This is a genomic window from Marinobacter sp. F4216, assembly GCF_019931195.1.
In the GTDB taxonomy this organism is placed as follows: Bacteria; Pseudomonadota; Gammaproteobacteria; order Pseudomonadales; family Oleiphilaceae; genus Marinobacter; species Marinobacter suaedae.
This window is the reverse complement of the sequence record NZ_JAIOUO010000002.1, coordinates 342,768-573,453: the sequence shown is the minus strand read 5'-3', so window position 1 is coordinate 573,453 and position 230,686 is coordinate 342,768. Positions and strand designations below refer to the sequence as shown.

General features: G+C 55.3%; 195 protein-coding genes and 7 tRNA genes (2 of these 202 only partly in view). 77 read left to right on the top strand and 125 right to left on the bottom strand.

The genetic code is table 11. The features are described from left to right. The 9 genes from ccoN to K8I84_RS03095 all read left to right on the top strand — a co-directional run. Positions 1–370, top strand: partial view of a cytochrome-c oxidase, cbb3-type subunit I gene (gene ccoN, locus K8I84_RS03135; RefSeq protein ID WP_223793261.1) — the final stretch only. 1,058 nt of this gene lie to the left of the window's left edge; the window shows 370 of its 1,428 coding nt (coding positions 1,059–1,428); the start codon falls outside the window, past its left edge; the stop codon is at positions 368–370. 15 nt (positions 371–385) lie between these two features. Beyond that, positions 386–997 (top strand): cytochrome-c oxidase, cbb3-type subunit II, encoded by a 612-nt coding sequence (gene ccoO / locus K8I84_RS03130; RefSeq protein WP_223793260.1) that lies wholly within the window; start codon positions 386–388, stop codon positions 995–997. Between the two features lie 5 nt (positions 998–1,002). Continuing rightward, a complete protein-coding gene (locus tag K8I84_RS03125) occupies positions 1,003–1,188 on the top strand; it encodes a cbb3-type cytochrome oxidase subunit 3 (protein WP_223793259.1) in 186 nt (61 codons plus the stop codon). Then, positions 1,185–2,078: a cytochrome-c oxidase, cbb3-type subunit III gene (gene ccoP, locus K8I84_RS03120; RefSeq protein ID WP_223793258.1), complete on the top strand. Its 894-nt coding sequence runs from the start codon at positions 1,185–1,187 to the stop codon at positions 2,076–2,078. The genes K8I84_RS03125 and ccoP overlap by 4 nt, the downstream gene beginning before the upstream one ends. Before the next feature lie 132 nt (positions 2,079–2,210). Beyond that, positions 2,211–3,641: a cytochrome c oxidase accessory protein CcoG gene (ccoG, locus tag K8I84_RS03115; RefSeq protein ID WP_223793257.1), complete on the top strand. Its 1,431-nt coding sequence runs from the start codon at positions 2,211–2,213 to the stop codon at positions 3,639–3,641. Between the two features lie 47 nt (positions 3,642–3,688). Further along, positions 3,689–4,201, top strand: coding sequence for a FixH family protein (locus K8I84_RS03110; protein WP_223793256.1), 513 nt, complete (start codon positions 3,689–3,691; stop codon positions 4,199–4,201). Next, positions 4,198–6,648 (top strand): heavy metal translocating P-type ATPase, encoded by a 2,451-nt coding sequence (locus K8I84_RS03105; protein WP_223793255.1) that lies wholly within the window; start codon positions 4,198–4,200, stop codon positions 6,646–6,648. Before K8I84_RS03110 ends, K8I84_RS03105 begins: the two co-directional genes overlap by 4 nt. Positions 6,649–6,682: 34 nt before the next feature. Further along, on the top strand, positions 6,683–6,934 hold the full coding sequence (ccoS, locus tag K8I84_RS03100) for a cbb3-type cytochrome oxidase assembly protein CcoS (RefSeq protein ID WP_223793254.1): 252 nt from the start codon (positions 6,683–6,685) through the stop codon (positions 6,932–6,934). Continuing rightward, a complete protein-coding gene (locus K8I84_RS03095; RefSeq protein WP_223793253.1) occupies positions 6,931–7,620 on the top strand; it encodes a sulfite exporter TauE/SafE family protein in 690 nt (229 codons plus the stop codon). Before ccoS ends, K8I84_RS03095 begins: the two co-directional genes overlap by 4 nt. 3 nt (positions 7,621–7,623) lie before the next feature. Here the strand turns inward: K8I84_RS03095 and ttcA are convergent, their stop codons facing one another. Next, entirely contained in the window at positions 7,624–8,550 is a 927-nt protein-coding gene (gene ttcA / locus K8I84_RS03090; RefSeq protein ID WP_223793252.1) for a tRNA 2-thiocytidine(32) synthetase TtcA, read from the bottom strand. Positions 8,551–8,625: 75 nt separating this feature from the next. On the opposite strand from ttcA, the gene K8I84_RS03085 reads away from it, so the two are divergent. From K8I84_RS03085 to K8I84_RS03075, 3 genes are read left to right on the top strand one after another with little or no spacing between them, the layout of a single operon-like run. Next, positions 8,626–9,270 carry a TetR/AcrR family transcriptional regulator gene (locus tag K8I84_RS03085; RefSeq protein ID WP_223793251.1) on the top strand — a complete coding sequence of 215 codons (645 nt, stop codon included), beginning with the start codon at positions 8,626–8,628 and terminating at the stop codon, positions 9,268–9,270. A 27-nt stretch (positions 9,271–9,297) separates the two neighbouring features. Beyond that, on the top strand, positions 9,298–9,963 hold the full coding sequence (locus tag K8I84_RS03080; RefSeq protein ID WP_223793250.1) for a DNA-J related domain-containing protein: 666 nt from the start codon (positions 9,298–9,300) through the stop codon (positions 9,961–9,963). Between the two features lie 33 nt (positions 9,964–9,996). Continuing rightward, positions 9,997–11,028, top strand: a complete 1,032-nt coding sequence (locus K8I84_RS03075; protein ID WP_223793249.1) for a polysaccharide deacetylase family protein — start codon at positions 9,997–9,999, stop codon at positions 11,026–11,028. 9 nt (positions 11,029–11,037) lie between these two features. Here K8I84_RS03075 and K8I84_RS03070 read toward each other — a convergent pair whose 3' ends face one another. The 11 genes from K8I84_RS03070 to K8I84_RS03020 form a co-directional block, all read right to left on the bottom strand. Continuing rightward, entirely contained in the window at positions 11,038–11,991 is a 954-nt protein-coding gene (locus K8I84_RS03070) for a MalM family protein (protein ID WP_223793248.1), read from the bottom strand. A gap of 113 nt (positions 11,992–12,104) precedes the next feature. After that, positions 12,105–13,730 (bottom strand): OmpP1/FadL family transporter, encoded by a 1,626-nt coding sequence (locus K8I84_RS03065; RefSeq protein WP_223793247.1) that lies wholly within the window; start codon positions 13,728–13,730, stop codon positions 12,105–12,107. 36 nt (positions 13,731–13,766) lie between these two features. Beyond that, entirely contained in the window at positions 13,767–14,777 is a 1,011-nt protein-coding gene (locus K8I84_RS03060) for a transporter (protein ID WP_223793246.1), read from the bottom strand. A gap of 53 nt (positions 14,778–14,830) precedes the next feature. Beyond that, on the bottom strand, positions 14,831–15,631 hold the full coding sequence (locus K8I84_RS03055; RefSeq protein WP_223793245.1) for a C39 family peptidase: 801 nt from the start codon (positions 15,629–15,631) through the stop codon (positions 14,831–14,833). 278 nt (positions 15,632–15,909) lie between these two features. Beyond that, a complete protein-coding gene (locus K8I84_RS03050; RefSeq protein ID WP_223793244.1) occupies positions 15,910–16,524 on the bottom strand; it encodes a DUF2238 domain-containing protein in 615 nt (204 codons plus the stop codon). Between the two features lie 36 nt (positions 16,525–16,560). Beyond that, a complete protein-coding gene (locus tag K8I84_RS03045) occupies positions 16,561–17,766 on the bottom strand; it encodes an efflux RND transporter periplasmic adaptor subunit (protein WP_223793243.1) in 1,206 nt (401 codons plus the stop codon). A 48-nt stretch (positions 17,767–17,814) separates the two neighbouring features. Continuing rightward, a complete protein-coding gene (locus K8I84_RS03040) occupies positions 17,815–20,190 on the bottom strand; it encodes an ABC transporter permease (RefSeq protein WP_223793242.1) in 2,376 nt (791 codons plus the stop codon). Between the two features lie 5 nt (positions 20,191–20,195). Beyond that, positions 20,196–20,906 (bottom strand): ABC transporter ATP-binding protein, encoded by a 711-nt coding sequence (locus tag K8I84_RS03035; RefSeq protein ID WP_223793241.1) that lies wholly within the window; start codon positions 20,904–20,906, stop codon positions 20,196–20,198. Positions 20,907–20,931: 25 nt separating this feature from the next. After that, entirely contained in the window at positions 20,932–21,252 is a 321-nt protein-coding gene (locus K8I84_RS03030) for a TraR/DksA family transcriptional regulator (protein WP_223793240.1), read from the bottom strand. Between the two features lie 120 nt (positions 21,253–21,372). Continuing rightward, on the bottom strand, positions 21,373–21,906 hold the full coding sequence (locus tag K8I84_RS03025) for a methylated-DNA--[protein]-cysteine S-methyltransferase (protein WP_223793239.1): 534 nt from the start codon (positions 21,904–21,906) through the stop codon (positions 21,373–21,375). Between the two features lie 180 nt (positions 21,907–22,086). Further along, positions 22,087–23,211, bottom strand: coding sequence for an esterase/lipase family protein (locus K8I84_RS03020; RefSeq protein ID WP_223793238.1), 1,125 nt, complete (start codon positions 23,209–23,211; stop codon positions 22,087–22,089). A gap of 347 nt (positions 23,212–23,558) precedes the next feature. Between K8I84_RS03020 and K8I84_RS03015 the strand changes: the two genes are divergently transcribed. After that, complete coding sequence (locus K8I84_RS03015; protein ID WP_223793237.1) at positions 23,559–24,596, top strand: hypothetical protein; 1,038 nt, start codon at positions 23,559–23,561, stop codon at positions 24,594–24,596. Between the two features lie 79 nt (positions 24,597–24,675). Here the strand turns inward: K8I84_RS03015 and K8I84_RS03010 are convergent, their stop codons facing one another. From K8I84_RS03010 to K8I84_RS02985, 6 genes are all read right to left on the bottom strand, one after another. Continuing rightward, a complete protein-coding gene (locus K8I84_RS03010; RefSeq protein ID WP_223793236.1) occupies positions 24,676–26,424 on the bottom strand; it encodes an extracellular solute-binding protein in 1,749 nt (582 codons plus the stop codon). A gap of 164 nt (positions 26,425–26,588) precedes the next feature. Further along, on the bottom strand, positions 26,589–26,864 hold the full coding sequence (locus K8I84_RS03005) for a DUF2160 domain-containing protein (RefSeq protein ID WP_223793235.1): 276 nt from the start codon (positions 26,862–26,864) through the stop codon (positions 26,589–26,591). A 13-nt stretch (positions 26,865–26,877) separates the two neighbouring features. Then, the gene (locus K8I84_RS03000) at positions 26,878–27,684 is read right to left on the bottom strand and encodes a carbohydrate ABC transporter permease (RefSeq protein WP_223793234.1); all 807 of its coding nucleotides are present in this window, start codon (positions 27,682–27,684) and stop codon (positions 26,878–26,880) included. A gap of 9 nt (positions 27,685–27,693) precedes the next feature. Further along, a complete protein-coding gene (locus K8I84_RS02995; protein ID WP_223793233.1) occupies positions 27,694–28,560 on the bottom strand; it encodes a carbohydrate ABC transporter permease in 867 nt (288 codons plus the stop codon). After that, on the bottom strand, positions 28,560–29,660 hold the full coding sequence (locus K8I84_RS02990) for an ABC transporter ATP-binding protein (RefSeq protein ID WP_223793232.1): 1,101 nt from the start codon (positions 29,658–29,660) through the stop codon (positions 28,560–28,562). The genes K8I84_RS02995 and K8I84_RS02990 overlap by 1 nt, the downstream gene beginning before the upstream one ends. Beyond that, positions 29,660–30,751 (bottom strand): ABC transporter ATP-binding protein, encoded by a 1,092-nt coding sequence (locus K8I84_RS02985; protein ID WP_223793231.1) that lies wholly within the window; start codon positions 30,749–30,751, stop codon positions 29,660–29,662. The genes K8I84_RS02990 and K8I84_RS02985 overlap by 1 nt, the downstream gene beginning before the upstream one ends. Positions 30,752–31,246: 495 nt before the next feature. Between K8I84_RS02985 and K8I84_RS02980 the strand changes: the two genes are divergently transcribed. Beyond that, positions 31,247–32,950: a sigma-54-dependent Fis family transcriptional regulator gene (locus K8I84_RS02980; RefSeq protein ID WP_223793230.1), complete on the top strand. Its 1,704-nt coding sequence runs from the start codon at positions 31,247–31,249 to the stop codon at positions 32,948–32,950. Between the two features lie 58 nt (positions 32,951–33,008). Here K8I84_RS02980 and K8I84_RS02975 read toward each other — a convergent pair whose 3' ends face one another. Together K8I84_RS02975 and K8I84_RS02970 are read right to left on the bottom strand one after the other, a co-directional pair. Next, the gene (locus K8I84_RS02975; RefSeq protein WP_223793229.1) at positions 33,009–33,323 is read right to left on the bottom strand and encodes a non-heme iron oxygenase ferredoxin subunit; all 315 of its coding nucleotides are present in this window, start codon (positions 33,321–33,323) and stop codon (positions 33,009–33,011) included. Then, complete coding sequence (locus tag K8I84_RS02970; RefSeq protein WP_223793228.1) at positions 33,320–34,258, bottom strand: fatty acid desaturase family protein; 939 nt, start codon at positions 34,256–34,258, stop codon at positions 33,320–33,322. The genes K8I84_RS02975 and K8I84_RS02970 overlap by 4 nt, the downstream gene beginning before the upstream one ends. Positions 34,259–34,545: 287 nt before the next feature. Between K8I84_RS02970 and K8I84_RS02965 the strand changes: the two genes are divergently transcribed. Continuing rightward, positions 34,546–35,304 (top strand): DeoR/GlpR family transcriptional regulator, encoded by a 759-nt coding sequence (locus tag K8I84_RS02965; RefSeq protein ID WP_223793227.1) that lies wholly within the window; start codon positions 34,546–34,548, stop codon positions 35,302–35,304. 161 nt (positions 35,305–35,465) lie between these two features. Next, complete coding sequence (gene glpD, locus K8I84_RS02960) at positions 35,466–36,995, top strand: glycerol-3-phosphate dehydrogenase (protein WP_223793226.1); 1,530 nt, start codon at positions 35,466–35,468, stop codon at positions 36,993–36,995. A gap of 1 nt (position 36,996) precedes the next feature. Here the strand turns inward: glpD and K8I84_RS02955 are convergent, their stop codons facing one another. Continuing rightward, positions 36,997–37,602: a uracil-DNA glycosylase family protein gene (locus tag K8I84_RS02955; RefSeq protein WP_223793225.1), complete on the bottom strand. Its 606-nt coding sequence runs from the start codon at positions 37,600–37,602 to the stop codon at positions 36,997–36,999. 107 nt (positions 37,603–37,709) lie between these two features. Here K8I84_RS02955 and K8I84_RS02950 point away from each other — a divergent pair, with 107 nt between their 5' ends. Then, positions 37,710–38,444 (top strand): nitroreductase family protein, encoded by a 735-nt coding sequence (locus K8I84_RS02950; protein WP_223793224.1) that lies wholly within the window; start codon positions 37,710–37,712, stop codon positions 38,442–38,444. Between the two features lie 34 nt (positions 38,445–38,478). On the opposite strand, the gene glk is transcribed toward K8I84_RS02950, so the two are convergent. Beyond that, positions 38,479–39,453, bottom strand: a complete 975-nt coding sequence (gene glk, locus K8I84_RS02945; protein WP_223793223.1) for a glucokinase — start codon at positions 39,451–39,453, stop codon at positions 38,479–38,481. Beyond that, the gene (gene edd / locus K8I84_RS02940; RefSeq protein ID WP_223793222.1) at positions 39,450–41,270 is read right to left on the bottom strand and encodes a phosphogluconate dehydratase; all 1,821 of its coding nucleotides are present in this window, start codon (positions 41,268–41,270) and stop codon (positions 39,450–39,452) included. The genes glk and edd overlap by 4 nt, the downstream gene beginning before the upstream one ends. Positions 41,271–41,417: 147 nt before the next feature. Between edd and gap the strand changes: the two genes are divergently transcribed. Continuing rightward, positions 41,418–42,428: a type I glyceraldehyde-3-phosphate dehydrogenase gene (gene gap / locus K8I84_RS02935; protein WP_223793221.1), complete on the top strand. Its 1,011-nt coding sequence runs from the start codon at positions 41,418–41,420 to the stop codon at positions 42,426–42,428. A gap of 59 nt (positions 42,429–42,487) precedes the next feature. Beyond that, on the top strand, positions 42,488–43,936 hold the full coding sequence (pyk, locus tag K8I84_RS02930; RefSeq protein WP_223793220.1) for a pyruvate kinase: 1,449 nt from the start codon (positions 42,488–42,490) through the stop codon (positions 43,934–43,936). A 76-nt stretch (positions 43,937–44,012) separates the two neighbouring features. Here pyk and K8I84_RS02925 read toward each other — a convergent pair whose 3' ends face one another. From K8I84_RS02925 to zwf, 3 genes are read right to left on the bottom strand one after another with little or no spacing between them, the layout of a single operon-like run. After that, complete coding sequence (locus K8I84_RS02925) at positions 44,013–44,663, bottom strand: bifunctional 4-hydroxy-2-oxoglutarate aldolase/2-dehydro-3-deoxy-phosphogluconate aldolase (protein ID WP_223793219.1); 651 nt, start codon at positions 44,661–44,663, stop codon at positions 44,013–44,015. A gap of 34 nt (positions 44,664–44,697) precedes the next feature. After that, positions 44,698–45,417, bottom strand: a complete 720-nt coding sequence (gene pgl, locus K8I84_RS02920; RefSeq protein WP_223793218.1) for a 6-phosphogluconolactonase — start codon at positions 45,415–45,417, stop codon at positions 44,698–44,700. Beyond that, a complete protein-coding gene (zwf, locus tag K8I84_RS02915) occupies positions 45,404–46,879 on the bottom strand; it encodes a glucose-6-phosphate dehydrogenase (protein WP_223793217.1) in 1,476 nt (491 codons plus the stop codon). Before zwf ends, pgl begins: the two co-directional genes overlap by 14 nt. A gap of 204 nt (positions 46,880–47,083) precedes the next feature. Here zwf and K8I84_RS02910 point away from each other — a divergent pair, with 204 nt between their 5' ends. Then, positions 47,084–47,959, top strand: coding sequence for a MurR/RpiR family transcriptional regulator (locus tag K8I84_RS02910; protein WP_223793216.1), 876 nt, complete (start codon positions 47,084–47,086; stop codon positions 47,957–47,959). Between the two features lie 83 nt (positions 47,960–48,042). On the opposite strand, the gene K8I84_RS02905 is transcribed toward K8I84_RS02910, so the two are convergent. From K8I84_RS02905 to K8I84_RS02860, 10 genes are all read right to left on the bottom strand, one after another. Next, positions 48,043–49,899: a SurA N-terminal domain-containing protein gene (locus K8I84_RS02905; RefSeq protein ID WP_223793215.1), complete on the bottom strand. Its 1,857-nt coding sequence runs from the start codon at positions 49,897–49,899 to the stop codon at positions 48,043–48,045. Positions 49,900–50,041: 142 nt separating this feature from the next. After that, positions 50,042–50,314 carry an HU family DNA-binding protein gene (locus tag K8I84_RS02900; RefSeq protein ID WP_223793214.1) on the bottom strand — a complete coding sequence of 91 codons (273 nt, stop codon included), beginning with the start codon at positions 50,312–50,314 and terminating at the stop codon, positions 50,042–50,044. A gap of 239 nt (positions 50,315–50,553) precedes the next feature. Continuing rightward, complete coding sequence (lon, locus tag K8I84_RS02895; RefSeq protein ID WP_223793213.1) at positions 50,554–52,971, bottom strand: endopeptidase La; 2,418 nt, start codon at positions 52,969–52,971, stop codon at positions 50,554–50,556. 164 nt (positions 52,972–53,135) lie between these two features. After that, the gene (clpX, locus tag K8I84_RS02890) at positions 53,136–54,419 is read right to left on the bottom strand and encodes an ATP-dependent Clp protease ATP-binding subunit ClpX (RefSeq protein WP_223793212.1); all 1,284 of its coding nucleotides are present in this window, start codon (positions 54,417–54,419) and stop codon (positions 53,136–53,138) included. Positions 54,420–54,495: 76 nt separating this feature from the next. Then, entirely contained in the window at positions 54,496–55,131 is a 636-nt protein-coding gene (gene clpP / locus K8I84_RS02885) for an ATP-dependent Clp endopeptidase proteolytic subunit ClpP (protein ID WP_223793211.1), read from the bottom strand. A gap of 174 nt (positions 55,132–55,305) precedes the next feature. Further along, positions 55,306–56,610, bottom strand: a complete 1,305-nt coding sequence (gene tig, locus K8I84_RS02880; RefSeq protein WP_223793210.1) for a trigger factor — start codon at positions 56,608–56,610, stop codon at positions 55,306–55,308. Between the two features lie 355 nt (positions 56,611–56,965). After that, a tRNA-Leu gene (locus tag K8I84_RS02875) sits at positions 56,966–57,050 on the bottom strand. Positions 57,051–57,119: 69 nt separating this feature from the next. Then, positions 57,120–57,195 (bottom strand) — tRNA-His (locus tag K8I84_RS02870). Between the two features lie 87 nt (positions 57,196–57,282). Next, positions 57,283–57,359, bottom strand: a tRNA-Arg gene (locus tag K8I84_RS02865). A 33-nt stretch (positions 57,360–57,392) separates the two neighbouring features. Further along, positions 57,393–57,469, bottom strand: a tRNA-Pro gene (locus K8I84_RS02860). Positions 57,470–57,686: 217 nt separating this feature from the next. On the opposite strand from K8I84_RS02860, the gene folD reads away from it, so the two are divergent. The 3 genes from folD to K8I84_RS02845 all read left to right on the top strand — a co-directional run bounded on the left by folD (position 57,687) and on the right by K8I84_RS02845 (position 59,941). Beyond that, the gene (gene folD / locus K8I84_RS02855) at positions 57,687–58,544 is read left to right on the top strand and encodes a bifunctional methylenetetrahydrofolate dehydrogenase/methenyltetrahydrofolate cyclohydrolase FolD (protein ID WP_223793209.1); all 858 of its coding nucleotides are present in this window, start codon (positions 57,687–57,689) and stop codon (positions 58,542–58,544) included. Positions 58,545–58,936: 392 nt separating this feature from the next. Next, positions 58,937–59,395, top strand: a complete 459-nt coding sequence (locus tag K8I84_RS02850; RefSeq protein ID WP_223793208.1) for a hypothetical protein — start codon at positions 58,937–58,939, stop codon at positions 59,393–59,395. A 36-nt stretch (positions 59,396–59,431) separates the two neighbouring features. Then, positions 59,432–59,941, top strand: coding sequence for a sulfotransferase domain-containing protein (locus K8I84_RS02845; protein WP_223793207.1), 510 nt, complete (start codon positions 59,432–59,434; stop codon positions 59,939–59,941). A 100-nt stretch (positions 59,942–60,041) separates the two neighbouring features. On the opposite strand, the gene K8I84_RS02840 is transcribed toward K8I84_RS02845, so the two are convergent. Beyond that, the gene (locus K8I84_RS02840) at positions 60,042–61,454 is read right to left on the bottom strand and encodes a hypothetical protein (RefSeq protein WP_223793206.1); all 1,413 of its coding nucleotides are present in this window, start codon (positions 61,452–61,454) and stop codon (positions 60,042–60,044) included. A gap of 498 nt (positions 61,455–61,952) precedes the next feature. Here K8I84_RS02840 and K8I84_RS02835 point away from each other — a divergent pair. After that, positions 61,953–63,064, top strand: a protein-coding gene (locus K8I84_RS02835; protein WP_223793205.1) for an IS3 family transposase whose coding sequence is annotated in 2 segments (ribosomal slippage) — positions 61,953–62,214 and positions 62,214–63,064 — 1,113 coding nt in all. Because the reading frame shifts where the segments join, the coding sequence is not laid out codon by codon here. A 173-nt stretch (positions 63,065–63,237) separates the two neighbouring features. Here the strand turns inward: K8I84_RS02835 and K8I84_RS02830 are convergent. Next, positions 63,238–64,320 carry a glycosyltransferase family 2 protein gene (locus K8I84_RS02830; RefSeq protein WP_223793204.1) on the bottom strand — a complete coding sequence of 361 codons (1,083 nt, stop codon included), beginning with the start codon at positions 64,318–64,320 and terminating at the stop codon, positions 63,238–63,240. Positions 64,321–64,801: 481 nt separating this feature from the next. Between K8I84_RS02830 and K8I84_RS02825 the strand changes: the two genes are divergently transcribed. From K8I84_RS02825 to K8I84_RS02810, 4 genes are all read left to right on the top strand, one after another. After that, complete coding sequence (locus K8I84_RS02825; RefSeq protein WP_223793203.1) at positions 64,802–66,223, top strand: exosortase/archaeosortase family protein; 1,422 nt, start codon at positions 64,802–64,804, stop codon at positions 66,221–66,223. 3 nt (positions 66,224–66,226) lie between these two features. After that, positions 66,227–67,402, top strand: a complete 1,176-nt coding sequence (locus K8I84_RS02820) for a glycosyltransferase (RefSeq protein ID WP_223793202.1) — start codon at positions 66,227–66,229, stop codon at positions 67,400–67,402. Between the two features lie 140 nt (positions 67,403–67,542). Further along, positions 67,543–68,574 carry a sulfotransferase gene (locus tag K8I84_RS02815; RefSeq protein WP_223793201.1) on the top strand — a complete coding sequence of 344 codons (1,032 nt, stop codon included), beginning with the start codon at positions 67,543–67,545 and terminating at the stop codon, positions 68,572–68,574. Positions 68,575–68,967: 393 nt separating this feature from the next. Next, positions 68,968–69,858 (top strand): sulfotransferase family protein, encoded by an 891-nt coding sequence (locus K8I84_RS02810; protein ID WP_223793200.1) that lies wholly within the window; start codon positions 68,968–68,970, stop codon positions 69,856–69,858. Positions 69,859–70,002: 144 nt separating this feature from the next. On the opposite strand, the gene K8I84_RS02805 is transcribed toward K8I84_RS02810, so the two are convergent. Next, positions 70,003–70,833, bottom strand: coding sequence for a hypothetical protein (locus K8I84_RS02805; protein WP_223793199.1), 831 nt, complete (start codon positions 70,831–70,833; stop codon positions 70,003–70,005). A 1,343-nt stretch (positions 70,834–72,176) separates the two neighbouring features. Between K8I84_RS02805 and K8I84_RS02800 the strand changes: the two genes are divergently transcribed. Then, positions 72,177–74,078, top strand: a complete 1,902-nt coding sequence (locus tag K8I84_RS02800) for an acyltransferase family protein (RefSeq protein ID WP_223793198.1) — start codon at positions 72,177–72,179, stop codon at positions 74,076–74,078. Between the two features lie 493 nt (positions 74,079–74,571). Here the strand turns inward: K8I84_RS02800 and K8I84_RS02795 are convergent, their stop codons facing one another. From K8I84_RS02795 to K8I84_RS02735, 13 genes are all read right to left on the bottom strand, one after another. Then, on the bottom strand, positions 74,572–75,423 hold the full coding sequence (locus K8I84_RS02795; RefSeq protein WP_223793197.1) for a sulfotransferase family protein: 852 nt from the start codon (positions 75,421–75,423) through the stop codon (positions 74,572–74,574). Positions 75,424–75,533: 110 nt separating this feature from the next. After that, the gene (locus K8I84_RS02790; protein WP_223793196.1) at positions 75,534–76,808 is read right to left on the bottom strand and encodes an O-antigen ligase family protein; all 1,275 of its coding nucleotides are present in this window, start codon (positions 76,806–76,808) and stop codon (positions 75,534–75,536) included. A gap of 86 nt (positions 76,809–76,894) precedes the next feature. Then, positions 76,895–78,346 carry an oligosaccharide flippase family protein gene (locus K8I84_RS02785; RefSeq protein ID WP_223793195.1) on the bottom strand — a complete coding sequence of 484 codons (1,452 nt, stop codon included), beginning with the start codon at positions 78,344–78,346 and terminating at the stop codon, positions 76,895–76,897. Positions 78,347–78,493: 147 nt separating this feature from the next. Continuing rightward, complete coding sequence (locus K8I84_RS02780; RefSeq protein ID WP_223793194.1) at positions 78,494–79,663, bottom strand: glycosyltransferase family 4 protein; 1,170 nt, start codon at positions 79,661–79,663, stop codon at positions 78,494–78,496. A 77-nt stretch (positions 79,664–79,740) separates the two neighbouring features. Continuing rightward, positions 79,741–81,618 carry an asparagine synthase (glutamine-hydrolyzing) gene (gene asnB / locus K8I84_RS02775; protein ID WP_223793193.1) on the bottom strand — a complete coding sequence of 626 codons (1,878 nt, stop codon included), beginning with the start codon at positions 81,616–81,618 and terminating at the stop codon, positions 79,741–79,743. Positions 81,619–81,622: 4 nt separating this feature from the next. Beyond that, complete coding sequence (locus tag K8I84_RS02770; RefSeq protein ID WP_223793192.1) at positions 81,623–82,651, bottom strand: WalW protein; 1,029 nt, start codon at positions 82,649–82,651, stop codon at positions 81,623–81,625. Beyond that, a complete protein-coding gene (locus K8I84_RS02765) occupies positions 82,644–83,759 on the bottom strand; it encodes a glycosyltransferase (protein ID WP_223793191.1) in 1,116 nt (371 codons plus the stop codon). Before K8I84_RS02765 ends, K8I84_RS02770 begins: the two co-directional genes overlap by 8 nt. An 8-nt stretch (positions 83,760–83,767) precedes the next feature. After that, positions 83,768–84,712, bottom strand: a complete 945-nt coding sequence (locus K8I84_RS02760; protein WP_223793190.1) for a glycosyltransferase family 2 protein — start codon at positions 84,710–84,712, stop codon at positions 83,768–83,770. A gap of 78 nt (positions 84,713–84,790) precedes the next feature. Continuing rightward, a complete protein-coding gene (locus tag K8I84_RS02755) occupies positions 84,791–85,408 on the bottom strand; it encodes an acyltransferase (RefSeq protein ID WP_223793189.1) in 618 nt (205 codons plus the stop codon). Next, the gene (locus K8I84_RS02750; protein WP_223793188.1) at positions 85,405–86,625 is read right to left on the bottom strand and encodes a TIGR03087 family PEP-CTERM/XrtA system glycosyltransferase; all 1,221 of its coding nucleotides are present in this window, start codon (positions 86,623–86,625) and stop codon (positions 85,405–85,407) included. Before K8I84_RS02750 ends, K8I84_RS02755 begins: the two co-directional genes overlap by 4 nt. Continuing rightward, positions 86,622–87,722, bottom strand: coding sequence for a GNAT family N-acetyltransferase (locus K8I84_RS02745; RefSeq protein ID WP_223793187.1), 1,101 nt, complete (start codon positions 87,720–87,722; stop codon positions 86,622–86,624). The genes K8I84_RS02750 and K8I84_RS02745 overlap by 4 nt, the downstream gene beginning before the upstream one ends. Before the next feature lie 6 nt (positions 87,723–87,728). Beyond that, complete coding sequence (locus K8I84_RS02740) at positions 87,729–88,610, bottom strand: polysaccharide biosynthesis protein (protein ID WP_223793186.1); 882 nt, start codon at positions 88,608–88,610, stop codon at positions 87,729–87,731. After that, entirely contained in the window at positions 88,610–90,181 is a 1,572-nt protein-coding gene (locus K8I84_RS02735; protein WP_223793185.1) for an XrtA system polysaccharide chain length determinant, read from the bottom strand. The genes K8I84_RS02740 and K8I84_RS02735 overlap by 1 nt, the downstream gene beginning before the upstream one ends. A gap of 726 nt (positions 90,182–90,907) precedes the next feature. Between K8I84_RS02735 and K8I84_RS02730 the strand changes: the two genes are divergently transcribed. Next, a complete protein-coding gene (locus K8I84_RS02730; protein WP_223793184.1) occupies positions 90,908–91,945 on the top strand; it encodes an ExeA family protein in 1,038 nt (345 codons plus the stop codon). A 146-nt stretch (positions 91,946–92,091) separates the two neighbouring features. Then, entirely contained in the window at positions 92,092–94,725 is a 2,634-nt protein-coding gene (locus tag K8I84_RS02725; protein ID WP_223793183.1) for a tetratricopeptide repeat protein, read from the top strand. 124 nt (positions 94,726–94,849) lie between these two features. Here the strand turns inward: K8I84_RS02725 and K8I84_RS02720 are convergent, their stop codons facing one another. The 3 genes from K8I84_RS02720 to K8I84_RS02710 form a co-directional block, all read right to left on the bottom strand. Continuing rightward, positions 94,850–97,030, bottom strand: coding sequence for a malate synthase G (locus K8I84_RS02720; protein WP_223793182.1), 2,181 nt, complete (start codon positions 97,028–97,030; stop codon positions 94,850–94,852). 161 nt (positions 97,031–97,191) lie between these two features. Beyond that, complete coding sequence (gene cysS / locus K8I84_RS02715; RefSeq protein ID WP_223793181.1) at positions 97,192–98,580, bottom strand: cysteine--tRNA ligase; 1,389 nt, start codon at positions 98,578–98,580, stop codon at positions 97,192–97,194. Further along, positions 98,577–100,256, bottom strand: coding sequence for a glutamine--tRNA ligase/YqeY domain fusion protein (locus K8I84_RS02710; protein WP_223793180.1), 1,680 nt, complete (start codon positions 100,254–100,256; stop codon positions 98,577–98,579). Before K8I84_RS02710 ends, cysS begins: the two co-directional genes overlap by 4 nt. 138 nt (positions 100,257–100,394) lie before the next feature. Between K8I84_RS02710 and K8I84_RS02705 the strand changes: the two genes are divergently transcribed. Both K8I84_RS02705 and K8I84_RS02700 read left to right on the top strand, forming a co-directional pair. Continuing rightward, a complete protein-coding gene (locus K8I84_RS02705) occupies positions 100,395–100,904 on the top strand; it encodes a peptidylprolyl isomerase (protein WP_223793179.1) in 510 nt (169 codons plus the stop codon). Then, on the top strand, positions 100,901–101,626 hold the full coding sequence (locus K8I84_RS02700; protein ID WP_223793178.1) for a UDP-2,3-diacylglucosamine diphosphatase: 726 nt from the start codon (positions 100,901–100,903) through the stop codon (positions 101,624–101,626). Before K8I84_RS02705 ends, K8I84_RS02700 begins: the two co-directional genes overlap by 4 nt. 65 nt (positions 101,627–101,691) lie before the next feature. Here K8I84_RS02700 and K8I84_RS02695 read toward each other — a convergent pair whose 3' ends face one another. From K8I84_RS02695 to K8I84_RS02675, 5 genes are all read right to left on the bottom strand, one after another. Then, positions 101,692–102,489 (bottom strand): amino acid ABC transporter ATP-binding protein, encoded by a 798-nt coding sequence (locus K8I84_RS02695; protein ID WP_411722639.1) that lies wholly within the window; start codon positions 102,487–102,489, stop codon positions 101,692–101,694. 11 nt (positions 102,490–102,500) lie between these two features. Then, positions 102,501–103,586, bottom strand: coding sequence for an amino acid ABC transporter permease (locus K8I84_RS02690; RefSeq protein WP_223793177.1), 1,086 nt, complete (start codon positions 103,584–103,586; stop codon positions 102,501–102,503). Then, on the bottom strand, positions 103,586–104,785 hold the full coding sequence (locus K8I84_RS02685) for an amino acid ABC transporter permease (RefSeq protein WP_223793176.1): 1,200 nt from the start codon (positions 104,783–104,785) through the stop codon (positions 103,586–103,588). The genes K8I84_RS02690 and K8I84_RS02685 overlap by 1 nt, the downstream gene beginning before the upstream one ends. Before the next feature lie 91 nt (positions 104,786–104,876). Then, on the bottom strand, positions 104,877–105,902 hold the full coding sequence (locus tag K8I84_RS02680) for an amino acid ABC transporter substrate-binding protein (RefSeq protein ID WP_411722638.1): 1,026 nt from the start codon (positions 105,900–105,902) through the stop codon (positions 104,877–104,879). 268 nt (positions 105,903–106,170) lie between these two features. After that, the gene (locus K8I84_RS02675) at positions 106,171–107,052 is read right to left on the bottom strand and encodes a hypothetical protein (protein WP_223793175.1); all 882 of its coding nucleotides are present in this window, start codon (positions 107,050–107,052) and stop codon (positions 106,171–106,173) included. Between the two features lie 185 nt (positions 107,053–107,237). On the opposite strand from K8I84_RS02675, the gene K8I84_RS02670 reads away from it, so the two are divergent. Further along, a complete protein-coding gene (locus K8I84_RS02670; RefSeq protein ID WP_223793174.1) occupies positions 107,238–108,281 on the top strand; it encodes a 2-dehydropantoate 2-reductase in 1,044 nt (347 codons plus the stop codon). A 16-nt stretch (positions 108,282–108,297) separates the two neighbouring features. Here K8I84_RS02670 and K8I84_RS02665 read toward each other — a convergent pair whose 3' ends face one another. Continuing rightward, positions 108,298–108,690 (bottom strand): acyl-CoA thioesterase, encoded by a 393-nt coding sequence (locus tag K8I84_RS02665; RefSeq protein ID WP_223793173.1) that lies wholly within the window; start codon positions 108,688–108,690, stop codon positions 108,298–108,300. Between the two features lie 215 nt (positions 108,691–108,905). Here K8I84_RS02665 and K8I84_RS02660 point away from each other — a divergent pair, with 215 nt between their 5' ends. Next, complete coding sequence (locus K8I84_RS02660; RefSeq protein WP_223793172.1) at positions 108,906–110,747, top strand: diguanylate cyclase; 1,842 nt, start codon at positions 108,906–108,908, stop codon at positions 110,745–110,747. Between the two features lie 8 nt (positions 110,748–110,755). Here the strand turns inward: K8I84_RS02660 and K8I84_RS02655 are convergent, their stop codons facing one another. Next, positions 110,756–111,526 (bottom strand): ferredoxin--NADP reductase, encoded by a 771-nt coding sequence (locus tag K8I84_RS02655; RefSeq protein WP_223793171.1) that lies wholly within the window; start codon positions 111,524–111,526, stop codon positions 110,756–110,758. Positions 111,527–111,694: 168 nt separating this feature from the next. Here K8I84_RS02655 and K8I84_RS02650 point away from each other — a divergent pair, with 168 nt between their 5' ends. Continuing rightward, positions 111,695–112,576: a LysR family transcriptional regulator gene (locus K8I84_RS02650; protein ID WP_223793170.1), complete on the top strand. Its 882-nt coding sequence runs from the start codon at positions 111,695–111,697 to the stop codon at positions 112,574–112,576. A gap of 1 nt (position 112,577) precedes the next feature. Here K8I84_RS02650 and K8I84_RS02645 read toward each other — a convergent pair whose 3' ends face one another. Then, on the bottom strand, positions 112,578–113,183 hold the full coding sequence (locus tag K8I84_RS02645) for a tRNA-(ms[2]io[6]A)-hydroxylase (protein ID WP_223793169.1): 606 nt from the start codon (positions 113,181–113,183) through the stop codon (positions 112,578–112,580). 195 nt (positions 113,184–113,378) lie between these two features. Here K8I84_RS02645 and K8I84_RS02640 point away from each other — a divergent pair, with 195 nt between their 5' ends. Then, on the top strand, positions 113,379–115,973 hold the full coding sequence (locus K8I84_RS02640; protein WP_223793168.1) for a bifunctional aconitate hydratase 2/2-methylisocitrate dehydratase: 2,595 nt from the start codon (positions 113,379–113,381) through the stop codon (positions 115,971–115,973). A gap of 67 nt (positions 115,974–116,040) precedes the next feature. On the opposite strand, the gene K8I84_RS02635 is transcribed toward K8I84_RS02640, so the two are convergent. The 16 genes from K8I84_RS02635 to K8I84_RS02560 all read right to left on the bottom strand — a co-directional run bounded on the left by K8I84_RS02635 (position 116,041) and on the right by K8I84_RS02560 (position 131,695). Further along, the gene (locus K8I84_RS02635; protein ID WP_223793167.1) at positions 116,041–117,033 is read right to left on the bottom strand and encodes a zinc-dependent alcohol dehydrogenase family protein; all 993 of its coding nucleotides are present in this window, start codon (positions 117,031–117,033) and stop codon (positions 116,041–116,043) included. A gap of 25 nt (positions 117,034–117,058) precedes the next feature. After that, the gene (locus K8I84_RS02630; RefSeq protein ID WP_223793166.1) at positions 117,059–117,805 is read right to left on the bottom strand and encodes a sulfite exporter TauE/SafE family protein; all 747 of its coding nucleotides are present in this window, start codon (positions 117,803–117,805) and stop codon (positions 117,059–117,061) included. Positions 117,806–117,817: 12 nt separating this feature from the next. Next, entirely contained in the window at positions 117,818–119,965 is a 2,148-nt protein-coding gene (locus K8I84_RS02625; protein WP_223793165.1) for a TRAP transporter permease, read from the bottom strand. Between the two features lie 2 nt (positions 119,966–119,967). After that, positions 119,968–120,975, bottom strand: a complete 1,008-nt coding sequence (locus K8I84_RS02620; protein ID WP_223793164.1) for a TAXI family TRAP transporter solute-binding subunit — start codon at positions 120,973–120,975, stop codon at positions 119,968–119,970. A gap of 217 nt (positions 120,976–121,192) precedes the next feature. Beyond that, complete coding sequence (gene putP / locus K8I84_RS02615) at positions 121,193–122,683, bottom strand: sodium/proline symporter PutP (protein ID WP_411722651.1); 1,491 nt, start codon at positions 122,681–122,683, stop codon at positions 121,193–121,195. Positions 122,684–122,931: 248 nt separating this feature from the next. After that, positions 122,932–123,711, bottom strand: coding sequence for an AraC family transcriptional regulator (locus tag K8I84_RS02610; protein WP_223793715.1), 780 nt, complete (start codon positions 123,709–123,711; stop codon positions 122,932–122,934). A gap of 40 nt (positions 123,712–123,751) precedes the next feature. Next, positions 123,752–124,387 (bottom strand): dTMP kinase, encoded by a 636-nt coding sequence (tmk, locus tag K8I84_RS02605; RefSeq protein ID WP_223793162.1) that lies wholly within the window; start codon positions 124,385–124,387, stop codon positions 123,752–123,754. After that, the gene (gene mltG, locus K8I84_RS02600; RefSeq protein ID WP_223793161.1) at positions 124,384–125,454 is read right to left on the bottom strand and encodes an endolytic transglycosylase MltG; all 1,071 of its coding nucleotides are present in this window, start codon (positions 125,452–125,454) and stop codon (positions 124,384–124,386) included. Before mltG ends, tmk begins: the two co-directional genes overlap by 4 nt. A gap of 5 nt (positions 125,455–125,459) precedes the next feature. Next, positions 125,460–126,278: an aminodeoxychorismate lyase gene (gene pabC, locus K8I84_RS02595; protein ID WP_223793160.1), complete on the bottom strand. Its 819-nt coding sequence runs from the start codon at positions 126,276–126,278 to the stop codon at positions 125,460–125,462. Positions 126,279–126,286: 8 nt separating this feature from the next. Beyond that, positions 126,287–127,534: a beta-ketoacyl-ACP synthase II gene (fabF, locus tag K8I84_RS02590; protein WP_223793159.1), complete on the bottom strand. Its 1,248-nt coding sequence runs from the start codon at positions 127,532–127,534 to the stop codon at positions 126,287–126,289. A 128-nt stretch (positions 127,535–127,662) separates the two neighbouring features. Beyond that, positions 127,663–127,896 (bottom strand): acyl carrier protein, encoded by a 234-nt coding sequence (gene acpP / locus K8I84_RS02585; RefSeq protein WP_097461099.1) that lies wholly within the window; start codon positions 127,894–127,896, stop codon positions 127,663–127,665. 127 nt (positions 127,897–128,023) lie between these two features. Next, a complete protein-coding gene (fabG, locus tag K8I84_RS02580) occupies positions 128,024–128,767 on the bottom strand; it encodes a 3-oxoacyl-ACP reductase FabG (protein ID WP_223793158.1) in 744 nt (247 codons plus the stop codon). Positions 128,768–128,783: 16 nt separating this feature from the next. Beyond that, positions 128,784–129,722, bottom strand: a complete 939-nt coding sequence (fabD, locus tag K8I84_RS02575) for an ACP S-malonyltransferase (protein ID WP_223793157.1) — start codon at positions 129,720–129,722, stop codon at positions 128,784–128,786. 113 nt (positions 129,723–129,835) lie between these two features. After that, positions 129,836–130,837, bottom strand: a complete 1,002-nt coding sequence (gene plsX / locus K8I84_RS02570) for a phosphate acyltransferase PlsX (RefSeq protein ID WP_223793156.1) — start codon at positions 130,835–130,837, stop codon at positions 129,836–129,838. Positions 130,838–130,879: 42 nt separating this feature from the next. Then, positions 130,880–131,059 carry a 50S ribosomal protein L32 gene (gene rpmF, locus K8I84_RS02565; RefSeq protein WP_022988074.1) on the bottom strand — a complete coding sequence of 60 codons (180 nt, stop codon included), beginning with the start codon at positions 131,057–131,059 and terminating at the stop codon, positions 130,880–130,882. Between the two features lie 81 nt (positions 131,060–131,140). Beyond that, positions 131,141–131,695: a YceD family protein gene (locus tag K8I84_RS02560; protein WP_223793155.1), complete on the bottom strand. Its 555-nt coding sequence runs from the start codon at positions 131,693–131,695 to the stop codon at positions 131,141–131,143. Between the two features lie 130 nt (positions 131,696–131,825). Between K8I84_RS02560 and K8I84_RS02555 the strand changes: the two genes are divergently transcribed. Continuing rightward, complete coding sequence (locus tag K8I84_RS02555) at positions 131,826–132,431, top strand: Maf family protein (protein WP_223793154.1); 606 nt, start codon at positions 131,826–131,828, stop codon at positions 132,429–132,431. A gap of 2 nt (positions 132,432–132,433) precedes the next feature. On the opposite strand, the gene K8I84_RS02550 is transcribed toward K8I84_RS02555, so the two are convergent. From K8I84_RS02550 to rluC, 3 genes are read right to left on the bottom strand one after another with little or no spacing between them, the layout of a single operon-like run. After that, the gene (locus tag K8I84_RS02550; RefSeq protein ID WP_223793153.1) at positions 132,434–133,465 is read right to left on the bottom strand and encodes a S49 family peptidase; all 1,032 of its coding nucleotides are present in this window, start codon (positions 133,463–133,465) and stop codon (positions 132,434–132,436) included. A gap of 34 nt (positions 133,466–133,499) precedes the next feature. Beyond that, complete coding sequence (locus tag K8I84_RS02545) at positions 133,500–134,147, bottom strand: HAD family hydrolase (RefSeq protein WP_223793152.1); 648 nt, start codon at positions 134,145–134,147, stop codon at positions 133,500–133,502. After that, on the bottom strand, positions 134,148–135,221 hold the full coding sequence (gene rluC / locus K8I84_RS02540; protein ID WP_223793151.1) for a 23S rRNA pseudouridine(955/2504/2580) synthase RluC: 1,074 nt from the start codon (positions 135,219–135,221) through the stop codon (positions 134,148–134,150). It abuts the gene before it with no gap. 609 nt (positions 135,222–135,830) lie between these two features. Here rluC and rne point away from each other — a divergent pair. Then, a complete protein-coding gene (rne, locus tag K8I84_RS02535; RefSeq protein WP_223793150.1) occupies positions 135,831–139,025 on the top strand; it encodes a ribonuclease E in 3,195 nt (1,064 codons plus the stop codon). 2 nt (positions 139,026–139,027) lie between these two features. Then, entirely contained in the window at positions 139,028–139,570 is a 543-nt protein-coding gene (locus K8I84_RS02530; RefSeq protein ID WP_223793149.1) for a YecA family protein, read from the top strand. On the opposite strand, the gene K8I84_RS02525 is transcribed toward K8I84_RS02530, so the two are convergent. Beyond that, the gene (locus tag K8I84_RS02525; protein WP_223793148.1) at positions 139,567–140,445 is read right to left on the bottom strand and encodes a PHP domain-containing protein; all 879 of its coding nucleotides are present in this window, start codon (positions 140,443–140,445) and stop codon (positions 139,567–139,569) included. The two genes, K8I84_RS02530 and K8I84_RS02525, sit on opposite strands and share 4 nt — an antisense overlap. Positions 140,446–140,575: 130 nt before the next feature. Here K8I84_RS02525 and K8I84_RS02520 point away from each other — a divergent pair, with 130 nt between their 5' ends. Both K8I84_RS02520 and K8I84_RS02515 read left to right on the top strand, forming a co-directional pair. Beyond that, positions 140,576–140,875, top strand: a complete 300-nt coding sequence (locus tag K8I84_RS02520; protein WP_223793147.1) for a YciI family protein — start codon at positions 140,576–140,578, stop codon at positions 140,873–140,875. A 121-nt stretch (positions 140,876–140,996) separates the two neighbouring features. Next, entirely contained in the window at positions 140,997–141,668 is a 672-nt protein-coding gene (locus K8I84_RS02515; protein WP_223793146.1) for a TIGR04211 family SH3 domain-containing protein, read from the top strand. A gap of 263 nt (positions 141,669–141,931) precedes the next feature. On the opposite strand, the gene rraA is transcribed toward K8I84_RS02515, so the two are convergent. Together rraA and ppsA are read right to left on the bottom strand one after the other, a co-directional pair. Further along, positions 141,932–142,411 (bottom strand): ribonuclease E activity regulator RraA, encoded by a 480-nt coding sequence (gene rraA, locus K8I84_RS02510; protein WP_223793145.1) that lies wholly within the window; start codon positions 142,409–142,411, stop codon positions 141,932–141,934. A gap of 28 nt (positions 142,412–142,439) precedes the next feature. Continuing rightward, a complete protein-coding gene (gene ppsA, locus K8I84_RS02505) occupies positions 142,440–144,812 on the bottom strand; it encodes a phosphoenolpyruvate synthase (RefSeq protein WP_223793144.1) in 2,373 nt (790 codons plus the stop codon). A gap of 166 nt (positions 144,813–144,978) precedes the next feature. Here ppsA and K8I84_RS02500 point away from each other — a divergent pair, with 166 nt between their 5' ends. The 5 genes from K8I84_RS02500 (at position 144,979) to K8I84_RS02480 (ending at position 149,033) form a co-directional block, all read left to right on the top strand. Further along, a complete protein-coding gene (locus K8I84_RS02500; RefSeq protein ID WP_223793143.1) occupies positions 144,979–145,794 on the top strand; it encodes a pyruvate, water dikinase regulatory protein in 816 nt (271 codons plus the stop codon). Positions 145,795–146,081: 287 nt separating this feature from the next. Further along, positions 146,082–146,900 carry a transporter substrate-binding domain-containing protein gene (locus K8I84_RS02495; RefSeq protein WP_223793142.1) on the top strand — a complete coding sequence of 273 codons (819 nt, stop codon included), beginning with the start codon at positions 146,082–146,084 and terminating at the stop codon, positions 146,898–146,900. Between the two features lie 95 nt (positions 146,901–146,995). Next, on the top strand, positions 146,996–147,661 hold the full coding sequence (locus tag K8I84_RS02490; protein ID WP_223793141.1) for an amino acid ABC transporter permease: 666 nt from the start codon (positions 146,996–146,998) through the stop codon (positions 147,659–147,661). Continuing rightward, positions 147,661–148,314, top strand: coding sequence for an amino acid ABC transporter permease (locus K8I84_RS02485; RefSeq protein WP_223793140.1), 654 nt, complete (start codon positions 147,661–147,663; stop codon positions 148,312–148,314). The genes K8I84_RS02490 and K8I84_RS02485 overlap by 1 nt, the downstream gene beginning before the upstream one ends. Next, complete coding sequence (locus tag K8I84_RS02480) at positions 148,311–149,033, top strand: amino acid ABC transporter ATP-binding protein (RefSeq protein ID WP_223793139.1); 723 nt, start codon at positions 148,311–148,313, stop codon at positions 149,031–149,033. Before K8I84_RS02485 ends, K8I84_RS02480 begins: the two co-directional genes overlap by 4 nt. A 106-nt stretch (positions 149,034–149,139) precedes the next feature. Here the strand turns inward: K8I84_RS02480 and K8I84_RS02475 are convergent, their stop codons facing one another. Continuing rightward, positions 149,140–152,064, bottom strand: a complete 2,925-nt coding sequence (locus K8I84_RS02475) for an insulinase family protein (RefSeq protein WP_223793138.1) — start codon at positions 152,062–152,064, stop codon at positions 149,140–149,142. A 106-nt stretch (positions 152,065–152,170) separates the two neighbouring features. Between K8I84_RS02475 and K8I84_RS02470 the strand changes: the two genes are divergently transcribed. From K8I84_RS02470 to K8I84_RS02460, 3 genes are all read left to right on the top strand, one after another. After that, positions 152,171–152,632 carry a hypothetical protein gene (locus K8I84_RS02470; RefSeq protein ID WP_223793137.1) on the top strand — a complete coding sequence of 154 codons (462 nt, stop codon included), beginning with the start codon at positions 152,171–152,173 and terminating at the stop codon, positions 152,630–152,632. 113 nt (positions 152,633–152,745) lie between these two features. After that, the gene (locus K8I84_RS02465; RefSeq protein ID WP_223793136.1) at positions 152,746–154,128 is read left to right on the top strand and encodes a PEGA domain-containing protein; all 1,383 of its coding nucleotides are present in this window, start codon (positions 152,746–152,748) and stop codon (positions 154,126–154,128) included. Positions 154,129–154,181: 53 nt separating this feature from the next. Then, a complete protein-coding gene (locus K8I84_RS02460; protein WP_223793135.1) occupies positions 154,182–155,288 on the top strand; it encodes a PleD family two-component system response regulator in 1,107 nt (368 codons plus the stop codon). Here the strand turns inward: K8I84_RS02460 and K8I84_RS02455 are convergent. Then, the gene (locus tag K8I84_RS02455; RefSeq protein ID WP_223793134.1) at positions 155,260–155,883 is read right to left on the bottom strand and encodes an NTP transferase domain-containing protein; all 624 of its coding nucleotides are present in this window, start codon (positions 155,881–155,883) and stop codon (positions 155,260–155,262) included. The two genes, K8I84_RS02460 and K8I84_RS02455, sit on opposite strands and share 29 nt — an antisense overlap. Positions 155,884–156,004: 121 nt before the next feature. Between K8I84_RS02455 and K8I84_RS02450 the strand changes: the two genes are divergently transcribed. Next, positions 156,005–156,856: a 6-carboxytetrahydropterin synthase gene (locus K8I84_RS02450; RefSeq protein WP_223793133.1), complete on the top strand. Its 852-nt coding sequence runs from the start codon at positions 156,005–156,007 to the stop codon at positions 156,854–156,856. A 110-nt stretch (positions 156,857–156,966) separates the two neighbouring features. Here the strand turns inward: K8I84_RS02450 and K8I84_RS02445 are convergent. The 3 genes from K8I84_RS02445 to gltX form a co-directional block, all read right to left on the bottom strand. Continuing rightward, positions 156,967–157,042, bottom strand: a tRNA-Glu gene (locus tag K8I84_RS02445). A gap of 7 nt (positions 157,043–157,049) precedes the next feature. Beyond that, positions 157,050–157,125 (bottom strand) — tRNA-Ala (locus K8I84_RS02440). A 113-nt stretch (positions 157,126–157,238) separates the two neighbouring features. Continuing rightward, positions 157,239–158,723 carry a glutamate--tRNA ligase gene (gene gltX, locus K8I84_RS02435; RefSeq protein ID WP_223793132.1) on the bottom strand — a complete coding sequence of 495 codons (1,485 nt, stop codon included), beginning with the start codon at positions 158,721–158,723 and terminating at the stop codon, positions 157,239–157,241. 185 nt (positions 158,724–158,908) lie between these two features. Between gltX and K8I84_RS02430 the strand changes: the two genes are divergently transcribed. Then, the gene (locus K8I84_RS02430; protein WP_223793131.1) at positions 158,909–159,853 is read left to right on the top strand and encodes a zinc ABC transporter substrate-binding protein; all 945 of its coding nucleotides are present in this window, start codon (positions 158,909–158,911) and stop codon (positions 159,851–159,853) included. Here the strand turns inward: K8I84_RS02430 and K8I84_RS02425 are convergent. Both K8I84_RS02425 and K8I84_RS02420 read right to left on the bottom strand, forming a co-directional pair. Further along, positions 159,830–160,744 carry an AEC family transporter gene (locus K8I84_RS02425; protein ID WP_223793130.1) on the bottom strand — a complete coding sequence of 305 codons (915 nt, stop codon included), beginning with the start codon at positions 160,742–160,744 and terminating at the stop codon, positions 159,830–159,832. The genes K8I84_RS02430 and K8I84_RS02425 overlap by 24 nt on opposite strands. Positions 160,745–160,928: 184 nt before the next feature. Next, on the bottom strand, positions 160,929–161,975 hold the full coding sequence (locus K8I84_RS02420) for a hypothetical protein (RefSeq protein WP_223793129.1): 1,047 nt from the start codon (positions 161,973–161,975) through the stop codon (positions 160,929–160,931). A gap of 295 nt (positions 161,976–162,270) precedes the next feature. On the opposite strand from K8I84_RS02420, the gene K8I84_RS02415 reads away from it, so the two are divergent. Beyond that, the gene (locus K8I84_RS02415) at positions 162,271–162,912 is read left to right on the top strand and encodes an MBL fold metallo-hydrolase (protein WP_223793128.1); all 642 of its coding nucleotides are present in this window, start codon (positions 162,271–162,273) and stop codon (positions 162,910–162,912) included. 97 nt (positions 162,913–163,009) lie between these two features. Here the strand turns inward: K8I84_RS02415 and K8I84_RS02410 are convergent, their stop codons facing one another. Both K8I84_RS02410 and K8I84_RS02405 read right to left on the bottom strand, forming a co-directional pair. Continuing rightward, positions 163,010–163,633 carry an L-threonylcarbamoyladenylate synthase gene (locus tag K8I84_RS02410; protein WP_223793127.1) on the bottom strand — a complete coding sequence of 208 codons (624 nt, stop codon included), beginning with the start codon at positions 163,631–163,633 and terminating at the stop codon, positions 163,010–163,012. Next, positions 163,630–163,986: a BolA family protein gene (locus K8I84_RS02405; RefSeq protein WP_223793126.1), complete on the bottom strand. Its 357-nt coding sequence runs from the start codon at positions 163,984–163,986 to the stop codon at positions 163,630–163,632. The genes K8I84_RS02410 and K8I84_RS02405 overlap by 4 nt, the downstream gene beginning before the upstream one ends. Positions 163,987–164,112: 126 nt before the next feature. Between K8I84_RS02405 and K8I84_RS02400 the strand changes: the two genes are divergently transcribed. From K8I84_RS02400 to K8I84_RS02340, 13 genes are all read left to right on the top strand, one after another. Continuing rightward, positions 164,113–166,287, top strand: coding sequence for a DNA topoisomerase 3 (locus K8I84_RS02400; RefSeq protein WP_223793125.1), 2,175 nt, complete (start codon positions 164,113–164,115; stop codon positions 166,285–166,287). A gap of 115 nt (positions 166,288–166,402) precedes the next feature. Beyond that, on the top strand, positions 166,403–167,143 hold the full coding sequence (locus K8I84_RS02395) for a response regulator transcription factor (protein ID WP_223793124.1): 741 nt from the start codon (positions 166,403–166,405) through the stop codon (positions 167,141–167,143). Next, positions 167,136–168,770: a FecR domain-containing protein gene (locus K8I84_RS02390; RefSeq protein ID WP_223793123.1), complete on the top strand. Its 1,635-nt coding sequence runs from the start codon at positions 167,136–167,138 to the stop codon at positions 168,768–168,770. The genes K8I84_RS02395 and K8I84_RS02390 overlap by 8 nt, the downstream gene beginning before the upstream one ends. Positions 168,771–168,800: 30 nt before the next feature. Then, positions 168,801–171,368, top strand: a complete 2,568-nt coding sequence (locus K8I84_RS02385) for a CHASE2 domain-containing protein (protein WP_223793122.1) — start codon at positions 168,801–168,803, stop codon at positions 171,366–171,368. Positions 171,369–171,696: 328 nt separating this feature from the next. Then, the gene (locus K8I84_RS02380) at positions 171,697–174,027 is read left to right on the top strand and encodes an aminotransferase class III-fold pyridoxal phosphate-dependent enzyme (protein WP_223793121.1); all 2,331 of its coding nucleotides are present in this window, start codon (positions 171,697–171,699) and stop codon (positions 174,025–174,027) included. A 2-nt stretch (positions 174,028–174,029) separates the two neighbouring features. After that, on the top strand, positions 174,030–175,295 hold the full coding sequence (locus K8I84_RS02375) for a carcinine hydrolase/isopenicillin-N N-acyltransferase family protein (RefSeq protein ID WP_223793120.1): 1,266 nt from the start codon (positions 174,030–174,032) through the stop codon (positions 175,293–175,295). 251 nt (positions 175,296–175,546) lie between these two features. Further along, positions 175,547–176,305 carry a hypothetical protein gene (locus tag K8I84_RS02370; protein WP_223793119.1) on the top strand — a complete coding sequence of 253 codons (759 nt, stop codon included), beginning with the start codon at positions 175,547–175,549 and terminating at the stop codon, positions 176,303–176,305. Positions 176,306–176,582: 277 nt separating this feature from the next. Beyond that, positions 176,583–179,207, top strand: a complete 2,625-nt coding sequence (locus tag K8I84_RS02365) for a hypothetical protein (RefSeq protein ID WP_223793118.1) — start codon at positions 176,583–176,585, stop codon at positions 179,205–179,207. Positions 179,208–179,348: 141 nt separating this feature from the next. Continuing rightward, positions 179,349–179,648, top strand: a complete 300-nt coding sequence (locus K8I84_RS02360; protein WP_223793117.1) for a hypothetical protein — start codon at positions 179,349–179,351, stop codon at positions 179,646–179,648. Continuing rightward, positions 179,648–180,349 (top strand): SDR family NAD(P)-dependent oxidoreductase, encoded by a 702-nt coding sequence (locus K8I84_RS02355; protein ID WP_223793116.1) that lies wholly within the window; start codon positions 179,648–179,650, stop codon positions 180,347–180,349. Before K8I84_RS02360 ends, K8I84_RS02355 begins: the two co-directional genes overlap by 1 nt. Then, entirely contained in the window at positions 180,346–181,692 is a 1,347-nt protein-coding gene (locus K8I84_RS02350) for an ANL family adenylate-forming protein (RefSeq protein WP_223793115.1), read from the top strand. The genes K8I84_RS02355 and K8I84_RS02350 overlap by 4 nt, the downstream gene beginning before the upstream one ends. A gap of 1 nt (position 181,693) precedes the next feature. Continuing rightward, positions 181,694–182,293, top strand: coding sequence for an acyltransferase (locus K8I84_RS02345; RefSeq protein WP_223793114.1), 600 nt, complete (start codon positions 181,694–181,696; stop codon positions 182,291–182,293). A gap of 7 nt (positions 182,294–182,300) precedes the next feature. Then, on the top strand, positions 182,301–183,356 hold the full coding sequence (locus K8I84_RS02340) for an acyltransferase family protein (RefSeq protein WP_223793113.1): 1,056 nt from the start codon (positions 182,301–182,303) through the stop codon (positions 183,354–183,356). Positions 183,357–183,442: 86 nt separating this feature from the next. Here the strand turns inward: K8I84_RS02340 and K8I84_RS02335 are convergent. From K8I84_RS02335 to rpsB, 16 genes are all read right to left on the bottom strand, one after another. Beyond that, a tRNA-Met gene (locus K8I84_RS02335) sits at positions 183,443–183,519 on the bottom strand. Positions 183,520–183,588: 69 nt separating this feature from the next. Then, positions 183,589–184,287, bottom strand: a complete 699-nt coding sequence (gene rnhB, locus K8I84_RS02330; RefSeq protein ID WP_223793112.1) for a ribonuclease HII — start codon at positions 184,285–184,287, stop codon at positions 183,589–183,591. 5 nt (positions 184,288–184,292) lie between these two features. After that, positions 184,293–185,474: a lipid-A-disaccharide synthase gene (lpxB, locus tag K8I84_RS02325; protein WP_223793111.1), complete on the bottom strand. Its 1,182-nt coding sequence runs from the start codon at positions 185,472–185,474 to the stop codon at positions 184,293–184,295. Positions 185,475–185,492: 18 nt separating this feature from the next. Beyond that, complete coding sequence (gene lpxA, locus K8I84_RS02320) at positions 185,493–186,284, bottom strand: acyl-ACP--UDP-N-acetylglucosamine O-acyltransferase (RefSeq protein WP_223793110.1); 792 nt, start codon at positions 186,282–186,284, stop codon at positions 185,493–185,495. Further along, complete coding sequence (fabZ, locus tag K8I84_RS02315; RefSeq protein WP_223793109.1) at positions 186,284–186,721, bottom strand: 3-hydroxyacyl-ACP dehydratase FabZ; 438 nt, start codon at positions 186,719–186,721, stop codon at positions 186,284–186,286. The genes lpxA and fabZ overlap by 1 nt, the downstream gene beginning before the upstream one ends. Before the next feature lie 11 nt (positions 186,722–186,732). Further along, positions 186,733–187,758 (bottom strand): UDP-3-O-(3-hydroxymyristoyl)glucosamine N-acyltransferase, encoded by a 1,026-nt coding sequence (gene lpxD, locus K8I84_RS02310; protein ID WP_223793108.1) that lies wholly within the window; start codon positions 187,756–187,758, stop codon positions 186,733–186,735. 38 nt (positions 187,759–187,796) lie between these two features. Continuing rightward, positions 187,797–188,294: an OmpH family outer membrane protein gene (locus tag K8I84_RS02305; RefSeq protein WP_223793107.1), complete on the bottom strand. Its 498-nt coding sequence runs from the start codon at positions 188,292–188,294 to the stop codon at positions 187,797–187,799. Between the two features lie 42 nt (positions 188,295–188,336). Then, entirely contained in the window at positions 188,337–190,655 is a 2,319-nt protein-coding gene (gene bamA / locus K8I84_RS02300) for an outer membrane protein assembly factor BamA (RefSeq protein WP_223793106.1), read from the bottom strand. Between the two features lie 44 nt (positions 190,656–190,699). Continuing rightward, positions 190,700–192,049: an RIP metalloprotease RseP gene (gene rseP / locus K8I84_RS02295; protein WP_223793105.1), complete on the bottom strand. Its 1,350-nt coding sequence runs from the start codon at positions 192,047–192,049 to the stop codon at positions 190,700–190,702. 47 nt (positions 192,050–192,096) lie between these two features. Beyond that, complete coding sequence (ispC, locus tag K8I84_RS02290) at positions 192,097–193,281, bottom strand: 1-deoxy-D-xylulose-5-phosphate reductoisomerase (RefSeq protein WP_223793104.1); 1,185 nt, start codon at positions 193,279–193,281, stop codon at positions 192,097–192,099. A 6-nt stretch (positions 193,282–193,287) separates the two neighbouring features. Continuing rightward, entirely contained in the window at positions 193,288–194,127 is an 840-nt protein-coding gene (locus K8I84_RS02285; RefSeq protein ID WP_223793103.1) for a phosphatidate cytidylyltransferase, read from the bottom strand. A 24-nt stretch (positions 194,128–194,151) separates the two neighbouring features. After that, complete coding sequence (gene uppS, locus K8I84_RS02280) at positions 194,152–194,925, bottom strand: polyprenyl diphosphate synthase (RefSeq protein ID WP_223793102.1); 774 nt, start codon at positions 194,923–194,925, stop codon at positions 194,152–194,154. Positions 194,926–194,993: 68 nt separating this feature from the next. Beyond that, entirely contained in the window at positions 194,994–195,551 is a 558-nt protein-coding gene (gene frr / locus K8I84_RS02275) for a ribosome recycling factor (protein ID WP_302910307.1), read from the bottom strand. A gap of 75 nt (positions 195,552–195,626) precedes the next feature. Continuing rightward, positions 195,627–196,355, bottom strand: a complete 729-nt coding sequence (pyrH, locus tag K8I84_RS02270; protein WP_223793101.1) for a UMP kinase — start codon at positions 196,353–196,355, stop codon at positions 195,627–195,629. A gap of 183 nt (positions 196,356–196,538) precedes the next feature. Further along, complete coding sequence (gene tsf / locus K8I84_RS02265; RefSeq protein ID WP_223793100.1) at positions 196,539–197,408, bottom strand: translation elongation factor Ts; 870 nt, start codon at positions 197,406–197,408, stop codon at positions 196,539–196,541. Between the two features lie 91 nt (positions 197,409–197,499). Beyond that, positions 197,500–198,252 (bottom strand): 30S ribosomal protein S2, encoded by a 753-nt coding sequence (rpsB, locus tag K8I84_RS02260; RefSeq protein WP_223793099.1) that lies wholly within the window; start codon positions 198,250–198,252, stop codon positions 197,500–197,502. A gap of 257 nt (positions 198,253–198,509) precedes the next feature. Between rpsB and map the strand changes: the two genes are divergently transcribed. The 6 genes from map to dapE are packed head-to-tail and all read left to right on the top strand — an operon-like array spanning position 198,510 to position 205,650. Beyond that, positions 198,510–199,280, top strand: coding sequence for a type I methionyl aminopeptidase (gene map / locus K8I84_RS02255; RefSeq protein WP_223793098.1), 771 nt, complete (start codon positions 198,510–198,512; stop codon positions 199,278–199,280). After that, positions 199,281–201,926: a [protein-PII] uridylyltransferase gene (locus tag K8I84_RS02250; protein ID WP_223793097.1), complete on the top strand. Its 2,646-nt coding sequence runs from the start codon at positions 199,281–199,283 to the stop codon at positions 201,924–201,926. It abuts the gene before it with no gap. Beyond that, on the top strand, positions 201,923–203,125 hold the full coding sequence (dapC, locus tag K8I84_RS02245) for a succinyldiaminopimelate transaminase (protein WP_223793096.1): 1,203 nt from the start codon (positions 201,923–201,925) through the stop codon (positions 203,123–203,125). Before K8I84_RS02250 ends, dapC begins: the two co-directional genes overlap by 4 nt. Next, entirely contained in the window at positions 203,122–203,469 is a 348-nt protein-coding gene (locus K8I84_RS02240; protein ID WP_223793095.1) for an ArsC family reductase, read from the top strand. Before dapC ends, K8I84_RS02240 begins: the two co-directional genes overlap by 4 nt. Before the next feature lie 29 nt (positions 203,470–203,498). Further along, complete coding sequence (gene dapD / locus K8I84_RS02235; protein ID WP_223793094.1) at positions 203,499–204,527, top strand: 2,3,4,5-tetrahydropyridine-2,6-dicarboxylate N-succinyltransferase; 1,029 nt, start codon at positions 203,499–203,501, stop codon at positions 204,525–204,527. Then, positions 204,514–205,650 (top strand): succinyl-diaminopimelate desuccinylase, encoded by a 1,137-nt coding sequence (dapE, locus tag K8I84_RS02230; protein WP_223793093.1) that lies wholly within the window; start codon positions 204,514–204,516, stop codon positions 205,648–205,650. Before dapD ends, dapE begins: the two co-directional genes overlap by 14 nt. 7 nt (positions 205,651–205,657) lie before the next feature. On the opposite strand, the gene K8I84_RS02225 is transcribed toward dapE, so the two are convergent. Further along, the gene (locus tag K8I84_RS02225) at positions 205,658–205,876 is read right to left on the bottom strand and encodes a SlyX family protein (RefSeq protein ID WP_223793092.1); all 219 of its coding nucleotides are present in this window, start codon (positions 205,874–205,876) and stop codon (positions 205,658–205,660) included. Between the two features lie 227 nt (positions 205,877–206,103). On the opposite strand from K8I84_RS02225, the gene K8I84_RS16960 reads away from it, so the two are divergent. Further along, positions 206,104–206,619, top strand: a complete 516-nt coding sequence (locus K8I84_RS16960; RefSeq protein ID WP_302910314.1) for a cold-shock protein — start codon at positions 206,104–206,106, stop codon at positions 206,617–206,619. Between the two features lie 44 nt (positions 206,620–206,663). On the opposite strand, the gene K8I84_RS02215 is transcribed toward K8I84_RS16960, so the two are convergent. The 3 genes from K8I84_RS02215 to K8I84_RS02205 form a co-directional block, all read right to left on the bottom strand. Beyond that, entirely contained in the window at positions 206,664–207,038 is a 375-nt protein-coding gene (locus tag K8I84_RS02215) for a hypothetical protein (protein WP_223793091.1), read from the bottom strand. 49 nt (positions 207,039–207,087) lie between these two features. Then, the gene (locus tag K8I84_RS02210) at positions 207,088–208,413 is read right to left on the bottom strand and encodes a hypothetical protein (RefSeq protein ID WP_223793090.1); all 1,326 of its coding nucleotides are present in this window, start codon (positions 208,411–208,413) and stop codon (positions 207,088–207,090) included. Between the two features lie 88 nt (positions 208,414–208,501). Further along, on the bottom strand, positions 208,502–208,942 hold the full coding sequence (locus K8I84_RS02205) for a VOC family protein (protein WP_223793089.1): 441 nt from the start codon (positions 208,940–208,942) through the stop codon (positions 208,502–208,504). 80 nt (positions 208,943–209,022) lie between these two features. On the opposite strand from K8I84_RS02205, the gene K8I84_RS02200 reads away from it, so the two are divergent. Continuing rightward, a complete protein-coding gene (locus K8I84_RS02200) occupies positions 209,023–209,940 on the top strand; it encodes a DUF1853 family protein (RefSeq protein WP_223793088.1) in 918 nt (305 codons plus the stop codon). 38 nt (positions 209,941–209,978) lie between these two features. Here the strand turns inward: K8I84_RS02200 and K8I84_RS02195 are convergent, their stop codons facing one another. From K8I84_RS02195 to K8I84_RS02170, 6 genes are read right to left on the bottom strand one after another with little or no spacing between them, the layout of a single operon-like run. After that, positions 209,979–210,947 carry an NAD(P)H-quinone oxidoreductase gene (locus tag K8I84_RS02195; RefSeq protein ID WP_411722650.1) on the bottom strand — a complete coding sequence of 323 codons (969 nt, stop codon included), beginning with the start codon at positions 210,945–210,947 and terminating at the stop codon, positions 209,979–209,981. A 33-nt stretch (positions 210,948–210,980) separates the two neighbouring features. After that, a complete protein-coding gene (locus K8I84_RS02190) occupies positions 210,981–212,102 on the bottom strand; it encodes a DUF3524 domain-containing protein (RefSeq protein ID WP_223793086.1) in 1,122 nt (373 codons plus the stop codon). Positions 212,103–212,116: 14 nt separating this feature from the next. Next, positions 212,117–213,847 carry a sugar phosphorylase gene (locus K8I84_RS02185; protein ID WP_223793085.1) on the bottom strand — a complete coding sequence of 577 codons (1,731 nt, stop codon included), beginning with the start codon at positions 213,845–213,847 and terminating at the stop codon, positions 212,117–212,119. Then, positions 213,844–215,070: a glycosyl transferase gene (locus K8I84_RS02180; RefSeq protein ID WP_223793084.1), complete on the bottom strand. Its 1,227-nt coding sequence runs from the start codon at positions 215,068–215,070 to the stop codon at positions 213,844–213,846. Before K8I84_RS02180 ends, K8I84_RS02185 begins: the two co-directional genes overlap by 4 nt. A 15-nt stretch (positions 215,071–215,085) precedes the next feature. Next, the gene (locus K8I84_RS02175) at positions 215,086–215,889 is read right to left on the bottom strand and encodes an HAD-IIB family hydrolase (RefSeq protein ID WP_223793083.1); all 804 of its coding nucleotides are present in this window, start codon (positions 215,887–215,889) and stop codon (positions 215,086–215,088) included. Between the two features lie 11 nt (positions 215,890–215,900). Then, positions 215,901–216,839, bottom strand: coding sequence for a hypothetical protein (locus tag K8I84_RS02170; protein WP_223793082.1), 939 nt, complete (start codon positions 216,837–216,839; stop codon positions 215,901–215,903). A gap of 75 nt (positions 216,840–216,914) precedes the next feature. On the opposite strand from K8I84_RS02170, the gene K8I84_RS02165 reads away from it, so the two are divergent. After that, entirely contained in the window at positions 216,915–218,369 is a 1,455-nt protein-coding gene (locus tag K8I84_RS02165; protein ID WP_223793081.1) for a protein adenylyltransferase SelO, read from the top strand. A 58-nt stretch (positions 218,370–218,427) separates the two neighbouring features. Here the strand turns inward: K8I84_RS02165 and K8I84_RS02160 are convergent, their stop codons facing one another. Then, complete coding sequence (locus K8I84_RS02160) at positions 218,428–219,942, bottom strand: fumarate hydratase (protein WP_223793080.1); 1,515 nt, start codon at positions 219,940–219,942, stop codon at positions 218,428–218,430. Positions 219,943–220,276: 334 nt separating this feature from the next. On the opposite strand from K8I84_RS02160, the gene K8I84_RS02155 reads away from it, so the two are divergent. Further along, positions 220,277–223,390, top strand: coding sequence for a hypothetical protein (locus K8I84_RS02155; RefSeq protein WP_223793079.1), 3,114 nt, complete (start codon positions 220,277–220,279; stop codon positions 223,388–223,390). A gap of 429 nt (positions 223,391–223,819) precedes the next feature. Here K8I84_RS02155 and K8I84_RS02150 read toward each other — a convergent pair whose 3' ends face one another. Both K8I84_RS02150 and K8I84_RS02145 read right to left on the bottom strand, forming a co-directional pair. Beyond that, a complete protein-coding gene (locus tag K8I84_RS02150; protein WP_223793078.1) occupies positions 223,820–226,333 on the bottom strand; it encodes a penicillin acylase family protein in 2,514 nt (837 codons plus the stop codon). 250 nt (positions 226,334–226,583) lie between these two features. Continuing rightward, positions 226,584–227,642, bottom strand: coding sequence for a CaiB/BaiF CoA transferase family protein (locus K8I84_RS02145; protein WP_223793077.1), 1,059 nt, complete (start codon positions 227,640–227,642; stop codon positions 226,584–226,586). A 189-nt stretch (positions 227,643–227,831) separates the two neighbouring features. Here K8I84_RS02145 and K8I84_RS02140 point away from each other — a divergent pair, with 189 nt between their 5' ends. Next, positions 227,832–228,851 (top strand): AraC family transcriptional regulator, encoded by a 1,020-nt coding sequence (locus tag K8I84_RS02140; protein ID WP_223793076.1) that lies wholly within the window; start codon positions 227,832–227,834, stop codon positions 228,849–228,851. A gap of 7 nt (positions 228,852–228,858) precedes the next feature. Here the strand turns inward: K8I84_RS02140 and K8I84_RS02135 are convergent, their stop codons facing one another. Together K8I84_RS02135 and rmuC are read right to left on the bottom strand one after the other, a co-directional pair. After that, positions 228,859–229,713 (bottom strand): hypothetical protein, encoded by an 855-nt coding sequence (locus tag K8I84_RS02135; RefSeq protein WP_223793075.1) that lies wholly within the window; start codon positions 229,711–229,713, stop codon positions 228,859–228,861. Positions 229,714–229,718: 5 nt separating this feature from the next. Continuing rightward, positions 229,719–230,686, bottom strand: the 3' portion of a protein-coding gene (gene rmuC / locus K8I84_RS02130; RefSeq protein ID WP_223793712.1) for a DNA recombination protein RmuC. It continues 622 nt past the right edge of the window; only the last 968 of its 1,590 coding nucleotides appear in the window; its start codon lies beyond the right edge, outside the window — the gene reads right to left on this strand; it ends in the stop codon at positions 229,719–229,721.

The window sequence follows — 230,686 nt, the reverse complement described above, 5'->3', positions numbered from 1 at the left end:
CTGGGTTGCCATGATCAGCATTGGTGCGGTTTATCACCTGATTCCCAAGCTCTGGGGTCTGCAGAGCATGTACAGCACCGCACTGATCAACGTTCACTTCTGGCTGGCGACCGTAGGCACCGTGCTTTACATCGTGGCCATGTGGGTTAACGGCATCATGCAAGGCCTGATGTGGCGCGCGGTGAACGAAGACGGCTCCCTGACCTACAGCTTTGTCGAATCTCTGGAAGCGTCCTACCCGGGCTACCTCGTCCGGTTCCTTGGCGGCGTTATCTTCCTGACCGGCATGCTGATTATGGCCTACAACGTTTACATGACCGTTCGCAATAAGCAGCCAGCCGCTGACAATGCGGCAGCTCAAGCGGCGTAACGGGAGAGACACCAGATGCATAAACACGAAATTGTTGAAAAGAACCTCGGTCTGATGATCGTGCTGATCGTTCTTGCGATCAGCGGTGGCTTCCTGGTGGAAGTAGTTCCCCTGTTCTTCCTGAAAGAAACCAACGAGCCGGTGGAAGGCCTTGAGCCCTACACTGCGCTTGAATTGGAGGGACGTGACATCTACATCCGTGAAGGCTGCCACGTATGCCATACCCAGCAGATCCGCCCCTTCCGTGCGGAAACCGAGCGGTATGGCCACTACTCCGTGGCGGGCGAGTTTGTGTACGACCGCCCGTTCCTGTGGGGCTCCAAGCGAACCGGTCCAGACCTGGCTCGTGTCGGTGGCCGTTATTCCGACGCCTGGCAGCGTCAGCACTTGTACGATCCGCGCAGCGTGGTACCGGAATCTAATATGCCGGCCTTCCCATGGCTGTTTGAAGATCGTGTAGACCACACCAAGACCGCAGGCAAGATGGAAACCCTGCAGACTCTGGGCGTGCCCTACACCGATGAGCAAATCGCCAATGCGGAAGATGAGGTCAAAGGCAAGTTTGAAATCGAAGCTCTGGTCGCGTACCTGCAACAGCTCGGTACTGTGATTACAGAGAAGCGGTGACCCCCATGGATTTAAACGAGTTTCGCGGAATTCACACCCTTGTGGTCATGGCCATCTTCCTTGGCATCGTCTGGTGGGCCTATAGCGCCCACCGCAAGAAGGCCAATGACGAAGCGGCACACCTGCCATTCGACGATGAAGAAGCTGACCAGCGGACTCTTGATCAGGAAAAAACGGAGAAAAAGCAATGAGTACCTTCTGGAGCATCTGGATCAGCGTGATCGTGCTCGGTACGATTTTCGGCTGTGCCTGGCTGTTGTGGGCAGTTCGCAAGAGTCAGACCACAGACGTCGAGACCGACCGTACCATGGGGCACTCCTTTGATGGCATTGAGGAATACGATAACCCGATGCCGAAATGGTGGCTCTATCTGTTCCTCGCAACCTGCGTATTCGCCCTTGGATACCTGGCCCTCTATCCGGGCCTCGGTAACTGGAAAGGTCTGCTAGGCTGGACCGCCCACAACCAGTGGGAAGCGGAAGTTGCGGAAGCCGAAGAGAAGTTTGGCGAAATCTACGCACAGTATGGTGATACACCCGTGGCCGAACTGGCTGACAACGAGGATGCCCTGAAGATCGGCCAGCGTCTGTTCGCCAACAACTGCGCCGTTTGTCATGGCACAGCAGCTCGCGGACAGGTGGGTTTCCCCAACCTGACCGACGACGACTGGCTGTACGGCGGTACGCCCGAGGCAATCCTGGAAACCCTGCACAACGGTCGTATGGGTAATATGCCTGCTAAGGGCGTCATGCCGAACATGACTAACGAGCAAGTGGACCAGGTCGTCAACTACGTGCTCAGCTTCAGCGGTCGTGAAAAAGACGCAGAGGCGGCTGAAGCTGGTAAGGCAGTCTTCGCACAGGGCTGCGCCGCATGCCACGGCCCGGGAGGCAAGGGCATGGAAGCAGTCGGTGCCCCCAATCTGACCGACGACGTCTGGCTCTACGGTTCTACCTACGAGTGGATTAAAGAGACCGTGGTCAATGGTCGCCAGAACCAGATGCCCGCCCAGAGCGGCCGTCTGACCGACGACCAGATCCAGATTCTCGCTGCTTACGTTTACAGTCTGTCTAACGACTGATTGATCCGGCCGGGGCCCAGCCCCGGCCTGGTCTTCTCCCGCCTGCATCCGGAAGCGACCGGGTTCAGACAGGAGCGGATCAAAGGACACAACATCCCTGAACCGCAGGTTGTCTTTCATCGGGAGGTTTTGATGAGCAGTGAGATTCCGGTCAAACAGGTTGACCCATCCTCTGACCCCTCCGATAAAAATAAGAACACCGGAACCGTAGAACTCTACGCCAGTCGCAAGAAAATCTACGTCAAGGAAGTCAAAGGCCTCTTCCAGCGGATAAGGAACGTCAGTCTTACCCTTCTGATGGGCATGTACTTCCTGTTCGTGTGGATCACACTGGATGGCCAGCCGCTGATTCATTTCGACCTTCCCGCCCGTGAGTTTCACCTGTATGGGGCCACCTTCTACCCGAAAGATTTCATTCTGCTGTCCGGAATGCTGATCATCAGTGCGTTCGGCCTGTTTTTCATCACCACCCTGTTTGGCCGGGTATGGTGTGGCTATACCTGCCCACAGACTGTATGGACCTTCATTTTCATGTGGGTCGAGGAGCGCATCGAAGGCAGCCGCAATAAGCGGATGAAGCTGGACAAGGCCCCCATGTCCGGTGAAAAGCTCGCACGCAAATCGACCAAGCACCTTGTCTGGGTGCTGATAGCGTTGGCGACCGGTCTTACCTTTGTCGGCTACTTCTACCCAATTCGAGAATTGATCGCCGACCTGTTTACCTTCCAGGCCAACGGCTGGGCTTATTTCTGGGTCCTTTTCTTCACCATTGCCACCTACCTGAACGCGGGCTGGATGCGTGAGCAGGTCTGCCTGTACATGTGCCCCTACGCCCGATTCCAGTCCGTGATGTTTGACCCTAATACCCGAGTTGTTTCCTATGATCCCAACCGCGGGGAGCCCCGCGGCGGCCGCAAGAAAGGGGTCTCACCAGCTGAAACGGGGTTGGGCGACTGCATTGACTGCGGCCAATGCGTGCAGGTGTGCCCGACCGGCATCGACATTCGAGATGGGCTTCAATACGAATGTATCGGGTGCGCCCTTTGCATTGATGCCTGTGACGAGATCATGGAAAAAATGGACTATCCCAAGGGGTTGATCCGCTATACCACGGAGAACGAACTTGAGGGCAAGTCCTCCAAACTGCTTCGCCCACGCACGTTTGGTTACGGCGCTGCGCTAGCACTGATGATTTCGGCGGTCGCTGTTACCATAGCAACACGGGTTCCCGCACAGCTTGATGCCCTCAGAGACCGCGGTGCGCTCTTCAGCTTCAACGGCCAAGGTCGGATCGAGAACTCCTATACCCTGAAGATCGCCAACATGACCGAAGTTCCCCAGACTTTCAGTCTTTCCGTTCGCGGCCTTGAAGGCATAAAGATCCTGACGCAAGAAACCGTGACCGTCGAAAGCGGCGAGAACCGATCACTCCCGACCGTGGTGGACGTACCACCCGAGTCCATAAAGACCAGCAATCACACCATCTTCTTTGAGGCGCGGTCAGAAGTGGACTCAACCCTGGTACTGGAAACCGAAAGCCGGTTTGTCGGTCCTAAGCCTTGAATTTTTAAATCCCAAGCTCTCAATGTATTACCAAGAGAATGAGTAACATGTCTGATCAATCCCCGGTCGCACCCTGGTACCGCCAACCCTGGTTCTGGTTCCTGACCATTTTCCCCCTGGCTGCTATCACCTGGTGCGCCGTCATGCTGACTGTCGCCCTGAACATGGAAGACACCATGGTGACCGACGATTATTCCAAGCAGGGACGAGGCATCAATTATGAGATCGCCCGGGACCAGAAGGCCACTGACCTGGGCCTGACCGGCGACATGGCCTTTGATGGCCGTCAGGTTACCCTCTCACTGAATTCCGACGAGGGTGCAGCAGACTTCGATTATCTGATCCTTAACCTGTTCCACCCCACGCTCTCCAAGTACGACCGCACTGTTCAGTTTCGCGCTATCGGCAACGGCAGGTATGAGGCGCAATTGCTGGAAGATATCGATGGCCGCTGGTATTTCGACCTGCGTGGCCCGGACAACACGTGGCGCCTGAAAGGCGAAGCCTGGCTGCCCAAGGAGTCCCTGGTTATCAAGGCAAAGGACGCTGAGCAGGAGTGACCTCACCGGCCTGTTACCACTGCGGTGAACCGGCGGCCGGTGAGCCGCCCATCACCCTGGAGCTCGACGGGCAATCGCGCCACTTTTGCTGCCAGGGCTGTAAAGCCGTGTGCGAAACCATCCAAGCCGAAGGGCTCACCGGCTTCTACAACTTCCGTACTGAGCCCGCCGTCACCCCCAGGCAACTGACCAAACCGGAACTGGAACGGATCCGCGAACTCGATCACCCGCTCATCCAGCAGGCATTTGTCTCGCCGGTAAAGGGCGGCCAGGAAGCCCAGTTGCTGATTGGTGGTATCACCTGTGCCGCCTGTATCTGGCTGCTGGAAAACCACATGAAGAAACAGACTGGCGTGCTGTCTTTTTCAGTGAATCACAGCACCCAGCGCGCCCGGCTGGTCTGGGCCCAGGATCAGGCAAAACTCAGCGATTTGCTGATCGCCATCCACGAACTCGGCTACACAGCCCGTCCCTATCGGGCTGACGAGGTGGAGCAGCAGTTACGATCCGAGCATCGCTCGATGCTGATCCGACTGACTCTGGCCGGCATCGGGTCATTCCAGAGTATGATGCTGGCGTTCCCGCTCTACTTCGAGATGGTGAACGACTTATCCTCCGACTTTGTCAGCTTCTTTCGCTGGGTCAGCTTTCTGATCACCACACCGGTGGTGTTTTACAGCGCCGCGCCGTTTTTCAGGAATGCCCGGCGGGATATCCAGTCCCGGCACCTGACCATGGACGTTCCCGTGGCTATCGCTATTGGCCTGGCCTATCTGGCCAGCGCCTGGGTGACGGCCGTCGGGGGTGAGGAAGTGTATTTTGAGTCGGTGTGCATGTTCACCTTCTTCCTGCTACTGGGCCGTTACGTCGAAGTCCGCGCACGATTCCGGGCGGGATTGACCGGCAACGCACTCGCCGGGTTCCAGCCCACCGTTGCCACCAGGGTTCAGGACGGAGATACCAGCGTGGTTCCGGCCCACGAGATCCGGCCGGGCGACACCGTTCGCGTTCGGCCCGGTGAAACGCTACCTGTCGATGGCACGATTGTCAGCGGCCACTCCACCCTCAATGAAGCGGCGCTCACCGGCGAATACCTGCCCGAAACCCGGTCAACAGGCGATACCGTGCACGCGGGTAGCGTTAATGGGGAAAACCCGATTGATGTGGAAGTCACCCGTTCCGGCTCTCAGACACGATTGTCCGGAATCCTTCGGGTGCTCGATCGTGTGCAATCCGAGAAGCCACCGGTGGCCCGCATGGCAGATCAGATGGCCGGCAAGTTTGTGGGACGCGTCCTGATTCTAGCCCCGGTCGTTTGGATTGGCTGGTGGCTGGCAGGTGCCGACAACGCATTCGACATCACCCTGTCGGTACTGGTGGTGACCTGCCCCTGCGCTCTGTCACTGGCAACGCCGACCGCCATCACTGCCGCCACCATGAAACTCCGGAGACTGGGCTTTCTGCCAACGAGGGGCCATACCCTGGAATCCATGAATGCCATCGACACGGTGGTGTTCGACAAAACCGGCACACTGACCGAAGGCCGGCTCAGACTGGCTTCCGTCAAGGTAACCGGGAGCATAGACGAAGCGAGTTGTCTGAAGCTCGCCGCAGGGCTCGAACGGCACTCCGAGCACCCCATTGCCAGGGTTTTCAGTGACCTGTCCGCCACCAGCGTGAGTCAGGTACAGAATCACTTGGGAGGAGGATTGTCAGGCACCCTTGGCGAAAAAGCCCTGTACATCGGTCACCGGGAATTTGTTCAGTCCCAGACAGAGCTGCCCGCCCCGAGCGTGGAATCCTCGAACGGCATGGAGGTCTGGCTGGCCTCAGGCTCAGAATGGCTGGCCTGTTTCTGCCTCGACGACCAGCCCAGGGCAGACGCCCAGAAGGCCATAGCCGATCTCAAAGATCGCGGTATCCGGGTTATGCTGCTCAGTGGCGACCGCTCGAATCACGTCCAACAGGTGGCTACGGCGTTGGGGATTGATGACGCCATTGGGCAAGCATCGCCGGAACGAAAACTCGAGGTGCTGCAGGATTTAAGCGAGCAGGGTCATAAAGTCATGATGGTGGGGGATGGCATCAACGACCTGCCATCCATGGCGGGCGCGGGCATTTCCGTGGCCATGGGCTCGGCCGCCGACCTGACCCAGCTGCATGCGGACGCGGTATTACTGAATGGCCAATTGAGCCAGCTCTCCGAAGCCATCAAGACCAGTCAGGATACCCGCCGGGTGATTCGCCAGAACCTGATCTGGGCACTGGTTTACAACGTAACTGCCTTGCCCCTGGCCGCGGCAGGAATGGTACCGCCCTGGCTTGCAGCCCTTGGCATGTCTGCAAGCTCGCTGGTGGTGGTGTTGAATGCTCTTCGCCTGGCCCGCCCACCCCTGCTTCACGCCCCGGAAGAAGGCGCGAGAGTTGGCGCACAGCTTGTGTCCTGATACCGTAGCCGGATAGTGTCCAAGAGGTTAGATCGTGCAAATAGTCATTATTCTTGTCCCCCTGGTGTTGCTGGTGGTGGCCATTGGCATCCTGCTCTTTTCCTGGGCGGTAAAGAGCGGCCAGTACGACGACCTTGAAGGGCCTGCACACCGCATCCTCTACGATGATGACGAGGACAAGATTCCGGACGAGGCTCGCGTCGACAAATCGACCTCCCCTGGCACTTCCGCCAATACAGAAGATGACGTGGCAAACAGCGCCAAGGACCCGACCAAAGACGCATGAGCCCGGAGCTTTACCTCAGTTACCCAAGCGCGTTTCTGATCGGACTGCTGGGCAGCGCCCACTGTCTCGGTATGTGCGGTGGAATCAGTGCATCACTGTCCATGGCCCTGCCCGTTGGGCAGGGATTCCGGCTCCGACAAACCCTGATGCTGCTGGCGTTTAACGGCGGCCGAATCACCAGCTATGCGCTCATCGCAGCCATCGTTGCCCTCGCGAGTACTTCTGCAGCCCATCAATGGTCCCAGTTGGCGCCGGTTTTGAGGAGTATAGCGGGGGCGCTTCTGATCCTGATGGGACTGTCGATGGGCCAGTGGTGGCAGGGAATTCGTTACGTGGAGCGCGTGGGAGCCCCGATCTGGAAACGCCTCTCCCCGCTTACCCAGCGCTTTTTGCCCGTACACCATACGGGGCAGGCTCTGGCACTGGGTGCATTATGGGGCTGGTTGCCCTGTGGGCTGATCTACAGCACCCTTGGCTGGGCAGCGCTTCAACCCACGGTCGGTTCAGCAGCCCTGACCATGGTCTTTTTCGGGCTGGGCACCCTGCCTTCCATGCTGGCCACAGGTTATGCTGCTGGTTGGATCAAAGCATTACAGGGACGCACCGGTGTGCGCCGGGCAGCGGGCGTGCTCCTGATCCTCTTTGGGATCTGGACCCTCCCCCTGCCCTGGCTTGCAGGCCACTAAACGTCAGATATTGAGTACGTCCAGCCGCCCATAGTCGGTTGCTTCGGCAGGCTCGCAGGCCTCAACACCCTGAACGACGGCCTGGCGCTTGCCCCCAAGCCGCTTGTTTTCGCGGAAATCGTACAGGTCGTTGTCTGCCAAGTGGGAAGGCTCTACGTTGCACATAGCCCGGAACATGGTTTCGAGACGCCCGGGGTGCTGCTTATCCCAGGTCTGAAACATATCCTTGATCACCTGCCGTTGCAGATTTTCCTGCGAGCCACAGAGATTACACGGAATAATCGGAAACTCCCGCAGGGCGGCATAACGGGCAATGTCTTTTTCACGGGCATACGCCAGAGGTCGAATGACGGTGTTCCGGCCGTCATCACTGTGCAGCACTGGCGGCATGGATTTCAGCTTGCCACCATAGAACATATTCAGGAAAAGAGTTTCCAGAAGATCGTCGCGGTGGTGCCCCAGTGCGATCTTGGTCACTCCGTGCTCTTCGGCAAAATTATAAAGAATTCCGCGACGTAGGCGCGAACAAAGGCCGCAGGTGGTCTTCCCTTCGGGCACTTTTTCCTTAACAATACTGTAGGTATCCTTCTCGATGATGTGGTACTCGATACCCAGCGTTTCCAGATACCCCGGCAATACCTCCTCCGGGAAACCCGGCTGCTTCTGATCAAGGTTGACAGCAATCAGCTCAAAGGAAACCGGGGCGCTCTTCTGCAAATTCAGCAGAATGTCCAGCATGGCATAGGAATCCTTGCCTCCGGACAGGCAGCACATGACTTTATCGCCGGCCTCAATCATCGAGAAATCAGCAATGGCCTGCCCCATCTCTCGGCGCAGACGCTTCTGCAGTTTGTTCAGCTCCAGCTTCTGTCGGCGCTCCAACTCGGAGCCCTGTGTTGTTTCGGGACTGGCAATCATTGCTTTGGACATACCCATCAGGTTCAGAAATTTACGAGCGACGAATTATACTCGTCACAAGGATGCAGTGACATACAGGAAAACAACATGGATATGTTGCCAAAAAACCGGAAGCTCCCGGGGAAAAGAGAGCAGAACCGGATTCGAAACCGCAAAGCCATTCTCAATGCGGCCCGGGAATGCTTCAGCGAACTGGGCTACGACAACGCAACCATTCGGGACATCATAAAACGCACCGGCCTGGCTGCCGGCACCTTCTACAATTATTTCTCCAGTAAGCAGGACATATTTGTTGCCCTGCTAACGGATTTCCTGACTCAAATGAATCAGGACCTGACCAAAAGCCGGCGCTCTGCGGGAACTACCAACGAGTTTATCCACTCGGCTTACCTAGCGCTCTATTCAGCGACGGCCAGGGATCCCCTGATCTACGAGTTAGCGCACCGCAATGACCAGGCCCTGCAGAAGCTGTTCGGCTCGGGCCTGCTCAGATTAAGTATGCTGTCGCTTGAAGCCGATGTGCAGGAAGCCAAGGAACGCGGGCTCCTGCCGGATATCGATACCGAATACCTGTGCGCAGCTTTTTTCGGAGTGGCATACGAACTCAGCCTGAAAGTTGCCAGGCGAGCTCACCAGAAACCGGAATCGGCGGACACCGAGGCACATCGCGCGGCACGGTTTTCGACTGCGCTGTTCCTCGGGGGAATTCCGGAGCTAACGAAGGTTTCCTGAACGGTCCAAGTACCCTAAGATTGGGCCATGAACCATCCTAGCCCTTCCGCCCGGCGTCGTAATGATGTGCCGGGTGCCTATCATCAAACCCTGGAACAACAAATCCTGCACCTGATGGTGGCTGTCGAGCGCGAGCTCAGGCAGGCACCGGATGGCATGAGCGAATTACATTTGTTGAAAGCACTGCAGAATCCCCCCTGGGAATTATTCGGTAGCATCCAGTTCAGCGAACCCGAGAAACTTTACCCCGTTCACTTTTTGCTGTTTCACGTGCTCTTTCGCCTGCGGGACCAGCTGGCCGACTCGGATATGAGCCTCAGCATTGCACCGCTCAACATAAGCCTCTCGGCCCAACCGATGGTCAGTGGAGACGGGCTACCGGATGCGACTGACAAGCTCCGGGAGTTTTATCTGGATCTTTCGCACTACCAGCTAGGAGACTCCGTCATTCAGCAAATGATGGACGATTTCCGGGCTGGCAGAACCGGGCGCAAACCGGCAGAAGGCGACCTGAAACACGCCTCGGCAGTTCTCAATTTCGAGGGTATACCAACGTCTTTTTCCGAGGTAAAACACCGCTTCCGGCGCGCCGTGATGCAGGCTCACCCGGATCGCGGCGGCGATACCGGGGAAATTCAGCGGCTAAATGAAGCCTTCTCCGTTTTCAAAACTCACTTCAATCGCGGCTGCTAACTCAACGCGGTATAGTTTTCTTGAGGAAGCCCCATGTTTTTTCGACTGATCCATCAGTTTGTCCTGTTTTTGGCAATTCTTTTGGTCCCTGGTTATCTTTCAGCTGACCTTGTGGTCCTGCAATACCATCATGTCAGCGACAAAACCCCTCCGGCCACCAGCACATCGCCATCCCTGTTTGATGCCCAGATGGACATGATTTCCCGGCTCGGACTGGAGGTCGTAGTTCTGGAGAGCGGCACTCAGGATGCCCTGGCCGGCAATCTCGACGAAGAGAATCGCATCGCCCTGACCTTCGATGACGCCTACGAATCGGTTATTAGCAATGCGCTCCCGACCCTGGCCGAACACAACTATCCGTTTACGGTGTTCGTCAATACCCAAGCAATAGGATCCCCCGGTTATCTGACCTGGAAGCAACTGGAAGAGCTGGCCGGTAATGAGCTGGTAACGCTGGCAAATCACAGTGCAGACCACGGCCACCTGGCTCGGAGGTTAGATGAATCCATGGATGGTTGGAAAAAGCGTATCGAGGCAAGCCTCGACCAGGCACAGCAGGCCCTCAAAACAAACGTGGGCACCACGGCATCCATGTTTGCCTACCCTTATGGCGAGTTTGACCGGGCGCTGGAACAGCACATCGCCGAAAGAAACTGGTATGGTTTCGGTCAACATTCCGGAGCTATCGGTCCCTCCTCGTCGCCAACACGCTTGCCCCGGTTTCCCATGGCCAACGCCTTTGGTCGGCTTGAATCACTCGAAACCAAACTGCTGAGCAGGGCCTTGCCTGTGTCAGCAGATCAAATTCCAGACAGCGTGATCAAAGACAACCCGCCCCACCTGTCACTTCAGCTGCCCGCTGGCTTCAGCCCCGAGCGCCTGAACTGCTTTGGCTCGGGTATGGGAAGAATCAAGGTGAAGGCAAATGACAGCAGCGCCAGCATTCGTGCTTCACAAGCGTTTGATACTCGACGTTTCCGTTACAACTGCACCTACCCCGACGGGACCGGGCGGTATTACTGGCTGTCTCAGCCATGGCTCGACCTCAATCAGCCAGAGGACTAGCCAGGGGTTTCAGTCCTCAACCCTCATGAGCCCCAGTTCACCCGCAGCGATGTGGGGTATAGCGCGGGGCCCCCTGCGCCCCTCGACGACTGTTTGCCCGGCCAAGTCTTCCTGCCGGGTGAAAATAACGACCCAGCGCTCGCCTTCGCCCGGGAAAACCGGAATAAACGACTCGAGAAATCCGAGCCGACTCCAGGACTCCGGGGTGTAGGCGCTGACCATATCCGTCACCAGACGCAGTGGCTGAAAATCACGGTCCAGGAACAACAAGGATGGAACAAACACCCCATCCGATGCGTAGGAACGAAGGCGCATAATAAAATCGGGCTGGTCTATGACGCTGGACAACGCCACAAGATGATAGGGGCTGCTTCCTGACAGGAAGTCATGGGCTGGCGAATCTTCGGAAATATCAACTCCGAACGCCCGCCCCTGCTGCCACTCTGAGTGTTCGCCCCTTCTCAACGCAAGGCAACAGGATTCGCCAAAGCGGGCCAGGTAGTCGTCAGCGCCGGATTCGATTCCAAGAATAGCAAACGCATTGGGATCAGCCCCTTCGACCTGATCCGGCAAAGGCATGACTGACGACCCGGTCTGATAAATACTGGCGGGAGAAAGCTCAACCGGTGCGGCGACGGTTCCCTTCTCCAACTCCGAACGAGTGTCCGGACGGAAATAGCTGACCCGGACATTTCCCTCTGCGTCCCGCCAGGTGAAATAGGGCAAAGGCTCACCAGGTCGAATGTAACCATCTCGCTCGAGCTGATTACCGTCGGGATAATTCTCGAGGGTAAATTCGGAGTCTTCGTCGAGGGATTCAGCAGGGACTTCCGCTAGTTTGGCGTGGACAGGATCTTCGCTGGCATCATTTTCGTCCTCCGGATCATTAACAATCCGGGAATACTGGACGCGCCCCATTTCATCAACCCAGGTGAAATAGCCGTCCCTGTCAGAAACGGGCACTCCGCCAATCTGGCAACCTGAAACCATAAAAGCTATCAGAGACGCCAAAACCACTTTATTTGGCAGAACTGCTCTCATCCAACGATTCCACTTGGTAACTTCAGCCAACCGCGTCAGAACTTGGTTCGAAAACTGAGGCCAGCCATGGCTATCCTCATCGAGGTTTTAATATCCAGTCCTGCGTATGGGTTATAGATGATGTTGGTCAGGTTATCGCAGTTGACGTTACAACTGCCATTGGCAGGTATGTATTCGATGGTCTGCATGTAGGCCAGGAACAGATCGACATTTGTATCCCGATCCCACTTATAGCCCATACCCAGACTATACAGTTTTGCATCGCCCAAGGGCGCCAAAACCTGCATCTGGTCATCGGGAATGGCTGAATCCCGTATCTCTACACCAGCTCTAAGATCCAATCGGCTTGACGCATGAAACTCTGCACCAAAGCCCCAGTTCCAGGTGCTTTTGAATCCAAGCGGCAAACGCAAAGAGTTGGGGGTCGCATTCTCTGGCGACAAGATTCGAGCCGCGTTCAGGAATTCCAGGTTCCGGTCGAACTTGAACTCAAAAGCATCCCACTGAGCAAAATCCGTCCAACCAATATCGGCATTCAGGGTAAGCTTCGGGTGGACATCAACGCTGATGCCTGTCTGAAAATGCTGGGGGTAGACGAGATCCGCACTCACGTTACCAGCTTCTTTGGGCGCACCGGACGGCAGGCTGAGGATTGCCGCACTGATTGCACCAAGAACGGAGCTGTTCAAGCCCTGCCAGAAACCGGACCAGTCATCCGTATACTGAATCTCAAAGGTGCCTTTGAGGTTCATGTCGGCTTCGGAGGAATAGCTGGCCCCCCACGAAAACCAATCCGTTGGTTCCCACATAACACCCAGGGTGTAGGTCGGCGATATGGTTTCCTGAACCTGAATACTCAGTGCACCAATGTCGTCCCACGGGCCTATGTTACCCCCGCACAGGGCAATCCACGGTGCCAGTGGCTCATTTCCGCTTTCGCAGTTAAACGCATCCTGAAGGATTTCCGCAACACCCAACAGCATGTTCGGTGCCCGCATGAACTGGTCGGCGGCAACGCCCATATGGGACAGATGTATCCCCGCACCAACCGACCATTCGTCATTAATCTCGTAACCAACGGTGGGTGAAAGATAAGTCGTTCGCTGCAGCGCGTTGGCCTGGGCCTGATAGCGGCCGGAGTCATCCTTATCCCGGTAATAACCAGCAACAAATGGGAGATAAAATGCGTTGGCGAAAGTCAGTTTTGATCCCGGAGGCTGAATACTGATCCCCGCAGACGGAGCCACACCCGGGCCTGGAGGCATTCTCAAAATGCCATAGCCCGGCACAAACAATGCGAGCGTATTGGTATGGCTGTGCGTATTGGCCACTGGATCCTTTTGCTTGCCAGTCAATGGATCCGTTTCCAAACCATCGATGCCAAAAATCTCATACCCTTCTGGCGCCATGAAGTCGGCATCGATGTCCAGATAAACATTCAGGAGGTTCACTTCAAGCTGGCGATCATCAAGCTTGGTCAACCCGGCAGGGTTATAGTGAATAGCCATCATACCCGGGGGATCTGCAGTCACCGCATTGCCCAGTGAGATCGCCTTCGGATGAATCGTAAGATTCTGCGCAAGTTGGGCACTGGCCCCACCAGAGATCGACCCGGCAACGAGAGCTGCAAGTAACGTCCGCTTGTAGCTAGAACTTCCCATGAAAACCTTCCCTTTCCCGCATAACGTCGGAGCTCATCACTCTTTGAGACCAGAGAAATCAATGGGTAGAGAGACTCCCAGGGAGAAGTCCGGCGCGTCCTCGGTCAAGCCGATCCCCACGCTGGTGTTCACAATTGTGGTATCGCTCACCCGTGTTCCAAGGGACATACTCAGGAAGCCCGACATCTGATCCTGAGCAACGGCCTGGCCACCCCGGCTGAAGGTAAGGACTGTTTCGTCGCTATAGCTGAACTGGGTAGAGACACTCAACGAAATGTCATAGGAAAGCGAATAGGCAAAACCGGCGGATCCGGAGAGGCTAAAGCCCGGGTCGACACTTACAAGGCGTCTGGCGCCACGCACCTGATCAAGGCCATCCACGGAAAAATTGTAGGTAACACTGGTAGACCCAAAGATCACGACCGGATCCAGAACTTTTGAGAAACTCGTTCCCCCGGCTACAGAGTAGTACCCACTCCCTGTAGAGAGCTGTTCCTTTATATCAATCTCGTAAGGACTCACACCGGTTTTGGTCGTAAAAGTGCCGAAGAAGGTGGTGGACATCCGCCCCGGAACGTAAGCAAATGGCTGCCAACGAGCAGTAAATGAAATATCCCCGAAATCATAAACGGAGAGTTCATCCTGAGTGTCATACTTCACCACGAGCGGAATCCGGGTTCCGACCGTGAGGTTATTCAGAAGACCGTAGTCGTAAGAAAAAGAGTTCGTGAAACTGTGGGTTGCAGATGGCACGACATCCAGATTCCGTATCGCGCCATCAATAAGATCAAGGTCGAGTCGCTGGTCGCCCGTATAGGAGTAATCAAACGAGTAATTCAGTGAGTGAGTACCCTTCTGCTGCAGTGAATAATTCTTCTCAGCAGCCTGAAAAACCTCTTCGAGCTGGCTGGACGAATCCTCGTCCCCCTTCTGTTTGGCCAAGGCCTCCCGCGCCTGCTCCACGCTAGATTGCTGCGCCAGGGCTACTCCCGGCAGGAAGCTAGCCGTGGAAACAAGGATAACGCCTCGCACAAACCAACGATTCATCCTGACTCCCTTTCTTTATAATTTTTCCTGATCCGAGTGCGTTACCCGGCAAATTAATGACGACGGTAATGCAATTGCTTCCGCGTGTTCTCAACGGTACCGTCCGGATTGTTTTTCTGACGTTCCAACAGGTTCTGGATACGTCTTTCTGTCGCCTCGTGAAATTCTGGAATCTGATCCAGAGCCAGAAGCGTCAGGGTCTGATCGTCCACAAAGCGAAGGTCTTCTTCCTTCAACTCCAGGTTGTCGAGCGGCTTATCGCTCCCGGGAAACACGATAAAGAGCACGTTGTCGTCCCACTTCTCTTCGAATTCCGCCAGCGGGAACGAAATGTTCCCGACCGCAGGGTCCGCCAGAAAAACACGACCATCCCGAATGGTCCTGAGCACGACGAAATGTTTAAACCCTGCATGGTTGATCGGCACGATGGCGGGATGATCCAGATCTCGCAGGTCATCAATCCCTGCTCGAAAACCACCAGCCGGATAGCCCAATGCCGTGACCAGTCGTTTCATATCCAGCATCGAAAACGCCCGGCGCTCAACGATCCGCTCGCTTTCCCCGTAGTGCAACAGGCCTTCCATCACCTGACGCTCATTAAGTTGCCGCCCGATGTAGAAATTGAGAACCGTGGTCAGCGCGGCACTGCCGCAACTGTAGTCATAGGCCTGGCGAACAATATTCCGGTATTTCTGCTCGACCAGCGGCTCAACCCGAACGTCAGTGCGAAACTCTACTGGCCCGGAATCGACGTCCTGCTCAATCACGATGGTGCCCTTTTCGATGGGCTCAACCACAGTGGCTTCTTGCACTATGGTGAATGTGAGAATGGATCCGGCGAGCACCAGCAGCATGTCAGAAGACGTCCCTGTTTTTATTCGTTTGGCGGTTTATTAGGGGTTACAAGTTGTTACGGTAAGATACCGAAAAGACTGAGCTCTTAAAGATAACTGTGCCTCAAATCTATCCCTGCAGAGGGGGCCACGAAAACCCGTGGTGAGAACTGGTTCAAGACTAACCGACGCTGGATTACGAATGGCAAAAGTGGCGTGATTGCGAGAGCAAGGTCGTCCAGCAACCGTGGATATCCCGAAGCGGATTTTCCGCTTCAGGGCGGCTACGTGGTTGAAGGCTAACGATGTAATTCGAGGATTTGTTGATCGTGCAGACGGGACAGCAAAGCCAGTGCCAGAATGGAGCCTGACAGCGCCCAGGCCATGTCAGACTGTGTATCCCAGACATACCCCTGGGTACCCAGAAACGCGTCGGCAGCCTCGTCACTGACCAGGGCTACCCACCATTCGATCAGCTCATAGAACGCGCTCAATGCGAGACAGAAACACACAACAAAAAACGACATCCAGCCCCGGTTACTGAACACCTCGAAACGAATGACCAGTTCCCTGGCGATGAGTGCAGGAACGAAGCCCTGCGCAAAATGACCTAGCTTGTCATAGTTGTTGCGCTGCCAGCCGAACCATTCACTGAACCGGTCAAAAAGGGGAACGTCGGCGTAGGTGTAGTGTCCGCCCACCATCAGAATCACGGCATGTAGCAAAATCATCCAATACACCAGCGGCGTCAGTGGAAAACGCAGGACACACCAGCCCACCAGAAACAAACCAACGACCGCAGGCAGCACCTCCAATACCCAGGTCGCGCGGTCCTTTGGTTCGATCGCAGACCACACCAGTACCGCAATAAAGATCACGAACCAGACAACACCGGAAACTGAAAATCGGGTCATGGAATTCCTTTCCTTGTCAGAGTCATCAATGTGTGTTCAGCGTGCGCGAACGCGATCACCGTCCTCAAGGTTTCTGTCAGGATGGCGAATCACCCGATCCCCGACAGCAAGCCCGTCACTAATAGCGGTATAAAGACCGTTGCTTTCGCCTTCAGATACCTGAACTTGCTGCGCCCTGCCCTCACTTACCCGAAACACATAGGTTCCTTCATCATTCTGAAACACCGCCGATGCAGGCACCTGTACCACATCATCTTCCGACCAGAGAACGAAGGTGGCATCTACACGATAGCCATCACCCAATGCCTCCCAGTTCTCCGCCGGACTGATAATATCGGCCACTACCTGCACCCTTCGCTCTTTCACGCCAAGTGCCGACACATCCTCAAACCCAACCGGCTCCACCCGACTGACGACAGCCTGCAGCGTCTGTCCACCCCAGCCACTCAGTCGAACATTCCCGCCCTGAGCCAGATTCACCGCGTCGAAACTCAGTACATCAACCACCACCTCCAGGGCCTCGGGATCCCCCACCTCCAGGATGGGTTCACCAGCCTGAATTACCCCTTCACTTGTCCGGATTATGCCCAGAACCGCGCCCTGAACGGGTGAGCGCACACCGACACGCTCCAGAGCTTCCCCACCATCGGAATGGGCAGCCGACACTTCAAGTCGTGTTCGTGCAGCGGCCAGTTCATGGGCCATGACTTCTTCATCAAACCTGGCAGAATTCAGAAAGGCCTGTGCCCGGTTTTTGGCCGCCACCGCCTGTTGCAGACGCTCCTCGGAGACAAACTGCTGGCGATTCAGTGACTCAAGCCGGTTTAGTTCATCAGCCGTAAAGCGAGCCTCGGCTTCAGCCGCCGCGACTTTCTGACGTGCAGAGTTGAGTGCGGAGCGAGCAGCTCCCACCCGAGCCTCGGCTTCCGCTCTGCTGCGGGCGTCGAGAATACCAGCGGGCATTGGGTCGACTTCTGTCAGCAACTGTCCGGGTTTTACCGGATCGCCGATATCGAAATTCACCCTATGCAGGTACCCTGCAACCGGTGACGAGACGAGATATCGGTCCTTGACGCGCGTCTTGCCCTCCTCGGTTATCGACACCTCGAAGCGTCCACGCTCTACCTCCGCCAGATCAACCCAGACTGGCTCGGGGCGAATAGCCCAAAACAGGGCTGCGGCCACGAGTCCCGCAAAAGCCAACCAGAAGATCCATTTTCCAACAGCACGCTGATCAGTCATTTGTTATCTGTTCCGCCTCGGATTGCTCCGATCGCTCTCCCAATTGAACTATTCCCTGGTTTTTAAAACAGCCACAAGGTCCAGAGCTCGCAGTCGACGCCAGGCGACCGCCCCGGAAACAAGCGCGGACACAAGCACCACCGCTGCAGAGATCCCCAGCGTCTGCCCAGTGATGATCAACGGCACACGGTATAGCTCTGTTTGCATGGCTGTCGTTAGCCAGTAGGCGAGCCCCTGGCCAATCAACCAACCGACGCCAATTCCAGCAATCAGAACAACGGCCACTTCACCGAACAGAATATGGGCGGTTTCATGGTGGGTATAACCCAGCACCCTCAGGCTGGCCAACTCCCGGCCCTTTTCCGCCAAGGAAATTCGGATGGTGTTGTATATCACCCCAAAAGCGATGATCCCGCCCAGTAAACTATTGAAGAACGTGAACGTCAGGAACGTCTTTCCCAGAGTGTCGTAAAAACTCTCAAGCATGGCACGACGTGTTGCAACCCCCGCCACTCCTGGCGTATCCCGGAGCTCGCGAAACACATGGGTTTCATCATCGGGATCATTGGTCAGCAAGATCTGGTTGATCAGCGGCCCGTTGCCAAGCAACCGGTTCAGAGAATCGATACGCATGTAAGCACCGGTGCCGAGGAATTCCCCGGTAACCGCTGTCACCTGGACCTGAACACTTCGTCGCTCGCCTTCAAGTATGTCCACAGTCAGCCAGTCCCCGGGCTGAACATTTAACTCGCGGGCGAGGTAGTCCGTAAGCAGCACCCCACCCACCGGCAATGGCACCGATTCCAGGTGTTCGTTCAGCACAAACTGCAGTTCGGCATCTTTCGGAATGCCCGTTAGCGCGCTGCGCCACTGGCGGTGACCATTGATCAGCTTTACCGGCACTGTTCGACGCCCCTCGGCAAAGCGCACTCCCTGCTGGCGCTGGATGCCATAGAGCGCAGCAGCATTAACCGGATCAACCAGAGTTGCAGTCATGTCCTGCTTCTGGACGGAAGCAAACTGGGTTTGCACCATCAGGGATACTGAATCGAACTGGAAATTTCCGACCAGCACGGTTGCCGTTGACATGGCGACCCCTATGATCGACAAGCCTGCTCGTACAGGCCGGCGGGCAAACTGACGCAGGATCATGCGTGACGGCTGGGACCAACGAATACCGGATAACCATGATTCAGCGGTCGTCACCGTGAACCTGGCGGGGCCTTCCGGTCTCATGGCCTCGGCTGGAGGCAGTGCCGTACCCTGGCGGATCGCCCGCCAGCCACCCAGGAGCGACACCAGAAAAGTCAGCACGGTTATCAGCAGCAACCAGACGGGATGCAACTGGTAGGCAAGACCAGGAAACCGATAGAACTCCATATAAAGTTCGCTCATGGCGCGGCCAAGCCACAAACCAACACCGATACCGAGTACCAGCCCCAGGGCTGCAATGACCAGCACCTGCTTGCTGTAATGCAGGCCGACCTGTCGGGTGGTATACCCGAACGCTTTCAGGACGGCGATGATGTCGCGCTGCGTATTGACCAGCCGGGAAATGACCACATTCAGAAGAAACATGGCCACACTCATGAAAATCGCCGGCAGCAGGGTCGCCATGATCTTGAGTTGCTCAAGGTCGTCGTTCAGGAAGCGGTGGGACACCTGATCAACACGGGCATAGGCACCGGTGGACCCAAAAGGTGCCAGCGTGCGGTCCAATGCATCGATCACGCTTGCCAGAGAATGATCTGACCGGACCCGAACAACCACACTGTTGAACGCGCCCTCCATCTCCATGGCGGCGGCCAGATCATCCCGACTCATCCAGAGCACGCCAAAGCGCTGGAAGTCCGGAAGCAGGCCGCCAGGCGGAATCACAAAAATAAACTCGGGCGATTCCACCACACCGGTAACGGTCAGCGTTTGTTCCCGTCCATTAATAATCGCCGGAAAGCGGTCACCAGGCTTAAGGTCATGGGCCTCCGCAAAAGAGCCAATCACCGCAACTTCCGCACTGCGTCCGGGTGACGGCAAGCGCCCACGATGGACGAACAGACGATTAAGCGAGGGCTGTCCTTCACGGGGCAGTGAAATGATTCGGGCAGACACTGGCTCGTCGAATCCCGGCATTCGCAATTTCGCTCCGCCCTCCACCCGGTCGCTCAGTTCAGCAACGCCCGGAACCGACTTCATCTGTTGCAATCGATGAACCGGTGCTCGCTTGATCGTCGCAAATACCTCCCCAAAGCGGTACTGCTCGTAATACTGGGCACGGGTTATCGACAAAGTGCTATAGGACAGAATGGACATGACACAAACAGCCACCCCGCCGGCGATCACAAATGCTATGGCCAGCACAGGGCCTTTCATCTGCCAGAGTTCACGAACAACCTTGGTATTGAGGACTCCGGATACTGAAAGCATCAGAGTCACCAACTCAGGTCTTGAGGGGAGGCTCTGGTGGCGTTTCTCTGTTCGCCACTGATCAGGCCATCGGAAAGCGTGATTACCCGGTCTGCCATGCGCGCAATGGATGCGTTGTGGGTAATGATGACCGTGGTGGTACCGGTCTCTCGATTGGCCTTTTCCAGTGCTTCGAGAACCAATATGCCGGTGGCCGAATCCAGAGCACCGGTTGGTTCGTCGCACAGAAGCACTTCAGGACATTTTGCAATGGCTCTGGCAATGGCGACCCGCTGCTGTTCCCCCCCTGAAAGCTGGGCAGGAAAGTGATGAATCCGTTCTTTCAGACCGACCATGGCCAGCGCGTCTTCCGGCGCCATGGGGTGCTCGGCGATCTCCGTTACCACGGCAACGTTTTCCCACGCCGTCAAACTCGGGATGAGGTTATAGAACTGAAAAACGAAGCCCACGTGATCCCGCCTGTAGGCAGTGAGCGCCCGGTCATCAGCCCGGCTGAGATCCGTGTTCCGGTACCAGACCTCTCCGGAAGAAGGCACATCCAACCCACCGAGGATGTTCAGGAGAGTGGACTTTCCGGAACCGGAAGCCCCCAGCAAAACCACTAGCTCGCCGGCGTAAAGATCCAGATCAACGCCTCGGAGAGCCCAGATTCGCACATCGCCCTCACCGTAGGATTTGGTGAGACCGCGGGTTCGGAAAACCGATTGGGCATCCATCGCTACCATCCCTGGCAGAGGCGGGTCAGTCTTCGGCGCAATCCACACAGACAGTGGTATAAGGCAGCACCTGAAGACGCCGGGGATCTATCGGCTCGCCGCAAGACTCGCACTCGTCACCCAGACCATGGGCTATCCGCTCAAGAGCCCGTTCGATCTGCACCAGCTCAACACGGACTTCAGATTCAAGGGAATCAACCACCTCATCGTTCTGGGTTTGTGTGGCCTGCTCCTCAAAATCCTTATCCAGCGCACCATCTTCCCGGTGCTGATGGGCTTCATATCGCGCCAGTCGGGCTTTCAAGTCCGCCCTGAGGGTTTCAAGTTCTGCCTTGCGGTTATTCATATAAACGCCTCCTGCCTGCCAAAAAGTCCGGTCTCTCTGATCATGGATATCACCCTAAAGCATAAGCCCAACCAGAGCTTGATGCTCATCAAATTTTGACAGAGGCGTGTAAAGGGAGGGTCAGCGCTCGGAGAGTGACTGCTCGTGCTCAAGAAGTGCACGTTTGCGCTGCAGGCCCCATCGGTAGCCTGACAGACTGCCATCACGACGAAGCACCCTGTGACAGGGTACGAGCACAGCAACCGGGTTGGCTGCACATGCACTGGCTACAGCCCGGGAGCCGGTAGGCATGCCCAGCTGGCGTGCCACTTCGCTGTAGCTGGCGCAACTGCCGGTGGGGATTTCCCGCAGCGTTTTCCACACCTTGCGCTGGAAATCCGTGCCACGGAGATCGAGGCGAACGCTCGACGCCTTTCGGCTATCCACCAGGCAATCCATCACCCCCTGGAACCAGTCTTCCCGGTAGCTGCCGCAATGTTCCAGTTCGGCGCCGGGAAAGCGACGGGCCAGCTCGGCAACCAACTCCTCAGGCGAGTCTCCAGGCAGGACGGCACAAACACCTTTTGACGTTCGGGCCACCAGCACATTTCCCAGATAGCAATTGCCCACCTGCCAAACGATGGGTTCACCTTTCAAGTCGTGCTTTTTCGTCATTGTCTTGCCCTCGTAGGCCCGCCCCTTCAGCTCATCAAACACCCTAGCCGATTGGGCCAAAACATCGCGAGAGCTAGTATGACGCAAATATGACCAAGTTGGGAAATTTACAGTGGTGACAAAAAAAGGCCAGCCCTTTGCAGGACTGGCCTGTGTTACTCACAACATTCACCTGCTGGTTCAGTGGCCGCGATCGGCAATGTAGTCCGTAATCGCTGCATAGAACTCCATCTCGTCAAAGGTATCTGGGCCGACACCAATGACATCCAGATGATCCTGATTAATGACGTAGGTTGATGATGTCGCCTGAGTGCTGTTCGGGTGGTTAATGTCGGACACATAACCCAACTCGGTTCGCTCCCAAACATAATCCAGACAGCCGAAGCACTCATAATATTGCAGTCGATAACCCTGCTGCTGACTGTTTATGCCGACCAACCCGTCGTCATCACGCTCGTTGGGATTTCCATCACCCTGGCCAGCCGCGCCGTCATTGTTGCAGTCCTCATAGCAGTAGCCGTCGCCATCGATGTCATAGATCAGTTCACTGAGCAGCCAGAGGGCGGGGTTTACGCCGGAACCATCCTGGGCCGTCATGAGCGACGCGGAATGTTCCATATAGGTGCTGCTCACCGGGTACTTCTGGTTAAACGCCTTCATACCAGTGGTTACGCCATCGTTCGGATCGTAATCGTTGAAGACCAGCTGCTTGGCACCAGCGATGGCATCATTACCATTGTTGTAAACGATATTGCCGAAGTAGTTCGCCAGGGTCTCGGTGACCCGGTTGGCGTAGTGATCCAGGATGTATTTGGCAACGGGGGAGCCACGATGCGGTGATGACACGCTCACATGGGTTTTCACAACCCGGTAGCCCTTGCGCTCGCGGAGCAACCTGGCCGCCTTGCGGGAGTCAATACCGCCCTGGGAGTGGGACACAATGTTCACATAACTGGTGCCAGAGGTGGCCATATAGCTTTCGATGTTATTGGCCAGTTGATGGCCACGGACTTCGGAGCTCTCGAAAGGCGTCACCTGAGAAACGTAACTCCTCTGGTTGTCATTGATGCCGCCATTGCAGTTTACTTCCAGGAATTTATCGCACGCATCCAGCACGTAGGTCCCATAGTCGTCACCCCAGTAGTCGTAACCAAGGATATCGTCGAAACCGGCCATGCCGTGGGCGAATACAATTGGGAATTTCGTCTGGTTTGCGGTCCGGGCAGCCGCTTGGGAAGCGGTCATTGCGGCAGCCACAAAGCAGGCAGCTACACCAAGTGTTTTCAGGGGTTTCATGTTGTTCATGGTTGTTAGCCTCTTGTTTTTTTTGTGAGCCTAACCACGGTACTTACTGTCTGGAGTCACACTCCCACCCAAATTACTAAGGGGCCAATCTCCTTTTCCTACTACTCATCCCTGAACTTCCCCCTCAGGTTTTCGTCAGCACTATTCACTGCCGTCCAGACAACCGGGCTGTCTAATTATTAGACAGTTAATTTGTATCGTATCCACTCGCGTGTTTTTGTGACCACTATCACGTGTGCATTTTTTGACCGATCGTTTTTTCCTACCGCGACTTGGCAACCAATCAGAGTCACGGCAACCTATCCGCACCAGACCATAACGACAAAAATAATCAGGAGATCTTCAGCGTGAACATGAAAGGTGTCTCCGGCATCGCCTGCGCCAGCATTGCCATCGGTATTGCTGCATTTTTCTGGCACGACGTCCGGAACGAAAAAGTGCCCATTCCGCCCGCCAACGATGCAATCGCGACCACACCGGCCAATAAAACGACGGAAGTCGCCACATCCCTGGTCACGACACAGACTGCTGCCAAAGATGAGAATCTGGAAGACATTCGCGCACAGCTAAGGGCACACTATGGCCAGCATCTGAGCGAACCCAAAATCCAGATCCGGCTGCTCGAGGAAATGATGCGCTACCTGTCTGCCATCGATCCGGAACATTGGCAGGAAAACCTTCTCGCATTGCTTGACCTCTGGTTTCCCGAACACGGAGAAGCGTTAAAACAAAGGCTCACCGCCCTGCTCGACTACAAGACGTTCATGGAGCAAGAGCGCTACACGCTGAAAGCCATGACGCCTGAGGAACGCCACGCCTTTATCTGGGCCAAGCGGAGAGAGCTGTTCGGCGAAGATGCCGAAGTGATCTGGCAGGCTGAAATCCGAAACTACGCATTGGCCACCTCGCTTCAACAGATTGACGCTGGCACCGGCTCCCCCCTCAGCAAAGTACACACCTATTCGGAAGTCATCCAGCAAACCTATGAAGATCAGGCGGATCTGGTACTGGAAAACCGACGTCAGGAACTGACGGATCGCTTCCTCGCGCTCCCCTCCATCCAGGCCGACCTTCAGCAGCAGCCGGCCTCCGAGCGCTACAATACTCTCCGGGGCATTCGCGCAGAATTGGGCATGAACGAAGACGCCCTTAACCGGTGGTCCGAGCTTGATCGCACCAGAGACCAACGCTGGAGCAAAGGCGAGCAATACCAGGCAAAACGCGAGACCATTCTGGAAACCTACGAATCAGGCCCGGATCGTGACAAAGCGTTGAATCAGGCTGCCAGAGAGATTCTTGGCCAAGAAATGGCGGAAATCATTCAGGCGGAGGAAGAAGCCGGCTATTACCGCTATGAGCGGGAACGGGTTTACGGCCAGAACTGAACTGATGCCTCAAGAAAAACCACATCGAGTGCCCGCCGGTTCGAAACCTTGTCCGAACCGGCGGGCATGACCTCAATGCTTAGCTCTGACGAGCATCTTCCCAGGTTTTCAGCAGTTCCTGATAGGGAACCGTCTTACCCTGTGGCTTCTCATTATCCAGTTTAGCCTTGGGCGAGCCAGGCTGATCCAGCCAGTACTGAGGGTCCCGAGGCTCATTGAGTTTGGGTCCACAGGTTGCCATCACATTGGCGCGTTCCAACCGCTCAAGCACCCGGTCCTGAGCCTTGGCCAGGCCGTCCAGCGCTTCTTGTGGCGTTGCCTCACCACTGGCCGCCTGGGCGATAAACTGCCACCACAGCTGAGCCAACTTGGGGTAGTCCGGAACGTTGGTGCCGGTGGGCGACCACTGAACCCGTGCCGGGCTGCGATAGAACTCCACCAGGCCACCCAGACGCGGTGCGGCTTCGGTCATTTCATCCGAGTTGATGTCCGACTCTCGAATCGGCGTCAGGCCAGCCAGGGTTTTCTCCAGCGATACGGTCTTCGACACGGTGAACTGAGCATACAGCCAGGCCGCCAGCCGGCGTTTTTCCGGCGTGGAATCGAAGAAAGTCCAGGAACCCACGTCCTGATACCCCAGCTTCATGCCCTCTTCCCAGTAGGGCCCCCGCGGAGAAGGTGCCATGCGCCACTTGGGTGTACCGTCTTCGTTCACCACCGGCAGGCCGTCTTTCACCATGCTGGCCGTAAAGGCGGTGTACCAGAAGATCTGCTGTGCCACATTGCCCTGAGCAGGAACCGGTCCGGCTTCGGAGAAGGTCATGCCCGGAGCTTCAGGCGGCGCGTACTTTTCCAGCCAGTCCACGTATTTGGTGGTGGCGTACACCGCAGCCGGGCCATTGGTGGCACCACCGCGGCTGACGCTGGAACCCACCGGATGGCACTCCTCGACGCGAATACCCCACTCGTCCACCGGCAGGCCATTGGGCAGGCCTTTGTCACCGGCACCCGCCATGGAGAACCAGGCATCGGTAAAACGCCAGCCCAGTGAGGGGTCTTTCTTGCCGTAATCCATGTGCCCGTAGACACGTTTACCATCAATCTCTTTCACATGAACAGAGAAGAACTCGGCAATGTCTTCATAAGCGGACCAGTTGACCGGAACACCCAGGTCGTAACCGTAGATCTCCTTGAACTGACTCTTCAGGTCGTCGCGCTCAAACCAGTCAGCACGGAACCAGTACAGGTTGGCAAACTGCTGGTCCGGCAACTGATACAGGGTGCCGTCCGGCGCAGTCACAAAATCCAGACCGATGAAGTCGTCCAGATCCAGAGTCGGAAGAGTGAGGTCTTTACCCGCCCCTTCCATGATCGACTGCACCGGGACCACCTTGCCGTAACGGAAATGGGTGCCGATCAGATCCGAGTCGTTGACGTAGGCGTCGTAGATATTCCGGCCCGACTGCATCTGGGTCTGTAACTTCTCGATCACATCCCCTTCCTGAATCAGCGTGTGCGTCAGGTTGATGCCGGTGATATCCGTAAAGGCCTTGGCCAGAGTACTGGCTTCGTATTCGTGGGTAGCGATGGTTTCCGACACCACGTTGATATCCATGCCCCGGAACTGTTCTGCGGCCTTGGTAAACCAGGCCAGTTCCTCCAGTTGCTCTTCCTTGGTCAGGGTCGACCGTTTGAACGACTCATTCACCCATTTTTCGGCCGCATCGGAATACTGGTCGGCACTAGCGGGAAAACTCACTGCTACCCCCGCAGCGCCAACGGCAGCGCTGAGCAAAAGAGCGCTCGGATAGTTATTGTTCTTGAACATATCCAACCTCATTCATCGTCTATTGGATGGGACGAAACAGACTCCGTTTCGTTCACCTTTCATAGCGTTGTTACCGCTATCCCTTGCTTCGAACCCGGACAACGCCGGATCCATTCTTCTTCCCCTTCCGCACTGATGGACAAGCCGGGCCAAACGTCGCCCCTTCAGCCCCAGCGCAACAACACCAACAGCCAGATCACCGAAACAACGAGGGCGATCCAGAGACTCACATTGCTGACAGCCAGAAACGCCAGATGGATGTAAGCCGCCGAAAGCAAACCAATAAACAGGCGATCCCCCCGTGTGGTGGCAATGGGCAGAAACCCTTTGCGCTCAACACAGGGTGAGACTAGTTCGTAGATGGTCATCACCAGCAGGATGGCCGCAATCACACCAAAAAAGGTGGCGACCGCCGGTGTCCAGTTCATCCATGCAAGCATCGCAGTTCTCCCCTCAAACCCGTCCGAGGGCAAAGCCCTTGGCCACGTGATTTCGCACGAACCAGATCACCAGCAGGCCCGGAATAATCGTGAGCGAACCAGCCGCCGCCAGCACCCCCCAATCTATGCCGCTGGCCCCCACCGTCCGGGTCATGATGGCAGCAATGGGTTGAGCGTCCACCGAAGTCAGCGTGCGCGCCAGCAACAGTTCCACCCAGGAAAACATGAACGCGAAAAAGGCGGTCACGCCAATTCCGGAGCGGATCATCGGCAGGAAGATCTTCACGAAAAACTTCGGAAAGCTGTAACCGTCGATGTACGCCATTTCGTCGTATTCCCGGGGCACCCCGGACATGAAGCCTTCAAGAATCCACACCGCCAGCGGCACGTTGAACAGGCAATGCGCCAGCGCAACCGCAATGTGGGTATCGAACAGGCCAATCGAGGAATAGAGCTGAAAGAACGGCAGCAGGAAGACCGCCGGCGGCGCCATGCGGTTACTGAGCAACCAGAAGAACAGATGCTTGTCGCCCAGAAACTTGTAGCGGCTGAAGGCATAGGCGGCCGGCAGCGCCACCAGCAGGGTAATCACCACGTTCATGGAGACGTAGATCATCGAGTTGATATAACCGTTGTACCAGCTCGGATCGGTGAAGATCACCTCGTAATTGTGCAGCGTGAAGTTCTCTGGCCACAGGGTCAGGCCGCCCAGTATTTCCTGGTTGGTCTTGAACGACATATTGAGCAACCAGTAGATCGGCGTGAGTAGCAGTACGATAAAAATTGTTATACCAATGTTCTTGCCCCGACTGTTTTCCATCACCGCCTCCTATTGCTTCTTGTCCGCGTGGGTGATGGCGGTAAAGAACAGCCAGGACACCAGCAGCACAATGAGGAAATAAATGAGCGAGAAGGCCGCCGCCCGGCCAAGGTCAAACTGGCCAATCGCCATGGTGGTCAGGGTCTGGCTCAGGAAGGTGGTGGAACTGCCCGGGCCACCGCCGGTCAACACGAAGGGCTCGGTGTAGATCATGAAACTGTCCATAAACCGCAACAGCACGGCGATGATCAGGACGTTTTTCAACCGGGGCAGCTGGATGTAGCGGAACACCGCCCACTTGGAGGCTCGGTCAATTTCCGCCGCCTGGTAAAAGGCTTCTGGAATCGCCCGCAGGCCCGAATAGCACAGCAGCGCCACAAGCGGCGTCCAGTGCCAGACATCCATCAACAGAACGGTAAACCAGGCATCGCCGGTGTCACCGGTGTAGTTATAGTCAAAGCCCAGTTCGTTCAGCCCCCAGCCGAACAACCCGATATCCCCCCGACCAAAGATCTGCCAGATGGTACCTACCACGTTCCAGGGTATGAGCAGCGGAATGGCCAGCAGGATCAGGCAGAGCGACGCCTTGATGCCGGTCTTGGGCATCATCAGGGCCACCGCAATACCGAGGGGAATCTGGATGAGCAATACGGCGCCCGAAAACACGAACTGGCGAATCAGCGATTCCTGCAGCCGCTCATTCGTCAGCACCTCACGAAACCATTCGGTACCCACAAAATACGCCTGCCCTGGCCCGAAAATGTCCTGAACCGAGTAGTTCACCACCGTCATCAACGGCACCAGCGCGGAAAACGCCACCAGAATGAAGACCGGCAGTACCAGCCACCAGGCCCGATTGTTGGGTATCTTGTCCATCACTGATGCTCCTGTACCAGAAATTCATCCACGTACAGCTTCAGCCACTGGCGGGGAAACGAGACGTAGATCTGCCCGCCAACACGAACTTCGAATTCTTCGCTTTGCCGGACCTTGAGCCGCTCATCTCCCAACTGAACCGTCACGATCTTGTAGGTGCCCAGATCCTCCACGTCCAGCACCTCGGACTCGAAGGCGTCGTCCGACGGCTGCCGGGCCAGCTCGACAAATTCCGGCCGGATACCGACTTTGACGTTGGCGGATTTCATCAGCTCCAACCGATCGATTTGCCAGGGCTCAAGGGGGATGACGGTCGTTCCGAAGCACACCCCTTCGGCACACCGCTTTACCTCGATCAGGTTCATGCCGGGACTGCCGATAAAGAACCCGACGAACGTGTGATTGGGTTGCTCGAACAGTTCCGTGGGCGTGCCGAACTGAACAATCTGGCCGTCGTACATCACTGCAATCTTGTCCGCGAAGGTGGAAGCTTCCAGCTGATCGTGGGTGACGTACACCATGGTGATGTCGAACTGCTCGTGAATCTGCTTGAGCTTGCGCCGCAAACGCCATTTGAGCTGCGGATCAATGACCGTGAGCGGTTCATCGAACAGGATGGCAGAGACATCCTCGCGCACCAGACCACGGCCCATGGAGACCTTCTGTTTTTCATCCGCCGTCAGGTTCTTGGCTTTCCGATAGAGCTTGTCCTCAATCTCCAGGACCTCGGCAATCTCATGCACCCGGGCCTTGATCCTGGAGCCAGCCATTTTGTTGTTCTTGAGGGGAAACGCCAGGTTGTCGTACACGGTCATGGAGTCGTAAACGACCGGGAACTGGAACACCTGGGCAATATTGCGCTCCCGGGGAGACATCTCATTCACCCGCCGCCCGTCGAACAACACCTCACCCTCCGACGGCTGAACCAACCCGGAGATGATATTGAGCATGGTGCTCTTGCCACAGCCGGAGGGACCGAGCAGTGCGTATGCCCCACCCCGTTCCCAGACATGGTCCAGCTGCCGGATGGCATAGTCCGCGGGATCTGAAGGTGTGGAGCTATAACTGTGTGCCAGTGACTTCAGTTGTATCTCAGCCATCAGCCACCTCCTGTCGATTGTGCCGGAGTCAGTACCAACTGCTCATGGCTGTCGAACACGAATAACTTGTTGATGGGCAGATAGACTTTCACCGGGGCTCCGGTGTGATACTGGTGCACCCCCATCAGTTGAAGCACCATTTCGAAGTAACGGTTCTGCACATGCATGAACGTCTCGGAGCCGCTGATCTCGCTGAGCGCCACCTCCATGGACATCTCCAGATCGTCGTCATTGGCAGGGACCAGGCCAATGTGGCTAGGCCGAATGCCAAACCAGTATTCGCCGGGCTTCAACGCCGCCAACTCCTGATTCAGCGCGTGATGGGAATACTCGTCAAAGGTAACCTCGGTTTCGGTCACCCGGCCCCGAATCAGGTTCATGGGCGGTTCGCTGAAGAGCTGGGCTGCCAGGGTGCTGACGGGCGCCCGATACACGTCCATGACCGGCCCGGTCTGTACCACCTTCCCTTCGTGCAACAGGGTCGTGGTTCCGCCCAGTGCCAGCGCTTCGTTGGGCTCGGTGGTGGCGTACACCGCAATGCACTGACGTTCCCGGAACAGGCCACGGAGCTCGGCCCGAAGCTCTTCCCGAAGCTTGTAATCCAGATTGACCAGCGGCTCATCAAACAGAATCAGGGTGGCGTCTTTGACCAGTGCCCTGGCCATGGCGGTGCGCTGCTGTTGGCCGCCGGACAGCTCCAGTGGATGGCGCTTGAGCAGCGCTTCAATGTGCAGCATGGCCGCGGTTTCCTTCACCCGCCGGTCGATCTCACTGTCGGACATCCTGGCCAGTCTCAATGGAGAGGCGATGTTCTCGTAAACCGTCAGATTGGGATAATTGATGAACTGCTGGTAGATCATGGAGATGTTGCGCTTCTGGACCGATTGCCCGGTCACATCCTCGCCCCGGTACAGGAGTCTGCCCGTGGTCGGCTTGTCCAGCCCGGCCATCAGGCGCATCAGCGAGGTTTTTCCCGCCAGGGTGCGGCCAAGCAGGACGTTGAACGAGCCTGCCTCAAAGGTCAGGTTGGCGTTTTGAATGTAGTCCACGCCATCAACGACACGGGAGATGTTCTCCAGTGTTAGGGACATAGGCTTTCCTTGTTATTCTTTTGTCATCAGATCCCGCCGTTGCGACCCACTTACTTCCCTGATCGCCGATCACGGTGTGCACTCGACAACGCAAGCCCCGTACCAGTTCAGGCTGACTCCGATCCTCCAATCACCCAACCCTCTGTTTAGCTGTCGTTTTTTCAGGCATGAAAGACCCGCGAGTCCGAGCCCCAAAACTTTCGTTTCCGCAAACCTTGTCTAGACTGAACACAGCATTGAACAGTGCCTGAACAACGGATTGAACAGTTCCGGTGTCTTGATTGAACACGGATCTGACAACGGGCAATAACAACAACCAACCCGAAGGTACAGTCCATGGGGAACAACGACTGCTCCAACGAACGCCAGGCGATACGGGAATCATGGAATCGATGCACAGCCTGGGGCCTGAAACACGATCAACGGCCGTCACCCACGGGCAGCAGGCCAGCCGCCGGCATCCGAGAAAATTCAGAGCATTCTGAATTAATCTCTGTGACCGACACCGAGGTCATGCCCTACTACCGTAACGTGCTCTCCAACAGCCGCTGCCTGATCTTGCTGGCAGACGCTCAGGCAACGGTCCTGCAAAGCTGGGGGGATGGAAGCATTACCGACCGCAACCTGAAACCCTGGTTCCAGAAAGGCGCCAACTGGCGGGAGCAAACCTGTGGAACCAACGCCATCGGCACCGCCGTCGCCACGGGCGCAGCGATTCAAATACAGCGCAACGACCACTTCCTGAAACTGCACAGGAACCTGATCGGTTCCGCCGCGCCCATCTACGATGCGGGCAACGAACTGGCAGGTGTTCTGAGTGTGTTTACTGATGCCTACCTGCCACAGGCCCATACCCTGGGCATGGTTCGCTTACTGTCCCAGTCCATTGAAAACCGGCTTATCAGCAGGCGTTTTGAAGGTAGCCACTGCCTGATCACACTCAACACCAACGCCGACAACTTTGACAGCCCCTGGTCCGGGATTATCGCCTGCGAGGTCAACGGAACCGTTATCGCGTGCAATCAGCGTGCGAGTCAGCTGCTCTGCAGCAATCCTGTGAACCACGCTCTGGATGAGCTGTTCTCCGGGTCTGGGAGGCGTATTCTCCAGCAGTCGAATCGAGCGCCCATGCAGCTCGTTACCCGCAACAAAGTGCGCCTCAGTGCGCGGATAACGCATCCGGAACAACCAGCACCAGAGCGCCCGGTTCGCCAGCTTGCCCGGGAAACCGAAATTGAAGAGCCCTCAGGCCCGAACCTTTCGGAGCTTGAGTTTGGCGACGCGACCGTTCGTCGCTGCGCCGACCTTGCCTCCAAGGTGCTTAAACGCGGGGTGCCACTGGTCATCACCGGCGAAACCGGTGTTGGCAAGGAGGTTCTGGTCAAGGCACTGCACAACGCCAGTGACCGCCGTGATCAACCACTGGTGTCCGTCAACTGCGCGGCCATTCCATCCGAACTGGTCGAATCCGAACTCTTCGGCTATCAGCCAGGTGCCTTCACCGGTGCCCGCGCCAAGGGTGCCATCGGATTCATCCGCAAAGCCCACAGAGGCATTCTGTTTCTCGATGAAATTGGCGAAATGCCGATGGCGGCGCAGTCTCGGTTACTCAGAGTCCTGCAGGAGCGGGAGGTAATCCCCGTAGGTTCGACAGACAGCGTACCCGTCGACATCCTGCTGATTACCGCCACCAACCGCTCCTTGCAGTCCCACATAGATTCGGGCCAGTTCCGCAGCGACCTGTATTACCGGATCAATGGCCTGAGCGTGGAGCTGCCGCCACTGAGAAAACGCTCGGACAAGCAGGAACTGTTTCAGCAGATCTACCGCCAGCACCGGGATGACGGACAGCCAGAGGCATTAAGCGATTCGGTTCTGGCAACCCTGACCCAGCACCCCTGGCCGGGCAATATCCGACAACTTGAGAACGTGATTAAGGTAGCGGTAGCCATCGCAGACGGAGACCCCGTCCAGCTCTGGCACCTGCCAGAAGACTTCCTGTCCGCTCCTGAGTCAACCTCAAACAACGCCGTAGAGTCATCGGGTAACCGTGCGACTCACCAGACCCTGTCCGACGGTCTTTCCCAAACCCTCGACGCGTATCGCGAGTGCATGGGCAATATCTCCCATACCGCCCGGGCACTCAGCATTAGCCGTAATACAGTTTACAAGCGTTTGCGGGAGCTTGGGGTTCGTTAGTCGAAAACGACCAGGGATTTGGAGCCCTTACTTGTGGGAAGGCGCCACCCGAACCGCTTCAGATCCGCACCTGCACCTTCCCATACCGCACCCTCACCTCCAGCCCCCTTATCGCCCGCGTTGCGGGCGCGGCGATGGGCTTACCGTCACGAACGTCAAAGGCCCCCTGATGCAGGGGGCATTCGATGACATGATTGTCGAAATACCCATCGCACAGGTCGGCACCCGCATGACTGCACAGCGCGAGCGAGGCATAGATTCCGGTAGGCGTATCGTAAACGGCTATGGTCGTCCGCCCGACCTCGACGCGAGTGACCCAGTCCTTTTCAAGATCATCCACTGCTATGACGTCTCGCCATGGCTTCTCGCTCATGCCCGTGCCTCCCTGATTTGCCGCAGGATCTCCCTATGCGCACCGAAATAGCCGCGCGGCTCGACGTAAATATGGTCGCGCAGCTTTTCATGCAGGCGCGGCAGGGCGTGATACGGAACCAGCGGGACATAGTGATGCTCCGCATGGTAGTTCATGTTCCAGCACAGAAACCGCCACGGGGCGGAAATCAGGTTCGTGCGGGTGTTTTCGCTCATCTGCGCCACGGTCGGGCGACCTACATGTTCCGTCATCCGGATAAAACGCATCACCGGTTCGCCAAGGAAGAGCGGAATGATCCAGTACCAGATCAGCCCCCACCAGCCTGTGACCGCCATGCCCGAAAAGATCAACACATATATCCCCAGCATTATTCGCGCGTCCCGGTATACGGCAGCATGCTCCGCCTTCGGAATGAAGCGTTTTTCGGTGTCCGACAGCCGCCCCATCGCGTGACGGGCAACCTCGGTGAACTTGGCCGTCCAGTAAGGGATCGCAGACAGGTAAAGCAGGTATTCACCGAAGGTTTTCGGCAAGGGGATCAGCTCAGGGTCCTGGCCGGTCAGCTGCGTATAGGTATGGTGGTCACAATGCTCATACCGAAAGAAGCGGTGCGGCAGCAGGATAATCAGTCCGCAGATCTGCCCGACGATGTTGTTCAGTTTGCGGGTGCGGAAAACGGTGTAATGCACGCATTCATGCTGAAGCGAAAAATGATGGACCAACACAATCCCATGCAGGAACATGGCCGGCCAGATCAGCCAGCTGATCCATGCAAGCGTGATCAGTGTCGTGGTTCCGGCCAGCACCAGCATCCACAGCGCCAATTTACAAAGGGCGGGGCCGTCCGAACGCTGCATCAGGGATTTCAGCTCGCCACGGTTCAGCTTGCCTTCTTCAAGCGCCTGGGTCAGTGGTGTGACAATGGCTTGTGTCATCGCTGGTGATCCACGAGTGCTGCCGGTCGAGGCGGCCTCACCTCAGGGCCATTCCGCTCAGGGCAAGCGCCGGATACGGTTATACTGCTCACCGTAGCACGCCCCATTTGGGTCCTGCAAAACGGCCTGCCCCGGAGAAATTGCCATGGCGCTCGAGGTCGATGACGGCGGTACAATTCACGCGCCCCACCGCTGCATAACCCCCTGAAAAACGGTACACTGATGTTCGTTTTAATCTTTACATCATTCGTTTACGAACAATACGAACAAAAAAAGAGGCCTATTGAATGGCACAGGCGCGTCGCAAGGATCTGATTCTGGAGCTCATTCAGGAAACCGGTTTTGCCACCACGGATGAGCTGGTTGAGCGATTCAAGGTCACGCCACAAACCATCCGCAGGGACCTCAACGACCTCGCCCAGGAAAAGAAGGTGCGTCGGCACCACGGGGGCGCAGGCATTGACTCCAGTACGGTGAACACGGCCTACCAGGCCCGGAAGATCATGGATCTGGAGGCCAAGGAACGCATTGCCCAGGCACTGGTTGAGATGATCCCGGATGGTTCCTCCATGTTTATTAACATCGGCACCACCACCGAAACCATCGCTAGGGCCCTTCTGGGGAAAAGAAACCTGCAGGTTGTGACCAACAACTTGCACGTTGCCTCCATCCTGTCCGCAAAGGAAGACTTTCACGTCATCATTGCCGGTGGTGAAGTCCGGCACCGGGATGGAGGGATTGTGGGCGAAGCCACCCGGGACTTCATCAATCAGTTCAAGATGGATTTCGGCATTATCGGTATCAGCGGCATCCACGAGGACGGCTCGCTGCTGGATTTTGACTACCGGGAAGTGCGCGTCGCTCAGTCCATCATCGCAAACTCTGCGCAGGTCTTGCTCGCGGCTGACCATACCAAGTTTGGCCGTAATGCCATGGTACGCCTTGGCAGCATCACCCAGGCTCATCACGTCTTTACCGACCAGCAACCACCCGCCCCCATAAAACGCCTGCTCAGCGAAAACAACGTCGATCTGCATATCGTCTGAATCGCGTTTTCGTTAACAGGTAGTGACTCACCCTTATATCTTCGATTTTATTCGTTTGGTTCCTTTACGAACTTTCCTTTGTTTCGCATAATATTTCTCATCGCTCAAAAAGCACTCACTCAGGGACAATTTTTTCGATTTCAGTCAGGAGATGACTCGCAATGGACCAAGCGAAGGACCAGTACGATGTGGTTGTAGTGGGTGGTGGCGTCAACGGCACCGGCATCGCCATGGATGCCGCCGGACGCGGCCTGAAGGTATTGCTGTGTGAAATGAACGACCTCGCCTCGGCCACATCGTCCAGCAGCAGCAAACTGATCCACGGCGGGCTGCGTTATCTGGAGCATTACGAATTCCGACTGGTTCGCGAAGCACTGGCCGAGCGGGAATCCCTGCTGCGCAATTCGCCCCATATTATGTGGCCCATGCGCTTTCGGCTGCCCCATCGCCCTCACCTGCGGCCAGCCTGGATGATCCGTACCGGCTTGTTCCTGTACGACCATCTTGCCAAACGGGAACTGCTCCCCGGCTCCCGCTCCATTCGATTCGACTCATCCGATCCGCTGAAACCGGAACTGACCAAAGGATTTGAATATTCCGATGGCTGGGTGGATGACGCGCGGCTAGTGGTATTAACCGCCAAGAAAGCCCAGCAGCGTGGCGCCACAATCCTCACCCGAACCAAGTGCGTAAAAGCGGACCGGGGAACCGATGAGTGGACGGTGACCCTACGGGATGAGCTGGACGGCTCCGAGCGGGTGGTCAAAAGCAAAGCCATCGTCAACGCGTCTGGCCCATGGGTAAGCAAGCTGTTCGGCGAGGCCCTGGAAATGCCCGCCCCCAAAATGATTCGCATGGTGAAAGGCAGCCACATTGTGGTTCCCCGGCTCAACAAGGGAACCGAGGCCTATATCCTGCAGAATGAAGACCAGCGCATCGTTTTCGTCATTCCTTACGAAGACCAGTTCTCCCTCGTTGGTACCACCGATGTGGAGTATCAGGGGGATCCAAAGAAGGCGACGATCTCCCCCGAAGAGACCGAGTACCTGCTGAACATCGTAAACGACCATTTCAAGCAGCAACTGAACGACAAGGACGTGGTCTGGTCCTACTCCGGCGTTCGCCCGTTAATGGATGGGGAAGAGGAAAACGCCCAGAAAGCGTCGCGGGATTATTCGTTCGAGGTCAATGCCGAGCCGGGCAAGGCTCCCCTGCTCTCGATCTTTGGCGGCAAGATCACCACCTATCGCAAACTGGCGGAATCCGCCACAAACACCCTGTGCAAGTTCTTCCCGAACGCGGGTGGAACCTGGACCAAAACAGCGGAACTGCCCGGTGGCGATTTCGATACCCAGGACAATCTGGCGGCTCGCATGCAACATGATTTCCCGTGGCTGCCCGATGCCATTATCAGCCGATATGTTCGCACCTACGGGACCTGTGCTTACCAGCTGCTGCAAGACGCGAAGTCCGTCGGTGACCTGGGGCAGCATTTCGGAGGCACCCTGTACGAAAAAGAGGTGGACTACCTGCGGGCAGAAGAATGGGCCGTTGATGCCGAAGATATTCTATGGCGCCGGACAAAACAGGGACTGTATCTCGACGACGAGGGCGCCAGAGCATTGCAGGCGTTTCTCGACAACACATCCGGCGGATCGGATAAGTCAGCAACCACCCAGCAGCTCGCCTGAGCTATGCACTATTAGATAGCACCATAGAGACCCGCTCTCTCAGGGCGGGTACGGCTTCGGCCTCGAACCAGGGATTGCGCCTGAGCCACAGATTGTTGCGGGGGCTGGGATGAGGCGTGGGCATCATCCGCGGCCAGTAAGTTTGCCAGTGCCTGACGGTGTCCGTCACCGTGTTTCTGCCCTCCGGTAGATGCCAGTTTTGGGCGTATTGGCCGATCAACAGGGTCAGTTCGATATTGGGCAACCGGTCCAGCAATGCCTGCCGCCACGTCTCAGCACACTCTGGCCGAGGCGGTAGGTCGCCAGACTTCCCCGTTCCCGGGTAGCAGAAGCCCATGGGCAAAATCGCCAGTTTCTGCTCATCGTAAAAGGTATCCCGGGTCACCCCCATCCAGTCCCGCAGACGATCTCCGCTCGGGTCGTTAAAAGGCAACCCGGTTTCGTGAACCCGGCGCCCGGGTGCCTGACCCACGACCAGAATGCGGGCGGATTCGGACAACTGGACCACCGGCCTTGGCCCCAGCGGCAACACATCCTGACACAGCGTGCACGCGCGTACCCGGCGCACCAGCTCATCAAACGGCAATTGTGCAAGTTCCTCAGTCACGTCATCTGCCCGGCAAGTTGCATAGCTGTGTTTTTCCCGTAACCATAGGGCGACTCGATTCTCTCAACAAGCAGCTGACGCCGAATTCAGGCGCCCGAGGACAGACCATGAATGCAAAGGCCGGCGCACTACCGGACATCAACGTGGATGAGTTTCGAAAGGTGGTACGCAGCCGCCGCTCCATACGCCGATTCAAGGACGAGCCCATACCCCAGGAAATTCTGAACGACTGCCTGGAACTGGCCACCCTCGCGCCCAACTCCAGCAACCTTCAGCCCTGGGAGTTCTTCGTCGTCAAAACGCCAGAACTCAAAGCAAAACTGGCCAAGGCCTGCCTGGGTCAGAATGCCGCCAAGACGGCACCCCTTTTGATTGCCATCGTCGCCCGCCCGGATACCTGGCGCGACCACGCCCGGCTTGCACTGGAGGAGTGGCCAGAGACGAAGATGCCGTCCATCGTCGACAAGTATTACCGCAAAATCGCACCGATTCACTACAACCAGGGTCCGTTCGGCGTGTTTGGTGCCGCGAAAAAAGCCATCGGACTGGTGGCTGGCCTGTCCCGCCCCGTGCCCCGGGGGCCCTACTCGGTCAACGAAATGAAAATCTGGGCCACCAAGTCGACCGCCCTGGCCGCGGAAAACCTGATGCTGGCGCTTAGGGCCCATGGCTACGATTCGTGTCCGATGGAAGGTTTCGATGAATGCCGGGTAAAGAAACTGCTCAAGCTGCCGCGCAAAGGTCTGGTCACCATGGTGCTGGCCGCCGGCAAACGTGCTGAGGATGGCGTGTACAATCAGCAGTACCGGTTTGACCAGTCCCGCTTCGTTCATTATCTGTGACCGCTCTGCGCCACGACATCGTCAAAACAGACTGTCAGGGGTGACCAACCGCCATTCCTGACAGGCTGGCAGCCGCGCCACGCAAGCCGGTGTACGGATCAGTGATAACGGTCACCGGCGTCGACGCCACCAGTGAACTCATCCGCCCCTTGTTTTCAAAGCCAGCGCGGAATGGGCTCGCCAAGAGGAAATCCAGCATCCTGGGCAATATGCCTCCACACAAGTAAACCCCTCCTGTGCTGCCCATGGTGAGCACCGCATCCCCTGCTACCCGGCCCAGGATGTGACAAAACCGGTTCAAGGCATCCACCGCCAGCAAATCTTGGCTCCTCTGCGCAGCCTGGAGGATAGTGGCGGGCGAATCCAGTGGCGCCTCCCGCCCCTGAACTACCCCTAACGCTTGGTAGAGATTCACTAATCCGGGCCCACTGAGAATCCGCTCCACGGACACCCTTGAGTGCCGCTTTCTGAGTACGCCCTGGACTGCAAACTCCTCCTCATCCGCTGGCGCAAAAGCCACGTGGCCACCTTCGCTGGAAAGCACGATCCAGTCGTCGCCAGACGGTACCAGACCGGCCATTCCCAATCCGGTTCCAGGCCCCAGTACCAACCTTGGCGCATGCTGATCGCCCGGGCCACCGCACACATGCTGTTGGTGATCGTCCCTGACCTGAAGAGCCCCCAGAGCCATGGCTGAAAAGTCATTGATGACCCGGAACTCTTGCCAGCCAAATCGATGCATTACGTCATCGACCACAAAACTCCATGGATTGTTGGTCATCTGGACGGGCGATTCGGAGACAATCCCCGCAACGGCCAGACAAGCTCTGGCTACCCTTCTTTCACCAACACGTGCGAGGTAATTGGCAATCACACCCTCAAGGCCGCTGAATTCCGAACACGGCAGACTTTCGATGGCTTCCAGTGCGCCGCTGTCGGTATCTGCCAGGGCAAAGCGGGCATTGGTACCGCCCACATCCCCCACCAGCACATAACGGGACTCACTCATGCATCGTGATTCCAGAAAAAGCTGGCGCCCTCTTCGGGCGTGCTTGCAGAACGGCGCATCCAGCCAAACAGCTCACGGCCATATCCATGACGATTCGCCGCCATATCGGGGGTGGCCGACGGGCGCTCCGCCAGCTCGGCGTCCGTGAGGGAAACCGACAGACTGCCGGTGGTGGCATCCAGGCATATCACATCACCATCGCGCAGTTTGGCCAGGGAACCACCGTCCAGGGCTTCCGGGTACACATGAATAGCCGCTGGCACCTTGCCCGAGGCGCCGGACATCCTCCCATCGGTTACCAGCCCAACCTTGAAACCACGGTCCTGAAGCACCCCCAGATACGGTGTCAGCTTGTGCAGCTCAGGCATACCATTGGCCCGAGGCCCCTGGAACCGAACCACGACGATGCAGTCCCTGTCCAGCTGGCCGGCCTCAAAGGCGGCTTTCAGATCATCCTGATCGTCAAACAGAACCGCCGGTGCTTCCACCTTATGATGCTCCTTCGCAACCGCCGACACCTTGATGACACCCCGGCCAAGGTTGCCGTCCAACACCCGGAGTCCGCCATCCGGCGCAAAGGGTTCAGCGGCGGTACTGAGCACCTCCGGATTTCCGGATTTCTCCGGAGCGGAAGACCAGACCAGCTTGTCGCCTTCCAGCGAGGCCCCCTGGGTGTAACGCTCCAGCCCCTCGCCAACCACTGTGTTTACGTCGTTGTGCAGGAAACCGCCGGCAAGTAATTCACGAATCAGAAACGGGGTGCCTCCGGCCTCGTGGAACGCATTCACGTCCTCCTGGCCGTTCGGATAGATGCGCGTCATGGAGGGGACCACGGACGACAGGTCGGCAAAGTCGTTCCAGTCGACAAGGATACCGGCCGCCTGCGCAATGGCGATCCAGTGCATGGTGTGGTTGGTGGAGCCGCCGGTGACCAGCAGGGCGACCAGTGCGTTGACGATGCTCTTTTCATCCACCATGTCCGCCAGCCCAAGCTCACCCCCGTTGGGCTTCGATAACCGGATCACCTGCTCTGTGGCGTAACGAGTCAGGGCGTCCCGCAGCGGCGTGCCCGGATTCACGAAGGCCGCGCCGGGCAAATGCAATCCCATCACCTCCACCAACAGCTGGTTGCTGTTGGCGGTTCCGTAGAAGGTGCAGGTTCCCGGACTGTGGTAAGACTTGCTTTCCGCTTCCAGCAGCTCATCCTTGCCAATCTTGCCCTCGGCATAGAGTTGACGGATACGTTGTTTTTCCTTGTTCGGCAGCCCGGAAGGCATCGGGCCTGCCGGTACCAGCACGGTTGGCAGGTAACCGAAACTCAGGGCCCCGATCAGCAGCCCCGGTACGATCTTGTCGCAAATACCAAGCAGCAGGGTGGCGTCGAACATGTTGTGGCTGAGGGCGACCGCCGTGCTCATGGCAATGGTATCGCGGGAAAACAGGCTCAATTCCATCCCCGGCTGCCCCTGGGTCACCCCGTCACACATGGCGGGCGTTCCGCCCGCAACCTGAGCTACCGACCCCATCCCCCGAGCGGCTTCACGAATAATGTCAGGAAACTTTTCATAGGGTTGGTGGGCCGAAAGCATATCGTTGTAGGCAGTGACGATCGCCACATTGGCCCTGTTCATGAAGCGCAGGGTGTCCTTGTCACCGGGACTGCACGCTGCAAAGCCGTGGGCCAGATTACCGCACGACAGACTGCTCCGGTGGGGAGACTGGGCCTTCAGCGTCGCCATATGCTTCAGGTAGCCCTCACGACCAGCCCGACTCCGCTCAATGATTCGCTGGGTAACCTTGTCAACCACGGGCTGCATCGCTTAACTCCCTTCACTCTCTTTTTGAAAGTAATTTTTACTATATTTAGTCTATAAATACACAACAAAAGCGAACTTTAACGGTATCATGTTGTCATATTTACTACGCACCAGGGATTGCAGAAAACGTCGCCAAGGAGGCCGACCATGACACTACGCATTGCTATCAACGGCTTTGGCCGAATCGGACGAAACGTTGTTCGCGCACTTTACGAGAACAACTACCGGCAACACATGCAGATCGTCGCAATCAACGACCTCGCCGATGCCCCTGCCAACGCCCACCTGCTCAAGTACGACAGTGTTCACGGGCGATTCTCCGGCGACGTATCCGCCGATGCCGAATCCCTGACCATCAATGGCGACCGGATTGCCGTGTCAGCCATCAGAGATCCGAAAGAGCTGCCCTGGCAATCCCATCAGGTCGACATCGTCTTCGAGTGTACCGGCCTGTTCACGGATCGATCCGCCGCCGCGGCGCATCTGCACGCCGGAGCCCGCAAGGTCATTATTTCCGCCCCCTCACCGGACGCGGACGCGACGATTGTCTATGGGGTAAATGAGCAGTCACTCACTGGCCGACACAGCATAATCTCCAATGCCAGCTGCACCACTAACTGCCTGGCACCGATTGCCAAGGCACTGAATGATCGCGTAGGCATCGAGAGCGGATTAATGACAACCATCCATTCCTACACCAACGACCAGACACTCAACGATGTCTACCACCCGGACCCCTACCGGGCCAGGTCGGCCACTCAATCCATGATTCCGACCAAAACCGGCGCCGCTGCTGCCATTGGCAAGGTCATACCGGAACTGGACGGCAAACTCGATGGCCTGGCCGTGCGAGTTCCGACCATTAACGTATCCTTGGTGGATTTTGGCTTTATCGCCTGCAGAGATACCACTGTTCAAGAAATCAACAGCACAGTCAAGGCAGCGGCGGAAGGCTCTCCGATTCTTGGATTCAACCGCGAAAAGCTGGTGAGCATCGACTTCAACCACAATGAGCTCTCCAGCATTTTCGATGCCAACCACACCCGCGTGCTCGGCCGCCATGTAAAAGTCATGGCCTGGTACGACAATGAGTGGGGATTCTCGAATCGCATGCTGGATAATGCTCTTGCACTTCACCGGGCCTCCCGCCAAGGCTGACTGTCCGAAGCAATTCCACTAACCTAGACAGATAAACGCACCGTTAAGGACTTCCTAATATGCTCAGGCGCACCAAAATAGTCGCAACACTCGGACCCGCCACGGACTCACCAGAGTCGTTATCCGCCATCATTGCCGCCGGAGTGGATGTCACGCGACTGAATTTTTCCCATGGAAGCGCCGAGGAGCACATCAACCGGGCCCGGCTGGTGCGCGAGACCGCAGCCGCCAACGGGCGCTTTGTCGCCGTCCTGGCGGACCTGCAAGGCCCGAAACTCCGTATCGCCCGATTCGCCGACAACAAGGTAATCCTGAGTGCCGGACAAACCTTTGTCCTGGATGCGAGCATGGATAAGGAGGCAGGAACGGCCGAACGTGTTGGTATCGACTACGAACAGCTGATCGACGACGTGAAACCGGGCGATATCCTGGTTCTCGACGATGGCCGAATCGAGATGGAAGTGCAGTCAGTTGATGCACACAGCATTACCTCTACGGTTCTGATTGGCGGCCCGCTATCCAACAACAAGGGCCTGAACAAGCGCGGTGGTGGACTCTCGGCCGAAGCGCTCACCGAAAAGGACAAGCAGGACATCGTCACCGCAGCCCGACTGGGCGCGGACTATGTGGCGGTCTCCTTCGTCCGAACGGCTGAAGACATGTACACGGCCCGCAAACTGCTGAGCGACGCAGGCTCCAATGCCGGCCTGGTCGCCAAGATCGAACGGGCCGAACTGGCCCACAACGAAGCCGCCCTGGATGCGGTCATTGAAGCCTCCGACGCCGTCATGGTAGCTCGCGGCGACCTGGCCGTAGAGATTGGTGATGCGGAACTGGTGGGCGTGCAGAAGCACATCATCGCCCGAGCCAGAACCCTGAACCGGGCCGTGATTACGGCAACCCAGATGATGGAATCCATGATCACCAACCCCATGCCAACCCGGGCGGAAGTATCCGATGTGGCGAACGCGGTCATGGACTACACCGATGCGGTCATGCTGTCCGCGGAAACCGCCGTGGGCGATTACCCGAAAGAAGCCGTCGAGGCGATGGTCCGCATCTGTTTGGGCGCCGAAAAGCACCCCTCCATGCACCAGTCCAAGCACCGCATCCACGAAAGCATGGAGCGGGTGGACGAGGCCATAGCGCTGTCCGCCATGTACGCCGCCAATCACCTTGAAGGGGTGACGGCCATCATCTGCATGTCGGAAACCGGAGCGACGCCGCGACTGATGTCCCGCATTAAGTCCAGCCTGCCGATTTTCTCCTTTTCCCGGCACCACTCCACCCAGCACCGAGTTGTGCTGTTCCGGGGTGTACAGACGGTTCCTTTCGACTCGGCCACCGTTCCCAACGAGCGTACCAACGCCCTGGCCATTTCGGAGTTGGTCAATCGGGAAATCGTGAAGGAGGGAGATCTTGTCGTAATCACCAAGGGAGACTACGTCAACGCCCAGGGCGGCACGAATACCATGAAAATCGTGAAAGTCGGGGCCGACATTCGTTGACCCGGCATCATCCCTGAAACGGATTGGGCGCCCTCACCCGGCGCCCAATCCAGTCAACCAAGCCAATAGAGTACCTCTAGCCCAAATCAGACAGACTGCCCTCGGCAATTTCTCTGATACGCGCCCAATCCCCGGCGGCCACCACATCCTTGGGCGTCAGCCATGAGCCACCGACCGACCGGACATTCGACAGCTCCAGATAATGCCCGGCGGTTTCTCGCCGAATACCTCCAGTCGGGCAAAACGTCACGTCCGGAAATGGCCCCCGAAATGCCTTGAGCGCACTCACACCACCAGCCACTTCCGCCGGGAAAAACTTGAACTGGCGATAGCCCAGTACGTACCCCATCATCAACTCGGACACGGTAGCAACACCCGGCAACAATGGCGCTTGCGAGGTTACGCCAAACTCGAGAATGGCCTCCGTCACGCCCGGTGTGATCACAAACTGGGCGCCGGCGTTCTCTGCCTCCCTATACTGGGCAACGCTGGTCACAGTTCCCGCGCCTACCCAGGCATCCGGCAGTGCTGCTCGCACCTCCTCGATAGCCTTCAAACCAAAGGGCGTACGCAGGGTAATCTCCAGTACCCGAATACCGCCATCAACCAGGGACCGGCAAAGCGGCACAGCCTGATCGGGGTCTTGAATGGAAATAACCGGCACCAGGGGTGACGCCTCCAACACCGCCTGGATGCGCTCACGATGGAAGTCAGACAATTGGGTCATGGTTGCTCTCCATAGCCAGTAACGGCAGACACAATCAAGGACTCCAGAACACCTGAAGCCCGGGTTTCAGGAAGGCCCTTATCGGCATCGCCAGAACATCTTCCGGTTCAGACAGTGCACGCTTGAGGGTTTCCAGCTTGTCGCGCCCCGTCAGATGCAATGCTGTGAAACGCGCTGCCTCCAGGATGGGCCGTGTGAGCGAGATGCGCGGATGCGGCTGTGAGGGTGGCCACATCGCAACGACCCGTTCTGACGACTGAGCATTCATCGCCCGCGCAATCTCAGGCGCGTCGGGAAACAGTGACGCGGTATGGCCATCGTTGCCCATGCCCAGAATCACCACGTCCAGTGGCAACGCCAGGTCTTTGAGCCCCGCTGAAACCCGGGCAAGCGCATCAATGGGCGCCCGCCCCTCTGCTTTGAGTGGTAGATATCGCGCTGCGGCGGCCTCCCCTTTGAGCAGGTGATCACGGACCAGCCGGGTATTGCTCGCCGGATCCTCCTCATCAACCCACCGCTCGTCCGCGAGCAACACATCCACCCGATGCCAGTCCAGCGCCTTGTTTGACAAGGCTTCAAAAAACGGCACCGGAGTCGAACCTCCGGACACCACCAGGCTTGCCCGCTCGGCGCTGGCGAGCCGCTCACGGAGAAAGTCTGCCACTGCATTGGCCAAAGTGAGGGCGACGGACTCGGGCGCATCCTCGAATCGCGCCTGAACCCCCTCGGGAAACTGTATATCAGGCGTCTTCATACCAACTCCTTCCGTCCCGGGTGATCATGGCGATGGATGCCACCGGTCCCCAGGTGCCTGCCGCGTAACGCTTGGGTGGCTCTCCTATGTCCTGCCAGTTCTGGATTACCTGATCCACCCAGCGCCAGGCATGCTCGACCTCATCCCGGCGCACAAACAGGTACTGGTTCCCCTTCATAACTTCCCAGAGCAGCCGCTCGTAGGCGTCCGGGATGCGGTCCGTGTCGAAGGTTTCTGAGAACGTCAACTCAAGGGGCCCCTGCCGCAGCCGCATCCCCTTATCCAGCCCTTGATCCTTGGTCAGAATTTTGAGCGCCATACCCTCGTCCGGTTGCAGGCGGATGATCAGCTTGTTGTTGGCCAGATGCTTCTGATCCGGGTCGAAGATGTAATGAGGCGCAGGCTTGAAGTGTATGATGATCTGGGAAAGCTTCTCGGGCAGGCGCTTTCCGGTACGGATGTAGAATGGCACCCCGGACCAGCGCCAGTTATCGATTTCCACCTTCAGGGCGACAAAGGTTTCCGTCGAGCTGCCCTTGTTCGCCCCTTCCTCTTCCAGGTAACCCGGCACCGGCTTTCCATTACTGGTGCCCGCCACGTACTGGCCACGCACCACGTAGCGCTCCATCATATCGGGCGTGATACGGCGCAACGCCTTGAGCACTTTTACCTTCTCGTCCCGAATGCTGTCTGCGGTCAGGTCTGACGGTGGATCCATGGCGATCAGGCACAGCAACTGCAGCAGGTGGTTCTGAATCATGTCCCGGATCTGGCCCGCCTTGTCGAAGTACCCCCACCGCCCCTCAATGCCAACACTTTCGGCCACGGTAATTTCAACATGAGAGATATGGTTCTGGTCCCACTGGGAGGCAAAGAGGTTGTTGGCGAAACGCAACGCAATCAGATTCTGGACCGTTTCTTTACCGAGGTAGTGATCAATCCGGAACAGCTGACTTTCGTTGTACACCTCCCCAAGTTCGTCGTTGATCACCCGGGAGGAATCAAGGTCATGGCCAATGGGCTTTTCCACCACCACCCGGGTTTTATCAATACAACAATCCGCGGCTCTCAGATTCCTGGCAATCACACCGTACATGGACGGCGGTGTGGCCATATAAACGATGAGCTGGTTGTTCGCCGAATCCCGCCAATCGTTTAAATCCGAAAAGCCGGACGGATCGGTAAAGTCGAGGCACTTGTAATCCACCCGCTCAAGAAAGGCGTCGGCCACGGAGGCGTCGAATTCAGAGGACTTTACATGTTGCCTGAGCTTCGCCAGCAACTGATTCCGAATGTCCGGGGCGGATGCATCCGTACGCGCAATCGCCAGAATCCGGCTACCGTCGGCAAGAAGCCTGGCGCGCTCCAGCTGATACAAGGCGGGAAACAGTTTGCGCTGCGCCAGGTCGCCCAATGCACCGAATAGCATGAGGTCACAACGAGTGTTGATTTGGTTGGCCATCGAAGCCTCTCTCCTTGAGATCTGGCAGGCGTAGGGATGAGCGCTACCGTTCAGTGTAGTAATTTTAGGTAAAAGAAGACAGCGAAAACCCCACAATGCTGCCACTGGGGGCCAGCCTGATAGGTTTACTACACATCCAGACAAAAAAACGCGGTATACTCCCGATATTCTCACAATAATGCGCCAAGCTTTGGAGTACCTGCAATGGCCGAGAACCGGGCACATCGAGACGACAATCTGCTGGAAGACATTCAGGCCCGCCTGGACAACCTGAACAAATCAGAGCGAAAAGTGGCCGAAGCCATCCTCCGCGACCCAAGCGCGGCCACCCGTTACAGCATCGCTGCCCTGGCCCGTGCCGCGGACGTCAGCGAACCGACGGTGAACCGGTTTTGCCGCGGTTTTTCTGCAACAGGTTTCCCCGATTTCAAAATCCGCCTGGCCCAGAGCATCGCTACCGGAACACCCTACGTCAGCCAGAACGTGGAGCCGGACGACTCCGTTGCCGAGTTCTCCGACAAAATCATGCTCAGCACCATTGCCAGTCTGGACAAAGCCCGCCAGGCACTGGAACCAAAGGCGCTGTCACAAGCAATCGATTACCTCATTCAGGCCAAGCAGATCAATTTCTTTGGCATGGGCGGCTCTGCGTCGGTTGCGCTGGACGCACAGCACAAATTCTTCCGGTTCAACATCCCGGTCATGTCCTATGACGACGCACTGATGCAGCGCATGGTGGCCGCAGGCTCCACCGTGGGGGACGTCATCGTCGTCATCTCCTATACCGGGCGCACCCGGGAGGCCGTCGACGTGGCTCAACTGGCGCGCGCCAATGGCGCGACGGTGATTGGCATCACGAACCCCGACTCCCCGCTGGCAGAGATGTGCAGCGTGGTTCTGGGAGTAACCGCAGAGGAAGACACGGAGGTATACATGCCCATGTCCTCCCGCATCATTCACCTGACGGTTATCGATATTCTGGCCACAGGCGTCACCCTCAAGCGAGGCACCGACTTCCTCGGACACCTGAGAAAAATCAAGGAAAGCCTGAAACCCACCCGCTTCCCGCCTGCTGACTAATTAGCGAGCCAGAAACAAAAAAGCCCGGGACTCAGCCCGGGCTTTTTTCTTGGGATGAAACATCCCGAAAACATCAGCAGCGCTTAAGGGCGCTCCACATCAGCCTGATCCCGCAGGAACTCCTGATAAGCAGCGTATTCGCGCTGCCCCTCAAGAGAAGCCAGGAACTGCGCAAGCTGCTTGAACTCGGCTCCGCCCTCGGCCACTTCACCGTCATTAACGGCGTCCAGAGCAATCACGGTGGCCTCGTCGGCAGTCACGGAATGACCGTAAGCCGAGCCAGACTCTTCCGGACGCTGCATGGTGAATACCGTCTGTACCACGCCCAGATCGAATCCGGTGGCACCGCGGCCAACCGCGTCGTTTTCTATCCACTCGCCGTCAACACCCAACTCCTCCAGAGACTGACCAGACTCAAGACCATCAACCACCTGCTGAGCACGGTCCTGAAGCGCCTCACGGGTCTTCTGAGCCACCAACTGGGCGCGAATGTCATTGGCTACCTGATCAAGGTCCAGTTGCTGGGCCTCGCGGTACTCGCGAACCCGAGCAACCACAGACACGCTGTCGCCTACATCAATCAGCTCGGTGTTATAGCTGTCCTCCAGCACATCGACCGAGAACAGCTGACGAACCAGCCCCTCGTGATCGAACGGAGCCGGACCGCCATTGCGAGTCACGCCCTCAACCTCACGGATTTCCAGTCCAAGCTCCTCGGCCGGGCCCGCCAGATCGTCAGCCGCGTAGGCCGCGTCCGCCAGACGGGTGCGCACCTCAATGAACTTGTCTTCGGCACGCTCACGGGCCAATTCACTGCGCAATTGCTGCTCAATCTCTGCCAGAGCCGGAACCTCGGATCGACGGACATCCTCAAGCTTGATCAGGTGAACACCAAAGCTGGTTTCCACCGGCTCGGACAGCTCACCCTCGTCCAACGCAAACAGCGCTTCCTCGAAGGCCTGATCGTAAACACCGCGACCAGCAAAGCCCAGATCGCCGCCTTCTTTCGCAGAAACCGCGTCAGCAGAAAATTCCTGCGCCAGGTCGGCAAAGGATTCCCCAGCCGCCAGACGCTCCTGAATGGTGGCCATGGTTTCGTCGGCGGATTCCCCATCCTCGATCAGGATATGGGCCGCACGACGCTCTTCCCGGGCCAGGTCGCTGGAGCGCTGCTCGTAGTAGGCCTGAAGGTCCTCGTCACTGACTTCAATGCCTTCGGCCAGTGCGCCCAGAGAGAGCGTAATATACGCGGCATCCACCTGCTCCGGCTGCTGGAAAGCCTGGCTGTTATCTTCATAGAACGCCTCGATCTCGGCATCCGTCACTTCGACATCTTCCGCCACGGAATCGGCAGCGACGCTCAGGGTACGGAAATCACGAGTCTGGTTCTGAATACGCATCAATCGCTCAGCATTCTCGTTCGGCACTAGGCCGCTCTGCACGATACCGGCGCGGATCTGGTTGATCACATACTGCTTGCGGAGTGCATCGCGAAACTCCTGAACACCCATACCCATATTGCGCACGGTGGTGGTGAATCGCTCAGCGTTAAACTTGCCGTCTATCTGGAACTGCGGCATCTGGGTAATCAGCGCATCCACATCGGCCTTGTCCAGCGCCAGACCCTGCTCATCGGCATCCTGAGTCAGCACCTGCTGCTGGATCAGTGACTCCAGCACCTCCTGACGAATCCGGTCTTCATTCAGCAGGGAGGGATCCGGCGTCTCCATCCGCGACAGCCGGCTCTGGCTTTCGAGCTGGACCAGGCGGAGGAACTCCCGTTCTGTAATCTCTTCACCGTTGACCGTCGCCACTTCCGGCTCTCCGGCGATTCCGCCGATGATGGCATCCACACCCCAGAGGGACAGCGTCACTATCAGCAGGCCAACAATAACCTTGGCAATGGTGCTCTGGGCGTTCTCGCGAATATCTTGAAGCATGTTTCTCCCGAATCCCCGTTCAAGGAAGTGCAGTGTCTTTCATTTGTTGTTTGACTGAACGTAAAAAGGCGCACCCTGTTCGGAATGCGCCTCGAATTCTTCTTGGCGACTCCTTCAGCCGGAGCCGCCTGAGAAAGAACCGTTACTTAACGGCGTCTTTCAGGGCCTTGCCAGCCTTGAAGCCAGGCACTTTGGAGGCCGGAATCTTGATCTCGGCACCGGTCTGCGGGTTGCGACCAGTACGAGCAGCACGCTCTTTAACAGAGAAAGTGCCGAAGCCGATCAGAGTGACCTGATCGCCTTTTTTCAGCGCGTCGGTAATGGAGTTGGTCATCGCGTCCAGCGCACGGCCGGCGGCTGCCTTGGAAATGTCTGCGGACTCTGCAATTGCATCGATAAGTTCGGACTTATTCACACTAAACCCCTTCGATTTCAGGTTGAAGATGTTCTAGATTGGTTTGTTATTTCTAGGACGTTCCCGACTATCGCACAGGCGATTCGAGAATTCCATTTTCAGTTTTTTTATTCCTGACGGTGTCTACCCGATGAACGTAATAAACACTCATACTGCGCGGGAGCCCTTGGTATTGGCTGCTTCACGGCGAAATAGTTATACCAACGGGCTCTCTAGCGTGTCAACAACTCATCCGGGCTTTAATGTGTATTTATGCGTTCTGAGGCGTCACTTTCGTCGTCGCGAGGCTTCCCGCTGGCCGCCGAAGAGCTCTTTTCGTCCGCCCGCGGCTCCGGCGGATACGCCAGCGCGAGGTCAAGAACCTCATCAATCCACTTGACCGGACGGATCTCCAGGGATTCCTTGATGTTATCCGGTATCTCCTTGAGATCCCGGACATTTTCATCGGGTATCAATACCGTCTTGATACCACCACGATGAGCTGCAAGGAGCTTTTCCTTCAGACCGCCAATGGCCAGCACTCGACCACGCAGGGTGATTTCACCGGTCATGGCCACATCGGCCCGAACCGGGATTCGGGTCAGCGCAGAAACCAGAGCAGTGCACATGCCAATACCGGCACTTGGGCCATCTTTCGGGGTCGCTCCCTCGGGCACGTGGATGTGCAGATCATGCTTCTCATGGAAATCATCCGCCACACCAAGACCGGCAGCACGACTGCGAACCACGGTCAGAGCCGTTTGAATGGACTCCTGCATGACATCACCCAGGGAACCGGTCTTGACCACACGCCCCTTACCCGGAGTCAACGCGCACTCGATGGTCAGCAGCTCGCCGCCCACCTGAGTCCACGCAAGGCCGGTCACCTGCCCAATCTGGTTCTTCTCTTCCGCCAGGCCGTACTTGAATTTCTTGACACCGGAATACTCTTCCAGCATGTCCGGCTGCAGGATCACTGAGACCTTGCTGTCAGCCTCGACGTGCTCGCGGACCACCTTCCGGCAGATCTTGGCGATCTCTCGCTCAAGCCCCCGAACACCGGCTTCCCGAGTGTAGTAGCGAATCAGATCCCGGAGGGTCGCCTCTGTTATTTCCAGCTCATCCTTGCGCAGGCCGTTGGCCTTGATCTGCTTGGGCAGCAGATAGCGTGTCGCAATGTTGACCTTCTCATCCTCGGTGTAACCCGGGATACGGATGATCTCCATCCGGTCCAGCAGCGCCGGGGGGATATCCATGGAGTTGGACGTACAGACGAACATGACGTCAGACAGATCGTAATCCACCTCCAGATAGTGGTCATTGAAGGTGTGATTCTGTTCCGGATCCAGCACTTCCAGAAGTGCAGAGGCGGGATCACCACGATGATCCATGCCCATCTTGTCAATCTCATCAAACAGGAACAGTGGGTTCTTCACTCCAACCTTGGACAACTTCTGCAGCAGCTTGCCTGGCAGGGCACCGATATAGGTCTTACGATGGCCGCGAATCTCGGCCTCGTCACGCACGCCACCCAGCGCCATGCGCGTGTATTTGCGGTTGGTCGCCTTGGCAATGGACTGTCCCAGGGACGTTTTACCCACACCAGGAGGCCCGACCAGGCACAGCACCGGGCCTTTCACCTTCTTCACTCGGCTCTGGACAGCCAGGTACTCGAGAATGCGCTTCTTGACCTCGTCCAGGCCATAGTGGTCCCGATCCAGGATCTCGCGGGCCTTTTCGATGTCATGGCGAACACGGCTCCGCTTCTTCCAGGGCACCGCCAACATCCAGTCGATGTAGCCGCGCACAACGGTGGCCTCGGCAGACATCGGCGACATCATCTTGAGCTTGTTCAGCTCGGCTTCGGTCTTCTTGCGAGCCTCTTCCGGCAAGCCAGCTTCTTCCAGCTTCTGCTCAAGCTCTTCAAAATCATTATTGCCTTCCCCGAGCTGCCCCATCTCCTTCTGTATGGCCTTCATCTGCTCGTTCAGGTAGTACTCACGCTGGCTGCGCTCCATCTGCTTTTTAACGCGACCGCGGATTCGCTTCTCGACCTCGATAAGGTCGATTTCGCCGTCCAGCTTGCCGAGCAAAAGATCAACACGCTTGCGCACGTCCAGAGCTTCCAGCAGCTCCTGCTTCTCGGGAATACGCATCTCAAGATGCGCGGCCATGGTATCGGCAAGACGCTCAAGTTCTTCGATCCCGTTCAGGGAGTTGGAAACTTCCGACGGGACTTTTTTGGAGAGCTTGACGTATTTCTCGAACTCCTCCATCAAAGACTTGACCAGAACCTCTTCCTCACGACCCGGCAGTCCCTCTTCATCGAGCATAAAGGCACGACCAGTGAGATAATCACCCTCGTCGATCCGCTCGATATCAGCCCGGGCATTGCCCTCGACCAGCACCTTTACGGTGCCGTCCGGCAAGCGCAGCATCTGCAGGATGGTTGCCAGGGTACCCATGTCAAAAACGTCTTCAGGGCCCGGCTCATCGGTCGACGCATCACGCTGGGCTACCAGCAGGATTTCCTTGCCTCCTTCCATCGCCGCTTCGAGCGCCTGAATGGATTTTTCTCGGCCCACGAACAGCGGGACTACCATGTGCGGGAACACCACCACATCGCGCAACGGCAACAGGGGGTACTCTTGCACAGAATTCTCAGGTATGCGGGTCATAGGGAATCCTCGAACGGTGTTTCTTTCAGCATATCATTCTTGATTGGGGCGACCGCAAAAATTGCAATCTTTTTAGTTTACGGACAGGACGAAAAACTGAGGCATGAAAAACGCAAAAAGGGGCGCAATCGCCCCTTTTCACTGGTCGGAATCCTGAACGATGATCAGTCTTCCGGAACCGCCTTGGCGTGATCGCTGCTCGCGTAGATCTTGAACGGCTCGGAATCGCCATCAATCACGCTTTCATCAATCACCACCTTGGAAACGTCGTGCTCCGACGGAATCTGATACATGGTGTCCAGCAATGTGGCCTCCATGATCGACCGAAGCCCCCGAGCCCCCGTTTTCCGCTCCATCGCCCTGCGTGCCACAGCGCGCAGCGCATCTTCCCGGAAGTCCAGCTCAACGCCTTCCATATCAAACAGCTTCTGATACTGCTTGGTCAGAGCGTTCTTCGGCTCGGTCAGAATCTGAACCAGAGCGGCTTCGTCCAGCTCAGTCAGCGTTGCAACAACCGGCAGACGACCAACGAACTCAGGAATCAGGCCAAACTTCACCAGATCTTCGGTCTCCACTTCCTGAATCATATCCGCCGCACTCTTGCTGTCATCCTGACTAACGACGGAAGCAGAGAAGCCAATGGAGCTGCGCTCTGTCCGCTCCTGGATAACCCGATCCAGTCCAGCAAAAGCACCACCGCAAATAAACAGGATGTTGCTGGTGTCGACCTGCAGGAATTCCTGCTGGGGATGCTTTCGACCGCCCTGCGGCGGAACGGAAGCCACCGTACCTTCGATCAGCTTCAAGAGCGCCTGCTGCACACCCTCACCCGAAACATCGCGAGTGATGGACGGGTTGTCCGACTTGCGTGAAATCTTGTCGATTTCGTCGATGTACACAATACCGCGCTGGGCTTTGTCGACATCGTAGTCGCACTTCTGAAGAAGCTTCTGGATGATATTTTCGACGTCTTCACCGACATAGCCGGCTTCGGTCAATGTGGTAGCATCAGCAATAGTGAACGGCACGTTAAGCATGCGAGCCAGAGTCTCTGCCAGCAGGGTTTTACCACTACCGGTCGGTCCAATCAGCAGGATGTTACTCTTGCCCAACTCTACGTCAGCCTTGCCTTCGCCGTAGCGAAGCCGCTTGTAGTGGTTGTAAACCGCAACCGAAAGCACCACCTTGGCACGATCCTGTCCAATGACGTACTCATTCAGAGTGTCACGTATTTCGGTCGGTGTGGGGAGGCGATCGCTGGATTCTTCCTGTGCGTTATCCTGAATTTCTTCGCGGATGATGTCGTTACACAGGTCGACACACTCGTCGCAGATGAACACCGAGGGCCCTGCAATGAGCTTACGGACTTCATGCTGGCTCTTTCCGCAAAACGAACAGTAGAGCAACTTGCCGTTATCGTCGCCTCTGCCGTTTCTTTCATCAGCCATTGAAATACCTCTGATCTTGGTAAGCCGCCGTTATAGGCTTCTACGACGGCCAAGAATGATGCGATTAGTGCAAGTATTATTTATTCGGTACGCGCTTATCAAGTATGGAATCGATCAACCCGTACTCTTTTGCCTGGGCCGGATCCATGAAGTTGTCACGGTCGGTGTCCTTGGCAATGGTTTCAATATCCTGTCCCGTATGATGCGCCAGGATTGAATTCAGTGTGTGACGAATCTTCAGGATCTCGCGGGTGTGAATCTCGATGTCCGTCGCCTGCCCCTGATAGCCTCCCAGCGGCTGGTGAATCATGACGCGGGAATTAGGCAGACACGCGCGCTTGCCAGCGGCGCCGCCAGCCAACAAGAACGCACCCATGCTGGCCGCCTGCCCGATACACAGGGTCGCCACATCGGGCTTGATGAACTGCATGGTATCGTAGATCGACATGCCAGCAGTCACAGAACCGCCCGGACTGTTGATGTACAGGTGTACGTCTTTGTCAGGATTTTCTGATTCCAGGAAAAGAAGCTGGGCCACAACCAGGTTGGCCATGTGATCCTCAACAGGACCCACCAGGAAGATCACCCGCTCTTTAAGCAGACGAGAATAGATATCAAAGGAACGCTCACCGCGAGCAGTCTGTTCAATAACAATTGGCACCAGGCCGGAGCTGGTTACCATAGCAGGGCCATCAATCGGTTTTTGCGTCATCTGCGCCTGAACTCCTTCTGGACAGTAGATCGTGGACTCGCACCACAGCGTTATATTGTAGGTGTTATTGCACCCTATACTTTGCCAGCACCGGGCCCAGAAGAAAACAGCCGGACAAGCCGGCTGTTTTCATGGTCACCAGGCGAGCCGATCAAGTCACCGGCTCCAGACGAATCAGCGCTGAGGCTGACCAGCCTGCACGGCCTCTTCGTACTTGACCTTCTTCTGCTTGACCTTGGCCTGCTCCAGGACAAAATCAACCACAGCATCTTCCAGCACAGATGACTCGATCTGAGCCTTCTGTTCGGCGTTGCTGTTGAAGTGGGCAATAACTTCCTCAGGCTGTTCATACGTAGAGGCGATCTCCTGGATCTTTTCCTCTACCTTGGCGTCATCCGCCTTCAGGTCGTTTTTCTTAACCACTTCCTGGAACAGCAGACCAGTTTTCACGCGACGCTCAGCCTGCTCCTGGAAAATTTCCTTCGGCAGCTGCTGGAAGTCAACCTGGCCGCCGAAACGCTGAACAGCGTCCTGACGGAGGCGGTCGATCTCCTGATCCACCAGGGCAGCCGGAACCTCCAGTTCGGTGGTTTCCAGCAAGCCGTCAACGACGTCGTTCTTGACCTTGTTGGACACCGCCTGCTTCAGCTCACGCTCCATGTTCTTCTTAACTTCCTCACGGAAGCCGGCTTCGTCTTCAGCATCAATGCCGAACTTCTTGAAGAACTCGGTATCGAGCTCAGGCAGCTGGGGCTCTTCAACCTTGTGGATCTTGATTTCGAACTTCGCAGGCTTACCGGCGAGATCTTCGTTGTGGTAGTCCTCCGGGAAGGTCACTTCGATTTCCATGTCTTCACCGGCTTTACCACCCTGAACGGCCTTCTCGAAGCCCGGAATCATCTGGCCAGAGCCCAGAGTCAGGCGATGGCCTTCGGCAGCGCCACCTTCAAATTCTTCACCGTCGATGAAACCCTTGAAGTCGATGGTCAGCACATCCTTGTTTTTGGACTTGCGCTTCACTTCTTTCATAGTGGCCTGCTGGCGACGCAGGTTGTCCACCATATTGTCGATGTCTTTCTCGCCAATTTCGGAGGTCAGCTGTTCAATGGAAATTTTGCTCAGGTCACCCAGCTCAATCTCTGGCAGCACTTCGAAGATGGCAACAAATTCCAGATCCTTGCCTTCTTCCATGGTCTTCGGCTCAAACTTCGGCCAGCCAGCAGGGTTGATGTCCTGCTCCTGAAGGGCCTTGATGTAGTTGTCGCGCATAACTTCGCCAACAACTTCCTGACGAACGCTGTCACCGAAACGACGCTTGACCACGCTCATGGGCACCTTACCCGGACGGAAACCATTCAAACGCACGGTGCGTGCAGTTTCCTGCAGGCGTTTCTGAACCGCCTGGTCAATTTCCTGGGCGGGCACACCAATCGTCATGCGACGCTCGATGTTGGAGGTCGTTTCAACAGACACTTGCATGGAAGATCCTCAAATTACAGGTTCGGTATGTGAATGAAATAAAACTAAAAGTCCTGTTCCGGACGATTCCTCACGGGGCGACCGAAATTTTAAAAGGCGGTAGTTTATCACGGTTTGCACTGCCGAGAGAATCACCTCTGGACCATACTTCTACCCCGCCAACCTACTCCCGGTCAGCCCAAACAGATATGCGGACTAGCCGAAAAAATGAGAAGCCCGAGTAGAAAGCTGCAAGAATTCTCAAAGAAAAGTAAAAACTCGCCTCAAAACAAGAAAGCAGAATTAGCAGACCGCAGGCAGCGGCGTAAAGTTGCGGAAATAAATCTAAGAAAACATAGAGGAAGAGAAGGATAAATGGTGCGAGCGGAGAGACTCGAACTCTCACATCTTTCGATACTGGAACCTAAATCCAGCGCGTCTACCAGTTCCGCCACGCTCGCGTATCACTCGTTGAATTCAGAGACTGACGCCCAAAGGAGAAGTTCAACAAGCTGGAATCAAGAGAAAAGTGGGGTGGACGAAGGGGTTCGAACCCTCGACCGCAGGAGTCACAATCCTGAGCTCTACCAACTGAGCTACGTCCACCACATCGGGACATACCTTCCGGTATTTTCGATCACTCAACTTTGCTGATTCTGATCGACGCTGGCTCTTTCCACACCGACCGCTTAATGGCACGCCCGGCAGGACTCGAACCTGCGACCCACGGCTTAGAAGGCCGTTGCTCTATCCAGCTGAGCTACGGGCGCATAACCGTTCACCCACCTGAATATTCAGAAAAGTGGTCGGGGTAGAGAGATTCGAACTCCCGACATCCTGCTCCCAAAGCAGGCGCGCTACCAGACTGCGCTATACCCCGATTCGCCTGAACAACAAGTGCCTCAGCAAAGTTGGCGCGCATATTACCGGCGCTGAGCCACCGCGTCAACAAGCATTTTCAAATCCACCCCAAAGGCACTTCTGCTTTGTTCCCTCGCCCTGGCAAAAGTTCCCCCGAAGCGCTGATTGGCCTATACCCGGAAGCATGAGACAATGCGCAGCCTTCATTTACTTACGTCCAACCGACAAGACGAAACATGAGTGCCAAACTGATCAACGGAAAAGAAATTGCCGCAAAAGTTCGCCAGCAGGTAGCCGCCGGCGTTGAAACTCGCAAACAGAAAGGCTTGCGAGTCCCGGGGCTGGCAGTAGTTCTGGTCGGCAACGACCCAGCATCCGAAGTTTATGTTGGAAACAAGCGTAAGGCCTGCGACGAAGTCGGATTCCTGTCGCTATCATACGACCTGCCGGAGGACACCACCCAGGAAGCCTTGGAAGCCCTGATCGACGAACTGAACGAGAACCCCAACGTTGATGGCATTCTGGTTCAGCTCCCGCTGCCCTCGCACCTAGACGCAGCGCCCATCCTCCTGAAGATCCGCCCGGACAAAGACGTGGACGGCTTTCACCCTTACAACGTTGGCCGCCTCACCCAAAGATCACCGACGCTGCGCCCCTGCACGCCGGCCGGGATCATCACCCTGCTGGACAGCATCAGCACACCCTATAAGGGCCAACACGCGGTGATTGTCGGTGCGTCTAATATTGTCGGCCGCCCCATGGCCATGGAACTCCTATTGAAAGGCGCAACCATATCCATCTGTCATCGCTTTACGCCAGATCTTGGAAAGTTCGTGCGCGATGCGGACATACTAGTGGCGGCGGCTGGAAAGCCGGGACTGGTGAAAGGCGAATGGATCAAGCCCGGAGCGACCGTGATTGATGTGGGCATCAACCGTATGGACAACGGTAAATTGACCGGTGATGTGGAGTTTGAAACCGCTGCCGAAAGGGCCGCGTACATTACGCCGGTTCCTGGTGGTGTTGGGCCGATGACGATTGCTACGTTGCTAGAGAATACGCTGCACGCGGCGGAAGTTTTGCATAGAGACTAAAAAGCGCACCCCAAACACACAGACTCAACAACCCATTTATTTATTCCAAAATATTCAACAGGAAGCCATTCAGGATCCCCGATCTTCTGAATGGCTCACCCGCTTTTCCATAAAAACATCATCGTTCGGCAAATCTGATTGGCACGAGGGTATCCCAGAAGTTAGGAAGGAGATACCCTCACCCCCCCCTCAGAGAGAGTCATTTAGTAACTGATACGCCATTCGCCAGAAGGATTTATCCATTAGCCCAGCGCCACGGGACTACGGACCAACCTCAAACTCATTTAATGTAGAAAAAAACGACACTTTAAACAACACTGATAAATGATACACGTTTAGCTCTATGAATAATCGATAAGATGGGAGTCAGGCTTAACCGATGGAGTGGCTAGATGAACACTGAAAAGGAAAAACACAACAGCGAACCATTGAATCCAAGGAAAATTGAGCAAATTAACTCGCTCACTCTCCTAAAAAACTTGGCATTTAGATTCAGATATTTTGTCAGCACCACCTATCGCAAGACTTTGCGAATAATTTTCTATGAAAGATTTTCTAACCACCAAATATGCCATTTTTCTTTTCACAAAAACCTGACTGTGTACCACCTAAAAGTAGCGAGAGAATTCGCGCACGAGACCGCAAGAACTCAGAGGCATTTCAATAGCTTTAAAGAGGAATTTCTTGCGTCTAGCGCGCTTGATATTCGTAGCGTAAACAACCATTTTATTGATATTGGAAGATTGCGGGAGTTTAACCCTGACTTACGGGCAAGCCTCTTTGTGAGAGATCCCCGAGATTTAGTTGTTTCAGGATATCATTATCATAAGCGTGGAGCAGAATGGTGGTGAAAAGTACGGAAACCATCTGAAGATACACTTAAAACCGTGAACTTAAATCTACCGGAAAGGTTTCTTCAAGGGGATGAGTCGATTAGTGAGTGCCTCTCACGACTCGACGAAGAAACTGGTATTCAGATGGAAATCGAGATGAGAACTCCTCATTTCGAGGCTCTAGAGCGATGGCTGGAGTATGCGAAACGCGACAACACACTGAAGGTCATGACCTATGATGACGTTTTCACTGACAATGTTTCTGCAATGGAAGAATTGGCAAAGCATTATCAACTGACTGATTTTGAAAAAGCAATATGGGTTTCGAAAGCGAGGAAATATGCCCGCCAAAACGTAGTTACTCCTCACATCCGTGATGCATCACCTTCACAATGGAAACAGAGCTTTACCGAGAAGCATCACAATTTTTTCGATAATCACTTTCCTCACTTATTAGAGCACTTCGACAGCCCCAAGATTTTCTCCGGCACTCATTACAAGCCCGCACCTCAGAAGGAAGCCTTTCCGGAGTTAATAGACCCCAAGAGACGCAAGAAATCATAACCCCGTTATCATTTCCCGCTGTTTTATAAGGCGATTCCTGTCGATTGGATTTTTACTATGCAATTATTCGGAAGTCCACTCCTGGAGAAGCCCAGGGTAGCTATTGCATATCGATGTTTTTCGGAGGATTAGGGGGAGCCCCAAAAAGCGGAGGAATAACAACCTCCTCTTCGGGCCGAGAATCGTCCACGACGAGTGAATAAGCAACCAGCTTCGCAGGTTTAGGCCACTTCATTGCCACCCATAGCAACTGCCTGTCATTGTCCCAATACACCCCGCCTAACTGAGTCGGAGTCCGAGCCTCATCCGTGAAAGGCAGCCCGCTCTTAGGCCACTCAAATCTCTGTGCGTCTAACTCCCAAGGCTGTAGTTCCCCAGCCGCTACCCTCTCCAAGTCAGCCGGGTCATACACCAACCCTACCCGCGCATAGTTTCCATCGGGATAAGCCTGATTTTCTGTCTCAGATTCATGATCCGACCGGTTTCCGCCGCTACTATCTGGACTGTAAAAAACACTAGGCTCCTTGACAAGGAAATACTTGCCAGAACCGCCATCTCCCTGCGCCCGATAATCGTGAACACCCCGGCCATGATTATGAGTAGCGACAACTCCCTTTACAGTCGGATGATTTATATGGGCAAGGCCACCAACATCGCCCGCTTGCCAAAAACCATCCTCAGCGTCAGGATCCTTCCAGATCGGCAACTGAACTTTATCGTAAGTATTCGGATCAAGGCTCGGGTATGTGTAGTAAGGATCTCTTCGCGCCGGATAGTCGTCAGGATGATCTATGATGAAGGTTGCGTGCGGATCACCAACATTCCAGCTTCCCAAGGCGGGACCTAACGGAGACCCCAAAACGTCATACCCCCCTCGCCCAAGCATGAAGTCATTACCTTTGGCTACCAAAGCGCCCCAAATAGGGTCATTGACCCGCATAAAGCCAGCACCTAGCGCTTGCAAAACATGGAAGTTAGCTACGTCATTGCCCGTATCGTTAGGATCTGTGATTGAGTAAAAGGTTTTGGCTCCCGTATTCATATCAACGGCCGCGAGCGTATTCTCCGCGAACCCAGAGCGATAGGACTTGCGGACCGACGCAAGAACAGTATCTGCATCAAGCCAAAACGCACCCGCTGTCGTACCATTATCGACTTGCTGCAATACCGGCTGATAACGACCCATAGTCAGCTCGGGCCACGTTGACACGTCCCCCGTTCCCAGAGCCCCCGGTTCTTCCAGCTCGACCACATAACCTGCGGGGTGACCAAACACCCACTTGGTTGATCCCGGCAACTTATCAAGCGTCAATGTGCTCCAAATCATGTTTGGAGTACCAAGCTCGTCCTGAAGTTCGGGGATCGCGAACCCACCCTGAAGCTCCAGATAACGCCCTTTGAGTAGCACCTTGGTTTCTTGGCCATAGACCTGCTGTGCAACTAAAGCAACAAAAGTCCCGACAACAACTTTTCTCCATAATCCGGAAAATTTAAAACTTTTTTCAATGAGCATGGCTGGGACCCCGCTTAAAATCACAAAGATGTACCAGTTCACTTGACGCTTTGTGAGCCAATTTGGGCGCGAACGAACCAGGCAGAATACTTACAATTCCCAATGGCCGTGGCGTGAGATAAATCATCAAACTAGCGCCTTAGTCCGACTCAAGGCTCAAATTTTCTAGCTGTCTCTGACAGAACCGCTTATCAAAAAGTAGGTCAAAATCCGCGAAAATACTATGCTTTCGGTTTCGACAACACCATAAGGTTAACGCCTTCCACCCCTCCTCTGATGTTTCTTCCAATACTCTTGTTAGAGCAGACTCTCCGGGGCCTCGGTGGTGCCTTCATCGCCGCGTCGGACCATCCATGACTCGGTTCGTTATCCTAAGCCTCAACTTCAAAACCCAGCCCCTCGCCAGTCTGAGTGCCGCTACATCTGTAACCATCCCCTAAAATCGGTGCATGCGTAATTAGAGTTCTCCGGCCTACAATGAGGCAAACGGAGAACGGCATGAAGAAATCACGGTACAGCGAGTCGCAGATCGTTAAGATCCTGAAGGAGGTCGAGGGCGGTCGCCTGGTCAAGGAAGTGTGTCGGGAGTACGGGATATCTGACGCGACCTACTACAACTGGAAAACAAAGTATGGCGGCATGGAGGCGTCTGACGTGAAGCGCCTGAAGGAACTGGAAGAGGAAAACCGCCGCCTGAAGCAGATGTACGCCGAGCTCAGTCTCGACCATAAGCTGCTGAAGGATGTGATCGAAAAAAAGCTGTAAAGCCAGCCGCTCGACGAGAACTGGTGGATTACCTCAAGCAGGCGCATGGTGTCAGCATCCGCAGAGCCTGCCGAATCGCTGGCATCAGTGACTCTGTATACCGGTATCGGCCGGATACTTCCCGGGATGAGCCGGTGATTTCAGCCCTTCAGAACGCCACTGAACGCTATCCCGCGTATGGCTTCAGCAAGCTGTTCAAGGTGCTTCGGCGATGGGGGCATGCCTGGAATCACAAGCGGGTCCATCGCCTGTACTGTGCGCTCAACCTGAACAAGCGACGACGAGGCAAAAAGCGGCTTCCAACCAGAAATCCTGAACCACTGGCGGTACCCAGCACAGCAAATCACTGCTGGTCCATGGACTTCATGAGCGACAGCTTGTTCTGCGGTCGCAGGTTCCGCACGTTTAACGTAGTTGACGATTTTAACCGGGAGGTACTGGCTATCGAGGTTGACCTGAACCTGCCAGCACTGAGGGTCATACGGGTTCTGGAGCGCATCATCGCTTGGCGGGGCTACCCGGCCAAACTACGCATGGATAACGGACCAGAATTCATCTCGATTGCCTTGGCAGATTGGGCTGAGCAACGCGGTATCGAGCTGGATTTTATCAAGCCGGGCACCCCCACTCAGAACTCGTATGTTGAGCGCTTCAATCGGACTTACCGGGATGAGATTCTGAACATGTATGTCTTCCGGAACCTCACCGAAGTCCGAGAACTGACCGAATCCTGGATGACCGAATACAACAACGAGCGGCCCCACGATTCACTGGAAGACCTGACGCCATGGGAGTATCTGGCGAAACACCAACGGGCGGAAAACTCTAATCAGTGGTGCAACTGAAACAGGGATGTTTACAACTGACAAGATGCGCCTTGCTGGGCGACCACAAGTTCATAAGCCTAAACCGAGTTTTGCACTTTGGCAGCCTCACCCATTGTCCCTCGATATTCTCCCCACGCCTCTCTGAGGCGGGCGAACTCTACGCGTGCAACAATTTTAGGGAGATAGCTACATCACCTTCTAACCAACTTCCGCTCTCGTCCGAGGACTCTACTGATAATTTTTTTATTTTCCTGGCTAAGCAAAAATCTAATAAATGCTAATTTACTCCAAAAAATCCCAGGAAAAAAACAGCGTCCCTTTATCATGAAATGGATAGACTGGAGCAAGGTCAACCTTTCTCTCAACCCTAAAACACAACTCACGATATAAGAATCTATATGGCGACTGTCTACAAAAGACAAATCTCTATTTTCAGAGAATATTTTCTTTAATTTTAATAAGGCAGAAACGTAGTAAACTGCATCATCGACACTCCCGACCTTAAATTGAGGCAGGAGCACTCTGAACTCATCGGTTGACTGCGATAATATAAGCTCATTTTTTATATTCATCCAGGATATTTTTTCTTGAACTTTAAGCTGATCACTCCCGCGTAAAGAGCTGACCGCATCAGGGTGAAGCCTGTACTTCTGAAGAGGCTCTGGTAGATTTTCAACCTGGTGAGATCTGGAAACTCTAGACCATAGTTCATAATCCTCTGCGTACCTATACTGCTTGTCATAAACCCCTATTTTTTCAACAACATCCCTTCGAAAGACCGAAGAGGAATGTGCGACACAGTTATTAAAAAGCAAATTCCATCGAACAACGTTGCAGCCAGTTGGATGAATCCAATTTGAAATGAACTTACCTTCTCCATCGATCATCTCTAAACCACAGCCCAAGACCCATACATCTGCATTATTTTCTAGATAACCCACCTGTTTTTGGAGCCTATTTTTGAGAGCAATATCATCAGCGTCCTGCCTTGCAATATACTTACCTCTTGAAAACCCAATCCCTTTATTTAAGCTTTCTATCAAACCTTTATTGCTCTCATTTTTTATGTATAAAATACGAGAATCACGATAAGATTCTATTATCTCACCCGAACGATCGGAACTGCCATCATTTACAATTATAAATTCAAAATCTTCGAAGCTTTGATTGATAATGCTTTCTATAGAATATCGTAAAAATTCTTCACCGTTGTATACAGACATGACAACACTAACCAAAGGCATATCCCGAGCTTCAGAAATATTCCGCTTCACGACTGCTCACCTTCAAAAATCAAGAATTTTCTACCAAGACCACATCTTTTCAGCGTGATATCCCAAGTGTCCGTGACTACTTCATGGAAAACTACCCAAAGTGCCACACTGAAGCCTCATCCATCCTAACCGCCACCACCACTTTTTAAATTGAGATTTGTGGAAAATGTGAATACAGGCAGCCTCCTTAACCGAACCTCTTTATTCTGCTCTACCAGCCCGGCTTACCGACCTCAGTGACAAACCAAAAGGCAACCTATCGCAAACATGTCAAGCGCATCAGTTCAAATCGACTAGGCGAGGCGCCTGAATCTTCGACAATACCAACATCGCATCAAAACATAGCGCGCTTACGAACAAAGCAGTCCCAGGGCAACACCTAAACCAGTCCACAAAAAGCGCCTCTGGACAGTAACGCCTATTTTACGTTCTTGTAATAAATTGTATCCTGCCTGAGGTATAAGCGGTTGGCAGATACAAGATGTTAAGGAAGGCTCTAGACAATCTACCACTCTCCAGGCCCTACCTCATCACTACGGTGGTTGCGGCCATTATTTTCTATCCCACGTGGATCAGACTCGGCAAAGCCTGGCTTGAATTTGAGCAAGTTCTGGCCCATGGTCTTGCCACCGCAACCATCTTTCTGGTGCTACTGCTTATCCACCCCCCTGCACTTGCGAACCACCAGGCGTACTCTAGGCCACATTACCTTGCCGGCGCTGTTCTGCTAGTTACGACAACGCTAATTTGGGCCCTTCTGGAACTGGTTCGCCTCGACACACTTACCTTCATGGTGCTACCGGCCGGTCTTATAACAATGGCGTGGGCGTTTCTGGGACTGCAGGGAGCACTCGCATTTATACCCCACGTTCTCCTTTTTTCGCTTTCACTACCGATTTGGGCGGATATCGTTCCATTCCTTGTTGAACTTGCAAGCATGGTTGTTGGCTCTTGGGTAAGCTGGCTTGGCATGACAGCCCTTATTGAAGGCAACAGCATCACGTTGCCCTATGGCCGAATGGTCATTGCCGATGGCTGCTCTGGTATTCGCTACTTTGTAATCTCGATTTTGCTAGCCATGATGACATCGATCCTGAATGATTACCGCTGGCGCGGCTGGCTGATCACTCTGGCAATTTCAGCCATAATTGGCCTTGTTGCCAACTGGGTCCGCATAACCATCTTGGTAGTAGTTGGCCATGAAACAAACATGCAACACGAATTGATCAACGATCACGAGACCATGGGATGGATTGTCTACGCAGGCTTTATCCTACCAGCCTTTTACTTTTCTCCAGCGCACAAAAGGGACCCCGACTCCGCTGCCAAACCAGCACTCACTTTGTGCAATAGAACCAACCTCATTACAGTGCTCTTAGCGATTGCCGCCGGCCCGTTAGCCCTGGCGATTATTCAGAGCCCCTCCTCAGCTGACCCATCCTGGAAGCTTGAACTGCCAGAGAGCCAAATCAGCGATGCAGACGACCTTCCAATCACCCTCGAACTACCCGAGTCATTGAACCTCGAAGCTTGGCGTTCAGGCGACCTCTGGGCGCTGTTGGCACAAAGCCAAAAAAAAACCGCCGACCAAAAACTCGTACCCTACCTGCCGAGAATGTTTGACACCTCCCTCTGGCAGTTACAGGAAACCTTCGGACGAGGCCTCCATCGCTACCGAAACATTCAGACCAACGAACAGGTAATCGTCGGCCAATGGTTCCAGGTTGGCTCTCACCGTGGCTGGACATATAAAGAGGCAAAACTCTTTCAAATACCTGCAATATTGGCACAAGAAAAGCAGTTTGGACTGATCGTACTCCAGAACAGGTGCGCACAGAGAAACTGCGAGCGCGCCAGAGAAAATGTCCAGAATGCAGTGAACTCAATTCAGTTGGCCAGGTGACCCATGGAAGAAGTCCTACGAAATCAAGAAGTTGACGCCACCTCACCGACCGCCCGGCGCCAGCCCCGAACAAGAATCTTGCACGTCACGTTCAATATGGGCTTTGGCGGAACCGAACAGGTTATTCGCCAATTAGTCAAAAACCTGGATCCAAACCGTTTTGTGTGCGAGATAGCCTGTATTGACGGTGAAATAGGCGCCATCGGAAAGGAAATGGAAGCCGACAACGGGATAAAAATCCACTCGCGGCAACGAGGTTCCGGCCTCGACTGGAAAATCATTCTCTGGCTCAGAAAGCTGATCAGGAATGACCACTTCGACATCGTCCACTGTCACCAGTACTCACCGTACACCTACGGTTGGTTTGCGCATTGGGGTACCGGCGCAAAGTTGATTTTCACCGAGCATGGACGATTCCACCCGGACCGATATCGAAAGAAAGCTCGATTCATCAACCCCCTAATCGCCCGCACAACAAAATCCCTAGTGGCCATATCCTCCGCCACTCGAGATGCACTGGTTGAATACGAGTATCTTCCAAGGCACAAAATTGATGTTATCTACAATGGTATTGCGCCACTGAAAGTGAGTGTTGTGCGGCGCGAGACTTTGAGCAAAGAATTAGGATTAAAAACAGATGAAATTGTCCTTGGAACTGTGGCACGCCTAGACGCTGTAAAAAACCAGGCACTGATACTGCGAGCTACACGTGCTCTTTTGGATAAAGGCTTAAAGATTCGCCTTCTGCTTGTAGGTGACGGCGCCGAGCGAGAAAACCTTGAAGCACTCGCCAAAAAATTGAAATTAGGACCAGCTGTCATTTTTGCAGGTTTTCAGACAGAACCCGCCGACTACCTCAGCCTTATGGATGTTTTTTTACTACCTTCGTTTACGGAAGGCACTTCGATGACATTACTTGAGGCCATGAGCCTTGGGATCCCCACCGTGGCAACCCGAGTTGGAGGGACGCCCGAAATTGTTATGGATGGGTACACAGGAATTCTTGTAGAAAGTGGCGATCTGAAAGGATTTATAACAGCACTCCAAACTCTGATTGACATGCCAAAGAAAAAACGGGAGATCGCACAACAAGCAAAATCTCGATTCAATAAATGTTTTTCTGTCCAGAAAATGGTTGAACAATATGCCTGTCTGTACGAAACAAACCGAAACACATAGAACTCCAACTAACATTTGGATCCCCCTTCTTTATCGGACCCTAAATCTAATGTTAGTGCGCCCTATCATTCACAAAACTTTTCTCACGAATCTACTTCATAGCTCTTTAGCTCTCATTCATTATTTTTATGGAAAATCAGATGATTAAAAACCTATGGTTTAAATTCCTAGAGAAATCATTACGCTCCTCCACCATCCAAAGCTGGATCATCGACTATTTTCCAGATACATCTGCATCCAGAAACGTCACAAACTATTCCAACCCCTACATCACCAAAAAACCTTTGATACAAAATACCTCAAAACGCCCCATATTTATAACTGGTAGGTTTAGAAGTGGTTCTACATTATTATGGAATATTTTCAGAAAAATTAACGGTTACACTGCGTACTATGAGCCTTTTAATGAACGAAGATGGTTCGATTCAGCGTATCGCGGCGATTTTACGGACAACAGTCATCGAGGTGTAGATGATTACTGGCGAGAATATGAAGGCTTAGATTATTTGGGTTCACATTATAAAGAAAACTGGATTAGACACCGCCTATTCATGGCTGAAAACGATTTTGATATTAACATGTATAATTTTATAAAAAAGCTGGTAGATGATGCCGAGGGAACGCCAGTTCTCCAATTTAACCGAGTTGATTTCAGATTAGGCTGGCTACGGAATGCATTTCCAGATTCATCAATTATCCACATATACAGAAACCCAAGAGATCAGTGGTGCTCAAGCCTCTGGGGAGACCAAAATTACACGAAATATTCAAAAGGTGATCAAGGTTTTAATGATCGCTTCTACCTAAATACGTGGGTAATGGATCTTACAAAACAGTTCCCGTTCCTTTCTGAATACGAAGATAAACACAGATACTATCATTTTTATATGCTATGGAAGCTATCTTACTGCTATGGACAAAAATACAGCAACAGCAGTGTCTCATTAGAGGATCTTTCTAATAATCCGTCTCCCGAGATCGATCGGATTTTATCAGATATAAATATCAAGCCTTGCTTTCACAAGCTGGATCTATCATTTATCGAGCCGCCCCGAAGTACCTGGAGAGATTATGCAGACGAAAACTGGTTTCAAAAGATCGAACAGGACTGCGAAGAGGTACTTGATCAGTTCCTTTCTCCAGCAACCACTGACGTTGAAATGAAACAATAGGACCGGACGCCTCTATATTTTACACGCGTCATTTAAGTAAAGACCATTGACAGAATCATCAACCTCTAGTCATATCATCAGCATAAAATAAAAAAAACAAAAAACTCACTTTTATATGAAGGTACAACCAAATACCAAACAAAAATTAACAAAAATAATTACTGCACTCTAAAACCCCTCCCTTGCACTTAATTAAACCAGGAAGTTAAACCGGCAGGTAGCGACCATACTATGTAAAATTCAAGTATTTCACCAAGTAGATTGCCGGCAAACACTAATTATTTAAAAATAAAGTGGTGTAATTACAACCCGCCCACTATAATAGTATCTTGATTTAAATAAACACTGAGAAAGAAAGTGCCAAGGAAATATTTCTCACGATCGCAGGCCCGCATGATGACCAAAAAATCCCACAAAAATACGCCAGCCCCGGTTTTTTTAATGGGCACCCAACGTTCCGGGACAACCCTATTGGCCCGCGCACTGTCTGCACACCCCGAAATTTTCGTTAAAAACGAAATCGAACTTCCCTATGTGTTTGGGCACAGCTATGACAAACAAGAACTTATAAATGCAATCGAAAATCTCGTACTTGAAGAAACCACCACTTCGGTCAATGAGCTTTTTGCGCAGGGAAAAGTCAAGCTTTGGGCACTTAAAGATCCACAGTTAACCGACCATATTGATGAATTACGCCCATTTATCCAGGACACACTGTTTGTTGTTATTGTACGTGATGGCCGAGGTGTGACCAATTCTTACATCGAAAACAAATGGGGACTCGGCACCAATGCTTATACCGGAGCACAGCGTTGGAAACGTGAAGTAGAGCAACAGGAGGCATTTATTAAAACAGCACCCGATCGCTTCCTCTACATCCGTTACGAAGACCTAGTGGATGACCTCAAATCAACAATGGAAAGGGTATGCTCGCATTTGGGCGTGGAATTCCATCCCAATATTCTCGAATACGACAAGAAAAGCGCCCACATTCACAAGAAACGTGAAAACATTCATACGCACGATAAACCCGATCCACGCTTAGCCGAAAAATGGCGCGGAAAACTGACCCCCTTTGAGATCGGTGTGATCGAAATGGTGGCAGGTGATACATTGCAACGTCATGGCTATGCACTCTGCGGCCCGAAGGTGACCCTGAAGAACTGGCAGATTCTTTTTTATCGCGCCCATCAGAAAATCATAGGCGAATTGCAGATTCAATATCGATGGCGCCGAGCTAAACTCAAGAGTGTTATGGGAAAGAGGCGCCGCGTAAGGCGATAGTCACGCTCTTAGGCGGCTACGTATCCACAAAGCCTGATCAAGTGCATTAGTTCACACCCGATTCTATATAAAAAACTGCTAAGTGCGCTTCACCTAATCATAAAATTATATTTATAGTCTAAGCAGGCCTTATCCGCGATTACATCATCGCTTAAGCTGAGATTTTAGAGCCCAAGCACCTAAAATAAGTAAAATAACAGGAAAAATCCAAATAAACCAATATGAAAAATACTCAAAATAATATTTCTTACTTATAAAATGAGAAGGCCCCTCCCAAGAAACATATTCTTGTGAAAGGATATTAACGATTCCTAACACGTCTAAATTTCCGTAACCGGCGTTTCTATAAGCTTTCGCCACCTCACTTTTTCGAAATCTCAGTTCGTCCGTGGACATATTTAGCACAACCCCAAAATCGGGATCTAACACAAAATCTTGACCATTTAAAGAGGAGCTTACAACCACGTGCCCTGGAAAAGAAACGATCGTATTAGATATATCATTATTAGTGAGAATGGTAGACAGCGTCATGGATGCATCACCGCAGATACCTATGCCTCTCTCAATACTCTTTTCATGCTGCACAAAATGGTAGCGCTTATATTCTGGTATTCCGCTCAGGAGTCCCATTAAAAATAAAATGTAATTCTCCCAAACAGGCACTCTTAAATTATGTTCACCGGGATCCGTATCGTGCCACCTTATATGCGCCAAAGCATTATCAACATTTCTTGTTTGCCTGATTATATAATCGATAAGAGTTTCGTCATTCCTTAATATAGTATTTTCCATAGCTTCAGCAAACGGGATCGCTTCATCACCGGGAAATCTAAGCTCAGATTCCTTTAAGTGCTCTACCCTAAGGCTTTTGGTTAGGCCATAACTATTTAAGAGAAGTAAAAATACCCCCAATAAAATACAGCCAATCCCACAAACCTTTATGACTTTCTTCATTCCATCGGTTTCCAACTGCATGTTAAATTTTACGATCCTATCGATAGGCGATTACAGACGCTTTGTTTTAATTTTCTTGGGCACTTTCGATTCACTCCTTTTGTTGACACTGAAAATCACAGTAAATAGGCGTGTCTTTTGCAAAGATGTTCGCGTCGACGCAACGTAAATATCGCGAACGGTCGTAAATGAGACAACGAGCACCGGCGAACGCGAGTACCAACGAGTGAATTCGGACAATCAAACCTGAGCAGAGCAAGTCCGGACGGGCCAACGCTGAATGCATTCATCCAAGCCTGTTAGCACGACATCTATAGAAACCGCCGCATAACCACACGAACAATAAACTGCGTCGTCGCCAGACACACATTGTTACACTCTTTAAAGCCAGAATCTATCCATTCGACTTGAATCAACTCTACTATTGGCGATCATCTTCACTTCTGGCGGACCAACTAAGACCCTCGTCTGATCCACCGCCTCACCGATACGGCAGCGTTCAATTGATTGTTTCCATTGTAATTTATGGATTCGCTTCGAAGCAGCGCGATCGAAAAGTACGTGGCTATCGACACGGCGAGCGTTAGCGCGGAATTACCGCTTAGTGGAAAACCATGCGTGACTGTCTTCCTATCAATAGTCTATCCAAGAAGAGGCACTAGAAGATTTCTAAGCAAAAATGGCATTCTCAAAGGAGCGAACATTATGAGGTCAACTATAATAGAGCGAGGACCACGGAAAATTAGTTAACTCCACTGCTCAATGCAGTTAAACCAGAGGCCTCTGGAGAGCAGAGAACCGATCTATCACAGACCCTAAACGCCTGAAGAGATGACAAACTTTCCCTTTCTCTCTTATAAGCGCTGCATTCCCCACACGATTTTCTAAAGCCAGACGTCCCATGGTAGTTGCAGCACGATCGCCAAGCTATTCAGTAGCCTACCGACCGACCAGGTCGAGACGAACCCAAACCACGAGGAATCGAAAAAGAAATACCTCAACACCTCGCAAATCGGGTTCTCTGACATACACTTATTCATTGACGATTTCACACCGGTTCCACGCCGGATCCACCCGTATCCGATCAGAGATAACCGGAAGGACACGCCTCGCAGAGAGATAACCACTCTACCAAAAATCGTTTAGGGATAGGGGGCCATCTAGAAAGAACATACTCAACCGAGTTCCACTATATTAATGAAATAAATCAAACCGTTAAAATTCACACACCGCCAGTAGCGCTATAAATATACAATGACAAAGATTAATAATAATTTAATGAGTGTTTTTTTTCAAAATATTACCTCCACGTGTCTATTACAATCGACGACCCATGTTTATCTACTCAATCGAGGTCAAATAATTTGAATTACAGAAAGGAAATTGATGGTCTGAGAGCGGTAGCAGTGTTGCCTGTAATCTTCTTTCATGCCGGTTTTGAGAGATTTTCCGGTGGGTATGTAGGAGTTGACGTCTTTTTTGTTATTAGTGGCTATTTAATAACGAGCATTATTCTAATTGAAAAAGAGAAAAAAACGTTCTCACTTGTAAATTTTTATGAAAGAAGAGCCAGAAGAATTATTCCAGCATTATTTACAATAATGTTTGTATCCTTATTTTTTTCATGGTTTTTGCTACCCCCATTATTAATGCAGGACTTTTTTCAAAGTCTGATAGCGGTATCCTTTTTTTCTTCAAACATATTGTTTTGGCAAGAAACAGGTTACTGGGGAGGGGAAAATGAATTAAAACCCCTCCTTCACACCTGGAGTTTAGCTGTAGAGGAACAATTCTACGTACTCTTTCCCCTATTCCTGATGTTAATGTGGGGCTTTAGAAGGCGATGGATTTTTTCATGCCTATTAATCTTAGGTATGTTAAGCCTTTCTTTTTCCCATTGGGCTGCCTTCAACGATCCAACCGCGAATTTTTTCTTGCTTCCTTCCAGAATCTGGGAGTTAGCTATTGGCTCAGCAATAGCATTTTATTTTCTGTATCACGCGCCGTTTATCAAAACTTCTTTATCTCATAAGAGGCTCGAGGAACTCTTTGGATGGATTGGAATTTTTATGATTTCGTATTCCGTCTTTTATTTTGATGAACATACTCCTTTCCCTAGTCTATACACCATTTACCCAACCGTTGGTACGGCTCTTATAATAATATTCGCCAACGGTGAGACTTTTCTTGGAAAAATATTAGGATCTAGGCCATTCATTTATATTGGTCTTATAAGTTATAGCGCCTATCTTTGGCATCAACCTATATTTGCATATGCACGTCAAATCTATTTAGACGAGCCTCCTAAACTTATTTTTATGATTTTATCAGCAAGTTCCATTTTATTCGCTTACATAAGCTGGAAATACATAGAGGCGCCATTCCGAAAAAGGTCGCTATTCTCTAGACGACAAATTTTTTCATTTACAGCTCTGGGTTCACTGTTTTTCGTGGCTATTGGATTAGCAGGGCATTTCACAGGAGGATTCCCGAATCGTTATCCAGAGGAATTAAGATTCATTGCTAATCTGAGTTTGAAAGAGGTAAATGACGAACGACATCGAAATCGCGATGAATTGTGCAAGATGAGAATCAGTGACACTATTTGTGGAACCCTCAGTAATGACCTCCCTAATATTTTGGTTATTGGAGATTCGCACGGGCCAGATGGTCTAAATATTTTTAGTAATGCATTTCCCGGTGCAAACTTCCTAATTTCGGAACAAGGTGGATGCCCACTAATACATGATTTAACCGGGATTACCTACGCTTACGAACAATGCACGTCATTTAATAAAAATAGATTTCAAGAAATTGAAGAAATTGGTGAAAGTATTGATTTTGTGGTTCTCTCCCAACGAATGAGTTTTCCCCGTCTCGCAGGAACAAAGAAAACCATTTATTGGCTGCATAGCCTCGATTTACCTTTTGCCGTATTGGGGGCAGGCCCTTGGTACAAAAGGCCTGCCTCATCGCTAATCCTTCACTACAAAACTTTTATAGAGCTGGATGAAAAACTATCCAAACATAGCATTACCACGCACTATGGTGTCGATGCTAGGATAGAGTCTTTTGTGACCGATCTAGGAGGCTATTATTTAAAAAAACGAGATTTTTTCTGCCCCAAAGGAATATGTAAAAACATTCTTTCGGACGGTAGCCTCTTGATGTACGACGAACACCATTTGACCCTTCCAGCCGCAAAGATCTTTGGTGAAAATCTTCGTGATAATAAATATTTATTAGAGGTGTTAAATGATATTTAATAATTTATATTATCTGGAAAATGACATTTTAGTTAATTTAGTTAGCGAAACACCTATTTATAATAAAAGGGGTTTCTCCAAAGTTTCTGATCTTTCATAAATCTCGGAACCAAGAAGTATAGCTTCAAGCTTTACGGTATCACGCCATGTGAAACCAACTCACCCAAAACTTGTAACAATAGGCACAGCCAAACACCATTTACACACGAATCTAACACCTAGCTCTCTCGCCTTAGCACCTTCGCAGCCCACACCTAAAAAATAGCCTAAATCTAAAACCTCCTAAAAATATTATTTAAAAATATGAAAGTATTAAAATGGCGTACCAATTTTTACTTTACTTAATACCAAAATCTAAACTAAATTAAATCTAGTGAACTGGTAGACATAAACAATATTGCATTTTCAATGAAAGGGAAGGGTTTACACCGCCGCGCGACCGATAGCAGGATAAGATAAACCCCAAAAGCTCCCCACTACACGATGACTCTCGTTATAATACATATTTATCCTTCCAGGATTGGAGGTCTTGACCGAGTAGTTCTTCTAGTACCTCAACGTCATCTTTGACGATAGAAATATATTTTCTATCTATTAAATGTGAAGGCTGTTTTTTTCTATCCTTATCAAGAAGAAATCGCTTAAATATACTAAAAAGTCTCGTATTTTTTATTGAATTAAGTTGCTCGGAAAACCCCATATCTATGATTTTGTTTTGCAACTTAACAAGACCATACCTATTTTGAATGCCAGGATAGAATGATGCATTTCTAACATTGAATAGCGATTTTGGCGTAAAGTTTCTATCCACACCAATAAATTGGCATATATCACCAAAAAAACTCTCAGGATCTGATATTATCCTATCATAAAAATCTATATGTATATTAACTGACGAGAATAGTGAAAACATTCCTTTTATCTGATCACTATATAAACTTTTTTCGAAAAACCAGGGGTGCAATTTGATTGCCTCAGCAAATTCAAGGTCGCAAAACTGACCATGTGATTGAAATAAACGATATGCCGAATACGCCCTATCCAAAGGTTCCCTTAATATAACAATTAACTTTACATTAGAATCAAATTCAAAAATCCTTTGCATAGCCTCTTCCGAAGAGATATAGTCAGGAGTATATTCCCCGCTCACTTTATTTTCACCATCACACTGGAACAGTTTTTTATACCACTCGATCCCACGGTCGTAATTCCGATCAAAAAAATGCAACTCTTTTTCTGGTATATTAACCTCCGGATGCTCATTCAAGCACTCATATAACCAACTTGTACCACCACGTTGAACTCCAACACCAATAAAATCGGGACCACCGTTTCTTGAAATCACCAATATTGCTCCTGTTAAAATAGACAGTCAACTATTACCAAGATACGTCAAGAGCTTAACAATAATAGTCTACATAAATTATCAAAGCGTAATCTGACCTAAAACAAAAATCATGTTTTGTACCTATCACTAACCCTTACGTATGCTATAAGGTTAATTGCCAAAGCAATATAGAAAGGCTCGTATATAATTAAGTCAAGAAATAAGGAACAAACAAAATATCCAAGTATACTTATCGACGAACACACCAGAGCATAATAATCTGAGTCACTAAAATCTCCTCCTATGCGCTTCGCATACCTTAATCTCGTCCAAGCCATCCAAATAAAACCAAGAAATAGAAAACCAGTCGGAAGTCCAGTGTTAGCCGAGAAATTCAAAAACGCATTGTGGGCGACGTTAGAGGTTTCTCCCGGAGCTAAACTTTGTGATGCCGCTTGGAACATCTGAACGCCAGCGCCTAAAAAAGGATATTCCTCAATTATTAGCAGGCCTACTCGCCAAGATACCAACCTTGGGTCTAGAGGTTCCTCTGCAGATTCTTGCGCACGATCCACCGTATTATTGGTTCGATCCATCAATACAGCGCCCTGATAGATCAAAAACAACACGAAACCAACGCCCATAATGACATTCAATTTAGCCGATCGTATTATCGAAGCTACCAATAGCAAGCTAACACTAGACGCTAAGAGCGCGCCTCTTGATCCGAAAAGTACCATTGCGTGCCAAGCTAAAAGCACAATTGACGTAATTATCATCTTTTTCCAAAATCTATCAATGCGAAAAATCATAAAAATTAGAAAAGGCATACACATGACGATCAATGCTGCCAAAACATTTGAGTCCTTATAAGGACTTCCAGCGGGTCCTTTCAACCGACCAAACTCGAACATAAACCAACTACCATTTAAATAAGCAACATTCGCATAATACGTATAATAAACCCCAATAAGAATAAATATATAGCACAAGTACTTTAAAGTCTTTTCTTGTTGACAAAGACCTAGTACAACGAAATACATCAAAACTATAACGTTGATGGTATCTAGAATTAACTCAGGCGGCGTAGAAGCTGGACTACCTTTAAAAGGACTAAAATGGTGCGAGAGATGCATCAAAAAAAGCATAAAAATCAACATTATATTTTGTAAACGCTTGAAAACGTCAAACCTGTAATCATAAGAGGTGACAGTTAATATAAGGCCAATAATGGCAAGCCCGGCCGTTATATTAAAAATAGGAACACCCTGAAAGACCCATGGCCAAAGATACTGTGGCTGCAATAGACTGGTTGCAACATAGGCAAGGCTAGCTATCCAAGGCGCAAATATAAGGCCATATGCGCACGCACATATTAAAACAAAAACAATTAATTTACCCATAAATAGGCCTTACCATGTCTCGCCTTTTTATAACTTACAACTCACATCCAAAGTTACCAAAATTTCTATAAAAACTACAAAGTAAGTCATCTTTGATAATTCTTCGATTTTGTTTTAAAAACTACTGATGCAACTTCTTTATATAAAGGATGCCTAAATAATTTTAGAGAGGCCAGCCAAATAGGTGGTAACAGAGTGGCAAGGATAAAAACAGATTTCCATGGGGGTTCATCATTAAATGAAACAAAAAACGAAATAATCCATGTCACAAAACTACAAATAAAAGAAACACCAATGCTAGGCAATATTGACCTTAAAAAAAATTTAAAATCAAACTCGAAAAGTCGCCATAAAATTATGGTAACCAAGATTATCTCTATAAGTCCAAGAATGATAAACGCCCCAGCCACCGAATGTAGTCCAAAAGGGAAGGCGAGGATCACAAGGATAAGCACGGTAATTAGAAGTACCGCCTCTTTTATAATCATGATTTTTTCTTTGCCCAATGTGATCAGAAAGTTGTTGGCGAAGTTATGGGTCGTGCGTAAGATGAGCCAGACGCCAAGGGCTGATGCGATAGGAGCTGCCGCGTCCCATTGATCGCCGAAAAAGAGGCGTATAACGGGCAAACTCGCAATTGACGCAACCGCTAGGACGGGCCAAGCAAAGCCGGTTGCAAGTACGGTTGCAAGGATGTAGGCACTCACCATATTCTTGCCGGAACGGCGGGTCTCAGACAAATAAGGGAGGACCACTGGCTCGGCGCCTTTTTGCACAGTGCCAGCCAAAAAGTCCATTAACCCCATTCCTCGTGAAAAAAGGCCAACTTGGGCGGTTGACCCCAGCTTCCCAATTACTATATCCGGAACTAGATTAACACCGTTTCTAAAAAGGCTCGTCAGTGAATTATATATACCGAATCTGGCAATGATCCCGAGCCTTGAAAATGCGGGTTTATAGTAGGATTTATACTTTGGGTAAATGCCAATTATTGCTAGTTGAATGGTGATCCTGGCCACCTGCCCCCATGCTAACGAATAATAGCTAAACCCCATATTAATTAAAAAAACTATTACAATTAGTGACGCAATAGCCCCCGAAAAATTAGCAATGAGAATCAGTTTGAAATCAAAGTCCCTCGTCATCAAGGCAAAAGGGATACTTATAAACGGTGCTAAAAAAAACCCTATTGAAAGTATCGAAAATATTTCTGACAAGGGGGGAAGATTATAGAAATTAGAAACGACGGGCCCAGCGAATAAAATGAAGGTACCGAGTCCCCACGAGGTTATAATTGTAAGCCCTAATGTTCTTCTTATGATATCTTCTGTAAGCTCTTTTTCACGAATAAGATAGGGTCCGGCTCCAAGCATTTTGAACTCGCTGATCATTAGAACAACAGCGCTCGCTATGGAAAAGGTGCCGATTTCGGAAGGGGTAAGAAGTCGAGCTACGATCATCATTGTCGCCAACCCGATAAGTTTCACACCATATTGGGAAATCGAAGAAAATATAACTGCTCTTCGAACTTTAGACATAAAATAGCGTCCGAGGCCATGGGAATATAATATTGATAAAAATATAGAGCGATTTTCTTGCGAATCGCTCTAGGCCTTTAAGAGTAAACCTTTTTGGAGCCGAGCCGGGCCAATATCGACCAGGCCTGTACTCGTGGTGATCAAGGTTCAGCAATCTTTCGCTCCTAATTCCTCAAAGAGTGCTCCTGCCTTGCTTGCATGTTGATCCCACGTGAAGTGATCGAGTACATGCTGACGGCAATCTTTATGGTCGAACAATCCTTTCCCGATGCTGTTCTTTAATTTATAGATGGCATTGGCAATGGGCTCAGGCGAACTGCAATCGGCTATTAATCCTGTTTTGTTAATATGCATGGTCTCGGCAGTGCCGCCGGAATTTCCCGCGATTACGGGCTTTCCTGAGGCCTGAGCCTCAACCAAAACCATTCCAAAGCCCTCTATGTCACGTCCATCTGTTCGGTTTGGAAGGATGAAGAGATCACACTGCTGGTAACAACGTATTAAATCGACATCGTCCAGTTGCTGTAGAAACTGAACGTGATGCTGCAGTTTCAGGTCGATGACAAGGCGCTTAAGGTGGTCATATTGTTCGCCTGTACCAACTATGACGTAAAGAAGATCAGGTATGTTCTCGACCGCTTTGGGTATGGCCTGAATCATCATGTCGTGACCTTTTCGCCGCTGTAATCGGCCTACCGTGAGACAGACGAATCTGCTGTCCCAGCCGTACTCGGCTCTGAATTCCGGATCTTCAGGAGCAGGGCAAAAGCGATCTGGATCAACACCAGGATTTAAAACCTTAATTTTCTCTCTCGGGACATGCCAATGCACTTCAAGCAGTGCACCCGTGTTCTGACTGTTGCAGATCAGTTGAGTGGCTCCACTTAGAACCTTTTTCACAATCCAAATGAGCTCCCGACTGGTTCGGGCAGTCTCAATATCTTCTCCGTGGACATAGCAAACGAGCGGCTTGTTGAGCATTCGTGCCAATATTAGCCCGATAAACCCTTCGGGAATCGCTCGGCCGCAGTGAATCTGAGACAGCCCTTCTGGACGCAGTTTCCGTATTTTTAGAGTGGACCGAAGATAAAATCCGAGGCCTTTTAGATCTTTAATCCCCCAGCTTTCTGATTTCATTGGGATACGTTGGATGTCCTGTGGAAAGTCGCGGTCAATTTCCTGTTGTTCCGGAATCGAATGCTCATGAGTGATGATTCTGACGGTACTCGGTTCCAATCGTCGATAAAGCTCGAAGAACCAACGGCCGCTGCCTCCATGCGTTGGGGGAAATATTTCACTGAGCAGTAAAATTGACATCAATAAATTCCTAGCTCGCTCTACGAACTAAATGGGCGGTTGGCAAGGGCCTCTGGTTCTGCTTTTTCCACTCGGGCCTACCCTAAGTATCTTTGCCACCAAATCTCGTACATCAGCATGGTCCATAGAACAGCGGAGTGATCGAACAGGCCCTTCTGGTGCTGGTCCCAAACGAGCTTCACATGGTCTTTACGAAACAGCTGGGCCAACCCCTCACCTTTATGAAAAAGATAATCCTCTGCGATCGCTTTCAACTCCCCTCGCAGCCATTGGGCTAATGGCGTGGAGAACCCCATTTTCTTTCGATTAAGTATTTCGGGGGGTAACAGAGGACTTAGCGCTTTCCGCAGGACAATTTTTTTGTCACCTTTGTGGAATTTCAGAGCGCTTGGAAGGCGGTTAGCAAACTCAATGATCCGGTAGTCCAGTAATGGAGATCTCAATTCAAGGGAGTTTGCCATGCTCATTCGATCTGCTTTCACTAGGATGTCCCCTGGCAAATAGGTATGCATATCCGTATACAACAGGCGCGACAGGTGGTCCTTCGAGTCGCGCTGATGATAAGCATATTCAGTCAGTTCGCTTGGATGATAGTCGCCCAGCGTCTGGCGAAAGTCGTCGTTCAGCAGCAGTTGCCAGATGTGGTCATCCAGTGATGTATTGGTGACATAGAAGGCTTTAGCGGGATCCAGGCTGAGGCTGTGCATCAGTGAACCGGCACGGCGAAGATATTTGTTGGGAACCTTACGTAACGCGGGCGCCAGCTGGCCCATCACTGTTCGGAACGCGGAAGGGAACTTGTTGCGAAGCTGAGTCTCCCGCCAGTCCGTGGCGTACTTCTGGTAACCGGCGAAGATTTCGTCTCCACCATCCCCGGTCAGTGCGACGGTTACGTCCTGTCGGGCGAGCTCAGACACCAGGAACGTTGGCACCAGGCTTGGATCAGCGAAAGGTTCATCCAGAAAACGGCAGATATCCAGCAAGCGCTCGGCGACGCCCTCGCTCACGGTATACACACGGTGATCAGTGCGGTACTGATCCGCTACGGCCTGGGCAAACTCGGTTTCATTGAAGTCTTTTTCTTTAAAGCCTATGGAACAGGTTGTAACGGTTTTGCCGCCTTTAGCCATCATGGCGACGACACCGCTGGAGTCCACGCCCCCACTCAAAAAGGCACCGAGGGGAACATCGCTGATCATGCGCTGTTTCGTGGCGTCCTCAATCAAATCCAGTAACTGGGCCTTGGCGTTTTCCATACTTATCGATTCGGGCTCGCCCATCTCCGGGGACCAGTAGCGACGGATTTTTATCAGACCAGCGCGCGTGCGGTGCAAATGGCTGCCGGGCTCCAATTTGAAGATATTCTCGAAAATGGTCTTTGGATCTGGCACGTACTGGTAGGCAAAGAAGTCGTACACCGCATCTGGCCTGATGTCGCGGGGCACATTCGGGCACACCAGCAGTGCTTTCAGTTCCGAGGCGAAAAGCAACTGTCCACCATGCTCCGTGTAGTACACCGGTTTCTTGCCAATTCGGTCCCGGATCAGGTCGAGAGTTCCTGCCTCGTTATCCCAAAACGCGATAGCGAACATTCCGTTAAGTTTCTCGACGGCGCTCACGCCCTCTCGAATGAGCAATGTCAGCACCACTTCGGTATCGGTTTGGGTTCGAAAGCGAACGCCCTGCTCCTCCAAGTCCCTGCGGAGCTTCTGGAAGTTGTATATTTCGCCGTTAAAAACCAAGGCATAGCGGCCATCCTCCGAGACAAAAGGCTGGTTGCCGGCTTCCGATAGATCAATGATGCTCAACCTTGCATGCCCAAAAACCGCACCATTGAGTTGCATGACGCCTTGGGCATCCGGTCCCCGATGGCGAAGCGCACCGACCATGGAGCGACCGAGATCTAGGTCAGTGCCCGAGGGATATTCTGTTGTAAATCCTGCTATTCCGCACACGTGCCTAATCCCTAAAGACCAATTGGCTCAAGCCTGAACAAACCGTGTTTTCGTGATGAGCTTTTAGTTCCCCCCGCTCTCGCAGGCCGAGCGCAGCATTGGTGATGGTTTCCGCCTTCAAATCGCACTGAGAACGCAGAAAATTAACAACCTTCTCAATCCGCATCATGAGGCGGCCTTTTTCACTCTCGGTTTGCACGTAGCGGGTTGAACCAGGCAACAGGCTGGAACTGTGGAGATACATATGAATCACCGGGTAGTCCGTCTCCAGCAACTGTTTACACAGGGCAATCATGTCTCTGGCCGATGATAGTTCCGGACTCAGGTAGATTTTTCTGTGTAACCTCAGCGCCCAGAGCGCGCCAATCACCCGGAAACGTGCCCATTCTGGTTTTTCCAACGACTGATGCAGACTTTGGGCTTTTACGAAGGGCCGGTGATTAAACCCTGCTGTGACCGGTAACTCGATGAGTTCAGGTGTTGTGCCTAAATGGGACATTGCCAATGGCCAGCTGTCATAGTCCGCACAGCTGAACCATTCGGTTTCATAGAAAGGGTAAATACTGGAGTCCACCAGATAGCCCTGCTTGGCAAGCTCCCGGAGAATAGGATCGGTGATACCCCAGCGCCCGGAACGAAAGGCTGTGGGCTTTTGGCCAGTCACGTTGTGGATACCTTCCGTGAGTGACCGGAGCTGAGCGGAGACCGTGTCCATCGGCAGGTTGACGATGTGGGAGTTGGCTTCAGACCCGGCAGGCACAACCGGCGGTGTCACCCAGGGGTGCAAGTGGGCGCCGTACTCAATCTCAGGCTCCGACTTGTAGAGATCCGCCAAAATCTGCCTCGAATGCTCGTTCTCAATCACTGCATAGTCCAGAAAGTAGGTCGTACGCAAACCCATGCCTCGGACCTGGCGCTGAAAGGTGGGCAGATGGCTGACATTTTCCACCGATATAACCCGGTTAGGGAATGGCCCTTCCCAGTCCCACTCCTCTTCGGTATCAATGCTGAGTACAAACTTGATCTCACGCATCTTCGACTATCTTCCCCGTTGTAAGTTCGTGAAACAGTGCCGCGTATTCATCTGCCATCGCAGCAGCGGAGAACTTTCTATAAACCCTGGAGCGACCCGCATCTGCCAGACTCGTTCGCAAATCGGCATCTTGCGACAGCTCTGTCCAGGCCTTTGACAGTGCCTGGATGTTGCCGTAGGGAATCAGTAAACCCGTTTCTCCCGAAGTCACCAGTGCATCGACCCCGGGAATATCAAACGCAGTCACGCAGACCCTTGCTGCCATGGCCTCCATCAGGCAACGTGGAATGCCCTCAAGAGATGAGGTCAGTACAAAGGCATCAAAGGTTGGAAGAAACGCGAGGCGGTCATCCCGAAACCCCAGAAACGCCACGGAATCTGAAAGCCCCAGTTGCTTAATCAGCTCCATCAATTGTGCTTTCTCATCGCCATCCCCAATGAATACCAATCGGGCATTCCGGTTTTGCTGATGAAAAAGTTCAAAGGCACAAATCGTCGCCTGCAGGTTCTTTCGACTGATCAACTGACCGATATAGCCAATGGTGAAATCCGATGTCTCGCGAGGTTTTGGGCTCGAGATCGCGGTTTCGACCTCGGTGAGATCGACCCCATTGTTGATCATCCGGACTTTGCAACCGCCTAACCCGTAATTCTCAACGATCGTCTTCGCTATTCCTTCGGAAAGTGGGCACACCCAGTCAAACCAGTGAAAAGCCTTGCCTCCGAGCCACAGATAGGCCTTCAGCCACTGGTCTTCGGCATTCTCAAAACCATGCGGCGTACATACGGAGCGGATACCGGCAAGTTTTGCGGCGACAATACCGAGTATGTCGGATTTGTAGCCATGGGTGTGCAGAACATCTATCTGGGACTTTTTCAGCAGTCTGGTCAGACGGAGAACCGCTCGGGGGTCGAACTTGGAAGACATCTTCAGGCGATGCTGCCGGTCGTCAGGCAGCCCGGATCGTGTGAGCACTTCATCGGAAGCGCCGAGCTCATCCGTGATCGCAATATGGTATTCAATTTCGGGGTCGGTGTTTGCAGAGACCAGCGCGTTGATCCATCGCTCGGCACCGTAGTAACCGGTAGGACAGATAAACTGCAGCACTCTGATACTCATTCCGTGAGATCCCTTGTCAACAAAAGCCTCGTCCCTTTAACAGTGCCTGCGGCACGCGCCACGAAGTACACCGAGTAAAAAAGCACCAGAAAGTGCAGTGGCTCGTGGTTGGACTGCTGCACAAACAGCCTTACGCTATACAGAAGTATGGGTAACAACAGCATCATGAGGCCAATAAAAAATGCTGTCTGTGAATAGACCCCCATTACCGCCACAACAAGTCCGAGAAGCATCCAGAAAGGCAGCAGGATACTTGGCCATTCCCGAAGGGGTACCTTACGCCCGGAAAGAGAAAAAAGGTTGTACTCCGAACGCCAGATTTCTTTGGTGAACGTCTGCCGAAGCGTCCTGTCCTCGCCCAGATGCACATAGTGAGTCTGCGAGGTGTAGTACAGATCCCCTAACTGCGAGAGTTTCTCGGTGTAGTAGTAGTCTTCACAGGTTTTCAGGTGTTCGGGGAAACCTCCGACTTTGTCATGGGCTGATCGTTTTACCAGAAGATTCCGACCGGGGAGAAACTGGACGGGCTCATCGAGGCTCACATTGCTGAGAGCTACCCTCAAACGCTCCACTCGCCCCGCGTTTTCTGACGATTTTTGCATCGCACTGACCAGAACCCTCTCTGGCATCTGTGCCAGAAGACCGGTGCACGTTTCCAGCCAGTCCATGGCTAATCCTATGTCCGCATCAAGAAACGCAATAAGCGGTGCCCTGCCTGCTGCTACGCCGATGTTGCGTTGTTCGGAAATGGTTGAGGCAGTTGGCGCCCGGATTATATTGAGCTTGTCGTGTTCCTTAACGGCAAGCGGGGCCTCGTTTTTTGTCACCACGGTAACACTTGCGATTTGCTCTGGGCGGTTTTGAGCGAAAACCGACTCAAGTGTCTCCAGCAGCAGTTCGGGCCTGCCCATGTGAGGGATTACAAAATCAACAGCATCCATACTGAATTTCTCCGACGGCTCAAGAACTCATCAAGCCAACTTGACCAGTTCTGCCCGTCAATGATGCGGGATCAATCGTCATGGGTCTGATCTCTGCGAAGCATCGGAATAACGGGATTTCACAACAACCCCAGGATTGCCCACCACAATGGATCCGGCAGGGATATCGTGTGTGACGACTGTGCCCGCTCCGATGACACAGTCCCGACCCACGTTCGCCATGATCAAGGCGCCGTTACCAACCCATGAATTCTCACCCAACGAAATTTTCCTGTACTCGCCCCCCTGAAGTCTCAGCGGGATAGCGGGATCATCAAACCGGTGCTGGCTTTTTCCACTGAGGATGTGAACGCCGCTTCCAATGAGGCAATTGGGATGAATGACCGATAGCCCGATATTGCACTGGGGGCCGATATAAATACCACCGTGTAATTCTGTGTCCTGGTGAGAAAAAAGACTGCCAAAACCGATCACATTGTCGGAGCCGCAGCGCGCCATCGAGTACCGATAAAATGCCACCCTTAAATAACTGCCAGACAGTCCGGGAATCAAAGACAGAAACTGTGAAAAACCGGCAAAAAGGTGCTCTCCTCGGCTTACCGGCCGGAGCAACCAATAAAGCACAGCCAGCGGAGCGACCAAAGCCAGTGACAACAGGTTGGCCGCACCTTTCACTCGCTCCTTGAAATCCGTCAAACGTACGTCCTTGTCTCAAGCGAAGCTACCAGATCCTCAAGAATGGAATCCCAACTGTGATTCCGCTGGATGTAATGGGGGCTATTTTCTGAGAAACGCTGCGACAACTCGGCATCCGTGAGCAATCTTCTTATCGCCTCAGCAAACTCTTCACCGGTATTGGCTACCAGAATCTCTTCGTCCGGCTTGGCATTGATACCCTCAAGACCCATTTGCGTCGTTACAACAGGCAATCCACATGCGAGTGCCTGCAATATCTTGTTCTGCACGCCCCTGGCGAACCGGAAAGGCGACACAAACACATCGGCTTTCTGGTAGTAAGGCACGATGTCGTCAACAAAGCCAGTCACAACAATGCCGGGCTTTTTACCCAATTCCCTGATTTTGCTCGAAGGGTTCATGCCCGCAACGACGAACTGGGCTTCTGGCCACTCTTTCTTAATGTCGTCCCAGATCGTCTCCACGAACCATTGAACAGCGTCCTCGTTCGGCTTGTAATTCATCACACCCGTGAACAAAAATACCGGTTTACGGGGATTGGCAGTGCGACGAAGCGGGAAAAAAAGCTTCGTATCTATGCCATTTCCCAGGACTCTTAGCCTGCTGCTCTCAGGCAATTGGGCGGCAAACAAATCAATTTCATTTGCCGAAACGAAAAAGCACTCATCAAATACTTGGTAACTCTGCTTTTCGATGGCGCTGATGAGCTTTGCCTCTCTACCGTAGACAAGGCTCATCGGTAGGGACGAACTGGTTTGATACTGTCTCCACTTATCAGAATCAAGGTCCATAAAGTCCATGAGCAGCCTTACCTCGGCCTTCCATGGAGCCCCCATCAAGCTCTTGTTACGGAATACATAAGGAGCCATCGCCGACCCGGTACAAAGGACGGCATCAATGCTTCGCGAACCCACAAGCTCGTCAAAGGTTCTTTGTAGTCGAGCACAGTAAAAACAGGAGGCTGTCAACGCCTGGTTAGTAACAAACCCTCGGGCCAACCGAGCAATCTTGCTGTTGAGGGGGAACATTTGCACTCGGATTGCCAGTTTTTTTTCCAAGGCAACGGCATACTCTATTTCCTTTGCACTCTCATACGGAGCAAGGACGACGACGTCATGGCCCCGAGATGCGAGGTACTGGATCTGATGAAATGTGCGGATCTTTTCTCCTTTGTTGGGAGGAAATGGGACTCTGTGGGACAAAACAATTATCTTCACGTTCGACACCACCCGTTTTTAATGGTTCGTACCGCACGTTCCACCCTGAATCTCCAACGCTCTCGTTGTAATTCAAGCTGAACCAGTTGCTGGTGAGGTTCAGCGAGTTGGAGCTTGTAACGATCATTGCCACCCATGAAATCGTAAAAATCGGCCCCACGCTCCATGTAATCCTTGATACAGAGGCTGTGGCCAAGCAGTCCAGGCTTTAACTTGTTATCTTTTTCCGGCTTTATACCCGCCAGATAAAAATACACACGATTCCTGAAAATCAGGTTGTAAAAAGTGGCAAGCACCTGATCTCCGGCCTTCAGCGACACCAGATCGGCAGCACCCGCTTCCCAATGTTCGCGGAGGTATGCCTTGTGGAAGCGCACGAAATCCGGATTAGCAAATCCGCTTTGACCAGGTCCACTACCCCAACGCAAAAGATGAAGTGGGGCGATAGAATCAAACCTGGCTTCAGCCTCTTCCGCGGTTTTCGGCCTTTCCAGAACCAACGGGCCTAGCGCTTCGTACCGGCGCAACGACCGCCGAACTTGATGACGGGTATTTCCCGAAACCGTATCGAGAAAATCCACGCCGGAGGCCCTCAGCGAACGCAAATCCACCCCATAACAAGGCGCTTCCCAAATAACGTGGGGAACCAGTGCAGAGGCGTTGGTTAACTCGCGTGCGTACACACTATCAACTCCGCTCAACACGATTTCATCCAAATCTGATCGCGTTTGAATAAGATAGTCTATAGCGGCTTTGGAAACCTCTGCCTCCATGCCCTTTTCTGCTAAAAAGCCGTTATATTCAATCCAGATCTGATCTTCTGATGCGTATCCGGTCTGGTGTAGCCGAAGGCGCTGTGAGACCAATAGCCCGTGCCTTCGTTGGGAGGATTCAGTCAAAAGCCCCAAACCCACCAACCTCTCGCCTTCGCTGACCCGCAAGACGATCAACGTGGGCTTGTAGACCGCAAGCCAGGTCCCGATCCATTGCCAGGACAAAAACACACTCGGCTGAGCGCGCTCCTCTAGGGACAGCCAATCTTCCCTGATCCGCCCTGGCTCAGTACCAGCCGTACCGCAGTGGACGCTCAGCCCCACACTGGGTTACTCCTGAAAAACCAGGCCAGAGAACTTGTCAGACCCCAGTGCGTCTACCGATTCAGTGATGACTTGCCCCGTCACTTCTCCAAACGGAACACCGAAAACAATCTGATCGGCAAACCGTTCCAGAATCCGTGCTTCCGCACTTATACGAAAAGGTGGTGCATTCATAACAATGCACCGATCCGGATAACGGTTCTTCAACTCGGACAACAATTCCCGCATGCGTACAGAAGAGAACAGCTCAACCGCAGAAGAAGCCTGGGTTCCGGCCGGGATGACCGAAAGCCGCTCAACACCGCTCGGATAGATAATGGACTTGATGGTTTGTGATCGATCAGCCACGAAATCAGTGACTCCAGCATCCATGGGAACGGAAACAAGACCAGCCAGCTCGTCGCTATGGGGATCACAGTCCACAAGCAGCGCAGATGTATGTGAATCCAGAGCAAAGGCCGTAGCGAGGTTAAAAGCGGTCAAAATTCCGCCTGAACTCTTGCCAAGACTGCTGAACATCACAGCAAAGTTACCTTCTCCGGCACGCTTACGGAGCTGGATTCGAAGCTCCCGATAGGCGTCCATCACCTCTTTGTCAGGCATGCCTGAGTAGATTATTTTCCGTTCCCGAAGCTGTTCCCGAGACCAGGGCCGGGGATTGCTGATGAGCGCCAGAGATACCGAAGGATCGTAAAGTTCAGGGGCTTGCATGCCCGCAGACTCACCTGTATCCACCTTAACCCAATTGGGATTTCCACCATCAGAGGCAGAGTGAGGTTTCTCTGTCCGCCCCCCCTCCTGGGCACTGGACACATCGCGACTGCGGTTGACTTGCCGGCGCTCATCCTGGCTTTTCAGAAGCGCATTATAGAGTTTGCTGTCGTCCATCAGTCGCTCCCAAATCCAGCCATTGCGCTCACCTGTTCCATCAGTTGCTCTGGAGCCATCCCCATGACACTGAAGAGTAACACCGCCATGTAGGCTGCCATGAATACCGCCAGCAGAATCAACGTGAACAGGACATCCTTTCGGAACAAGCTGTCTTTCCAGGTACTGCGATAATGGGGAATGGTTGTAAGAACCGAGATGGACTCCGGTACAGCCATTTGAAGCGCTCTGGGCGAGCGCACCCTCTGATCGAACATGACCAGCATAACCAGCAAGCCCATTACGGCGGCGCTGCCAAGGAAGGGCCCGGCAAGACCGATCTCATGCAATTGAAGACCATCCCAGGTAGCGGGGTAAGAGGCCGGCTCCTGGATTTTGTAACTCACGCCCTCACCCTGCACATCGAGGGTCATTGATAATCGAGCGTTCTCACGACGCTGAAGCATGTCTTCGTAGACTTCTCGCGTTACGTCGTAGTCCCGCGTGAGTTCGGCAAGCTCCGCCTCGTTCTCAGCCACGCGCTCAGAACGCTCGTACTCCTCTTGAAGAAGCCGCTCGATCGATGCCAGCCGATTTTTCTGGACAGCCAATTGTGTCGTGCCGTCTGACAGCTGAATTTTGAGATTTTCGTAGACCGGGTTCTCCAGAACTTCGACAACACTCCCTTCCCGGTCGTCATCGGTCTCAGTGGAAATCCGTTTCTCCAGGTCGGCGATCTGGGCACGGATATTGATGACATCCGGATGGAGCTCACTGTATTTCAACAAGGCGGAGTCCAGGGCCTGACGCATCATGACCAGTTGTTGCTCTGCGGCAGACTTGCCAGGATCGACTGTAATGCGAAAAACCGGCTCTTCATCATTGAGCTGGCGACGGGTGAGCTCTACTTCAGATTCGGTTTGCTGGATTTCCAGCTTCAGGTTTTCAATATCACCGCGAAGGTTTTCAATTCTTGAAAGCACACTGCTTTCAGTGCCGTCCTGATTGGCCGTTTTAAATTCCTTCAAACGCTGTTCGGCCGCTTCCAATTGCCGCTGGTAGGACTTGACCTGTGAATCAATGAACTGAAACGCACCCTGGCTTTCGGAGCGCTTTTTCTGAACCGTGCGCTCAACGAACCGATCAAGCACCGCACTGAGAACCTTAAAAGACTTCTCCGGACTGTCGCTGGTGTAACTCAATTCAAGAAAGTTCTGATTGGATACCCGAATCTGTACATCGTCGCGCAGAGCGCCAATCATCCTGTTGCGTACCGCATCGGTTTCACCGCCGCTGATAAGCCCCGTATCCCGCGAAACCTGCTCAAGGAAAGTCCGGCTTTGCAGCATTTCCCGGGCTTCATTGATGCGGTCTATCTGCGTTACTTCAGCTTTACCCCTGAGTAGCGGCTGGAGAATGTTGGATTGATCAGCATACAAGACCGCCCGAGAGGTATAGGTCTTGGGCATTATGTAGCCCAGCGACAACACGCTTGCCGTCACTAGCATGAAAATGATCGCCACAACAAACTTGTGCCGGTATAACTCGAGCTTTACAGCGCGGAGCATATCGAGAATGAATTGAATATCCATCTAGACTCTTCCCTGATCAGTGACTTGCAGCGACTGCTGAGTTACCCGGCAGCTCCCATAAGAAGGCAGCGGCCGAGCAACAGCCACAAACCCAACCATCGGGTCTGTTCCTGAATTCTTCAAAAAGTTCGGCCGCAGAAAAATAATAAGTACAGCCCGGGCAGAGGCAGCCAAAGAAATCAGACTTGCAAGAAATACCTTCCGACAGCGGGCCGTCAACACCAAAATGTCAGGCCCAAATACAGAAAGCATCAGATCAAGAACAGCAACGTAAAACTCACGACCCCCTCTGCACGACACACTACGCAACGTCCCTGCCGCCATGTTCTTCCCCGTGGTCTGTTTGCCAAATCGCAACACACCAACCCTCCGCGACAGACTTAAAAGTCCTCTGTCGCTACATATTTGGTATGACCACATTCTGCGCCCAGGCGAAACCAATCTCAATCGATTTGTATCTTTTTGTGATCAAGATTACATTACGTCAATGTGTTGTACCACTTTTAATACAGACTCCGTTGTGTTCCCACTATTACTGGGTGAGACTACTGAGCTGTGGGACGGGATCAGACTGGGAGCGGGCCCACTTGCTGAGCCCAGATATTTTTCGACACACGGAGGATGGTCTCATAGGGGATCATCTTTGCCTGAGGCTGGAGATGATGGTCGGACGCGTTACCATCATCTGATCTTGCTGGCGCAAAAACGCCGTCGAAGGAACTGACGATGTACTTGGAATTCTTCGGTCTACACCGACACCCATTCCGAATCACTCCGGAAGATGATTTTATCTACATGAGCCGGCAACACTCCCGGGCTTATGTGTATATGTCCTCGGCAATCTGGTCATCCGAAGGATTTGTAGTCATCAGCGGCGAAATTGGTTCTGGCAAAACCACCCTCCTCAAGAAAACCATCCGAAGCCTCGATGCCGACCTGAAGCTCCTTAATATTTCTTACACCAACCTGGAATCGAGGGATCTGTTTGGACTGATACTACGGAAGGCAGGCGTTAAGATTGAGGACGATAGCAAGGTGTCCATGCTCTTTCAGATCACCGAATATCTGGAGCGGATGGTTGCTGCTGGCACGCCTGTTGTTCTGGCGATTGACGAGGCCCAGAACCTGTCTCGTGAAAACCTGGAAGACATCCGCATGCTGACGTCGATGGACAACTTGGGCGGTCCCGCCATGCGGGTTATTCTTCTGGGTCAGCCCGAACTCAAGCAAGCGGTTACCGCCATCCCCCAGCTGGCCCAACGAGTCAAACTGTTCTTTCATCTTGAAGGGCTTACCCAGACTGAAACGGCCGAATACATCGATTATCGCCTGCTTGTTTCCGGACACGGCGGCAACAAGCTGTTCGATGAAGATACCGTTCGTGAAATCCACAAGCTTAGCCAGGGCATTCCGAGGCTTATCAACAAGCTGTGTGACGGAATGATGATGTGCGCCTACTCGGAAGATCGCCCTTTCATCGATCCTCACGATTTGAAGAGCATTCGCAAGGATTTACTCGGGGAGGAGGACTTTCCAGAACCTCCGACCTTGCGGCTTTCTGACGCGGAAAAGTTTCAAGATACGACAGGCTCCAGAAGCCCCGGCGAGCTGGAATCACACGCAACAGTGAACGCTCTTGTGCGTATAGCCGACGCTCTTGAAAGAATCGAGTCCAGACTGGCAAAAGCGTTCCCGGAAGATCAACCACATAGTGACGATGCCACCGTGCCTGGCGAAAATGTCAAGCCGTTGGGTAAACGCTGATCAGGCAACGGCAGTCAATCGGTATGGCTTGAACCTGGGAACCTGGTGGCCAGGAAACACTCAACAAGACTTTGAGATGCCCCAGGGAATGATGCCCCATTCACTGCTGATGGCTCATAACTAGCGCAGTCCAAGGAGAAGGGAAAATGAAAATAAAAAAAAGGAATTTGAGCTCATTATCGAAGACCATCCTGTTTGGCAGCCTTTTACTGACACTCACGCACCTGACCGGGTGTAATGAGCAGTCCACCACGTCTGATGCAAGTTCACACATAACTCGCGCCGAAACCTACGCCAAGCAGGGACAGTTCCGCTCTGCTTTTATAGAAGTAAGGAATGCCATCCAGGCTGAGCCGGGTAATGTCGACCACGTGCTTCGGCTAGCCAACTTATATCTCGACGCCGGTGCCTCGAAGGACGCCGCAGATCTCCTTGAGCCATGGTTCGAAGACCACAAAGAAGCCGTCACTCTTACCCTGGCTCGCGCATACGTAAGCCAAGGGAAGCACTTATCAGCGACGGAAACACTGGCCAATTTCACGCCTGCGTCAGAGAGCGAACAACTGGAAGTGTCACTCATTCAGGCCGAAGCTCTGCGCCAGCGTGGCGAGTTTGAAGGAGCCATCGCACTTTTCCAGCAACTCAGTGAAAGCAACCCTTCCAATGTTGACGCCGTCGAAGGCCTGGTTAAGTCACAATTGGGACCACAGCAGTTTGACGAAGCCGTCAAAACCGCAAAAAAATGGCTGGAAACTAACGAACCGGAGCCGGAAGTACTTTACTGGAAAGCGCTTGCACAGTACCAACTGGGCGAAATGGAACAAGCCGGAGCAACACTGACCGATGCAGTCTCGGTCGTACCAACCGCCGATGTATTTCTGCCAATTCGAAGAAACATTCTGACCGCTCTTTCTCAGGTATTAACCGCTCAGGGCCGAATCACAGAAGCACAGATATACAACAATATTCTTGCGGAGAACACGAATACCGCCGTGCAAGAACAGTTCGAAGCGGCTATGTCTGCCGTGAAAGAAGGACAAGTGGAAACAGCCAAAGCCCAGTTACGTGACCTGCTAACAGCCAGCCCCGATAACGAACAGATTACCCTCATGCTGGGTGCACTGAGTGCCAGCACCGGAGAACTCGATGAGGGTGTTCAGCTACTGACAGAAAATCTGGACCCGGAGACAGCATCTACGCCGCTTATTCGAGCCGCAACCGTTGCTCAGGTCGACGCCGGGGAGCGCGAGGAAGCCCTGAAAACTCTGGAGCGCGCGATTGAAGCCCGCCCAAATACCTCAGAGCTCCTGGCAATGCATGGCATCCTCGCACTGAACATCCCTGGCCACCACGACGCTGGGATCGAAAGCCTGACCAAGGCCATCAGCCTTACCCCCGAAAACACTCGCCTGCACCTCGCACTCGCGCGCCATTTCCAGCGAAATAACGAGCCTGATCAGGCGCTCAGCAACCTGCGCACGGCTTTTACCAAGGCTCCTGACGACTGGATTACGACAGCCTATTATCTGGACTTTCTGCTCCGTACCGAGGCTAAAACCGAAGCCGAGGAAATTCGAGACTCCTTACTCAACGGTTATCCGGAGGACCGCCAGGCACAGCTTCTTGCCAGCATGGCGGACGCCCGACTCAATAATCAATCAGCCGCAACCGAGCGGTTAGAGGCCCTCGTGAAAGCCAACCCGGACTGGCAACCCGGACTGAGAGCTCTGGCCAGCACGTACCTACTTAGCGGGGAAAAGGACAAAGCCGTGGGAACCATGGTCGAGGTAGTGCGCTTAAACCCCAACGATGTCGGTCCACTGTTGCAGACATCGCGCCTGTACGCGCAGGATCGCACGCCAGAAGACGTGAAGAGCTGGCTGGCGACGCTGGGGCAGCAGCACAGTGAGCTTGAACCCCTGGCCGTTGGCTTGGTCGCACAGATCAATATTCGCGAAGGTAACCTGGCAGAAGCGTCGGATCTCCTCAAAACCCAACCCGACAACCACAGTTTTATCCAACAAACAACGGCTAATCTTTTGGCGGCTGAGGCAAGGCAGGCGTTGATTTCGGAAGATTTTGAGACCGCCCGCACCAAGATTACAGAGGCCATCGCCCTTCAGCCAGATAATATCAACCTCGCCCTGATTCCGGTCCGGATCGCTGAACTGGAAAAAGGCGTCCAGCATGCTCGGGATACTCTGAGAGATGTGGAGAACACATTCGGCAAACAAAGCATCACCGTCAGAGCGCAGGCAGGCTTAATGCTGAGAGATCAGCGCCCGGATGATGCGATCAAACTTCTGTCCTCTTACTATGAGGAAACCGGAGATTTGGATTCGCTGGCCTACCTCGTCAGTGTGTCCCAGGCAACGCAGTCAGAAGATGCTGGTCAGTTAAGCCTCGAGTGGGTAACCAAGGCTCCGAACAGTCCTGCCGCACACCTCAGGCGTGGCGACATCCTGCTTCAAAGTGGTAGTCAGGACGAGGCAGCGGGCCACTACGAAAGAGTGTTGGAACTGCAGGACAACAACGTCACCGCGATGAACAATCTGGCCTGGATACTCCGCGAGAGCGATCGGAGCCGGGCACTGAAACTTGCTTCGCGGGCTGCCGAACTGGCGCCCAATAGTGCCGCTGTTCTGGACACATATGGCTGGATTCTTCATCTGGACGGCCAACACCAGGCCGCTGCGGAGCAGATCGAAAAAGCCCTGGAACTAGAACCTGATCAAGAGGAGATAGCTCAGCATCTGGAGCAGGTGCGTGAACTACTCTAGGTCCTACCCTGCCCCATGATCCGACAGGGCTCTTGAGGGCCAAGCTCATATCCGTTAAAGCAAAAGGGCCGGTGGACAAATCCACCGGCCCTTTTTTCAGCCTGTTCCGATAAGGAAGGGCTACTTAACCACCAAACTTGGCCTTAGCCTTGAGGCGGTACGCGTGCAGCAGCGGCTCTGTGTACCCGTTTGGCTGCTCACGGCCTTTCAGGATCAGATCCATCGCTGCCTGGAAGGCCACGCTGTCGTCAAAGTTCGGGGCCATGTTGCGGTAAGCCGGGTCACCAGCGTTCTGCTGATCAACGACTGCCGCCATGCGCTTCATGGTCTCTTCGATCTGCGCTTCGGTGCAGATACCGTGGTACAGCCAGTTGGTCAGCAGCTGGGAAGAAATACGCAGAGTCGCGCGGTCTTCCATCAGGCCCACGTTGTTGATGTCCGGAACCTTGGAGCAACCAACGCCCTGATCCACCCAGCGAACCACGTAGCCCAGGATACCCTGTGCGTTGTTATCCAGCTCCTGCTGGATTTCTTCCGCGCTCAGGGCGCTCGGATCTTCCATGACCGGTACAGTCAGGATGTCGTCGAGGCTGGCACGGGCGCGGCTCTCGATATCCTTCTGAACGTCAGCCACGCTCACCTGGTGATAGTGAGTGGCGTGCAGGGTTGCAGCGGTCGGAGACGGAACCCACGCGGTATTGGCGCCAGACTTCGGATGGCCGATCTTGGCTTCCAGCATGCCAGCCATCAGGTCCGGCATGGCCCACATACCCTTACCAATCTGGGCGACGCCACGGAAACCAGTTTCCAGACCAATGTCCACGTTCCACTGCTCGTAAGCATTGATCCAGGCTGCCTGCTTCATTTCACCCTTGCGGATAAAGGGACCCAGCTCCATGGAGGTGTGCATCTCGTCACCGGTGCGGTCGAGGAACCCGGTATTGATGAACACTGCACGCTCTTTCGCAGCGTGGATACAGGCCTTCAGGTTAACGGTAGTACGACGCTCTTCGTCCATGATGCCCACTTTCAGGGTGAAGCGCGGCAGACCCAGAGCGTCCTCCACACGACCGAAGAATTCGTTGGTGAAGGCCACTTCTTCGGGACCGTGCTGCTTGGGCTTAACTATGTAAACAGAACCCTTGGTGCTGTTCTGGAATTTGCTGTTGCCCTTCAGATCGTGGATCGCGATCAGAGACGTCACCAGACCATCCATCAGACCTTCAGGCACTTCGGAACCGTCGCTCAGCAGAATCGCCGGGTTGGTCATCAGGTGACCCACGTTACGGATAAACATCAGGCTGCGGCCCTTCAGAGAGAGCTCGTTGCCGTCAGCAGCGGTGTAGGTGCGGTCGCCGTTCATCTTACGGGTGAGCTGCTTGCCGCCCTTTTCAAAGGTTTCTTCCAGGTCGGCCTTCATCAAGCCGAGCCAGTTGCGGTACGCCAGCGCCTTGTCGTCTGCGTCAACGGCCGCAACCGAGTCTTCGCAGTCCATGATGGTGGTCAGTGCAGACTCCATCAGAACGTCTTTAACGTTGGCTCCATCGTCTTTGCCAATCGGATGGCTGGCGTCGATCTGAATTTCGAAGTGCATGCCGTTCTTGACCAGCAGTACCCCTGTCGGCGCGTTAGCCGCACCGGTGTAGCCCACGAAACCGGACTCATCTTTCAGGCCAGTGGTTTCGCCGTTCTGCAATTTAACAGCCAGCTTGCCACCTTCAACAGCATACTTGGCGGCGTCCTTGTGGCTACCAGAAGCCAGCGGCGCAGAGCTGTCCAGCAGATTACGGGCCCACTCGATCACCTTGGCTCCGCGAACCGGGTTGTAGCCAGGCCCTTTGTCCGCACCACCCTCTTCAGAGATGGCATCGGTGCCGTACAGCGCGTCATAAAGGCTACCCCAGCGGGCATTGGCGGCGTTCAGGGCAAAGCGGGCGTTCATGATCGGTACCACCAGCTGTGGGCCGGCCATGGTGGCGACTTCCGGATCAACATTGGAGGTGGAGATTTTGAAATCTGCGGGCTCGTCAACGAGGTAACCGATGTCTTTCAGGAAGGCCTTGTATTCGGCCATGTCCAGCTTCTGACCTTTGTGGTCACGATTCCAGCTGTCCATCTTTTCCTGGATCGCGTCACGCTTGGCCAACAGTTCGCGGTTGCGCGGAGCCAGCTCGTTAACGATCTTGTCGAACTCGGCCCAGAATTTGTCCGCATCGACACCGGTCCCCGGAATCGCTTCATTATTCACGAAATCATACAGATTCTTCGCGACCTGAATGCCGCCGATTTGTACGCGTTCTGTCATCGTTGTCTGCCTCAATGGGTGATGTTTCCGGTGGCCTCCTCCGCGCAAACGCACGGAGGGGGACCGTCTATTTCTAATTTGAGGGCCGCATTGTAAGGGAAAACGCCTATGAGGTCATGCCCACCCTTACACCACGGCAATCGAAGCTCTGACACCGGCCGCTATGCCCTGCGCCAGGTCGTGCCCTCCCGGGAATCGTCCAGAATAATGCCTTTATCCGCGAGCTCATCCCGGATGCGGTCGGCTTCTGCAAAGTCACGGTTCTTGCGGGCATCTGCCCGGGCCTGAATAAGTCGGTCAATGTCCTCCGCACTCAATTCACCGCCCGCGTCCGCCTGAAGAAAGGCTTCCGGATCCTGCTGCAGAAGTCCGAGAATGGAACCCAGGCGCACCAGCACGGCGGCACTTTGCTTGGCCTCATCTTCCCGACCTTCACGACGCTGCTGGTTGATGTCATTGGCCACGGCATGAAGGACCGAGATGGCACCCGCGGTATTGAAGTCGTCGTTCATGACTTCCATAAAACCGCGGTCGTGCTCGGTTTCAGGGACCACCCCCGCCTTGGACGGCATAACCCCGCGCAGCGCCAGATAGAGTTTGGTGAGGCTGCGCCCTGCCTCGGCCAGATTTTCCTCCGAGTAGTCCACCTGGCTGCGGTAGTGACTGGACACCAGGAAGTAGCGCACCACTTCCGCCGGGTAGCTTTCGAGGATTTCTCGAATGGTGAAGAAATTGCCCAGGGATTTGGACATTTTCTCTTTGTTCACGCGGATCGCGCCGGCATGCATCCACGTCCGGGCAAACTCTTGGCCCGTTGCACACTCTGACTGAGCGATTTCGTTCTCATGGTGGGGGAACAACAAATCCGGTCCGCCACCATGAATATCAAAGGTATCCCCGAGGCAGCAGGTGGACATGGCGGAACACTCGATGTGCCAGCCAGGGCGCCCCTCACCCCAGGGTGAGGACCAGCTCACTTCGCCTTCACTCGCCGCTTTCCACAGCGCGAAATCAGCGGGGCTGCGCTTGGCTTCGCGAACATCGATGCGGGCGCCAGCGACCAGATCCTCGAGCTTTTTCTTGCTCAGTTTGCCGTACTCATCGAACGAGTCCACGGCAAAGTAAACATCACCGTTGTCCGCCGCGTATGCGTGTCCGCTGGCCACCAGCTTGTGGATCATCGCGATAATTTCGTCAATATACGCAGTAGCGCGGGGCTCTTCGGTTGGAGACAACACACCCAACCGGGCTTCATCCTCGTGCATGGCCTCGATCATACGGTCGGTCAGGTCGGTAAAGACCTCGCCATTTTCGTCGGCCCGGCGGAGGATTTTGTCATCAATATCCGTGATGTTGCGAACGTAGTGCACGTCGTACCCACAATGACGCAGGTAACGGGTGATCACATCGAACGATACCAGGACCCGGGCATGCCCAAGATGGCAGTAGTCGTACACGGTCATGCCGCACACGTACATCCGTACCTTGCCGGGCTCGATGGGCTGGAATTCTTCCTTTCGCTGTGTGAGCGTGTTGTAAATACGGATCACTTGCCCCCCTTACCCCAGGAATCGCGCAGAGTTACTGTGCGGTTAAAGACCGGACGACCGGTTTCAACAGTCAGTTCCTGATCGCAGAAGAAATAGCCTTCACGCTCGAACTGATACGGGATGTCCGCTCGCGGCTCCGCCAGGCCCTTTTCAACACGGGCGCCCTTGAGCACCACCAGGGATTCCGGATTCAGGTGGTCGACAAAATCCCCGTCCTTGTCGCTGTCCGGGGATTCGTGGTTGAACAGGCGGTCATACACATTGATGTCCGCTTCCACGCTGTCGGTGGCAGACACCCAGTGCACGACGCCGTTGGGCTTATAGCCTTCCGGGTTCACTCCCAGGGTCTTCGGATCGTACTCACACTTGAGCTCAACAATCTCGCCATTGTCATCACGGATGATTTCCCGACAGGTGATCACATAGCCACCGCGCAGGCGAACTGCCTGATCGGGGGCCAGACGCTTCCATTTGCGGGGAGGCTCTTCCACGAAATCTTCACGGTCGATGTAGAGGGTCTGACTCCAGGTCACCTCCCGCTCGCCCATCTCCGGATTCTGGGGATGCACCGGCAATACCAGGGTTTCAGTTTCGTCGGCCGGATAGTTGGTCAGCGTCACTTTCAACGGACGCATCACACACATGGCGCGCGGAGCCCGGGCGTTCAGATCTTCCCGGATGGCAAACTCCAGCATGCCGACATCAACGGTACCACCTGCCTTGTTCACACCGACCATGTCGCAGAACGCTCGGATAGAGTCGGGCGTGTAGCCTCGACGACGCATGCCGGAGATGGTCGGCATGCGCGGGTCATTCCATCCACCCACATGGCCCTCATCCACCAGACGCTTGAGCTTACGCTTGCTGGTGATGGTGTAGTTGAGGTTCAGGCGCGCGAATTCGATCTGGCGCGGCTGACACGGCACTGAGACGTTTTCCAGAACCCAGTCATAGAGCGGACGGTGATCTTCAAATTCCAGCGTGCACAGGGAATGGGTAATGCCTTCCATCGCGTCGGAGATCGGGTGGGTAAAGTCGTACATCGGATAGATGCACCACTTGTCGCCGGTCTGGTGATGGTCAGCGTACCGAATCCGGTACAGAATCGGATCCCGCATATTGATGTTCGGGGACGCCATATCAATCCTGGCCCGCAACACCAGTTCACCACTCTGATACTTGCCCGCCCGCATATCGCGGAACAGTTGCAGGTTTTCCTCTACCGGACGGTCACGGTAGGGGCTGTTACGGCCAGGCTCTTTCAGGGAACCACGGTATTCAGCCATTTCGTCTGCGGTCAGAGCGCAGACATAAGCCTTGCCCTTCTCAATGAGTTCTTCCGCAAAGGTGTACAGAACGTCGAAGTAGTCGGACGCGAACCGGATATCACCGGCCCACTCGTAACCCAGCCATTCCACGTCCTTCTTGATGGAGTCAATGTACTCCTGACTTTCTTTTTCGGGATTGGTGTCGTCAAACCGCAGGTTACATTCGCCACCAAAGGTTTCCGCGATTCCGAAATTCAGACAAATGGACTTGGCGTGGCCAACGTGCAGGTATCCATTGGGCTCCGGCGGAAAACGGGTAATTACATTACCGGTGTGCTCGCCTTTGGCGATGGCGTCTTCGATCAGGCTCTGAATAAAGTTATGGGCTTTCTTCGATTCGGCGCTCATAAGTTCTCTGCAAAAGGAGGTGGATCAGAAACCGGCTATTATACTCACAAATCCCGCCCGGACTCATGCATCGCTGGAAACTCTTGCGTACAATAATGCGCTCATCTTTGTGCACATCACTTTGAACAGGTATCCCTGATGATTCTGCTGAAAACCAACCTTGGCGACATCAAGCTCGAACTCGACCACGACAAGGCGCCGGAAACCGCCAAAAACTTCGAGCAGTATGTTCGCGACGGATTCTATGATGGCCTGATTTTTCACCGTGTCATCAGCAACTTCATGATCCAAGGCGGCGGCTTCGAGCCAGGCATGCAGCCCCGCAAAACCCGCGAGCCGATCAAGAACGAAGCCAACAACGGCCTGAGCAACATGCAGGGCACAATCGCCATGGCCCGCACCATGGACCCGCACTCGGCAACCGCCCAGTTCTTCATCAACGTTGAAAACAACGGCTTCCTGGACCACACCGCCGAAAACACCGAAGGCTGGGGCTACTGCGTGTTCGGCAAGGTCGTCGAAGGCATGGACACCGTGAACAAGATCCGCGCTGTTCGCACCACCATGCGCGCAGGGCACCAGGATGTACCGCACGACGACGTCGTGATCGAAAAGGCGGAAGTTCTGGAGGATGGAGGCGCGGCGTGACCACGCTGTTTATTTCCGACCTGCACCTCGAGGAGTCGCGGCCTGACATCACAGATGCCTTTCTGGAATTTCTGAAGGACAAGGCCTACGGCATCGACAGCCTGTACATTCTCGGCGACTTCTTCGAAGCCTGGATTGGTGACGATGAACGGACCCCTCTTCAGGAGCAGGTAGCCGAGGCCCTTCGGGCTGTGAACGAGAGCGGCACACAGATCTTCCTGATGCACGGCAACCGGGACTTCCTGATTGGCCATGAGTTCTGCAGCCGGGCCGGCGCCACCTTGCTGGATGATCCAACCGTGGTGGACCTGTACGGCACCTCTAGCCTGCTGATGCATGGCGACAGCCTATGCACCAGGGACGTGGAGTACCAGAAGTTCCGTGCCAACATGCGCAATCCCCAGTGGCAGCAGATGATTCTGCAGCGTCCCCTGGCCGACCGCCAGCAGGTGGCCCGTCAGCTTCGGGAAATCAGCATGGCCAAAAATCAGGGCAAGCAGGAAAGCATCATGGACGTGACGCCGGAGGAAGTGGTCCGGGAACTGGAAGCCCATGGCGTTCAACGGATGATTCATGGCCATACGCATCGGCCAGCCAAACACGACATTGAGGCCAACGGAAAGCCGGCTCAGCGAATCGTCCTGGGCGACTGGCACACTCATGTATGGTGGCTGACTGTGGAGGAAGGCAAGGACCCGGTTCTTGAGAGTTATCCGCTCTAGTGACAACGGCTCAATAATCCACTCCCCTGAACGGAAAAGGCCGGGCAATTGCCCGGCCTTTTTTCTTAGTGCTGCAGAATCTGCTTAAGGAACTTCTGCGTCCTCGGTTCCTGAGGATTGGTGAAGAACTCGTGAGGCGGAGCCTCCTCTACGATTTCACCCGCATCCATGAAGATAACCCGGTCAGCAACCGTCTTGGCGAAGCCCATCTCGTGCGTTACACACAACATGGTCATGCCACTGCCAGCCAGCTCGATCATAACGTCCAGCACTTCCTTGATCATCTCAGGGTCAAGTGCGGACGTTGGCTCATCGAACAACATGATCTTCGGCTTCATACACAGAGCACGAGCGATCGCTACACGCTGCTGCTGACCACCGGAGAGCTGCCCCGGGAACTTGTGTGCCTGGTCCGGGATCTTCACCCGCTCAAGGTATTCCATAGCCGTCGCTTCTGCTTCCTTACGCGGGATCTTGCGAACCCACATGGGGGAGAGGCAGCAGTTTTCAAGCACCGTCAGATGCGGAAACAGATTGAAGTGCTGGAATACCATGCCCACTTCACGACGCACGGTGTCGATCTGACGAATGTCATCGGTCAGCTCCACATTGTCGACGATGATCTTGCCCTGCTGGTGCTCTTCCAGCCGGTTGATGCATCGAATAAACGTAGACTTACCAGAGCCGGACGGGCCGCAGATTACGATACGCTCGCCCTGCTTGACGTCCAGATTCAGGTCCCGCAGTACGTGAAAGTCACCGTACCACTTGTGCATGCCTTCAACCTTGATGATCGGTGAGCTGTCACCTGCTACACCCTGAGGAGAAGACACAGTTTCAGGAGTTTGGGATTGTTCTGTCATTGGATTACCCATCAGGTTTTATGACCGGTGTCGAGTTTTCGTTCAAGATTCTGGCTGTAACGGGACATGCCGAAGCAGAAGACCCAGAAACAGAAGGCGACAAATACGTAGCCTTCGGAGGCAACATTTTGCCAAGCCGGGTCTGTAATCGTTGACTGGACAGCACCCAGCACGTCAAACAGACCGATAATCAACACCAGCGTTGTATCCTTGAACAGGGAAATAAAGGTATTCACGATCCCTGGAATAACCAGCTTCAGAGCCTGAGGCAGAATGACCAGCCCCATTTTCTTCCAGTATCCGAGACCAAGCGCGTCAGCCGCTTCGTACTGTCCACGCGGGATGGCCTGAAGACCACCACGGATAACTTCGGCCATGTAGGCAGACTGCCACAGCGTGATACCAATCAACGCACGAGACAGCTTTTCGAAGTTCACTCCTTCCGGCAGGAACAGCGGCAGCATGACCGAAGCCATGAACAATACGGTAATCAACGGAACCGCACGCCAGACTTCGATAAAGACCACACAGAGGCCACGAATGATCGGCATGTCCGACCGGCGCCCCAGTGCCAGCAGGGTACCAATTGGCAACGACGCCAGAATACCGATATAGGCCAGAATCAGGGTCAGCATCAGCCCGCCCCACTTGGTGCTCGGAACCTCTTCGAGGCCAAAAGAACCACCCGGGATCAGGAAGTAGCCAATCAGGGGCAAGCCAGTCATGCCGAAAATGCCCAGCCACTTGCGGCCTGGGAAGCCTTCAATGAACTGGGGCACAAAGGCAACAGCCAGCAGGATGAACATCACATCCACACGCCATTGCTGGTCATCCGGGTAGAACCCGTAAATAAAGAAGTTCAGTCGCTCACTGACGAACACCCAGCAGGCACCCGCCCCGGTGCAACTTTCCGGACCAGTTCCGGCGAAGTTGGCATCGAAGAACAGCCAGCTCAGCAGCGGCCCAAGCGAGGTCACCAGGACGTAACCGATGAGCAGCGTCAACAGTGTGTTGTACCAGGACGAGAACAGGTGCTCCCGCATCCAGGCGACCGGACCGAGAGTCTTCTTGGGTGGTTTCATGGTTGACTCAGTCATCATCGCTCCTTAATCGCCACAGCTCGGTTGTAAATATTCATGAACAGGGAGATCAGCAGACTGATGGTGAGATACACCGCCATGGTAATGGCGACCACCTCAACGGCCTGACCCGTCTGATTGAGGGTTGTACCCATGAATACCGCAACCAGGTCTGGATAACCGATGGCGGTTGCCAGCGAAGAGTTCTTAACCAGGTTCAGGTACTGACTGGTCAGTGGCGGAATGATGACTCGCATAGCCTGGGGAATTACGACCAGACGAAGAGTAAGGCTGTTTGGCAAACCCAGGGCTTTGGAGGCTTCCGTCTGTCCCTTACTGACCGACAGGATCCCGGAACGGACGATTTCCGCAATGAAGCTCGCAGTGTACAAGGACAACGCAAGCCAGAGCGCTGCGAGCTCCGGAATAATGGTGATACCACCACGGAAGTTAAAACCCTTCAGGGCAGGCACATCCCACTCCAGCGGGCTTCCAGCCACGAAATAGGCCAGCACTGGCAGCAGCACCAAGATGGAAACCCCAACTTTGAACGTCGGGAAAATCTTGCCTGTCGCCAATTGGCGCTTTTTAGCCCAGATGCGAAGGCCAATAACCGCAGCGATTGCAACGGCGATAGCGCCCCATACCAGGCCAAAGCCATCCTGAGTGACAGGGTCTGGCACATACAGGCCCCGGTTATTCAGAAAGGCTGAGCCCCCCACCTCAACGCTTTGCCGGGGAGACGGCAGCGCAGCGAGGACGGCGAAATACCAGAAGAAGATCTGCAGCAGCAGAGGAATGTTACGAATCACCTCGACATACACCAGTGCGAGCTTTGCCACCAGCCAGTTGCTGGACAGACGAGCGACACCGATGATGAAACCGAGGATGGTAGCAGCAACCACACCCATCGCTGATACCAGCAGGGTGTTGGTCAGACCCACCAAGAAGGTGCGGCCGTAGGACATGGTGGCATCATAAGGCACCAGACTCATGATAATGCCGAAACCGGCAGATTCTTCGAGGAATCCAAAACCGGTGCTGATCCCGCGGCTCTCCATGTTGGAGAGTGTGTTATCAACCAGCGTCCAGCCGCCCCAGAATACCAGGGCAATGGCGACGATCTGGAAGAAGATGGATCGAACCCGGGGATCGTACCAGGGCTTGGGCCCTGCGGGTTTTGACCCGTTTGCTTGAGTAATCGTTTCAGTCTTCATGGGAGTTCCTGGAAAGCTTCCCTGCGGTTCACTACTCAGAGATAACAAAGGGCGCCCCCTCATGAGGAGCGCCCTCCCGTGCTTTCAGGTTTTAACGAACAGGGGGAGCGTACAGAACGCCACCGTTGTTCCACAGATTGTTAACGCCACGGTCCAGACCCAGCGGAGTGTTCGGGCCTACGTTGCGCTCGTACATTTCGCCGTAGTTACCAACGTGCTTGATAACCTGGTAGCCGAAGTCGTGTTGCAGACCCAACATCTCACCCAGGTTACCGTCAGAGCCCAGCAGACGCTGGATGTTCGGGTTGTCGGACTTCAGCATGTCATCAACGTTTTCGCTGCTTACGCCCAGCTCTTCCGCGTTGATCTGCACGTTGAGAACCCACTTCACCAGGTTGAACCACTGGTCGTCGCCCTGACGGACAACAGGACCCAGAGGCTCCTTGGAGATGGTGTTCGGCAGGATAATGGCTGAGCTCGGATCGGCCAGCTTGGAGCGCAGAGCAGCCAGCTGAGAACGGTCAGAAGTCAGAACGTCACAACGACCTGCAGAGAAGCCCTGTACGGTCTGCTCAGAGGTATCGAATACGATTGGCTTGAATTCCATACCTTTGGCACGGAAGTAGTCAGACAGGTTCAGCTCGGTGGTGGTACCGGACTGGATACATACAGTCGCGCCATCCAGCTCAGTGGCGTCAGAAACACCGATGTCCTTGTTCACCATAAAGCCCTGACCGTCGTAGTAGTTTACGCCGGCAAAGTTAAGGCCCAGGGAAGCGTCACGTGTCAGAGTCCAGGTAGTGTTACGGGACAGCACGTCGATTTCGCCGGACTGCAGGGCGGTGAAACGCTCCTTGGCAGTCAGCGGAGTGAATTCTACGTGTTTAGCATCGCCAAAGATTGCAGCACCAATCGCGCGGCAAGTATCGACATCAATGCCCGTCCAGTTACCTTCGGAATCTGGCTGGGAGAAGCCCGGCAGACCGTTGGTCACGCCGCACTGCACATGGCCTTTTTCCTTCACGTTTTCCAGCGTGGTTGCAGCCATAACGTTACTGGCTGCAAAAGTGCCAGCGGCAAGCGCCATTCCCAGGGCAATCGATTTCGTTTTCATCATTATTTGGATCTCCAAACGTCAGTTTGTGTTGCGCAACCGCCGTAAGCGGATTGCGTGCCAAACTTTTTAGTTTATTGATTTGATTGAATTATTTTTATGTAGACCGGTCTAAACCTTCTGCTCAGACTGGTACATCCGTACAAAAACGCACTCTCATGGTGCGCGCACGGCAGTACCATGCCTTGTTATGAGCCAAATTGAAAGACCACTTTTACAAGGTAGAACAAAATCGGGAATAAAAACCAGTTTTTTAGAATTCTCGAAGTGATTAAAACATCTCCGCAGGCTCACGATAGGTCTGCAAACGCTTCCTCCAGCCCGGTAACCAGCGGTCTCGCTCGATGTCCTGAGGCGCATTTTCGGCACGGCGGGTAAGAATCTGGTCGGCAGCCCCGCGAAACTTTTCCAACACCGACGCACCCTGATTCTGCTCTTCCATTGCCAGCAATACCTGCAGCAATCCCCACCCCTGCCCGCTGTATCGCTCGTCGGGTGAAAGCCCCTCCCCTTTGAAGTTCACATAGTCGATTACCGCGTAAAGCCCACCCGGCGTCGACGTGAGCCCCTTCAGGCGGTTGGATACGGCCTCGCGCTGACTTTCAGGCGCTGCCGCAACCACCTTTGCCAGTGATCGGCTCGCGCGCTCAACGATGAATTCGGCCTGAATCCCCTGGGTGCCCGCCAGAAACTCCCTCAACTGGGCAACCTCGGCAGAGTCCTGTGCTGCAAGAAAGGTCTCCCGGTCTGGCCAGGGCGCATCGAACTCATCGAGTTCCCGCAACCAGTCCGGAACCGAGGCCTGCCGCTGATGCATGTATTGGATCAGCGCGGGAAAGCTCTCGACGAAACGCTCTTCGACCCCTGCGGGGTACCAGATGAAATGCCCGATACCAAGGGACGGGAAACGTTCCCCTTTATTCCAATGCACGAGACATTTCAACTGGCCGGCGCATTCGTTCTTAAATACCTGGGCACCAACCCAGTCCATCTGGGCCTCATCGAGATCAATGGAAAATTCCAGTGCACGAGCATCTGAATTTGCTACATTCTGGTGCGCCTCATTATTGGAGCCACGCTCGGTGTCAGAGTCGCAACCCGCCAACAGCCATACCCCCAACAGCAAAATACCTGCACCACGGACGATCGACACTGGTTACCCCCAATCATTCGAAACGTAAAATTTTTAACGGTTGCAGCAGCACCGGAACGGATAGAGTATGGACGAGAAATCTACCTTAGTGGACTGATCTGGCTTACGAAATAGACAGAGAGCGAATCCGGGATCCAGAATCACTGTCCGCCATCCAACAAATACCAACAAAGAGTCCGCACCGTATGACCAACCAATCCCCAAATCAACCCTCTCAGCCTCCTCGGATTTTGATATTCGGTGCCGGTAGCGTGGGCTGCTATGTCGGTGGGCGACTGATGTCCGGCGGTGCGGAAGTGGTTATGATCGGCCGCCCTCGCTTGCGACAGGTGTTCGACGAATCCCCCCTGGTTCTGACTGACTACGAGGGCTTCCATTTCGAAACCCAGCTTGGGCCCGACATTTTTACAGAAGACGCCTCCGTGGCCGCCGATGCAGACCTGGTGCTGGTCACCGTCAAGTCAGCAGCCAGCGCAGAGGCAGGAAAAACCCTCGCCAAATACCTGCGCCCCGGCACGCCCGTTATCAGCCTGCAGAATGGCATATCGAACGTCGAAACACTGCGCTCACAACTACCCGACGCCCGGGTTTTCGCAGGCATGATTCCTTTTAACGTGCTTCAGAAACCCCCCGGGCACTTCCACCATGGCACCGAGGGGCATCTGATGGCGGAGAAACACGCTTGCCTGGAACCATTTCTATCCGCCTTCGAAAGCTGCGGGCTGGCGCTCGAACTGAGGGAAGACATGACCTCGGTCATGTGGTCCAAGTTATTACTGAACCTCAACAACCCGATCAACGCCCTGTCGAATGTGCCGTTGCTGGAAGAATTGTCTGACCGGAATTACCGGCTTTGCCTGGCCCTGGCGCAGAAGGAAACCCTGGCACTACTGGACATGGCCAAAATCGACACAGTCCAGCTTACCGCTATCCCCATGTCACTGATCCCGAAGGTGATGAGCCTTCCCAACTGGCTGTTCCAGAGGGTTGCCCAGAAAATGCTGGCCATCGACCCTATCGCTCGCTCATCGATGTGGGAGGATCTTGAGGCAGGGCGTCCAACGGAAGTGGACTGGATTAACGGCGAAGTGGTGAAACTGGCCAATTCTCTGGGGAAGAAGGCGCCGGCAAACCAACGCCTGACAGAGCTGGTCCATGCCTGCGAACAGAGCCGGCGCCGCTGGGCCGGCGATGAATTACTGCGGGAACTGCGCTCAGCCAGCCGCTGAGCGCATGGACAAAACCTCAGGCAACGAGGTGTTGGACGAGTTTTTCACGAATATCATCCGGGATCGGCAGCGCTTTTTCGTTGGTGTAATCGAAATGAATCATTACCGCCGTGCCTCGGGCAATCTGCTTGCCATCCTGCCATGCCTCCTGAACGACATTGAACGATGAATTGCCAATCTTGCCGATGCCCGTCCGCACCTCCACCGGCATGTGCCAATAACTCTGGGCCAGCAGATCCAGCTCGATCCGGGCGATGATGAGCGGCCAGGTTTTCACATCCAGACTCGGGTGAAAGATCTCAAAGATGGGCCTGCGTGCCTGCTCAAACCAGACGGGAAAGGCGGTATTGCTGATGTGACCCAAGGCGTCGGTATCACAGAAACGGGGCTCAATCTCAAGCTGAAACATAACGACTCTCCAGACAGTCAAAGCGCACCATCATACACGCCTCCCCCCCACAAAGAGCCCTCCCTTGGGCTAATAACCTGCGGCCGAACCTTACCAACAACACTTTGTAAACTTTAAAACTTTGTGTAATTTCGCGACCGAACTGACTAACCGAGTCGAAACTGAATTAGGATACCCACCTATTGATTGTGGAATCTCAGGCCTAAGGCCTTCGAATGAAAAATAATAAACGATCCGGTTGTACGTTTTTTACCTGCGTTCTATGGGCCCTGCTGTCCCTCATAGCGCCCTCCCTCCACGCAGGAGAGGTCATTATCAGCAACCCAGACTTCGACTCTCTGGCGCTCGGCCTCCGGAGCGATGTTCTTGAGGATCCCTCCGGCATACTGCAATTTGCAGCACTTCAGAACAATCAGCATCCATGGAGACCGTTGGGAGCCAAGGATCTACCACCACAATTCACATCGAGCGCTTTTTGGCTTCGAGTCAGCCTTTTGAACCAAACAGGCCAGAGCCTGAATACCATTCTGGATTCCGGCAGCGTATTGGTGGATTACCTGGATTTCTACGTCGTCCGGAGTAATGGGTCGACCGAAGTCGTTCTAACGGGTGATCGCCGCCCCTTCCATAGCCGGCAGGGAAAAACCCGTACCGTGAGTCAACCGCTGGAAATTGGGCCCGGCGAGCGGGTAACCATTTTCATGCGACAAACCACCCATGACGGACTGCATGAAACGCTCACGCCCACGCTCCGGTCACCCGAGGCCCATGACGCCCAACTGCAAAAAGATGGCATGGTATTTGGCTTTCTCTTCGGGACGTTGGGAGCCTTGATGCTCTACAACCTCTTTCTCGCCGTCTTCACAAGACAACCAGGCTTTTTACGGTATGTACTTTTAACGTCCGGTATTCTCGCGTGGGGTTTTGTTTTCCGTGGCTATGCTTTTCAGTACCTCTGGCCCAACTCTCCCGACCTGAACAACCAGATTCTGGCCGTCATTGCCTTGCTGAGCCACGCCGCATTCAGCCTTTTCGCAATCGGGTACCTGAATGTCAGACAACTCACGCCTCGCTGGCTGTATCTCGCCAACTGGATACCGGTAGCGCTCAACTCGCTGCTGATTATTCTTCCTTTGCTGGGCTACTACGCCCTGTCCTTTGCCAGCTGGTTTGTTGCCGGCACACTCACTCAAATTATTGTCGTAGCTACCAACTTGCTGCTGATAAGGCAGGGGTCGGGTCCGGCTCGATTTTTTATCGTGGCCTACGCGGCATTGGGTGCCGGAACCACCATCTACTACTTGCACCTGCTCGGCTTGATGGCCCCTAATTTTCTCACCGAGTATGGAATTCAGATTGGAGCAAGCCTGCAGGTTCTGCTGCTCGGCATAGGCCTTGCCGACCAGATGAACACCCTCAAAGCGGAAAAACTGAAAGCAGAGCAAACGGCACGTTCGGCCCAGCTGGCACTGAACAGTAAACTGACAGAAGAAGTCAGGCTCCGCACCATGGAGCTTGAAGATTTGAATCACAAGTTGAGCGAGCTGTCGATCACCGACGAACTGACCGGCTGTTTCAACCGCCGACATTTCAATCAGGTCCTCGAAGAAGAACTTGCCCATCACCAGAGGCAAGACTGCCCCCTCGCCTTCTGCATGTTCGACCTCGACAATTTCAAGACGTACAACGACACCCACGGTCACCAGGCAGGAGACCGGGCGCTTCAGCAGGTAAGCCATCACTTGCACGAAGTCCTGAAACGGAAGAAAGATCTGCTGTTCCGACTGGGAGGCGAGGAATTTGGTGTGCTGCTGAACATGGATCAGCCCATCGACAAGGCAGTGCCCTTTGTCGAGCAACTGCGTCAGGCCATTGCCGACCTCGGCATACCCCATAAGGCCAATCCGGACGGCGTGATAACCGCCAGTTTCGGACTGATCATGCTCAAACCCGGCTCAGCCATCAGCACGCCGACAGAAATCTACGCCAGGGCAGATGCCCTTCTTTACCAGGCAAAATCCGAAGGCCGAAACCAGGTTGCCTACGCCATTGATTGAGGCCGGGATCACTGCTCTACAAACGCCCGCTCAATCACATAGTGCCCCATGTCACCGCCACGAGCTTCCTTGAACCCCATATTGTTCAGAATGGCGCAGGTGTCCTTCAGCATGCTTGGGCTTCCGCAGATCATGAAGCGGTCATTATTGACGTCAAACGCTGGCAGCCCGAGGTCCCGGGTGATTTTCCCGGTTTCCATGGCATCGGTCAGACGCCCCTGAGTGCGGAATGCCTCCCGGGTCACAGTGGGATAATAGAGAAGCTTACCGTCGACCATTTCACCAAAGAACTCATTCTGGGGCAGCTCTTCAATTTCATCCTGATAGGCCAGTTCTGACACGTATCGGACACCGTGAGTGAGAATGACCTTATCGAAGGCCTCATACACTTCCGGGTCCTTGATAATGCTCATGAATGGCGCAAGACCAGTGCCAGTGCTGATCAGCCACAGGTTCCTGCCCGGCAGAAGGTTGTCCAGCACCAGAGTCCCGGTTGGTTTACGGCTGACCAGAATCTGGTCGCCGACCTGGATCTTTTGCAGGCGGGATGTCAGCGGGCCGTCAGGTACCTTGATGGAAAAGAACTCAAGCTCTTCTTCGTAATTAGCGCTGGCGATACTGTAGGCGCGCATCAGCGGCTTGCCATCGGTTTCCAGGCCAATCATCACAAAGTGGCCGTTCTTGAAACGGAAACCAGGATCCCGGCTGGTCTTGAAACTGAACAAAGTGTCGTTCCAGTGATGGACGCTGGTGACGGTTTCTTTCATCAGATTGCTCATTTACGCCTCGTGCCTGTCCGGATCGCTTATCGCGAAAGAGTGGTAACTTTCAATTGCGCAAAGTTTAACCCACCGCTAACCTATCCATAAAATGGGATATTCACATAACCTTATTCGCTTTTTTCGATATAAAGCGATTGAAAAGCGCCAATAACCAACAGGTACTCCATGAGATACAGCTTCCGGCAACTTGAAGTCTTTCTGGCCGCTGCGCATTTCCAGAACATCACCCGGGCTGCCGAATCCCTGGCCATGTCCCAGTCAGCCGCCAGCAGCGCCCTCAAGGAGCTCGAAAACCAGTTCGATATCCAGCTGTTTGACCGGGTTGGCAAGCGCTTACAACTGAATGAACTGGGCCGCCTGTATCGCCCGAAAGTCGAAGCTGTGCTTGCCCAGGCCAATGAGCTGGAGCAAGCGTTCAGCAAGCATTCCGAGGTGGGAGCCCTGAAGGTCGGCGCAACGCTGACCATCGGCAACTACCTGGCGGTTGGGGTCATGGCGCAATACATGAGCACCCCCACCCACCCTAAGGTGTCGCTGGAGGTCGCCAATACCCGCACGATTGCACAACGGGTCAGTGACTTCGAACTCGACATCGGCCTGATCGAAGGCGAGCTGCACTCATCGGAACTGGAGGTACTGCCCTGGCGGGACGACGAGTTGGTAATTTTCTGCTCTCCGGATCACCCGCTGGCCAGCAAGAAAAACCTGACAGACAACGATCTGCGTGAGGCTACCTGGGTCATGCGCGAGCAGGGCTCCGGCACCCGCCAGAGCTTTGAGCGGGGCATGCACGGACTGCTATCGGACCTGAACATTCTGCTGGAGCTGGAGCACACCGAGGCCATCAAACGAGCCGTGGAGAATAATCTGGGGATTGGCTGCCTGTCACGGGTCGTTCTGGAAGATGCCTTCAAACGGGGCAGCCTGATACAACTGGCGGCCCCAGAGCACCGGAAGTTTGACCGCCAGTTTTACTTCATTCTGCACAAGCAGAAATACCGCAGTGCCGGTATCGATGCGTGGATGGACTTGTGTCGCCAGCTCTGAGCTAGTTCACCGGCCCACTGTGGAAACGGAATTCCGTATCAGGCTCGGTGATAAGTTGATGCTCAACAGCCAGAAACTCGGCCACACGGTCTTCGACGGCACCACCGTTAGCCTGCTCCGCCAGCTTCAGATAATCCTGATAGTGACGGGCCTCGGATTTCAGCAAACTGTTGTAGAAATCGGCAAGCTTCTCATCCAGATACGGCGCTAGAGCGGCAAAACGCTCGCAGGAACGCGCCTCGATGATTGCCCCCACGATCAGCACATCCACCAGCCTGCCCGGGTCCTCCTTGCGCACCAATTCCCTCAGGCCCGCGGCATAGCGGGCCGGCGTGAGATGGTCGTAGGTTACGCCTCGTTTTTTCATGATCGCCAGCACTTGCTCGAAGTGCCTTAGCTCTTCACGCGCCAGTCGTGACATTTTATTCAGCAAATCGGTGTTATCCACGTAGCGGTACATCAGACTCAGTGCCGTCGATGCCGCTTTCTTCTCACAGTGGGCATGGTCGATGAGCAACAGGTCCTGATGGGCCAGCGCATTATCGATCCATTGCTGAGGCGTTCTGCAAGGAAGGAAGTCGTGAATCTCTTGAAGTGCTGTGGTCATTGTCATTCCCGGGCGATCTAACAGGGTGCGGGAGTATAACGCACATAGCAGAAGACTCCGACCGCTGTCCAACTTAACTTTATAAGGGGTTTCCTATAGAATGCGGCGCCAGTTTAAGGCTTTTCTGCCATATAAACTCCCGCCGGGCATGGCTGCCCCGAATGCGGGACATTCCAACTGATGAGGGTCCAAATCGTGTTAGAAGCATATCGTGAACACGTTGCCGAACGTGAAGCCCTGGGAATTCCTCCCAAGCCCCTGAATGCGGAGCAGACCGCAGCTCTGGTTGAGCTGTTGAAGAACCCGCCAGCCGGTGAAGAGGAAACCCTGGTTTACCTTCTCGAAAACCGTATCCCGCCGGGCGTTGACGAAGCTGCATACGTGAAGGCCGCTTTCCTGACCGCCATCGTTAAAGGTGAGGCTAGCTCTCCCCTGGTGAACAAGCAAAAAGCGGTTGAGCTTCTTGGCATGATGCAGGGTGGCTACAACATCGCCACTCTGGTTGATTTGCTGGACGACGCCGAACTGGCCGAGCTGGCCGGCAAGCAGCTGAAGAAAACCTTGCTGATGTTCGACGCCTTCAACGACGTGAAGGACAAGATGGACGCCGGCAATGCTGTTGCCAAGTCCGTCATGGAATCCTGGGCCAACGCTGAGTGGTTCACCAACAAGAAAGCTGTGCCCGAGAGCATGAAGATGATCGTGTTCAAGGTCACCGGTGAAACCAACACCGACGACCTGTCTCCGGCTCCGGATGCTTGGTCCCGCCCGGACATCCCGCTGCACGCCCGCGCCATGTACAAGATGGAGCGTGACGGCCTGACTCCGGAAGAGCAAGGCGTCACCGGCCCGATCAAGCAGATCGAAGAAATCCAGTCCAAGGGCCTGCCGGTTGCCTTCGTGGGTGACGTAGTGGGCACCGGTTCTTCCCGTAAATCCGGTACCAACTCTGTACTGTGGTACTTCGGCGAAGACATCCCGGGCGTGCCCAACAAGCGTGCCGGTGGTGTCTGTATCGGTAACAAGGTTGCCCCGATCTTCTTCAACACCATGGAAGACGCTGGTGCCCTGGTTTTCGAAGCACCGGTCGACGACATGAACATGGGCGACATCATCGAGATCCGCCCGTATGACGGCAAGATTCTGAACGAAGCTGGCGAGACCATCTCTGAGTTCGGCTTCAAGTCCGACGTGATCCTGGACGAAGTTCAGGCCGGTGGCCGTATCCCGCTGATCATCGGTCGTGGCCTGACCAACAAGGCCCGCGAAGCACTGGGTCTGGGCGCTACGGACACCTTCCGTCTGCCGAAGGATCCTGAAGCCGGCACCAAGGGCTTCACCCTGGCCCAGAAAATGGTTGGTAAGGCCTGCGGCCTGGAAGAAGACCAGGGCGTTCGTCCGGGCACCTACTGTGAGCCTGAGATGACCACCGTTGGTTCCCAGGACACCACCGGCCCGATGACCCGTGACGAGCTGAAAGACCTGGCGTGTCTGGGCTTCCAGTCTGACCTGGTTATGCAGTCTTTCTGTCACACTGCGGCCTATCCGAAGCCGGTTGACGTTGAAATGCAGCACACCATGCCGGACTTCATCCAGACCCGTGGTGGTGTCGCCCTGCGTCCGGGTGACGGCATCATCCACTCCTGGCTGAACCGCATGCTGCTGCCGGACACGGTAGGTACCGGTGGTGACTCCCACACCCGTTTCCCGATGGGCATTTCCTTCCCGGCAGGCTCTGGCCTGGTTGCCTTCGCAGCCGCCACCGGCGTTATGCCGCTGGATATGCCGGAATCCGTTCTGGTTCGCTTCAAGGGCGAGATGCAGCCGGGCATCACCCTGCGTGACCTGGTACACGCGATTCCACTGTACGGCATCAAGCAGGGCATGCTGACCGTTGAGAAGAAAGGCAAGATCAACGAGTTCTCTGGTCGCATCCTGGAAATCGAAGGCCTTGAGCACCTGACCGTTGAGCAGGCGTTCGAGCTGTCTGACGCGTCTGCTGAGCGCTCTGCGGCCGGTTGTACCATCAACCTCTCTGAAGAGTCTGTGGCCGAGTACCTGCGTTCCAACATCACCATGCTGCGCTGGATGATTGCCGAAGGTTACGGCGACCCACGTACTCTGGAGCGTCGCGCCCAGAAGATGGAAGAGTGGCTGAAGGATCCGAAGCTGATGCGTGCCGACAAGGACGCAGAGTACTCTCACGTAATTGAAATCGATCTGGCCGACATCAAAGAGCCGATCGTTTGCTGCCCGAACGATCCAGACGACGCCAAGTTCCTGTCCGAAGTGGCTGGCGACAAGGTCGACGAAGTGTTCATCGGTTCCTGCATGACCAACATTGGTCACTTCCGTGCCGCTGGTAAGCTGCTGGAACAGCACAAGGGCGCCCTGAGCACCCGTCTGTGGATGTCCCCGCCGACCAAGATGGATCAGGCTCAGCTGATGGAAGAAGGTTACTTCAACACCTACGGCACTGCTGGTGTTCGCACCGAGATGCCGGGCTGCTCCCTGTGTATGGGTAACCAGGCTCGTGTAGCGCCGAAGTCAACCGTTCTGTCCACCTCTACGCGTAACTTCCCGAACCGTCTGGGTGATGGTGCCAACGTGTACCTGACCTCTGCGGAACTGGCTGCGGTCGGTGCGGTACTGGGTAAGCTGCCGAGCCCGGCGGAGTACATGGAGTACGCGAAGGACCTGAACAGCATGTCGAAAGAGATCTACAAGTATCTCAACTTCGACCAGATGGAGGAGTACACCAAGAAGGCGTCTGAGGCGACTGTCGCTTAAGACCTTTCAGGGTTAAACCTCGAAAACGCCAGCCTCCGGGCTGGCGTTTTTTTATGGCCGCAAGAACTCAGCGTTCGAGCAGAATCTTGCCCACCGCCTGGCCCGACTCGATCAGCCGATGGGCTTCGCCGATCTCGGTAAACCGGAACCGATGACTGTCCAGCAGTGGCTTGACCCTGCCCTGCACCAGCAGGTCGCACAGAGCCTTCACCAACCGTGGCTGATCGTCCATGCCTATACCGTGCAGCAGCGCGATGGAGCGGAAAATCACGTGTAGGGTCAGGCTCTTGGCGTGCATCAGACTGAGATCGTGGCTCGAGCGGGTATTGATCGAGCAAAGACGTCCATTCACCGCCGTGGCCTCGATGGACCGGTCAAGGTTCACGCCTCCAACGGTGTCAAACACCAGGCTGAAGCCCTTGCCGCCGGTAAGTCTCTGCTTGTACTCCTCCACCGTCTCATCCTTGTAGAAGATGATGTCGTCAGCACCCAGACCCCGGGCCAGTTCGGCTTTTTCTTCGCTGGACACCGTGGTTGCTACTCGGGCGCCCATGTACTTGGCGATCTGGATGGCGACGTGGCCCACCCCGCCGGTGCCGGCATGAATCAACACGTGTTCGCCGGGCTGGATCTGGGCCCGATCCACCAGGGCGCTCCAGGCAGTCAGGAATACGAGCGGCAGAGCCGCGCACTCGTTCAGTGGCAACCGCATCGCGGGGGTGCGCTTACCCAGCACGCGCGCATCGGCAATCATGTAATCGGCCAGGGCGCCCTGCCAGCCCTTCACCCCGCCGGCACAGCCAAAGACCTCATCGCCTTCGGCGAAGCCGGTCACCCCCGGCCCGAGCTTGTCGACGATGCCAGACACATCACCATTCAGGATCGCCGGCATGGCCGGGCCGGTCTTGACCAGCCCGGAGCGGATCTTGGTTTCCAGCGGATTGACACTGGAGGCCACCACCTTGATGCGAACCTGGCCCTCGGCCGGTTCGGGGGTATCCACCTCACGCTCGACGAACACCTCCGGGCCGCCAAACTCTTCAATAACCATTGCCTTCATTGTTATACACCTCACTCGTCGAACATCAGTACAGAATCAGTCGCAGTAGAATGGCCACCACCATGACCAGAGTAATGGCCTTGACCCAGCGCGCGCCCTGCTTGCTCATATTGACCCGGGTAGCCACAAAGGCACCGGTGACATTGCCAACGGCGAGGGTCAGCCCCACGCTCCAACGCACCTGGTCGTTAAAGGCGAATACCAGCAGCGCAGCGAAGGTAAACGGCAGCACGATGGACACCTTGAGCACGTTTACCTGGCGCAGGTCGATCTTCAGCATGTGGTAAAGCACCACGATGAACAGCACCCCAACCCCCACCTGGATGAAGCCGCCATACATACCCACGAAAAACATCGCCAGGTAGATGGCAGGGCTCAGCCGCTCGGTGGTCAAAGGTCGGGTATTCAGGGATGGCTGAGGCAGCAGCATGAATACCGACGCGCCAATCATTGCCGACACCAGCACCATCTCAAACACGGCGTCCGGCACCCAGGTGGCAACCCAGGCGCCCAGAAGCGATCCCAGGATCGCCGGAACCGCCAGGAACAGACTGACCATCAGGTTGCCGTGGCCCATACGGTAGAAGCTGCCCACGGCGGTTATGCTCTGCAGGGTAATCGCCACCCGATTGGTGCCGTTCGCCACCTGGGGTGGTAACCCAAGGAACATCAGCAGTGGCAGCGTCAGCATCGAGCCTCCCGCCGACAGCACATTGATGAAGCCGGCGATGCCACCCAGCGCAAGCAGCGCCAGAACCTCGATCAGGGTCATAGTCGGGTTCCGTTACGTGACGGCCGGCCGGGACAGTCGCCCACTCTGGCGGCTGCTCCACACGAACGCGATGATGAAAATCACCAAACCGGTGACGTCCAGCAGGACCTGACCATGGGGCCACAGCATAAGCAAACCAATGGGGAACATCAGCACCCGAACCACTGGGTTGAGCGGATGCTCCAGGTAGCCTTCCAGCCCGGCGACGATGGCGTAGATGCCCAGCAGCGCGAAGCAGAACACCTGCAACATCTGGTCAAAATCGCCGGTAATCAACGGGGAATAGGCGAACAGCAGAGGCACGATGTACAACCCCTTGGCCAGCTTCCAGGCGGTGAAACCGGTGCGCATCTGCGGTGTGCCGGCAATGGCCGCCGCGGCAAAGGCAGTCAGGCACACCGGGGGCGTCACGTTGGAATCCTGGGACAGCCAGAAAATGATCATGTGTGCCGCCACCAGTGCCATGGACAGGATTGCCGGCGACAGCGCCTGCTCCAGCAGCTGATTGCTGAAGGTATCCGGCACCGACGCCAGCAATTGCTCGGCGGTGGCACGGTCCATCGGCGCATTCAGCAACTCCATTTTGTCCGGCGCCACCAGCATGAAGATCGACTTGGCCTGCTCCGGCAGGTTGCCGTTCATCACCATATCCAGCAACTGGCTCTGGGCAATCAGATTGTAGATGGCCGGCGCAGACAGCGTCGCCAGCACGATATAGGCTGCGGTCACCGGCAAACCCATGCCAAGGATCAGCGACGCCAGCGCCACCAGAACGATGGTGATCAGCAGGCTGCCTCCGGCCCAGTCCGTAATCATGATCGAGAAGGTATTACCGATACCGGTGGTAGACACCACCATCACGATAAGACCAACGGTGATCAGCAGAATGGCCGTGGTGGTGATATTCCGGGCCCCCATAACCAGTGCGTCCAGGATGTCCTTAGGCCCCATCGGATGCCTGGACAGCCTGGACGCCACAATCACCGACAGGATGGCAATGCCCGCCGCGTAGGTTGGCGTGAAGCCGTAGACGAGGGCAGCCACCAGGACCACCAGCGGCAACAGAAAGTGCCAGCCGTCCTTGAGCACCTCTTTCAAAGTGGGCGCGTCATCATCTTCCAGTTTGATGGCGTGGCTGCGCTTGGCCTCGATCCGAACAAACATAGCGACCGACAGGAAATACAGCAGTGCCGGCAAGGCCGCGACCGAAATAATCGTCAGGTAGGACACCTGGGTGTAGGACGCCATGATAAAGGCCCCGGCCCCCATCACCGGTGGCATCAGCTGGCCACCCGTGGAAGCGGCAGCTTCGACTCCTGCGGCGAAACGCGGCGGAAAGCCGGCCTTGCGCATCAGAGGAATGGTAATCACGCCGGTAGACACGGTATTGGCGACACTGGAGCCTGAGACCGAGCCCATCAACCCGGACGAGAACACGGCAACAAAGCCCGGCCCCCCGACAAACCGGCCAGCCGCGCAGCGGGCCAGTTCAATGATGAAATCCCCCGCACCGGATTTCACCAGGAAAGCCCCGAACAGGATAAACATGAAAACGTAGGTCCAGGAGATGCGGGCGATGGACCCGAGCATGCCCTGCCCCCCGATGTAGGACCGGAACAAGACGGTCTCCCAGGTCAGGCCCGGGAAATTGAAAATGCCGTCCACATATTGCCCCCACCAGGCCACATAGGACAGCGCCAGAATACACAGTACCGGGATAAACCAGCCCACGGTGCGGCGGGCGAATTCCAGTATCAGCAAGACGGCAGCAATGGAGAAAATCCAGTCCGCGGTGCTGAAGGTCACACCACGCTCATACAACGCGTTCTCGAACAGCATCAGGTAGACGGCACAGGCCAGCGCGGTCAGCCCGAGCACCACATCCACACCCAGCACCAACCGCTGGCCGGATACCGAGCGCGCCTTCAGCATTGGCGTGGTTAACGCACAGATAAGACCGAACAGGCCAAAGTGAAGCGCCGATGTCCACAGCTCCGATAGCGTGGACACCGTGTTGAAATACAGGTGGATCAGCGAGGTGGCGATGGCCAAACCAAAAATCACCGGCCCTAACAGCCGGTGATCAAGGCGCTCGCTGGCATCGCTCGCGCTTTCGTCGCGAACCTCAGACAGAGGTTCGCCCGTTGATGGCTCCGCCACGATTACTCCGCAATCAGTCGCTCAGGGATCTCAAGGCCCTGTTCACGGTAGAAACGGGCAGCCCCCGGATGCAGTGGCATGGGCAGGCCGGTAATCGCCTTCTCCAGGGCCATCGCCTTGGTGGCCGGATGGATGTTGTTCAGGAACGGCAGGTTGGCATAGATCGTCTTGGTGATCTGATACACATCCTCCTCGGAGACATCCGCACGGACCGCCATAATGTTGGGCTGGGCGATGGTGTTGATGTCCTTGTCCTGGTTCGGATAGGTGCCGGCCGGAATGGTGTACGGGGTCCACAGCTCAAAGTCACTGTTAACCTCCGCCAGCTGCTCGGCGGTGAAGTCCAGGGTGGTGATCTCATCAGCCAGGTTAGCGTAGGCACGGGTCACGGCCGAGGCCGGCACACCTGCCGGAATGTTCATGCCGTCAATGTTGCCATTCTGCATGGCATCGGCACTGGGGCCGTAGCCCAGGTAGGCAAGGTCCACCTGCTCGAGATCGACCCCCAGCTTGCCCAGGATAAAGCGGCCAGAGCCTTCAGTGCCGGAATTGCGGGCACCGATGGAGAAGCTTTCATCGTACAGGTTGGTCATATCGGAGATGGTGCCGGACTCAACCATGGAGTTGCGGACCACAAAATGCTCCACGTTTTGCCACAGCATGGAGACCGAGCGCAGGTCCTTGTAAGCCTTGGCTACAGGACCGGTGCCGTTCCACGCGTAAGCGCCGTAGAGGCCCTGCAAGATGCCGAACTGGATCTGGCCTTCGTCCATGAGTTTCAGATTTTCTCCGGAACCGGCGGAGCTGATGGCCGACACCGAGATGTTGGTCTGCGGCTCCAGCTTGACCTTCACCAGGGTGGAGATGGCCACACCAACGGGGTAGTAAGTGCCGCCGGTGGTCGCGGTACCCATGACGTAATTGCCTTCGGCCTGAAGGCCGGAGGAAAACGATACGGCGGCGGCTGCGACCACCCCCAGAGCAGTCCTGCTCAGACTCTTGGTATTCATAAGCCTTAATCCTCAAATGGTTATAGTTATTTCGGGACACGTCCTACGTCTTTATCACGTTAGCGGTTTGGCGAAACGACTGCCAGCCACAAGGTCACGGCTTCGACTTATGTATAACACCGGGTTGCCGGGCAAGAAAAAAGCCCCCGCCATTGCTGACGGGGGCTTTTAAGGTTAGCGGCCGAAACCCGGTAGTCACCGGGCTCGGTCCCACCGCTTACGGCAGGTTGTGATAGCGGGCCTTGATGGCCTTATCAAAACCTTCCAGGATCTTCGCATGCGGCTCGTCACCAAACTTGGAGACAACCACGATCGCAATGGTGGCGAACAGGAAGCCCGGAATGATCTCGTACAGGTCCAGGATACCACCGGACATGTTGCCCCAGATCACAACGGTCGCCCCACCGACAATGATACCGGCCAGGGCGCCGTTGCGAGTCATGCCACGCCAGAACAGCGACAGGATCAGCGCCGGACCGAATGCAGCACCAAAGCCTGCCCAGGCATAGGACACCAGCTCCAGAACCTTACTGTCCGGATTCAGGCCGAGGATACAGGCGATGATGGCAATACCCACCACAGCAAGACGCCCAACCCAAACCAGCTCTTCCTGGGACGCCTCCTTGCGGAACAGCGCCTTGTAGAAGTCTTCAGCCAAAGCTGAAGAGGACACCAGTAGCTGGGAGTCCGCAGTACTCATGATCGCCGCGAGGATCGCAGCCAGCAGGATACCGGCGATGACCGGGTGGAACAGGGCATCCACCAGCAGCATAAACGCACGCTCACCGTCTTCCAGCGGGGTTTCAAAATAGCCAATCGCCGCAAAGCCACACAGCAGTGCGCCCAGCAGACCAAAACCACTCCAGGTAACCGCAATGCGGCGGGCTGCCGGTACGTCGTCTTCGCTACGGATCGCCTTGAAACGCGCCAGGATGTGGGGCTGACCAAAGTAGCCCAGACCCCAGCCCAGCAGAGACAAAATAGCCAGAACACCCAGTGCATTACCGTCAGTATCAGTCCAGGCATCCAGGAACTCGGGGTTCTTGGCTTCCATGGCCGCGGTCGCCGCGCCCCAGCCACCATCGGCGTTGATTGCCATGATGGGCACCAGCAGCAAGGCAGCAAACATCAGCAGGCCCTGAATAACGTCGGTCCAGGTAACCGCCAGGAAACCACCGAAGAAGGTGTAGGAAACCACCGCAATGGTGCCCACGATAACCGCCACGGTGTAGTCCAGGCCGAACACCGTCTCAAACAGCTTGCCGCCTGCAACCAGGCCAGAGCTGGTGTAAAACAGGAAAAACATCAGAATGAAGAAGGCACAAACCACCCGCAGGATGCGGCTGTTATCGTGAAAACGGTTCTCGAAATAGGACGGCAGAGTCAGGGAATCACCGGCAGCCTGCGAGTAGGTACGCAAGCGGCTGGCCACAAACAGCCAGTTCAGCCAGGTACCTGCCAGAAGACCAACAGCAATCCAGATGGCCTCATAGCCGGCGGCATAGGCGTAGCCCGGAAGGCCCAGCAGCAACCAGCCACTCATATCGGACGCACCGGCACTGATCGCCGAAGGCATCGGACCAAGACTGCGGCCACCGAGGATGTAGTCCGACAAGTTAGATGTGCGTTTCCACGCCACATAGCCAACACCCAGCATCAACAAGATGTAGGCGATAAACGTGATACTTATTCCAACACTATTTCCAATCATTTTGGTTTTCTCCCCATGCGCTAGTCTGGGTTGTGTTTTTTGTTGGCATTCCAAGGGCTCTCCGCCTGCGCCCTGGTGACAAACAGGACGAGAGGGACAACCAGAGAACGGCCACCCGTGGGTGACGCGTATCCGACATCCTGAAGTTTCAGGACCGACTAACTTACTGACTCATGCAAAACCGGGGGTTACAAAATCCTACGATTCTTTTGCGAAATTTTCCCAAAAGCCGGTAACCCACGGAATCAGGCTGCTTTTTCACCAAATCGCAATTTTGTCGGGGTCGTTCCCCGCTGCTTTCGCAGGGCATTCGTTAATGCACTGTGGGATGAAAATCCCGTGTGATAGCTGACTTCCGAAACGGAAAGGGATGAGGACACCAGCAGCTTGGTCGCCTGATCCAGGCGAGTCTGCAGGATAAACTGATGAGGAGTCACACCGGTCGCTGCCCGGAATAATTCATGAAACCGACTGACACTGAGGCAGGCAACACCCGCCAGGTCCTTGACGGTGATTTTTCGATGCAGGTTCTCGAGGATGTATCGTCGGATTGCGCCGGGCTGTATGGCCTTGCGATGAACCGGAGCCTCCCGGTTTTCACTGAGACGATCGGCCATACAGTGCAGTATGCTTGCTGCCAGATGCCGCTGCATGGGCATGTTGGCGGGTGAACGATCGATTTCCCCGGCGGCGAACTGAACCAGCCCCTGCATTTTGCTGTCCATGACCAGGGCTCGCGGACGCTCGAATAATGGCGCGAGAGATTCGTAATCACCGTGAGCGGGAGAGCTGAGCTGTGGCAGTTGCGGATCCAGATTAATCACAAGCACGTGATTCTGGCTGTCACCGCAGTAATCATGGGTCGCCTCCGTCGGTACCAGGCACGCATTCCAGGTATCGAGGCGAGAACCGGTCCCTTCAACATTAAGGTCAGCGGTACCCTGGACACCTACGACCACCTGATGATGTTCATGGTGGTGCTTTTGAGCGGCAACCGGCAATTTCACCAACTGGGCATCAAGCATAGACGTCACGCAACCCCAAATTCAGAGAATATGGTTGAAATTAAAGCAGATCAGCGTGGAACTTGCACATCAGGTCCCTAACCTGAGTCGTGACGGTTTCCAGTGGTGAGCTCGCGTCAACAATGTGATAACGGCGAGGATCGTCACCGGCCCGGCGACGGTAGGTGTCGCGAATTCGCTCGAAAAAAGCCACCGCCTCCTGCTCGAAACGGTCAAGTTCGCCGCGTTTTCGAGCCCGGGCCATACCCGTTTCGACGGGCGCGTCCAGAAGCACAACATGATCCGGTCGGACCTCTCCCTGCACCAGGGTTTCAAGCTGGGCAATCCTGTCTTCGCTCACACCCCGGCCGCCGCCTTGATAGGCAAACGTGGCATCGGTGAAACGATCGCACAACACCCACTGTCCGCGCTCCAGAGCCGGCAATATCCGGGTGTGTAAATGCTGGGCCCGGGCCGCAAACATCAGCAGGAGTTCGGTGGTTTCATTAACAGGCTCGTCCCGCGGGGCCAGCAACAACTCCCGAATCGATTCCGCCATGGGCGTTCCGCCCGGCTCCCGGGTCTGAATGAAATCCACTCCCAGAGACTCAAGCGTGGCGGCAGCATTGGCCAACTGAGTGGACTTGCCTACCCCTTCAGTGCCCTCAAACGTAATAAACAGCCCGCGCCGACTCATCCTGCGTCTCCGTTAGCACCGTCATCCTCTTTCTGGACTGCGGGTGAAGAACGGTAATCCTCCCGACGATTGAGCTGAAACTCGCGAACGGCTTTATTATGTTCAGACAAGGTACGGGAAAACTTGTGGGTGCCATCACCGCGGGCAACAAAATAAAGCGCTTTGCCATCATCCGGATTCAACGCTGCGTGAATGGCACCGCGCCCCGGCAGGGCGATGGGTGTTGGCGGCAGGCCGTTGATGCGATAGGTGTTGTAGGGCGTGTAAGCCCTGAGGTCGCGGCTTCGAATCCGGCCCTCATAGTTGTCACCCATACCATAAATGACGGTGGGATCTGTCTGCAGGCGCATTCCCTTCTGCAAGCGGCGCACAAATACTCCAGCGACCTGCTCACGCTCATAGGGAACGCCGGTTTCCCGCTCAACAATGGACGCCATGATCAGTGCTTCGTAAGGCGTGTCGTACGGCAATCCCTCTTCTTTCGCTTCCCATTCCTCGGCCAGCACCTCAGTCATGGTATCGAACGCCCGCTGCAGCAGGTCCAGATCCGACTCTGAGCTGGTGAACAGGTACGTATCCGGGAAAAAACGGCCCTCAGGGTGCTCACCTTCGGCACCCACTGCTTCCATGATCTGCTCATCGGACCAGTCTGTGGTGAGCTTCTTTAATCGGTCGTGACTGGCCAGGGCTGCCCTCATATCGGCAAAGGTCCAGCCTTCGATAAACTGCACGGACCAGTGCTTGGTATCGCCGGATACCATGGTCGAAAGCATCTCACGGGCAGTCATACCCGGAGTAAACTCATACTCACCAGCCTTGACCTGGGCCTCCTGGGGGAAAAGGCGACCATGAATACGTAACCACAGGTCTCGCTCCACCAACCCTTCCTGCTCCAGTTGACGAGCAACCTGGGCAAATGCGGTTCCCTTTGGAACATTGAACAGAACGGGCTCCTCCAGAGCCACGGGCTGTTCGAGTGTGTCTAACCCCTGCCATAGCCACAGGCCGGTTCCGGTGGCGGCCAGAACGGCCGCGCTGAATACGCCGATAAGTAACTTCTTGAACAAAAGCTTTATTCCAGTAGATCGTTAGGGTCGAAGATTGTCGCAAGCCCGCTATACACTGGCAACTGGTGGTCTGCAACCTGACTGACCGGCACCACGCCCAACACACTGTTCAGCAGGAACAGTCCCCTGCACTTCGGGCCTGACACATCGGAAGCCGCGAGATGACGCTCCTCAACAGAATCGCCCTGAGTTCGCAGGCGCTCTAGAATCCATTCTCGCAGCACACCAGCGACCGCCAAAGAGGCTTTGGGTGGGCTAACCCAGCCGGAATCAAACCGGGCCAGAAGGTTGGTACGGGTGCCTTCAATCAGGTGGCCATGCCCATCGAGCATCAGCATTTCAAACCGATCGCCCTGAATGTCCCTGGCTGCCATCACCTGTTCGAGACGATTCAGGGTTTTCATGCCCGCCAGGAAAGGATTCACAGTGAGTGTTACAGGGGAAAAGTCAACGCAAACGCCGGCGGAATCAGGTTGCGCCGGCAATGCCGACGCCGAAGCCAGCACATGGGGCTGACTCTTGGCATCCGGCTGGTAGCCACGCCCCCCTGCCCCCCGGGTGAGCATCAGCTTTAGGATCCAACCATCGCCCTTGAAGGCGTCCGAGTAGCGCTCGGCTGCCGCTCGGCAGATGTTGTCCAACTCCGATCGCGACACCGGGATACCAAGCCGGCCGGCATCCCGGGTCAGACGATCAACATGGCGGCCGAGCAGGACACCCTGCCGGCCCCGCATGCGGATGGTTTCAAACAGCCCGTCGCCGTAGGCAAGCCCACGATCATTGGCCGGCAGGCCGCCCTCATCTGCCCAGAACAGCTTGAGCATCGTCGAGGTCAATCCTCGTAGCGTTTGAAAATCAACGTGCCGTTGGTTCCACCGAAACCAAACGAATTAGACAACGCTACCCGCACATCCGCCTTGCGGCTCTGATTGGCGACAAAATCCAGATCGCATCCCTCGTCGGGATTGTCGAGGTTAATGGTCGGAGGCAGCACCCCGTCCCGGATGGCAAGCACCGAGAAGATACCTTCAACCGCACCGGCAGCACCGAGCAAGTGCCCTGTCATCGATTTGGTGCTGCTCATGGCAAGTTTGCCAGCGTGATCACCAAACACACTCTTAACCGCTTTCACCTCGGCCACATCGCCCACCTGAGTAGATGTTCCATGGGCATTGATGTAATCCACATCCTCAGGCGAGATACCGGCGTCACGAAGCGCGCCCTGCATGGAACGAGCAGCGCCCTCGCCGTTCTCGGGAGGTGCCGTAATATGGTGTGCATCGTCGCTCATACCGAAACCGGCAACTTCCCCATAAATGGTGGCGCCCCGCTTCCGCGCGTGCTCCAGCTCTTCGAGGACCACAACACCGGCACCATCACTCAGTACAAAGCCATCGCGCTCCTTGTCCCAGGGTCGGCTGGCTTTCTCCGGCTCGTCGTTGCGGGTGGAAAGCGCCCGGGCCGCAGAGAATGCAGCAATACCCGTGCGCGTAGTGGCCATTTCCGAGCCACCGGCGAGCATCACATCCGCATCACCGTATGCAATGGTTCGCGCTGCGTAGCCAATATTGTGGGTACCGGTGGTACAGGCCGTCACGATCGCAATATTCGGCCCTTTGAAGCCGAACCGTATCCCGGCGTTACCGGAGATCATATTGATGACAGAAGCCGGTACGAAGAACGGAGATACCTTTCGGGGGCCGGACTTGTCCATACTAAGGACATTCTTTTCAATGAATTCCAGCCCACCGATGCCGGAACCAATTGCTATTCCCGCCCGCTCTTTATCGAGCTGATCGTAATCGCCCAACCCGCTGTCATCCACGGCCTGCTGTGCCGCGATAAGACCGTAATGAATAAAGGCATCCAGCTTTCTGGCATCCTTAGGCGACAGCCATGGTTCCAGATCCAGATCCTTGATCGCACCGCCAATGCGCGTGTTGTAATCGGAGGCATCAAAGCGGTCAATCATGCCGATGCCACTTCGCCCGGCCTGAATACCTGCCCAGGAGCTCTCAACGTCATTTCCCAGCGGGGACAACATGCCCAGCCCGGTGATGACAACCCGTCGTTTACTCATAACCCGTTTCACCTGAAGTTCTATGTGGGTGGGGCACTGATTGAACCTGATTTCAAAGCAATAAAAAAGCCGCCCTTTAGTCTAACGAAAGGACGGCTTCTGCCTGGCTTCAGTAGAGCTGCGAGCTATCAGGTATGCGCGACAATGTAGTCGATTGCGTCCTGAACCGTCGCCAGCTTCTCGGCCTCTTCGTCAGGAATTTCAGTCTCGAATTCCTCTTCCAGAGCCATCACCAGCTCAACGGTGTCCAGTGAGTCAGCGCCAAGGTCCTCTACAAACGAAGAGGTGTTCTGAACTTCGGACTCTTTCACGCCCAACTGTTCACAAACAATCTTCTTAACGCGCTCTTCAACTGTACTCATAATGTCCTCACTTTGTTTTTCAACCAAGCAACTTTAGTGCTGCAAGTTTAGAGTAAACCCTACCCGCAAACAAGCAGGGATCCGGTTAAACATCTTGCGTGACAAGGGCTTGCGCCCTCATCCGCCGTTATCCCATATACATTCCGCCGTTCACGTGAATGGTTTCGCCACTCACATAGGCCGCCGCATCCGACGCCAGGAATGCGACAACAGCAGCAACCTCCTCGGGTTCACCCAGGCGCCCCGCCGGTATGATTTCCAGCATAGCCTCGCGCTGACGGTCGTCCAGTTTTTTCGTCATGTCCGTGTCAATAAAGCCCGGCGCCACGCAGTTCGCGGTAATACCCCGGTTGGACATTTCCTTCGCCAGGCTACGGGTAAATCCCTCGACACCCGCCTTAGCAGCACAGTAATTGCCCTGCCCCGGATTCCCCATACCGGCAACCACAGAACTGACATTGATAATTCGCCCCCAGCGGGCTTTCGCCATGCCCCTAAGCACGGCCTTGCTGGTGCGGTAAACACTGGACAGATTGGTTTCGAGAACCGAGCTCCAGTCATCGTCTTTCAGCCGCATCAGCAGATTATCCCGGGTAATGCCGGCGTTATTTACCAGAATCACCGGGGCACCAGACTTGTCCATGACTTCCTTCAGGCCGGCATCGATGCTTTCCGGATCGGCCACGTCCATCACAATGCCAAAGCCTTTCAGGCCAGCATCGCTCAAGGCCTTGGTGATGCTCTCGGCACCCTCGGCGCTGGTGGCTGTGCCAACAACCTCCGCACCTTGCCGGGCCAGTGCGTGAACGATCGCTTTACCGATACCCCGGGTACCACCCGTCACCAGTGCAGTTTTACCTTCAAGCGTCATGAATTGCTCCGATCGTTTAAGACTTGTTGAATGCGTCGAGGGCGGCATTGAATGACTCTGGCTTTTCCAAGCTATTCACCGCCAGACTCCGATCAATGCGTTTGGCGAGCCCTGCCAGAACCTTGCCCGCACCACACTCCGCCGCAACTGTCACACCTTCCTGCACCAGTTTGCGTACAGAATCTGTCCAAAGTACGGGAGAATAGAGTTGCTTCACCAGGTTCGCCCGCAGGGTAACAGCATCTGATTCGGCAGTCGCATGAACATTCTGAACAACCGGGATGACAGCATCGTTAAACGATACATCCTCCAGAGCGTCAGCCAGTTTGTCCGCCGCTCCCCGCATCAAGGCACAGTGTGAGGGCACGCTCACCGGCAAGGGCATGGCCTTACGAGCACCTTTCTCTTTGCATGCCTCAATGGCACGATCGACAGCGGCGGCAGAACCGGCCACAACGACTTGCCCCGGAGCATTGAAATTCACCGCCGAAACAACCTCGCCTTGCGCGACACTCTCGCACGCAGCAATGACATCCTGATCCTCAAGACCAAGAATCGCTGCCATCTTGCCCTCGCCCGCTGGCACCGCGCCTTGCATGAGTTCACCACGCAGGCGCACAAGTTTTACCGCCTCAGCAAACCCCAAACTCTCGGCAACCACCAACGCACTGTATTCGCCGAGGCTATGCCCAGCCACAAAGTCTGGTCGAGGCCCACCTGCCTGACACCATTGCCGCCAGAGCGCGACGCTGGCTGTCAGCAACGCCGGCTGGGTAACGGTTGTTTGGTTAAGCTCCTCAGACGGACCATTCTGGCAAACCTGCCAAAGGTCATAACCCAATGCCGCAGATGCCTCGGAGAATGTCTCGGTAACAATCGGCCATTCCGATGCAGCCTCAGACAACATGCCAACAGACTGGGAACCCTGTCCTGGAAAGATAAATGCAGATTTCATAAGCAGGATCTTAACGTAAATGAGGGGTTTCGGGAGATTAGCTATTAGTAATAAGCCGGCGCAATTATCCCCGAAAAAGGACACCGGGCCAGACAGACTTTAGTCTCAGTAGACTATACCAACAGGTCGTCGAGTCGTTCGTTGATGCGCTGGGGAACTTCCATATCCACTTCACGAACCGCCTGACGAATGGCTGCCAGCATGGCACGTTCGTTGGCATTGCCGTGACTCTTGATCACCACGCCCTGCAAACCCAGCAGGCTGGCACCGTTATGACGGGCAGGATCCATCAGTCGCAACAGTCGCCCGATAATCGGTCGAGCAAGGAAACCAACAAACCGGCCGTAGGCACCACGAGTAAAGGCCTGCTCGATCAAATCAATCAGCAAGCCAGCAACACCCTCGCCGGTTTTCAATGCAACATTGCCCACAAACCCATCGCAAACAACCACATCAGCGACATCCCGAAACAGGTCACTTCCTTCTATATAGCCGATGTAGTTTACCGTTTCGCACTGAGCCAGGAGATGAGAGGCCAACCGTACCTGCTCATTCCCCTTAATCTCCTCTTCCCCCACATTCAAAAGAGCTACCCGAGGCTCGGACAGACCAGAGATCGCCGAAGCCATGAGCGACCCCATCAGGGCGTACTGGTAAAGATTTTCCGCGGAAGCGTCGACTGTCGCACCAAGATCAAGGACATGACAGCGACCACGCAGTGAAGGCAGGAGCTTACAGATGGCAGGACGCTCAATGCCAGTATGCATCCTGATGATGGATCGCCCAAATGCCATAAGCGCCCCGGTGTTACCGGCGCTCACGCAACCTTGGGCCTCGCCGTCGCGGACCAGGCTAAGCGCAATGGCCATGGACGAGTTTTTCTTGTGTCGCAGGGCATGGGACGGGCGCTCATTCATGCGCACCACATCAGCCGCTTCCACGATACGGATACGACTATGCTCCCCAGACAACAAAGCCTCGAGCTCACTCCGGACTCCAACCAGAATAAGACTCAAGGCTTCGTTATCGCGTACCGCATCCAGTGCTGCCGAAACAACAACATCGGGGCCGCGATCACCACTCATAGCATCTACTGCGATGGTAACGGGATTCACCGTCTATCCATCCGATACCGGGCGGTGCAAATCACGAGAGATTTACTCGTCGCGCGCTTCTACTACCTGCTTTCCGCGGTAGAAACCGTCCGGAGAGACGTGGTGACGACGATGAACTTCGCCAGTTGTCGCGTCCGTGGACAGAGCGGCAGTGCTCAGAGCGTCGTGGGAACGGCGCATGCCCCGCTTGGAACGGGTCTTTCGGTTTTGCTGTACAGCCATGATTTTGCTCCTGACCTTTTTACGTAAAGCTAGTGTGTGTTCGTACCGATGCGTCGCCCTCTTAGAGGTGTGCGCACCTGCTCAATGTTTCGTTTTCTTGAGATCCGCCAGCACGCTGAAAGGATTCTCCTTCGCTGGAGCGGTCTCCGCGTCGGACTCCCCTTTGGGCTCCAGGGCTTCCAGATCCTCTTTCGCCGGGCATTCGCTCCGCTCGTGCAGCGGAAACGGCGGAAGAACCAGTAACAACTCGTCTTCCACCATAGACCACAAGTCTGCACTGAAATCGTCCGTCAGAAACGGCTCGAGATCTTTCGGCAACCGTTGTGCCTGTTCATCACTGGTCACAAGGCCCAGCGTAAACTCAGATCTCAGCGTTACCTGCATGTTACCCATGCAACGCTGACATTCCAGGATTACTGGTGCTCCCAGCTCACCCGAAACAATTCGTCTGCGCTCACCGTCCATATAAAAGGACAGCTTGACGCTGCACACAGCCGTCTCGCTCACTTCCGAAACTGCTTCCCGGAAACGAGTCAAAGCACTGAGAGGAATCTCTCCCTCCAGTGTGCTGTGCTGCTCCGCCAACTTGTAAGGGTCGACAGACTTGGGCAAACCGGCGCATGACGCTTTTGACATAGGCGCGCAATTTTAGGGGGGTGACTCCCCGCTGTCAAAGACTTCGTTATGTTTTGAGCGGGGTTTTGGTGTGGATAGGTGTATTCTACGATAAGTCCATGGCGAAACACGACAAAAGAGATCGACAACCATGACCACATCCACCCTGCTGCTGGCATCCTCATCGCCTTATCGAAGGGCCTTGCTGGAACGCCTGGGCTTGCCTTTTGAATGCGCCAGTCCGGACATCGACGAAACACCGATAAACGGCGAAACCGCCGAGCAACTGGCCACCCGACTGGCCGAAAGCAAGGCGCGAACTCTTGCCAGGGAATACAACCAGCACTGGATCATAGGCTCCGACCAGGTCGCCAGTCTTCCGGACGGCACCTTGCTGAACAAACCCGGCACTCACCAACAGGCAGTGGAGCAATTGAGCCGGAGCAGCGGCCAGAGCGTCCTGTTCCTGACGGGCCTGGCTTTGCTCGACAGCCAATCCAACCGGCTTCAGATGCATTGCGAGCCCTTTGAGGTTCACTTCCGGGACCTCGACACCACTGAGATTGAAGCCTATCTGAACCGGGAACAGCCTTACGATTGTGCCGGCAGCTTTAAGATGGAGGGCCTCGGCATCACTCTTTTCCGATCACTGAATGGGCGGGACCCCAACAGCCTGATTGGCCTGCCGCTCATCGCCCTGATCGACATGCTCAGGCAATGGGGCCGCAACCCGCTGCTGGAGCCGACAACAAACTAACGCTATCGAAGCTCCAACCGGGACTGGATCATCTGGGCGGCAAAACCCTCACCAAACGCAACGCCCAGCTGGTCAACCAGATTTTGCAGCGGGGACTTGCGACGGCTGTAGTCCACCAGCTCTTCCTCACCCACCAACTGACGAGCCACCCAGGACGTGCTGCCGAGACCATCCACCAGCCCCAACTCGACCGCCTGCTCACCACTCCACACCAGACCGCTGAACAGCCGCTCGTCCTCTGTCAGACGCTCGCCCCGGCCCGACTTCACCGCTTCAATAAATTGCTGATGGGTGTTTTCAAGCACATTCTCCCAGAAAGACACCTCCTCCTGACGCTCGGGAGAGAATGGATCAAGGAACGCTTTGTTTTCACCGGCCGTGTACAAGCGACGCTCCACCCCGATCTTTTCCATCACCTCGGTGAAGCCAAAGCCACCGGCCACCACGCCTATAGAACCGACAAGGCTGGCACGGTTGGCGTAGATCTCGTCAGCCGCAGAGGCGATGTAATAGGCTCCGGATGCTCCGATATCGGAGATAACGGCATAGACTTTCTTATCCGGGTACTCGTCGCGCAGACGCCGGATCTCATCGTAGATATAGCCGGACTGCACCGGGCTGCCACCGGGACTGTTAATCCGCAGCACCACGGCCGCTGAATTCTCTGCCTCGAACGCCGAGCGCAGCGCTCCAACGACATTATCGGCACTGGCCAGCTCATCGGCAGCAATTGGCCCATCCACTGCCACGACCGCCGTGTGCTTACCCGTCACTCCCTCGATCGTGTCACCCACCGGCAACTTGAACATAAACAGCAGAGCGAACAGGTAAGCAAAGGTCAGGAACTTGAAAAAGATTCCCCAGCGCCGACTCTTGCGCTGCTCAGCCTGCAGGGACAACACCAGCTTTTCAATCAACTTCCAGTCACGCCCGGACTCAGGCGGAAGATTCATTCCACCTTTGGCCGACGACCGCTCGGAAGCGACCGGCTTATCGCCCCACTCCGGAGACTTTTCCGATTCCCAATCACTCATTAAGCTACTCCATCAACTGCAAAAACGAGATTGCTCACAAACCCAGTACGGCCCGCAAATCACTGACGGTATCCACGACGGCGTGAGGCTCATAATCACCCAGAACATCCCTTTTGTGCACACCCCACTCAACACCAATCGACGGCATTCCGATGCGCTGCGCCATTTCAAGGTCGTAACGGGTATCGCCAATCATCACGGCATTCTTCGGCTCAATCCCATAAAAATCCAGTATTTCTTCCAGCATTTTTGGGTCTGGCTTCGAGCGCGTTTCATCCGCACACCGGGTGATATCAAAATGCACCCCAAGACCACTGGAGGTGAGCGCCTGCTCCAGCCCTCGACGACTTTTACCTGTCGCCACGGAGCAACCCAAGCCCGAACGACGAATATCGGCAACAACCTCCGCCATACCATCGAACACATTCTGGGGCGTCGTCACCTTGCTGAAGAAATAAGTGGCGTAACGCTCCCGGATGGCCAACATCTCTTCGTGCTCGATGCCCGGATACAGGCGCCCCAGCGCCTCCACCATGCCCAGCCCGATGATATCCCGGTAGGCCTCCCGCTCCAGAGCCGGATACCCGAGCTCTGTCGCCGCCTGATGCAAGCTATCCGCAATATGATCCACGGAATCCACCAAGGTACCGTCCCAATCAAAAATGACCGCTTTAATATCCATTCAAGACTTCCTGTTTCGCGCTTCCAGCAACCGCAACGTCTGCTCGAACGCCTCATCGTAAGGCGCCTCCAACCGGACCTTTTCACCGGAATCCGGCAGCCTGAACTCCAATGCACGGGCATGGAGCATCAATCTCTGACCACCGGCGGCGCGGAACGCTTTGAGGCTGACATCATCCATATACTTGTCATCGCCCGCGATCGGATGACCCTCGAAGGCGCAGTGCACCCGAATCTGGTGAGTCCGACCGGTAACAGGGCTGGCCTCGACCAGACTGTAACCGGCAAATCGCTTCAGGCACCGGAAGGTCGTCAATGATTCCTTACCTTCGTCATCCACCTTCACACGCCGCTCACCATTCGGCATTTCATATCGAAGCAAAGGCGCATCCACCCTACTGACGGACGACGACCAGTCACCTGCGACAAGCGCGTGATAGAACTTCTGCACCCGCTTCTGGCGCAAATCATCCTGCAAGAATCTGAGAGCAGACCGCTTTTTCGCAATCATCACCAGGCCCGACGTGTCGCGGTCCAGCCGATGCACCAGCTCCAGGAATCGCGCTTCCGGCCTGGCGGAACGCAGCACTTCAATCAGCCCAAAACTCAGGCCACTACCCCCATGAACCGCTATACCAGAAGGCTTGTTGACCACCAGCATATGCTCGTTCTCAAATATGACGGCCTGCTCCATCACGCCCTGCACCCGACGTCCCGGCGCAACCTGCGGAGGCTTTTCTTTTCGGGTAATAGGCGGAATTCTCACTTCATCACCGGCCTTGAGGCGAGTATCCGGCTTCACTCGGCCCTTGTTCACCCTTACCTCACCCTTACGGACAATACGGTAAACAATGCTCTTGGGAACCCCACGGAGCTGCGCCAGCAGAAAGTTATCGACCCGCTGACCGGCCCCATCCTCATCGACCGTTACCCACTGCACCTCCGGACGGCCCTCCCCACGCTGTTCCGGGTGTTTTTCAGGGCCAGCAGTTCGTCGCCGTTCGTTCGGGCGAGACCGGACAGCCTGCTGCGGAGGTTTTCGGCCGGGCTTTTTGGGCCGGGGATGGCGAGCCATGAAATTCCTTAGTTGACAGATGAATGCAGGATTGATCGGCACATTGAATACTGTTATATTCCGGCGTGCTCTGCCGTATGTCTACGGTCTGGACAACATGCCAGGAACCGCAGCGGCAGAAGTATACAGAGACTACTCGAGAGTTTGAACGCCGCGCCCCATTCGCTATCGGGGCCCGGCTTAGGAATTACCCCCGGAAACTCAGGGCGGACCAGTAAAGGCCGTTCCCCTGCCCCGGGAGTAGAGAAACCGTGCGGAAAACCGACGGGCAACATAGCGAAGAATCATTGTCACCCAGGGCCGGGCCGTCCAGAGAAGAAACACGACGTGAGACCCAGGCACCTGAGTGAACCTGAAAACGGATAACATGCGTCAACAGACAAAAAACTCAATCGACCTCTCACTGCGTAAGCGCAGTCGAACTGTCGGCGGTGGTTTAAAACCAGGTGGTTTAAAACCAATAGAATCAAGGGCCCAGGAGGCCTGATTCGTCTGGCCGCCGACCCGCGCCTACCCTGCGCGATCGTCCGCGGCACGCACATCCCGCTTCGCTGATGCGAGCTCCTCCGGTTTTCTGTCAACACTAATCGACAGGAATCCTTTCTCTCCATGAAAAGAATGCTCATAAATGCAACTCACCCTGAAGAGTTGCGCGTCGCGCTGGTGGACGGCCAGCGCCTGTTTGATCTCGATATCGAATCCAGCTCCCGCGAGCAGAAAAAGGCCAACATTTACAAGGGCCGAATCACCCGAGTTGAGCCCAGCCTCGAAGCCGCTTTTGTGGATTTCGGTGCTGATCGACACGGTTTCCTGCCCCTGAAAGAAATTTCCAAGGAGTATTTCAAGAAATCTCCGGGCCAGATCGAAGGCAAGATCAATATCAAGGATGCCGTTTCCGAAGGCCAGGAAGTCATTGTCCAGGTGGACAAAGAAGAACGTGGCAATAAAGGCGCCGCACTGACCACCTTCATTTCCCTTGCAGGCCGCTACCTTGTCCTGATGCCCAACAACCCACGGGCCGGTGGCATCTCCCGCCGGATCGAAGGCGAAGAGCGCGCTCAGCTGAAAGAAGCCATGAACGACGTGCAAGTCCCGAAATCCATGGGCATCATCGTTCGCACTGCCGGCATTGGCCGCACCACCGAAGAACTCCAGTGGGACCTCGACTACCTGGTCCAGTTCTGGGAAGCCATCACCCAGGCGGCCAGCGAGCGCAAAGCGCCTTTCCTGATTCACCAGGAAAGCAACGTCATTATCCGCGCCGTTCGCGACTACCTCCGCCAGGACATTGGCGAGGTCTTGATTGATGCCGAGACCGTCCACGAGGACGTACTGAGCTTCGTCCGCGCAGTGATGCCCACCTTCGAAAACAAGATCAAGCTGTACAAGGACGAAATTCCCCTGTTCAGCCGCTATCAGATCGAAGGCCAGATCGAAACAGCCTTCCAGCGCGAGGTAAAACTGCCCTCCGGTGGCTCGATCGTGATCGACCCGACGGAAGCACTGGTCTCCATCGACATCAACTCGTCCCGCGCCACCAAAGGGCAGGACATCGAAGAAACCGCGCTGCAGACCAACCTGGAAGCAGCCGAGGAAATCGCGCGCCAGCTTCGCCTGCGGGATATGGGCGGACTGATCGTTATCGATTTCATCGACATGACCCCAGCCAAACACCAGCGCGAGGTGGAACAGAAGATCCGCGAAGCCCTGGAACTGGACCGCGCTCGCGTGCAGGTTGGCAAGATTTCCCGCTTTGGCCTGCTGGAAATGTCACGACAGCGCCTGCGCCCATCCCTGGGCGAAACCCGCAGCGAGGTGTGCCCCCGCTGTGAAGGACAGGGCACGATCCGCGGCATCGAATCCCTCGCCTTGAGCATCATGCGCCTGATCTATGAGGAATCCTCCAAAGACAAAACCGGCGAAGTCCGGGCGGTGGTTCCCGTATCCGTGGCAACCTTCCTGCTTAACGAGAAACGCAAGCAGCTGGCCGACATCGAAAGCGGACAGAAAGTCAGCGTGGTGGTTGTACCGGTCCCGCACATGGAGACGCCGCATTTCGAAGTGCTTCGACTGCGGGAAGACGAAACAACGCCGGAGCATGTCTCCAGCCACCAGGTAGCCGAGCAGTACAACGAGCGCGAGGAGGAAACCTTCGAGACCTCCACACAGGAGCGCCCGGCCCGCGAACAGGCTGCCGTCAAGGCAATCCGACCCAGCGCACCGGCACCCGCCCCCGCCGCTGCCCCGGCGCAAAACGACGAACAGCAAGAAACCGGACTGTTCCGTCGTCTTGGCCGCAAGATTGCCAATTTCTTTGGTGCCGAAGCGGAAGAGACCGACGAAGCCCGCAAGCAAAGCCGCAGCAACCGTGAGGATCGTCGGAACCAGAATCGCCAGGATCGCCGCAAAACCCGCGTAGCGCGGGACGACCAGCGTACGGGCGGAAAGCGCAGCGGTAACGAACGTCGTCAGGGTGGCCAGCAAAGCCGCGGCGACGACAATCGCGGTCGCAAACCGAATCGCAACGACGACCAGGCCAGCAAGAACCAGAACCGCCAGACGTCGGATAAAGGCCCCGAATCCAAGAGCTCGGAAGGACGTCGTGACGGTCAAGGTCAAGGTCAAGGTCAAGGTCAAGGTCAGGGTCGCGGACGTGGCCGAAACAAGCCACAACGGGACCAGAAAGACACCCGCGACCAGAAGGCCCAACAGGAAACTGCGAAGAAAACTTCTGGCAGCGACAAGCCCGGAGCCGAAGACAAGCGTCGCAAACCACGCCGCCAGCGGGGCCGGGACGGTACGCCAAGCGAAACGCCGACCACAACTCCGGCCGAGCGTAAAACTACCCGCAGCGAAAGGCACCAGCGCGACACCCAACCCGAGAAACCTGTTGGCGCTGAAGCGGCTGTAGACACCAAGGTAAACGAAACCATCGAGGCCAAGCAGGCAACTGCCCCGCAGGAAAAGCCCGCATCCAAGGAACTCGCTAAAATCGAGCCTGCAGCGAAGACGGAGCAGCCGGCCGACGAGAAACCAGCGGAGAAGGCGCCGGAATCCAAGCCAGCGGCGACTGCGGACAGTAACGACCAGAAGTCCGCGAAAACGGAAGAAGCACCGAAGGCAAAAGAAAGGACCGGCAAGCCGCGCCCTCAGCGCAAGCCCAAGTCCGATGCGGCGGCGAAGAAAGTCAGCAAGCCGGAAGCAAGCGGTGACACCAAGCCTGAGCCGGGCGCTGACACAACCAGGAAGAGCGAAGAGGCAGGAGCTAAAGCACCCGCCGAGAAAGCGGAACCCGCTACCAAGCCAGAGCCAACCCCCCAGTCGCCTTCGGCGGAAAAGGCAAACTCTGCTGCTGCGGAGCCAAAGAAGGAGCTGACACCAGAGCCAAAACAAGCGGCAAACTCTGACCAGAAGAAGGCTCCGGCAAAGGAAAAGGCCCCCGAGAGCAAGCCACAGCAAGCGCCGACTCCTACACAGGAGACAGCCAAACCAGAGGCGCCGGCCGAGACCACGCCAAAGGCAGACAAGGCAGAGCCTTCAGAATACGCACCGAAACCCGATGCGGACAAGGTGTCAGGCGAAAAGGCGAAGGAAGCACCCAGCAAAGCTGCACCTGAGCCAAAACCTGAACCACAGAAGAAGCCCGAGCAGCAGGCAGCAAAGGCCGCCGATGAGACGCCTGCAACGCCCAAGCCCACGGAACCCGAGGTACCGGTGACCCCGGGACGGGCCTACAATGACCCGCGGGAAGTTCGCAAGCGGCAGCGTGCAGCCGAAGCGGCGAAAAAGGCGGAGAGCAATTGAGCATGGTAACCAATTCCGACATCGAAGCGCTGGAAGACATTCTGTTTGCTGAGCCTTGGGGGGACGAGGCCCTGGACTTCTTTGGCCTGCACGGAGTGGTTTGCGCCAGCGTTGTCGGGCCGGTCGAGCTCTCGGTAGAAGATATCTTCCGACTCGCGACGGGCACGGACAACGTGCCCGACAAAGGCGTTCCAGACATCTTCAAGCTCTGCACAGACAAGCTCGCGCAGGGCATGGCCCACGCACTGGACATGGGTCAGTCCCTGGAACTTCCAGAACCGGAAGACGGCGATCCGATGAACGCGCTGGAGAACTGGTGTGCCGGTTTCGTCGACACCTTCCTGGAGCACGAGGAGGAGTGGCTGGAAGTTGCTTCCGAAGAGGAAATCGCCGACCTGCTGGTTCCCATGCTGACGCTATCGGGACTGTTCGAGGACGAAGACTTCGAGAAAGCCCGAAAGAGCGAGAAGCTAGCCCAGCAAATGGCGGACGCCATCCCTGACGCCCTGACTGATCTTTACCTGCAGTTTCACGCGCCGGACTAGGCCGGCGCCTGAACACCGACAGGTTCTCTGAAATGATGCCAGACCGGCTCCAGCCCGTCTGGCATTTTCATTATTTTGCCCAGCTCACACCACGGAGCGCCGGGAAAGTGGAAATCACTGCCCTGAGACGCCAGCATGCCGTCCCTCCGACACAGCTCCGCCAGAAAGCCGAGATCACCACTCGACTGCCCGGATGTGGATACCTCCAGCGCGCGCCCGCCAGCCTTACGAAAATCCGAAACCAGCTCCCTCAATTTGGTCGCTGTCATCTGGTATTTGCGTGGATGCGCCAGCACCGCAATGCCACCGGCCGCAACAATCCAGTCCACCACTTCGTCCAGCTCTGGCCAGTACGCCTTCACATCACCCGGCTTACCGGCTCCTAAATGGCGCTTGAACGCCTGCGCCACATTGCTGACCACGCCGGCCTCGACCAGAACCTTGGCAAAATGAGGACGGCCAGGCACCTCGCCTCCCGCATGCTCCGTTGCCCGGGCCAGCAAGTCATCCACCCGAAGTTTGCTCAACCGTTCAGCTATTTGCCGGGCTCTGGCCCAGCGATTAGAGTTCTGGGTATCCATCGCGCTGAGAAATGCCTGATCGGTGGGATCAAAATCCAGTCCAACCACGTGAATCGTGCGACTTTTCCACAGACAGGAAAGCTCTACGCCCGGCACCAGTTCCACGTTGTGCAACAAAGCCGCTGACCGGGCCTCTGCAAGACCATCGACGGTGTCATGATCGGTGAGCGCCAGATGAGTGACCCCTCTCTCAGCCGCCCGCTCTACGAGCGCGGCTGGCGCCAGAGCTCCGTCAGAGGCAGTACTGTGGCAGTGCAGGTCAATGCACAACGCGAGGTCTTGGGGTATAGTCACAACAGATCCTGATTCAGGTAAAAAAGTGCTGAGCGCCCGTTGGCACCCGGTGGCAGAGAGTTCATCGTGCCGCGCCCGGGCACTCCCTGTAAAGCCCATTGATCAGCGCACGTCAAAAACGGAGACCTTCATGTACTACGCCATTATCAGCGAAGATGTCGAAAACAGCCTCCCGCTTCGACAGAAGGCACGGCCAGATCACCTGGCGCGACTAAACACCCTCAAAGACGAGGGTCGCCTGCTGGTAGCCGGTCCCCATCCAGCCATCGACACACCGGATCCAGGCGAAGCCGGATTCACTGGCAGTCTGGTGGTAGCCGAATTCGACTCACTGGAAGCCGCTCAGGCCTGGGCCGATGCAGACCCCTATATTGAAGCGGGAGTCTACGAAAAGGTCACGGTAAAGCCTTTCAAGGCTGTTCTGCCGTAGAACGGCCCTAACTCCATGAGTTTATTGTAATGGCGGCTATATTGATCGCCCCGTTATCTGTGACAGAATTGCAGGCTGTCCATCTGTCATATTCACCGGTTCAGATTAGGGAAACGAAACAGTGATAATCTTCCGCGTCCTCTTCAGTGTGCTTCTTGTCCTCGCCTGTACCGCACACGCCCAGGCCAAAACGGCATGGGTTGACGACCAGATTTACCTGCCGGTCCGCGCTGGCGCGGGCACGCAGTTCCGCATCATCGAAAACGCTGTTCCAAGCGGCACCCCTCTTGAGGTGCTTGAAACCACCGACACCGGTTACACACGAGTCCGGACACCCAAGGGTACCGAAGGCTGGGTGTCCAGCCAGTACCTGAGCGATACACCCATTGCCGCAGACCTGCTTCGCCGGGCAAACCAGGAGCTGGAACAAGCTCGCAACGAACTGAATCAGGTCAAGGAACAGCTTTCCGCGACCACCAAAGAACGGAATCAACTGGAATCCTCCGAAGCTTCGCTGTCTGATCAGTCCCAGGAGCTGAAAGAGGAGCTGCAGCGCATCAAGAGCATCGCCGCAGACTCCATCAATCTTGAGCGCCGCAATCGGGAACTGCTGGAAGAAAACCAGAAGATCAGGAACGACCTGGAAGTGCTGACAGCGGAAAATGAACGGCTGGAGGCCAGCAAGGAATCAGACTTCATGCTCCTTGGAGCCGGCCTCGTATTGGGCGGCGTTGTACTGGCGCTCCTCATCCCAATGCTTAAACCAACAAGAAAAACGGACAATTGGGCGTAACTTGATGAGGGAGCATTCAGAAAAACGCGATTTCGATCGAATGCAGGTGAATTCCGAGATCAAAATTTAAGACACAATGCACCGGAGTATGCCGATATCTGAGCACGGCAGGCATGCTGGTTCAGGCGGAGAGACAAGTGAGGTTCTTCGGTGTGAGAAAGACGGCGACGGCTATCTGGTGGAGCTGAGGATTCAGGAAGTAAGCTGATTCGAAATCAGCAACCCGAAGCGGTGGTCAGCCGCTTCGGGGTTTGTCTTACGGGTTATACCAAAGGCTTCTCGGACACGATAATGCCGTTGTTATCCGCATAAACATACTGGCCTGGCTCGAAGGTGACGCCTCCGAACGTCAGGGTCACATTCAGGTCCCCCAAACCACGCTTTTCACTCTTTCTTGGCTGTGTGCCCAACGCCTGAACACCCAGATCGGTCTTGCCAATCTCGTCCACGTCGCGGATGCAGCCGTAGATGATGATGCCAGCCCAGCCATTGTTGGCGGCTTTCTCCGCCAGCATGTCCCCCAGCAGGGCGTGGCGCTTTGAGGCGCCACCGTCAACGACCATCACACGACCGTTTCCGGGCAGGCCCACCTGCTCCTTCACCACCGAGTTGTCTTCATAGCACTTTACGGTAACGATCTCGCCACCAAAGGCACGGCGACCGCCGTAATTAATGAAGCCCGGCTCTACGACCTTGACCTCGGGAAACTCATCACACAGGTCCGGGGTGATAATGTCTGCCACGTCTTGCTCTCCTTTTCTTGATCCAGACTCAGTCGATTTTCTCGTCCGCCAGGAAGAACCAGGTATCCAGTACCGAATCCGGATTCAGGGATACGGTATCAATACCCTGCTCCATCAGCCACTTGGCCAGATCCGGATGGTCGGACGGGCCCTGACCACAGATACCGATGTACTTACCGGCCTTCTTGCATGCCTGAATAGCGTTGGACAGCAACACCTTTACTGCGTCGTTACGCTCATCAAACAGGTGCGCAATGATGCCGGAATCCCGGTCCAGACCCAGGGTCAGCTGGGTCAAATCGTTGGAGCCAATGGAGAAGCCATCGAAGTGTTCCAGGAACTGATCCGCCAGCAGCGCGTTCGCCGGCAACTCACACATCATGATCACACGCAGGTCATTATCCCCACGCTTCAGGCCGTTTTCCGCGAGCAGGTTAACCACCTGCTCCGCTTCGCCGACGGTACGAACGAACGGCACCATCACCTCCACGTTGGTGAGGCCCATTTCGTCACGAACCTTCTTGAGCGCGCGACATTCCAGCTCGAAACAATCACGGAACGTGTCGGAGATGTAGCGAGAGGCGCCACGGAAGCCCAGCATTGGATTTTCTTCATCTGGCTCGTACAGGGTGCCGCCGATCAGATTGGCGTATTCGTTGGATTTGAAGTCAGAGAGGCGCACGATGACCTTTTTGGGCGCGAAAGCTGCCGCAAGGGTAGAAATACCCTCCACCAGCTTGTCCACGTAAAAGTCGACCGGTGAGCTATATCCGGCAATACGCTTCTCAACCGTCTGCTTGATATCCCGTGGCAGGCCATCGAAGTTCAGCAGGGCTTTCGGATGCACGCCGATCATACGGTTGATAATGAACTCAAGCCGGGCCAGGCCAACGCCTTCGTTCGGGAGTGCCTGGAAGTCGAAGGCACGGTCCGGGTTACCGACGTTCATCATGATCTTGAAGGGAATGTTGGGCATGGAATCCACGGTGTTTTCCCGCAGTTCGAAGTCCAGGGCACCCTCGTAGATCATGCCGGTATCGCCCTCGGCGCAGGAAACGGTAACGTCCTGCCCGTCTTTCAGGATTTCCGTTGCGTCGCCACAACCTACAACCGCCGGAATACCGAGCTCCCGGGCAATGATCGCCGCGTGACAGGTGCGGCCGCCACGGTCCGTGACGATAGCGGACGCGCGCTTCATCACCGGCTCCCAGTCCGGATCGGTCATGTCGGTCACCAGGACATCGCCGGCCTGGACTCGATCCATTTCATTAATGCTGGTAATGATCTTGACCGGGCCGCTGCCGATCTTGTGGCCGATACTGCGGCCTTCCACCACCACCTTACCGGTCTCTTTCAGCAGGTAACGCTCCATCACGTTGGCTGAAGCGCGGCTCTTCACGGTTTCCGGACGTGCCTGAACGATGTAGATCTTGCCGTCGTCGCCGTCTTTTGCCCATTCAATGTCCATCGGGCGCTGGTAGTGCTGCTCGATGATCATGGCCTGCTTGGCCAGCTCTTCAACTTCGGCGTCGGTGATACAGAAGCGGTTGCGGTCCTCCTGCTCAACTTTCACCGTTTCAACAAACTCATCGGCATCCGCATTGGTGTGATACACCATCTTGATGGCTTTGCTACCCAGGTTACGGCGCAGAACCGAGGGCCGACCAGCTTCCAGTGTGGGCTTGTGCACATAGAATTCATCCGGATTCACAGCACCCTGCACAACGGTTTCACCCAGGCCGTAGGACGCGGTAACAAACACCACATCCCGGAAACCGGATTCGGTATCCAGGGTAAACATCACGCCACTGGCCGCCGTTTCACTGCGCACCATTTTCTGGATACCCGCGGACAGGGCCACCAGCTTGTGATCGAAACCGTGGTGCACCCGGTAGGAAATCGCCCGGTCATTGAAGAGAGACGCAAACACTTCCTTAACGGAGGTGCGCACCTGCTGAAGGCCGACCACGTTCAGGAAGGTTTCCTGCTGGCCAGCAAAAGAGGCATCCGGCAGGTCTTCTGCCGTGGCAGAGGAACGAACGGCCACGGCCATACCGTCGTTACCAGCCTGAAGCTTGGCGTAAGCCTCTTCTAAAGCCTTTTCCAACGGCTCAGGGAAGTCGGTATCGATTACCCACTGACGAATCTGTGCACCGACCCGGGCCAGCTCGTTGACGTCGTCGACATCCAACGCGTCCAGCGCGTTGTCGATCTTGTCTTTGAGTCCGTCGGTAGCCAGAAACTCGCGATAAGCATGAGCGGTGGTTGCAAACCCGCCCGGGACCGTCACACCTGCGTTGGCGAGATTACTGATCATTTCACCGAGAGAAGCATTCTTGCCACCCACCCGGTCCACATCGGACATTCCCAGGTGATCAAACCAAATGATGTAATCTTCCAAAACGCGTCTCCCTTAAGTCTGTGAAGCGAAGATCTAAACCAGGCCAGCGGCATCAAGTAAAAAACGGGGAAAATCCGCTGCGGAGCCTCGAACTTGGCGTGTATGATACTGTAACCTGAGCCGATTACCTAGGGAACCAGCCAAATCGGGAAGTGGATCTTAGCCCATGAAACGTACCGCTTTTTTTATCTCTGACGGCACCGGCCTGACCGCCGAAGCACTTGGACACAGCCTGCTGGCACAATTTGAGAAGATCGAATTCGAGCGCGTCACCGTGCCCTACATCGACGATGAGGAAAAGGCACGGGACATGGTCACCCGGATCAACAAGGCGGCCGAAGTGGATGGTGCCCGGCCTCTGGTCTTTGACACCATTGTGAACAGTGACATCCGGGACATTATCTCGAACGCCGACGGATTTATGGTCGATATTTTCGGCACCTTCCTGAGTCCCATGGAGCAGGAGCTGCAATCGTCCTCCTCCTACACCGTTGGCAAGTCACACTCGATCAACCATTCAGGAAGTTACGAGCGCCGTATCGACGCCGTCAATTTCGCCCTCGATAACGACGATGGCGCACGCACGCGACAATACAATGAGGCAGACCTGATTCTCGTGGGCGCCTCCCGCAGCGGGAAGACCCCCACCTGCCTGTATCTGGCGCTGCAATACGGTATCAAGGCGGCCAATTACCCGATCACCGAAGAAGACCTTGACGACCAGAAGCTGCCCGCAGCTCTGAAGCCCCATAAGCAGAAAATCTTCGGGCTTACCATCGAGCCGGATCGGCTGGCCACGATTCGAAACGAGCGTCGCCCCAATTCCCGATACTCATCCATGAAACAGTGCATGCACGAAATCGAGGAAATAGAACTGATGTACCGTCGCGAGCGCATCCCGTTCCTCAACACCACGGCCTACTCGGTGGAGGAAATATCCACCCGCATCATGCTCGCCACCGGGCTGAAGCGGAATCGCTAGTCCCCGGATCAGCCTCAAAGAAAGGACCACTCCCTTTTTGAGGCTGAGCTATAACCAACCTCACCATCCAGATTTCCTGAAAGCCGCTCAGTTCAGAAGACGATCTGCCGATTTGAGCAGTCTGACCCGGGACCATCCAGAAAACCCTAAATAAATTAAGGGTCCAGTACCGGATCAAGGGTGTTAATCACCAAAAACTATGATGTAGACTGAATATGTACATTGTGAATGCATAAGAATAATGCAATGTCCGACTCACGAAAGAAAAAGAACCGGAGAAGGGAATTATGATGAAGAAACTAACGGCGATCGCGCTTGCGTGCGCCACGCTCACTTCCATGAATGCGACCGCCGATCAGCTGGACGATGTGATCAAGCGAGGCACCCTGAATTGCGGTGTGGTTCTCGACTTTCCTCCCATGGGCTACCTTGACGAAAACAACGAACCTGCGGGTTTTGATGTTGATTACTGCAACGATCTGGGCGAGGCGCTGGGCGTCGACGTGAACGTTCTGAACCTGACCTGGGGTGATCGTATTCCTTCCCTGGTGTCTGGAAAAACCGACGTGGTTATCGGTTCCACCTCTGACACGCTGGAACGCGCAAAGTCCGTAGGCTTCACCTACCCGTACTTCGTTTTCAAATTCCAGGTGATCGCCAACGAGGATAAGAACATTGAATCGTTTGATGACCTGAAAGACCTCAAGGTCGGTGCGGCACTCGGCACGACTTACGAGACTGAATACCTGGCCTACGCAGAAGAGAATGGCTGGGGCAAAGACAACTACACGTCTTTCAAGTCTGAAAACGATGCGTTCCTTGGCCTCTACCAGGGCAAGGTCGATGCGATCATCTCCACCAACACCAACATCGCGACCAAGCTGCAGAGCGAGGAATTCGCAGATTTCGAGGCGGGCCCCTACGTACCCAACTACGACGACGTGGTCGGCATCATTGCCAAGCGCAGCGAAGTGGCGTGGATCAACTACCTCAACCTGTTCCTGATTCGCCAGATCCGCGACGGCAACATGAACGAGGCGTACAACAAGTACTTCGGGTCTGATGCACCTGCCGATCTGATCAAGTCCCTGAGGGATAACAAGTAAGGCACACACCCTCTTGTGTGACTGCTTAAACCACTGGCCAGCAGCCTGAACGGGTTGCTGGCCAGCCCTCTCAAATCACTCGAAGTGGCCAAGGTATGGAATACGAATTTCACTGGAACATTGTGTTCCAGAAGATGCCTGAGTTACTGAGCGGCGCTTTCGTCACCCTGCACGTCTCTGTGCTCGCCATGCTACTGGGTATTGTGATCGCCATTTTACTTGCGATCGCCAAAATGAATAACAGCAAGCCCTTTTGCTATGTGGCGACCGTTTGGGTCGAGATCGCACGGAACACTCCGGCACTGTTTCAGATTTACATGGCGTATTTCGGACTGGGAGCTTTCGGCATTCACCTGAGCCCCTACGTTGCCGTTCTGAGCGCCCTGGTCTTTATCAATGCGGGCTACCTGACAGAGACCTTCCGGGGAGGTTTCCAGTCCATTCCCAGCACCCAGTACAGTGCCTCCAAGTCTCTGGGCATGACCAGTATTCAAACCTATCGATACATCATCCTCCCGCAGATGCTCAGACGCATCTATCATCCGATGACGAACCAGTTTGTGTGGTCCATCCTGATGAGTTCGCTGGGGATTCTGGTGGGAATGAGCGAGCTGTCCGGTACGACCCAGCGGCTTCAATCCCTGTCGTTCCGAACACTTGAATTCTTTATTGTGGCAGCCGTGATGTACTTCATCATCACCAAACTGGTGTTGTTCGGTGCATCGCTGCTCTCCCGCAGACTGTTCAAGGGGGAAATCTGATGAACTCCCTGTTTACACCCCTGTCCTGGGACGATACCGGTTATATCCTGACCGGCGTCTGGAACACGATAACGATTTCTGTGGTTGCTATCGTAGCCGGCACCTTGCTGGGCATGATCGTCGGCTTCGCGCGGGCGGAAAGCAACAAGACGGTCAACTTCCTGTTTGGCAGCGTGCTGGACATCCTCAGAAGCGTGCCCCTGATCATCCAGCTGATTCTGTTCTCTACGTTTGTCGGTGCCATCGGACACCCCATGAATCCGTTTGTCGCGGGCTCCATCGTGCTTTCGCTGTATACCATGGCGTTCATGAGTGAAGTGTTCCGCGGCGGCTTCGAAAGCGTCAGCAAATCGATGCAAACCGCGGCCCGCTCGCTGGGCATGACCTATTGGCAAACCATCTACCACATCCGGTTTCCCATCGGCCTGCGCGCGGTGCTGCCGTCCTGGATGGGCGTGGCGCTGAGCGTGATCAAGGACTCAGCCCTGGTCTCAGTGATCGGCTACATGGAATTGCTGCGAACATCGGAACAGCTGATTTCACGGACCCAGCAACCGCTCGAGATCCTGATCGGCGTCGGTCTCTTCTACTTCATAATTTCATACCCGCTCTCGCATTACGGGCGGTATCTCGAAAGGAAAATGGCAATATGATTAGCGTCCAGAATGTCCATAAATCCTTTGGTGACCTTGAGGTACTGAAAGGCGTCAGTCTGGATGTGCCCAACGGCGAGGTCCTCAGTGTGATCGGGGGATCGGGCAGCGGCAAGTCGACCCTGCTCTACTGCATCAACGCGATCGAGACGATCAACTCGGGCAAGATCCTGGTGGATGATGTCGATGTTCACAGCAAAGACACCAACAAAGACAAACTCCGCCAGAAGCTGGGCATGGTCTTTCAGCATTTCAATGCCTTCCCGCACATGACGGTACTGGAAAACGCCGCCCTTGCCCCCAGGATTGTCAAGAAAATGAGCAAGGAAGAGGCGATTGAAATCGCCAAGAAAGAGCTCGAGCATGTAGGCTTGGGGGACAAGTTCGATGTCTACCCGACCCGGATGTCTGGTGGCCAGCAGCAGCGCCTGGCCATTGCTCGCGCTCTGGCCATGAAGCCCGACTTTATGCTCCTCGACGAAGTGACCTCCGCCCTGGACCCGGAGTTGGTGGGCGAAGTTCTGGATACCCTGCGTCTGTTGGCAGACGAAGGCATGACCATGATCTGCGTAACCCATGAAATGGGCTTTGCACGGGATGTCTCAGATCGTGTGGCTTACTTCCACCAGGGGGTAATCGCGGAGATTGGCGAGGCCAAACAGGTCATTACGGAACCGCAAAATCCGCTGACGCAAAAGTTCCTTTCAAAGGTGCGCTGATTGGGAAAGCAATGGAGACGATGGTTACCCGGGACAAAGACACCCGAACACTATCACCATCAAGAAAAGGGGCGCATTAGCGCCCCCTTTTCATTAGCTCCAGGCGTTACATTTCCTCGATGGCAAGGCCAAGCTCTTCGACAACCTTGCGGTTATCCGGACTGGTCACCACGGCAATGCTGGCCTTCTCTGGCACCAGCCAGGTGCTGGCCACGCGCTTGAGGTCTTCCAGGGTGGTCGCCAATACCCGTTCGCGGAACCGGGCACGCTGTTCGGGGCTGCGCCCAAACAACTTGTTGTGGAAGGCATGGCGTGCGGCACCAGCCGGTGACCGAGGCTTGTCCAGCTGACCGATCACACCAAGGATGGACTCCTCCAGCTCCTGATGACCATGCTCTTCGGTGTGCAACCATTCCAGCGCCTTGTCAAAGTCATCCAGCGTTTCCGCCAGACGAGGATCCCGATAGGAGAAGAATCGGAACGAGCCGTTCACGCTGTCCTGCCCGGCACCACCGCCGTAGGCACCGCCTTTTTCTCGGATGACACGATGCAGGTAACCATTGCGCAGGAAGCCACCCAGAACGGTCAGGGCGGCCGCATCCGGGTGATCAACCGGCACGGTTTTGTAGGCTTTGGCGCAGAAGTTCACCTGGGTTGAGGTGAGCCAGGCTTCGCGAGCTTTGTAGTCCACAGGCTCCATTGTCCAGTTGGAAGAAGCACCACTCTCCGCATCCTTCCAGCAGGACTTCAGGTCGTCCACCATGGCCGGAAGCTGCTCGTCTTCGCCGATCACCAGGAATTGACGCGCCTGTGCACGAATCTTTCCATGCAAGCCTGCGAGTTTCTCACACAGGGCTGTCAGCGCTTCAGGGGCCTTCAGAGAACTGTCCAGCTCCTTGGTACCGCGAATACCGGCCAGCCCGCCCAGACGGAACGACAGCCATCCACCCACGCTCATCCCCTGGGAAGCCGCCCCCATAGCCAGTGCGTGGCCACTGCCAGTAACAGCTTGCTCGCGGCGTGCGCGAATCTGGGCAATGATTTCCCGGATCCGCTCCTGCTCGTCAAAGCGAGCACCGTTAAACACATCACTCAACAAACGCGTCAGTGCGCTGCGGTTACGGGCCAGAGCCTTACCGTTAAAGACGATGTAACCGGACACATCCTGCACATCGTCAATGCGCCCCTTGACGCTGAACGAGGCACCAATGCCGCCAGACTCCGCTGAAATTCGATCCTGCATCTGCAGGTAATCCAGGTCACCACAACCGACTTCGGAAATCAGCGCGGTGTAGTACGGCAACAGCAGCAATTCTTCTTCGGTCAGCTCTGGCACCGGTACCACGATTTGTTCGTAGATCAGGCCGTTGGTGCCACGGGCATAAATCGAGGCAGAGAGATCTCCATCGAACCGGCATTCCGGCTCGGGCATCTGCAGGGGAACATCGGACAGGTCCACTTTGGGCAGGATGGAATCGTCATCCTTGCGCATCTGACGCTCTTCCAGTGCCGCAGCCCGCTCAACGATGAGCTGAACTTCCTCGTCAGTGAGGCTGGCTTTCTGTTTCGCCAGGGCCTCACGAATGGCTTCCTGCCGACGGGTTTCCAGATGTTCATCCGGACGCAGGGTCAGGGTCACCCGGTGGGGGTTATCCAGCAGGTTGCGGCGAATCAGGTCGGGCACGAAATTGGGATCACGAATCTTTTCCCGCAGCGTGGCCAGCACCGGTTCCAGATCCAGCAGTTCCACCGGGTCGCCGCCGTGCACCATGGGTGAAATTGCACTCATAATCAGCTGAAGCCCATACGGGAAGTGGTCCCCCGCAATTTCACGCTGATGCAACTCCAGCTGATGGAGAATCGCCTCCAGACGCTCCTCGCTGACGCCCTCTTCGGCCACTTTCCTGAGCGTGGTTTCAATCAGGGCTTCCAGCTCCCGCTGCTTTTCCGGTTCACTGCCTTCGATACCGCACACGAAGGTCATTTCCCGGTTGGAATCTTCCAGGCCACACATGGGCGACGGCGCGTGGCCCAAATCGGTGGTTTCCAGCGCGTGCATCAGGGGTGAGGCGCTGTTCTCCAGCAGAATGGCAGATAGCAACTGAGCTTCCAGATTTTCCTGAAGATCAAAGCTGTGACCCAGCAACCAGCCCATCACAATGTGAGTTTTGCGTTCGGAACCTTCACCCTCGTTAACGGCGTAGGCTTCTTCCACGCGTACTGGTGAGAAGATGCGTTTCTCATCGTGTACCGGCAGGTCGATATCCAGGTGATCAAAACGCTTCAGGGCCAGTTCTTCGAAGCGCTCATGATGTTCGTGAGCCGGAATGTTGCCGTAGGTGGCAAAAATCGCGTTGCTGGGGTGGTAATGGCGGCGATAGAAGGCCATCAACTCGTCGTAGCTCAGATCAACGATGTGATCCGGCTCGCCACCACTGTTGTAGTGGTAGGTGGTGGTCTGGAACAGGTGGCTGCTCAAGCGCTGCCATAGCTGCGATGTCGGCGAGCTCATGGCCCCCTTCATCTCGTTGTACACAACGCCCCGATAGACCAGATCCGACTCCGGCTTGTCCGGCGTTTCAAACTCCAGACGATGGCCTTCCTGAGCGAAATCGAGCGGATCCAGCTTTGAGAAGAATACAGAATCCAGGTACACCGACAACAGATTGTCAAAATCCTTCCGGTTCATGCTGGCGAACGGATAGGCGGTCCAGTCGCTGCTGGTGAACGCGTTCATAAACGTGTTAAGGGAACGACGGATCATCATGAAGAACGGATCGCGTACCGGAAAGCGTTCACTGCCGCAAAGGGCCGTATGCTCCAGAATGTGGGCAACACCGGTGGAGTCCATTGGGAAAGTGCGCAGCGCGACAAAAAAGACGTTTTCGTCATTGTCGGCCGCCAGGTGCAGGTGCCTCGCTCCCGTTTTCTTGTGTCGATACTCCTCAACGTCCAGATTGAGGGTGTCGATCCGGTGACTGCGAAGTTTTTCAAAGGCCGGATGGGTTGCGTTGTCGATCACTGCAGCCATTCACACTATCCTGTCGTTAACAAATGAGAATTGTAGGGTAAGTAGGGTAACACGTAGTATCCAATATCGTGCATTGTCCAGAAGCCACAAGGTAGTGCAGTCGTCCATGAGCATATATACACCACCCGTAAAACAAGTAGACGCCCCGGAAGTCGCCGCCTATTGGGCCGAGCGCAGAAAATACCTGGAACGTATTCGCAAGGTGCCAGAGATCAGACAGCGCTTCTGGAAGGAAGTTGCCATCTACCTGTTCCGGCGCCTCCTGTGGTCATTCGGCTTCTTCCCGATTTTCATAGCCTTCTGGATTCCCCTGGTTCTGGCCAGTTTTAACCCGGTGGTGATGGCCTCTGACCTGATTCCCATGCTGCAGGACTTTGTGGACTCAAACCCGGAAGTCCAGGCCACTACCATGAGCACCCTGGCCATTGCGTGGGCATCCATTGGTTTTATTTTTCTGGTGTTCGATTTCGTCCTGACACCGTTCCGTTCGCCCTACGAATACGAGGCGGATGTCTACATGCGGTCATGGGAACAACTCAATCATGACCAACTTCCGGACAAAGTGTGAATCAACGAGCATTCTGATTAACTGCAGACACTTTCTGTTACAAACACCCCGACCCACTGGTTAATATGAGGAGCTAGACAGGAACCCAAGAACAAGGACAAAGGGATTGAATCATGGTCGATGTTAGGCCACTTCTGTTCGCAAATGCTCTGGCTCTTATGCTACTGGTCACCGCGGGATTTGCCGCCGTGCGAGACGATGCCGAACAGACAGTCGCAGATCATACTCCCAGCGTTGACCAAACCATTGAGTCCGCCACCAAGGAACCCGCCTTCGCGCCGGGAGAGTCGCCCGTCTTTTCCGAAGCGCCGGCAATTTCCCAGCCAGCCCAGAATCAGGTTTCAGCGGCACCCCCAACATCACCCGAACCTGAAGCCCTCAGGGCCGCTGCGCCAGCTTCTGCCTCTTCCCAGCCAGAACCAGAATCCTTTGAGCTTGCCCCGATAGAGGAAGACCCCGTCTTGCTAGACTACGCCGAACCGGCTGGAGTGGTGCAAACCAGAAACGATATCACCCCGGACCCCATCAAGAAGCAAGCGCCGAAGCCCGAACCGAAGCGACCAACCACAGGTACGCTCACCCTCCGATCCAACGTGGTTGGTGACGCCGTCACCATTAACGGCAAGCATTACGGTCAGACCCGCCTGGACCTGGAAATGAGTCCTGGACGGTATGACATAACGATCAGCAAACCCGGCTATCAGGACTGGAACCAGACCGTAAAACTGGAAGCCGGCAAGGAAATGACGCTGGTTGGCCGACTCAAGGCATTTACCAAAGTCGACTACCGAAGCGGCACCTGGATTGGCGGTGTTAAAACCGGTGATGGGACCTATCAGGACAAAGACGGCCTGCGTTATGAAGGCCATTTCATCAACGGCAAGTTCCAGGGTGAAGGCACCGCCTGGTACCCCGATGGCACACGTTATGAAGGACAGTGGAACAACGGTCAGCGACATGGGGATGGTGTCTGGCGCAGTGCGGACGACTCGGTCTACAGCGGCCAGTTCAGCGCAAACGAATTCAATGGCAACGGCACCCTGACCATGGCCAGCGGGGATATCCTGACCGGAATGTGGAAAGACGGCCGGCTAAATGGCCACGGCTCCCTGACAACCGCAGAGGGCATGCTCTATGTGGGCGGGTTCAGGGACGACGAGTTCCACGGACAAGGCGCGCTAACCTACCCTGATGGCCGCCATTATGAGGGCCAGTTCTCCAACGGCAGCTTCCACGGCACCGGCACGGAAGTGTTTTCCGATGGCAAGAAGTACGAAGGCCAGTACATCGAAGGAAAGTTCCACGGCAAAGGGTTACTGCTCAACCCGAACGGCAGCTCTATTGAAGCAACTTTCCGGCACGGCGAACCCTATGGACAGGTTCGCCTCACCACGGCGGCAGGCGAGATCTTTACTGCCCGCACGTCAGAACCCGGTGTCTGTTATCGGGACAAGAGCTATCGGGCAACACAGTGCCCGAAACTGGAAGGGTGGTAAAACCCAGGCGCCCGATAACACTTATGTTTGCAGTAAACAGTTGAGGTAGTGACATGGCGATTAAAAACGCTCTGCTGGTAGACGACTCCAAGGTGGCAAGGTTCGCCCTGAGCAAATTGCTCGAGAGTCGCGACATGGAAGTCAACATGGCGGGCTCGGCCGAAGAGGCGCTGGACTACCTGAGCAAATCCCACCGGCCGGATGTGATTTTTATGGATCACCTGATGCCCGGCATGAACGGCGTGGAAGCCACCAAGGCGATCAAGAGCAACCCGAATACCGCCGATATCCCGATCATCATGTGCACTTCGAAAAAGTCGACCAATTTTACTGAAGAGGCGCTGAACTTCGGTGTTTACAACATTCTTACCAAGCCGCCTCACAATGAGGGCTTGAATCAGGTTCTGGACAACCTGAGCCGGGACGTCACAGAGGGCACCCTGCCCGAGCCGCCCGCGGTTGACCCGACCAAAGCCGCCGACCAGCCAGACGAAGAGCCCTTCAATATCCCGGTGAACGCTTCGGTGGATATGGCTCCGAAGACGACCGGGACTGAGACTCTCAACGGGCACCCCTCATCCTCAAACCTGGTGCCACTGACCAGCGACCTGATTGAGCAGATCTCCCGCTCGGCCGTCAAAACCCATATCAACAACCGCCTGCACGAACTGCTCAGTTCCCTGTTTGATGAGCAGTTCGACCACCTGAAACGCGTCCTGGATGAAACCCGAAACAGGCAGGAGTCGGCAATTGAAGAGCGAATGAACGCCATGTCGGCCATGCTGCAGGAGCGGACTCAGAACCTGCGCGATGACATTGCTGCCGAGGTTAACCTCAACGTCGGACTGGAACTCAAGGAACTGAAGAACGAACTGAAGAAAAACTCAGGTTTCACTGCCGAACACATGGCTGAATTGAAAGATCACATCACCAACGTTCAGACCATCGACACAGAGTTCTGGCAGACCCTTCAGTCCGAAGCCATCCAACAGGCTCACGAAATCTCTCGCGAAACGGCGGAAGACATTGCCCAGCGGACCATCGATCTGTTCATTGCACAGCAGCGAGCGTCTTCGTCCCGCATCTACACGATCGGACTGGCAGTGAGCCTGGGCATCTTCAGTGTTGGCATTATCTGGCTGTCTGGGCTGTTCGGCTGAGCCTGAACCTGATCAACCGCCAGTCATCGACGGTGTCCACATCCTCGTGGACACCGGGCATTTCCACATTGGTTGCGCCAGCAGCCGCCAGCAACTGCCCTGCCCCCCGATCGCCCTCCAACGCCATGACATCCAGCCACAGCCATCTCGGCAAATATGCGGGTACCCCCGGACGACCGTCGTAATCCGCGGCTATGGGAACATCCGGTAAGGCGCGAGCAGCATGCCCCAGTGCTCCAAGCGCCGATTCACTCAGCAACGGCTGATCCGCCAGTAATACAAATACGCCTTTGGCCTCTGGGCCTACGCTTAGCAGCCCAGCCTGCAGGGAGGCCGCCAAACCGGCTTGCCAATGCGGAGACCTGACCCATCCCCCCGGCTGTTGGCGACATCGGAATCGCATCAACGGATAACCTGCCCCATGCACCACGCGTACATCCGAACTGAGTTGGCGGGCCAGCTCGATCGCACGGTCAAGCAAGGTTCCTTGCCCATCAGGCATGGTAAGCAACATCTTGGATCGGCCGAAGCGACTGGATGCACCGGCGGCCAGGACAATAGCGGGAATGGACGGTTTGATAGGTACTGAGCTCAAGCCAATGATAAACGCCCCCTTGGATGGCTAAAAATGCGTCAGCCGGAATGCTGAACTGCCTATACCGGTGATTTTTGCTAGAATTCTGGCGTCAATCAACTTCACCCTCCCCGGATGCTAAATGAATCACCTTTTCGTCGATAGCCTGACCGTCATCGATTTCGCTTACCTGGACCCCACCCGAGGCCTGGTGGGCGAGAGCTGGATCGCCGATATCGTTCTTGGTGGCGAACTGGATGAGCAGGGCATGGTGTTTGATTTCAGCAACGTGAAGCGCACCATCAAGCGGGTAATCGACGAGCGTGTTGATCATCGACTGGTGATACCTCGCGGGTACGCAGGCCTCTCATGGGACGAGGACACCCCTGACACGTTCCGATGGGCGCTAAAGGATGGCTCAGAGATTGTTCACCGCTCACCCGATGAAGCGATTGTCTGGCTTTCCGCCGAACGTGTTGTGCCGTCCGCGGTTGCAGCGCTTCTGGAAACCGAACTCAAAGCCGTCTTGCCGGCCAATGTGATATCAGTGGAAATGAACCTCCGGGAAGAAGTTATCGAAGGGGCCTACTATCACTATGTCCACGGCTTGAAAAAGCATCTTGGCAATTGCCAGCGAATTGCCCACGGCCACCGGTCCCCGATTCGCATTGACCGTAATGGTTTACGAGACGAGGCGCTGGAACAGCGCTGGGCCAAGCGCTGGGAGGACATATACGTGGGGACCGAAGAAGATGTGGTTCGGCGCCATGTTGACGACCATGGCGTAGGCTATGTGACCTTTGAGTACGAAGCCAATCAGGGCGAGTTTGAGCTTACCCTGCCGGAAGCCCGCGTCTACATGCTGGAAACAGATACTACAGTTGAACTCATCGCCGCCCACATAGCCGATGAGCTCAAGCGGGAGTTCCCAACCGATTCCATCCGTGTGAAGGCCTTCGAAGGCGTCGGCAAGGGCGCGATTGCTGCCCGGTAAACAATGACCGGGCAAGGGGCAGCCCTTATCACATTTCTGCAGACACAAAAAAACCGCCCGAAGGCGGTTTCTTTGATGGCTTTCCGGTGGACTAAACCGTCAAGCCGTATTGGCGTCCCCTAGGGGGTTCGAACCCCTGTTGCCGCCGTGAAAGGGCGGAGTCCTAGGCCACTAGACGAAGGGGACTAAAACTTGGTGGAGCCAGGCGGGATCGAACCGCCGACCTCAACACTGCCAGTGTTGCGCTCTCCCAGCTGAGCTATGGCCCCTCAACGGCTGCGTATATTAAGGATCCGCCCTATGGCCGTCAACCACTAAAATGCACTTTTTTTCAGTTTTCTGAACATCCCTGTTCCAACCGCTCATTCCTTGATCAAACCGTTCATTCCGCGCTCAATTGCCCGTACTCTTTTTCCAGTCGTTTGGTCTCTTTTTTGGAAACACCGCCCAGAACTTCCAGCGCATGACGCAACCGGGATCTCGTCATGTCTGGGCCCAACAGTGCCATGGAATCCATCACCGACCAGGAGTTCGGTGTGCCGGCAACCGCCACAAAGATCGAGAACATAAAGTCCCCCATCTTCAGGCCCATTGCCTTCGCCAGGAACTTGATGTCCGCGAAGATATTATCCTTACTCCAGTGTCGCTGCGCCTCCAGCTTCCAGAGTGCGAACTGAAGCACCTTTTTAATTTGCGCCTGATCCAGCTTGTTATGCTCAAAGTCATCTGCAGTCAGGTCCAGCATGCCTGAGAACATGAACTTCGCCATCGGTGCCACATCGGAGAATACATCAGCCCGCCCCTTTATGTGGGGGATCAGCGCCTGCAAGGCATCCTGATTGAACCACCAGCGCCCCATGCGCTCCATGAACTGCTCATCGCTGAGTTCTTCACGGAGCCACTGACCGTTCAGCCAGCGCAGCTTTTCCACATCGAATACGGGGCCACCCAGAGACACACGCTGAATGTCGAAATTTTCAATCATCTCATCAAGTGAGAACTTCTCCCGCTCATCCGGCATCGACCAACCCATGCGGCCGAGATAGTTGGTTACAGCCTCTGGCAGGAAGCCCATCCGCTCGTAGAAATTAATGCTGGTCGGATTCTTGCGCTTGGACAGCTTGCTCTTGTCCGGGTTACGCAGCAGCGGCAGATGACACAGCTCCGGCATGTCCCAGCCGAAGTACTGGTAGAGCAATTTGTGCTTGGGTGCGGAGTTGATCCACTCTTCACCCCGGAGCACATGGGTAATGCCCATCAGGTGATCATCCACCACGTTAGCCAGGTGATAGGTGGGCATACCGTCGGATTTCAGCAGAATCTGGCAATCCACTTGTGCCCAATCGATCTCGATCGTGCCGCGAAGCATGTCCTGTATCTCGCAGACGCCCTCGTCCGGCACTTTCATGCGGATAACGTAGGCTTCCCCGGCATCCAGGCGGCGCTTGACTTCATCTTCCGGCAACTCCAGGTTGCCCTTGATGCCCGGATTGAGTCCCTGCGCCTTCCGCTCCTCTCGAATGGCGTCCAGCTCCTCTGGCGTCCGGAAGCAATAAAAGGCATGACCGGCTGTGACCAGATCTTCCGCGTACTGGCGGTACATATCCTTGCGCTCCGACTGTCGGTAAGGCCCGTGGGGCCCGCCGACATCCGGACCCTCATCCCAGTTCAGGCCAAGCCAACGCAGAGCCGTCAGAATATCCTGCTCGGACTCGGCCGTGCTGCGTACCTGATCGGTATCTTCAATACGAAGGATAAACTGCCCACCGTGCTGGCGCGCAAAACAAAGATTGAACAGGGCCACGTAGGCGGTACCAACGTGAGGATCACCGGTGGGTGATGGGGCAATTCGGGTACGTACTGTCATGAAACCTTCCTGAAAAATCGGTGGCCTTAGAATAAAGGCGGCATTATAGCGGCCCGTTCGCAATTTCGCATGAATGGGCGGGTTGAGCCTGCGTCCGTTAAAACCACAACAGGGGAAGCCTTTCTCCTTATTGCAAAAACGTTATATTATAACGTTTCAATTAATCTTCCCCGGACGAATCCGCCATGCCGAAATTACGACCCGCCGCCCTGCTGGGGCTTACCTTGCTCGCCCCCGCCTCACAAAGCTGGGGTGCAGAAGTTGTCACATCCATCAAGCCCCTGGAATTACTGGTTCGCGCCGTAGCCGGCAACAGCGTCGAAATCACCTCATTGGTACCCTCCGGCGCCAGTCCGCACACCTATAACATGCGCCCATCGCAACGCCGGGCGCTGGAGAACGCCGACGCCATCTTCTGGGTAGGCCCCGAAATGGAAAGCTTTCTGACGCGCATACTGGCGGGCGATGATTTCAAATCTCGTGCCGTCGCCCTGACCCCAGGATCCGATGCCACCGAGGAACACACTACGGGCCATGACGAGCACGACCATTTACCTGAACCAGATCACCACGATCATCATGATGAGCATGACCACGGTGAAGGAGAAGATCCTCACACCTGGCTGGATCCCATGCTGGCACTTGAGATGGCGCACACCATCAGGAACACACTGGTCAGCATCGAGGGGCTGGATGCAAAGATTCTGGATAACAATCTCGAACGGTTCGAAGCGTCCCTTGTTACCACAGACAAAGAGATTGAAGCCCAACTTGCCCCGGTGAGAGAGATTGGCCTGTTTTCCTACCACGATGCCTTTACCCGATTTGCCGAGCATTACGATCTGTCCCTGGAGGGAATTCTGACCCTGAACCCGGAGCTTTCACCCGGAGCACGCCACATTCAGGAGGTACAGGCGAAGCTGCAGGCTGCCCCAAATCCCTGTGTGCTGACCGAGCCGCAGTTTAATCGCCAGTGGTGGACCGGTATTACCGAGGGCATCAATGTACGGTTTAGCACCTGGGATCCGCTGGCCAGTGATATCGAGTCCAACGCAGAGGGCTATCAGAATTTCCTGCTGAGCATTTCCAGTGCGGTAACTGCCTGCCTACCAGAGGATACCGAGCATTAAGGGAATGGAAGCCATGGCCAGCAACGTCTGGCCACTGATGATGCCGGCCATTAATGGCGCATCGCCACCCAGCTGGCGGGCGAGGATATAAGCGGAAGTAGCTGTCGGCAGGCAGGCCAGCAATACCACCACCTGCACCAACGTTCCCTCAAGCCCCAATGCCATCGCGAGCCCTGCGGCCATCACAGGGAACGCCAGCAGCTTCAGGACGGAAGCAACAAGAAACGGGGCCGTACCTCCTCGCAATGCCTTCAGCTGGAGACCGGCCCCTACCGTCATCAGCCCCATGGGCAGGGCAAGGTTACTGAGCGGCTCGAGAATTCCGGCCAGCAAGGGATGAAAACCGAACTCGAAGAAACTCCAGGCGACGCCCAGAACCGATCCGACAATCAGCGGATTGGTCACAATAGCCTTCAACACGGGGCCAATGCGCACGGCCCCTTCGGAAGCCACCAGCGAAAACATCAGAATGCACATCAGGTTCAGAAAAGGCACCATGATGGCAACGGCAATCGCTGTTAGAGACAGCCCCTCATCGCCCAGCAACATTCCACCAGCAGCCAGTCCCACATAGGAATTGAAGCGAATAGCCCCTTGGTATACCGAGGAAAAAACTGGCCCACTCCAGCGCCAGAACCATTGGGCAATCACCAGAGCCAGCGTCATGGAGAGCAGCATTGCGACGATAATCATCGCGATGTCAGCATAGGCAGACACCGGTAACCGGGCCTGCCCCAACTTGAACACCAGCATGGCGGGAAACAGCACATAGTAGGTAAACCGTTCCGCCTGGGGCCAGAAATCCACGCTCGGAAATTCAAGGCGGCGAAAAAGGTGGCCCAACATGATCAACACAAAGACAGGCACCAGCGCCTGAACCATGACCGGCATTCAAAACTCCAGAAAGGATAATGATCTTCAGGAACGGGCAATCATCGTTGGCCGTGAGGCCAAGTTCAAGGGCACTTTGGTGTTACGCTGGCTCCCCCTGAGACTCGCAAGCCAAATGACCAGAGAAAACAAAAAGGGCGAGCACTCAAAAAGCACACGCCCCTTTTGCTGGAGGGCCAGTCAATCAAATAGGTAGGAGAACACCACAGCTCTCGAGAAAGATCACCTCGCTGTCATTAATGAGCAATTCCATACCGGTACGCCGTCCCGATGTCACGCCATACCGTGCCTCGATCTTCCCATCGCCTTCCAGCAGCAGGTGCCCATAGCTGGCACAGGAATCGCCTTCAGTAACGACCATCTCCACGGGTGTCGTGAACGAAATCGCACCACCCATGACAGAGCTGATCAGGTCCACATTCCAACCGAAGCTAACCTCCCCCTCGGTTTCGACGAAATTAAATTCAGAATCCCTCAGAGCGAAGTAGTCGGAGCCAATAAAGACCTCAAGCACCGGCCACTGGATATTTGCATCAAAGCCGACCAAGATATCCGGCTTCGGCTCCTCCAATGTCGACGCCGGATCGGGCTTCCACAACTTGGTAGTGCTGCTGACCAGGCTGCCTTTGACCTGGATGTCCCGAGTCTGCCCCTCTGAGTTTAACTGCTGACCAGTAATGTCAAAATGCTGAGTGACCAAAAGATCTACTGTGTCTTCTGATTCACTCCAGTCAACGAGATAGCTGCCACTCAGAACAAAGGATCCATGGGCTGAAGTATCCACCCTGCAGCTGTCGAACAAAATCCGGTAACCGCCACTGGACTCTTCACCGCTCCCTTCCACAGCCGCAGTTCCACCGGAGTTTGTGCAGTTAATAGTACCGTTCACAGGAATATCCGGAACTTCAACGAGAGAGCCATCTGGTTCTCCCGGCACGTTTTGCAGTGATTCTTCGATATCACCAAACAGGAACAGGACGCCACTCACCGTCCAATAGGAATTCATGGCTTCATTAAAGTCTTCCTGTTCGCGGAGCATGGCCTGCTTTTCAGCCAACCGACCGCTGTCGAGCGTCAGTGGTGTGGCCCCATCCTCGCTATCGATAGTCTGCCGCGTGGTCGCATCTCCGCCATCTTCCTCGGGAGGTGCCCCATTACCACCTCCACTTCCTCCACAACCCACCGTTAGCAGGACTGCCAACGCCACCGGATACATTCTCAACTTTGTCACATCCATATGCACTGCCTTTCTCTGGATACATCAACAACGCCGCAGGATTCCGGTTACTGTGACCGCACCATCCTAGGCAAACATTCCTTTTATCCACTTCTTATAGGAAAGAACTGGGACCGATACATAATTATCAAACAGAGGTGTATTGCTTTTTGCGTGACATGTCACACATCACACCTCTTTACGAGCAAATATTGACCTTTGAGGAAGACCCAGCACTCCAAATGTACTTGCACGAAAAATACCAGCCATTACCCTGAGCCTTTTCGTACTCGAAGGAAGACGCTGCTCCATGAAATACCGCATTATCCCCGTCACCCCGTTCCAGCAGAACTGCTCGCTGATCTGGTGCGAAGAGACCCGAAAAGCCGCTGTAGTCGATCCCGGGGGCGATCTGGAGAAGATTCGGGAAGCGATCGATGAAGAGAGTGTGGTTGTCGAAAAGATCCTGCTGACCCATGCCCACATTGATCACGCCGGTGGTACTGCCGAACTGGCGAAGGAGCTGGGCATTGCAATTGTCGGTCCTCACGAGGACGACAATTTCTGGATAGTTGGCCTACCGCAGCAGGCGCAAATGTTTGGATTCCCGGCACCGGAAACCTTCATACCAGACCAATGGCTGACCGATGGCGACCAGGTTACCGTTGGCAACCAAACCCTGGCGGTTCTGCATTGCCCGGGCCACACACCAGGGCACGTTGTCTTTTTCCATGCCCCCAGCAGTCTTGCTCTGGTAGGAGACGTGTTGTTTCAGGGCTCCATTGGCCGCACGGACTTTCCAAAAGGTGACCACGCCGCTCTGATCCGATCCATTCGCGAGAAACTTTTCCCGCTGGGTGACAAGGTGGAATTTGTTCCCGGTCACGGCCCCATGTCCACCTTTGGTCATGAGCGGAAAACCAATCCTTTCGTTTCTGACCACCGAGGATAACGACTGCCCCGAAAGATCTGGCCCGGAACCCGGCCAGATTGAATCGGTTGGTGCTCAACGCAGCTACGCATTCAGCCTGAACGCGGCCTGCCTGAGGCTAGCTCTCGAAGGGCGAAGGGTCGCCCTTCCCCACCCGGGTGACCACCGGCGCATCCCCCGTGAAATCCACCACAGTCGTGGCTTCCATACCGCAGAACCCCCCGTCGATGATCAGATCCAGTTCGTGCTCCAGGGTCTCGCGAATGTCATAGGGATCGGTCATGGGTTCAGTCTCGCCCGGCAGAATCAGGGTGCTGCTCATAATCGGCTCGCCCAACTCCCCCAGCAACTCCTGCACAATGGCGTTATCCGGTACGCGAACACCAACCGTCCGACGCTTGGGATGCAGCAACCGGCGCGGTACCTCGCTGGTTGCATCGAGGATGAACGTGTAAGGACCTGGGGTGAAATTCTTCAACAAGCGATACTGGGTGTTATCGACCTTGGCGTAAACCCCGATATCGGAAAGGTCACGGCAGACAAGTGTGAAGTTGTGCTTGTCGTCCAGTTTCCGCATGCGTTTAATGCGATCCGCCGCCTGCTTGTCACCAAGGTGACAGCCCACCGCATAGGCGGAATCCGTTGGGTAGACCACAAGGCCGCCACCACGCAGGATCTCCACCGCCTGATTAATCAGTCGCTTCTGTGGCGTCTCCGGATGAATCTGAAAAAACTGGCTCATACGCCGTCCCCATCACTCGCGTTTGAAACCATCGCCGGATCTTTTTTTGAGCCGCCCATGCAGTTGGGAGAATCGGGCGCTGCTTCGCCCGCCGCCTGCCACTCGTCGGGCGAGTACAGGTGCAGGGCAAGCGCGTGGACACCGCCGGCCAGCTCTTCGGCCAACACGTTGTAAATCGCCTGATGGCGCCTCACCTTCATCTGCCCATCAAAGTCCGGTGATACCAGCGTAACCTTGAAATGGGTTTCGGAGTTGGGAGGCACGCTGTGCTTATGACTTTCGTTCTCCACACGCAGAGCCTGAACACTGAACGCCTGATGCAGTTTCGTCTCGATGGAATTCTGGATCTTCATGGTTCGGGGGCTCTCCCACTGGTGTATTCTCCACACAGTCTACTACACAACCGGCGGGCTCCGGAGCCTTGACACTCAACAATCAACACGCCACATTCCCAAGCCGACTCACTGGCAGTTCATACCATGCAGCTTTACATCGCCGAAAAACCCAGCCTTGGACGCGCCATCGCCGCCGCACTTCCCGGTCCTTATCACAAGGGGCAGGGCTGGATTCGTTGCGGCCAGGGGGATGATGCCACCGTTGTAAGCTGGTGCATCGGGCATTTGCTCGAGCCAGCAGAGCCGGCGAGCTACAACCCGATCTGGAAAAAATGGCGCCAGGAAGATCTGCCCCTGTTTCCGGAACAGTGGGAAGTTTCCCCCAAAGAAGGTGTAAGACAGCAGCTGTCGGTCCTCGAGTCCCTGCTGCGCAAAGCCGATAGCGTTGTACACGCGGGCGATCCGGACCGAGAGGGCCAGTTACTGGTTGACGAAGTGCTGCGCTATTTCGGCGTCGATGTCCCCGTTCAACGCGTGCTCATTAATGACCTCACGCCCGCCGCTGTCGCCAGGGCCATCCAGGCCCCGCGAGACAACCGGGAGTTCAGGCGACTTTCCCACTCAGCACTGGCCCGCCAGAGAGCCGACTGGCTGTATGGCATCAACCTGACCCGCTTTTACACCCTGAGCTACCGGCAACAGGGTGAACAGGAAGTCTACTCCGTTGGGCGAGTGCAGACGCCGGTACTTGGGCTTGTGGTTGAGCGGGACAACACCATTGAACACTTCGAGCCCAAGCCCTATTTTCGGATTGAGGCGACCTTCTCCGCCCAGGAAGAGGACGCTGATCAGAGCCCCTTCAAAGCCAACTGGGTTCCGGACGATGCTTTCCAGCAGTCGCTGGATGACGACCATCGTCTGCTTGACCGAACCGTCGCGGAACAGGTTGTCCAGAGCGTTCATGGGCGCCCCGGCACCATTACAGAAGCCCGATTCCGGGACCGCCCAGAGCCGCCGCCGCTGCCACTCTCGCTGTCGGCCCTGCAAATCGAGGCCGGGCGACTATTCCGGATGGGCGCCAAAGAGGTTCTGGATACGGCGCAATCACTCTACGAGCGCCATCAGCTTATTACCTATCCGAGATCGGACTGCCGGTACCTGCCTGAGGGACACTACGAACAGCGCGACCGGGTGGTACGGGCCATCTCCCGGGTCGCGCCAGATCTGGCCGACGCCTGTGATCAATCCGATCTGAGCCGCCAGAGCAGCGCCTGGAACGATAAAAAAGTCGATGCCCACCACGCCATCATTCCGACCACACGCCCGTCCTCCAGCGGCAAACTCTCCTCAGCAGAGGAAAAGCTATACGGGTTGGTCAGCCGTTATTACCTGATGCAATTTGCAGCGGACGCCATTCATCGAGAAGGCAAGCTGACAGCAAAAGTTGGTGATCACCAATTCCGGGCCACCGAAACGGCCGTGCTGACGCCGGGGTGGAAGTCCCTTGAACCAAAGCTTCGCGACAGTCGGTCCGAAACATCCAGGACACCACTTCCTCGCCTGGAGAAAGGCGAACGGGTGCTTTGCAGCGACAGCACCATCACGGAGCGCAAAACCCAGCCGCCCAAGCACTTCACTGACGCCACGCTGCTGTCCGCAATGACCAACATTGCCCGCTTTGTCAGCGATACCGAGCTTCGCAAAACCCTGCGGGAAACCGATGGTCTGGGCACGGAAGCCACGCGGGCATCCATAATCGACACGCTTTTCAAGCGCAATTACCTGTTCCGGGAAAGTCGCTTCATTCGGGCTACCGAAAAGGGCAAGGCCCTGATCGACGCACTACCCGAATCGGTGAGCACCCCCGATCGGACAGCGGTGTGGGAATCGACGCTGGAAAGTATTCGTGAGGGCGAAGCGGACCCAAGAGCGTTTCTGAACACGCTGAAAGACGAAATCCGCGGTTTCATTCAACGCCTGAGCCCGGCTTCCAGAGAACCGATCGACGAAACGACGGTCCCCCAACAAGTTCATTGCCCCAAATGCCGCGCTCCGATGACCGAGCGGGACGGCAAATTCGGGCGTTTCTATGCCTGCACCCGCTACCCCGAATGCAAGGGAACCCGTCCCCTGGAAGACGGCATACCCCAGGATGGCACCGGCCAGAAGCCCATCCCATGCCCCCACTGTTTCGCGCCGCTGGTGCGGCGCAAAGGCAAGAAAGGCTGGTTCTGGGGATGCAGCAGCTTCCCAGGCTGCCGTCACACGGTTGATGACCTTGAGGGCAAGCCCGCGACACGTTTACGCAATTCAACATAACGAAACGGAATGGCTTATAACATTTTGCGAGAATCGAGTGATATTAGTCAGTAGTTCGCTTATTACTTAGGTTTTCGGAATGATCGTACCCGCCACCACACCACGGAGCCGCTACATGCGTATCGCACTGCTCGAAGATGAACACGAACAAGCGCAGCGCGTTCAAATGGTTCTTGGTGAGCGCGGGCATCATTGCGATAGTTTCCCCACCGGTCAGGCGTTTTTGAGCGCCGTACTTCACCGCAGCTACGACCTGCTGATTCTGGACTGGCAGATACCGGACATGACCGGTATCGACGTACTGGAAAACGTTCGTGGCCAATTGAACTGGTCCATTCCGGTGGTCTTCCTGACCCAGCGGGACAGCGAGCAGGACATCGTCCGGGCCCTGGACGCCGGGGCCGACGATTTTCTGGCCAAGCCCGCCCGAGCCGCGGAACTGGTTGCGCGGATTAACGCGCTGGCTCGGCGAAGCAACCCGGATGCCGACAAAGAAGTGCTCTATTACGGCCCGTTTGAAGTGAACACCCAGCAGCGCACCATTGCTCTGCACGGTGAAGAACTGACCCTGACCGACAAAGACTTCGACCTGACCCTTTTCCTGTTCCAGAATCAGGGCCGCCTGCTGACCCGGGAAATGCTCCTTGAGCGTGTATGGGGATTGACCCGAGACATCAATACCCGCACGGTGGACACACACATGAGCCGTCTGCGCCGGCGACTGGGACTCAATCCGGAAAACGGATTCCGAATCAAAACCATCTACCAGCGCGGCTACCGGCTCGAAGCGATCAATCCGGCAGACGCGGAGGTCATAGAAGAACCCCTCAACCCGAGTCAGGCCGCCAATGGCTAACAACGGCGTGACTCAGTTTCTGCTTACCCTCGGCGCCCCGCTACTGTTGATGACAGCCCTGGGGACACAGGCGGAATTGTCGGTCACACAAGGTTCCGAACAACAGGGAACAAGCCAGCCCGCGACATCCTCCGACTGGATGTACACCCTTCGCTCAGGCGACTCGCTGTCACAGGTTGCCAGCGAACTTCTGACTCCGAACATCAGCGTGGCCCGACTGAGGGAGTACAACAAGCTCTCTGAGGGTATGGTCCTGGCGGAGGGAGACCGGGTACGCATTCCTCTGTCCTGGCTAAAGTGGCAGCCAGAACCCGCCCGGATCGCCAGCGTGTCAGGCGTGGTTCAGATCATCTCGGGTTCAGACGGGCGCAAACAGACTTTAACCCGAGACACCCTCATCCGGGTTGGCGATGAAATATTGTCCGGCTCTGGCAGTGCAACGGTTCGATTGGCAGACGGTTCTGAAATCCGCATCTCGCCGGATTCACGTCTGACGTTCAACCGCCTGACCCAGTTCGGCAAATCCGGCATGGCGGACACGCGGCTGCGACTGGACCACGGGGAAATCCATACCCGGGTTAAGCCCGTCCTGGATGGCGGGGCTCGTTTTGAAATCGAAACACCCTCCGCCGTCGCGGCAGTACGAGGCACGGTCTTCGCTATCCAGACCTCAGGCCAGAAAACCAGCCTGCAGGTATCCCACGGCGCGGTAGATTTTGGCCAGCCGGGCAAAACACAGCGTATTCCCGCAGGCTACGGGGCGACAGTCTCCGCCAGCACCACATCGGGCATGAGTATTCGTCGCCTGCCCCCGGCCCCTGAAACTCGCCCACTGCCCTCCAGACTGACCCGGTTGCCCGCCACTCTGGAGTGGAGCAACAGCCAGGCACCCGCATACCGGCTGGATATCTTCGCAGCCGATGATGGCCGCTGGGTGGAAAGCCGAGAGATTCGGGGAAATCATCACGAGCTCAGTATGCTGGATAATGGCCAGTACGAGATCCACCTGGCCTCCGTCGGACACGATGGTGTCGCCGGCATGCCCGCCGTCACCCCGTTTGAAGTTGACCTTCAGGCTCAGGAAGCGAATCTGGTGACTCCGAACGATGGGGCTGCCGCGAACGATGACATGCCAGAATTCGAGTGGTCGCTGAACGGTCATAACGAGGTTGCCCGGATAGAAATTGCCGCAGACCAAAGCTTCAACCACCTCATCGCCACCAGCGAATGGGCACCGGAAACCTCGGCACTGCCGTCGCGACCGCTCAATCCGGGCCAATACTACTGGCGAGTCGTTACCGAAGCCGGCGGCAACTCCGTTGCCGTCAGCAAGCCCAGAAGCCTGACCGTCAAGGGCAGCCTGCCGCCGGCGCGGGTCATCAGCGTCAACTATCTGGACAGCCAGGTTCGGGTGTTCTGGGAACAGGTCGCAACCGCCAAGGAGTACCTGTTGCAGCTTTCCGAAGAGCCGGACTTCGACAACGTTATTAAAGAGACCACACTGGCAGATACCTCTGCAGCCTTGCGTCTCATTCCCGGTAGACGGTACTTTGTGCGGCTAAAAGCTCTCTCTGAGGGCCCCTTCTCTAGCCGCTGGGGACCAGGCAGGGAGCTGTACCTGGAATAACCCCACTCAAAGGATACAACCGCACAGCGCATGAACCGGGACTGGCTGCCAATAAAAACAACACCATGGACACTGGCCCTTATTCTGCTGGTGTCCGCGGTGCTATTGCAGCTTACCAGCCTGCCCAAACATCTGGATTACTGGCTGTACGACCGTACCATCACCACCTTTCCCAGCAAGCCGGCTGCCGACGTCGCCATTGTCGCCATTGATGAGCAAAGCCTTGATCGACTTGGCCGATGGCCCTGGCCGCGCGACACCCATGCCGAACTGATCCGTAAGCTTAAAGAAGCCGGCGCAAAAACCATCGTTTTCGATATCCTGTTTTCCGAGCCTTCCCCCCATGACACCGCACTGGCGAATGCCATGTCCGACCACGGCGACGTCGTTCTGCCAGTGTATCTGGCGCCTTCTGCCACCAATCAGCTGTTGAATGAGCAACTGCCGGTCACCCGGCTTATGAAAAATGCCTCGGACCTCGGGCACGCCCATGTGGAACTGGATAGCGATGGTGTAGCCCGCGGGCTTTATCTGTACAACGGATTGGGCCGCCAGCTCTGGCCAAGCCTGAGCCTCGCCCCACTTGCTGAGGCTGCCAGTCGACCCGACCACAGCCAGACCCCTGCCTATGTCAACCTACGTGACGAATTCCGGGCAGTGCCTCTGGCCGGAGGGGCCGGAACCATACCCACCTACTCGTACGATCATGTACTGCGGCAGAGCACCCCTGAAAGAGCTTTTCGGGATAAGACCGTCTTTATTGGCGCAACCGCCGCCGGCTTTGGCGATATCCTTCCTACGCCTTTTTCCGGCCTGAGCCACCCCATGCCCGGAGTCGAATTCCATGCCAACACCTTTTCGGCGCTCACCCAGGACCAACTCATTGAACCGGCACCCCGGTGGGTATCAACGACCATCACCCTACTAATGGTTGCCTGTCTGGCGCTGAGTCTTCCCAGAATGCGCCCTTCGCACACTCTGTTTACCTGCTTGCTCAGTACCGCAAGCCTGTTACTGGTGTTTGTCGCAGCACTGATTGTCTTCCGGATTTGGATACCTATCATCGACGCCGCTTTGCTTGCTCTGCTGGCCCTGCCGATTTCCAGCGGCCTCAGACTTTCCCAGACCAACCGCTTTCTGAACAGACAACTGGATCACCTGGCCCAGAATCCATACGTTACCGTACCGAGTCATGGTTCCCGTCATCCGCGCCTGCTCCTGGAACACGTGCGCGAACTGTTTGAGCCTGAAGGATGGATTCTGTGTGATGGCCCTTACTGCCTGAGTTCCCGGTTTCTGAGCCCACAGGACGTTCCTTCAGATCTGAAGCCCGGCCAATGGGACCACAGGCTCAACGACAGCTGGCTAAAGCTCCAGCGTGGTGAACACGCGTTTGTACTGGGGTTTCAGCTGCCCAACGACCTCCATGGGCAGGCCATTCAGCACTATCTCAATCGGCTCCGCCTGGACAACCCGGACTCTTTCCTCCATTCCCGCAGCCCCAAGGAGAACGTCTCTGCCCGAATCCAGAGATTGCGGACCGCCACGGAACGGCTGAGCCAGATGCAGCAATTTATCCGACGCAGCTTCGAGCACATGCCCGATGGCATCATTGTTACCGACGAGCTCGGAGTGATTCGTTTCGCCAACCAACACATCGAGCAGTGGTTCGGCGAACCCATGCCCAGCCTGAACGGGCTGCCGCTTTCCCGGCTACTGGAGGGGCACGATCCCAGAGAGGCCCCGCGCTGGAGCGAAATCATTTCCGAAACGCTGACACTTCAACAAAGCCGTACCACGGACCTGCAAATCCGGGACAAGGACTTTCTGATTCACATTGCGCCATTTTCTCTGCCCGGCGGTGAACAGTACGGGATTATCGCCAACATTTCGGACATATCGGAGCTCCGTGAGCAACAGCGTCAGCACCGGGAGGCGGTGGATTTCATCTCCCACGATGTGCGCTCTCCGCTGGTTTCCCAACTGGCACTCATAGAACAACTCAAGCGCGATCCGGCAAACATCTCGTCCGGTCAGCTCGATCAGCTCGGCAGGCTCGCTCGACGCAGTTACAACCTGGCGGAGGAATTCGTGCAACTGGCCCGCGCCGAGCAATTGACCGAGACTCGTTTTTACGAATGCGAGCTTCTGGCGATTGCCGAGAACGCCCGGGACAGCGTCAGCGAGCAGGCCATCGAGAAAGGAATAGATCTGCAGTTACAGGGCACCGAGGACCTCTGGCTGAAAGGCAATCCGGAATTGCTGGAACGTGCTGTGATCAACCTGCTGACCAATGCCGTGCAATACAGCCCAGTTGGCTCAGTCGTCGACATACAGGTGTATCAGGCCGGGCATCAGGCCATTCTGGCCGTCAGTGATGAAGGCAGCGGCATTGATCCTGAGGAACTGCCCCACCTCTTTGACCGCTATCGCCGGCAGCGACGGACCGAAATGGCCGGAGTAAGAGGTACCGGACTCGGGCTTTCCTTTGTACAAACCGTGGTGGACAAACATCGCGGACACATAGCCGTCGCCTCAACCCCCCACCAGGGCTCCACGTTTACTTTGAAGCTCCCCATTCTCGACCCGCTGCCCTGATCAGAACGAGCATCAGGAACCTCGTCAAGGTCAGGACCGAACGTCTTTGCTCACAATGGCAGACGATTCGCTGAACAGTCCGTTCGTGTGCTGCACCTGAATCGTGAAGTACCAGTCTCCGACAGAGCATGCACAGGTCTGTATGCCGGGCAACGGACAGAGCAAAGAAAATGACCAAACAGTGAAATGGACACGCTCAGGAAAGACCCGGGGCAGCTAACATCAAAGTAAAAGGCCCGGCTCGATTCGCACTGACAAGGTGAAAAAGAATCAGTGACGAGGCTATCAATAACAACGACAACAAGATCTCCGGATGGAGTAGCTATCCATGGCCACAAAACAAGCCGTCCTCCAGCAATACCAGAAGATGCTCTTCCCCGGACGCACAACACGGTTACAGGAAGCCGGCATAGACTTTGTGCCAGACTGGCGGGAGGGTTATCGATACCGGGATATGGACGGTCACGAATTGATGGACCTGCACCTGAACGGCGGCACTTTCAACCTCGGGCACCGGCACCCCGAACTGGTCAAAGCGCTTCGCGATGCCAGCGACCGCTACGACATTGGCAATCACCACTTCCCGTCAGAACCAAAGACCAGGCTCGCCAGGGCACTGCTGGACACCATGCCCGACACACTGTCAAACGTGGTGTTTACCCCCTCGGGAAGCGAAGCGAACGACCTGGCCATCAAAGTCGCCCGCCGATGCACCGGACGCCGAAACGTTCTCTGTTTTGCAGCAGGCTACCATGGTCGCTCCGGTCTCTCCGGTGCCGCCGGGGACGACGAGACAGCACGCGCGTTCTTGAGCGATTATCCCGCCGAGTTCATCAAGGTTCCGTTTAACGACCTGGAGGCTATGACGTCGGTTATCGCACGGCGCGACGTGGCCCTCGTTCTGATCGAACCCCTGCCCGCCACCTTTGGCTTCCCTCTGCCAGCCCCGGACTTCTTACCCGCCGTTCAAGCCCTGTGCCGGCAGCACGGAACCCTTCTGGCTCTGGATGAGGTCCAGACTGGTCTTGGACGGTCCGGGAAGCCCTGGGCCTGCCAGCACTGGGACCTTGAGCCGGATATGCTGATTACCGGCAAAGGCCTGTCCGGTGGTTTATATCCCATGGCGGCGGTGGCGATGAACGAGCGCTGTGCCAGCTGGACACAGCAGGATGGCTGGGGCTACGTGTCCACCTTCGGCGGCTCGGATCTGGGTTGCATGGTTGCCCTGAAGGCGCTGGAGCTTAGCCTGGCACCCTCCACACTGACCAATGTTCAGCAGCAAGCCGCCTTCCTGCGCGCCGGACTGGACGAACTCAGGCAGCGTTTCCCGGCCCTGCGCAGTATCCGCCAACTCGGGCTGATCATCGGGCTGGAGTTCGACAGCGCTACCACCTGCAAGATCATGGTCAAAGCACTTTATGACCAGGGCGTGTGGGCCATGCTTGCGGGATTTGATCAGCGGGTGCTCCAGTTCAAACCGGGTTTACTGGTCGATAGATCATACTGCTCAGAGGTACTCGTCCGACTCGAGAAAGCGCTGATCTGGCACCTTAATCACGTCAGCGATCTGATCATGGAGAACGTGCCTCTCGCGCCGGCTGTGCGGGGCGAAACAGAATCCCTGGCTCGCCAGGCTGCGGCACACTGGCTGAATGAACCTGTTGAACTGTCGCTGCTGAAACTGCGTGAGAATGCGGTGTACAAGGTGACCGACGCAGCCGGCCAATCCCACGTGCTTCGGGTCCATCGCCCCGGCTACCATTCCCGGGATGCGATCGAGTCTGAACTGGCATGGATGCAGGCCCTGCGCCGGGACGGATTTAAAGTCCCGGAGGTGGTGCCGACCCCGCAGGGCGACGCCGTGATCGAACATAAAGGGCACTGCTTCTCGATGGTCAGCTGGCTGGACGGTGAACTCTTCAACCAGCTCGGCGAGGTGCCAACAGGCGTGATCGCCGAGCTGAAATCCCGATATCATGCGCTGGGATCACTCGCCGGCCGACTGCACAACCAAGGCAGCCGCTGGCAGCCACCTCAGAGGTTCAGGCGACCCGAGTGGGATATTGAGGGATTACTCGGAGACAACCCCAACTGGGGTCGTTTCTGGGATCACCCGATGCTGTCCCGCACCCAGCGCCGCCTGTTACTCAAGGCCCGTAATGTGCTGAGGATACTGCTGCAGCAACTGGGTCAAACCGACGATTGCTACGGACTCATTCACGGAGACTTGCTGCCCGAGAACATTCTGCAGCACGAAGGCGAACTTGCTCTGATCGACTTTGATGACTGCGGCTATGGCTGGTTCATGTTCGAAATGGCGACGTCCCTGTTTCCACTCTCGGCGGAACCCTATTTCGATGAACTGGTGGACGCTTATGTGTCTGGCTACCGGTCAGAGCGGCACTTTTCCGATGAACACCTTGAGATCTTCCCAGCCTTGCTGCTCCTGCGGGGAACGACCTACATCGGCTGGCTGATGGAACGGGGCGCGACGTTCAAGCACCGGGATGAACTGTCCCGGGAAATCATCAACGGCATCTGCGAGGCCATTCCCAAGCTGCTCGATGAGCTAAACAATGCCCAGCGGTTCGGAATCGCCCTCCTGACCCGCTGGCAGGAGCTTCGACTTCCCAAGCCCACCGGGCCTGCGGTGTCCTGATCATGTGCGACACTCTCGTTTATCGAACAGCCCACTGGACGATGTTCGCCAAGAACAGCGACCGTGAACCCGGAGAAATCCAGCACACCAGTTTTATCCCCGCGGTATCCGGCGACACAGCAAAAACACTGCGCACCACGTATCTGGACATCCCACAGGTTCCCAACCGAAACGCCCTGGTGCTGTCCCGCCCGTTCTGGATGTGGGGTGCTGAAATGGGCGTGAACGACAAAGGGCTGGTGATTGGTAACGAGGCTGTGTTTTCCCGGCAGGTAGCCAAGTCCGGAGCCGCTCTGCTTGGCATGGACTTACTGAGGCTGGCGCTGGAGCGCTGCGACCGTGCCTCAGACGCCATTCAGTGCATCGGAGAGTTGCTTGCCGTCCATGGTCAGGGAGGCCCCACCGGCTACCGGGACAAAAGCTTTCGTTACGACAGCAGCTTTATCCTCGCCGACCCGAGCGAAAGCTGGATTATGGAAACCGCCGGCAAAGACTGGGTAGCGCGCAAACTCGAACAGGCAGGCGCGATTTCCAACGCCTACAGCCTCCATGGCGACTACACATGGGTGAGTGACACCCTCAGCGGGGCATCGGAAAACGAGCTGTTCGATTTCGCCAGCCGATTTGACACCCGCTTTATGCGCACCTTGGGGTGCGCTGCAACGCGCCGAGCCCAGGGCCTGTCCACCCTTGACCAATTGCACGCATCCTCCACGGATGAAGCCGTGTCCGTGGTGATGACCCACTTGCGCAGTCATCATAGCCCTGACAGGGGGATTGCCCGGGGGAGCAACCGGGACATCTGCATGCACGCAGCGTCCATCCTGCGACCGAGCCAGACCTGTGGCTCCATGATCGTCTGCCTGGAAAAAAACCGGAAACCACAACTCTGGCTCACCGGCACCTCGGCACCCTGTCTTTCTTTGTTCCAGGCATTGGACTTCCCTGACTCCGAAACTGAGCTTGCCCCAGTGTTCTATCAGGAAGATCAGGCACAACAGAGCCATTGGCTGCGCTTCGAAGCCGTCCATCGACGCGCCTTGCTGTGCGATGATTTCCAACGGGAACTCCTGGCTGACCGTGACGAGGTTCAAGCGCGGATTCTGCAACTGGCAAATGAGGGGGACATTCGGTCAGGGCAGGCTCTGGCCGAGCGCTGGCATACTCGCTGGCAAGATAAGGCAAGGGGTAACCCCATACGTTACTCGCGATTGAACCCTTACCATCGGTACTGGAAGGCAAGGAACCAGGAAGATGGCATCGGCTAGTTAGGCGTTTCTACCTGCCACTCTCGTGATCTTTCTTAACCGCCTCAACATCTTCCACGCCCGGGGGCAGCCAGCCCAGGTCGGTACGGGTGCCTCCCCTGCTCCTCATTGTTCAGCCTCCCCAGTTTCACTTTGGCACTCTTGCGATCATGAACTAGTTTCTTGATGAGGCCGACGCGTCTGATGATCAACTTGCGTACAGCATGTGACCCGGTTTCGTTCGTCGGCGAAGCAAGATCGGGAGAATGGAAATGAATGCAGGTTTCAAGCGGCTTGTTACGTTCTGCACCCTGGGCACGCCTGTTCTGCTAGCAGGCCTGGGCACACCTGTAGCAGCGCAGGGCAACCCGGACTTCAACTGGTCTGTCACACCCTACCTGTGGGCGACTGATACCACGGTGGACCTGAGCTTCCGGGATACGAACATCGGCTCCGGAAACGTCAGCTTCGGAGACCTGGTGGACGCCCTTGACGCCGCCTTCATGATTCATGCGGAAGGCGGCGACGGCCATTGGAGCGGCTTTGTAGACCTGACGTATCTGGACACCTCGAAAACGAATACCCGGCAAGCCTTGACCATCGATTCCGAAAGCGAGCAGATTTTCCTGGACGTTGCCGCTGCCTGGTGGCCCCGGGGCTTCGGCGACAACCTCAACCTTTACGGAGGTGCGCGGTATACAAGCTTCAGCGATTCATTTCGCTTCCGCGCTGGGGAACAGGTGCTCGGAGAACAAAATCAGGATTCGGACTACGCCGATTTTCTTGTCGGCGTTCGTTACCGGTTCGATCTGTCGCAACGCTGGACGTTACTGACCCAGGCCGATACCAGTTTCGGGGAATCCGAAGGCACCTGGCTCGCCCGAGCCAATATCGGCTATTCAGTCGGCAAGCGCCGACAGAATCGTATTCTGTTTGGTTATCAGTTCAAGCAAGCCGAGTTCGAAGACGACGACCTGACAACTGACTTCACGTACAAAGGTGCCATGGCAGGATTCAACTTTCGTTTCTGAACTTCGCGCCGGGCATTTGGGTTGCAGAGCCGAACCGGACTACCTTGGAAGCTCGCGGGCCAGACCTCGTGCGGTTCACTTCACTTCCTCCTTACATCCAAAAGTTTAATCATCCCCTTGTTCAATTCATGCGTAACTACAAGAACTTCCACCTGCGGATATCAACGGACGTTGGCAGATACCGCTCGGCTGAGGCGCCAGGCTGGGAACAAGAGCGGGCAAATTGGCCCGAAATGTGCCCTCATTCCGAACATACGACAATGGCGAGAGGTACAATTTGTCCACATTGCAGCAAATCCGGTATGTCTGCCCTCTGATGAAAAACATTTGCGCCAGCGTTGTTACCCTCACTGCTGTTCCATGCGAACTGCCATCGTTAGCGAGATTTGGTTTGCCATGCCCGCGTTCCCGCGTATTCGATCCCTCTTCCGTGCATTTGATCAGGAATGGTGAGCCGCTGGAGTGCAGCATCACCCCCCTCTCGACCTGGCCAGACGGCTCCCTGCGCTGGATGCTTTGTGAAGCGATCGTAAATCAGACCGGTACGATTGATCTCTGCGTTTCCGATCAGCAAGGCCCACAAGCTCCAAAAGGCGAACCATCACCCATAGAGCTTGTTAACGCGGGCCGCTCGCCCACGAATGATGGTGAATCCTTGTCGTGGCAGCTGTTTGACCGCCTGTTGATGCACTTTGGCATTGATGCCGATGGCAGCACTACCGACGGTCAGTGGCTAGTAACGAACACCGAGCGTGATTCAGATAGCCGCTCGCTGTGGCAAACGACCCGGTTCGAGTGCGTGTTCCAGACGGTGACGGATAAAGAAGGTTCCTCTCAGCCACTGAACGTTACGTTGATACTTGGTTATTGCCACCGGACCCATGAATTCGAGCTGGAGGTGCGAATACACAACCCGTCTGCGGCAGCCCACCCGGATGGCTGCTGGGATCTGGGGGACGCGGGCAGTCGTTTTGTCGATCTTTTCCGCCTGAGCCTTGCACCAGCAGAACCAGAGGATACCGACGTTCAGCTTCTGTGCACGGATATCGGCTCAGCGCAGGAAGGTAGCATCGATCAGCCTCTCCACTACCCTGCCGCAGATGGAGAGTTACAACTGCATCAGATGGGCAGCGGAGGAGCAAACTGGCAAAGCCCCATCCATTGGGACGAGAACAAGCATTCAACCGTCAAAGCCAATGGTTTTACGGTGACTCGAGATGGGCTCGAGCTGGCTCAAGGCAGCAGATCCCAGCCGGTTATTCGGCTGGAATTGAACGACCAGATCATTTTGCTTGAACCGAAGGATTTCTGGCAGAACTTTCCTGCGCGTATTCGCGCGTCCGAAAGAGGGCTCAGTTTCGATCTGTTCCCCGATAGAACAGAACTATGTGGCGGCGAAAGCAAAACCTGGTCGATAAGGGGCAGAATTTTTCAAAAGGCAGAAGCGCCTCTGGCCACTGATCTTGGTTCGGGAGAACCGGTCGTTACCTATAATCAACGCCACTTAAATGAGTGTCAGGTGTTGCCTCACCTGTGTTTTTCGGATGAAAAAGGTGCGCTGACTGACCTGATCCAGGCTGGCCTGAGTGGGACCAGTAATTTTTATGAAAAGCGCGAGCGTGTGGATGAATACGGCTGGCGTCATTTTGGTGACTTGTGGGCGGACCACGAATGCCACGGTCTGGAACCACAATCGTATTTTATCTCCCATTACAACAATCAGTACGATCCGTTGATGGGGATGACGCTACAGTACCTGCAGCACCAGCAACCCCAATGGCTGGATTTTGTAAAACCGCTGAACCTGCATATTCAGGATATCGACATCTACGATACTGATCAGGACAAAGCGGAATATAACGGCGGCCTGTTCTGGCACACCAATCATTATTTACCGGCTGAAACCTCCGGCCATCGTTCCTACTCGAAATACCATACAGCGGTGTATCAGGACTTTCAGGGTGGAGGCGGTCCCGGTGGGCAACACTGTTACACCACAGGTCTGGCGCTCCAGTACTTTTTATTCGGAGATCACCGAGCAAAACAAAAGGTCATTCAGTTAACCGAATGGATCCGTCAGTTCTACAACGGAAATGGTTCACTGCTGGACCGCACCTTTCGTCTATTTACGATAGATATCAAGAAGAATGTTTTTACGAATATCGGTGTCAAGGCGCCGGGCTACCAGTACCCGCTGGACAGAGGCATCGGCAATTACCTGAACGCCCTGATCGATTGCTATGACGTGACCAATGATCAGCGACTTTTGCGAGAAATGGGCTGGGTGATTCGTCATACCTGCCACCCCGCTGAAGATATCAACCTGAGAAATCTTGATGATACCGAAACCGGTTGGTTTTACACGGTATTCCTTCAGGCAGTGGCACGCTTCCTGTTTCTCAAGGAGTCCTTGGGTGGGATTGATCCGGATTATTGGTATGCACGGCAGTGTTTGCTGCACTACGGACACTGGATGCTGGACAACGAGCATTACTATCTCGACACACCGGAAAAGCTGGAATTCCCGAATGACACATGGTGTGCACAGGATATCCGTAAAGCCAATCTATTCTGTTTTATGTTTTATTTTTCCGAAACAGAGCAACCTCAATTTCTGGCCCGCGCGGATGAGTTTTATTGTTATGTGAAAGAGCATTTGACCGGTTCTGATGAGGCACAGTACACACGGTTGCTCGCATTGATGATGCAAAATGATGGTGTCCAGCAGAAGTTCAAAGACAAACCTCGTTCGCAGGTGGCGTTTCAAACACATGATTTTGGTGCACCACCTGCTTACAGTACTACCCGTATTATGACGAACTATGTTAAAGATATGCTGAGGGCATTGATAAACTTATCGCTCACACGGGAGATTCGGTGGCTCAAGTTAAGGCTTCGATAAACCGGTAGCTAACGAGTACCGGGAAGAGTTGCCCACAACAAGGCTCTAAAACCTTTCAAAAACAAAAACAGGCCGTAAGGAAGTTAGAGATACCGTTTTTACAGGGTGTGTAATGCGGCAGTGGCAACATTGGAGGTAGCGATGCCAGGTGTAGATATCCAACAGATTATTTTTGACGCACTGGAACTCACCAATCATGCAAGGGAAGATCATCGTCAGATCGTGATTTCTGAAAGTACCCTGTTATTTGGTAATGACGGTGTGCTGGACTCTATGGAGCTGGTGGGGTTATTGATCAGCATCGAGGAAGCCCTCCTTGATGAGGGCATTGAAGTGACATTGAGCGATGAACGTGCCATGTCCCAGTCGAAAAGCCCCTTTCGCTCGGTCACCACCTTAACGAATTATATCCAGGATTCGATCAACGAGCCCGCATCCTGATGGGGGCTCGCAGAATACTGGTCACCGGTGCCAGCCGTGGATTAGGGCGCGCTATCACTGAGCATCTGCTGGCAAAGGGCGATGTGGTTTATGGCTGCTCCCGTGGTCAGTCCGATTTAAGCCATGAGAACTATCACCACTTTTCGGTGGATATTGGCTCTGATGAGTCCATTAAGACCTTCTTTTTCGAGTTACGTCGCGCAACCAGATCCCTGGATGCACTGATCAATAATGCAGGCATTGCCAGCATGAATGCCTTCGCGTTAACGCCCCCCGCCACCTATCAGCAAGTCTTCAATATTAATGTCCAGGGCACCTATCTGTGCAGTCAAAAGGCGCTGGGCATGCTCAGAAAATCTGACCATGGTCGAATCATCAACTTTACGACCGTCGCGGTCCCCCTGCAGTTGGAAGGTGAATCCATTTACGCCGCCAGCAAAAGCGCTGTTGAAACACTCACAAAAGTAATTGCCAAGGAGTATGGCAACTTTGGCATCACCTGTAATGCTATTGGCCCCTCTCCCATTGATACTTCACTGATTAAAGGGGTACCCGCCAGCAAGATTCAGGAGCTTGTGCAGCGTCAGGCAATAAAAAAGATGGCGACCCCTGGTGATGTCATTAATGTAATTGATTTCTACTTGCAACCGGGCAGTGATTTCATCACAGGCCAGGTTTTGTATTTAGGTGGCGTATCATGATGATCGATTTTTTCATGGAGTGCTTGCAAGCGTCTCCGGAACACGAAGCAGTGGTGTCTTCTGAGTTTTCGGTGACCTTTGCTGAATTAATCCGCTTGATAAGCACTTATGAAGAATGGCTGGACAACCACCGTATAGCCGAAGGCTCTGTCGTGTCCTTCAGTGGCGACTATTCCCCCGGTGCTATCGCCTTGTTTATGGCATTGGCGAAAAAGCGGTGCATTGTCATCCCGCTGTCGCAAGATTCCCAAAAGCAGTTTTCCGAGTTCCGAGACATCGGTGAGACTGAATACGATGTTGCGGTGAATGACGAAACTCTTGAATTAACGGTCACTGGACGCACAGCCGGCCATCCAATCTATGCCCAGCTTCGAGAGGCCAGACAACCTGGGCTGGTGCTTTTCTCCTCGGGCTCCACCGGTAAAAGCAAAGCGATTGTCCAGAACCTGGAAAAGCTGATGCTCAAGTTCAGGCAGCCTAGAAAAGCCATGCGGATGCTCATCTTTCTGCAACTGGATCATATCGGTGGTGTGAACTCACTGCTGTATTCCCTGGCGAACAAGGGTACGACCATCGTTTCGGACGCCCGCACACCGGATAAGGTCTGCCAGGCCGTGGAGCAGTTCCGTGCAGAAGTTTTGCCCACCTCGCCGACGTTCCTAAATCTCTTGTTGCTGTCCAAAGCCTACGAGCGCTTTGACCTGTCGTCACTAAAGCTTATCACCTACGGCACTGAGCCCATGCAGGAGAGCACACTCGTTAAACTGGGAGAGGTTCTTCCGGGGGCGACGCTGCAGCAAACCTACGGCTTATCCGAGGTCGGCATTCTTCGTTCCAAATCCCGATCATCGAATTCAATCTGGATGAAAGTCGGTGGCGACGAGTTCAAAACAAAAATTGTCAACGGAACGCTCCGGATTAAGGCGGAATCCGGAATGCTGGGCTACCTCAATGCACCCAGCCCTTTTGATGGAGATGGCTACCTCGATACCGGTGATCTTGTGGAACAGGACGGTGAATGGATCCGCATACTGGGCCGCGCCAGTGAAATCATCAACGTGGGAGGTTTAAAAGTCTTTCCGGCTGAGGTGGAGAGCGTCTTACTCGATATTCCCGGAGTGAACGATGTCGTAGTCTACGGAATCGATCACCCAATTACCGGCAAAGTGGTTTGTGCGAAGTTAGAGCTTGCCGAAGAGATAGCGCTCCGGGAACTCAAGAAGCGTGTGTTCCAGCACTGCAAAGACAAGCTGGCGCCCTACAAGGTGCCCGGGAAGATCATCATCACCGACGAGCCCACCTTCAATCAGCGTTTTAAACGAATGAGAAGAGAGAAGGTTTGATATGGTGAAACACCTTAAAGCCATACTCAATCTGGTCAGTAAGGTTCTGGTTTTGCCATTGGCTGTGCCCACCAAGCTTGAGCAGTGGCTAATCTCGCCCCATACCGAGCTCGTTTACAATATCTGTTCACAGATGGTGGCGATTCTTCCGGGTATGCCGGGGGCTTTTCTGCGGCGAGCCTTCTATTCTCTGACGCTGGAAGAATGCTCGGACCATTGCCACATCGGCTTTGGAACCATTATTTCCCACCGCACGGCGGTCATCAGGGATCATGTCTATATAGGCAGTTATGCGCTCATCGGAGCGGCTGAAATCCACGAGCACTGTCTCATCGGTTCCCGCGTGAGCATCCTGAGCGGAAGGGCCCTGCACATTCTTGAGGAAGATGGCACCTGGAGCGACTATTCCCCGGATCGGTTAACTCAAATAACGATCTCAAGAAATGTGTGGGTGGGTGAAGGCGCGATCATCGTAGCCAACATCGGAGAGGGCTGCATGATCGGAGCGGGATCGGTTGTAACCGCAGATACCAAGCCGCAGGTGGTTATGTCGGGTAATCCCGCACGATTTATCAAAAAACTGAATTCTGAAGTGAGCTGACACCATCATGGGACCCACGAAAAGGCAGGCCTTTATTGACTGGATGAAGGCACTCGGCATGCTGCTGATCGTAACCGGTCACGTAATAGGCAGCCCTCATGCCATGTTTAATGAAGTAACCCAGCCCATTTATACCAAACAGTTGGGTGTCGCCTTCTTCATTTTTATTATGGGCTGGGGACTGACCCGGGAAACAGGCCCCTGGTTTCAGGTACTCTTCAAACGCCTCTTTCCCATTTATTTTTACGGAATCGCCTGCGCCCTCGTCCTAAGTTTTATTTTCTGGTTTACAAAAGGTGACATCAACGAGAGCAATTATCTGCCCTTCATTGGTGGGGCAAACGTTTTCCTTAATTATTTTCCGGCAAACCCAACAACCTGGTACATCGGAACCTATCTGCATGTATTACTTTTGTGGGCGATGGTCCTGCGGGGAAAAACAATCACACCGGCGCTATTTATTGGTGCGTTGATTTTTGAGATATCGTTCAGGACCTTACTGGTCTACCTGAATAAAGATTTCATGGCCTATATGATGCTACCCAACTGGCTATCGGTGTTTTTGCTGGGGATGTGGCTTGCCAACAAAAAAGATCTGGAGTTTGGTGCGGGTACGCTGGCTGTTGGCTTGCCGTGGTTAGCAGGCCTGCTTGCCTGGGCCTGGATCGGGGGCGGCCTTTCAATGGATAATGACTTTCCATTCCGTTCTTTCTCAGGACCGGAGGGGGGGATCAGCATAATGGCCCAGTCGCTATTGATCTCAGCGGTATACCTGATCAATACCTTTGTTTGTTTTCAGGTTGCGAGAAGGCTTTTTGCCAGCCGGGTAATTGAATTCTTTTCCCGAAATACGATCTTAGTATTTATTTTACATATGCCAATCATACTGGCATTTTCAGGTTACTTTTATGACCTGACAGGAGATCACGCATACAAACGAATCCTATGGGTTCTGTTTTTGTTTGTTGCTCTTTCTCTATTTTCCGAACTGTGTGAAAAGTTCGTTAGGGTCAAAAGGATTCAGCTTAGGGTTTCCAGCGTTATTTTTCGGACTCGTGCTTAGACGGGACGGAATGCATGCCTTGGTCGTTTCTCAGACCTGAAATAAAAAAGGCAGATCAGGAAATACCGATCTGCCTTTCTCATATGTGGTAGCGGGGGCTGGATTCGAACCAACGACCTTCGGGTTATGAGCCCGACGAGCTACCAGACTGCTCCACCCCGCATCAAAACTTTTCGGATCCGGACAGTGCCCGATCAACGAGCGCGTATGTTAAGGATTGGTGTCAGTGCTGTCAATCTCTATTTCCAAACAAATCGACAGAAAAATGCAGGTACTCATCGTCCTGCCCTTCCCGCTCGTTTTTAGCTGTCCAATAACCAACCCGATCAATCGCTTCCTGCACCGGCCGGAATGACTTCCGATGCTCCGGTGTAGCCCCCAGCGTCATCAGGGCTTCCATGTGGACAGGCGTCGGGTAGCCCTTGTGCTTCGCAATGCCATAGCCCGGATATTCCAGGTCCAGAGCTTCCATTTCCCGGTCCCGAACGACCTTGGCCAATATTGAGGCCGCGCTGATGGCTTCTACCCGGCTATCGCCCTTTACCACCGGCTCCGAGGGCCAGCGCCATCGCGGAACCCGGTTACCGTCCACCAGGACATACTCCGGCTGCACGCTCAGACCTTCGACCGCACGTTCCATGGCAATCATGGTGGCCTGGTATATGTTGTACTGATCTATTTCGTGAGCCTCGCACCGGCCAAGGGACCAGGCCAGAGCGTGTTCGATGATCTCATCGAAAAGCGCCAGGCGTCTTGTTTCAGTCAGCTTCTTTGAGTCCGCCAGCCCAGCAATGGGCTTTTCCGGGTCCAGGATAACAGCTGCCGTCACTACCGCACCGATCAAAGGGCCACGACCCACTTCATCAACACCAGCGAGCAGATGGCCCTGATAGGAGCACTCGAATGGCGGCAATACATTCTTGTTAGCCATAGTCGCTATCGACGCTCCAGCAGTCCGGAAATGGCCTCTGCCGCCTTTTCGTCGGCATCCTGCCGAAGCGCCTGGTGCAATTCTGTGAAAGCGCTGATCAGCCGTTGCACCTCATTATCGTTTTCCAGTCTTTCCAGCACAGCAGCACCGAGACGCTCGGGCGTGGCATCGTCCTGCAACAGCTCAGGAACCAGCTCTTTACACGCGAGAAGGTTCGGCAAGGCGACGTGGGGAATCTTCACGAGGCGAGACAGCAACTTATAGCTTAAATTACTCAAACGATAGCCCACCACCATGGGTTTCTTGAGCAGCATGGCTTCCAGGGTAGCGGTTCCGGAGGCCAGCAAAACCACATTCGAAGCTGCCATAACCTCACGGGATTGGCCGCGGACAATGGTGACGGGCAGTTTCACTTCAAGCGCATCAACCAGGGCCCGGACCTGCAGCTCCCGTTCCCGGTTGACGCAGGGAATCACCAGTTGGACGTCTGGCCGACGTTCCTGAATCCATCGGGCCGCTTCGAGGAACAGCGTTCCTAATCTCTCGATTTCTCCGGCACGACTGCCCGGCAACACAGCTAGAAGTGGCGCATTTTCATCCAGCCCCAGCTCGCGACGAGCCTTGCCTGTTTCCGGAATCATCGGAATACGATCCGCCAACGGGTGCCCCACGAAAGCAACCGGCACCTGATGCTCCTCATAGAATCGGGCTTCAAAGGGGAACAGCGTCAGCATCAGGTCAACCGACTTGGCGATCTTGAATATGCGCTTCTGTCGCCAAGCCCAGACCGACGGGCTGACATAATGGACGGTGGGAATCCCAGCTTCACGACAGCGGCGCTCGACGGTCAGCGTAAAGTCTGGCGAATCGATACCAATGACGACATCAGGCGGCGTGGCAAAAAAATACTCGAATAACCGCGCCCGGATATCAAACAGTTCGCGAATCCGACCCAGTACCTCGACCAACCCCATCACCGATAGCCGTTCCATGGGGACCAAAGAGTGAAAACCTTCGGCCACCATTTCTTCCCCGCCAATCCCCACAAAACGTGCCGCAGGATAACGGGCACGAAGGGAGCGGATCAGGCCGGCACCGAGAATGTCTCCCGATGCCTCGCCGGCAACAATACCAAAGGTGATTTTACGAGTGCTGACAACGCCAGTACGTAAGCCGTTTTCTGACACCAAGGGGCTCCCGCCGGGTTAGCGGATGATGCCACGGTGGGCGTTACGCAGGGAATCAATCAGCGGCCGGACTTCGGCAACGTCGCCATAGCTCTTGCTGAGCTCTTCAACCGCCTGTTCGGTGGTTAATCCCTGACGATAAATCACTTTGTAGGCCCGACGCAGGGTCAGCAGGACATCCTTGCTGAAGCCTCTGCGCTTCAGCCCTTCAACGTTCAGACCATGAGGCTGTGCGGATTGACCGCTGGCCATCACGTAGGCCGGGATGTCTTTGAGGACAATACTGCCACCGGCCGACATACAGTGCTGGCCGATATTGCAGAACTGGTGAACCATGGTACCGCCCCCCAGGATAGCGTAGTCACCTACGCTAACGTGACCAGCCAGGGTCGCACAGTTGGCGAGGATGGTGTTGTTACCCACCATGCAATCGTGGGCAACGTGCACATAGGCCATCAACAGATTGTCATTGCCGATGCAGGTCTTCCCCTCATCCTGGATCGTGCCACGGTGGATAGTGACGTTTTCACGGATGACATTGTTATCACCGATGGTCAGGGTCGTTGGCTCGCCAGCGTATTTCTTGTCCTGACACTCCTCACCAACACTGGAGAACTGGAAGATCCGGTTATTTCGACCTATGACGGTGGGCCCTTTCACAACGACGTGGGACATAATTTCAGTCCCCTCGCCAATTTCCACATCCGGACCAATGTAGGTCCAGGGGCCGATGGTCACGTTGTCAGCCAGTTTGGCCGACGGGTGAACAATCGCTTGCGGGTGAATACCAGACCAGTCAGTAGTCGCCATCAAACTTCTCTCTCAGCGGTCATAATCTCAGCCACGCACACAACCTCACCTTCCACCAGTGCCCGGCAATTAAACTTCCAGATTCCCTGCTTGCCGGAGACAAACTCCGACTCCATGCACAACTGGTCTCCTGGCAACACCGGACGCTTGAAGCGTGCCTTGCTGGAACCAGCCAGGTACTGAACCACACCATCCGCTGGTTTTCGATCCACGGTAATGAATCCAAGAATGCCAGAGAGCTGAGCCATCGCTTCAATGATCAGCACTCCGGGCATGATCGGGTTGCCAGGGAAATGCCCCTGGAAGAACGGCTCATTCATCGAGACATTCTTGTAGCCCTTGATGCTCTTGCCCTTCTCCACGTCCGTTACCCGGTCCACCAACAGGAATGGATAACGATGGGGCAGGTATTCCAGGATCTCGTCCATCTTCATCATAGCGATCAGCCTCAGCCCTCTAGCTTCTTTTCAAGTTCCTTCACCCGTCGGGCCAGCACATCAAGCTGACGGAATCGCACGGCGTTCTTGCGCCACTGTTTATTCGTATCGGTACCGGTACCCGAAGAATAGACACCGGCTTGCTTGATATCACCAGTCACCAGAGTCATCCCTGTCAGGTGAACCTGGTCTGCGATGTTCAGGTGGCCGGCAATGCCCGAGGCGCCACCGAAAATGCAGTGTTTTCCAATGGTGGTGCTACCCGCAATGCCGACCATCGCCGCCATCGCACTGTGATCTCCAATCTGGACGTTGTGAGCTATCTGGATCAGGTTATCCAGCTTCACACCATCACCGATCACCGTGTCATCCAGCGCACCCCGATCGATCGTAGTGTTAGCGCCCACTTCCACATCATTCCCCAGAACCACACGGCCGATCTGCGCAATGCGGTGCCAGACACCTTTTTCATTCGCGAAGCCGAATCCATCGGAGCCAATCACTGCCCCACTGAGAATATGACAGCGTTCACCCACAATCACATCGTGGGCCAGTGTGACCCGGGGCCGAATCACGCTACCGGCACCGATCTGTGCGCGCGCACCAACTACCGTGCCGGCACCGATAACCACGTTTTCTCCGACCTCAGCCCCGGCTTCAATGACCACGTTGGGTCCAATAGACGCGGTACCCGCCACACGGGCGGTATCGTCGACCACTGCCGATGCATGCACCCCTGCAGTCGCCGCCGGTTCGGGACTGAACCAATGACTGAGACGGGCATAGCCCAGATATGGATTATCCAGAATCAAGGCACTGGTGCCGACCTGCTCTGCCACGGACGGCGACACAATAACGGCCGAGGCCTGAGTATCAGCAAGGAACTTGGCATAAGCCGGATTGGCCAGAAAACTGATCTGGCCAGGCATAGCGGCCTGCAAGGTTGCAAGGCCGCCAATCTGGGTATCGGGATCACCCCGGAGCTCTGCACCCAGCGCCTCCGCGATGTCTTCGAGTCGGTAGAGCCTGTCTGGCATTACGCACTCCAAACGTATCAGGGAATGCCCCGCAACAATTAACGGTTCAGTTTTTCCAGCAGCTTCTGGGTCAGATTCATTTCCGGCTTGACGTATACCACCGCTTCGCTCGGCAGCATCAGGTCGAGGTCGTTCTCTTCAACCAGTTCCTTTACCGCCGCATCAACGTCCGGGCGAGCCTGCTCCAGAAACTCCTGTTTGCGCTGGGCGACGGTGCTGTCCAGGCGCTGCTTCATGAAATTGAATTCTTTAACCTTTTCCTGGAACTCACCTGCCAGCTTGTTACGCTCGGTCTCATTCATCATAGCCCCATCTTTTTCGAGGCGCTCCTTGAGCTTGCGAGCCTCATCCTGGACCTGACGGACCTGGGCTTCATCACCGGCAAAATCTTTCTGCAGCTGCTCACTGAAGCTTTGCGCCTCGTTTGAAGAGAACAGCGCCTGACGCAGGTCGACAACGCCGATTCGGGTTTCTGCCATAGCTGGCAGGGAAAGGGCCATCATGGCCGCCGCAAATACCACTAGCAATCGGGACATCGTGTTTCTCCTATTGTTCATCCATTAATGGTGCATTTTTTATCAGAATGTTTGCCCCAGAGAGAACTGGAATACCTGGGTTTCATCTTCAGGCTTTTCGTTCAGCGGCTTCGCCAGACTGAACGCCAGCGGTCCAACCGCGGTGATCCACTGGAAGCCGACACCCGCAGACAGGCGGACTTCATTCAGCTCGGGATCAAAGCCCCGATCTGTGTCGAAAACCTGACCGGCGTCCATGAAGAACGCTGTGCGCATGGAGCGACTGTCCCCAGCAAACGGCACCGGGAAGATCAGCTCCAGACTGCCCTCTGTCAGCAGGTTACCGCCAAACGGATCGGGATCGGAAAAGTCGTTATCGGAATTGGTGGCTCGGGCGCCCAGCGAGTTTGCCTCGTAACCACGGACAGACCCGTAGCCACCCGCATAGAAGTGCTCGTAAAACGGCATCTGGGTACGGTCGCCATAACCATCGCCATAGCCAATCTCGGTACGGGCCCGCACGACCCAGCTGCCGGTGTTCGTGACCGGGAAATAAAAGTCCGTCTTGTGGCTGGCCTTGTAGAAGGTCAGGTCACTTCCGGGGACAGCAACATCCAGATTGAGCGAGTGGCTGTAACCATCGGTAGGCAAAATACCACGGTTAAGAGTGCTCCGACGCCAGCTTCCAAACAGGAAGTAATTATCGAAGGAGTCGCCCTCCTCGACAATGAAGTCGCGCACTTCCTGAGAGGTAAACAGCCCCTCTTTGATATTGGACCGGGTATAGCCAACACCAAAGTTCAGCCGGGTAACGCTGTCCGTGGGGTAACCAAAGGTCAGCCGTCCACCAAACTCATCCAGCAGGTACGACGAAATATCCTCTTCCTCGTAATCCGTTTCCCGGGCAAACAGACTGAATCCGCGACTCACGCCGTCGACGGTGTAGTACGGGTCCAGGTAAGAGACGTTGGCGCTCTTGACTGAATCACTGACGTTAACGCCAAACGAAACCCGCTTACCGCTGCCGAAGAAGTTGTTCTCGGATACGTTTACGCCAAGAATGGCGCCGGAGTCCTGAGAAAAGCCAATGGATGCAGAGAGACTGCCCGTGGGCTGCTCTTCGACCGTGTAATTCACATCCACAAGATCATCGGTTCCGGGAACCGGAACGGTTTCAACATCGACCGTTTTAAAGAACCCCAGACGCTCGAGCCTGGTTTTGGAGAACTCGATGCGGTCAGATGACGCGATGCCGCCTTCCATCTGGGTCATTTCCTGACGGAGGACATCATCACGAGTGGAGACGTTACCATCGAAATTGATGCGGCGGACGTAAGCTCGCTTGCCCGGCTCCACATAGAAGGTCACCGCAGCGGTATTATCCTCGCCGGGCTCCGGTATCGCGTTGACGCTGGCAAACGCATACCCCTCTCGCCCAAGGCGAAACGACAGTGCCTCTGAGATGGCGGTCATCCTGGCACGGGAAAACACATCGCCTTCTTTGAGGGGGATCAGCTTGCGCAGCTCTTCCTCACCCACAATCAGATCACCGCGCAGGTTGATGCCGGAAATGGTGTACTGGGGTCCTTCATTCAGGGCTATGGAAATGAAGACCTGCTGCTTGTCAGGAGAAATGGATACCTGACTGGAATCCACGCCGAAGTCCAGGTAACCGCGATCCAGATAGAAGGAGCGAAGGGTTTCAAGGTCCCCGCTCAAACGCTCCCTTGCGTACTTGTCAGCATTGGTGATGGAGGTCCACCAGGTGCTGGTCTCAAGCTCAAACAGGTCCAGTAACTGTTCGTCGGAAAAATCCTGGTTACCGACCACATTGATGTGCTGAATGGCAGCAACGGAACCTTCATTGATATCCAGTTGGATCGATACCCGGTTTCTGGGCAGTTCCTCGGCGGTGGCTTTAACCCGCGCGTTGTAGCGTCCCTGAGCGATGTAGGACCGGAGAATCTCCAGCTCGAGGCGCTCCAGCGTCGCGCGACGGAACACCTGGCCTTCCTGAAGTCCGGCGCCGGTCAAGGCATCCATCAGCATCTCGGTCTCGATATTCTTGTTACCCTCGATATCGATCGCGTTGATGGACGGGCGCTCGCGCACCGTCATGATCAGGACATTACCGTCACGGCTGGCCTGGATATCGGTGAACAGGCCAGTCCTGAACAGAGACTTCAGCGCTTCAGCCAGATCCCCCTCGTCAATCCGCTCGCCAATATTCACAGGCAAGGCGGAAAACACGGTTCCGGCAGAAACGCGTTGCAACCCTTCTACTTCGATATCCGCAACCGTAAATTCATCCGCAAGTGCTGACCCTATGCCGGTTGCGGCAACAGCAAGGCCAACGGCCACATTCAGAAGAGAACGTCTCATTCAGTTATTTCGCCTGGTTAATGCGCGTAAAGAGCCCGCAATTCTCACAACCGCATCAGGTCGTTGTAAAGGGCAAAGATCATTAATGTCAGAATCAGCGTCATGCCAATTCGCAAACCGAAGAGCTGAGCCTGCTCTGAGAGCGGCTTCCCGCGGATTGCTTCAATGGTGTAATAAACAATGTGCCCGCCATCCAGAACGGGAACGGGCAACAGGTTAAGCACCCCGAGGCTGATACTCAGGTAGGCCAGAAAACGAATGAAATCCTCAAACCCCGAACTGACACTGGCTTCGGCCACGCGGGCTATGGTAATCGGCCCACTCAGGTTGGAGGGCGAAAGCAGCCCGGTCACCATCTTCTTTATGGCAACCAACGTCAGGCGGGTATCCGCCCAGGTTTCCTCCAGGGCATTCGGGATAGCCGCCAGAGGACCGTAACTTATGTCCCGCAGTGCCTCTTCCGGCCAGGAGAAGGGTTGCACACCGGCACCCACGAAGCCAATCGTCTCGCCACTTTCCAGGGTTTTGGCTTCCGGACGTACCTGAACCGTGCGCTCGGCGCCATCACGTGACACGGTCAATTCAAGGACTTGCTCGGGAGCCGCCTTCACCGCTTCGACCAGCTCGAACCAGGAACCGATGGCCTCTCCGTCGATGGCGAGAATCTCGTCACCCGGTTGCAGCCCCGCCTGCTTGGCACGCCCCGAATCGACAATCTGTCCCAAGATCGGCGGAACGTCCGGTCGCCAGGGTGTAATACCAAATTCGCCCAGCGGATCTGGCGCTTCGGTACTTAACCGCCAGCCCCCCAGTTCGCCGGTGATCGAACCCGTCGCACCGGAATCAGACACCTCCATGGAAACAGGACCATGCTCTCCGGCACGCTCCAGCAACCGCATATTCACATCCCGCCAGGAGGTTACCCGATGGCCGTCCACGCCGTGGATTTCCATGCCTTCCCGCAGCCCCATCTGTTCAGCGACGCTGTCCTCGCTGACGCTGCCAACAATGGGCGCGACATGGGTAACACCAACAAGACCCAGCAGCCAGTAGGCAAACACGGCAAACAGAAAGTTAGCGACGGGGCCGGCGGCGGCAATGGCTATGCGTTGTGAAGGCGGCTTGGACGAAAAGGCCTGGTCCCTGAGCTCTTCTGGTACAGGGGCCTCCCGCTCGTCCAGCATCTTGACGTAACCGCCCAGAGGTATGGCTGCAATGGCAAACTCAGTACCATGCCGGTCGTACCAGGAAAACATCGGTTTTCCGAAACCAACCGAAAACCGAAGCACTTTTACCCCGAAGCGTCGGGCCACCCAGAAATGGCCATACTCATGGAGGGTCACCAGGATCCCCAGAGTCAGCGCCAATGCCAGAATGGTCTCTATCAATTGCATAATGTTCTCGATTGCTCGTTCATTGACAGCCCGGAGCTCAGGCGGGCTCAGACCGCGACAAGACTAATCTCTTCCCGGGCACGGACGCGCGCTTCCGCGTCCTTTGCAAATATAGTGGCAAAGCTGTCCGCAGGCACCACCGCCGTTACGGACAGGGTTCGCTCTATAATAACGGGGATATCCGAGAAACACAGGTTACCAGCCAGAAATGCCGCGACGGCCTCTTCGTTTGCGGCGTTCAAAACCGCAGGTGCAGTGCCACCCGTTTCGAAGGCTTCAGCGGCCAGCCTCAGGCATGGAAAGCGTTCCAGATCGGGCCGCTCGAAGTGGAACCGACCAATGGAGAACAAATCCAGCGGCGCCACACCCGCATTAATACGATCAGGCCACGCGAGCCCGTTGGCAATTGGCGTTCTCATATCCGGGCTGCCAAGTTGCGCCAGTACAGAGCCATCCGCGTACTCCACCATGGAGTGAATGATGCTCTCCGGGTGCACATGGACCTCAACCTTCTCCGGCGTGGTGTTGAACAGCCAGCAGGCCTCGATCAATTCCAGGCCCTTGTTCATCAGCGTGGCCGAATCCACGGAAATTTTCTGGCCCATGGACCAGTTCGGATGGGCGCAGGCCTCGGCTGGTGTTACGTCACGCAACGCCTCTGCGCTGTGCTGACGGAAGGGTCCGCCAGAGGCGGTCAGGAGAATTCGGGTGATGCCAGCGCCCAGCGGATCGCGGACCTTGTCCGCAGGCATACACTGAAAAATCGCGTTGTGCTCGGAATCAATAGGTAGCAGTTCGGCCCCCGAATCGGCCACCGCATCCATGAACAGCTTGCCCGACATCACCAACGCTTCCTTGTTGGCCAGCAGCACTCGCTTGCCCGCTCTCACCGCGGCAAGGGTGGGCGATAAACCGGCCGCACCCACGATGGCCGCCATCACGGTATCGGACTCTGCCGCCGACGCCACTTCGCACAGGGCCTCGGGGCCACCCAGCACACGGATTCCGGGCATATCGGATAGGAGATCGGTGAGCTCGGCCGCCGCCACTGAACTGGCCATCACGGCCACCTCGGGCTGAAACTCCCGACACAGCGCCGCAAGCTCAGAGGCTCGCGTACCGGCGGTCAGTGCATAGACAGAAAAGCGATCGGGGTGACGCCGGACCACGTCCAGCGTGCTCAAGCCAATAGAGCCGGTCGCCCCGAGAATGGTGAGATGACGCTTCGACATACTGCCTTACCAGTGTCCGCCAGTGAGCCAGCCTGCGAGGGTAATGATAAGCGCAAACACAGGAATAGCGGCGGTCAGACTGTCAATGCGGTCGAGAATACCACCATGCCCCGGTAACAGCTGGCTACTGTCTTTGATACCGCGGAAGCGCTTGAGCATGCTTTCGAAGAGATCGCCGAGCACGGACACAAAACCGGTAAACAGGCTGGCGGCGATCAGCAGAACAGTCTCTGACACAGAAGCGGAAGCCGCCATGCTAACCAGCAAAGCAAAGAGTCCAACAGCGACTAGGCCACCCCAGACACCGGCCCAGGATTTCCCCGGACTGACTCTTGGCGCCAGCTTGGCCTTGCCAAAGGCCCGCCCGGCAAAGTACGCACCAATGTCTGCCACCCAGACCACACAGAAGATATACAGAATAGCCCAGAGACTGTTAGTCACCTCGCCGAACGACAAGGTGCCCGTCCTGAGATAATTCAGCCCTACCCACGCCGGAACCAGGACCAGAAAACCCATTATGGCCCGCGCCGGCAACGTTCCCCAACCATCAGCCCCTCTGGGATAAGCCCTGACCAGCAAAAAGCAGCCAACCCACCAAACCAATGCCAGCCAGAATACGACCAGGGCCGGGACGTTGAGCAGGAAATAAAGAATCAATGCAACGACACCCGCGTAGGCAACCCGTCCACCTTGCTCTTCGATACCAGACAGGTTGGCCCATTCCCAGGCACCCAACGTGATGATCAGCCCGGTGAACAGGGCAAACCCCATGGGTGGCAAAAAGAAGATCCCGCCGATGGCAATGGGAGCAAGGATGAGCGCGGTGATTATTCTGGTTCTGAGCACGGCTGAGATCGCTTCTGGGAGTCGTTAGGAGTGGGAGGATGCCCGGGCGTTGATCTGGTCATCGGTCTGACCAAACCGGCGTTGCCGTTTGGCATACGCCTCCAGTGCCTTGTGCATCTCGGCTTCTTTGAAGTCAGGCCAGAACACCGGTGCGAAATACAACTCGGCGTAGGCCAGGTGCCACAGCATGAAATTACTGATTCGTTGCTCACCGGCGGTACGAATCATCAGATCCGGCATGGGCAAATCACCGATGCTCAGGTGCTGCTGCATCAGGTCGTCATTAATGTCCCCAGGCTCAAGCTTGCCGGTCCGAACCTTGGCGGCAAGTTGCCGGGCAGCCTGAGTGATATCCCAGTGCCCGCCATAGTTGGCGGCGATGACCAGTGTCATCAGGGTGTTGTCCTTGGTCAGCTCTTCGGCTTCCGCCATTTTCTTCTGCAAGACGGCGTTGAAGGCAGAACGGTCCCCGATAATCCGCAAGCGGATATTATTGCGGTGCAGCTTTCGAACCTCTCGCTCCAGAGCCAGGAGGAACAGCTTCATGAGGGCTGAAACCTCATCTTCCGGACGACGCCAGTTCTCACTGGAAAAAGCAAACAACGTCAGAACTTCAACGCCCTCGCGGGCGCAGGTCTCCACCACGGCTTTGACCGCATCCACGCCGGCCCTGTGACCCGAAACACCCTTCTGCCGGCGCTCTTTGGCCCATCGATTATTGCCATCCATGATGATGGCAACGTGCCGGGGTCTGCTGTCTGCAGACACCGGAATTTCTGCGGATACGGATTCCGTCATGCATTCCTCTACTCGGGTCTGGCAATCCGCGCCCTACCCTTTGTGGTTTACTGCCCGCACTGAGCCGGTTATACCGACATCAAGTCTTCTTCTTTCGCCTTGAGCGCCTTGTCTACCTCGGCAATGTAGCGGTCGGTCAGCTTCTGGATTTCGTCCTCTCCACGACGCTCGTCGTCCTCGGTGATTTCCTTTTCCTTCAACAACTCCTTGATCATGCTATTGGCATCACGACGGGCACTGCGGATGGCCACCCGGCCCTGCTCGGCATCGTTCTTGGCCTGCTTGACCATTTCCCGGCGGGTTTCTTCGGTCAGCATGGGCATAGGAACCCGGATCACGTCGCCGCTGGTTGCCGGGTTGAGGCCCAGATCAGAGCTCATGATCGCCTTTTCGATGGTCGGAACCAGGTTCTTTTCCCAGGGAGACACAGCCAGAGTCCGGTTATCTTCGACCGTGATACCAGCAACCTGCTTCAGCGGTGTTTCCTGCCCGTAGTAGTTGACCATCACGCTGTCGAGAATCGCTGGATGTGCCCGACCGGTGCGAATCTTGTTAAAGGCCGTATGCAGAGCCTCGAGGCTCTTTTGCATTCGTTTGTCGGCGTCGGCTTTGATGTCGTTAATCACTTCAGCACCCTCAATTCGTTCCAGAGAACATTCAATCGTTTCCGGGGCAGCCTAGCATCCGTGCCCCGGCATAATTCATTCAATCAGTGTACCTTCTTTTTCACCAGTCACGATCCGGGTCAGCACGCCCGGGCTGTTCATGTCGAACACCCGCAGCGGCATGCCGTGGTCGCGGGCGAGGCAGATCGCGGTGAGGTCCATGACGCCCAGCTTTTTGTCCAGCACTTCGTCGTAGGTCAGGTAATCGTATTTCTCGGCAGAACTGTCCAGCTTGGGATCGGCAGAGTACACACCGTCCACCTTGGTGCCCTTGAGCACGGCGTCCGCTTCAATTTCGATGCCGCGGAGACAGGCAGCGGAATCCGTGGTGAAGAAGGGGTTGCCAGTGCCGGCACAGAAGATAACCACATCACCGTCTTTCAGATCGCGAACGGCACGGCGACGGTCGTAGTGCTCGACGATGCCACTCATGGGAATGGCCGACATGACCCGGGTGCGGATATTGGAACGTTCGAGGGCGTCGCGCATGGCCAGGGCGTTCATAACGGTCGCCAGCATGCCCATGTGGTCGCCGGTGACCCGGTCCAGACCGGCTGCGCTCAGGGCTGCACCCCGAAACAGGTTACCACCCCCGATGACCAGTCCGACCTGAACGCCGATACCGATCAGTGCGCCGATTTCAAGGGCCATTCTGTCAAGGACTTTGGGATCAATACCGAAATCGTGGTCACCCATCAGGGCTTCGCCACTGAGCTTCAGGAGAACGCGCTTGTATCTGGGCTGGGTTTTGGATGATGTCGGCATGGTGATCCCCTTTTCGTCTGTTGGCAGCGATGCGGCGACTTTCGCTCCGCAGGCTTGTATCTGACATACTCCTCAAAAAGGGGTATCTCAGATACAAACCGGCCACGAAAGCCGGGAAACCCCGACTGACGTGGCAGACTGAGATGGTGCGCCGTCCGAAAGACCGGCGCACCGAAAGAAAAATCAGGCTTTGCCAGTGCCAGCTGCAGCAGCAACCTCAGCAGCGAAGTCCACTTCTTCCTTCTCGATACCTTCACCTACTTCCAGGCGAACAAAGCCAACCAGCTCACCACCGGCAGCCTTGATCAGCTCACCTACGGTCTGATCCGGGTTCTTAACGAACGGCTGTTCAACAAGGCTGTTCTCCTTGAGGAACTTCTTGATACGGCCGCCCATCATCTTCTCAACGATTTCAGCAGGCTTGCCTTCCATATCCGGCTGAGCCTTGATGATTTCCTTCTCTTTTTCCAGCTCTTCTTCCGGCATTTCTTCCGGCTTGCCTACGCGCGGGTTAACGGCAGCGGCGTGCATCGCCACATCGCGGGCAACTTCTGCGTCACCGGCAGAGATAGCTACTACGGAAGCAATCTTGTTGGTGCTGTGAACGTAGCCACCAACAACCGGGCCTTCAACCTTGACGACACGACGAACGGTGATGTTCTCGCCGATCTTCTGAACCAGCGCCTCGCGCTTGGCTTCCAGATCGCCTTCCATCAATTTGGCAACGTCGGTTTCGCCTTTTTCGAAAGCAACAGCCAGAACGTCGTTGGCGAACGCGAGGAAGTTGTCGTCACGGGCAACAAAGTCAGTCTCGGAGTTAACTTCCAGCATGAAAGCAACGGTGTTGTCATCGGAAATCTTGACCAGAGACACACCCTCAGCCGCAGTACGGCCGGCTTTCTTGGCAGCCTTCAAACCAGAAGACTTACGCAGCTCTTCGATTGCAGCATCAACATCGCCACCAGCTTCAACGAGCGCCTTCTTGCACTCCATCATGCCAAGACCGGTACGCTCACGCAGCTCTTTGACCATTGCAGCGGTAATTGCAGCCATGTTCAATCCTCTCAATTATTTCGAATTCGGTAGGACAGGCGTGCCCGCTTCAAACCGGGCACGCCTTACTTCAAAAGCGTGGTTCTGACGCTTATTCGGCAGCCGGAGCGGCGCCTTCTGCGTCTTCGCTGACTTCAACAAACTCGTCAGCGCCTGCGCCTGCAGACTGAGCTGCTTCGATGCAGGTATCGGCAACTGCCTTAACGTAGATCTGGATAGCGCGGATGGCGTCGTCGTTACCCGGGATCACGTAGTCAACGCCGTCAGGATCGCTGTTGGTATCAACAACGCCGATAACCGGAATACCCAGCTTGTTGGCTTCCTTGATCGCGATGCGCTCGTGGTCTACGTCGATAACGAACAGTGCGTCCGGCAGGCCGCCCATGTCCTTGATACCACCGATTGAACGCTCGAGCTTGTCCATTTCACGGGTGCGCTCAAGAGCTTCTTTCTTGGTCAGCTTGTCGAAAGTACCGTCTTTGCTCTGGGCGTCCAGATCACGGTAGCGACGGATAGACTGACGGATGGTCTTGTAGTTGGTCAGCATGCCACCGAGCCAGCGATGGTTAACGAACGGCTGGCCAGCGCGCTCTGCTTCTTCCTTGATGATCTTGGCCGCAGCACGCTTGGTGCCAACGAACAGGATCTTGTTCTTGTTCTCTGCCAGCTGCTGAATAACCTTCAGCGCATCGTTCATGGCAGGAACAGTCTGCTCCAGGTTGATGATATGAATCTTGTTGCGGGCGCCGAAGATAAACTTCGACATCTTGGGGTTCCAGTAGCGAGTCTGGTGACCGAAGTGAGCACCTGCTTTCAGCAGGTCACGCATATTTACCTGAGCCATGTAGTTACCTTTTTAGCTTCGGGTTAGTCCTCCACGAGTCCGATTGCCCCAACCCACTTTCATTCGTGTGTTGATGAAAGGGAGCACCCTGGGACAACGTGTCGACACGTGTGCGAATTTGCCGGATTCGTTTCCGGCGGCCGCGTTTATACCACAATCCGCTTCGCAAAAGCCATTATTTTTGCACCCCACCTTCCTTGTACCTGAACACTCAGCCCCTTAAAATGCCGGGCTGATGCAATTTAATGGGAAGCCCGATGCAAGTATCGATTAAGACCCCGGAAGAAATCGAAAAAATGCGCGTTGCCGGCCGCCTGGCCGCAGAAGTCCTCGAACTGCTTGATGAGCACATCAAGCCTGGAATCACCACCGAGGACATCAACCGCATCTGCCACGATCATATTGTGAACGTGCAGAAGGCGATCCCGGCCCCCCTCAACTACAAGGGTTTTCCGAAATCCGTGTGTACGTCAGTGAATCACGTGATCTGCCACGGAATACCGACCGAGAAAAAAGTGCTCAAGGACGGCGACATCATTAATGTGGATGTGACCGTTATTAAAGACGAATACCACGGTGACACCAGCAAAATGTGGGTCGTCGGAAAGCCCAAACCCGGCACCGAGCGCCTGATCAAGATCACCCAGGAGTGCCTCTATAAAGGCATCGAGCTGGTCAAACCCGGCACCAAACTGGGCGATATCGGCCATGTGATCCAGCAGCACGCTGAAAAACATCGCTACTCGGTGGTTCGGGACTACTGCGGCCACGGTATCGGCAAGGTCTTCCACGAAGAGCCGCAGGTCATGCATTACGGAAAACCGGACACCGGCATGGAACTGCAGGAAGGCATGACCTTCACGATCGAGCCGATGATCAATCAGGGCAAGTTTCAGACAAAATTATTGCCAGACGGCTGGACGGTGGTCACCAAAGATCACAAGCTGTCCGCACAGTGGGAGCACACCATTCTCGTCACTGCCGATGGATACGAGGTTCTGACCAAGCGATCGGAAGAGCCGTTCTAAGTGGACCTAAACAGACTGGAGTCCCGCATCAGAGAGGACGCCTCGCCGGCGCCTGCCGCCAAAGAACTGCTTAAAACGCGCTACCAGGCGGATGCGGAAGCCTTCCGCCAGGGAGCCGATGTCCGTGCGCTGGTGCATTCCCGGGCCGACACAGTAGACCGGGTTTTAAAGCTGATCTGGGAACGCTACCCGTTCGCAGACTCCCCCGATATCGCGCTGATTGCCGTGGGCGGCTACGGTCGCGGTGAACTCCACCCCCATTCGGACATCGACCTGCTCATTCTAACCCGGTCCGGTGTCGAAGACGGCTGGCACGAGGATCTTAGCGCCTTCATTACGCTGCTCTGGGACCTGAAACTCGACATCGGGCACAGCGTCCGAAGCATGGCCGAAGGCATCGAGGCGGCCCGGGAAGACATCACGATCCTGACCAACCTGCTGGAAACACGTACCATCGCTGGCCCCGACGATTTACGCCAGGAACTCAGTGAGCAGGTTTATTCCGACAGTGTCAGCACCGACCGCGCCTATTTTATTGCCAAACGGCAGGAACAGCAGGCCCGCCACGAGAAATACGGTGACACTGAGTACAACCTCGAACCCAACGTGAAGGGGTCTCCCGGAGCGCTTCGGGATATCCAGACCATCGGCTGGATCACCAAACGCCACTTCGGCCTGCAGGATATTTCCGATCTGGTTAAGTCGAACATCCTGCTTGAAGAGGAATACCAGATTCTCCTGCAGGGAGAGACATTTCTCTGGCAGTTAAGATATGGCCTGCAACTGCTGGCAGACCGGAACGAAAACCGTCTGATGTTCGATCATCAGCGCGCGCTGGCGCAGATGATGGGCTACAAGGACGAAGGCAAACGTCTCGGTGTCGAGCTGATGATGCAGTCCTACTACCGAACAGTTCTGGCCCTGGCGGAGCTTACGGACGTCATCCTCCAGTACTACGATGAGGCCATTCTTGCCTCTGGTCAGGAAGATGACATCCAGCCCCTGAACAAGCGCTTCCAGATGCGCAACCGGTACATTGAGGCCATCAACAACCAGGTTTTTGCCTACGCACCCTACGCCATCATGGAGATCTTCGTCCTGATGGCACAGCACCCTGACATCAAGGGCATCCGGGCCACCACCATTCGCTCCCTACGGGCTCACCGGCACCTGATCGACGATGCCTTCCGATCGGACCTGGGGGTGACCACCCTGTTCATGGAGCTGCTGCGAACGCCTCATGCGCTTGAGCACACGCTGTCTGCCATGAAGAAGTACAACGTGCTTGGGCGCTACTTGCCTGAATTCGGGCAGATCATCGGACAGATGCAGCACGACCTGTTTCACATCTACACGGTGGATGCCCATACTCTCAGAGTCATTCGCAACATGACCCGCCTGCGGGGACACGAGGCGAAAACCGAGTTCCCCCTGGCCTGCCGCCTGATTCACCAGCTTCCCAAACTGGAGAATCTTCTGATCGCCGGGCTCTACCACGATGTGGCCAAAGGGCGTGGCGGCGACCACTCGGAGCTGGGTGCCATAGACGCCGAAGCCTTCTGCAAGCAGCATCACCTGAGTGAACGGGATACCTCGCTGATTTCGTGGCTGGTAGAAAACCATCTTCTGATGTCCATGACCGCCCAGCGCAAGGACATCTCAGACCCGGACATCATCCACAATTTTGCCCGGGCCGTGCCCAGCCAGATGCACCTGGATTATCTCTACGTGCTGACCGTCTGCGACATCAGTGCTACCAACCCCAAGCTCTGGAACACCTGGCGCGCCTCCCTTCTCCGCCAACTTTACATCGAAGCCAAGCGCGCTCTTCGCAGGGGTACAGAAACGCCGGTCAACCGGGATGAATGGATTCAGGCCACACAGTCCGAAGCGCGGGAAATCCTGATCGCCCAGAACATGACCGACGAGCAGATCGACACCATCTGGGACACAGTGGACGAAGATTACTTCCTTCAGGATTCCACGGTCGACATTGCCTGGCAGACCGCGGCTATCATTCGCCACGGCGATAATCCCGATCCGATGGTGCTGATTCGCGACACCCGCGGGGGCCCGACCGACGGTTATTCCCAGATCATCATTTACGTGAAAGACCGGGTTGCCCTTTTCGCCGCCACGACGGCCGTGCTGGAGCAGCTGAACCTGAACATCGTTGATGCTCGCATCAGCTCCGGCGTTGGTGACTACGCCATCAGCTCCTATGTGGTGCTGGATGAGAAAGGACAGCCCCTGGGCACCGATCCGGCCCGGAAGGATCGGGTCCGGAAGCGCCTGATTGAGGAGCTGGATGATCCGGAAGACTACCCGGACATCATTCACCGCCGGACCCCAAGGCAGCTCAAACATTTCGCCTTCCCGACCGAGGTGACCTTCTCCAACGACACCATCAACCAGCGTACGGTGATGGAAGTCATCACACCGGACCGGCCGGGCCTGTTGGCCCGTATCGGGCAGGTACTGCTGGATCATCGGGTTCGCCTGTCGAACGCCAAGATCGCCACCCTCGGCGAGCGGGTCGAGGACGTATTTTTTATTACCGACGAACAGGGCGCCCCGATCAGTGACGCCTCCCTGTGCCGGGACCTGCAACAGGGCCTCTGTAAAGTTCTGGACGATACTCAATGAATCCCAATCTGACGAAACTCCATCCCTACCCGTTTGAGAAGCTTGCCAAGCTGAAAGCCGGCATTGAACCGCCAGCCGATATCGCCCCGATCTCTCTGGGCATCGGCGAGCCCAAACATCCCTCCCCGGAATTCGTCAAACAGGTGGTCGCCGACAGTCTCGACAAGTTGGCAAACTACCCCACCACCAAGGGTACGGATGAACTTCGCCAGGCCATCAGTGACTGGGCAACGGCGCGCTTCCAGCTGCCCGAGGGTTCAATGGATCCGGCACAGCATGTGGTACCGGTGAACGGGACCCGGGAGGCCATTTTCTCTCTGGTGCAGGCCGTTGTGGACAGCGGCCGCCCTGCAACAGTGGTCAGTCCCAACCCCTTTTACCAGATCTATGAAGGCGCAGCGCTGCTGGCCGGCGCAACACCGGTGTACCTACCCTGCGACGGCTCCAATGGATTCATTCCAGACTTTGACGCAGTGCCCGAATCGGTCTGGCAGGAGTGTCAGGTTCTGTTCTTGTGCTCTCCCGGCAACCCCAGTGGCGCAGTGATCCCCCGCGACACGCTGATCAAGGTCATCGAACTCGCGGACCGGTACGACTTTATCGTCGCCTCTGACGAGTGCTACTCGGAACTCTATCCCGACGAAGCCCAACCGCCAGAAGGGTTGCTGCAAACCTGCGCAGCCATGGGCCGCCACGATTTCGCCCGCTGCATTGTGTTTCACAGCCTGTCCAAGCGCAGTAACCTTCCGGGCCTGCGATCCGGCTTTGTCGCGGGTGACGCGAAGGTCATCGAGGACTACCTGAAATACCGGACCTACCACGGTTGCGCCATGCCCATCCAGAACCAGCTGGCCAGCATTGCCGCGTGGCGTGACGAAGATCATGTCCGGGAAAACCGCGCAGCCTACCGGGCCAAGTTTGAGGCCGTGGTGCCCATCCTGCGAGAGGTAATGGACGTGGAATTTCCGGATGCCGGATTCTACCTCTGGCCGACAACCCCCATGGACGATGAAACCTTCGCACGGGACTTGTCAGCCCAGCAGAACGTTCACGTGTTACCCGGACGATACCTGTCTCGCACTGTGGATGGGGTCAATCCTGGCGAGAACCGGGTACGCATGGCCCTGGTTGCCCCACTCGAGGAATGTGTTGAAGCGGCGCACCGTATTGTTGAATTCGTAAAGGCAAATACCCCATGAAACTGTACGGCATCAAGAACTGCGACACCGTCAAAAAGGCCCGAAAATGGCTGGACGAACGAAACATCGCCTACGACTTTCACGACTTCAAGAAAGACGGGCTGGACAGCGAACGCCTGACCCAATGGGAGCAGGCCGTCGGATGGGAAACCCTGCTCAACCGCCGTGGCACCACCTGGCGAAAACTTCCCGACGAGGTTCGTGATACCATTGGCGCCCAATCCGCCCACCAGATCATGCTGGACAACCCTTCCATCATTAAGCGGCCGGTTGTAGAGCATGACGGGTCCGTCTCCGTCGGATTCAAGGACGACGACTGGGCACAAAAGTTCGCAGACGCTTAAGCCTCACCAGACAAAGGAGCAAACACCTGATGAGTTTCGCATTCGGAATCGGTATCGGCACCCAGAACAAAAAGGGCGACTGGCTGGAGGTTTTTTACCAGCAGCCGGTTATGGCCCCCGGCAGTGTCCTGATGGAAGTGGTGAGCAACACCCTGGGCTATCAGGGCGGCAACCAGGCCATTCAGGCAAAAGCGGAACAGCTGTCAGAACTGGCGAGCGCCCTGCGCCGGGCCGGCGAAACCACGCAGGCCATTCTGGCGGAAAAGGCATCCCAGAGCTCTCGCCCCGTCGCCGTGACCATCCTTGATACCGACGATGCGGCCTCCAGCACGCCAGAGGTGTACCTCAAACTGCATCTGATTTCCCACCGTCTGGCCAAGCCCCATAGCCTGAAGCTGGACGGCATCTTTGGCCTGCTGCCGAACCTGGCCTGGACCAGCGAAGGCGCCATTGACCTGGAAGAACTTCCGGAACGCCAACTGCAGGCCCGTATTGAAGGCCGCACTCTGGAAGTGAAATCGGTGGACAAGTTCCCGCAGATGACCGATTACGTGGTTCCGAGCGGTGTGCGCATTGCAGACACCGCCCGTGTGCGCCTCGGCGCCTACGTGGGTGAAGGCACCACCGTGATGCATGAAGGCTTCATCAACTTCAATGCCGGCACAGAAGGCACCAGCATGATTGAAGGCCGCATCTCTGCCGGCGTGATGATCGGCAAGGGCTCTGACCTGGGCGGCGGCTGCTCCACCATGGGCACGCTTTCTGGCGGCGGCAACATTATCATTTCTGTTGGCGAGAACTGCCTGATCGGCGCCAACGCCGGTATCGGCATCCCGCTGGGCGATCGCTGCACCGTCGAAGCCGGTCTCTATATTACCGCCGGCACTAAAGTGGCACTGCTGGACGACCACAACGAACTGGTCGAAGTCATTAAAGCCCGCGATCTCGCCAACAAGCCGGACCTGCTCTTCCGCCGCAACAGCCAGACTGGCGCCGTGGAGTGCAAGACCAACAAGTCCGCCATCGAGCTGAACGAAGAGCTGCATGCAAACAACTGATTCCCCCACCCTCGAACTTGCCAGGGACCTGATCAGCCGGCCATCGGTGACTCCCGAAGACGCCGGCTGCCAGGACCTGATGATGTCCCGGCTTGCACCTCTGGGTTTCAACGCAGAGAAACTGTGTTTTGGCGAGGTTGACAACCTTTGGGCCCGGAAGGGCTCAGAGGGCCCGGTGCTCGCTTTTGCCGGCCACACCGATGTGGTGCCTACCGGTCCCGAGAAAAACTGGGATCACGCTCCGTTCGATCCTGTCGTTGAAGACGGTTACCTCTGGGGCCGCGGAGCAGCGGATATGAAGGGCAGCCTGGCGGCCTTCGTTACGGCCTGTGAGCGTTTCGTCGCCGCCTATCCTGAACACCGGGGTTCTATCGCCCTGCTTATCACCAGCGATGAGGAAGGCCCGGCGCTGGACGGTACCGTCAAGGTGGTTAAAACCCTGGAAGATCGCAACGAAAAGATCGACTGGTGCCTGATTGGTGAGCCTTCAAGCACCAAAGAGGTTGGCGATGTGATCAAGCACGGTCGCCGGGGCTCATTACACGGCCATTTGACCGTTCATGGCATTCAGGGCCACGTAGCGTATCCGCATCTGGCGGAAAACCCGGTTCATTCAGTGGCGCCGGCCCTCGACGCCCTGGCCAATGAATTCTGGGACGGTGGAAACGATTTTTTCCCGCCTACGACTTTCCAGATCACCAAAGTGGAAGCCGGCACGGGCAGCAATGTAATCCCGGGTGAATGCCTGGTGCACTTCAACTTCCGGTACTGTACTGAAAGCACCGCAGAGAGCCTGGAAGAGCGGGTCGTGGCGATCCTGGACCGCCACAACCTGAAGTACGATTTGAAGTGGCAACTGAGCGGACGCCCGTTCCTTACCGACAAAGGTGCTCTGGTGTCAGCCACTCAGGCGGCTATCAGCAAGGTCACCGGTCGGGATACAGAGCTGTCTACGTCGGGTGGCACATCCGATGGCCGCTTCATCGCACCCACCGGCGCTCAGGTGGTAGAGCTGGGACCTATCAATGCGACGATTCACAAGGTGAATGAATGCGTGAGTATTGAGGATCTGGACACGCTCTCGCAGATCTACGAGCAGATCCTCATCGAACTGCTCGCCTGAAGCGGAATCAATAGTGGGGAGGCGGCGTTTCGTCTTCCTCACTCTTGATGTTTGACGGCGAGAGTTCCCTGACCTGCTTGTGCAGCAAGCGCTTGGCCTCCCACAATTCGCGCAACTCCAGCTCCTGTTTCGCCAACTGATCACTGAGGGTGTTGATAATATCGTCCTGAAAGGCCAGACGCACTTCCAGTTCGTCCATTCTGGTTTCGAGATTTTTATCCGTCATAGCTAGTCAAACGCTCCCCGTCAGGACTCCGTGGCTGACGTAATTGCTTAAGACAACAACGATTATCCCCTTGGTCAGCGTTCGGAATAATCTGGTATCATGCCGCTTTTGCCCGCCAGTGTCTCCACGGTTCGGATGGCCGGCGGTTTTCACCGACCGAGTGTCAGAGTTTACCCGACATCCGGTTCTTTATCGTTAGCGTTACAAAAATGGAGAAAGTTCAGTCAATGCGTAATCCAGCCAAAGCGATCCTCGTTGCCATCCTGATCGCCATTCCCGCACCACTGATTCTGGCTACCCTGCTTTCCTACACCCCCGAACCCCTTCGACTGATTGCCGCCGGTGACCTGGTCGAGGCTCTGGGCAGCAACCGGGGTATCGCAGCCTACCTGATCAGTTTTGTTCTTTTTGGTATTGCCGGCTTCCTCGTTGCAGCACTGGCAGGTAAGCAACAAACCGCACGCAGAAACACATACCAGTCGGCCCAGCAGAACTACGAGGAGGACGACGACTATGACGACAGCACCCCAGAGGGTGACGAAGAAGGCACTGTTAAGTGGTTCAATGTGAAAAAGGGCTTCGGCTTCATCGTGCGTGACAGCGGTGACGAAGTGTTTGTTCACTTCCGCGCCATTCGCGGTCGCGGCCGCCGTGTCCTGCGCCAGGGTCAACTGGTGCGCTTCAATGTGGTTGAGGCCGACAAGGGCCTGCAGGCAGACAACGTGTCTATTCTCAGCGACTGATCACGCCGCCAATCACGAAAAAGGCAGCCCTCGGGCTGCCTTTTTTAGTTCCAGTTAACCAGGTGCTCCCCTCGGTGATCGAGGCGCCACCACTTTTCATCTTCAACCGGGTCCCCTTCCATCCAGTCTCCGGGGCTGCACCGGACTTCGGTATCCAAAGACCGCCATGCGCTGCGTGCGCAGTCCAGGTCGGACGACCAGGGCAGTGCTTCACCTTCCATCACCAGCGATGTAAACCGCTTTCCAAACGCACCGGGATACAGCGTAATTCGCAGACCAGCCCCCTGAAACAGGGCCGTTCCCTTGATGACGGAGTCCACCTGACTGTCATCCAGTTCCAACTGGTCCAGCTGCCCCTCCAACCACTGGGATACCGCGCCTGCCTCGAGGTCGCGGACATAAATCTCCAGATCCTTCACCCGTTGTGTCTCCAACCTGATTACGATTCTGCCGGCAATACTGAACCGGTCAACGCTTTGCTGCAACCCATCGAGCCAGCTCGCTGCTCAAATCATCCACGCTTAAGTGCCTGAGCGTGCCGGCGGCCTTGCGCTCGAACCAGGCGACTTCAACCGCCGCTTTGCTCAACTGCAGCTCATCAAGGGAAGCCGCAATGGCACTGGCAGGTTCACGACGAGCCAATTCCAACAGAGCTTGACGGCGCAACGACGCCAGCTGCCCCGACATCGCCATCGATTCGCCTGAACCACGTCGGGCAAACAGGTCCAGCCGCGCAGCTGCCCGCTCCACCCAACGCAGCAGGTCACCGGGCCACATAACAGAAGGATCCCGGCAACCTGCGGCATACCGAATCACTGAAACAGGGATTTCGATCTGCCAGCGTTTTTCGATCAAGGGCTGATGCGCCACGAGAATCGCCTCTTTCTGGCCAGCACTCGTTGAAGGCATATCAATCACGTCAATCATCCGCCCCAACCAGTGCTCCAGCCGCGAACAGTCGGCAGGGCTGGATGAATTTCCCACCAGCAGTATTGGCCCCTGCCAGCTGGCAAGCACATCCAACAACTGCGTTTCTGTGCGTTCGACGAGAACCATAAGGTCGGCCGGGGAGCAGTTATCCAGAACCAGCACAGAGGCAGAGGCGGAAGCCAGAGAGTCGGTTCCCTCACTCTCCTGACACCGTGCCAATTCGAACAGGCTCTGGTCAGTCCTCGGATTCACAACATGATGGTCCAACTCCAGTTCGCCGAGGGCAAACTGAAGCAGACTGGACTTACCTGCCCCACGGACTCCCATGAGCCAGACCAGCGATTGCGGCGATGAGGCCAGCGAGACAGTTATATCCTCGGCAACCAGGAGCCAGTCGCTGTCAGTGACGACCAATGGGACAGAGGGATCCTTCGATGCATCGTGAGGCAGCAGAGCGGTGGCATCGGGCCAGGTCACTACCACTTCAAGAACCGCCACGTAGGCCTTGTCACGCAGGCGCTCCATTCCCGAGACCAGTACCCGAAGCAGAACACTCCAATCAAGCCAGGACTGGTCGCAAACCTCCCTGGCCTCTGCAAACCAGGCCAGTAGCTGGGACGACAGAAACCCTTCCCGGCCGACTTCCGTCACCACCGGCTGTTCACACTGAACGGTTCTCACCAGTTCATCGAGATCCACTCCGGCCCGGTGCAAGAAGGCGGTTACCGAGGTACAGGATTCCAGCAGTGCCAGCAGATAATCCTCGGCGGTGACAACCGAGCCACCGCGCTGATGCACCCCGTCCCGCGCCTGCACCAGTGCTACCTGGCATTCGGGGGACAGGCATCCTTGCCAATCTTCCATAAAACGTTCCATGTTATTAACAGATCTCCCTGATCTTGCGTTACCTACGAAATGAATGAGTTCCCTGGTTGTCCAACTCCCTGGACGCTTACCAGGTTCCGGTATTTTCCATGCTGGCCCAGGGCTCCTTCGGCGGCAAGGCCTCACCCTTTTGCAACAGTTCAATGGAAATATTATCCGGCGTGCGAATAAACGCCATATGACCGTCTCTCGGGGGGCGGTTAATGGTTACCCCATTCGCCTGCAAGTGTTCACACAGTGCGTAGATATCATCAACGCGATACGCAAGATGACCAAAATTCCGCCCCCCGGAGTACTCCTCGGGATCCCAATTGTAAGTCAGCTCGATCATGGGCGCCTTGTCTTGCCGGGCACGCGCTTCATCATCGGGGGTCGCGAGGAACACCAGAGTGAAGCGGCCTTTCTCGCTACTCTTGCGACTGATCTCCTTCATCCCCAGCAGATCACAGAAAAAGTGCAGCGTTTCCTCCAGGTTGGAAACCCGGATCATAGTGTGAAGGTATTGCATATCAGGACACCTCGTTGGTGGTACGGAATTCAGTTTCGAGAGCCCCTTACCAACCTCAAAGTTTAGGGTATTCTGAAACAATGAACAGCCGCGAACATACCACGGAACTCTTCGACTTCAACCACCCGGCCGTGCGGCACCTGGCCTGGCTGTGTACCGCCCCTCAACTGATTAAGGGGCGATCTGTGTTCAGGCCTTCAGATCATCTGCCGCCGGGCTACCAGGAAAAGCTGACGCACTGGGATAAATACCCGTCAAGCATGCCCGAGCGCCTGCGAATGGAATCGCCACCCAAGCGCCTCGGTTATTATTTTGAGCAACTCTACGAAGTCCTCCTGACCGATCTGCTCGGCTGGCAGGTTTTGCTCAAGAATCTGCAAATCCAGTCCGAGGGCCGGACCCTGGGTGAGCTGGATTTCGTCGTTCACAACACCACAGACGACCGTATTGAACACCATGAAATTGCCATCAAGTACTATCTGAGCGTTCCGAATGGGAACGGTGACGCAAAGTGGTTTGGCCCAAACGCCCGGGACCGGCTGGACCTGAAACGGGATCTCCTAATCAACCACCAGAGCAGACGTACCGAAGAGCCCGAGGGGATAGAAACCCTGGCGATGCATGGAATAAAAGGCCCGCTTCCATGCCGCCTCTTTATGCCAGGATACCTGTTCTATCCCCTGGGCGAATTTCTGAATCCGCCATCCGACGCGCCGGCTGATCACCTCAGGGGCTGGTGGGTTTACGCCAGGGACGCGGAAACCATGGATACATCACACTGGATTGAACTTCGAAAGCCCCATTGGGTAGGCCCGTGGCGACAAAACCAGCCACCGAGCCCTGACGACACAAACGAACGACTGAACTCTGTCGACGAGCTTCGTGTGCCGCGGCTGTTCGCGGAGCTCGAACAGGATCAAACCAGGGGGGAATGGCGCGAGGTTCGCAGGATTTTTGTGGTTCCGCAGACCTGGCTCGGTGAGAAAGACCCCAAGTAATCCTCCTCCCGAGCACACAGGACAGCACACCAGCTGCGCTAATCGGATACTTTCAGCAGCACCTTACCGGTATTACGGTTCTCCGCGACATAAGCCATGGCTTCCTCGGCCTCGGTGACAGGCCAGTCGCAATCGATGACGGGCTCAATCTGACCGGCGCTCAGCAAGGGCCAGACACGCTTGTGCAACTCCTGCATAACCCGCCCCTTGTCCTCCACGGTCCGGGACCGAAGGGTTGAGCCGATCAGCTGATGGCGTTTAACCAGCATCAGTCCCAGATCCACTTCCGCCATTCGGCCCCCCATCAAACCGATCAGCACAATCCGCCCATCCACATTCAGAACTTTCTGATCATCGGCGATGTACTTCCCGCCGACGGGGTCAAGCACCATATCAACGCCACCACCCCAGGACTTCACCGCGTCCACGAAGGAACCATCGTTTCGATCCCAGAGGCCTGACGCGCCCAGCTGTTTGCATACCTCCAGCTTTTCGGCACTGCCGGCTGTGGCAAAGACCGGGTTGCCAAAGGCCGTCGCCAGCTGGATAACCGCAGTGCCCAAGCCACTGGCAGCGGCGTGCAGGAGAACCCGCTCCCCCGGCTTCAAACCGGCTTCCATGTATAGATTCAGCCAGGCGGTGGCAAACACTTCCGGTATCGCAGCAGCCTGCCGGAGGCTGAATCCCCTGGGAATGGGCAACACCTGCACTGCAGGTACCGTCACCCGGGTGGCGTAACCGCCTCCGGTCAGCAGGGCACAGACCTCATCGCCGACGGCAAACTCTGCCACTTCTTCCCCAACAGCCGCAATTCGGCCACTGACTTCCAGCCCCAGTATCTCGGATGCCCCGGGAGGAGGCGGATAAAGACCGGCCCTTTGCATCAGGTCGGCGCGATTGATGGCGGTCCAGACTACCTCGATTTCCACGTGGTCGGCAGGCAACTCTTTCGGGGTTTCGTGGTCTCCCCAGTTCAGCTTACCGCCGCTTACCGTGATTGCTTTCATCATGTCTGAGCTCTTTGCCTTTGGAACGTTGCGTCAGGATAACCGATGTGTTTCCAGCGTTGTATGGATCATCTTCTCATATGCGGTCAGCAGGCGACTTTCGCGCCATTCTTCAGGTACGCTGGCCACCGTAACAGATGCAAGCATATTCATGAGCTGCCGCGCAGCACCCTCAGCTTCCCTGTCCGGCTGGCCGGAAACGCTCGGATACAGCTGCGACGCGGGAACATACTCGGGATAGGCCAGACGGTCCGGCGCAAGTGCCAGGCACCCTGATGCCATGGCCTCAAGCATCGACAGCCCCTGGAAATCGTGTACGGCGGTTGAAATCACAACATCTGCCTCTTGAAGCAGCTTGTCGTATTGGCTCCGATCCGCCAGGAATCCCCAGTGCACGATGCGGTCACCATGCTGCTCAAGAATAGACTCGAATTCCTTGGGCTGCTGCCGGAACTGCTCGCCGACCACACTCAGACGGAAGTTCTGCCCCTGCAGGAGCAATTCATCCAGCAACATCAGCAACCGGTCCGGGCCCTTGTCGTACTCCCACCGGTGATTCCACAACAGGTGCGGGCAGTCGGTATCTGGTGGTCTCTGGCGCTCTCGGAAAAGCCTCTCCTCAACCGGCACCGGAACAACCTGTGACTTCGCAGCCAGCCTCTCCGGTGCGCCTTCTGGAATCCCATCAGGAAGCTTTCGAAAAAGGGCCTCGACGCCCGCCAGAAAGCTGCGACGATTCCAGTCACTATTAAACACCACCGTCGTTGCCGAAATCGCGCTGTAAAGGTTAACCATCTGCGGGTCCACACTCTGGTGCTGCCCCTCGGACTCCGGATAGGCAAACTGGTTTTCGTGCATGTACAGAACGGCGGGAATGGAAGCCAGATGGGGGTGAAATCCCCGGATGGAGGCAAGATCGACCATGGAGGTGGCCAGAAGAAGATCCCATTGCTGATTTAGCAATGGTTCATTGAGCCAGGTCAGCGCGTTGCCCCGGATCCGCCAGCGGAAGTAGCGTGGCGGCAGAGCCAGGCTGTGCCATTCATAACCATCAAGGCCGGCGACCAGTTGCTCCCGCCAGCGCCGATGGCTGCCGGCGTCGTAGGCAGAAAGAACAAGTATTCTGGGTTTGCGGGCAGTGGTCGAATCGGACATGCGGGCATTGTGCCCTAGTCACGATTCGACAACCAAACGCTCTGGTAGGGTTTCAGGGTGATGGTGCCCGCCTGATCGTCGATAGTCATGCCGGAAATCAGATCCCGCCAGTGGTCAGTGCCAATCAGGTTGATGGTGCTCAGGGCCACCTGCTGAACCTCGTTACTGATGTTGTGAATGCAGAAGATCGACTGGTCCCGGCGCATGCTCTGGCGCCAGAAGCCAAACAGCTGCAGGCCAAGGTGCAGGGTGAACTGGGTGGCATTGGGGTGAAACGCAGGCTGCTTGCGCCGGATAGCGATCAGGCGGGTCAGTTCGTGATAGGCCTTGCTGTGGTGGCTCAGGGGATTCTCCAGCTCGGTTTCCAGCTTCTCGATCTCCCACTGGCTGCGGTTAATCGAGCGCAGCCGCCCGGTGTTTTCCATCCGGTCCAGATCGTTCACCGACGCCAGAAGGCTGTGTATGTAAAACGCCGGAATCCCCTCCAACGCCAGCATGATGGTGTGAGCGCAGATAAAGCGCTGGAGCTGCCAGTGGTCCGCGCCACCCTGCACAGTGCCTTTCAGGGCATCGTACAGGGAAATGTTAATCTCATAAGGCTGATCCAGGCCGTCCGGCGTACGCCGGTACGACACCTTGCCGCCGAACGAAGTCATGGTGTTTATCAGACGCTGCTTTTCGTCCTCATCCAGCAAGCCGTCCGTGGGACGCATCCCCACCCCATCGTGGGAGGCAATAAAATTCAGGTAAGTCGTACCCAGCTGGGCCGGAGGCATGCTCATCAACCAGGTTTTCAGGTGCCGGCAGTCACCGGTCACCATGGTATTGATCAGCAATGGCGGCAGCGAAAAGTTGTAGATCACATGGGCTTCGTTGGCATTACCGAAGTAGGTGAGATTCTCCCGATTAGGCACATTGGTTTCGGTGATGACCACGGCATCGGGGGTGTGATGCTCAATCAGCAGCCGCATGATCTTGATCAGCTCGTGGGTCTCCTGCAGGTGGATGCTGGGCGTGCCAGGCTCCTTCCACAGGAACGCCACCGCATCGAGCCGGAACAGAACCACTCCCCGTTCCAGGTAGTAACGGATGATGGCAGCAAACTCGATCAGCACCTGAGGGTTGGCAAAATTCAGATCGACCTGGTCTTCGCTGAAGGTACACCAGACGTAACGCTCTCCATCATCGGTCTGCACCGCGTTGAGCAGGGGCGAGGTTCTTGGTCGCACCACCGCACTCAGGTCATCCTTTGGATTGCCCTCGAAGAAGTAGTCCTTGCCCGGATCCACCCGCTTGCGGAAATTCTCGAACCAGCGGCTGCGGGCGGACATGTGATTCACCACGAGGTCCGCCATCAGTTTGTAATCCCGGGCAATGGCTTCAATATCCTCCCAGCCACCGTGTGATTCATTGACCGCCAGATAATCCATGACCGAGAAGCCATCGTCCGAGCTGTAGGGAAAGAACGGCAGGATATGTACCGCCGAAATGGTCTCGGACAGACAGTCATTCAGGAACTGGCGCAACGTGACCAGTGGCTTCTGCCCTTCCTTCTGAACCGTGTCGGCATAGGTAATGAGAATAATGTCCGACTCGTCCCAGTTGTTCTGATGGGCCGGAGGTGGCGGCATGCCCGGGTCGAGCCCCATGGTATTGAGCAACTGGTCAGCAAGAAACTGGCAATCCAGGGCCGGGTAGACCACGTCAAGCATGGCCACCAGCTTGTCCCTGAGGGGCTGGGTCATGGGCGGAACTCCTCGTTATCCCGCTCAACCGCCTCGAATAACTGCTCCTTGATATCCGGAATCGCACTGGTGACCCGATTCCAGCTCGGGATGAACGGTGTATCCATGGGATTATCCAGAAAATACGCCCCCGCCCGCATCACGTTCTGGGCGAACAGTTCCACCGCTTTCTCTTCTTTGTGTCGATCGAAAGTCAGGCCGTTGATGATGGCGTCGTTCTGGTAGGTTTCAACGAAGTCTAGTGCAATCCGGAAATAGGTGGCCTTGATGGTGCGGAACTTTTCGCTCGAGAAAATTTCACCGTTGGTCGCCAGCTTCCGGAACAGGGCCTTGGAGATATCCATGCTCATTTTTGACAAACCCCGGCTGGCATCCTCCGGTGACAGATCCTGATGCTTGTGATCGTACACATCGGCGATGTCCACCTGACACAGACGGTTGGTGGCGTAATTACGCTTCATCTCCGACAGCACACCGATTTCCAGCCCCCAGTCACTGGGAATTCGCAGGTCGTTGATCACATCGGTGCGGAAGGAAAACTCCCCGGCCAGCGGGTACCGGTAGCTGTCCAGATAATCTAGAAAGTCATTGGCGCCACACACTTTCTTCAGGGCCCGGATCAAGGGCGTGACCAGCAAGCGGCTGACCCGACCATTCATTCGCTTATCAGCCACACGGGCGTAATAGCCTTTGCAGAACATGTAGTTGAAACCGGGGTTGGCCACCGGGTAGATCAATCTTGCCACCAGGTCCCGCGAGTAGGTCAGGATGTCGCAATCGTGCAGCGCGACCGACTTGCTCAACCCCGCAGCCAGCACATAGCCGAAGCAATACCAGACGTTCCGGCCCTTACCCATTTCCGTGGGTGCCAGGTTTTGCTCCCGCAGCGTCAGGTCAATGGACCGCAGGCGTGGGCCGTCATTCCACAGTACCTTGACGTCGCTCTGCGGCAGCTCCGAGAAGTATTCCAGGGCGTGGCGATACTGCTCCTCATTTGCCCGGTCGAGCCCGATCACAACCTGCTCCAGGTAGGGAACCTTGGTGAGCTCGTGCACAATGTTCTTGAGGGCAGGCCCTTCGAGTTCCGAATACAGCGAGGGAAGCACCAGCGACATGGGCCTTTCCTTGCGGAACTTCATCAAGTCACTTTCAAGGTCTTCCACCGGCCGATCGACCAGGTTATGCAGTGTTGTAATTATTCCGTTCTGGTAGAAATCGCCCACGGTGGCTCTCCTGTATCAATACCCGTACTCAAAGAGAAGATTCAGTACGCACTCATTCCAGCCCTCCGGGCCGGGCTTGATCGAGCGCATGGCGTGCCTGGATGATGGCAACTGCACCTCGTCACTATGGACGCCCCGAATCACCACCGGGATATCGGCGGATTCCAGCATGTGCTGGTCGTTCGGGCTGTCGCCGAGGGCAATCGCCACCATCGGCTGATCGCCATACTGCTCCCGGTATTTTTCCAGCAAAAAGCGGGCCCCATCCGCTTTGTCGAAGATGCCCATGGCATGAAAGAAGCGACCGCCCTGCACCAGTCGCAGGTTTTGGGCCCTCAGCGCAGTGCGGAATTCCTCCAGTTCGGCGTCGGTTCCATCCCATAACAGAGGTTCGGTTCCCAGCCGATCCTTGGCCCGTTCGGCAGACGCCACATCCAGCCCGGCAATATCTCCGAGCGCCTCGGCGGACAGGTCATTAAAGCCCCGAAATTGGGCGCCGTCCTCTCGAAGAGTCCCCAGCACCTCCAGTACCCGCGCCCGGGATGCCCCAAAATTCACCACGTCTTCTTCCGGGTTCCCGAAGGTGTCTGCCGGAATAACCACAGCCGCGCCGTTTTCCACGATGAAGGGTGCCTGGTTACCCAGCTCCGCCCTCACCGCCCGGATCTCCGGCGCGGTTTTACTGGAATTGAGAACCAGAGGAATCCCTGCTGCCTCAAGCCGTTCAAGCGCTGACCTGGCGGCGTCCCAGCGGTAGTTATCGTGATTCAGCAACGTACCGTCGAGATCCGAAATCACCACGAGTCTGGGCTTATTCATCAGGTCCTCCGTCACTTGTTCTTGAATTGGGGCAGGCTGAGGCTGTGATCCTCAGCCACATCAATCAGAACGTCTGCCCGTTCCGGCATCTCAGTGAGACAGAAACGGGTCACGCGCTCGTAGTGCATAATGAAGCGCTGCACCTCGTCATCGCTCATAATGCGCAATGCCTGTGCGCTTTGGGATTGACCGCCTTCTTTTGGTGCATTTTTCAGTTTTGCAGCCAGCTTGTGTTCCTGCAAAGTGCGCCATTCCAGAACACTTTCCATCGACGGCGCCTTTAGCATCACCAGCGCATCCAGCTGTGCAAAAAAGCGGTGGTAGGGGCCTTTCAGGCAGTCATTCACATACCTCCGCCAGATGCCCTCGGGGTCCTCGTGGGCCTCCAGTGCATTGATGGGATCAGCCAATGCCCCATCCGGCTCTGGCCTGGCCCCGAGGCACCAGCCTTCCAGCAGAATCACGCTGGCCACACCCGCATGCCCCGGCCACTGGCTAGCCGGCAACCGATCATCAATGGACTTGTCAAAACTGGGGATGGGCGTAACGCTGCTGGCATCTGCCAGCCGGAGCTGATCAATCACCGTCTGCCCCAGCGCCACATCATGGGTGCCAGGCACGCCCCGGGTGATAAACAGAGGGTGTACTTGCTGTGAGAGTTCCTGGCGCTCGGCCCGAGTGAGGTAGATATCGTCCAGCGAGAAGCTGGCAGCGGGGCAGTGACGGTGCCGGGTGAGAATTTCCCGCAGGAACAGCGTCAGCGTGGACTTTCCGGTACCCTGAGCACCATGAATGCCAATCACCACCGGGGACTGAGCCCTGGCTTGCAAGGCCACAACATAATCCACCAGCGGCATGATGGTCTGTTCAACGGTGGACTCGTAATCTATAGGGAGCGCCTCCTGCTCGATCAGGCCGGCGACGGTTTGATTCAATGTAGGTTCTGACACGTGATTCTCACCAGATGAGTGGTCCCTATAAAACAGTAGCAGCAGATTTCGTACCAAAGGGAGTTCAGGCACTTTATGAGCAATGACGATTTCCGAGTAGAACATCGCTATCTGGAGCTACCGGAGCGTTTCTATACCCGCGTTCAGCCTACACCACTGATAAACACCAGGCTCGTGTGTTTCAACCATGCGTTAGCTGAAGACATGGGCTTTCGGACTGACCGGCCCGACGAGTGGGCACAGGTCGGCGCCGGCGCCGAGCTGTTAGAAGGCATGGATCCGGTGGCCATGAAGTACACCGGTCACCAGTTCGGAGCCTACAACCCGGATCTGGGCGACGGACGGGGCCTGCTGCTCTGGGAAACGGTGGGGGCGGATGGCCGCCGCTGGGACTGGCACCTGAAAGGTGCCGGCCAGACGCCTTACTCCCGGTTCGGCGATGGCCGAGCGGTACTGCGCTCAACCATCCGGGAGTATTTGTGCAGCGAAGCCATGGCCGGCCTGGGCATTCCCACCACCCGCGCGCTCTTCATGACCAGCTCCACCGAGCCGGTCCAGCGGGAAACCATCGAAACCGCCGCCACCCTCATGCGCGTCACCGCCAGCCATATCCGCTTCGGCCATTTCGAGTTTGCTTCTTATCACATGGGCAAGGCGGCGGTGAAAACACTGCTGGACCATGTCATTGACCTGCACTTTCCGGAATTCAACGAGCTCCCGGAAGAAGAGCGCTACCAAAGCTGGTTCGAATCCGTCGCCAAACGTACCGCCCGACTCATCGCCGACTGGCAGGCCGTGGGCTTCTGCCACGGCGTGATGAACAGCGACAACATGTCCATCCTTGGCGAAACCTTCGACTACGGCCCCTATGCCTTCCTGGACGATTTCAACGCTGGTTACATCTGTAACCGTACCGATCAGGGCGGGCGCTACGCCTACAACCGCCAACCCCAGATCGGCCATACCAACTGCCAGTATCTAGCCAACGCCCTGCTGCCACTGATGGATGAAGATGCATTGCGCCGGAGTCTTCGTCATTACGAAACCACCTACAACGAGCGTTTTGTGCAGAACATGCGTGACAAGCTCGGGCTGGCAGAGGCGCAGGACAGCGACCTTCAACTGGTGATGGATACGTTCAACCTGCTGCACCGGCACAGCGTCGACTACACCGCGTTCTTCCGGGCCCTGTGTCACCTCCACAGCCGCGGCCCATCGCCGGTACGGGATCTGTTTGTGGACCGGGAGGCAGCGGACGACTGGCTGGCGAGCTATAACGAGCGGCTTGAGCAGGAAGAAAGAGCCGGCGAAGCACGGGACAAAGCGATGCTGTCGGTTAACCCGAAATTCATTCTGCGAAACCATCTGGCTCAACAGGTGATCGATGCGGCGAAAACCGGGGATTACACCCCCATGAACGATCTGCTCACGGTGCTTGCCAAGCCCTTCGACGAGTGGCCAGAGTTCGAGCGTTTCGCAGCCCTGCCACCGGATTCCGGCAAAGGCCTGGCACTTAGCTGCTCGTCCTGAGTCAGCCATAAAAAAGGGGAAGCCGAAGCTTCCCCTTTTCCGAACGTCACGCGATCACTCAGACGGCTTTGGCCGCGATGATCTTCTCGTGCCACTCGGCCGGGCCAGTCTGGTGTACGGAAGACCCGCGCGAGTCCACCGCAACCGTCACCGGCATGTCTTCCACTTCAAATTCGTAAATGGCTTCCATACCCAGTTCCGGGAAGGCCACCACCTCGGCATCCTTGATCGCCTTGGACACCAGGTAGGCAGCACCACCGACAGCCATCAGGTACACCGCACCAAATTCCCGGATAGCATCAATCGCCACCTGGCCACGCTCGGCCTTACCGATCATGCCGGTCAGGCCGGTTTTCTCCAGCATGGTGTGGGTAAACTTGTCCATACGGGTTGCGGTGGTCGGCCCAGCCGGGCCAACCACCTCTTCACGAACCGGATCAACCGGGCCCACGTAATAGATGAAACGACCTTTCAGATTGACCGGCAGTTCTTCGCCCTTCTCGATCATGTCGACCATCTTCTTATGGGCGGCGTCCCGGCCAGTAAGCATCTTGCCGGAAAGCAAAACGGTTTCACCCGGCTGCCACTCTCTGGCTTCTTCCGGAGTCACCGTATCCAGGTTCACCCGGCGCACGTTCTCGCCCACTTCCCAGGTGATTTCCGGCCAGTCGTCCAGGCTCGGTGGAGTCTGTAGTGAGGGGCCAGAGCCATCCAGAGTGAAGTGCGCGTGACGAGTCGCAGCACAGTTCGGGATAATGGCCACCGGCTTGTTGGCCGCGTGGGTCGGGTAATCTTTCACTTTCACATCCAGAACGGTGGTCAGACCGCCCAGCCCCTGGGCGCCGATACCCAGATCGTTCACCTTGTCGAACAACTCAAGACGCAGCTCTTCCGCACGGCTGGAGGCACCACGCTCCTGCAGCTCGTGAATATCAATCGGATCCAGCAGGGCTTCCTTCGCCAGTTCCATCGCCTTTTCAGCAGTACCGCCAATGCCGATACCCAGCATACCCGGCGGACACCAGCCGGCGCCCATCTGTGGGACCATCTTCAGAACCCAGTCAACAACGGAATCGGACGGGTTCAGCATGGCGAACTTGGACTTGGCCTCGGAACCGCCGCCCTTGGCTGCCACGTGTACTTCAACTTTGTCACCCGGAACCATTTTGTAGTGGATGATGGCGGGGGTGTTGTCTTTGGTGTTCTGGCGCTTACCGTCCGGATCTGCCAGTACAGATGCGCGCAGAACGTTGTCCGGGTGGGTGTAGGCGCGGCGAACGCCTTCGTTAATCACGTCATCCAGTGGCTTGTCAAAGTCCCACTGAACCTGCATGCCAATGTTGACAAACACCGTCACGATGCCGGTGTCCTGGCAGATCGGGCGGTGCCCCTGGGCGCACATGCGGGAGTTGATCAGAATCTGGGCCATGGCGTCCTTGGCCGCCTGTGACTCTTCCTTTTTATAAGCCTCATACACACCCTGAATAAAATCCTTAGGGTGATAGTAGGAAATAAACTGCAACGCGTCCGCGACGCTTTCAATCAGGTCGTCCTGGCGGATTACGGTGGTCATAGGCGCCTCATCAAGCTTGAATTCGATCCGAGCTTCACTAGTTCGAAAAATTAAGAGGCGAGAGTTTACCAGAAATTCCCCTGAACAAGGGAACCGCACAGTCACCCTTACCGGACATGGGAATTAGAGGAAGAATCACACTTTCGGCTGATCAACACTTTGTACTTGTCTCGCTATAGTCGACGATACAGAAATTGGATTTAGCGCTGGCTACATTCTTAACTTCCGACAACCAATTTGATCAGAACAGGCCGCTGGCAAAGGGCTTACCGGATAAGACCGGCCCCGCGAGCAGCCGACAATAACGACACAACAACAGGAAAAGGTTCCACACATGTTTAAGAAAACACTAATAAGCGTTGCCGTGGCATCTTCCCTTGGACTCACCGGCTGCTTTGATAGCGCCGACTCAGGGGCGAATGCGAATCCGGATTATCAGATAAACAACCCGGACATCGATGGTAAGACCTGGCCAGAATTCAACCCTGTTACGGGCGCACTGCCGCTGCCCAACGACCTGATCTTTGATTCTGAGCAGGGTGACGGAACCTTTGGCGTAGCCGACACCACGCCGCCTGTGACAAGCGCATTGAATGAACTGAGCGGCGCATCCACTGTCGCTCCGGCGGTTATCCAGTTCAACGGCATGATCGATGCCGACTCGGTTGACTCGCGCGAGTTTATTCTTGCCAATCCGGAAGATCCGACAAGCCTCATTCCAAACCCGAATCAAAACATCTTCCTGATCGAACTGGACTACGCCAGCGGCGACCCACTGCGTGGACTCAGCAACAGCGAGCCACCCACTATTCCTCTCGCTCTGACAGCTCAAACAGCGCTTGGTGGTGACGAAGTTGCCTTTGGTGAGCTGCTGGGCCGTGTGTCGTCCCCGGCCTACCGGGCTGATGTCGTGGAACTGGACGGCCAGTCCGCCATCCGCGTGCTGCCTCTGAAGCCTCTCGACCCGCAGAAACGCTACGTTGTTGTGGTGACTAACGAGGTTCTGGACATCAACGGCGACCCGATCGCACAGTCCCCGTCCTACGCCAACCTTACCGACGAAGAGCAGCCGCTGGGCACCTCATCACTGGCGCCGGTTCGCGCCATTATGAACGGCCTGTGGGAAACCATCGCGACCAACTACTTCCAGCTGACCAACAATGCCCGCCCCGAAGGCAGCGAACTGACAGCCGACAACATCGCATTGTCCTACAGCTTCACTACCTCGAACGACGAGAAGGTTCTCCAGTACATTGCTGAGCCCGCGGCTTGGTTTGCTGACCAGCTGACAGCCTCGGTCAAAGTCGAGACTGCCAAGAAGACGGTTGGCGCAGCAAAGTTTGCTGCAAACCCTGAAGACCCATCACTGACCGTTGCAGCCGGCTACGATTTCAATGACGATGGCGAAATCACAGCAGCCGATTTCGACGTCAACGGCGATGGCGAATTTAACGCCGCTGACTTCGATCCGGAGGCAGACGGAAAGTTTGATTACGCAGACATCGCCAAATCCACAACTTTCGCCGTCCAGGCATTCCCTATTGTAGCCGGTCCGGCAGTAGACCCTGACGGCAACTGCCCAACAACCCCAGGCGAAGATTTCATCGACTGTGTGGCAACTGGTGTCGCGGCGCAGCTGTCAGCAGCCCTGCCCACACCAACGCCCGACAATCGGAGCGCAGAAGATTTTAACTTCGGCGTGAATACGCCGAGACCTGTAGCCCTGGTTTCATCGGCGGCCGCTTCTGTATATCAAAGCGTTGCTGGGCAGATCGCTGCAGGAGGTGGCACACCCCCGACAGTACTGGCCCTGGAAGGCACCGTATCCCTGCCCTACTACCTGGGTACCTCAAGTAGCGACATCCTGACCAACTCGTGGAAAGCGGATAACGCGCTTGCAGCCGGTCTAAACGCAGTATTTGCGGACCTGGGTCTCAGCATCCCGCAAGCCGACCCCACCAACAGCACTGCGGTCAACTACATCTTCCCGTTCCCGAAGAAGACAACGGACGTTGATGTGCCTGCGCTGTTCATTTACCCGCAGAGTGCGAGCACCAAGGGCGTTATCATGTTCCAGCATGGCATTACCACCGATCGGAGTGCTGCTCTGACGTTCGGTACCGCCATGGCGACGCTTGGCTACACCGTAGTCGCAATCGACCAACCGCTGCATGGTGTTGCTGCCTTTACCGCGGAAGAGCAGGATGCGTGGGCCACCCGAATCCTCCAGGGCGGACAGACCGCAGGTTTGCCAGCATCACTGGCACCTTCTGAAGCAACCAACGCCGCTCTGATTGCTGGCCAGCTAAATGTCACTTTCGTGAGCCAAGCAACCGGCCAAGATGCAGAAACGGCTCAGGCAATAATCACCACAGTCGTGAATGGTGGTAGCAGTATTGACGTGATCCCTACCCTAACGACTGAACAAGCTGCAGGACTGGACCAAGCCATCCTCTTCCTCGAAGGTGCAGAAAACTCTGTAGCCAACGCTGGAAGCACAATCCCGGGCCTCGCACCACAGGAAGGTAACGAGCGTCACTTCGGTGTCTACGCGCCGGCACCCGGCCAAATCGCAGCGATCGACTATGAGGCTGGCCAAGGTGATTCCGGCAGCCTGTTCATCAACCTGCTGAACTTCCTCAACACCCGTGACAACAACCGTCAGAGTGCTGTGGATCAGATGAATCTGCGAGTCAGCCTGAATGATCTGGATCTGACCGGCTTCGGTGGTGCAGACCTGAGCACTGCTCAGTTCAACTTCGCTGGTCACTCTCTGGGTACTATCACCGGCGCTCCGTTTGTCGCCAGCGTCAATGCAAACCAGCTGCCGGCCATTCAGACGTCAGCTGGGCTGGTGCCGTCTTCCTACAACGACATTTCCGCCGTTAACATGCTCACTCCGGGCGGTGGCATTGTGCGCTTGCTGGAGAACTCTCCGACCTTTGCACCGCAGATCCTGGCAGGACTCGGCGGAAACGGCCTGGCTCAGGGCGATGCCAACCTGGAAACCTTCCTCAATGTATTCCAGGCAGCAGTTGACACGGTTGATCCGATCAACTTCGCTGACAACCTGAACGCAAGCAGTTCTGCGGCCTACCTGATCTCCGAGGTAGAGGGCGACTCGGTCATTCCGAACGCAGCTGACGAAGCGCTCTGGGGCATTGCTTCTCTGACTGGCACCTTCAATGTGGAAGGTCCTGATGGAACCGAGTTCCCTGTGACTGTGGACAGCTTTAACGCACCGCTGGCAGGGTCCCGCCCACTCAGCCTGATCTTCAATGAAGGTCTGGATAGCGAGCTGTTCGCCACCTACACCCAGGAAGGCTTCCCGGCCCTGGAAGGTGAGGATGAAGTGAACCATGGCACACCAGTGTCCGCTTCCCCCGCCAGCGCCTTTGCTCAAATGGTTGGTGAGGCAGACATCCTGTTCACTCCGCCAGCACCGTAAGACACAGCTCACGGTGTAGCAAAAGCAAAACCCCCGCCTCGGCGGGGGTTTTTTATTGCCGTATTCAAATGCTTGTGACCAGACAATCCCCGAACTGCCCCCAGAGCTCCTCCCGCCCGAGAGACAGAAACAGAAAGTGGGTGGATATCACAGGAATCGAACCCGCTCATCAGAGCGAACCAACCTACTGACTGAAGGGAACGAGCATTGGAGGAATGGCCAACTAATTGGCGGAGCCTTCTCGCTTCATCCACGAACAGCACTCCTGGCTACTCCAAGTCCGGGCAATGCATCAGACCATGTACAGGCAGCCAAAAATATTGGACAGGCACAGAATCGCCCAGGAAGCATCAACAACGAACAGGAAGGTAGCACCCATAAAAAAGGGCCCCGAAGGACCCTGATTCATTTCATCTCTAGACAGAGTGATTACTGGACGTCGCCAGTAACCTGCACTTCGTCAATGACATTTGCCTCAATCTCTGCCGGATCAAGGTACAGCTTCCGGTAATCTTTACGGGAATAACGTTCGGACTGGTCTGTGAAGAACTCGGACAGGCTGTCCGTCGACTGGGAGTAGCTCACCAGACCATAGGCTTCAGGACCGTTATCCGTGAATTCCAGTCCAAAATGCCAACTGGTGCCACGAGCGATCAACCAACCTTCAATACCATCGCTTCCATCAGAAAGACGCGCCGTGTTTTCCAAAACTGTCGGGGCGATTCTGGGGAATACCGTATCTTCCATAACCGGAGACGTCACCACACCAATCGCGTTGAAAGCTCCATCAATGTTGCCATCGCCACCATGCCACGGAATGGGCTCACTCTGGAACAAGGGCGTTCCGCCAGGAGGCACATCACCGGATGGCCGATAATATTGAACACTTCCAAGCTCGGCTTCAGGCGCAATCCCCTGCCCTTCAAGGGCCTTTACACCGGCTGCCAACGCCCTCAGCATGGGATCCACGGCCGTTCCTCGGTCACCCTCCGAAGGACCTGTCGGCGTGTTAACCGGGTCAGCTGGGTCAAACTCTACGGTCAGGTCAGAATCGATAAAGTCGGCCTGATAGTTAGCAATGAATACCCTGAAAATGTGAGCACCCACACTATCGAGGTCATAAAGACTGTCCCAGTTCTGCAGCTGAGCGCACCACGGCGTAAGATCAACACCATCGACCACCGGATCTGTCGCTGTGATCAATGAACACCGCTCACGCAGTTCGGGAAGGAACTCTTCGGCATACCAGGCACGGTTATTCCAGATCACGTTGATCAGATCCACGGCACCAAACTTTCCGTCATCACCCGCCGGCGGCACTGCATCCCCCAATCCCTGCTCCAAAGGATTTTGCAACATCTTAATACCGAGCCTGGTTCGGGGGTTCAACGGCGCATTCTCAGCTCCGAACAGGGGCGAATACCCGGTCAGGAATTCCGCAGGGTTGGTCGCCCAGTAACTGGAATTCGAGTTCTGAACCCAGTCAGTTCTCAGCAGTTTCGGCCGCTGTTCATAAGTGACAAGCCCCCCGCATTCAGTTTCAACCCAGTCATCCCTTGAAGTATTACCATCCAACAGGGTTAAACCTGCACTAAACAAAGCATCATATTCCGGGCTTAGTTTGCGCTTAAACTCGATTAAACCCAGTGCTTCAGGAGACAAATTGGGAACAGAGCTACTGTCAATATAAAAGGCATTGCCGTCAGCATCGGCATAAGTCGAGTTGGTCCAAAGTGTGGAGCCGCAGTTTTTGAAAACTTCTTTAAACTCTTCCAGGTTAGAGGCTCTACTCATGCCCAACCAAGTATCCAGAAGCCCGCTCGTGTTGGCGTTTGCATCTCGGTAGGTGTAGGCCCTGTTCGCCTCTCCCCACTTGGGCAACCCAACTATGCCCTCATCCGGATCAGCTGTGATGGCATTCCCCGAGAGCATGGGGCCGTACTCAGAGAAATAGAAAGTTCTTTCCAAGATCACAGGGGTGGGCCCACCCAGGCTTGCTTCAATCTGGAACGTTTCCTGGGTGATCGGAACCTCTTCGCCGTCTTTGATATACGTGAGAGGATCACCGTCTTTCAGCGTCAGCTCATATACGGTAAAACGCCGACTCGTGGTAACTGTATGGGACCAAGCAAGATTCTCGTTGAAGTTGATCAGCGGAATCGCAGTGCCGAGCAAACCTGCGCCGTTAATGTTGAGATACCCCGGAACGGTCATCTGGACCTGATAAAGACGCCGGTGGCCAGTGTATGGGAAGTGCGGATTCGCCAGCAGAGCGCCACGGCCCTGCTCTGTCATATCACTGCCGATGCCCCAGGCATTACTCGCCAAGCCCATGTCCGCGAAGTTGGATTGGGATGCTGCGAGAATACGAGCACTTTCAGCCACACCGCTGGGCAATGGCTCATTCGTCTGGGCCATGACAGGAACTGGTTCCGCCTCAACCGGATCCTCTCCTGGAATGGCGATGAAAACAGCCCCGGTAGCGAACAGTGCACCACTCGCGTACTGACCAACAATGCGATAATGCGCCAACAAGTCCGTAGGCTGAATTTCGGTTACCCAGGGCTGATTACGACACTCCTGAGGCAAGTCAGCGGGATCCGTTTCGGCGATGTACTTGTTGTAACCGGCAGTGAAGCCTTCTACCAAAGCTCGTGATTCATCACTCAGTGAATCGAATTCCGCTTCTGCACCACTGAGAATCTTCTGGGCCTTGAAACTGAAATCATTAATGATATTGATACTGTTAGGCCCGGGCCCGAAATACTTCGCTCGCTCGCTACGGGCCTTCACTATGGCCTCTGCCAGCATGCACACGTTATCTTGTGCCTGAGCGTAGCCATTGCCGAACGCGGCTGACTGTAGGTTATCTGCAGTGATGTGGGGCACACCATCTGTGGTGCGGCGAATGTTAGCTTCGAGCTTTCCATCGCCTGGGAACAAAATGGCATCTTCAATGGCGTCCGGATTAGCGGTTATTTCGCCATCTGAACACGCGGACAGGAAGGCAGCGCCAGACAGTACCAGCGCGAAGCCGAGCGTCCGCTGGCCCGCTGCGAGCACACGGGTTTTCATAATGTCGTCCTTATTTTTGTTTAGCTTGGAAAATCGCCCACGGCGACATTATGTAACCTAGCAGATGCTTGGGTAAGACACTACTTAAAGGCCTTACTTTTATACGAACTCTATAGACCTAACTAATTCGTATGGCGCAACCCAACTGGGGCTGCAGCGTCCCATCCCCACGGTCCACCTCAACCACCATTCCTCTCGCCTTCAACTGCGGATGCTCTGCGGCCTCTGATATGCTCAGCACCGGCTCCACACAGGCGTCCTGATCCCTAAAGATGTCTTGCCACTGGGACAGGCTCTTCTGCGCAATTTTTTCTGCCAGAGCGGCTTTCAGGGCCTGCTGATGCTCGGGGTTTTGGCTCAACGCAAAGCTCTTCATTTCACTTAAGCCAAGCGTGTCCAGCAACCGGGCGGAAAACTGGGGCTCCAGGCTGCCTATGGAGAGCCAACGGCCATCGCTGGTCTGGTAGTAGTCGTAGAAAGAGCCACCGTTGAGCAGTGCTCCCTCCCGGACCTGTTCCTGCCCTCCGGCCAAACAGGCAGCTCCCGCCATGGCGTTCATAGCAAAGGCCGCATCGGTCATGCTGATATCCACAAAGCTGCCCTGACCGGTTTTCTGTCGCTGGATAACCGCGGCAAGAATGCCCATGACAGCGTGGTGCGAACCACCCGCCACATCCGCCACCTGAATACCCAAAGGCGGAGGGCCGCTGTCGGCTCGGCCGCAATGACTGGCCACGCCAGAAAGTGCCAGGTAGTTGATGTCGTGGCCTGCCCTGTCCCGGTAAGGGCCGGTCTGGCCATAACCGGTAATGGCGCAGTAGATCAGTCCAGGATTGAGTTCCCTGAGCACCTCGTATCCGATGCCCAGGCGATCCATCACCCCGGGCCTGAACTGTTCCACCACGATGTCGTAGTCCTGCACCAGTTCCTTGACGCAGGCCACCGCATCGGGCTCCTTCAGGTTCAGCTGAATCGTCTGCTTGCCCCGGCTGAGGTACGAGAAAGTGGTTGCGAACTTTCCATCAAATGGCGGCATAATCTTGGCCAGATCCACCCTGTCCGGCGCCTCTACCCGCAGCACCTCTGCGCCCATATCTGCCAGCATCATCGTGGCGTATGGGCCCGGCAACAGGGTACTGAAATCCAGCACTTTCAGTGAGCTTAACGGGCCAGCCATCGTTGTCTCCTTGTCTTGCAGGCTTGTATCTCTGTTGAATATTTCATGCTGCCCACTTTCCCCTTTCGGGCCAACGACCAGAGCGTTCAACTCGGGTGGCCGAATCTTCCAATCCCCAGTCCGAATGGTCATTGCATTGTTTTTTCAGGGCCTTATGATGGGTTTCGTTTTCACACTTTGGCGCGTGGTATGTCCAACCTTACGGTATCAAAGCATTTCGTTCAGGCGGCTATGGTTGGGTCGCAGTCGCGAGGTTTTGATACGAACCAGCTACTTCGGGAAGCCGGGATTTCGCCCGACCTGCTCAAAATCGATATGGCGCGGGTGAGCAGCGACCAGTTCAGTAGACTGATGCGAGTGATCTGGAACCAGCTGGACGACGAGTGTATGGGCATGGGCCCCCGTAAAGCCCGGGTGGGCACGTTCGCTACCATGTGTGCACTGGTGATCGACTGCCCCACCCTGGAAGCTGTCTACCACCGGGCGTACCAGTTCTCCCGCCTGTTCGAGCCGATGATCGCGATGGAGCTCACCGTCGAGGGCGATCAGGCAAAACTCATGACGCGCATTGAGGGGAAGCTCCACGATCCTCACTATTTCCTTCGTGAAAGCCTGTTGGTGATATGGCACCGTCTTGGCAGCTGGCTGATCGGCCAGCCGGTTGAACTCACCCGTGCAGAGTTCAGCTACCCGAAACCGGAGCACGCCGACGAGTATCGCCACATCTTTCATTGCCCGCTCAGGTTCGATTCGGAACACACCGCCCTCACCTTCGACCCCCGTTTTTTGTCTGCTCCGGTCATTCGCGACAAGTCGGAAATGATGCAGTTTCTGAAAACATCCCCGGCGGACTTGCTGTCCCGGCCAGATGAAAGCAATACGTTCACCGGTCGCATCCGGGCACTGATCGGCCGGGATTTTTCCAGCCCCATGCCGGACTTTGAATGGATAGCCGCAGAGCTTCACACCAGTCCCCAGACGCTGAGACGCCGGCTGAAACAGGAAAATACTTCGTTTCAGGAGATCAAGGATTTGCTGAGGCGGGATATGGCGATTTACTACCTGGGCCGGCAGGAACTGCCGATTAACGAGATTGCCGGCATGGTGGGGTTCACCGAGCCATCAACCTTTCATCGGGCTTTCAAGAAATGGACCGGCGTCACCCCCGGTGCGTACCGGGAAGGTGAACGCGGCAATCTATCTGACTGACCGGCCGTCAGGAACCCGTTGGCGTTTGCAGGGTGCGGATCAGCTGGCCCAGGGTGCGGGCGATTTCGCGGGCCTGATCCCGGTCCGCAGACAGCTGGAGCAAGCGGGAACGATCGCGCGGATCGTAAACCCAGCAGGCACCGGCCATGGACTCACAGCCCCACTCAATCTGCGGGTTCACCCCGAACACCGGCAGTGACTCGGCTTTGCGAACCACCTGATCATCGCTGCTCCGGCGAATCTCCTGGATACTGACGGCGTCGGTACTGGCCCCTACCCGGTATTCCACATCGGCGGGCTGATCCACTTTCACAATGGTCTGATCTTCGCGCCAGCCGGCTACTTCCAGAAGGCTGTTCAGGTGCATGACTAGGGCTTCACGATCCGTATCCACGAGGTAAAGATCACGCAGAGAGTTGAGTGTCTGGCCGCCAGCAGGCTCGATAACGGCCACCTTGACTCCGTCAGCTGCACCGGGAGCCCTTGGCGGGGTCTCTTTACGGGCTTTTTCCACGTCGGTGATCAGCTTCAGAGCTTCCTGATAGTGATCCCCCTCTGAGCCAGCGTTATCAACGTAGGTCTCAAGCGCGGATTGGGCTTCATTCAGGTGTGTAGCCTGGTACATCACCAGGCCACGAAAGTAAAAGTAGTCGGCAGGCTTGTTGCCTTCGAGCTGTTGCAGGCGGTTCAGGTACTCACCGGCCTCGCCCCAGTTCTCGGACGCGACCGCCTCCTCGGTTGCCAGCATCAGGCGGCGCACCTCATGCTCCGGCGCCAGCGCAAACGCCTGCCCTGCCATTAAAGCGGACACCAGAACCAGGCCCCGAAGCGGGTGACGATGTTTTCGATTCCCTACAGCCATGACATTCACTCCTGCTGATTATCTGCGCTGATTGCCTGCGCTTCTTGTTGTTCTTCCTCGGCAGAGTCTGCCTCCGGCTCACTGTCGCCGATATCCACATCGGAGCGTTCAGTGACCGACTTTGGCAACTCCTTTTTGACCCTTACCCCCAACTCGACAAACCGGTTGGCTTGCGAAATCAGATTCCCCTTGCCCCGGGTCAGAGTGTTCATTGCCGAATCGTAGGTACCCTGGGCCGTCTGCAACTGACTGCCCAGTTTCTCCATCGCTTCCACAAACACCCTTAGTTTGTCATAGACTGCGCCGGCCCGATCTGCAATACGTCGAGCATTCTGGCTTTGCCGCTCGTAGCGCCAGATGTTTTCGATGGTTCTGAGCGTGGCCAGCAATGTGGTCGGTGTTACCACGATAATCTTTCGCTCAAAGGCTTCTGCGAATAAGTTCTCGTCCTGCTGAAACGCAGCGACGAACGCCGGCTCGATGGGCATGAACAGCAACACAAAATCCGGCGAGCGAAGTCCGTTGAGCTGGCTGTAGTCCTTCTCGCTGAGGGTTCGGATGTGATTGCGCACGGCATCGACATGCTCCTTCAACGCAAGAGCGCGAACGTCCTCTTCGGTTTCGTTCACCCATTTCTGATACGCCAGCAGGGATACCTTGGAATCAATGATCAGGTTTCGATCATCCGGCAGATGCACCACCACATCCGGTCGAAGTAACTGATTGTCCCCATCCCGGTAGCTGCCCTGGGTTTCGTATTCCTCGCCCTTGCGCAGACCGGATTTCTCCAGCACCCGCTCCAGAATCAACTCACCCCAGTTGCCCTGAATCTTCTTGTCGCCCTTGAGGGCTTTGGTGAGATTGGAGGCTTCTTCGGTGATCTGCCGATTCAGTTCCTGCAGGGATTTGATTTCGCTTCTGAGGGCCTGCCGATCCCGGGTTTCAGTGGTGTATACATCCTCTACCCGCTTGC

Excerpts from the sequence above, each read along its gene's own strand:
- ccoO (WP_223793260.1), top strand. The coding sequence starts at position 386 with ATGCATAAACACGAAATTGTTGAAAAGAACCTCGGTCTGATGATCGTG.
- K8I84_RS03125 (WP_223793259.1), top strand. The coding sequence starts at position 1,003 with ATGGATTTAAACGAGTTTCGCGGAATTCACACCCTTGTGGTCATGGCC.
- ccoP (WP_223793258.1), top strand. The coding sequence starts at position 1,185 with ATGAGTACCTTCTGGAGCATCTGGATCAGCGTGATCGTGCTCGGTACG.
- ccoG (WP_223793257.1), top strand. The coding sequence starts at position 2,211 with ATGAGCAGTGAGATTCCGGTCAAACAGGTTGACCCATCCTCTGACCCC.
- K8I84_RS03110 (WP_223793256.1), top strand. The coding sequence starts at position 3,689 with ATGTCTGATCAATCCCCGGTCGCACCCTGGTACCGCCAACCCTGGTTC.
- K8I84_RS03095 (WP_223793253.1), top strand. The coding sequence starts at position 6,931 with ATGAGCCCGGAGCTTTACCTCAGTTACCCAAGCGCGTTTCTGATCGGA.
- ttcA (WP_223793252.1), bottom strand. The coding sequence starts at position 8,550 with ATGTCCAAAGCAATGATTGCCAGTCCCGAAACAACACAGGGCTCCGAG.
- K8I84_RS03085 (WP_223793251.1), top strand. The coding sequence starts at position 8,626 with ATGGATATGTTGCCAAAAAACCGGAAGCTCCCGGGGAAAAGAGAGCAG.
- K8I84_RS03080 (WP_223793250.1), top strand. The coding sequence starts at position 9,298 with ATGAACCATCCTAGCCCTTCCGCCCGGCGTCGTAATGATGTGCCGGGT.
- K8I84_RS03075 (WP_223793249.1), top strand. The coding sequence starts at position 9,997 with ATGTTTTTTCGACTGATCCATCAGTTTGTCCTGTTTTTGGCAATTCTT.
- K8I84_RS03065 (WP_223793247.1), bottom strand. The coding sequence starts at position 13,730 with ATGGGAAGTTCTAGCTACAAGCGGACGTTACTTGCAGCTCTCGTTGCC.
- K8I84_RS03060 (WP_223793246.1), bottom strand. The coding sequence starts at position 14,777 with ATGAATCGTTGGTTTGTGCGAGGCGTTATCCTTGTTTCCACGGCTAGC.
- K8I84_RS03055 (WP_223793245.1), bottom strand. The coding sequence starts at position 15,631 with ATGCTGCTGGTGCTCGCCGGATCCATTCTCACATTCACCATAGTGCAA.
- K8I84_RS03050 (WP_223793244.1), bottom strand. The coding sequence starts at position 16,524 with ATGACCCGATTTTCAGTTTCCGGTGTTGTCTGGTTCGTGATCTTTATT.
- K8I84_RS03045 (WP_223793243.1), bottom strand. The coding sequence starts at position 17,766 with ATGACTGATCAGCGTGCTGTTGGAAAATGGATCTTCTGGTTGGCTTTT.
- K8I84_RS03040 (WP_223793242.1), bottom strand. The coding sequence starts at position 20,190 with ATGCTTTCAGTATCCGGAGTCCTCAATACCAAGGTTGTTCGTGAACTC.
- K8I84_RS03035 (WP_223793241.1), bottom strand. The coding sequence starts at position 20,906 with ATGGATGCCCAATCGGTTTTCCGAACCCGCGGTCTCACCAAATCCTAC.
- K8I84_RS03030 (WP_223793240.1), bottom strand. The coding sequence starts at position 21,252 with ATGAATAACCGCAAGGCAGAACTTGAAACCCTCAGGGCGGACTTGAAA.
- K8I84_RS03025 (WP_223793239.1), bottom strand. The coding sequence starts at position 21,906 with ATGACGAAAAAGCACGACTTGAAAGGTGAACCCATCGTTTGGCAGGTG.
- K8I84_RS03020 (WP_223793238.1), bottom strand. The coding sequence starts at position 23,211 with ATGAACAACATGAAACCCCTGAAAACACTTGGTGTAGCTGCCTGCTTT.
- K8I84_RS03010 (WP_223793236.1), bottom strand. The coding sequence starts at position 26,424 with ATGTTCAAGAACAATAACTATCCGAGCGCTCTTTTGCTCAGCGCTGCC.
- K8I84_RS03005 (WP_223793235.1), bottom strand. The coding sequence starts at position 26,864 with ATGCTTGCATGGATGAACTGGACACCGGCGGTCGCCACCTTTTTTGGT.
- K8I84_RS03000 (WP_223793234.1), bottom strand. The coding sequence starts at position 27,684 with ATGGAAAACAGTCGGGGCAAGAACATTGGTATAACAATTTTTATCGTA.
- K8I84_RS02995 (WP_223793233.1), bottom strand. The coding sequence starts at position 28,560 with ATGGACAAGATACCCAACAATCGGGCCTGGTGGCTGGTACTGCCGGTC.
- K8I84_RS02990 (WP_223793232.1), bottom strand. The coding sequence starts at position 29,660 with ATGGCTGAGATACAACTGAAGTCACTGGCACACAGTTATAGCTCCACA.
- K8I84_RS02985 (WP_223793231.1), bottom strand. The coding sequence starts at position 30,751 with ATGTCCCTAACACTGGAGAACATCTCCCGTGTCGTTGATGGCGTGGAC.
- K8I84_RS02975 (WP_223793229.1), bottom strand. The coding sequence starts at position 33,323 with ATGAGCGAGAAGCCATGGCGAGACGTCATAGCAGTGGATGATCTTGAA.
- K8I84_RS02970 (WP_223793228.1), bottom strand. The coding sequence starts at position 34,258 with ATGACACAAGCCATTGTCACACCACTGACCCAGGCGCTTGAAGAAGGC.
- K8I84_RS02965 (WP_223793227.1), top strand. The coding sequence starts at position 34,546 with ATGGCACAGGCGCGTCGCAAGGATCTGATTCTGGAGCTCATTCAGGAA.
- glpD (WP_223793226.1), top strand. The coding sequence starts at position 35,466 with ATGGACCAAGCGAAGGACCAGTACGATGTGGTTGTAGTGGGTGGTGGC.
- K8I84_RS02950 (WP_223793224.1), top strand. The coding sequence starts at position 37,710 with ATGAATGCAAAGGCCGGCGCACTACCGGACATCAACGTGGATGAGTTT.
- glk (WP_223793223.1), bottom strand. The coding sequence starts at position 39,453 with ATGAGTGAGTCCCGTTATGTGCTGGTGGGGGATGTGGGCGGTACCAAT.
- edd (WP_223793222.1), bottom strand. The coding sequence starts at position 41,270 with ATGCAGCCCGTGGTTGACAAGGTTACCCAGCGAATCATTGAGCGGAGT.
- gap (WP_223793221.1), top strand. The coding sequence starts at position 41,418 with ATGACACTACGCATTGCTATCAACGGCTTTGGCCGAATCGGACGAAAC.
- pyk (WP_223793220.1), top strand. The coding sequence starts at position 42,488 with ATGCTCAGGCGCACCAAAATAGTCGCAACACTCGGACCCGCCACGGAC.
- K8I84_RS02925 (WP_223793219.1), bottom strand. The coding sequence starts at position 44,663 with ATGACCCAATTGTCTGACTTCCATCGTGAGCGCATCCAGGCGGTGTTG.
- pgl (WP_223793218.1), bottom strand. The coding sequence starts at position 45,417 with ATGAAGACGCCTGATATACAGTTTCCCGAGGGGGTTCAGGCGCGATTC.
- zwf (WP_223793217.1), bottom strand. The coding sequence starts at position 46,879 with ATGGCCAACCAAATCAACACTCGTTGTGACCTCATGCTATTCGGTGCA.
- K8I84_RS02910 (WP_223793216.1), top strand. The coding sequence starts at position 47,084 with ATGGCCGAGAACCGGGCACATCGAGACGACAATCTGCTGGAAGACATT.
- K8I84_RS02905 (WP_223793215.1), bottom strand. The coding sequence starts at position 49,899 with ATGCTTCAAGATATTCGCGAGAACGCCCAGAGCACCATTGCCAAGGTT.
- lon (WP_223793213.1), bottom strand. The coding sequence starts at position 52,971 with ATGACCCGCATACCTGAGAATTCTGTGCAAGAGTACCCCCTGTTGCCG.
- clpX (WP_223793212.1), bottom strand. The coding sequence starts at position 54,419 with ATGGCTGATGAAAGAAACGGCAGAGGCGACGATAACGGCAAGTTGCTC.
- clpP (WP_223793211.1), bottom strand. The coding sequence starts at position 55,131 with ATGACGCAAAAACCGATTGATGGCCCTGCTATGGTAACCAGCTCCGGC.
- tig (WP_223793210.1), bottom strand. The coding sequence starts at position 56,610 with ATGCAAGTGTCTGTTGAAACGACCTCCAACATCGAGCGTCGCATGACG.
- folD (WP_223793209.1), top strand. The coding sequence starts at position 57,687 with ATGAGTGCCAAACTGATCAACGGAAAAGAAATTGCCGCAAAAGTTCGC.
- K8I84_RS02850 (WP_223793208.1), top strand. The coding sequence starts at position 58,937 with ATGAACACTGAAAAGGAAAAACACAACAGCGAACCATTGAATCCAAGG.
- K8I84_RS02840 (WP_223793206.1), bottom strand. The coding sequence starts at position 61,454 with ATGCTCATTGAAAAAAGTTTTAAATTTTCCGGATTATGGAGAAAAGTT.
- K8I84_RS02825 (WP_223793203.1), top strand. The coding sequence starts at position 64,802 with ATGTTAAGGAAGGCTCTAGACAATCTACCACTCTCCAGGCCCTACCTC.
- K8I84_RS02820 (WP_223793202.1), top strand. The coding sequence starts at position 66,227 with ATGGAAGAAGTCCTACGAAATCAAGAAGTTGACGCCACCTCACCGACC.
- K8I84_RS02815 (WP_223793201.1), top strand. The coding sequence starts at position 67,543 with ATGATTAAAAACCTATGGTTTAAATTCCTAGAGAAATCATTACGCTCC.
- K8I84_RS02810 (WP_223793200.1), top strand. The coding sequence starts at position 68,968 with ATGATGACCAAAAAATCCCACAAAAATACGCCAGCCCCGGTTTTTTTA.
- K8I84_RS02805 (WP_223793199.1), bottom strand. The coding sequence starts at position 70,833 with ATGCAGTTGGAAACCGATGGAATGAAGAAAGTCATAAAGGTTTGTGGG.
- K8I84_RS02790 (WP_223793196.1), bottom strand. The coding sequence starts at position 76,808 with ATGGGTAAATTAATTGTTTTTGTTTTAATATGTGCGTGCGCATATGGC.
- K8I84_RS02785 (WP_223793195.1), bottom strand. The coding sequence starts at position 78,346 with ATGTCTAAAGTTCGAAGAGCAGTTATATTTTCTTCGATTTCCCAATAT.
- K8I84_RS02780 (WP_223793194.1), bottom strand. The coding sequence starts at position 79,663 with ATGTCAATTTTACTGCTCAGTGAAATATTTCCCCCAACGCATGGAGGC.
- K8I84_RS02770 (WP_223793192.1), bottom strand. The coding sequence starts at position 82,651 with ATGCGTGAGATCAAGTTTGTACTCAGCATTGATACCGAAGAGGAGTGG.
- K8I84_RS02760 (WP_223793190.1), bottom strand. The coding sequence starts at position 84,712 with ATGGATGCTGTTGATTTTGTAATCCCTCACATGGGCAGGCCCGAACTG.
- K8I84_RS02740 (WP_223793186.1), bottom strand. The coding sequence starts at position 88,610 with ATGGACGACAGCAAACTCTATAATGCGCTTCTGAAAAGCCAGGATGAG.
- K8I84_RS02735 (WP_223793185.1), bottom strand. The coding sequence starts at position 90,181 with ATGGATATTCAATTCATTCTCGATATGCTCCGCGCTGTAAAGCTCGAG.
- K8I84_RS02730 (WP_223793184.1), top strand. The coding sequence starts at position 90,908 with ATGTACTTGGAATTCTTCGGTCTACACCGACACCCATTCCGAATCACT.
- K8I84_RS02725 (WP_223793183.1), top strand. The coding sequence starts at position 92,092 with ATGAAAATAAAAAAAAGGAATTTGAGCTCATTATCGAAGACCATCCTG.
- K8I84_RS02720 (WP_223793182.1), bottom strand. The coding sequence starts at position 97,030 with ATGACAGAACGCGTACAAATCGGCGGCATTCAGGTCGCGAAGAATCTG.
- K8I84_RS02710 (WP_223793180.1), bottom strand. The coding sequence starts at position 100,256 with ATGAGCGCCGAATCGAAGAAAGCCCATAACTTTATTCAGAGCCTGATC.
- K8I84_RS02705 (WP_223793179.1), top strand. The coding sequence starts at position 100,395 with ATGATTCTGCTGAAAACCAACCTTGGCGACATCAAGCTCGAACTCGAC.
- K8I84_RS02695 (WP_411722639.1), bottom strand. The coding sequence starts at position 102,489 with ATGACAGAACAATCCCAAACTCCTGAAACTGTGTCTTCTCCTCAGGGT.
- K8I84_RS02690 (WP_223793177.1), bottom strand. The coding sequence starts at position 103,586 with ATGACTGAGTCAACCATGAAACCACCCAAGAAGACTCTCGGTCCGGTC.
- K8I84_RS02685 (WP_223793176.1), bottom strand. The coding sequence starts at position 104,785 with ATGAAGACTGAAACGATTACTCAAGCAAACGGGTCAAAACCCGCAGGG.
- K8I84_RS02680 (WP_411722638.1), bottom strand. The coding sequence starts at position 105,902 with ATGATGAAAACGAAATCGATTGCCCTGGGAATGGCGCTTGCCGCTGGC.
- K8I84_RS02670 (WP_223793174.1), top strand. The coding sequence starts at position 107,238 with ATGACCAACCAATCCCCAAATCAACCCTCTCAGCCTCCTCGGATTTTG.
- K8I84_RS02665 (WP_223793173.1), bottom strand. The coding sequence starts at position 108,690 with ATGTTTCAGCTTGAGATTGAGCCCCGTTTCTGTGATACCGACGCCTTG.
- K8I84_RS02660 (WP_223793172.1), top strand. The coding sequence starts at position 108,906 with ATGAAAAATAATAAACGATCCGGTTGTACGTTTTTTACCTGCGTTCTA.
- K8I84_RS02655 (WP_223793171.1), bottom strand. The coding sequence starts at position 111,526 with ATGAGCAATCTGATGAAAGAAACCGTCACCAGCGTCCATCACTGGAAC.
- K8I84_RS02650 (WP_223793170.1), top strand. The coding sequence starts at position 111,695 with ATGAGATACAGCTTCCGGCAACTTGAAGTCTTTCTGGCCGCTGCGCAT.
- K8I84_RS02645 (WP_223793169.1), bottom strand. The coding sequence starts at position 113,183 with ATGACCACAGCACTTCAAGAGATTCACGACTTCCTTCCTTGCAGAACG.
- K8I84_RS02635 (WP_223793167.1), bottom strand. The coding sequence starts at position 117,033 with ATGAAGGCAATGGTTATTGAAGAGTTTGGCGGCCCGGAGGTGTTCGTC.
- K8I84_RS02630 (WP_223793166.1), bottom strand. The coding sequence starts at position 117,805 with ATGACCCTGATCGAGGTTCTGGCGCTGCTTGCGCTGGGTGGCATCGCC.
- K8I84_RS02620 (WP_223793164.1), bottom strand. The coding sequence starts at position 120,975 with ATGAATACCAAGAGTCTGAGCAGGACTGCTCTGGGGGTGGTCGCAGCC.
- K8I84_RS02610 (WP_223793715.1), bottom strand. The coding sequence starts at position 123,711 with ATGCTTGATGCCCAGTTGGTGAAATTGCCGGTTGCCGCTCAAAAGCAC.
- tmk (WP_223793162.1), bottom strand. The coding sequence starts at position 124,387 with ATGAGTCGGCGCGGGCTGTTTATTACGTTTGAGGGCACTGAAGGGGTA.
- pabC (WP_223793160.1), bottom strand. The coding sequence starts at position 126,278 with ATGCTCAAGCTGTTCTGGGCAGATGAGGGCGGCCTGCCGGCCAATGAT.
- fabF (WP_223793159.1), bottom strand. The coding sequence starts at position 127,534 with ATGAGTAAACGACGGGTTGTCATCACCGGGCTGGGCATGTTGTCCCCG.
- acpP (WP_097461099.1), bottom strand. The coding sequence starts at position 127,896 with ATGAGTACAGTTGAAGAGCGCGTTAAGAAGATTGTTTGTGAACAGTTG.
- fabG (WP_223793158.1), bottom strand. The coding sequence starts at position 128,767 with ATGACGCTTGAAGGTAAAACTGCACTGGTGACGGGTGGTACCCGGGGT.
- fabD (WP_223793157.1), bottom strand. The coding sequence starts at position 129,722 with ATGAAATCTGCATTTATCTTTCCAGGACAGGGTTCCCAGTCTGTTGGC.
- rpmF (WP_022988074.1), bottom strand. The coding sequence starts at position 131,059 with ATGGCTGTACAGCAAAACCGAAAGACCCGTTCCAAGCGGGGCATGCGC.
- K8I84_RS02560 (WP_223793155.1), bottom strand. The coding sequence starts at position 131,695 with ATGTCAAAAGCGTCATGCGCCGGTTTGCCCAAGTCTGTCGACCCTTAC.
- K8I84_RS02555 (WP_223793154.1), top strand. The coding sequence starts at position 131,826 with ATGACCACATCCACCCTGCTGCTGGCATCCTCATCGCCTTATCGAAGG.
- K8I84_RS02550 (WP_223793153.1), bottom strand. The coding sequence starts at position 133,465 with ATGAGTGATTGGGAATCGGAAAAGTCTCCGGAGTGGGGCGATAAGCCG.
- K8I84_RS02545 (WP_223793152.1), bottom strand. The coding sequence starts at position 134,147 with ATGGATATTAAAGCGGTCATTTTTGATTGGGACGGTACCTTGGTGGAT.
- rluC (WP_223793151.1), bottom strand. The coding sequence starts at position 135,221 with ATGGCTCGCCATCCCCGGCCCAAAAAGCCCGGCCGAAAACCTCCGCAG.
- rne (WP_223793150.1), top strand. The coding sequence starts at position 135,831 with ATGAAAAGAATGCTCATAAATGCAACTCACCCTGAAGAGTTGCGCGTC.
- K8I84_RS02530 (WP_223793149.1), top strand. The coding sequence starts at position 139,028 with ATGGTAACCAATTCCGACATCGAAGCGCTGGAAGACATTCTGTTTGCT.
- K8I84_RS02520 (WP_223793147.1), top strand. The coding sequence starts at position 140,576 with ATGTACTACGCCATTATCAGCGAAGATGTCGAAAACAGCCTCCCGCTT.
- K8I84_RS02500 (WP_223793143.1), top strand. The coding sequence starts at position 144,979 with ATGAAACGTACCGCTTTTTTTATCTCTGACGGCACCGGCCTGACCGCC.
- K8I84_RS02495 (WP_223793142.1), top strand. The coding sequence starts at position 146,082 with ATGATGAAGAAACTAACGGCGATCGCGCTTGCGTGCGCCACGCTCACT.
- K8I84_RS02490 (WP_223793141.1), top strand. The coding sequence starts at position 146,996 with ATGGAATACGAATTTCACTGGAACATTGTGTTCCAGAAGATGCCTGAG.
- K8I84_RS02485 (WP_223793140.1), top strand. The coding sequence starts at position 147,661 with ATGAACTCCCTGTTTACACCCCTGTCCTGGGACGATACCGGTTATATC.
- K8I84_RS02480 (WP_223793139.1), top strand. The coding sequence starts at position 148,311 with ATGATTAGCGTCCAGAATGTCCATAAATCCTTTGGTGACCTTGAGGTA.
- K8I84_RS02475 (WP_223793138.1), bottom strand. The coding sequence starts at position 152,064 with ATGGCTGCAGTGATCGACAACGCAACCCATCCGGCCTTTGAAAAACTT.
- K8I84_RS02470 (WP_223793137.1), top strand. The coding sequence starts at position 152,171 with ATGAGCATATATACACCACCCGTAAAACAAGTAGACGCCCCGGAAGTC.
- K8I84_RS02465 (WP_223793136.1), top strand. The coding sequence starts at position 152,746 with ATGGTCGATGTTAGGCCACTTCTGTTCGCAAATGCTCTGGCTCTTATG.
- K8I84_RS02460 (WP_223793135.1), top strand. The coding sequence starts at position 154,182 with ATGGCGATTAAAAACGCTCTGCTGGTAGACGACTCCAAGGTGGCAAGG.
- K8I84_RS02450 (WP_223793133.1), top strand. The coding sequence starts at position 156,005 with ATGAATCACCTTTTCGTCGATAGCCTGACCGTCATCGATTTCGCTTAC.
- gltX (WP_223793132.1), bottom strand. The coding sequence starts at position 158,723 with ATGACAGTACGTACCCGAATTGCCCCATCACCCACCGGTGATCCTCAC.
- K8I84_RS02430 (WP_223793131.1), top strand. The coding sequence starts at position 158,909 with ATGCCGAAATTACGACCCGCCGCCCTGCTGGGGCTTACCTTGCTCGCC.
- K8I84_RS02425 (WP_223793130.1), bottom strand. The coding sequence starts at position 160,744 with ATGCCGGTCATGGTTCAGGCGCTGGTGCCTGTCTTTGTGTTGATCATG.
- K8I84_RS02415 (WP_223793128.1), top strand. The coding sequence starts at position 162,271 with ATGAAATACCGCATTATCCCCGTCACCCCGTTCCAGCAGAACTGCTCG.
- K8I84_RS02410 (WP_223793127.1), bottom strand. The coding sequence starts at position 163,633 with ATGAGCCAGTTTTTTCAGATTCATCCGGAGACGCCACAGAAGCGACTG.
- K8I84_RS02405 (WP_223793126.1), bottom strand. The coding sequence starts at position 163,986 with ATGAAGATCCAGAATTCCATCGAGACGAAACTGCATCAGGCGTTCAGT.
- K8I84_RS02400 (WP_223793125.1), top strand. The coding sequence starts at position 164,113 with ATGCAGCTTTACATCGCCGAAAAACCCAGCCTTGGACGCGCCATCGCC.
- K8I84_RS02395 (WP_223793124.1), top strand. The coding sequence starts at position 166,403 with ATGCGTATCGCACTGCTCGAAGATGAACACGAACAAGCGCAGCGCGTT.
- K8I84_RS02390 (WP_223793123.1), top strand. The coding sequence starts at position 167,136 with ATGGCTAACAACGGCGTGACTCAGTTTCTGCTTACCCTCGGCGCCCCG.
- K8I84_RS02385 (WP_223793122.1), top strand. The coding sequence starts at position 168,801 with ATGAACCGGGACTGGCTGCCAATAAAAACAACACCATGGACACTGGCC.
- K8I84_RS02380 (WP_223793121.1), top strand. The coding sequence starts at position 171,697 with ATGGCCACAAAACAAGCCGTCCTCCAGCAATACCAGAAGATGCTCTTC.
- K8I84_RS02375 (WP_223793120.1), top strand. The coding sequence starts at position 174,030 with ATGTGCGACACTCTCGTTTATCGAACAGCCCACTGGACGATGTTCGCC.
- K8I84_RS02370 (WP_223793119.1), top strand. The coding sequence starts at position 175,547 with ATGAATGCAGGTTTCAAGCGGCTTGTTACGTTCTGCACCCTGGGCACG.
- K8I84_RS02360 (WP_223793117.1), top strand. The coding sequence starts at position 179,349 with ATGCCAGGTGTAGATATCCAACAGATTATTTTTGACGCACTGGAACTC.
- K8I84_RS02355 (WP_223793116.1), top strand. The coding sequence starts at position 179,648 with ATGGGGGCTCGCAGAATACTGGTCACCGGTGCCAGCCGTGGATTAGGG.
- K8I84_RS02350 (WP_223793115.1), top strand. The coding sequence starts at position 180,346 with ATGATGATCGATTTTTTCATGGAGTGCTTGCAAGCGTCTCCGGAACAC.
- K8I84_RS02345 (WP_223793114.1), top strand. The coding sequence starts at position 181,694 with ATGGTGAAACACCTTAAAGCCATACTCAATCTGGTCAGTAAGGTTCTG.
- K8I84_RS02340 (WP_223793113.1), top strand. The coding sequence starts at position 182,301 with ATGGGACCCACGAAAAGGCAGGCCTTTATTGACTGGATGAAGGCACTC.
- rnhB (WP_223793112.1), bottom strand. The coding sequence starts at position 184,287 with ATGGCTAACAAGAATGTATTGCCGCCATTCGAGTGCTCCTATCAGGGC.
- lpxA (WP_223793110.1), bottom strand. The coding sequence starts at position 186,284 with ATGGCGACTACTGACTGGTCTGGTATTCACCCGCAAGCGATTGTTCAC.
- fabZ (WP_223793109.1), bottom strand. The coding sequence starts at position 186,721 with ATGATGAAGATGGACGAGATCCTGGAATACCTGCCCCATCGTTATCCA.
- lpxD (WP_223793108.1), bottom strand. The coding sequence starts at position 187,758 with ATGCCAGACAGGCTCTACCGACTCGAAGACATCGCGGAGGCGCTGGGT.
- K8I84_RS02305 (WP_223793107.1), bottom strand. The coding sequence starts at position 188,294 with ATGTCCCGATTGCTAGTGGTATTTGCGGCGGCCATGATGGCCCTTTCC.
- bamA (WP_223793106.1), bottom strand. The coding sequence starts at position 190,655 with ATGAGACGTTCTCTTCTGAATGTGGCCGTTGGCCTTGCTGTTGCCGCA.
- rseP (WP_223793105.1), bottom strand. The coding sequence starts at position 192,049 with ATGCAATTGATAGAGACCATTCTGGCATTGGCGCTGACTCTGGGGATC.
- ispC (WP_223793104.1), bottom strand. The coding sequence starts at position 193,281 with ATGTCGAAGCGTCATCTCACCATTCTCGGGGCGACCGGCTCTATTGGC.
- uppS (WP_223793102.1), bottom strand. The coding sequence starts at position 194,925 with ATGACGGAATCCGTATCCGCAGAAATTCCGGTGTCTGCAGACAGCAGA.
- pyrH (WP_223793101.1), bottom strand. The coding sequence starts at position 196,355 with ATGCCGACATCATCCAAAACCCAGCCCAGATACAAGCGCGTTCTCCTG.
- tsf (WP_223793100.1), bottom strand. The coding sequence starts at position 197,408 with ATGGCTGCAATTACCGCTGCAATGGTCAAAGAGCTGCGTGAGCGTACC.
- rpsB (WP_223793099.1), bottom strand. The coding sequence starts at position 198,252 with ATGGCTCAGGTAAATATGCGTGACCTGCTGAAAGCAGGTGCTCACTTC.
- map (WP_223793098.1), top strand. The coding sequence starts at position 198,510 with ATGCAAGTATCGATTAAGACCCCGGAAGAAATCGAAAAAATGCGCGTT.
- dapC (WP_223793096.1), top strand. The coding sequence starts at position 201,923 with ATGAATCCCAATCTGACGAAACTCCATCCCTACCCGTTTGAGAAGCTT.
- K8I84_RS02240 (WP_223793095.1), top strand. The coding sequence starts at position 203,122 with ATGAAACTGTACGGCATCAAGAACTGCGACACCGTCAAAAAGGCCCGA.
- dapD (WP_223793094.1), top strand. The coding sequence starts at position 203,499 with ATGAGTTTCGCATTCGGAATCGGTATCGGCACCCAGAACAAAAAGGGC.
- dapE (WP_223793093.1), top strand. The coding sequence starts at position 204,514 with ATGCAAACAACTGATTCCCCCACCCTCGAACTTGCCAGGGACCTGATC.
- K8I84_RS02225 (WP_223793092.1), bottom strand. The coding sequence starts at position 205,876 with ATGACGGATAAAAATCTCGAAACCAGAATGGACGAACTGGAAGTGCGT.
- K8I84_RS16960 (WP_302910314.1), top strand. The coding sequence starts at position 206,104 with ATGCGTAATCCAGCCAAAGCGATCCTCGTTGCCATCCTGATCGCCATT.
- K8I84_RS02210 (WP_223793090.1), bottom strand. The coding sequence starts at position 208,413 with ATGGAAGATTGGCAAGGATGCCTGTCCCCCGAATGCCAGGTAGCACTG.
- K8I84_RS02205 (WP_223793089.1), bottom strand. The coding sequence starts at position 208,942 with ATGCAATACCTTCACACTATGATCCGGGTTTCCAACCTGGAGGAAACG.
- K8I84_RS02200 (WP_223793088.1), top strand. The coding sequence starts at position 209,023 with ATGAACAGCCGCGAACATACCACGGAACTCTTCGACTTCAACCACCCG.
- K8I84_RS02195 (WP_411722650.1), bottom strand. The coding sequence starts at position 210,947 with ATGAAAGCAATCACGGTAAGCGGCGGTAAGCTGAACTGGGGAGACCAC.
- K8I84_RS02190 (WP_223793086.1), bottom strand. The coding sequence starts at position 212,102 with ATGTCCGATTCGACCACTGCCCGCAAACCCAGAATACTTGTTCTTTCT.
- K8I84_RS02185 (WP_223793085.1), bottom strand. The coding sequence starts at position 213,847 with ATGACCCAGCCCCTCAGGGACAAGCTGGTGGCCATGCTTGACGTGGTC.
- K8I84_RS02175 (WP_223793083.1), bottom strand. The coding sequence starts at position 215,889 with ATGAATAAGCCCAGACTCGTGGTGATTTCGGATCTCGACGGTACGTTG.
- K8I84_RS02165 (WP_223793081.1), top strand. The coding sequence starts at position 216,915 with ATGAGCAATGACGATTTCCGAGTAGAACATCGCTATCTGGAGCTACCG.
- K8I84_RS02160 (WP_223793080.1), bottom strand. The coding sequence starts at position 219,942 with ATGACCACCGTAATCCGCCAGGACGACCTGATTGAAAGCGTCGCGGAC.
- K8I84_RS02155 (WP_223793079.1), top strand. The coding sequence starts at position 220,277 with ATGTTTAAGAAAACACTAATAAGCGTTGCCGTGGCATCTTCCCTTGGA.
- K8I84_RS02145 (WP_223793077.1), bottom strand. The coding sequence starts at position 227,642 with ATGGCTGGCCCGTTAAGCTCACTGAAAGTGCTGGATTTCAGTACCCTG.
- K8I84_RS02140 (WP_223793076.1), top strand. The coding sequence starts at position 227,832 with ATGTCCAACCTTACGGTATCAAAGCATTTCGTTCAGGCGGCTATGGTT.
- K8I84_RS02135 (WP_223793075.1), bottom strand. The coding sequence starts at position 229,713 with ATGGCTGTAGGGAATCGAAAACATCGTCACCCGCTTCGGGGCCTGGTT.